The 230,686-nt window shown below is 43.7% G+C and carries 177 protein-coding genes, 3 pseudogenes and 1 riboswitch (2 of these 181 only partly in view); of the genes and pseudogenes, 41 read left to right on the top strand and 139 right to left on the bottom strand.

Annotation, left to right across the window (positions count from 1 at the left end):
• Both QVE09_RS03240 and QVE09_RS03235 read left to right on the top strand, forming a co-directional pair.
• Window positions 1–889, top strand: the 3' portion of a protein-coding gene (locus QVE09_RS03240; RefSeq protein WP_315935656.1) for an MBL fold metallo-hydrolase. Its footprint begins 134 nt before the window's first position; 889 of the gene's 1,023 nt are visible here — the last part of the coding sequence; its start codon lies beyond the left edge, outside the window; it ends in the stop codon at window positions 887–889.
• A 290-nt stretch (window positions 890–1,179) separates the two neighbouring features.
• Window positions 1,180–1,587 carry a hypothetical protein gene (locus QVE09_RS03235; protein ID WP_315935655.1) on the top strand — a complete coding sequence of 136 codons (408 nt, stop codon included), beginning with the start codon at window positions 1,180–1,182 and terminating at the stop codon, window positions 1,585–1,587.
• A 94-nt stretch (window positions 1,588–1,681) separates the two neighbouring features.
• On the opposite strand, the gene QVE09_RS03230 is transcribed toward QVE09_RS03235, so the two are convergent.
• From QVE09_RS03230 to QVE09_RS03190, 9 genes and pseudogenes are all read right to left on the bottom strand, one after another.
• On the bottom strand, window positions 1,682–1,936 hold the full coding sequence (locus tag QVE09_RS03230; RefSeq protein ID WP_315935654.1) for a hypothetical protein: 255 nt from the start codon (window positions 1,934–1,936) through the stop codon (window positions 1,682–1,684).
• 47 nt (window positions 1,937–1,983) lie between these two features.
• A pseudogene (locus QVE09_RS03225) lies at window positions 1,984–2,636 on the bottom strand (AAA family ATPase).
• Between the two features lie 125 nt (window positions 2,637–2,761).
• Window positions 2,762–2,959: a transcription initiation factor TFIIIB gene (locus QVE09_RS03220; protein ID WP_315935653.1), complete on the bottom strand. Its 198-nt coding sequence runs from the start codon at window positions 2,957–2,959 to the stop codon at window positions 2,762–2,764.
• Between the two features lie 500 nt (window positions 2,960–3,459).
• Window positions 3,460–5,508: a glycoside hydrolase family 16 protein gene (locus tag QVE09_RS03215; protein WP_315935652.1), complete on the bottom strand. Its 2,049-nt coding sequence runs from the start codon at window positions 5,506–5,508 to the stop codon at window positions 3,460–3,462.
• A 153-nt stretch (window positions 5,509–5,661) separates the two neighbouring features.
• Window positions 5,662–7,203, bottom strand: a complete 1,542-nt coding sequence (locus QVE09_RS03210; RefSeq protein ID WP_315935651.1) for a response regulator — start codon at window positions 7,201–7,203, stop codon at window positions 5,662–5,664.
• 3 nt (window positions 7,204–7,206) lie between these two features.
• Window positions 7,207–9,045: a sensor histidine kinase gene (locus tag QVE09_RS03205; RefSeq protein ID WP_315935650.1), complete on the bottom strand. Its 1,839-nt coding sequence runs from the start codon at window positions 9,043–9,045 to the stop codon at window positions 7,207–7,209.
• 71 nt (window positions 9,046–9,116) lie between these two features.
• Window positions 9,117–10,769: an extracellular solute-binding protein gene (locus tag QVE09_RS03200; protein ID WP_315936084.1), complete on the bottom strand. Its 1,653-nt coding sequence runs from the start codon at window positions 10,767–10,769 to the stop codon at window positions 9,117–9,119.
• Window positions 10,770–11,170: 401 nt separating this feature from the next.
• Complete coding sequence (locus QVE09_RS03195) at window positions 11,171–11,590, bottom strand: ester cyclase (RefSeq protein WP_315935649.1); 420 nt, start codon at window positions 11,588–11,590, stop codon at window positions 11,171–11,173.
• A gap of 211 nt (window positions 11,591–11,801) precedes the next feature.
• A complete protein-coding gene (locus QVE09_RS03190) occupies window positions 11,802–15,605 on the bottom strand; it encodes a GH32 C-terminal domain-containing protein (protein WP_315935648.1) in 3,804 nt (1,267 codons plus the stop codon).
• A 753-nt stretch (window positions 15,606–16,358) separates the two neighbouring features.
• Here QVE09_RS03190 and QVE09_RS03185 point away from each other — a divergent pair.
• Window positions 16,359–16,577: a hydrogenase subunit MbhD domain-containing protein gene (locus QVE09_RS03185; RefSeq protein WP_315935647.1), complete on the top strand. Its 219-nt coding sequence runs from the start codon at window positions 16,359–16,361 to the stop codon at window positions 16,575–16,577.
• 64 nt (window positions 16,578–16,641) lie between these two features.
• Here the strand turns inward: QVE09_RS03185 and QVE09_RS03180 are convergent, their stop codons facing one another.
• From QVE09_RS03180 to QVE09_RS03140, 9 genes are all read right to left on the bottom strand, one after another.
• Entirely contained in the window at window positions 16,642–17,127 is a 486-nt protein-coding gene (locus QVE09_RS03180) for a DUF4358 domain-containing protein (protein ID WP_315935646.1), read from the bottom strand.
• A gap of 21 nt (window positions 17,128–17,148) precedes the next feature.
• Entirely contained in the window at window positions 17,149–18,297 is a 1,149-nt protein-coding gene (locus QVE09_RS03175; protein WP_315935645.1) for a DHHW family protein, read from the bottom strand.
• A 13-nt stretch (window positions 18,298–18,310) separates the two neighbouring features.
• Entirely contained in the window at window positions 18,311–19,714 is a 1,404-nt protein-coding gene (locus QVE09_RS03170) for an MBOAT family O-acyltransferase (protein WP_315935644.1), read from the bottom strand.
• Window positions 19,715–19,747: 33 nt separating this feature from the next.
• Complete coding sequence (locus tag QVE09_RS03165; protein WP_315935643.1) at window positions 19,748–20,422, bottom strand: GDSL-type esterase/lipase family protein; 675 nt, start codon at window positions 20,420–20,422, stop codon at window positions 19,748–19,750.
• 124 nt (window positions 20,423–20,546) lie between these two features.
• Window positions 20,547–22,370 carry a sensor histidine kinase gene (locus QVE09_RS03160; RefSeq protein ID WP_315935642.1) on the bottom strand — a complete coding sequence of 608 codons (1,824 nt, stop codon included), beginning with the start codon at window positions 22,368–22,370 and terminating at the stop codon, window positions 20,547–20,549.
• Entirely contained in the window at window positions 22,367–23,041 is a 675-nt protein-coding gene (locus QVE09_RS03155; protein ID WP_315935641.1) for a response regulator transcription factor, read from the bottom strand. The genes QVE09_RS03160 and QVE09_RS03155 overlap by 4 nt, the downstream gene beginning before the upstream one ends.
• A gap of 593 nt (window positions 23,042–23,634) precedes the next feature.
• Window positions 23,635–23,916, bottom strand: a complete 282-nt coding sequence (locus tag QVE09_RS31485; RefSeq protein WP_397386993.1) for an NAD(P)H-binding protein — start codon at window positions 23,914–23,916, stop codon at window positions 23,635–23,637.
• Between the two features lie 119 nt (window positions 23,917–24,035).
• Window positions 24,036–24,965: an MFS transporter gene (locus QVE09_RS03145; protein WP_315935639.1), complete on the bottom strand. Its 930-nt coding sequence runs from the start codon at window positions 24,963–24,965 to the stop codon at window positions 24,036–24,038.
• A gap of 9 nt (window positions 24,966–24,974) precedes the next feature.
• Window positions 24,975–25,193 carry a hypothetical protein gene (locus tag QVE09_RS03140; protein ID WP_315935638.1) on the bottom strand — a complete coding sequence of 73 codons (219 nt, stop codon included), beginning with the start codon at window positions 25,191–25,193 and terminating at the stop codon, window positions 24,975–24,977.
• Between the two features lie 467 nt (window positions 25,194–25,660).
• On the opposite strand from QVE09_RS03140, the gene QVE09_RS03135 reads away from it, so the two are divergent.
• A complete protein-coding gene (locus QVE09_RS03135) occupies window positions 25,661–25,867 on the top strand; it encodes a winged helix-turn-helix transcriptional regulator (RefSeq protein ID WP_397386992.1) in 207 nt (68 codons plus the stop codon).
• Between the two features lie 959 nt (window positions 25,868–26,826).
• Here the strand turns inward: QVE09_RS03135 and QVE09_RS03130 are convergent.
• From QVE09_RS03130 to QVE09_RS03100, 7 genes are all read right to left on the bottom strand, one after another.
• Window positions 26,827–27,195, bottom strand: coding sequence for a YhjD family protein (locus QVE09_RS03130; protein ID WP_315935637.1), 369 nt, complete (start codon window positions 27,193–27,195; stop codon window positions 26,827–26,829).
• A 242-nt stretch (window positions 27,196–27,437) separates the two neighbouring features.
• Window positions 27,438–28,478 carry an NADH:flavin oxidoreductase gene (locus QVE09_RS03125; protein WP_315935636.1) on the bottom strand — a complete coding sequence of 347 codons (1,041 nt, stop codon included), beginning with the start codon at window positions 28,476–28,478 and terminating at the stop codon, window positions 27,438–27,440.
• Between the two features lie 205 nt (window positions 28,479–28,683).
• Entirely contained in the window at window positions 28,684–29,259 is a 576-nt protein-coding gene (locus tag QVE09_RS03120; RefSeq protein WP_315935635.1) for a TetR/AcrR family transcriptional regulator, read from the bottom strand.
• Between the two features lie 124 nt (window positions 29,260–29,383).
• Window positions 29,384–29,947, bottom strand: coding sequence for a GNAT family N-acetyltransferase (locus QVE09_RS03115; RefSeq protein WP_315935634.1), 564 nt, complete (start codon window positions 29,945–29,947; stop codon window positions 29,384–29,386).
• Between the two features lie 371 nt (window positions 29,948–30,318).
• Entirely contained in the window at window positions 30,319–30,564 is a 246-nt protein-coding gene (locus tag QVE09_RS03110) for a hypothetical protein (RefSeq protein WP_091021024.1), read from the bottom strand.
• Between the two features lie 340 nt (window positions 30,565–30,904).
• Window positions 30,905–31,567: a phosphotransferase gene (locus QVE09_RS03105; protein WP_315935633.1), complete on the bottom strand. Its 663-nt coding sequence runs from the start codon at window positions 31,565–31,567 to the stop codon at window positions 30,905–30,907.
• 198 nt (window positions 31,568–31,765) lie between these two features.
• Window positions 31,766–32,557, bottom strand: a complete 792-nt coding sequence (locus QVE09_RS03100) for an SDR family oxidoreductase (RefSeq protein ID WP_315935632.1) — start codon at window positions 32,555–32,557, stop codon at window positions 31,766–31,768.
• A gap of 493 nt (window positions 32,558–33,050) precedes the next feature.
• Between QVE09_RS03100 and QVE09_RS03095 the strand changes: the two genes are divergently transcribed.
• Window positions 33,051–34,607 carry a glycine betaine uptake BCCT transporter gene (locus QVE09_RS03095; protein WP_315935631.1) on the top strand — a complete coding sequence of 519 codons (1,557 nt, stop codon included), beginning with the start codon at window positions 33,051–33,053 and terminating at the stop codon, window positions 34,605–34,607.
• A gap of 169 nt (window positions 34,608–34,776) precedes the next feature.
• Here the strand turns inward: QVE09_RS03095 and QVE09_RS03090 are convergent, their stop codons facing one another.
• The 12 genes from QVE09_RS03090 to QVE09_RS03035 form a co-directional block, all read right to left on the bottom strand.
• A complete protein-coding gene (locus tag QVE09_RS03090) occupies window positions 34,777–35,712 on the bottom strand; it encodes an NADP-dependent oxidoreductase (RefSeq protein ID WP_315935630.1) in 936 nt (311 codons plus the stop codon).
• A gap of 169 nt (window positions 35,713–35,881) precedes the next feature.
• Window positions 35,882–36,769 (bottom strand): RCC1 domain-containing protein, encoded by an 888-nt coding sequence (locus QVE09_RS03085; protein ID WP_315935629.1) that lies wholly within the window; start codon window positions 36,767–36,769, stop codon window positions 35,882–35,884.
• 441 nt (window positions 36,770–37,210) lie between these two features.
• On the bottom strand, window positions 37,211–37,579 hold the full coding sequence (locus QVE09_RS03080; RefSeq protein WP_315935628.1) for a YhjD family protein: 369 nt from the start codon (window positions 37,577–37,579) through the stop codon (window positions 37,211–37,213).
• Window positions 37,563–37,928, bottom strand: a complete 366-nt coding sequence (locus tag QVE09_RS03075; protein WP_315935627.1) for a YolD-like family protein — start codon at window positions 37,926–37,928, stop codon at window positions 37,563–37,565. The genes QVE09_RS03080 and QVE09_RS03075 overlap by 17 nt, the downstream gene beginning before the upstream one ends.
• On the bottom strand, window positions 37,925–39,142 hold the full coding sequence (locus tag QVE09_RS03070) for a DNA polymerase IV (protein WP_315936083.1): 1,218 nt from the start codon (window positions 39,140–39,142) through the stop codon (window positions 37,925–37,927). The genes QVE09_RS03075 and QVE09_RS03070 overlap by 4 nt, the downstream gene beginning before the upstream one ends.
• Window positions 39,143–39,477: 335 nt before the next feature.
• Window positions 39,478–40,380, bottom strand: coding sequence for a shikimate dehydrogenase (aroE, locus tag QVE09_RS03065; protein WP_315935626.1), 903 nt, complete (start codon window positions 40,378–40,380; stop codon window positions 39,478–39,480).
• 27 nt (window positions 40,381–40,407) lie between these two features.
• Window positions 40,408–41,595, bottom strand: coding sequence for an MFS transporter (locus tag QVE09_RS03060; RefSeq protein ID WP_315935625.1), 1,188 nt, complete (start codon window positions 41,593–41,595; stop codon window positions 40,408–40,410).
• Window positions 41,596–41,640: 45 nt separating this feature from the next.
• Complete coding sequence (locus QVE09_RS03055; RefSeq protein WP_315935624.1) at window positions 41,641–42,828, bottom strand: MFS transporter; 1,188 nt, start codon at window positions 42,826–42,828, stop codon at window positions 41,641–41,643.
• A gap of 445 nt (window positions 42,829–43,273) precedes the next feature.
• Complete coding sequence (locus QVE09_RS03050; protein WP_315935623.1) at window positions 43,274–44,296, bottom strand: LacI family DNA-binding transcriptional regulator; 1,023 nt, start codon at window positions 44,294–44,296, stop codon at window positions 43,274–43,276.
• A gap of 367 nt (window positions 44,297–44,663) precedes the next feature.
• Complete coding sequence (locus QVE09_RS03045) at window positions 44,664–45,368, bottom strand: hypothetical protein (RefSeq protein WP_315935622.1); 705 nt, start codon at window positions 45,366–45,368, stop codon at window positions 44,664–44,666.
• A 125-nt stretch (window positions 45,369–45,493) separates the two neighbouring features.
• A complete protein-coding gene (locus QVE09_RS03040; RefSeq protein WP_315935621.1) occupies window positions 45,494–46,900 on the bottom strand; it encodes a sensor histidine kinase in 1,407 nt (468 codons plus the stop codon).
• 17 nt (window positions 46,901–46,917) lie between these two features.
• Complete coding sequence (locus tag QVE09_RS03035; protein WP_315935620.1) at window positions 46,918–47,625, bottom strand: response regulator transcription factor; 708 nt, start codon at window positions 47,623–47,625, stop codon at window positions 46,918–46,920.
• A gap of 158 nt (window positions 47,626–47,783) precedes the next feature.
• On the opposite strand from QVE09_RS03035, the gene QVE09_RS03030 reads away from it, so the two are divergent.
• Window positions 47,784–48,041 carry a GlsB/YeaQ/YmgE family stress response membrane protein gene (locus QVE09_RS03030; RefSeq protein ID WP_024630063.1) on the top strand — a complete coding sequence of 86 codons (258 nt, stop codon included), beginning with the start codon at window positions 47,784–47,786 and terminating at the stop codon, window positions 48,039–48,041.
• A 167-nt stretch (window positions 48,042–48,208) separates the two neighbouring features.
• Here QVE09_RS03030 and QVE09_RS03025 read toward each other — a convergent pair whose 3' ends face one another.
• The 6 genes from QVE09_RS03025 to QVE09_RS03000 form a co-directional block, all read right to left on the bottom strand.
• On the bottom strand, window positions 48,209–48,841 hold the full coding sequence (locus tag QVE09_RS03025) for a histidine phosphatase family protein (RefSeq protein ID WP_315935619.1): 633 nt from the start codon (window positions 48,839–48,841) through the stop codon (window positions 48,209–48,211).
• 355 nt (window positions 48,842–49,196) lie between these two features.
• The gene (locus tag QVE09_RS03020; RefSeq protein WP_315935618.1) at window positions 49,197–50,825 is read right to left on the bottom strand and encodes a hypothetical protein; all 1,629 of its coding nucleotides are present in this window, start codon (window positions 50,823–50,825) and stop codon (window positions 49,197–49,199) included.
• Window positions 50,809–51,555: an ABC transporter ATP-binding protein gene (locus QVE09_RS03015; RefSeq protein WP_315935617.1), complete on the bottom strand. Its 747-nt coding sequence runs from the start codon at window positions 51,553–51,555 to the stop codon at window positions 50,809–50,811. The genes QVE09_RS03020 and QVE09_RS03015 overlap by 17 nt, the downstream gene beginning before the upstream one ends.
• On the bottom strand, window positions 51,515–51,670 hold the full coding sequence (locus tag QVE09_RS03010) for a hypothetical protein (protein ID WP_315935616.1): 156 nt from the start codon (window positions 51,668–51,670) through the stop codon (window positions 51,515–51,517). Before QVE09_RS03010 ends, QVE09_RS03015 begins: the two co-directional genes overlap by 41 nt.
• 247 nt (window positions 51,671–51,917) lie before the next feature.
• Window positions 51,918–52,814, bottom strand: a complete 897-nt coding sequence (locus QVE09_RS03005) for an alpha/beta fold hydrolase (protein WP_315935615.1) — start codon at window positions 52,812–52,814, stop codon at window positions 51,918–51,920.
• Between the two features lie 174 nt (window positions 52,815–52,988).
• The gene (locus QVE09_RS03000) at window positions 52,989–53,588 is read right to left on the bottom strand and encodes a DUF2239 family protein (RefSeq protein ID WP_315935614.1); all 600 of its coding nucleotides are present in this window, start codon (window positions 53,586–53,588) and stop codon (window positions 52,989–52,991) included.
• 345 nt (window positions 53,589–53,933) lie between these two features.
• On the opposite strand from QVE09_RS03000, the gene QVE09_RS02995 reads away from it, so the two are divergent.
• The gene (locus QVE09_RS02995; RefSeq protein ID WP_315935613.1) at window positions 53,934–54,185 is read left to right on the top strand and encodes an NAD(P)-dependent oxidoreductase; all 252 of its coding nucleotides are present in this window, start codon (window positions 53,934–53,936) and stop codon (window positions 54,183–54,185) included.
• 80 nt (window positions 54,186–54,265) lie between these two features.
• Here the strand turns inward: QVE09_RS02995 and QVE09_RS02990 are convergent, their stop codons facing one another.
• Entirely contained in the window at window positions 54,266–54,715 is a 450-nt protein-coding gene (locus QVE09_RS02990; RefSeq protein WP_315935612.1) for a MerR family transcriptional regulator, read from the bottom strand.
• Between the two features lie 170 nt (window positions 54,716–54,885).
• Between QVE09_RS02990 and QVE09_RS02985 the strand changes: the two genes are divergently transcribed.
• Window positions 54,886–55,737 carry an aldo/keto reductase gene (locus QVE09_RS02985; RefSeq protein ID WP_315935611.1) on the top strand — a complete coding sequence of 284 codons (852 nt, stop codon included), beginning with the start codon at window positions 54,886–54,888 and terminating at the stop codon, window positions 55,735–55,737.
• A 129-nt stretch (window positions 55,738–55,866) separates the two neighbouring features.
• Here the strand turns inward: QVE09_RS02985 and QVE09_RS02980 are convergent, their stop codons facing one another.
• The 11 genes from QVE09_RS02980 to QVE09_RS02930 all read right to left on the bottom strand — a co-directional run bounded on the left by QVE09_RS02980 (window position 55,867) and on the right by QVE09_RS02930 (window position 69,279).
• The gene (locus QVE09_RS02980) at window positions 55,867–57,798 is read right to left on the bottom strand and encodes a fructose-1,6-bisphosphatase (protein ID WP_315935610.1); all 1,932 of its coding nucleotides are present in this window, start codon (window positions 57,796–57,798) and stop codon (window positions 55,867–55,869) included.
• 244 nt (window positions 57,799–58,042) lie between these two features.
• Window positions 58,043–58,399: a CPBP family glutamic-type intramembrane protease gene (locus QVE09_RS02975; protein ID WP_315935609.1), complete on the bottom strand. Its 357-nt coding sequence runs from the start codon at window positions 58,397–58,399 to the stop codon at window positions 58,043–58,045.
• 320 nt (window positions 58,400–58,719) lie between these two features.
• Complete coding sequence (locus tag QVE09_RS02970) at window positions 58,720–58,866, bottom strand: hypothetical protein (protein ID WP_165789879.1); 147 nt, start codon at window positions 58,864–58,866, stop codon at window positions 58,720–58,722.
• Between the two features lie 256 nt (window positions 58,867–59,122).
• The gene (locus QVE09_RS02965) at window positions 59,123–60,205 is read right to left on the bottom strand and encodes a nucleotidyltransferase domain-containing protein (RefSeq protein ID WP_315935608.1); all 1,083 of its coding nucleotides are present in this window, start codon (window positions 60,203–60,205) and stop codon (window positions 59,123–59,125) included.
• Window positions 60,206–60,361: 156 nt separating this feature from the next.
• On the bottom strand, window positions 60,362–60,628 hold the full coding sequence (locus tag QVE09_RS02960; protein ID WP_315935607.1) for a CD3324 family protein: 267 nt from the start codon (window positions 60,626–60,628) through the stop codon (window positions 60,362–60,364).
• A gap of 395 nt (window positions 60,629–61,023) precedes the next feature.
• The gene (locus QVE09_RS02955; protein ID WP_315935606.1) at window positions 61,024–62,097 is read right to left on the bottom strand and encodes a Ger(x)C family spore germination protein; all 1,074 of its coding nucleotides are present in this window, start codon (window positions 62,095–62,097) and stop codon (window positions 61,024–61,026) included.
• 2 nt (window positions 62,098–62,099) lie between these two features.
• The gene (locus QVE09_RS02950; protein ID WP_315935605.1) at window positions 62,100–63,215 is read right to left on the bottom strand and encodes a GerAB/ArcD/ProY family transporter; all 1,116 of its coding nucleotides are present in this window, start codon (window positions 63,213–63,215) and stop codon (window positions 62,100–62,102) included.
• Window positions 63,212–64,672: a spore germination protein gene (locus QVE09_RS02945; RefSeq protein ID WP_315935604.1), complete on the bottom strand. Its 1,461-nt coding sequence runs from the start codon at window positions 64,670–64,672 to the stop codon at window positions 63,212–63,214. Before QVE09_RS02945 ends, QVE09_RS02950 begins: the two co-directional genes overlap by 4 nt.
• Before the next feature lie 360 nt (window positions 64,673–65,032).
• Window positions 65,033–66,127: an L-dopachrome tautomerase-related protein gene (locus QVE09_RS02940; RefSeq protein WP_315936082.1), complete on the bottom strand. Its 1,095-nt coding sequence runs from the start codon at window positions 66,125–66,127 to the stop codon at window positions 65,033–65,035.
• A gap of 252 nt (window positions 66,128–66,379) precedes the next feature.
• Window positions 66,380–68,080: a CotH kinase family protein gene (locus QVE09_RS02935; protein ID WP_315935603.1), complete on the bottom strand. Its 1,701-nt coding sequence runs from the start codon at window positions 68,078–68,080 to the stop codon at window positions 66,380–66,382.
• Between the two features lie 386 nt (window positions 68,081–68,466).
• Window positions 68,467–69,279, bottom strand: coding sequence for a helix-turn-helix transcriptional regulator (locus QVE09_RS02930; RefSeq protein WP_315935602.1), 813 nt, complete (start codon window positions 69,277–69,279; stop codon window positions 68,467–68,469).
• Between the two features lie 173 nt (window positions 69,280–69,452).
• Between QVE09_RS02930 and QVE09_RS02925 the strand changes: the two genes are divergently transcribed.
• A complete protein-coding gene (locus QVE09_RS02925) occupies window positions 69,453–71,147 on the top strand; it encodes a glycoside hydrolase family 2 protein (RefSeq protein WP_315935601.1) in 1,695 nt (564 codons plus the stop codon).
• Window positions 71,148–71,257: 110 nt separating this feature from the next.
• Here QVE09_RS02925 and QVE09_RS02920 read toward each other — a convergent pair whose 3' ends face one another.
• From QVE09_RS02920 to QVE09_RS02875, 10 genes are all read right to left on the bottom strand, one after another.
• On the bottom strand, window positions 71,258–72,388 hold the full coding sequence (locus QVE09_RS02920) for an NADH-dependent flavin oxidoreductase (protein WP_315935600.1): 1,131 nt from the start codon (window positions 72,386–72,388) through the stop codon (window positions 71,258–71,260).
• Window positions 72,389–72,413: 25 nt separating this feature from the next.
• Entirely contained in the window at window positions 72,414–73,352 is a 939-nt protein-coding gene (locus QVE09_RS02915) for a ring-cleaving dioxygenase (protein ID WP_315935599.1), read from the bottom strand.
• A 46-nt stretch (window positions 73,353–73,398) separates the two neighbouring features.
• Entirely contained in the window at window positions 73,399–74,958 is a 1,560-nt protein-coding gene (locus QVE09_RS02910) for an MBL fold metallo-hydrolase (RefSeq protein WP_315935598.1), read from the bottom strand.
• Window positions 74,959–75,201: 243 nt separating this feature from the next.
• Complete coding sequence (locus QVE09_RS02905) at window positions 75,202–76,599, bottom strand: MFS transporter (protein WP_315935597.1); 1,398 nt, start codon at window positions 76,597–76,599, stop codon at window positions 75,202–75,204.
• Between the two features lie 51 nt (window positions 76,600–76,650).
• Window positions 76,651–77,091, bottom strand: a complete 441-nt coding sequence (locus QVE09_RS02900) for a MarR family winged helix-turn-helix transcriptional regulator (protein WP_315935596.1) — start codon at window positions 77,089–77,091, stop codon at window positions 76,651–76,653.
• A gap of 396 nt (window positions 77,092–77,487) precedes the next feature.
• A complete protein-coding gene (gene tenA / locus QVE09_RS02895; protein ID WP_315935595.1) occupies window positions 77,488–78,150 on the bottom strand; it encodes a thiaminase II in 663 nt (220 codons plus the stop codon).
• Between the two features lie 112 nt (window positions 78,151–78,262).
• Window positions 78,263–78,360, bottom strand: a riboswitch (TPP riboswitch).
• Between the two features lie 206 nt (window positions 78,361–78,566).
• On the bottom strand, window positions 78,567–81,239 hold the full coding sequence (locus QVE09_RS02890; protein ID WP_315935594.1) for an endo-1,4-beta-xylanase: 2,673 nt from the start codon (window positions 81,237–81,239) through the stop codon (window positions 78,567–78,569).
• A gap of 300 nt (window positions 81,240–81,539) precedes the next feature.
• Complete coding sequence (locus tag QVE09_RS02885; protein WP_315935593.1) at window positions 81,540–82,391, bottom strand: PRD domain-containing protein; 852 nt, start codon at window positions 82,389–82,391, stop codon at window positions 81,540–81,542.
• A 17-nt stretch (window positions 82,392–82,408) separates the two neighbouring features.
• A complete protein-coding gene (locus tag QVE09_RS02880) occupies window positions 82,409–83,851 on the bottom strand; it encodes a glycoside hydrolase family 1 protein (protein ID WP_315935592.1) in 1,443 nt (480 codons plus the stop codon).
• A 60-nt stretch (window positions 83,852–83,911) separates the two neighbouring features.
• The gene (locus QVE09_RS02875; RefSeq protein ID WP_315935591.1) at window positions 83,912–85,870 is read right to left on the bottom strand and encodes a beta-glucoside-specific PTS transporter subunit IIABC; all 1,959 of its coding nucleotides are present in this window, start codon (window positions 85,868–85,870) and stop codon (window positions 83,912–83,914) included.
• Window positions 85,871–86,271: 401 nt separating this feature from the next.
• Between QVE09_RS02875 and QVE09_RS02870 the strand changes: the two genes are divergently transcribed.
• Complete coding sequence (locus QVE09_RS02870) at window positions 86,272–87,492, top strand: cytochrome P450 (RefSeq protein WP_315935590.1); 1,221 nt, start codon at window positions 86,272–86,274, stop codon at window positions 87,490–87,492.
• 167 nt (window positions 87,493–87,659) lie between these two features.
• Complete coding sequence (locus QVE09_RS02865) at window positions 87,660–87,833, top strand: tryptophan RNA-binding attenuation protein (RefSeq protein WP_315935589.1); 174 nt, start codon at window positions 87,660–87,662, stop codon at window positions 87,831–87,833.
• A gap of 114 nt (window positions 87,834–87,947) precedes the next feature.
• On the opposite strand, the gene QVE09_RS02860 is transcribed toward QVE09_RS02865, so the two are convergent.
• From QVE09_RS02860 to QVE09_RS02835, 6 genes are all read right to left on the bottom strand, one after another.
• Window positions 87,948–89,354, bottom strand: coding sequence for an MFS transporter (locus QVE09_RS02860; protein ID WP_315935588.1), 1,407 nt, complete (start codon window positions 89,352–89,354; stop codon window positions 87,948–87,950).
• Between the two features lie 290 nt (window positions 89,355–89,644).
• Complete coding sequence (locus QVE09_RS02855) at window positions 89,645–90,400, bottom strand: SDR family NAD(P)-dependent oxidoreductase (protein WP_315936081.1); 756 nt, start codon at window positions 90,398–90,400, stop codon at window positions 89,645–89,647.
• Window positions 90,401–90,826: 426 nt separating this feature from the next.
• Window positions 90,827–91,810, bottom strand: a complete 984-nt coding sequence (locus tag QVE09_RS02850) for an alpha/beta hydrolase (protein ID WP_315935587.1) — start codon at window positions 91,808–91,810, stop codon at window positions 90,827–90,829.
• Window positions 91,811–92,016: 206 nt separating this feature from the next.
• Entirely contained in the window at window positions 92,017–93,246 is a 1,230-nt protein-coding gene (locus QVE09_RS02845; RefSeq protein ID WP_315935586.1) for a cytochrome P450 family protein, read from the bottom strand.
• 200 nt (window positions 93,247–93,446) lie between these two features.
• Window positions 93,447–96,287: an alpha-L-rhamnosidase gene (locus QVE09_RS02840; protein ID WP_315935585.1), complete on the bottom strand. Its 2,841-nt coding sequence runs from the start codon at window positions 96,285–96,287 to the stop codon at window positions 93,447–93,449.
• 52 nt (window positions 96,288–96,339) lie between these two features.
• Complete coding sequence (locus QVE09_RS02835; RefSeq protein ID WP_315935584.1) at window positions 96,340–97,986, bottom strand: type 2 periplasmic-binding domain-containing protein; 1,647 nt, start codon at window positions 97,984–97,986, stop codon at window positions 96,340–96,342.
• Between the two features lie 190 nt (window positions 97,987–98,176).
• Between QVE09_RS02835 and QVE09_RS02830 the strand changes: the two genes are divergently transcribed.
• Window positions 98,177–99,841: a histidine kinase gene (locus QVE09_RS02830; protein WP_315935583.1), complete on the top strand. Its 1,665-nt coding sequence runs from the start codon at window positions 98,177–98,179 to the stop codon at window positions 99,839–99,841.
• Window positions 99,842–100,115: 274 nt separating this feature from the next.
• Window positions 100,116–100,676 (top strand): TetR/AcrR family transcriptional regulator, encoded by a 561-nt coding sequence (locus tag QVE09_RS02825; protein WP_483874292.1) that lies wholly within the window; start codon window positions 100,116–100,118, stop codon window positions 100,674–100,676.
• A gap of 127 nt (window positions 100,677–100,803) precedes the next feature.
• Here QVE09_RS02825 and QVE09_RS02820 read toward each other — a convergent pair whose 3' ends face one another.
• From QVE09_RS02820 to QVE09_RS02805, 4 genes are all read right to left on the bottom strand, one after another.
• Window positions 100,804–103,005, bottom strand: coding sequence for an MMPL family transporter (locus QVE09_RS02820; RefSeq protein WP_315935582.1), 2,202 nt, complete (start codon window positions 103,003–103,005; stop codon window positions 100,804–100,806).
• A 188-nt stretch (window positions 103,006–103,193) separates the two neighbouring features.
• Window positions 103,194–103,841, bottom strand: coding sequence for a response regulator (locus QVE09_RS02815; RefSeq protein ID WP_315935581.1), 648 nt, complete (start codon window positions 103,839–103,841; stop codon window positions 103,194–103,196).
• 21 nt (window positions 103,842–103,862) lie between these two features.
• A complete protein-coding gene (locus QVE09_RS02810) occupies window positions 103,863–105,065 on the bottom strand; it encodes a sensor histidine kinase (protein ID WP_315935580.1) in 1,203 nt (400 codons plus the stop codon).
• A gap of 177 nt (window positions 105,066–105,242) precedes the next feature.
• Window positions 105,243–107,525, bottom strand: coding sequence for a beta-glucosidase (locus QVE09_RS02805; RefSeq protein WP_315936079.1), 2,283 nt, complete (start codon window positions 107,523–107,525; stop codon window positions 105,243–105,245).
• 353 nt (window positions 107,526–107,878) lie between these two features.
• On the opposite strand from QVE09_RS02805, the gene QVE09_RS02800 reads away from it, so the two are divergent.
• Together QVE09_RS02800 and QVE09_RS02795 are read left to right on the top strand one after the other, a co-directional pair.
• On the top strand, window positions 107,879–109,480 hold the full coding sequence (locus tag QVE09_RS02800; protein WP_315935579.1) for a response regulator transcription factor: 1,602 nt from the start codon (window positions 107,879–107,881) through the stop codon (window positions 109,478–109,480).
• Window positions 109,481–109,799: 319 nt separating this feature from the next.
• Window positions 109,800–110,192 (top strand): collagen-like protein, encoded by a 393-nt coding sequence (locus QVE09_RS02795; RefSeq protein WP_315935578.1) that lies wholly within the window; start codon window positions 109,800–109,802, stop codon window positions 110,190–110,192.
• 70 nt (window positions 110,193–110,262) lie between these two features.
• Here QVE09_RS02795 and QVE09_RS02790 read toward each other — a convergent pair whose 3' ends face one another.
• On the bottom strand, window positions 110,263–112,002 hold the full coding sequence (locus QVE09_RS02790; RefSeq protein ID WP_315935577.1) for an ABC-F family ATP-binding cassette domain-containing protein: 1,740 nt from the start codon (window positions 112,000–112,002) through the stop codon (window positions 110,263–110,265).
• A gap of 307 nt (window positions 112,003–112,309) precedes the next feature.
• Here QVE09_RS02790 and QVE09_RS02785 point away from each other — a divergent pair.
• The 4 genes and pseudogenes from QVE09_RS02785 to QVE09_RS02770 all read left to right on the top strand — a co-directional run bounded on the left by QVE09_RS02785 (window position 112,310) and on the right by QVE09_RS02770 (window position 115,646).
• Window positions 112,310–112,714: pseudogene (locus QVE09_RS02785) on the top strand (VOC family protein).
• Between the two features lie 395 nt (window positions 112,715–113,109).
• Window positions 113,110–114,864, top strand: a complete 1,755-nt coding sequence (locus tag QVE09_RS02780; protein ID WP_315935576.1) for a methyl-accepting chemotaxis protein — start codon at window positions 113,110–113,112, stop codon at window positions 114,862–114,864.
• 256 nt (window positions 114,865–115,120) lie between these two features.
• A complete protein-coding gene (locus tag QVE09_RS02775) occupies window positions 115,121–115,372 on the top strand; it encodes a (4Fe-4S)-binding protein (RefSeq protein ID WP_315935575.1) in 252 nt (83 codons plus the stop codon).
• Window positions 115,365–115,646: a GNAT family N-acetyltransferase gene (locus QVE09_RS02770; RefSeq protein ID WP_315935574.1), complete on the top strand. Its 282-nt coding sequence runs from the start codon at window positions 115,365–115,367 to the stop codon at window positions 115,644–115,646. Before QVE09_RS02775 ends, QVE09_RS02770 begins: the two co-directional genes overlap by 8 nt.
• 95 nt (window positions 115,647–115,741) lie before the next feature.
• Here QVE09_RS02770 and QVE09_RS02765 read toward each other — a convergent pair whose 3' ends face one another.
• From QVE09_RS02765 to QVE09_RS02730, 8 genes are all read right to left on the bottom strand, one after another.
• The gene (locus tag QVE09_RS02765) at window positions 115,742–117,409 is read right to left on the bottom strand and encodes a glycoside hydrolase family 13 protein (RefSeq protein ID WP_315935573.1); all 1,668 of its coding nucleotides are present in this window, start codon (window positions 117,407–117,409) and stop codon (window positions 115,742–115,744) included.
• 52 nt (window positions 117,410–117,461) lie between these two features.
• The gene (locus tag QVE09_RS02760; protein WP_315935572.1) at window positions 117,462–119,090 is read right to left on the bottom strand and encodes a glycoside hydrolase family 13 protein; all 1,629 of its coding nucleotides are present in this window, start codon (window positions 119,088–119,090) and stop codon (window positions 117,462–117,464) included.
• A 21-nt stretch (window positions 119,091–119,111) separates the two neighbouring features.
• A complete protein-coding gene (locus QVE09_RS02755) occupies window positions 119,112–120,005 on the bottom strand; it encodes a carbohydrate ABC transporter permease (RefSeq protein WP_315935571.1) in 894 nt (297 codons plus the stop codon).
• 13 nt (window positions 120,006–120,018) lie between these two features.
• Entirely contained in the window at window positions 120,019–120,933 is a 915-nt protein-coding gene (locus tag QVE09_RS02750; RefSeq protein ID WP_315935570.1) for an ABC transporter permease, read from the bottom strand.
• 61 nt (window positions 120,934–120,994) lie between these two features.
• On the bottom strand, window positions 120,995–122,731 hold the full coding sequence (locus QVE09_RS02745; RefSeq protein ID WP_315935569.1) for a type 2 periplasmic-binding domain-containing protein: 1,737 nt from the start codon (window positions 122,729–122,731) through the stop codon (window positions 120,995–120,997).
• A gap of 250 nt (window positions 122,732–122,981) precedes the next feature.
• Window positions 122,982–124,388: a response regulator transcription factor gene (locus tag QVE09_RS02740; protein WP_315935568.1), complete on the bottom strand. Its 1,407-nt coding sequence runs from the start codon at window positions 124,386–124,388 to the stop codon at window positions 122,982–122,984.
• On the bottom strand, window positions 124,385–126,097 hold the full coding sequence (locus QVE09_RS02735) for a sensor histidine kinase (protein WP_315935567.1): 1,713 nt from the start codon (window positions 126,095–126,097) through the stop codon (window positions 124,385–124,387). The genes QVE09_RS02740 and QVE09_RS02735 overlap by 4 nt, the downstream gene beginning before the upstream one ends.
• 235 nt (window positions 126,098–126,332) lie before the next feature.
• A complete protein-coding gene (locus tag QVE09_RS02730) occupies window positions 126,333–132,716 on the bottom strand; it encodes a rhamnogalacturonan lyase family protein (protein ID WP_315935566.1) in 6,384 nt (2,127 codons plus the stop codon).
• Window positions 132,717–132,924: 208 nt separating this feature from the next.
• On the opposite strand from QVE09_RS02730, the gene QVE09_RS02725 reads away from it, so the two are divergent.
• Entirely contained in the window at window positions 132,925–133,797 is an 873-nt protein-coding gene (locus QVE09_RS02725; RefSeq protein WP_315935565.1) for an AraC family transcriptional regulator, read from the top strand.
• A 130-nt stretch (window positions 133,798–133,927) separates the two neighbouring features.
• On the opposite strand, the gene QVE09_RS02720 is transcribed toward QVE09_RS02725, so the two are convergent.
• The gene (locus tag QVE09_RS02720; RefSeq protein ID WP_315935564.1) at window positions 133,928–134,665 is read right to left on the bottom strand and encodes an SDR family NAD(P)-dependent oxidoreductase; all 738 of its coding nucleotides are present in this window, start codon (window positions 134,663–134,665) and stop codon (window positions 133,928–133,930) included.
• 176 nt (window positions 134,666–134,841) lie between these two features.
• On the opposite strand from QVE09_RS02720, the gene QVE09_RS02715 reads away from it, so the two are divergent.
• Together QVE09_RS02715 and QVE09_RS02710 are read left to right on the top strand one after the other, a co-directional pair.
• Window positions 134,842–135,456 carry a TetR/AcrR family transcriptional regulator gene (locus QVE09_RS02715; RefSeq protein WP_315935563.1) on the top strand — a complete coding sequence of 205 codons (615 nt, stop codon included), beginning with the start codon at window positions 134,842–134,844 and terminating at the stop codon, window positions 135,454–135,456.
• A gap of 57 nt (window positions 135,457–135,513) precedes the next feature.
• Window positions 135,514–135,713: pseudogene (locus QVE09_RS02710) on the top strand (alpha/beta fold hydrolase); the annotation flags it as partial.
• Between the two features lie 187 nt (window positions 135,714–135,900).
• On the opposite strand, the gene QVE09_RS02705 reads toward QVE09_RS02710, so the two are convergent.
• The 5 genes from QVE09_RS02705 to QVE09_RS02685 all read right to left on the bottom strand — a co-directional run bounded on the left by QVE09_RS02705 (window position 135,901) and on the right by QVE09_RS02685 (window position 142,506).
• On the bottom strand, window positions 135,901–136,251 hold the full coding sequence (locus QVE09_RS02705) for an SH3 domain-containing protein (RefSeq protein WP_315935562.1): 351 nt from the start codon (window positions 136,249–136,251) through the stop codon (window positions 135,901–135,903).
• A 181-nt stretch (window positions 136,252–136,432) separates the two neighbouring features.
• Complete coding sequence (locus tag QVE09_RS02700) at window positions 136,433–138,088, bottom strand: glycoside hydrolase family 43 protein (protein WP_315935561.1); 1,656 nt, start codon at window positions 138,086–138,088, stop codon at window positions 136,433–136,435.
• A gap of 61 nt (window positions 138,089–138,149) precedes the next feature.
• Entirely contained in the window at window positions 138,150–140,126 is a 1,977-nt protein-coding gene (locus QVE09_RS02695) for a YjhG/YagF family D-xylonate dehydratase (RefSeq protein ID WP_315935560.1), read from the bottom strand.
• Between the two features lie 16 nt (window positions 140,127–140,142).
• A complete protein-coding gene (gene gucD / locus QVE09_RS02690; RefSeq protein WP_315935559.1) occupies window positions 140,143–141,609 on the bottom strand; it encodes an alpha-ketoglutaric semialdehyde dehydrogenase GucD in 1,467 nt (488 codons plus the stop codon).
• Between the two features lie 21 nt (window positions 141,610–141,630).
• Window positions 141,631–142,506 (bottom strand): fumarylacetoacetate hydrolase family protein, encoded by an 876-nt coding sequence (locus QVE09_RS02685; protein WP_315935558.1) that lies wholly within the window; start codon window positions 142,504–142,506, stop codon window positions 141,631–141,633.
• Between the two features lie 217 nt (window positions 142,507–142,723).
• On the opposite strand from QVE09_RS02685, the gene QVE09_RS02680 reads away from it, so the two are divergent.
• Window positions 142,724–143,638, top strand: a complete 915-nt coding sequence (locus QVE09_RS02680) for a helix-turn-helix domain-containing protein (protein WP_315935557.1) — start codon at window positions 142,724–142,726, stop codon at window positions 143,636–143,638.
• Between the two features lie 122 nt (window positions 143,639–143,760).
• On the opposite strand, the gene QVE09_RS02675 is transcribed toward QVE09_RS02680, so the two are convergent.
• Window positions 143,761–145,182: a family 43 glycosylhydrolase gene (locus QVE09_RS02675; RefSeq protein ID WP_315935556.1), complete on the bottom strand. Its 1,422-nt coding sequence runs from the start codon at window positions 145,180–145,182 to the stop codon at window positions 143,761–143,763.
• Window positions 145,183–145,316: 134 nt separating this feature from the next.
• Between QVE09_RS02675 and QVE09_RS02670 the strand changes: the two genes are divergently transcribed.
• Window positions 145,317–146,126, top strand: a complete 810-nt coding sequence (locus tag QVE09_RS02670) for a helix-turn-helix transcriptional regulator (RefSeq protein ID WP_315935555.1) — start codon at window positions 145,317–145,319, stop codon at window positions 146,124–146,126.
• Between the two features lie 200 nt (window positions 146,127–146,326).
• Here QVE09_RS02670 and QVE09_RS02665 read toward each other — a convergent pair whose 3' ends face one another.
• Window positions 146,327–147,295 carry an ROK family protein gene (locus QVE09_RS02665; protein ID WP_315935554.1) on the bottom strand — a complete coding sequence of 323 codons (969 nt, stop codon included), beginning with the start codon at window positions 147,293–147,295 and terminating at the stop codon, window positions 146,327–146,329.
• A 289-nt stretch (window positions 147,296–147,584) separates the two neighbouring features.
• On the opposite strand from QVE09_RS02665, the gene QVE09_RS02660 reads away from it, so the two are divergent.
• On the top strand, window positions 147,585–147,941 hold the full coding sequence (locus QVE09_RS02660; protein WP_315935553.1) for a hypothetical protein: 357 nt from the start codon (window positions 147,585–147,587) through the stop codon (window positions 147,939–147,941).
• Between the two features lie 130 nt (window positions 147,942–148,071).
• On the opposite strand, the gene QVE09_RS02655 is transcribed toward QVE09_RS02660, so the two are convergent.
• From QVE09_RS02655 to QVE09_RS02635, 5 genes are all read right to left on the bottom strand, one after another.
• The gene (locus QVE09_RS02655) at window positions 148,072–149,241 is read right to left on the bottom strand and encodes an MFS transporter (protein WP_315935552.1); all 1,170 of its coding nucleotides are present in this window, start codon (window positions 149,239–149,241) and stop codon (window positions 148,072–148,074) included.
• 24 nt (window positions 149,242–149,265) lie between these two features.
• A complete protein-coding gene (locus QVE09_RS02650; protein WP_315935551.1) occupies window positions 149,266–150,084 on the bottom strand; it encodes a MerR family transcriptional regulator in 819 nt (272 codons plus the stop codon).
• A 254-nt stretch (window positions 150,085–150,338) separates the two neighbouring features.
• Complete coding sequence (locus tag QVE09_RS02645; protein ID WP_315935550.1) at window positions 150,339–152,807, bottom strand: FAD-dependent oxidoreductase; 2,469 nt, start codon at window positions 152,805–152,807, stop codon at window positions 150,339–150,341.
• Entirely contained in the window at window positions 152,804–153,118 is a 315-nt protein-coding gene (locus QVE09_RS02640; RefSeq protein ID WP_036615511.1) for an ArsR/SmtB family transcription factor, read from the bottom strand. Before QVE09_RS02640 ends, QVE09_RS02645 begins: the two co-directional genes overlap by 4 nt.
• A gap of 241 nt (window positions 153,119–153,359) precedes the next feature.
• The gene (locus QVE09_RS02635; RefSeq protein ID WP_315935549.1) at window positions 153,360–155,174 is read right to left on the bottom strand and encodes a glycoside hydrolase family 43 protein; all 1,815 of its coding nucleotides are present in this window, start codon (window positions 155,172–155,174) and stop codon (window positions 153,360–153,362) included.
• A 348-nt stretch (window positions 155,175–155,522) separates the two neighbouring features.
• Here QVE09_RS02635 and QVE09_RS02630 point away from each other — a divergent pair, with 348 nt between their 5' ends.
• Window positions 155,523–156,881, top strand: coding sequence for an alkaline phosphatase (locus tag QVE09_RS02630; protein ID WP_017688316.1), 1,359 nt, complete (start codon window positions 155,523–155,525; stop codon window positions 156,879–156,881).
• An 81-nt stretch (window positions 156,882–156,962) separates the two neighbouring features.
• Here QVE09_RS02630 and QVE09_RS02625 read toward each other — a convergent pair whose 3' ends face one another.
• Window positions 156,963–157,685: a DUF421 domain-containing protein gene (locus QVE09_RS02625; RefSeq protein ID WP_315936077.1), complete on the bottom strand. Its 723-nt coding sequence runs from the start codon at window positions 157,683–157,685 to the stop codon at window positions 156,963–156,965.
• A 149-nt stretch (window positions 157,686–157,834) separates the two neighbouring features.
• Between QVE09_RS02625 and QVE09_RS02620 the strand changes: the two genes are divergently transcribed.
• The 5 genes from QVE09_RS02620 to QVE09_RS02600 all read left to right on the top strand — a co-directional run bounded on the left by QVE09_RS02620 (window position 157,835) and on the right by QVE09_RS02600 (window position 163,647).
• Window positions 157,835–158,662 (top strand): AraC family transcriptional regulator, encoded by an 828-nt coding sequence (locus QVE09_RS02620; protein ID WP_315935548.1) that lies wholly within the window; start codon window positions 157,835–157,837, stop codon window positions 158,660–158,662.
• Window positions 158,663–158,776: 114 nt separating this feature from the next.
• On the top strand, window positions 158,777–160,801 hold the full coding sequence (locus QVE09_RS02615; RefSeq protein WP_315935547.1) for a beta-galactosidase: 2,025 nt from the start codon (window positions 158,777–158,779) through the stop codon (window positions 160,799–160,801).
• A gap of 14 nt (window positions 160,802–160,815) precedes the next feature.
• Window positions 160,816–162,249, top strand: coding sequence for an alpha-L-fucosidase (locus tag QVE09_RS02610; RefSeq protein WP_315935546.1), 1,434 nt, complete (start codon window positions 160,816–160,818; stop codon window positions 162,247–162,249).
• A gap of 379 nt (window positions 162,250–162,628) precedes the next feature.
• Window positions 162,629–163,069: a hypothetical protein gene (locus QVE09_RS02605; RefSeq protein ID WP_315935545.1), complete on the top strand. Its 441-nt coding sequence runs from the start codon at window positions 162,629–162,631 to the stop codon at window positions 163,067–163,069.
• Between the two features lie 107 nt (window positions 163,070–163,176).
• Window positions 163,177–163,647: a ferritin-like domain-containing protein gene (locus tag QVE09_RS02600; protein WP_315935544.1), complete on the top strand. Its 471-nt coding sequence runs from the start codon at window positions 163,177–163,179 to the stop codon at window positions 163,645–163,647.
• Window positions 163,648–163,767: 120 nt separating this feature from the next.
• Here the strand turns inward: QVE09_RS02600 and QVE09_RS02595 are convergent, their stop codons facing one another.
• The 12 genes from QVE09_RS02595 to QVE09_RS02540 all read right to left on the bottom strand — a co-directional run bounded on the left by QVE09_RS02595 (window position 163,768) and on the right by QVE09_RS02540 (window position 186,480).
• Window positions 163,768–164,658 carry a cation diffusion facilitator family transporter gene (locus tag QVE09_RS02595; RefSeq protein ID WP_315935543.1) on the bottom strand — a complete coding sequence of 297 codons (891 nt, stop codon included), beginning with the start codon at window positions 164,656–164,658 and terminating at the stop codon, window positions 163,768–163,770.
• A gap of 328 nt (window positions 164,659–164,986) precedes the next feature.
• On the bottom strand, window positions 164,987–170,059 hold the full coding sequence (locus tag QVE09_RS02590) for a golvesin C-terminal-like domain-containing protein (protein ID WP_315935542.1): 5,073 nt from the start codon (window positions 170,057–170,059) through the stop codon (window positions 164,987–164,989).
• 269 nt (window positions 170,060–170,328) lie between these two features.
• Window positions 170,329–171,537: an SGNH/GDSL hydrolase family protein gene (locus QVE09_RS02585; RefSeq protein ID WP_315935541.1), complete on the bottom strand. Its 1,209-nt coding sequence runs from the start codon at window positions 171,535–171,537 to the stop codon at window positions 170,329–170,331.
• 17 nt (window positions 171,538–171,554) lie between these two features.
• Window positions 171,555–173,771: an FAD-dependent oxidoreductase gene (locus tag QVE09_RS02580; protein WP_315935540.1), complete on the bottom strand. Its 2,217-nt coding sequence runs from the start codon at window positions 173,769–173,771 to the stop codon at window positions 171,555–171,557.
• A 111-nt stretch (window positions 173,772–173,882) separates the two neighbouring features.
• On the bottom strand, window positions 173,883–175,490 hold the full coding sequence (locus tag QVE09_RS02575; protein ID WP_315935539.1) for a response regulator transcription factor: 1,608 nt from the start codon (window positions 175,488–175,490) through the stop codon (window positions 173,883–173,885).
• Window positions 175,491–175,507: 17 nt separating this feature from the next.
• Entirely contained in the window at window positions 175,508–177,232 is a 1,725-nt protein-coding gene (locus tag QVE09_RS02570) for a sensor histidine kinase (RefSeq protein WP_315935538.1), read from the bottom strand.
• A 92-nt stretch (window positions 177,233–177,324) separates the two neighbouring features.
• Window positions 177,325–178,911 carry an extracellular solute-binding protein gene (locus tag QVE09_RS02565; RefSeq protein ID WP_315935537.1) on the bottom strand — a complete coding sequence of 529 codons (1,587 nt, stop codon included), beginning with the start codon at window positions 178,909–178,911 and terminating at the stop codon, window positions 177,325–177,327.
• Between the two features lie 64 nt (window positions 178,912–178,975).
• Entirely contained in the window at window positions 178,976–179,845 is an 870-nt protein-coding gene (locus QVE09_RS02560) for a carbohydrate ABC transporter permease (RefSeq protein ID WP_017688329.1), read from the bottom strand.
• A gap of 13 nt (window positions 179,846–179,858) precedes the next feature.
• The gene (locus tag QVE09_RS02555; RefSeq protein WP_315935536.1) at window positions 179,859–180,806 is read right to left on the bottom strand and encodes an ABC transporter permease; all 948 of its coding nucleotides are present in this window, start codon (window positions 180,804–180,806) and stop codon (window positions 179,859–179,861) included.
• Window positions 180,807–181,006: 200 nt separating this feature from the next.
• Window positions 181,007–181,762 (bottom strand): class I SAM-dependent methyltransferase, encoded by a 756-nt coding sequence (locus QVE09_RS02550; protein WP_315935535.1) that lies wholly within the window; start codon window positions 181,760–181,762, stop codon window positions 181,007–181,009.
• 20 nt (window positions 181,763–181,782) lie between these two features.
• Window positions 181,783–184,068: a preprotein translocase subunit SecA gene (locus QVE09_RS02545; RefSeq protein ID WP_315935534.1), complete on the bottom strand. Its 2,286-nt coding sequence runs from the start codon at window positions 184,066–184,068 to the stop codon at window positions 181,783–181,785.
• Between the two features lie 114 nt (window positions 184,069–184,182).
• Entirely contained in the window at window positions 184,183–186,480 is a 2,298-nt protein-coding gene (locus QVE09_RS02540) for a copper amine oxidase N-terminal domain-containing protein (RefSeq protein ID WP_315935533.1), read from the bottom strand.
• Window positions 186,481–186,712: 232 nt separating this feature from the next.
• On the opposite strand from QVE09_RS02540, the gene QVE09_RS02535 reads away from it, so the two are divergent.
• From QVE09_RS02535 to QVE09_RS02525, 3 genes are read left to right on the top strand one after another with little or no spacing between them, the layout of a single operon-like run.
• Window positions 186,713–188,176, top strand: coding sequence for a spore germination protein (locus tag QVE09_RS02535; RefSeq protein ID WP_315935532.1), 1,464 nt, complete (start codon window positions 186,713–186,715; stop codon window positions 188,174–188,176).
• On the top strand, window positions 188,169–189,257 hold the full coding sequence (locus QVE09_RS02530) for a GerAB/ArcD/ProY family transporter (RefSeq protein ID WP_315935531.1): 1,089 nt from the start codon (window positions 188,169–188,171) through the stop codon (window positions 189,255–189,257). The genes QVE09_RS02535 and QVE09_RS02530 overlap by 8 nt, the downstream gene beginning before the upstream one ends.
• Complete coding sequence (locus tag QVE09_RS02525; RefSeq protein ID WP_315935530.1) at window positions 189,254–190,375, top strand: Ger(x)C family spore germination protein; 1,122 nt, start codon at window positions 189,254–189,256, stop codon at window positions 190,373–190,375. The genes QVE09_RS02530 and QVE09_RS02525 overlap by 4 nt, the downstream gene beginning before the upstream one ends.
• Before the next feature lie 92 nt (window positions 190,376–190,467).
• Here the strand turns inward: QVE09_RS02525 and QVE09_RS02520 are convergent, their stop codons facing one another.
• Complete coding sequence (locus QVE09_RS02520; RefSeq protein ID WP_315935529.1) at window positions 190,468–190,947, bottom strand: GyrI-like domain-containing protein; 480 nt, start codon at window positions 190,945–190,947, stop codon at window positions 190,468–190,470.
• A gap of 105 nt (window positions 190,948–191,052) precedes the next feature.
• Between QVE09_RS02520 and QVE09_RS02515 the strand changes: the two genes are divergently transcribed.
• Window positions 191,053–192,027, top strand: coding sequence for a helix-turn-helix transcriptional regulator (locus tag QVE09_RS02515; protein ID WP_315935528.1), 975 nt, complete (start codon window positions 191,053–191,055; stop codon window positions 192,025–192,027).
• A gap of 163 nt (window positions 192,028–192,190) precedes the next feature.
• Here the strand turns inward: QVE09_RS02515 and QVE09_RS02510 are convergent, their stop codons facing one another.
• The 7 genes from QVE09_RS02510 to QVE09_RS02485 form a co-directional block, all read right to left on the bottom strand.
• On the bottom strand, window positions 192,191–193,420 hold the full coding sequence (locus QVE09_RS02510) for a multidrug effflux MFS transporter (protein WP_315935527.1): 1,230 nt from the start codon (window positions 193,418–193,420) through the stop codon (window positions 192,191–192,193).
• Between the two features lie 139 nt (window positions 193,421–193,559).
• Window positions 193,560–194,783: a macrolide family glycosyltransferase gene (locus QVE09_RS02505; RefSeq protein WP_315935526.1), complete on the bottom strand. Its 1,224-nt coding sequence runs from the start codon at window positions 194,781–194,783 to the stop codon at window positions 193,560–193,562.
• Between the two features lie 70 nt (window positions 194,784–194,853).
• Window positions 194,854–196,218 (bottom strand): MFS transporter, encoded by a 1,365-nt coding sequence (locus tag QVE09_RS02500; RefSeq protein WP_315936076.1) that lies wholly within the window; start codon window positions 196,216–196,218, stop codon window positions 194,854–194,856.
• A gap of 196 nt (window positions 196,219–196,414) precedes the next feature.
• Window positions 196,415–196,702, bottom strand: a complete 288-nt coding sequence (locus QVE09_RS02495) for a HesB/YadR/YfhF family protein (protein WP_315935525.1) — start codon at window positions 196,700–196,702, stop codon at window positions 196,415–196,417.
• A 23-nt stretch (window positions 196,703–196,725) separates the two neighbouring features.
• Window positions 196,726–197,085, bottom strand: coding sequence for a HesB/IscA family protein (locus QVE09_RS02490; RefSeq protein WP_315935524.1), 360 nt, complete (start codon window positions 197,083–197,085; stop codon window positions 196,726–196,728).
• A gap of 2 nt (window positions 197,086–197,087) precedes the next feature.
• Window positions 197,088–197,423: a winged helix-turn-helix transcriptional regulator gene (locus QVE09_RS31480; protein WP_397386991.1), complete on the bottom strand. Its 336-nt coding sequence runs from the start codon at window positions 197,421–197,423 to the stop codon at window positions 197,088–197,090.
• A gap of 12 nt (window positions 197,424–197,435) precedes the next feature.
• Complete coding sequence (locus QVE09_RS02485; protein WP_315935523.1) at window positions 197,436–198,794, bottom strand: MFS transporter; 1,359 nt, start codon at window positions 198,792–198,794, stop codon at window positions 197,436–197,438.
• 165 nt (window positions 198,795–198,959) lie between these two features.
• Between QVE09_RS02485 and QVE09_RS02480 the strand changes: the two genes are divergently transcribed.
• Window positions 198,960–199,619, top strand: coding sequence for a helix-turn-helix transcriptional regulator (locus QVE09_RS02480; RefSeq protein WP_315935522.1), 660 nt, complete (start codon window positions 198,960–198,962; stop codon window positions 199,617–199,619).
• Window positions 199,620–199,709: 90 nt separating this feature from the next.
• On the opposite strand, the gene QVE09_RS02475 is transcribed toward QVE09_RS02480, so the two are convergent.
• On the bottom strand, window positions 199,710–200,462 hold the full coding sequence (locus tag QVE09_RS02475) for an SAM-dependent methyltransferase (RefSeq protein ID WP_315935521.1): 753 nt from the start codon (window positions 200,460–200,462) through the stop codon (window positions 199,710–199,712).
• 162 nt (window positions 200,463–200,624) lie between these two features.
• Between QVE09_RS02475 and QVE09_RS02470 the strand changes: the two genes are divergently transcribed.
• Window positions 200,625–201,026 carry a VOC family protein gene (locus QVE09_RS02470; protein ID WP_289389175.1) on the top strand — a complete coding sequence of 134 codons (402 nt, stop codon included), beginning with the start codon at window positions 200,625–200,627 and terminating at the stop codon, window positions 201,024–201,026.
• Between the two features lie 198 nt (window positions 201,027–201,224).
• Here the strand turns inward: QVE09_RS02470 and QVE09_RS02465 are convergent, their stop codons facing one another.
• Window positions 201,225–201,905, bottom strand: coding sequence for a TetR/AcrR family transcriptional regulator C-terminal domain-containing protein (locus QVE09_RS02465; protein WP_315935520.1), 681 nt, complete (start codon window positions 201,903–201,905; stop codon window positions 201,225–201,227).
• A 136-nt stretch (window positions 201,906–202,041) separates the two neighbouring features.
• Between QVE09_RS02465 and QVE09_RS02460 the strand changes: the two genes are divergently transcribed.
• Complete coding sequence (locus QVE09_RS02460) at window positions 202,042–203,394, top strand: MATE family efflux transporter (protein WP_315935519.1); 1,353 nt, start codon at window positions 202,042–202,044, stop codon at window positions 203,392–203,394.
• Window positions 203,395–203,505: 111 nt separating this feature from the next.
• Here QVE09_RS02460 and QVE09_RS02455 read toward each other — a convergent pair whose 3' ends face one another.
• The 9 genes from QVE09_RS02455 to QVE09_RS02415 form a co-directional block, all read right to left on the bottom strand.
• Entirely contained in the window at window positions 203,506–204,522 is a 1,017-nt protein-coding gene (locus tag QVE09_RS02455) for an alpha/beta hydrolase family protein (protein WP_315935518.1), read from the bottom strand.
• A complete protein-coding gene (locus QVE09_RS02450) occupies window positions 204,515–205,159 on the bottom strand; it encodes a GNAT family N-acetyltransferase (RefSeq protein WP_315935517.1) in 645 nt (214 codons plus the stop codon). The genes QVE09_RS02455 and QVE09_RS02450 overlap by 8 nt, the downstream gene beginning before the upstream one ends.
• A 12-nt stretch (window positions 205,160–205,171) precedes the next feature.
• The gene (locus tag QVE09_RS02445) at window positions 205,172–205,936 is read right to left on the bottom strand and encodes a MerR family transcriptional regulator (protein ID WP_315935516.1); all 765 of its coding nucleotides are present in this window, start codon (window positions 205,934–205,936) and stop codon (window positions 205,172–205,174) included.
• Window positions 205,937–206,078: 142 nt separating this feature from the next.
• Complete coding sequence (locus QVE09_RS02440) at window positions 206,079–207,059, bottom strand: alpha/beta hydrolase (protein ID WP_315935515.1); 981 nt, start codon at window positions 207,057–207,059, stop codon at window positions 206,079–206,081.
• A 157-nt stretch (window positions 207,060–207,216) separates the two neighbouring features.
• Window positions 207,217–208,515, bottom strand: coding sequence for an NCS2 family permease (locus tag QVE09_RS02435; RefSeq protein WP_221821210.1), 1,299 nt, complete (start codon window positions 208,513–208,515; stop codon window positions 207,217–207,219).
• 352 nt (window positions 208,516–208,867) lie between these two features.
• On the bottom strand, window positions 208,868–208,996 hold the full coding sequence (locus tag QVE09_RS02430) for a DUF6254 family protein (protein ID WP_219845137.1): 129 nt from the start codon (window positions 208,994–208,996) through the stop codon (window positions 208,868–208,870).
• A 135-nt stretch (window positions 208,997–209,131) separates the two neighbouring features.
• A complete protein-coding gene (locus tag QVE09_RS02425; RefSeq protein ID WP_315935514.1) occupies window positions 209,132–213,589 on the bottom strand; it encodes a carbohydrate binding domain-containing protein in 4,458 nt (1,485 codons plus the stop codon).
• A 42-nt stretch (window positions 213,590–213,631) separates the two neighbouring features.
• Entirely contained in the window at window positions 213,632–214,510 is an 879-nt protein-coding gene (locus QVE09_RS02420) for a carbohydrate ABC transporter permease (protein ID WP_315935513.1), read from the bottom strand.
• A 15-nt stretch (window positions 214,511–214,525) separates the two neighbouring features.
• Window positions 214,526–215,410, bottom strand: coding sequence for an ABC transporter permease (locus QVE09_RS02415; protein ID WP_315936075.1), 885 nt, complete (start codon window positions 215,408–215,410; stop codon window positions 214,526–214,528).
• Between the two features lie 212 nt (window positions 215,411–215,622).
• Here QVE09_RS02415 and QVE09_RS02410 point away from each other — a divergent pair, with 212 nt between their 5' ends.
• Complete coding sequence (locus QVE09_RS02410) at window positions 215,623–217,332, top strand: sensor histidine kinase (RefSeq protein WP_083669649.1); 1,710 nt, start codon at window positions 215,623–215,625, stop codon at window positions 217,330–217,332.
• 11 nt (window positions 217,333–217,343) lie between these two features.
• A complete protein-coding gene (locus QVE09_RS02405; RefSeq protein WP_315935512.1) occupies window positions 217,344–218,984 on the top strand; it encodes a response regulator in 1,641 nt (546 codons plus the stop codon).
• A gap of 162 nt (window positions 218,985–219,146) precedes the next feature.
• On the opposite strand, the gene QVE09_RS02400 is transcribed toward QVE09_RS02405, so the two are convergent.
• The 6 genes from QVE09_RS02400 to QVE09_RS02375 form a co-directional block, all read right to left on the bottom strand.
• Entirely contained in the window at window positions 219,147–220,793 is a 1,647-nt protein-coding gene (locus QVE09_RS02400) for an extracellular solute-binding protein (RefSeq protein ID WP_397387007.1), read from the bottom strand.
• Between the two features lie 227 nt (window positions 220,794–221,020).
• On the bottom strand, window positions 221,021–221,734 hold the full coding sequence (gene bglS / locus QVE09_RS02395; protein WP_315935510.1) for a beta-glucanase: 714 nt from the start codon (window positions 221,732–221,734) through the stop codon (window positions 221,021–221,023).
• A 312-nt stretch (window positions 221,735–222,046) separates the two neighbouring features.
• Window positions 222,047–222,751: an ankyrin repeat domain-containing protein gene (locus QVE09_RS02390; RefSeq protein WP_315935509.1), complete on the bottom strand. Its 705-nt coding sequence runs from the start codon at window positions 222,749–222,751 to the stop codon at window positions 222,047–222,049.
• 10 nt (window positions 222,752–222,761) lie between these two features.
• Window positions 222,762–224,270: an S-layer homology domain-containing protein gene (locus QVE09_RS02385; protein ID WP_315935508.1), complete on the bottom strand. Its 1,509-nt coding sequence runs from the start codon at window positions 224,268–224,270 to the stop codon at window positions 222,762–222,764.
• A 119-nt stretch (window positions 224,271–224,389) separates the two neighbouring features.
• Window positions 224,390–225,082: a response regulator transcription factor gene (locus tag QVE09_RS02380; protein ID WP_047843050.1), complete on the bottom strand. Its 693-nt coding sequence runs from the start codon at window positions 225,080–225,082 to the stop codon at window positions 224,390–224,392.
• Window positions 225,083–225,088: 6 nt separating this feature from the next.
• Window positions 225,089–226,558: a sensor histidine kinase gene (locus QVE09_RS02375; RefSeq protein ID WP_315935507.1), complete on the bottom strand. Its 1,470-nt coding sequence runs from the start codon at window positions 226,556–226,558 to the stop codon at window positions 225,089–225,091.
• A 118-nt stretch (window positions 226,559–226,676) separates the two neighbouring features.
• Between QVE09_RS02375 and QVE09_RS02370 the strand changes: the two genes are divergently transcribed.
• Window positions 226,677–226,937 (top strand): cupin domain-containing protein, encoded by a 261-nt coding sequence (locus QVE09_RS02370; RefSeq protein ID WP_315935506.1) that lies wholly within the window; start codon window positions 226,677–226,679, stop codon window positions 226,935–226,937.
• Window positions 226,938–227,063: 126 nt separating this feature from the next.
• Here the strand turns inward: QVE09_RS02370 and QVE09_RS02365 are convergent, their stop codons facing one another.
• From QVE09_RS02365 to pdxS, 4 genes are all read right to left on the bottom strand, one after another.
• Window positions 227,064–228,200 (bottom strand): alpha/beta hydrolase, encoded by a 1,137-nt coding sequence (locus QVE09_RS02365; protein ID WP_315935505.1) that lies wholly within the window; start codon window positions 228,198–228,200, stop codon window positions 227,064–227,066.
• Window positions 228,197–228,856: a TetR/AcrR family transcriptional regulator gene (locus QVE09_RS02360; RefSeq protein ID WP_036671287.1), complete on the bottom strand. Its 660-nt coding sequence runs from the start codon at window positions 228,854–228,856 to the stop codon at window positions 228,197–228,199. The genes QVE09_RS02365 and QVE09_RS02360 overlap by 4 nt, the downstream gene beginning before the upstream one ends.
• A gap of 217 nt (window positions 228,857–229,073) precedes the next feature.
• Window positions 229,074–230,144 carry an ABC transporter substrate-binding protein gene (locus QVE09_RS02355; protein WP_315935504.1) on the bottom strand — a complete coding sequence of 357 codons (1,071 nt, stop codon included), beginning with the start codon at window positions 230,142–230,144 and terminating at the stop codon, window positions 229,074–229,076.
• A gap of 241 nt (window positions 230,145–230,385) precedes the next feature.
• Window positions 230,386–230,686 carry the final stretch of a pyridoxal 5'-phosphate synthase lyase subunit PdxS gene (gene pdxS / locus QVE09_RS02350; RefSeq protein WP_200869424.1) on the bottom strand. 584 nt of this gene lie beyond the right edge of the window, so 301 of the gene's 885 nt are visible here — the last part of the coding sequence; the start codon falls outside the window, past its right edge — the gene reads right to left on this strand; it ends in the stop codon at window positions 230,386–230,388.

The following is a 230,686-nucleotide window of genomic DNA, read 5'->3' as shown; positions in this document are numbered from 1 at the left end:
GGTGTATGACACGTTCTTCGATTTGTTCCATGCGCGGGAAATGCGTGAGGCTTTTATGGAAGTAAGCAACGGCGACTCTCCCGCTTATGTGGTGAACTCGCACTATAACAGCGACCATGCCTGGGGAAACAAAGTGTTTGAAGATGCTTGCATTATTATGCACAAGGAAGCGTCCAGAGAGCGTCTTACCGAAAATATCGCCTGGATGGACAGTGTCATCAGAAGAGGAAAGGATTCTCCGGAATCGACTTCGGGCGAGCGATTTTTTGCAGCGGAATTTGAAGGATTCGACCTGGAAGGCGTAGAATGGTTGCTCCCGAATATTGAGATAAAGGACGATATCAACATCCGTCTTGGCGATACGGAAGTCATGATTTACAACGTTGCTCCCGCCCACTCTGACAGTGATTTGCTGCTGTGGATGCCAAAAGAAAAAGTGCTGTTCGCCGGCGATGTCGTGTTTAACGGGTGTACGGCTTACAGCGAAGAGGGAACCCTCAATTGGGTTAAAGTGCTTGACCGCATTATTGATGAAATTAAACCCGAAATCATTATTCCAGGACATGGCGCCATCTGCGGCCTGGACTTCGTGAAGGAGCAGAGAGACTACCTCCTGAACCTGATCAGCGAGTTCAACAAGTATTACAATGACGAAATTGATGCCTTGTCCCTGACCAAGCAAATTGATATTTCCCGCTTCCTTCATTGGATTCAGCCAGAACGCTTGTATGTTACAGTGGACATCCTATTAAAAAGTAAACGAGGGTTACCACCCCTTCCAATTTGGAACGAGGTGCCTGCTAAGCTGGAAGACATGAAAGTTTTTCTGACCGGAAAATATGGTAATCAAATCAAGCCATGGGACCCTATGAGTGTTTGGCAAGAATGAATAGCAATTTGGAGCTAGCCTAAAAAAACAAAAATCGGCCCTGTCGCAAACGATGCGAACAGCGGCCGTTTTTTTTGAATTGTTCCACGGAAAAATGGAGTTGGACTTATGACTTACTTTTTCGATAATTTAATAACACAAAGATCTATCAATAATTACAGTTCATTAGATTCAATCGAATTTATGTACATTTTAGCTTTTCTGCTAAGACACCCAATGGTATTTAAATAATTTAACATTAATATAATGTAAAGGCTGTTGACTAAGTTTACTTAAGGGGGCATTTAATAATGATTAATTTCCAGAATGAGCGTCAGATGATACCGCATCCAATTCTTTTGGAAGCAAAACAGAGTGCAGCAAATCAAATTCTAATTACGTATGATCAGCGGACAGATTTAGGATCAGCAACACATATTTCAAACTACTGGATTAGGAGTACTATGGAAACACCTACCGGTATTGCAACTGTGGGAATGAGTGATGCGCTGATGTCTTCAAACTCAATACGTCCAGATACGGCCCAGATCGCACCAGTCGATAACTCAAACATGAGATTTCATATCACGTTTAGGGTGAATGCAGTGTCAGGTGTATTGTATACCGTCCTGCATTGTTTTGTTAACCTTGAGGGAATGACAGGTTATACGGGGGCGAATTGGGGCCCCGCAAGTAGAAATGTACTTATTGGTATGTAGTTGTATTGAGCTATCGCTTCACGTTAGTTTAACCTTTCAACCTCGGAACAAGGTGAAACTGATTTAATTGAGATTGGAGTTTACTACTTATATGCTAAACAGAGCGAAATACAGATCTATTCAGACCATCTACAGCGGACAATATAACACCCACAATGAACGGGAAACCCAAAGATAAACTCTGTACCACTTCATCTTGATACTGTTTTGCACCGAAGATTGCATACCATAACTTTGATCCGCTCCAAGCAGTGATACTTGGGACATATAAAGCAGCAGCCAGTATAATAGCTAAAGATATCAATGACCCCGTAAACAATAATATTCCACCTATTAATACCTTCTTCATTAAAAGTCCTCCATTCAGCTTTTGGGTTCCATAGGATAGCTGTGGATTTAATCTTGAACTTCTTCGAATAACTCTCTGAGCATCCGATCCTTGTTGTTCACAAACTCTTTCATAATCATATAATGGTCGGTTTCTTCCAATACTTGTACCTCGATACCATCTGGCGTTAGATTGTAAATAATCGAATCTGGATACGCCATAAGGATCGGGGAAACCGATGAATGAAAGTGGAAAAGAACGACTCTCCGTGCGATTGCTCATGCAAGGACTTACCACTGTACGAATCTTTAATAGGGCGAATAGGGCGACCGAATGAAGGCTGGCTGTCCAACTCATCGATCGTCGTGGCTAAATTATAATAACTTTCTGCCCGGAAGAAGAAGCCATCCTTCGGGCGTCGCGGACCTCTGATCAATTGTATACATTCATATAAGCTCGAGTGAGTAGCCTGGGTTGAAAAGGAAAAGTTGTCCGTCCCACCCTCCGGGTTAAATCCCCATGCGACAGCAATGGACTCCATCAGTGTTGATTTGCCCATCCCATTTTCACCTACGATATAGGTTACCTTGGGGTGGAAATCAAGAGTGTTTAGGTTTCGAATGACTGCCAAATCAAAGGGGTAACGATTATAGGTGGGTACTTGTTGCCTCTTAAGCTGAATTTGCCGTAAATAGGGATGCTGTATATTAATATAGTTCACTCCCTTTTAAGCCTTTGAGCGTTATGGTTACCTTTGTTGGGAAACGCTGACTCATGTTAGTCTCACCCTGGGATCATGTTCTTGTCCCTCGACAAAAGAGTTCTTAATAGACAATTATTACGATTTTATTTATTATCCTCAAATTTATGTGGTTCTTTAACAAAACTTTTTAAAATAAATCCACACGTTATACAAATTACATGAGTAACATCTGATCCTAATGTTAGCATCTTTTTCATAGGATATACCCTAGCTTCGCCGTGCGACCTGCCCTCCCCAAATTTTGTTCCTCCACATTCAGGACAACATTCTTCGTTTCTCATCTCGAACCTCCTTTAATGAAATTAATCTTTTCATTGCATATAGTCCATATGTAACTTTCTATTATCAACTTTAACTTATAGCAGCTTGCTAAGCGGTAATAAGGCATGATGCAGATGTCCCGCCATATGGTATATGTATTTACGAACTTCTAACGAAGATACTTCAGTCGTATAAGAGACACCCGTTAATTCCCAAAATTCTTGCCCATCTAGTTGATAACCAATATAACACGGATCTCCAAATTGTATCTTAGTTACATTTTCTGACGGAATTACTACGTAAGAATTATCTTTTGTTACTTTCGAAAACGAACCCATTATATGCACACTCCTTGCAGCTGGTGAACTAAATTATCAAGTCTAAATTTAAACGACCGATTCCCAGGTAGAAATATTGGGAATCGGTCGTAAGCCTATTTTAGAGTATGAGATTTCAGGTTCTCCGGTTTGCCCAGAATCTATTCCATCTGATCTTCATTCGCTGTATCCGAAATCGCAAATTACTGTTCTTTATACACGCGTACATAATCCACTTGCATAGTCGCCGGGATATCGGAGGCGTTCGGGGTACGGCCGCCGTCAAAGTTTCCGCCGACTGCCAAGTTCATAATGAGGTAGAACGGCTCATCGAAAGGTGCATTCGGATTATTCGGTGCATCTGCGGAATACCACTGCTCGTTAGTGACTTTATAGAAAAACTTGCCGTCTACATACCATTTAATGTTGTCCTCTTCCCAGACTACCGAGTATACATGATAATCATTGGCAAAAGTTTGCCCCTCCGGGAAGTGATAATCGCCGCCCGAATACTGGTTCCCGGGCCATTGTCCACCAAAGTGTATGGTACCGCTTACTGATCCAGGCAGACGGCCTCTCGCTTCCATAACATCAATTTCACCTGATGCAGCCCAAGTGCCGTATACCGAGTCTTGTGGAAGCATCCACAGTGCTGGCCATATACCATCACCGGTAGGAAGCTTGGCACGAAAATCCACTCTGCCGTACTTCAAGGACAGTTTATCCTTGGTGTTAATCTTTCCAGAAGAATACTGAGCATACCGATTCGGGTCTTGCGGGAAAGATTTGCTGTCGTTCATAGCTTTGATATTCAGCTTCCCGTCCTGTACATATACATTTTGAGTGCTGTTTGTGTAGTGCTGCAGCTCTGCATTACCCCATCCCCATGTAGCTGGATCGTTATTGAGATAATATCCTGTTTCATAGTTCCATTTGCTTGTATCCAGCGTAGTTCCGTTAAATTCATCCTGCCAAATGAGGTTCATGCCCGCGATAGCCGGGTTGGTTGGTGTTCCGATTGAGATATCCTCTTGATCGGATACATCCGGACGCGGAGCATTGGGATTGCCGATAAAGGTATAGTTGACGAAGTTGTTGCCAATATTTCCGCCCGCCTGACCGTTCAGTGGATAGCCGATACGAATCTGCATATTCTCTTGGATCGGCTGGAACCAAAGGCCATAGACGTAATCGGCCCAGTATCCCCACTGGTTGGCATCGGACATATTGTTGTACCCATTACCGGAGTATGCAAATTTGCTCTGGCTGGAGTTACTCAAATCAACCCATTGTCCGTTGATGTTAATTTGGTATACAAAATTGCCCAGTTCCTTGGCGATTGGCGCCCCCCCATCAATTTTCGGAAGCGGAACCCCAATGGAACCATTCGCATCTGCTGTGAAGGTTGTTCCTTCGTATGGCGTAATGACATATGAATTTCTTGTAGGTTCATTAAACGTAATCGTATAAACAAGATTAGCCGAAGCAGTCTTTGATTCCAATTTGACATTGATCGACTCCGTTACGTTAAACCAGTACCCACCGCCGCCATCCGTGAATTGGCCAAAATTTTGATCGTAGATCCAGCCGCTGGCTGCGTTATTGTCAATATCAATCCAGGTGCTGCTGTTTACAGGTTTGACATACACCTTCAAATCATCCGCAACAGCTTCATAAGTGACCGCAGGATTATTGTTGAACGTTGGATATGTAAAGCCTGCACCGCCTGTGAAACCTGCTGTGATCTGTGGACCTTGTGTTGCATTCATCGCTGTAATGGTTGTTTTGTTGATGTTTTGAAATACAAGTTGATACTCCAGCTTAACACCATTCGCTTTGGAGTACAGTTGAATCTCGGTTGTTGCGGAGAGGGTGAACCAATAGCCATTGAAGCCGCCATCGCTCCAGTGCCCCCAGTTTTGGTTATAGATATAACCGCCTGCCTGGTCGATATCAACCCAGTTGTTGCCTACTTTTACATTAACGCCTACATCACTGTAAACGTCATTCCATGTTGCTGAGCCCCCATTGAACTTAGGCATAACAAATCCGTAGCTGGCCTTGCCAACCCCTGATTTTGAAATAACAGGCCCGTCTGCGGGTGAAAAGTACTCCATTGAGGTTACAGTAGTTCCGGCTGCCTGAACCTTTGAAGCTGGCAGTATGCCAACACTAGCCAGCATCACAACCACAAGCAACATACCGAGTACCTTTTTCATAAACCGTTTCTGCGTAAAGTGAGATGGTTTCATCATTGCCCTCCTTTAATAAAATAATAGCTTCTCCCAATCCATGTGCATTAAGGAAATCGCTTACATGGGGGGATATCTTTATTCTAGCGAATAGGTTAATTTGCTGAAAAGGTACAATTGTTTTTGTGCTATCCCATTTTTTTGGCTTTTGATTCAATCTGCCTTCTGCCGCATCATCTGTCGGTACTCTGTGGGTTGGATCTGCATCACATGTCGGAACGCGCGTGTAAAGCTTTTGTAGCTCTCATATCCAACCATAGCAGCAACCTCAACAATTTTATGATCAGTTTCGGCGAGAAGCCGCCGCGCTTTATCCAGACGCACATCTCGTAGGTATTCAGCAAAACCTTTACCAATATTCTTCTTAAACAGATTTGAAAAATAAGCATAATTAAGGGATACATGATTGGATACCATCGCGAGGTCCAGCGGTTTGTGGTAACTCTCGTGTATAAAACGAATGGCTTCATTTAGATCCTGCGAATTGCGATAGCTGCACTTATAGTCAAAATATAACTGATTCAGCCGAAGCAGCTGTTGTTGCAGTGCTTGTATATAATCACGCATCCCTTGATAATCAAAGAGATTACGCAATGATTCAAGGTCCAGCACTTCTTCCCCCATATAAGGACGGATAACTCGTTCGTATTCCTCCATCATCTGAACGGTGGCGGCGCAGAGCTGTTGGGTATAGCGAATAGGATAGCGTTGCAGCACCTTTTTGTGAAATAGTGCAGAAATACCCTGAGTAATCGTTCCACTGTTATCTGTTCCAATTGACTGGAAGAGTTCGTATAAGTCTTCATAGGGAAGTTGCCACTGCTGTTCCATATGCTCAATATGTGCTGGGGAGATACTGTACTGATCAGGAAACAGGTAACTGTGGCGATAAAGCTCAAGCACTTGGGTATAGCTGTCTGGTAGTTCTTTTAACCCCTGAATCGGGTTAGTCATGGCTGTTATGGCATCGATCTTACCTTCCTTCAGTGCTGCAGGCAAAACAATTGGATCTATGGACGCATCCACCGCAAGGATCAGGTATGGGCGATGTTGCAGGCAAATACAACCTAGTCTGCCAAACACACGATAAGCAATGGCTTCCATGCTATGGGCGCTGCTGGCTCCGGGCTGGTTAATGCAAACTTCTTCCCGCAGCAGGGTTAGGCGATAATTACGCCATAACGCATCATTTTGTTCCTCAATCTGAAGAATCCATGCGTCATCACTTAACGCACCTTGCATAAACATTCTTAATTCTTTACGATCGGTCTCTTGGGCGAGACGGGATACATGCTGCATATTATGCGTAAGTGCCTGCCGTGTCTGGATCTCTTGCCATACATGCTCCAGGGAATGTTGCAGATCCTCTCGCTTCAAAGGTTTGAGCAAGTAGCCCTTTGCCCCAAGCCCGATAGCTTTTTGGGCATATGTAAAATCACTATAACCGCTGATGATGAGGTATTCCACATCCATGTATTCCTCTTTGGTTTGAGCCATGAGTGCCAGCCCATCCATATCCGGCATCATAATATCGGTAATAACGATGTGAATGCAATGCTGCCGCAATAGGCACAGCGCCTCAATCCCGCTCGCGGCACAGTATATGTTGTTCAGATCCAGAGGAAATTGATGCAGCATGGCCTGCAGGCCATCACGAATGTGTTTTTGATCGTCCACAATCAGGATATTAATCATGCTCTACCACCCTCCAAGATTTACATTTTCCCAAGGCAAGCGTATCGTTACGCAGGTATATGCACCTTGCACACTATCAATCCAAAGACCGCAATTCTTGCCATAATGAAGCTGCAACCGCTTATTCACGTTTTCCAAACCAAGTCCGCTCCTGCTTGTAACCATCGGCGTATCCGATTCGCTCCGCAGTACTGCCTGAAGACGGTGTAACATCTCAGGCTCTAACCCCTCTCCGTCATCTCTTATGTTAATCAAAAGAAGACTGTCATTCTCCACAGAAAAGGTAATCTCTATAGTTACCCTGCCGCCTGAAGGTGCCCCGTGATGAACTACATTTTCAACGATGGGCTGCATACACATCTTGGGAATGGCGTAGTGAAGTATCTCCTGAGGAAGATCCGCCTTCATAACGATACTGCCGCCTTCCATAAAGTTGATAAATTCAATATAACTTTGGATATTGGCAAGCTCCTCACGCAAAGCAACGGTATCGCTACGCCACTGCATGCTGTAACGTAACTGGGAGCCCAACGAGACCAATGAATTGGCTATTGCAGGCTGCCTCTGTACCTCTGCCACCATACGGATTGATTCCAGGGCATTATATAAAAAGTGAGAATTAATCTGCGAATGAAGGGAGTGCAACTCTGCGTTTTTGGCAATTAACTGCTTATCCACGACCTGTGTCATTAGACGTTTGACCTCATGTAACATTTTATTGTAATTAACCGCCACCTCATCGATTTCATCCCCTCTTTCGTTCTCATCAAGGCCTGTATCAATCATTGAATCCAACTCGCCTTTCCGTACCTGACGCATTGAACCCAGGACGATGTCCAACCGCCGGAAAATACGCCGTGTCGTTTGGGATACGAGTAGCATAATTAGCAGCAATACACATAATGTAATCGTTACCACAAATGCATACCAACTGCGCGGCCCCTTCATCAATGCCTGATGGGAAGCAATCTCGACCACATAAGTGTTCAACGGAGCGATGTATCGATACAATGCATAGAAGCTCTGATCTCCCACCTTAACCTGAAGCGGGCTTTCCTGCGGCAATATATCCAGCTGGCGATGGATACTGCCAAGGATCTCCTCCATCCCCTGCCCGTACTTCTCAGAAAACTCATGCTGGGGATTGTAAACATACTGGGGAGGATCACTTGTGTTCATCAACACTGAAAAGAAGTCCCCCTTGCTCTCCTGGAGCAGGTCGCTGAAAAACATGCTGTGCGGGACACGCACTTCCATAATACTAGGGCGTTTTTGTTCCTGCCCTTGAAGGCGAACCAGACGATAGTAGGATAATGTGTGTTCACCATCTCTAAAAGAAAATAAACGGTACGCCGCACCACCTTCGTCCCGAAGCTTTACCCAATAATCCTGCGGCCAAAATTTCTTATAATGATAGATTTCAGGCCAGATTTCATACAAGTTTGGGTTATCGACGTAAAAGCTAAGCTCACTAATCATCGCATTGCTTTGAATGATATTAAGCATTTGCTCAAACTGATTTTGCTTAAACTTCACCAGACGCAGTCCATCCACAAGCATATTGGAATGAATAAAATCCACAAATGACTTTTGAGTAAGGGCTGTATTGGAAGCGTTCTCAATCATATCCATTCTTCTGCGCAATTGCTCATTCAGCCATGAAACGTGGCTGTTGCCTGTTGCCATAGCATCCTTATATAGCTGGGTTTCTTGCATGCGGATATACACAAAGGATATCAAAATAACAGGTATGGCAATCATCAGGCTAAATGCCAGAAACAGCTTTTGAGATATACGGGCATTACGATAAAGCTTCCTCAATCTCGTTAGTAGGTATTTCATTCTGATGTATTCACCACCTTTCTTATACCATATATTACTAGTTAGCTGATAGTTAACAATGTTGGGAATGGTTATCTGGCTACCTTGCCTTTCCGCAGCTCCAGTTCAGCCTGACGATATTCCATCACCTGGTTAAAGCCGTAGTTCACACGACGTATCAGAAAATTCTCAAAAATTTTGTCAAAGGCAGCTTCATCCTTCGCTGTAATCAGTTCTGGCAGCACTTCTTCCCAATTCTGAGAAATGCGTGACCAGGCTAACGCTATGTCGGAATCCCCTACAGGATCTAGTCCCTTATAGATGCCGCTGTCCAGATCGGCCTGTTGGTTGGCGAACTCCTCCATTTGCTTAATGGATGGGGTATTCTCTGGTCTCCACTTGTTAACGAAAGCAGGGTTTCGCAGCATCCAGTAGGTATCCATAATGCCATATTCCTTTTCCAGCCGCTCCCGATCCGTGTCATGCAACTGAACCATTGCCGCCGTCAACTGCGGTTTGCCGTTCTTCATCGCCCAGGTTTCACCTTCTTTGCCCAAAAATAAATCCCTTTGGCCTTCTTCGCTGGCCAGATAGGTCAAAAATCGGATCGCTCGTTCAGGGTTTTCCGTGGATCTGCTAATCATCGTAACCATCCAGCCATCCATACTGCCGGGAAACAGTTTGGCGGATTCTCCCCTGCTGCTCCGGGGTCCATCTACAGCAATATAGTATGAACTCTGATTCGTAAGGACTTCCAATTTCGAATTGAGGTCAGATATGTCTGTCCATTCCCGAATCATCATAAAATATTGGGCATGGTTGGTTTTTTCCTGCACCTGTGCACTGGAGTCGACCAGAAAATCAACATTAATGATGCCCCGCTCGTAAGCGATACGAAATGTTTTCAGCCACTCAATATAATCGGGATCTGTCATTCGGTCGTATACTTTACCGTTCTGTTCATGGGGGATCGCAAGCAGATTTTGCAAATATTCGGTCATTCCATAGGATGCATTCCCCTGTGCCCAAAATGGACTGATCAGCTTGCCTTTATAAACAGAATATTGATTCTTCAGCAATTGCAATGCATTTAGAAAACCTTTCGGTGTGGTGAGGTCCGGTTTGCCCATCGACTCATACAGATCTTTACGTACGAGAAAGGTTTGGTTCGCTCCCGTCAAGCCAGTTGAACGCATCTGTTCGGGACTGTACGCATCATTGGGAATGACATAGGTATGGCCGTCTTCCTGCCGATACCATTGTAGAGCACCATCACCCGCTACCTTATAAAAGTAAGGATCATACTTGTTGGCTAGCTCATCCAGGGCATAGATGAGATTACTCTCCCGAAGTTTGTTAACCGCACTCTCCCAGGAGCCGATGGTTATCAAATCCGGCAGACTACCGGTCGTCAACATCCGTGATAACATCTCGCTTGGTTCACCAGTTGATACTTCGAATTCGATATTGACCCCTGTTTTTTGGGTGACATATTTGGAAGTCAGGCTCTCACCCCAAGTGTGCCCGTACCATTCGGCTCCAACGAACCACTTTAGATCCACGGGAGTGGTATCCAGCTTCCATGCCGGTTCTTCCAGGTTCAGATTAAGGCTCTGTATCTGCTCCGTGAAGTCAGTCTTTGTCGAAGCACCCCTATCTTCCGATTGCTCTGACTCAGAACAAGCAGTCAAGCCTGACATCAGACACATCATCAGCAAGGCTACAATAAAAGGATTTCGAAACATGAACACCCGAGCGCCTCCTTTCTATACTGGCCATCTCCTTCCCCATCTGCACCAGCATTCATACTAGTGGTGGTACAACCGATTTTACTATCCTTGGATTAAAATGGAAATGGTTTGGTGGTCGAATATTTCAGATACCTTGTCAATCAAATCCGTGTGGTTCAATGGTTCGCAAAAACTAGGCTAAAACTAGTAGATTATATCTTCCTAATTGTAAAATCACTAAGAAGAGGGAGTGCAAAATGCAGTCCCTCTTCGACTTTAATCTATTTATCCAATTCCTATTTTTTTTAGGAACGATGCCCAGATCAATGTTCCTCATTAAATATTCTAGATAGTTCATAATTAACGAGTTTTTTGTTGCCATTCCACACTCGCCACATAAGTTTTGTGATGATATTTTATGCTTTTGGAATTGCCCCTATCTGTTGAAGCAAGCCAAGCATATCGGGTTGAGCATACTCTTCAATAATTTGGCCATTAGAGATCCGATAAAAATTCATTGCATTTACTTCAATTTTCTTTCCCGTTGGTGGAAACCCGAGAAACTCTCCGTCTTGTGTGCCCTTCATGACAAAATGAGCTGCTACTAGATCCTCTTCTGCTACCAGCTCCTTAACAGTCCATTGTATATCGGAAAAACCAGATCTCATCATATGAATTATGGAGAGATAACCACTTGGACCATTCATTGGTTCTTTTTGCGTAGGTACATAAAAAACAGCATCTGGAGCAATCAATTCTTCAGCAAGTTCTTTGCTTGCCGTATTAATGAAGTTCGTGAAACGATACATCAATTGTTTGTTTTCTGTAATCGTCATAGTTAAACCCCTTTCTATTTTCGTGAGCATATACCCTCACTTAAATTTTATCTCTACTTTAGATAATTGGTAAGTAGGCACCTTAATGTTGCATAGGAACCTTTTTGTAACTATTATTTTATCTTTAGGTTGCAGAGAAGTTATCATTCTTCTCTAAAATGCAATACAATTGCAATATCTATGAGATACGCCATCATGGAATATATTTTAATTATTTCGTTAATATCCATTTTTGTCGATCAAGTGATGGATTAAGTTCACTTAGGAAGAGTTCGGTCCCATCTTCCGATACTTCTAATGCTTTTTGATGATAAGCTGAAGTAATATGAACTGATCCGTCTTTGTTCTCGTGAAGGACCCAACGCTGGTTATTGTACCCTAAGTAATGATATAGCTGAAGTTTGTTTTGCCCTATATCCAGATCAAGCGTCTGACCGGCCGTAGTACGAATCGAATACGATCCTGCTTCGTCGCCTGTCGGAACAAATACCCACTTCTGCACGGAAGTTGCACTTGCATCCTGCAAGGTAACGTGCTCTCCGTCGACAAGGTTCACTGTATAAATGGATTTCTGTGTTGCGACATTTACAAGGCTTGACTTGGTGATGTTTGCAGGTTCACCGTTGCTCACATTGACGTTCTGATAAGATGCGGAGCCGCCAAATACATGAAGTCCAAAGTGGCCTTCTGCAAAAGTACCATCCATGATATCTATGACTTTTTGACTGTCCACGTGAACGACAATATGGGGACCATTCGCTTCTATTTTCACCTTATACGTTTGACCTGGCTGAATGAAAGTGGGTACTTTTGCAAGAACCTGCCGTTCTTCAAAACCTCCATTGATTTTATAGAACAGACGGATTGCCTTCATGTTAGGGTCTAGATTCAGATAATAACCACTGCGACCATCCTCGCTAGCCCTGAACAAAATAGAACCTGCGCCTCCTGTTTCACCAAGCATTATGTCTGCTTCATACGTAAAATTCCCAGCCTTCTCTTTGGCAATATAATTCGCATCGCTAAAATATTTACCACGAATTCCATGTTCACTAACTAACCATGAAGCAGCAGACAGATCTTTAGTCCATCCACTCAGGTTTGTCCGGAACTCGCCGCCTATGACTTTAACGAGCGCACTAGTGGAAGTTTTACCATTCGGAGTAGATACAGTGATCGTGGACTCCCCTTCTTTTTTCGCCTTAATAACTGCGTGTGAATTGTCTACCAAGTCTATGGCTATTACGTCGTTATTACTGGAATTCCACTTAAGCGGTTGAACGCCTAAACCCGGTCCATACTCGACCATCGCCTGCAGTGTATCTGACTCGCTTACCCCCAGTTCCCGAACCCTCGTATCCATCTTTATTTGAGCTTTTGAAGGAATGTCCTCATTCCAGACAGATTGAAGTTGATGCACTTTCAAGGAAACAACGTTCACATTCCCACCTTTCACGTAAAAACTCATCGCTCTACTGGCGGGATCCGGAAATATAACATCTGAAAAGACGACTTTGCCGTTGTTACCAAAGGCTTCAACAGAAGACTCATCCACAAGAATACGCATCTTGATCCGATTATTCTCCATTTGCGTAGCCGCTTCATGTTTCTTACTGAAAAGGTTAGAAAAATCCGTTTCACCGGATGCAGTTCGATCCACAAACATACGACTATCGTTTGCCTTATAACCCACGACCGTCTTCTGATTTGCACCCTCACGAATGTTAAAGCCAAACTCGGTCACTGTGCTGGTTTCAGGGATTTCAATTTCAGCTTCAATTTCGTAAGCACCTGAAATAATACCTTTTAGCAGATTCCCGGAAGAAGGGCTCACCGACTTGTTAGAAGCAGCATACAAAGGTTTACGCAGTGATTCCAATTCTTTGATTGGACTTTGCACCATCCGAATTCCATCTTTGGTCGTTACCAATGATACTTCTCTCGGAATGGTTAGTTCACCTTTCCAATTGGACGTTGGGAAAGCAAACGGATAGTCCCAATTCGTCATCCACGCCATCATCACTGTGCGATGATCAGGCATGTTAGCGAAAGACATCGAAGCGTAAAATTCTTTACCAAAATCTGTTCTTAACACCTTACCCGCCGGATTATCGTTCACGAATTTACCATCAGCTGTTAAATGACCGATAAAATACTCGGCATCTGATCCGCCTGTTTTGGGATTCGCTCCTGTACTGATCATCATAACCCACTTCTTCTGTGACGTTCCGTCTACCGGAAGCTGGAACAAATCAGGACATTCCCATACTCCACCGCGGACGTAATCCCCATATCCCCAATTATCTGTCAATTTCCAGTCAAGTAAATTCGTTGACGTATAGAAACGAATATGATCTCCTCCGGACACAACCATAACCCATCGGTTATTCTCATCATCACGGATCACTTTCGGATCGCGGAAATCCCAATTCCCAACTTCATTTCCGCTCTTACCTGGGTTCTCGATCACAATCGGGTGTTCCTTCGAATACTCCCAAGTACGACCTTGGTCTTTACTGTAAGCCAGACCTATACGCTGGTTTCCATTCGGGCTATCCGGATTAAAGGAAGTATAATATGCAATAAGGCCCTTGCCTCCTGAATCTCCGAATAAACCAGATGCATTTGTCATATCCGCAACAGCCGACCCAGACCAGACATGTCCGTTATCATTCCAGGGAAGTGCAATCGGAAGCCGTTTCCAGTTCAGCATATCTGTACTTACAGCATGCGCCCATGTTCCTCCATCCTGATGGAAGACATGATATTCTCCTTCGAAGTAGACAAGTCCATTCGGATCACTCGCTGAACCACGTATTGGCGTGTAGTGATATTGTGGACGATATATCTCATTGTAATATTGGCTCAGTTCCGTCACATAAGTATCCTGGAAGTAAGCCGTCCCCTTTTTCACGACGATTCCAGTACTTCCACTCCTGTAGGTTGAATCTTTTACGTCAATCGCGGCCGTAGTGTATCCGTCCAGAAAGACCTGAATTTGATCTCCCTTTGCCTTGATTTCCACATGATGTTTGGCTCCCATCTGACTCGGATAAGTACGTTGCGAACTTGCAATTACTACTCCTTTTGTATTCGTCAAACTTACACGGACCTGATCTCCTTCCTTCGTAAGAGTAGCTTCATATCCTTCCGCTCCATCGGTTGAAGTTCGAAATGCGAGAGCTGCAATAGAATCAGGACGAAGGGTAATATTCCCTTCATAGACCATATCAGCCGCCTCTTTATTATAGATTTGCTGTGTTTTTCTCTCCTGTTCTACCAACCCTTTTTTGCCGCCGATATCAGGCTGCCATTTTCCCTTGCTAGAAAGCACTATACCCAAATTACCTTTCAGATCGCTCACCACGATGTTCGAAAACAAGGCGGATCCATCCCATACATGGAGTCCAAGCTTTCCGCTTTGATACGAAATGTCCTGAACATCAATCAATGGTTTATATTGATTGCCCCAATATACTTTTAGCAAGGAACCCACTGCCTCCACTTTAAGATGATAGATCTGGCCCATTTCAACAGAAACTTCACGCTCCTCCTTTAATCTCCCATCTCCATTCCTTGCATCTCTTAACCGAATCAGACCTGCTTCCGGAACGATTTGCAGCATGTACGAGCTAAAGCCATCCTCATTAGAACGAAACAACAATGTTGCGTCTGCCTTCGTATCCCTGATCATGACATCAGCTTCATAGATAAAGTCATCGGACACCGTCTCTGAGAGGGCCATTACATTTTCTTTAGGCTGCGAAGTTAGCAAGATTCCTTCTGAAGTATCCTCTAATCCCCCTTTTCCTTTCACTTGCCAGCCTATCAAATTGGTATTTGATTTGGATGCGCTTTCAAAAATGTCGAGCTCCTCCTTTGCTTGTTTATTTGTTTCCTGATCAGCGGGCATAGCACTAGCCGCAATTGATTTAGATGTAAAAATACCGTTTGAAGTCAGAGCTAATCCCGTTGCCATCAGAAGACATATTGCGAATCTAGATTTATCGTTCATTCCTTACCCTCTTTTCTAATGGAATTATAAAAGGTGTCTAAAAATGCATTCCTTCTTAACAAAATAATCCACTCGTTTTCATTTGTCAAAGTTTTTTTGGGTAAATGAACATTATTATATATATTTATATCTATTTAAGTTTACATTTGCACATTTTATGGCTGATTAATTGAAAAAATCAACTTTTATTTAAGTTGATCTAATCATTCCTTTATTATTTTCAAACCAAATAATTACAAATGTAAATTAAAGATGGTTGTTGAAAAGCGCTAATTTAATTTATCCTGCCATCCCGGCGAGCCTGTATTAGCCCCCATTCACAAGTAAATCTTCATGGATGCCAGGCAAGTTGATATGGTCACTGTCAATGCCTTCACAAATCGTGCAATGCGCACCCCAGCCGTACTTCCTGCAAAAAGTCAGTATCACAATATTTACATTTTTTTCTGCTTTAACAGCCTCATCAAACATGATGCGGTCTTGTCCAGAAACTCGAATCCGACAGCTTAGACTACATCTGTATCCGTGCACTTGGCTTGAATTTGGTTGCTAACAAGAGTGTGACTTTTATCTCGGCATGGGAGCTCCCTCATGATAATATTTAGATAATTACCTAGTTCGAAATGACATAATGTTCTTGTCCTCGGTTTGGGACAAGAACTTGGTTCCTTAAAACAAAAAAGCCGCTATAATAGCGACTTTGAATGGAACAATTTTTCTATCCTTCCTCCACAAGGATTAACGATTAACAATATGTACCATGTCGTACTGGATAATCTTCAGCATTATGCACCTTTCTCATTTTATGAGATCGTTCTGCTCGTCACGCTCATCGTTGCCGCGGTTTCGATTCCTTTTGCCAAGAACAGGCTGTCGGCAGTCATTATGACCGGAGCGGTTGGTTACATCGTAACCCTGCAGTTTGTACTCTTTTGGGCGCCGGATCCCTGTCTAGTTCTGATTTTCAAGTAAAATAACTCTAATTTTTCTGAACTCACTAAGACATAGCATTTATATTCAGTTTTTTGAGATTATTTTATCTCAAAGCCTCGTCAAATGTCTGCTCAATTTGGTCGGCCTCTTCCGATACAGCGAATAGAATCAATCTCCCTGTTCTCTTTAAAACATGCTTCTGAGTAAGATAGTATTCCTCCGGTCGGTAATCTCGAAATTTATCCAATTGTGCATCGATCCTTTGCTCTATCCTTGCTAGCACAAAGTCTAAATTTTTCTCTTCCCTGACTTTGATGATCAACAATTCATCGGCTTTGACATTGGACACTGCTGTAAACAGAAGATAATCCTCCACACTTTCTGCATCTATTTGATATAATCTGTCCAACCGGTTCAAGTCCCCTTTTTTCATATCATCAAGGTTCACTGCTTGCCCAATATATTCTCCTACTTCGATAGCCGAGAGTTTTTTGGTTTCTTCACCATTACTTGTCGTACAGCCAGTAATTGTTCCAATCACAATAGAAAAAACAAGTATAACGGGCAAAATCATCGAAGGTTTATTCATGGACCATCTCTCCCTTCTTTCTCAATCCGCAATATTCAAAATAAATGGATCGTCAAAGAACGTTTGAATGTTATACAACATTAACATCTCATCATACTGACGGTCTTGAGCCAGTTCTGTCAGTGACTCATCATAATATCGAAGATCAATGACATCAATTTCAGTGAAATGATTGGTCAAGAAAGGAATGAAACTGTTAGCATATGAGTCTTTGACCACAAGCAGCTTCTTTCCGCCCTCATGCTTTGACGTAATTCGAACCAGTGCATGGTTTCCATCCATAAACACGGTGTATTTATCCTTCTTATCTAAATTATCGAGCTTGTACAACGATTTCGTGATGATGTTTTCCTCTACGTACTCCACCTTCATCTCAGTACCAGCTTTGGGCACAAATAGATCGATACGGTCAGGCTGCACATGGCGGTAACCGCTCTTTGAATAAAGTGATCCGTAGAAAACATCTGTCACCTGCCGGATCTCGAACTCTTCTTTTGCTTGCGGAACAAACCTCATTTGAATACACCAAGCCTGATAAGCGTAGTAAGCACCTTGGGTCGTCCAATGGTGATCTGTTTTATAGTAAATCGAGTCCTCTCGCTTTTCGTTTAGCGCAGCATACACATCAATAAAGTGAATACCCGGTTCCATTCGTTCAATCCATTTCCGAGCCTTATTCAATTCGGAATGTTCACCGTCAACTGGAGCAAATACAGGTAGCTTATCCTGATAGAGTGTGGCTGCGGTCGGAGCCAGCATAATGGATTTACGCAACTCTGGCATTGCCTTATGGAACGCATGAATAGCAGTAAAACGATCCTTCACATCCGCATCCACCGGTGACCGAAATGATTGAATAAGATGCCCCTCCGAGCCCAGATATACCCCATTGCTCTCCCTTTTACCTAGTACGCGATCTGTATCGGTCTTAATCCCTATCCAGTAATCCCGCATAGCGAACTGATCTATTACATATTTCTCATAATCTATCGTGAACGCCCCGGAGATGAACGACTGCAGAGAAAAAAATGGCCTTCTTTCCAGCACCCGGTTTTCCGATTCCGAAAGTGTTTTGTCAGGCGTTACCACATTCAATATAACGATGACCCCGATATACAACAACATCGATAGGCCTGTAATAGAGTAAACCCTCTTATCATATTTAGACATATCGATCCTCCACTCAAAAACGAAAATACAAGAACGGATTGTAAGATTCGTCAACCAAATAAGAGGTTGCCAAGACTAATCCGACCATATAACAAGCAGCAACAATTACACTGGTGTGCTTCCAGCGTGCCTCTGCAAGTTCGATCAACTTTCGTGCAAACGGTGTTGCACAAATAATTAATAGTATGAACAATCCACCATACGTCCTTAAGTTATAAAGCGCTTGGGTATCCATCCAATCATGTCCTCCAAACCCAAACATCGCGGCAATGAACGCTAATCCGGATGACATATGCTCATATTCGAATAAAACCCATCCTACAATTACAATCATCAACGTGTAAGGCCGACTAATCCATCTCGGCCAGCGTGCCATCTGCTCCAGCAGAAAAAGCTTCTCCATCGTTATGATAAATCCGAAATACAATCCCCATATGATAAAATTCCAGCTTGCTCCATGCCACAGACCAGTTAAAAACCAAACGACGAATAGATTTCTAAGCTGTTTGCGTAACCCATGACGGTTACCGCCAAGCGGAATATACACATATTCACGAAACCAGAATCCGAGTGTTATATGCCACCTACGCCAAAATTCAGTCACGCTAGTTGATATATAAGGGTGCCTAAAATTTATTGGCAGATCGAAACCAAACATTTTGCCAAGCCCACGCGCCATATCCGAATACCCGCTGAAGTCAAAATATATCTGTAAGGTGAATGCCAGGATGCCGAGCCATGCGGAAAGAACAGTCAATTCCTCAAGCGGTGTAGATTTCACACTCGACCATAGCATACCGATATTGTTGGCGAGCAATACCTTTTTAGCGAGTCCTCGAATGAACAACAATGTCCCTTCACCGAACTTCTCCAGTGAGATAGTACGGGAAACAAGTTGACTTGCAATATCCCCATACTTGACGATCGGCCCAGCGACGAGCTGTGGGAACATGGCGACATACGTGCCAAAAGCAATCATATTGCACTGTGGCGACACCTTACCAAGATAGACATCCGCCACATAAGACATTGTCTGAAATGTATAGAACGAGATACCAATAGGTAATGGTAGATCTGGAACTTGCATTTGCATGCCGAAACACTCATTGATAGTCTGAACGAGAAATCCAACATACTTAAAGAAGCCTAGAATGGCCACATTGCCGCAGATGGAGGCGATGAATATCGCTCGAGCTAACCACTTATGATGTCTGTACTTGACTACTAAAAGTCCATTCACATAATCGAAGATGGTGGAAAAGATCATCAGGATGATATACACCGGTTCTCCCCATGCGTAGAAGATTAGACTCATGGCAAACAGAATGGTATTTTTTAATTTCTTCGGTGACACAAAATAAATGAACAGAGCGGCGGGCAAGAAATGGAATAGAAAGATCAGACTACTAAATACCAATGCTTTTCTCCTCTCACCATTATTCTTAACGCCTTACCGCCCATCGGACTCCTCCTGCAAAAATGTTAGAAGCAAAGGATAGAACTCCGCTTGGAAGTGAATCCCGTCTGTATCGTATAACTCGAAATGTTCGTCAAATAGTGGCGACAGATCAATATAGCCAACTTGTTTCTCAGCAGCCAATGCTTCCAGCCTTTTGTTATATTCCGTAATAAACCTATACTTGGGATTAGCTTTTTCAGCTTCCGCTGTCACTGGAGTAACGGATAACAGCGTTATTTCAGTATCTGGAATTTGTGCTTTAATTTCCTCTAACAGTTTCGCATAGTACGATAATGAATAGGAAAGTGGATCGTCAGTCGGCCACAGAATATCCGTTGATCCCAAATGAATATAAATATGCTCTGGCTTCCGAGTTACAACTTCATCCACATCCCCTGTCTCGAGCGCGATTTGGGCTGTTTTTCCAGCCCCAGCAACAATTTGTTCCTCACTCAACGCTTCATGGTATAACAGCCCTTCCGTAATTGAATCCCCAAGGAATATAGATGTATTATAAATTTCCTTGTAGGAAGTTGTTTCAGATACTGGGAGATTTTCAGACACCTTGTCGGTAATCTTCGTTTGTTCATTGTTACTGCTGCCGCACGCGGTCATCATGAATACCATTATCGCGATGATTATTATTCCTAATTGTTTTTTCCTCATTTGCATCATTCCTCCATTTATTCTTTATGTCTTGCTAGAACAAGATTAATGGACGAAGATCAAGATAAGATGCAGAAGAGATGCAGATCACGTATAAATCAAAAAAAGGCGCAGAACCGAAGTTCTACACCTTCTTATTTTTCATCAATTCAAAATAAAACATAACGCCATCCTCCGTATTCATCACACCATAACGAACATCATGCAGTTCGAGAATCTGTCTAGAGATTGCAAGGCCAAGTCCAGTTCCCCCAGTCGATCGATGACGGGAATGTTCGCCGCGATAAAATCGATCCCAAATCTTCTCCATCTGCTCTGTCGGAATCTGGGTTCCTTTATTCTCGATATTAATGTTGACCACGTCTTCACCATCAACCATTGTCACTATAATTTTATGCTGCTCTGGTGTGTAGCGTATGGCATTCATCATAAAATTGACGAGCACCTGCTCGATCCGACTCCGATTGGCGATAACTTCTACTGGGATTAGTCGAGTTTGAAGATGAAGTTTTTTTTCTGCAATGTCCGGGGCAAGCTTCACGCAAACGCGTTCTAAAACTTCATCAATGCGCAGCGGCTTCATCGATAGCTTATATGTGCCTGACTCATATCTAGCCAATTCCAACATATCTCCTACTAGTATATTCATCCCCTTCACTTCGTCTTCCATTGAGTTGAAATAGTACTCCCTCTTTGTGGTATCAGGCTTATCTTTCAGAATGTAAAGACAGCTTTCCAGTACACTCAGCGGCGTTTTCAGCTCATGCGACACGCCAGCTATGAATTGTTTGCGTGTTTCCTCCATCCGTTTTTCCTTTTCGATGTCTTGCTCAAGGTGTTTGATATGGTCGTTCAGCATATCCGACAACTGGTTGATGTTTTGCGACAGGTTTCCAATTTCGTCCTTTGTCTTTATAGGAATCTTCTCTGAGAAATCAAGTTTGGCCATTTTTTGTGTCATCTTGTCTATTTGAAGCAAAGGAGCGGCGATAAGGCGGGAAAAGTACAAGGATGCAAGTATTACAAGCAACAAAGCTCCAATTAAAATGAAGATGTAATAATTCTGCATGATATTCATAGCTTCATTGACTGGCTGTAGCGAAGTCATAGCAATCAGATAAGCAGGATTCCCCGACTGATCAGTGATGCGCTCCAAGAATATCTTATACTCAATCCCATTCTCTTTATAATCCGTGACTCGTTTTTCCTCTTCTCCATCGTCTCCATACAGGAGATCAGCCTGAAAATCGTTTATCCTATCAATGAATAGACGGTTCGTATAGCGTGATGCATGGTCACCCTGTGGGAGGTGAATCTTCTTCACAGTTCCATATGCTAGCACACTGGGATAATGTTCAAAATATTCTGTTGGATCCGTAAATTTTTGAGAGACTTCATATTCTTTGGTGACTAACCTTCTATTCTCCAAGCGATTTTCCTCACGAAGACTTGAGGCACTTCGACTGATCCGCTGAGGATATATTTTACCTTCGACCATAATCCCTTCAAGTGCGAGCTGCTTCCCCTCATGCAAATAATCAGGGAATAATACATTATCTACAGCTGCCCTCTCCACATCCATCATTGTGTACAAGGGAATCGTAACGAATTCCTCGGAGAGAGCTTCGGAAGTACTCGAAGGCTCCAACTGAATCTGCATCTCATAATCGTCCGCATATTTGAAATATCCTTTTTCATCCAAAACAGCCATCCAGGCATTCGTTTCTGCGTAAATCTCCTGTTCCTTTATCCTCGCAGTATCCGTATCTACGACATCGATTAGTCCGCTTTGTTGAAAAGATTGAAGAGCCTCTTCCACCTTTTCAACCTTCTGATGCACATAAAATTGCTTGAAGAATAAGGTTTGCCCGAGAAAAATGCCTATGATAATTAGAAAACATAATCCCATTGTCATTAAGAAAAGCTTAAATACAATACTCTTGCTCATGGTCTTTCCTCGAACTTATATCCCGAACGCACTACCGTAACGATATGCTTTGCATGCTCACCCAGCTTAGCCCGTAGATTACGCATATGGCTATTGAGCGTTCGCTCTTCTCCATCGTAATCGTAGCCCCAGATTTTTGTAATGAGATTCTCGCGCGTAAGGATGATACCCTTGTTCTCCATTAAATAGGTTAAAATTTCGAATTCGGTATGCGTCAGACTCAGATTATCGGCTCTTATGGAGACAGTTCTCGATGACAAGTGAATCTCGATCTCCCCGCCAGACAATACATCTTTGGATCCATACAGCCGCCGATTGTCGAGTAGTCGCTTGCAACGGGCAAGCAATATGGGAGGACTGCACGGCTTGATGACATAATCGTCTGCCCCAAGTTCAAATCCAAGAAGCGTATCGTCCTCATCCGAACGGGCGGTCAACATTAGAATCGGGACGTTCGATACTTTGCGTATACGCCTGCATACCGACCAACCGTCCAATTCAGGTAGCATAATATCTAGAATCACTAGATCCACTTCATGCTCCTCGAAAATCTGTACCGCCTGTCGTCCATCACCAGCCTCCAGTACTTCATATCCTTCGTCAATCAAATATTCTTTGGAAATCTCCCGCAATACCTGCTGATCTTCCACTATAAGGATTCTTTTAGTCATGTCTATCACCTCTTATCATTTCATTTTCTCCAAGTTGTTTAATTAACACAAATGTTACCATGGGTAGGAAGGCACTACAATCTGCAGGCCCCCGCATGTTTTCTCCAGTTTACTAGATCATCCACTATATCTTCTAACATTATGTTTTCATCAACTGGAGATCACCTGGATGAACTACACTCCCTGCAGCTCTGGCCAAAACTTCACCTTCGCCGAGTTTAGAGTCAAAATTCGTAAACTCCGCCTCAAGAACCTCCTCTTGAAGATGATGTGTAGCCCTTGAGCGTGTCCTACTATATCCTCATTGTAAACTTACTTTAATTTTTTTGCAGAATTACACTAGTAACATGCCATCTCTTAATCTTCAACATTAGAAATGGATACTTGTTTTTTAAAGAATTCCCTATATGTCATTGGTTTTCGGCCAATTAATCGTTCAAGATCCCCGGACGTATCCGAGAATTCTCAGCGGAATAACTATTAGATATATGCCTAATGGAAAAGCAGTAAAAAGCAATTCGGATTAAATCCGAATTGCTTTTTCTTTGGCATCTCTGAAATATAGGTAACTGCTTTTGATGATATCGCATCATTCACATACTTTTCCACCTAAGGCCGACGGATGTTAGCCTTGACGGCCTCTCGGATCGGTGTGGACCCGGAATTGAGTTATCGAGAATTTGTTGTCGGATGCGAGGTTCGTGGAGCAACTCAGCGAGAGTTTCAGCGACATCAGCGTAAGCTATCTGGTCGTGGAACTCGGCTGGTCCGAGTGAAACAAAGCCCTTTCCAGGAATGTCGACAAGCAATGACGGACGAAGAATCAGCCAATCTAGATCGTTACGGCTAAGTGCGATATCTGCTTTCTTCTTCACGGTAAAGTAATTAACGGTTTCATTGCGCTCTATCGTTAACCAATTCTGTTCACATATTGATAATAAAATCCGCTTGCAATTTGCATCGCATTTTTAATCTGAATTTAGATAAATAAAGGTCAACGGCGATACACTGTTATTCTTAGGACAATTATAAGGAATGCCAAAAACATAAAGATTACGCCGCTCCAAGTCACGCTCGAGATTCCTATTTGAGAGATGAAAACCCCACCAACCGTGCTGCCAACGGTAATGCCCAGATTTGAAAAAGAGAGGTTAAGCCCGCTGGAAATGTCAGGTGCTTCTAATATAGATGATGAAATCCAATGTTGTGAAATATTTAATCCTATTGAAAAGAGGGCTCCCCACACCAGGATAAGAATGATTATCGGAATGGTTAGATCACTCATGAAATAGATCAGTACATAGACAACTCCAAGAGCTAACGGAAACAGGAGTGCGGTTTTTGCCGAATTGCTGCTCAGCCACTTTCCTGCCAGATAGTTTCCTCCGATTCCAGTTACACCAAAGAGTAACAACATAATACTAATTGAGTCATTGGACATATGGGTTACTTTTGATAAATATTCCGTAAAGAAGCTGAAAACAGAATATATTCCTGAAAGGATTAGAGTGACGGTCACGACGCTAATCCAAAGTATAGGTTTTTTTAATACACGCAACTGTTTACCATAGGAAATCTTCAGAGTCACGGGCATAGACGGTACGAAAAAGAGAATGGCCAAAAAAGATATAATATTAATTACTGTAAAGAACGCCATGGCCATATCAACAGATAATGTATTCGAAATATAGGATGATATTGGAATTCCAACAATCATACCTGCTGTTAGCCCCATAAATAGTTTAGAAACTGCTTTTGGCACTTGATCTTTACTTACTAACGTCCCTACAGTCAGTATGGCTGCCGACATATACACCGGTTGGAAAAAGGCAGGTATGACCCGAGTGATAAGGAGCACAGTAAACGAAGAAGCAAAGATTGAAATGACAGTAGATAGAATAAACAACCCAAAAACAATCAGCATTACGCTCTTTCAATTATATTTTGAAAGGACTAGTGGAAGAAAAAGTCCAGCAATAGCGACGCCAAGGGCAAACATACTAACCAGTAGACCTGCCTGAGAGAGAGAAATGTCGAATTTATTAGCCATTTGCGGCAAAATCCCGATAATACCTATCTCATTATTAATTATCCCGAATACCCCTAAAGCAAGGACGAAAATAATAGATGATTTTTTTTTGACATAATGCATAAACAACTCCTTGATAATGGTTCTTAAATTTTGTTTAGCTTTAAGTAACTTTTTATATCGTCTTGATGGTTACTCCGATTACAAATGTGAGGTTTTATTTCGATTTGCGCTTACAAAGGGTTGTTCAAAATATTAAAATGAGTCAATTCAATCGCTCCTTATATTTTCTTTATAGACGTAATTTTGTCTTATAATTATTAATTTGAAAAGTAGGCACTATTTTGTTCTATAGAAACATGCAAGTGCTGTACAGTTCTTTTTTTGGTCGAGATAATTTGCTTTTACCGATATTAAAATGTCTCTTTGGTAGTAAGTCCGAATTGTACTATTTAAAATTAATGAGCCTAAATAATAGGAACATCATTGTTCCTACTTTTAAATTCATTAATTTATTCTTTATCATCTAACCACAGGCAAAAAAACGGACGAATGAATTTCGAACCTTAATACCAGAAATAACGCAAAGAATGTTAACCAAACAATTAAGAGAACTGGAAAGAGATAAAATAATTAACCGTCACATGTACAATGAAATACCCCTCCGGGTAGAATATGAGCTTACCGAATATGGTTGGAGTTTAAAATCCAGGTTAGACAACTTCTGTTTATGGGGTGATAATCATATAGAGCATATCCATGGAAATAAAGATCTGCTTGAACAATGGGAAGGTTGAACCTAGGAAGATCGGGATGAAACTGGGGAGATTAAGCATCCCCATAAAAACTATTGATATATTTAGCGATTTCCGCTCTCGTCTTTACTAAAGATAAATTTGGAACTTGATATATTCCTTCAGTAATTTTTCCAGTTCTGAAAAAGCATCGACTCGATGTAGCTTTGGTCGATTATAGTTGGCGACATTGGGTGCTCCCCATGGAACCGAATCTTCTACCCAACTGAGTTGAAATATCTTGATTATAATCCCTTTCTCTCCCCTTACATATTGCAATCCCAGGCAACACCTGAAACGGGAGAATGAGTTGCTAAATAAGTGCTTAGTAACCTGGAAGGAGGAAGCAAACAAGAGAGATTTCAGATCATGGAAAAAGTAGCGGCATACGGTGATATCCAGAATCTCTGCCATGTGTTTGGCGTGTCCGGAAGTGCTGAAGTTACCCCGTATAGATTCGTATGATTTTGTCTGAATTATAAATGATTTATAAGTATTTGACATTGCATCCTCTAAATTCGAAGTTAAAATTTAAAAGTTGCTTTTTTTTGGAAAGGTCGTCCCCAATCCGTTTAAAATGACGACAATCTTCTTCTTCCACATAAAATAGAAAATGGAGAGAGTTTTGAGGATTACCGGGGACGTTGGACTGAGAAGCATTTTTTGACTTTCTTTTTGTTCTATATAATACACCACCATCCCAGGTGGATCTTCTTTGACTTCGTAATTTCCTCCTGTTGTATTGATTATTCAAATTCTTGAAGTGAACCCCCCTATTTCACTTTCAGGATAAGATAATCATTTTATATGGTTTAATATGCCAATCCAAAAAATGAGACAAAAAATACCGACCTTTCAACTTCAAAGGTCGGTTTACCCAATAGGGAGAAGAAAACAATGGTTATAACTGTATTATATCCACCCTATGCCGTTATATACCGTATTCCGCTCTAACTCTATGTTTATCTTTTCATATCAGTGATATCAACACTCATATGTTCAGTGAGCATTAAGGTTACATCCACTTTCACTTTGCTCCACAATAGTGTCATTTTATGAAGGTAACCTCTTACCGAATAATCTACCGTTAAGCTCAGCTCAGATCTCTTTTCATCTATGATTTTTATATGATGTTCCTTTAAATTTTGCTTTGATTTGTACATCTCTAAAGCAATTTTCTTTTGAGTACCGTCCAAGTAGTCAACATATACAGATTTCATTTTAAAGTTTGAAGCGTATATTTTGTGCTTATCTACCTCCAGAGCACCTAAAAGATAAGGGAACTCTACCACCCTCTTTACGAGTGAAAGTTCCTCAGAAGTCTGTCTCACCGTACACACCTCCTTCTTCAAACTTTACAGCGATCAATTGATCAAAATCGACCCATTCAAATCCATTATCCATTTCAATACCGATACCTCTGTCAGTCTCATTTCTATGGCTTTCATCTTTAATTCTACCGGATAACTCACTCTGGTTGCCATTACAAGAACACCTTCAAGATGATCTCCCTATCTTACGATAAGGTTTCATTCTCTTGAAGGTGTGTTATTCCTAATGATTAAATCTTCAATTAAGTAAGTACGGTCATCGCCTCTCTTGTGAATGGAACCAGATCATCAGTACGTCCTTCTTGAATTTTCTTAGCCCATTCAGGGTCGACTAGAAGAGCACGGCCTACAGCAACCAGATCAAACTCATCATTCTGAAGTCGTTGTACCAATCCCTCGATACCAACGTTACTTGCACCTTTACCTTCTGTGAACAGACTTGTAAAGTCACCATCAAGACCAATCGATCCAACAGTGATTGTCGGTTTGCCAGTCAGTTTTTTGGTCCATCCAGCAAAATTCAGATCAGCCCCTTCGAATTCCGGCTCCCAGAAACGGCGTGTGGAACAGTGGAAGATATCGACGCCAGCTTGAACCAACGGTGTGAGAAGCTGCTCCAGTAATTCCGGTGTTTCCGCCAATTTAGCCTGATAATCATCTGTCTTCCACTGAGATAAACGCAGTACAATAGGGAATTCCGATCCCACTACTTTACGGCAAGCCTCAATCACTTCAACTGCAAAACGTGTGCGAGCCATCATATCTCCACCGTAACGATCCGTACGAGAGTTGGTTTTCTCATACAGGAATTGGTCGATCAGATAGCCGTGTGCTCCATGGATTTCAACACCATCGAACCCAACGCGTTTCGCTTCTGAGGCTGCTTGAGCGAATTCCTGAACGATTGTAGCAATCTCAGCTTCCGAGTAATCATTAACATGACCTTTGGCTCCCATATGCCAGATCTGTGGAATAATTCGACCGCCAGCTTCATGTACTTCAGATACAACATGTGCCCAACCATTCATTGCAGCTTCGCCATAAAAGTGCGGCACATTGGCTTGATTGGATGCATCCGGATGATTAATTATTGTCCCTTCCGTCACAATAAGCCCCACTGCGTTCTCTGCTCTGCGGCGGTAATAGCCCGCAACATTCGAACCCGGGATACCGTCCGGAGAAAATTGACGCGTCATTGGCGCCATCACGATCCGATTGGATAACTTCAAGTGACCTAATTCTATAGGTTGGAACAATGCTTCTACGGATTGAGAATAATTCATAATAACCTCCACATATTTCGTTTTATATAAATTGACCTAGGAGATGTTAAACAGCAACCAGCCTGGTTAACAACTAGATGTTACTTCCAAATGAATCAATACACGATCTTTATCGAAAAGCCCCACCTCCTTCAAGGTTTCGTGGTGTATTAATCCGCCTTCATTTATTCTTGACTTCGTAGTCAAGAATTTCACAAAAAAAAGATCAAGACATGATCATGCCAAATGAAGTACGCAGAACCGTCTCGATCTGTTCACGGGATGAACCAGATTTCTCCATAACTCTCACACCAAGGATGGTGTTATTTAGATAAGATGCAAGCTCTAAACTCGTATACCGGTTGGAAATTAACTGTTGTTTCTGGCCACTACGTATGATCTTCTCTAATACCAGTTGAATCTCTTCTGCCATGAGCTCAGCTTCGCGTGTGACCTGCTCGTCATCTGTTCCGAATTCGAGTGATGCATTCACAATTAGACACCCTTGGCAGCCAGTTTCATCGTCTAGAAGGGAATATCGTAAGGCATCCAGTTTATCACCGGGAGACGAATCCAAGGCTTCAATCTCTTTCAATTTCGCTATAACCTGTTCACGGTAAAGTGCCAGCGCCTGCAGGAACAACGATCGCTTGTCTTTAAAAACACAGTACAAACTTTGCTTTTTGACTCCTGTAGTACGCGTAAGGTCCTCATAAGAAGTTGCTTTGAAGCCTTGATTCCAGAATACTTCCATAGACTGGTGTAATACACGATCGACATCAAATTCTCTTGGTCTGCTCATGGGATTAATGTATCAGTTATTGACCACACAGTCAATAACTGATCATTTTACATCCTATTTGAAAGAGGATGGTCACAATGGATAAACATAAACGGTAATTTCCTACAGGTCCATTGTATGCGGTCTAACTCTTCCGGTAAGCAACCTTGTGAAAAGCATTGATATAACGAAACAGTGCTTCACCATCATCAGGCACATGCGTACTTGTATCCAGTGGCAGCATCATTGCCTGATACGGCTCTGGCACCATTCTATATTGATGGACATAGGAGGTTAGGATGAACCCGTTGCGTTGCCAGAACTGAATGCGTTCCTGATGAGCCTCCGTTGTCCCGAACTCCGCCTCGATAATCATACCTTTGATCCGGTGTTCTCTTAACGCCCAGGCTCTGAGCTGTTCCAGCATCCAGGTCCCTATGCCTAACCCACGCAGCTTCTGTTCAACCGCGAGGTAATCGATGATCAGGATGCGCTCCGCAACCTTCCCCTCCAGTCCAGTAACAGCCATCGCAACCACTTCTCCACGATGCACGCCCATGTGTAAATAACCAATCTTCCGGTCCAACATACTGCGCAGAATCGCTTTTGTCTTAGCGCCGCTTTGAAAAGCCTCATGATAGATTCGCTCCATCCGCGCCCACAATGCTTCATCCCACTCTTCTATAGTAGTAAACTCTAATTCCAGCATCTCATTCGCCTCCAGCTTTAATTCAGATTTATCGTGATTCAAGACATGTAAGAGATATTCCTTCCGGTTTAATGGATAATGATCGTATCTTGTGCATGAAGGCACTTCACCATCGAAGGGCTGATAGCCATAAAATTTGGGCGGATCCGACCTCTTTTTTCTGCGATCGTACTTCCTTTGACGAATTCTGCGATTCTGAAGACTGTATCATGTCTTTAATCTTAAATGTTTTTATCGTTCGCATACCTGGCGTATATTCACAAAATTCATCTACCCTGCCCATTAACGTAATGAAAGCTGCTGGTCCAACACAGGCAGCTTCATTTTCGTCGTTTATTCAATTATAATTTCTACGTTAGCGTAATAAAGCATTAACTTTTAATATCTTCTTTAGCCTTTTGTCTATATCGAATTATGGAAAGAGGTAAATTAACTACTCCAAGAATAAAAGAAGAGCCAATAGATATCCATTGAGATATTGAAGGATAATTCGGTTTTCCGTCTCCTACAGGTCCTATTTTGGGTTGGTGGCTATCCCACAAAACATATAAGAGACCAACAGCAGGTAACAATATGCAAATTACACTTGCAACTATATGTAACACATACTTGTTCAATCCTACCCCTCCATTTATTGTATTCCTGCCCCTTAGTTTAACAAAGATTTTTCTCCTTTCAGATATTTCCTAAAATAGTTTTTAATAACTGATGGGAAATTTTCTGCTAAGGATTGTTGTTCATTGGGATTTAGAGAATGGAATGCGAAAGTCCTAATGATTGACCAAATAAAAAATGCTTCTAATAATTCGAAATAATTTTCTTGTAGTTGAATTACTTTGCTATACGATGAAATAAATACTTTCCGATTCTCAGATGAAAGGTGCATCAATGTTTCAGCCATATCAAATAAATAAACCATAGCCGCAATTCGAAAAATCTATAGGTCGAGGAGTATCCTCATAAAAAATAGTTACTCTCATGAAGGTCAGAATGAATAATTCCCCAGTTACTGGGCAACCGTTTATGATTTTGTATCACATTTGCTATTTTATGTGCTGACTCTTCCACATGAATAAACACTTCACTTGAGATAGGCTCTAAATTTACTAATTGTTTTAATTGATGAAGTGATGAATATAAATGATCAGAATTGTATATTGGTCTATTAAAGCCTTCAGGTGCATTCCACAGCATAGAATGTTTATGTATATCCGCCATTAAGATAGCCAAATTTTTAGTTTCATTACTTGTTGGCTCTCTTTTGAGCACGTTTCCATGAATCCAATGATGAATAGTCACCATGATTGTATTTTCGCTATGATCAGTTGATATTTCTGTTACCAGATCACCTTGAAGATTTCTGACAGGTACAGGTACGACGAGATTTGTATCTCTAACCAAAGCTTCAAGCCAAATAAGCTCTGATGTGATATTACCTTTTGATTGAATAGAAATCGTTGAAATATGGATTTTGACAAGAAACTTTTGATTATCATTGTTGGTCTGAACTTGAAATGTAACATTATCACTCTTTCCGAGATACACAAGTTTTTCCCAAATGATTGGGTATTGACGTAAAGCTTCTTTCGCCACCTTGGCATAATCTTCTTCAGAAAGCATAGTACCCACTCCAGTTAATGTGATTTTTTAACTTCACAATTTTACCAAGTAGACATTATTTTCTGGTGATAAAAGTTGATTATAACTAAACTTTACTGCTCAGTAATCGAATAAGGCCGCCGATCCTTTTGATCGGCGGCCTCCTTTGGTTTTATGAAACTATTGTTTCCCGTGAGTTTAATGAACTGTCTTCCTATATTAGAAACCACCTCTAGAATGAATGATTTGTCCGGTGATCCATTGGGAATCATCGCTCGCCAGAAAAGCAATCAGACGGGATATGTCTTCAGGAAGACCGATACGGCCCATCGGAAATCCCGGTAGCATGGCATTTTTCACTTCTTCTGACATCCACCCCGTATCGGTAGGCCCGGGATCAACCGCATTCACAGTAATGTGAAACGGAGCCAGTTCAGCAGATAGACATTCGGTAAAGGTGGAGACAGCGCCTTTCGTTGCGGCATAAGCGAGATTGCCAGGCATCGGCCCCTTACCTTGACCGGATGTGAGGTTAATGATCCGGCCGCCGCAAAGAAACTGACGGCTGGCCAGTTCAACCTCGAGCATACGCGCAAATTCGGCCGATAGCATGAACGTACCTTGAATGTTCATGGCGCAGTGCGCATCGATCAGTGATGCATTCAATTGACGGAAATCAGCTGCTACGCTGTAGGTAGCGTTGTTGACGAGAATGGTCGGCAGCCCGAGAGCCGACCGGCACGCATCAAGCAGTCGCGCTGGAGAAGTGGGATCGGTAAGATCGACCTCCATATGCGCTGCCTTAATGCCATAGGAGCGAAGTTCTTCGGCGAAGAGATCCGGCCAGTTCTTGTCGGCATCTCCCGGATTCTCTGTCTTATCGTAATCGTACAGATGGGTATAGAACACATTAGCGCCTTCGTGTGCCAACGTGCGGCAGACGGCGGTTCCGATACCTCCGGGGCGGCTTGTGCCTGTCACGATAGCGGTTTTTCCATATAGTTTGGTCATTTTATTTCCTCCGTTTAATAAGTGAGGGAGAAAACCATTTTTCATTGGAGATGGAATTATCCTAGGTATAACAAAAAGCGGATACATCAAGTATCCTCGCACGGGTTTGATTCAAACGGTTCCTCGCGTCCCTTGAATGATTGCAGATCGCCATAACAAACCAGGCATGTGGTTATAACCACAACACCAAGTCGAGCGATCTAGTTTAGATAACCATTACAAGGAAGTCCACATTGTCCGGCGAGTCCCCTTTCCTGCATCTCCATTTCAAATATTACGAGTCAGACTCAATTACTGTCAAGATCATGTTATCGTTTAGACCTTCAGATTGGCAATTTTAAAATAGGATCAATTCAAATTGACCAAGGAAGATTGTTTCATTACACGGGGGTTTGTTTTAATTTATCAACAACTGGCTTTCCGAAATATTAGAAACTGGATTAACACATACTAAGGAACAGTTGGCTATAGCTTACATAACGGAGGTCTCTTCATGGTATTTACAATCACAATTATCATCGTTGTACTGTTCGCAATATGGGGAGCGGTCGCTCCTGATCAGCTGGCGGATGTAGCTAACGTTGCCTACAACTTCTCTATTCAGAATTTTGGCTGGTTTTATTTGCTAGCGACACTGTTCTTCCTGATCTTCGCTTTCTATCTGGCGTTCAGCCGATTTGGCGGTATTAGGTTGGGGGATGACGATGATGAACCGGAATATTCTACGGTTTCCTGGCTGTCCATGCTGTTTAGCGCTGGAATGGGCATTGGGCTGGTGTTCTGGGGAGTTGCTGAACCGCTGTCCCACTATTTATCTGCACCGGAGGGGGCGGTACCCGAAACAACGCAAGCAGCAAGACTTTCAATGCGTTATGCCTTTTTCCACTGGGGACTGCATCCTTGGGCAATCTATACCGTCATCGGCTTAGCGCTTGCTTACTTCCAGTTCCGGAAAGGCTACAAAGGGCTGATCAGTTCCACCTTTATTCCTCTGATCGGTGAGCGTCTTGCTGCAGGGTGGCTAGGCAAGTTCATTGATATTCTGGCGGTCATTTCCACCATCTTCGGTGTTGCGACCTCGCTTGGTTTGGGTGCACTTCAGATTGGTGGGGGGCTGAATTACTTATTCGGTATTCCTAACTCGACGCTGTCCCAAGTTGTCATTATCATCATTGTAACCGTACTGTTTTTAATCTCGGCAACCTCCGGTCTGGATAAAGGTATTAAGATTTTGAGCAACACCAACCTCGTTATAGCTGTGCTATTAATGGTGTTTGTATTGGTGACTGGACCGACTTCTTTTATATTTGATACATTCACGACAACTTTGGGCAGTTACATGCAGAATATTATTAACATGAGTTTGAGACTGACGCCTTTCTCAAGAGAAACTTGGATTGGAACGTGGACGTTATTTTACTGGGCATGGTGGATCTCGTGGGCTCCTTTTGTCGGCACTTTTATCGCAAGGGTATCCAGAGGAAGAACCATAAAGGAATTTGTAATATACGTCATGGTTATTCCAAGCCTTTTCGGATTTATCTGGTTCTCAGTCTTCGGCGGAACCGGACTTCACCTGGAATTGTTCAATGCTGCTCACTTGGCGGAGGCCGTCAAAGAAGATACGACAACCGCTTTATTCCTTATGCTGGAGCATCTGCCTTTGAGCACGATCGTAGCATTCATCGCTACACTCCTGATCATGATCTTCTTTATTACATCGGCTGATTCGGCTACCTTTGTGCTGGGCATGCTGACGTCGGATGGTAAGCTGGACCCGAGTACAAGAGTGAAATTAACCTGGGGAATCTTGCAGTCCTCCATCGCAGTAGTACTGCTGATTAGCGGGGGATTGAACGGCCTCCAAACGGCCGCGATTGTGGCCGCACTGCCGTTCGCTGTTGTCCTTATCGGTATGTGTGTGTCCCTACTCAAGGCTTTGCAGGCTGAGGACAGAGAGCGCCGTCAGAAGGAAAAACGGCAGCGCCAAAAGCTGAAACGACTGCTGGAGGAAGAAGAAATCTCGCTGAATGAGATTCCCGGCAGGTAATGTATACTTGATTTGATCTCTATAGGAAACATGGTACCTGCTTCCAGGCAATCGGTACAAGTTCTTCTCCTTAGCTTAGACAAGAACTTGTACCGATAAAATAAAAAAAGCCGCTAAAATAGCGACTTCAATGGGAATATGTGTTTATCGTTCTGTTCAGTCTCCTTTTTTAAAATGTAATGACAATTTTACCAACAGCGTGGTGAGTTTCACTCAAAGCATGTGCATCATAAATCCCCTTTCTACTAAACGGGAATGTCGCCCCTACAATCGACTTAATCTTTTTCTCCTCCATCAGATCGGCCATTCTCTGCAATTGATCACCATCTGGCTGAAGCCAAATCCCTTTTGCTGATACATGGTGAGACTTAGCCGTATCATGATTAGGTTCACCAACAATAGTAATCAGTCTTCCGGTATTTGGTTTAAGCACCTTATAGCTATTCTCAGCTACTTCACCGCCCATCGTGTCAAACACTAAATCTATATCTTTTAGAATCTCTTCAAAGTTCTCCTTTTTGTAATCAATAACTTGATCAGCACCTAATGAATAGAGAAGTTCATGATTTTTTTCACTTGCTGTTGTAACAACATGAGCGCCGGCATACTTTGCTAATTGAATGGCATAAATACCTACACCACCAGCGCCAGCGTGAATAAGTACAGTTTCACCTTCTTTTAAATGGCCATGAGTAAACAATGCCTGCCATGCTGTTAAACCCGCTAAAGGTACAGCCGCAGCCTCCTCATATGAGATTGAATCAGGTAGTTTTGCCAGTAGGTGCTCATCAACTGCTGTATACTCAGCATACGTACCGAAACGAGTTGTTTCAGGACGACTGAATACGCGGTCTCCCACGTTCCACTTCGTAACGTTTGAACCAATTTCAGTTATGACTCCAGCTGCATCCCACCCTAAGATAATAGGAAATTCCCAATCAAACATTTCTTTTAAGTAACCCTCTCTTAATTTCCAATCGATTGGATTAATGGATGTAGCCTCTAGTTTTACGACCACTTGATTAGCTTCTGCACTTGGTTTATTCACTTCCTGCTCAACTAACGCTTCTTTACTTCCATATTGATTAATTACAACTGCTTTCATTTTTGTAACACTCCTTTAAGCTAATAGCCTTTTAACGTGCTATTCCCTATTGTTTAGATCTAGTCACTGAGCGTTAATGAATATTATCCTTACTTATTTTTTAACAACTAGAATAAAATTATGCAAAAAAATAAGCGGACAAAAGACATGTTGCATCTTATTACATTATTTATTGTTGGATGTTGCTCCATCCGCTTACATTACATTGTCCATAATCATTATTACCCACAGTAACTAACGTACCATCAGATTTAAGTCCAATCGTGTGGGCACATCCCGCCGAAACAGCTCTAATGTCATGCCAGCCACTTACATCACATTGGTGATGTTTATTCGAACCTACAGCAACCGTCGTACCGTCAGACTTAAGACCAATGGTATGATAACTCCCTGTTGCAACTGCTACAATATCGCACCAACCACTTACGTCGCATTCACCTTCATTATTTCTACCCGCAGCCACTACCGTGCCATCCGATCTAAGCCCAACCGTATGAAGATATCCCGCCGAAACAGCCAGTATGTCACTCCAGTCGTTTACGCTACATTGGTTATACTTGTTGTTACCAACTGCTATTACCGTTCCGTCTATTTTAAGACCGACTGTATGCCAGTCACCCGTCGTGACCGATACAATATCATGCCAGCTGCTCACGTTGCATTCACCTTCATTATTTCGCCCCACCGCAACCACGGTGCCATCTGATTTAACCCCAACAGTCCGGCACCAACCTGCCGAAACGGTTACAATATCCCGCCATTCGCTTACATTGCATTGGTCATGCTTATTCCAACCTATAGCTGTTACCGTACCATCAGATTTAAGACCAACGGTATGGGCATTCCCGGTGTTCCTAGCCATATGAACATTACCAGCAACAACTGCGACGACATGACACCATCCACTTACCTGACATTGACCGTATTTATTATCGCCCACAGCTACTACTGTTCCGTCAGATTTAAGAGCAACGGTATGACGACGACCAGCCGTTATGGTACAGTTACGGAACGGTTTAACCTGAAACACCGTTTCCTTCCGTGAATTGTCGCCCATATCTTTCCTCCCTGCATCAAAATGAAATCCTCCGTCAGCTCACCTGGAAGTCATAAAGTGTAGCGTTCATATCTTTCACAGAAAACAGTCAAAAGGACACTAACATATTAACCTTATTCGACGTTGTATTCTAATACTCCTAGCTGTCAAGATAGCGGAAGCACGTCGTACTAATCCAGATGCGTTGATACCATCTGTTTGAAAGATCCAGCCTAGTTTCATTTGTGATAATATGTATAAATTTGTATATTAGTATCTATTTACCTCGTAATTCCTTTCATTTGATATGGTTTAATATGCCAATCCAAAAAATGAGACAAAAAATACCGACCTTTCAACTTCAAAGGTCGGTTTACCCAATAGGGAGAAGAAAACAATGGTTATAACTGTATTATATCCACCCTATGCCGTTATATACCGTATTCCGCTCTAACTATATGTTTATCTTGTCATATCAGTGATATCAACACTCATATGTTCAGTAAGCATTAAGGTTACATCCACTTTCACTTTGCTCCACAATAGTGTCATTTTATGAATGTAACCTCTTACCGAATAGTCTACCGTTAAACTCAGCTTAGATCTCTTTTCATCTATGATTTTAATATGATGTTCCTTTAGCCTTTGTTTCGACTTGTACATCTCTAAAGCAATTTTCTTTTGGGTACCGTCTAGGTAATCAATATACACCGATTTCATCTTAAAGTTTGAAGCGTATATTTTATGCTTATCTACCTCCAGAGCACCTAAAAGATACGGAAGTTCTACCAGCCTCTTGACGAGTGCAAGTTCCTCAGAAGTTTGTCTCACCGTACACACCTCCTTCTTCAAACTTTACAGTGACCAATTGATCAAAATCGACCCATTCAAATCCATTATCCATTTCAATTTTGATTTTTTTTCCAAAAGCACTGACTGAAGTGACGATCCCGTGTATATACCGATTGCCTGACTCAGTAAATATTTCAAAGGTGGCTTGCAATGTATAATTGAGCGACATATCTATATTCTGAGTAATAATCTCCCACTCATCTTCATGTATCAGTGGTTTCGTTTGATAATGAATTTGAGTTCGATGCTGTATAATTCGTTCTTTATGTTGTGGAAGCATCATGCGGCTCGATTCCCATAATCCATTGGCCTCCAGTTTTTTGCTCATTTGTAATGCCCCCCAATTTTAGATGCTCGATCGATCGCTTGGCCAGCAGCCGTAATGGAGCTCGCTCGTAGGATAGCAATGTCGCCAAATCGATCCTTAATGTCGTCCATCACCTGATCAATGGCCCGTTTCTGCTCTTGATCATCAAAAAACGATAGTTGATATGTATCCGCATTGGATAATTGAGAAAGGGATACGCCTACACGGCGTACAGGTTGCCCATCCCAGTGTTGATGGAATATGCGTTTGGCTATCTTGCATATATCAACAGTTATGTTTGTGGGATCAGACAGTTTAACCTGTCTGTGAAAGCCAGATGGGTGGTCAAAATCGGCTCCAGCTACACTCACGGAAACAACACTCCCCATCAGCCCCTTTTTGCGAGCTCTTCTGCATACTTCTGTGCAGATATCGAGGATCACCACTTCAATCTCCCAAGCCTCTGTGAAATCTCTTGGCAGGGTCATTCCGTTTCCGATATCCTTTTGTGTACTGTGTGTGTTGACGGTTACCGGTGAATTGTCGAGTCCATTAGCAACTCGCCAGATGACTTCTCCATTAACCCCCCACTTACTTCTTAATTTGGAAAGAGGCGTATTCGCCAGGTCTCTAATGGTTCGGATGCCCATCTTCCATAGATGTTTTTGCATTCTTGAGCCAATCCCCCACATATCGCGGACGGGCTTATCTCCAATGTGGAGGTGTAACTCCTCTTTCTTTAAGTGGAAAATGCCACCCTCAGCTTTTTTAGCAATCATATCGCAGCACAATTTACTGATGATTTTGTTTTCACCAATGCCAGCTCTCGCGTAAACGCCTGTTTCATTATAGATTTTGTCTTGAATTTGCTTGGCTAAATCGATTGGATTATTACCAAATAGATGCATAGACCCTGTAAAATCAGCGAATAACTCGTCTATACTGTACGGTTCAACGAGATCGGTGAACTCTTCAATAATGGACATGATTTGAGTCGATACTTCGATGTATTCTTGCATGTGGGGTCTCACAATGATCAGTTCAGGGCATTTCTGAAGGGACTGCCAGAGTGGTTCCGCGGTAGACACCCCCTTAGCTTTGGCTAATGGACAAGCGGCAAGAATAATTCCAGAACGTCTTGCTGGATCACCTGCGACAGCGAGTGGTCTATTTTTGTATTGAGGCATTTTCGCCTTTTCGACTGAAGCATAAAAGCTCTGCATATCAATGAGCATAATAGTTCGCTGCTTAGTCCACACTGAAATCACCCCTGTACTTTTTTTGAGAACATATGTTTGTATATATTATAAACGGAACACATGTTCTTTATGCAAGAGGTAAATATTTATAGTAGGCATACGACCAAGTGATACCATCTCAAGCTTATGAATAAGGCTCCGAGCGTTTAAATAGACTGAGTTGCAAATTCACTGTAACCAGTGTGTCGTTGGCTCGGGAAACGAACTTATACCGGAAAAAGAAAAAAGCCGCTAAACATAGCGGCTTTAATAAGAGCAGTTTTTGGTATTCAACTGTAATAACTCTAATATCAACTTACCCTATTATCCATTCATATTTCTGTACCAAATACGCTCTCTTTCACCTCTGCAATTGGCATATCTTCTCCTGTGAATAGTTTGTAAGCAAGTGCGCCTTGCCATAACACCATACCGAGACCGTTAATCGCTTTGGCACCAGCAGCTTCGGCCTGTTTTAACAGTTTTGTTTTGCGAGGATTGTATACAACATCGGTTACTACCAAATCTTTGCGTAACACATCTTCTACATCGTCAACAATACTCAATTCATCTAATGGTTTCATGCCCAAGCTTGTAGCGTTCGCTAAGATAGCACTTTCTGCGATTTCTTTACGAAATGCTTCTTTATCTTCCAAAGGGAAAACGTTAGCCTTCACGCCGAAGTGTTTCATCTCATTGTTAATATATGCTGCATTTTCTTCTGCCTTGGAGAAGAATTTGTCATTTCTGGCGAAGATACTAATCTCTTTAATGCCTGATTGAACCAACTGAATAGCGATCGGTGTTGCAGCACCTCCAGAACCGACTAAAGTTACTTTTTTTCCGTTTAGCTCGACTGCATGTTCTTCAAGATTTTTTACGTAACCTAATCCGTCCGTATTATATCCGACCAACTTGCCATTTTTATTGACGACGGTATTACTGGCTCTTGAGAATTTAGCGGTATCATCCAGCTCGTCCAAATACTGAATAACATCGATTTTGTTTGGCATGGACACATTGAATCCTGCAACGCCCATTGCTTTCATACCTTCAACTGTTTCTTTCAACTTCTCTGGCCCAACCTCAAAAGCCAAGTATGCATAGTTCAACCCACTGATCGTATAACCGACATTGTGCATTTGTGGGGAAACGCTATGTCCGATTGGTGTTGCAAGTAATCCAACTAAAGTTGTTTTTGCGTCAATTTTGGCAAGATTTTTATCGTTATTCATTTGAAAGACTCCTTATGAGTTGAATTTTTATTGAAACACTTTTTTTCCTCGGATAAGTACAAAAACTGCAAGCAATACACTCAAACATGCAATGACCATATCAAAAACAAGTGTCATGGAAATACCGATCTGTCCCACCAAGAAGCTCGATATGAAGGGAACCAATATAAAAGCAGCACTTCCTGCTATATTCACATAAGATGTTGTCGTTCCTTTGTTTTTGACGAAGAATCTTGTCATTATAGTGATAGCCAATTGGAAGGTACCGGAAGTGGACAATCCCAAGATAAACGTCATGATAATAACAATTGTATATGATTGAATAAAGAACAAGCTCAGCATGGATAGGAAGGCTATCGTTGGATATAAGATCATCACAGTAATTGGTTTTATGAACTTGTCTAATACAGCTGCAAGCAAAAGTACCGAAACCAATGCCCCAATGCTAAAGTAACTTAACAGTTTTATCGAGACATTCTCACTTAGTCCAATATATTTTGACCCAAGCTCTGGAAGCCATGTTTGCCAAACCACAAACAATGCTGTGGAAGTAAAACCGATGAGGATGATTGCCAATCCTTCTCCCCAAAACTTCGGTTCTTCCTTGAAATGATTTTTGTAGGTTGCACTATCTGCTTCATCTTTTGAGTTGGACTTAAACGCTGGGAACGGCATAAAGATCAAGTAAATTCCACTGATCAGGAACAAGATTCCCAAAGCATAAAATGACCAGCCCCAAGAGATATCGTTGGCAACTAGATACGCGAGAATGAATGGCAGTAACGTGGCTCCGATGGACATGATCGCTTTGACCAAAACCGTAGCCGAACTGGATTTCTTAGGAAATGATTCAATCAATGCTGGGTATGTTCCTGAATCCAGTAATGAATTTGCTATTCCGGCAGTGATGGCCAATACAAAGGCTACAGGATAACTTGACATTAAAGGAATACCAACAAGGAACAGTAAATACAGAAAACTTCCTGTAATGATGATTGGTTTACGACCGATTTTGTCGGACAACCGGCCGGCAAAGAATAGGGCTATTAGCTTACCAATACCGATTGCAGAAACAAGCAAACTAATCTTTTCAACAGGTTGATTGTAGTTATCTGATAGGGCACTCATATTTGAAGCTATAATGATATTGATCATCCCAAGCATAAAGTAATTCAAGTACATGCCAAGGGACGTTTTAATATATGGATTCTTCATTTGCTTCCCCTCCGTGTATATTACAAGCAAATATTGAGTGAAACATTATTTTGATATTGATCTTATTTGCTTTGATAAATAAAGCGCTAGACATGTACTCATCACAGCAATACATAAGTCAAAATAAAACACAGCAGATATTCCTATATGTTTAACGAGTAAACTTGTGATAAAAGGAATAACCATAAAAGCTACGCTAGCAGAAGCACTTACATAAGATACGCTTACCCCTTTTTTAGCTGGAAATAAATCAATCATCACCGTCATAGCTAATTGATACATTCCTGAGGTGAACAACCCAAGAAAAAATGCAATAAACGGAGCAATGACTGGATTACGGAACGCCAGCAGTACAATTAAAACGACGGTTGCTATTCCAGGTGTAACGACCATTGCCGTAATAGGTTTAATGAACTTTTTCAATAAGAAAGCAAGCACCAAGATACAGATTAATCCACCCATGCTGTAAAAACTAAGTAACTCTACTGCCTTTTTCTCATTTAGCTGTAAGACTTGGTTACCATAAGTGGGCAGCCATGTCTGAATGACTGTTGACAACGATACAGAAAAAAAACCGATAATGACCAGAGCAGAACCTTCTTTCCAACTATACAAGTCAGTCTTCTGATCACTGGAAAGCTTCTCGTTTTTCTCCTTGTCGGAGTTTTGGGCAGTCATTTCAGGAAAGCGAATGGTCACAAAATACATACCTAAAAAAACAAACAGAATGGCAGGAATGAAAAATGCATAACCAAAAAATAGTTCTTTAGACATTAAAAATGTTATTAAAGCCGGTAGAATGATAGCTCCTACTGACATAAATGCTTTTATTAACACAATTGCAGTGCCTGCTGCTTCTTGATAACTTTCATTCAAGGCCGGGTAAGAACCGGAATCCAGAAGCGAATTACTTATTCCGGCTAAAAAAGCGAATAAGAGCGCAATCTGAAAGTGAGTTGTTAATGGTGTTCCAACAAGAAAAACAGCGTATAGCAACGCAGCTGCAATGATCAAAGGTTTTCTGCCATAACGATCGGATAACTTACCTGCAATATTTATTGTTACTAAGTGGCCAATCCCAACAACAGAGATAAGCAAGCTGATGTCTGTTGGGGCAACATGTAGTCGCTCGGATAAAAAATTCATATTGGAAGCGAGCATGATACTGACCATTCCCAATAGTAAATAACTTAGGTAAATCCCCAATCCCATTTTTAGGTGCGGATATTTCATGTGTTGTCCCCTTTGCCAAAATACAAGTTCAACAACTCGATATATAATAATTACATTTCTTTGCCCCCTAATGATACAATTCTGTACTCCTATATTAGGAAATATACCTTGATGCATAAACCGAGGTATATCGATGTACAAAATAAAATTAATTTGGATGAATTATACTTATAATTATATGGATTAAATCAAGTATATCGATATACTAATTTGTGCGCAAAACTTACTATACTCCTCATAAAAAAATGTGTCAATATTGTGATTAATTTCACAGGAGTTTTTAATTATTATATTCTGTGTTCTCGTGGAGCTATCTAAAGTATTAAAATGTGAAAAGCAAAAAACACCTTCGAACGATACTTGGAACGTTAGATCACGATCCATTTTCTCACTCGGAGGTGTTTTTCATTTTTCATCCATCATTTTTTTTTTTGGGTAATATTTTCTATTTAGATGTATCTCTTATGACCAGTTCTGGTTTAAGAATCATACGCTGAATTCCTTCATTCTCACCAATAATCTTGCTATGCAGAAGCTTGGCTGCTTGAATGCCTATCAATTTAGGAAAGGATGAGACCGTCGTCAGAGGCGGGTGGTAATTTTCTGCGTCAGGTATATTATCAAATCCGACAACATCTACGTCACGACCAACAACGATGCCCTCTTTAGTTAAGACTTTCATGACTCCAAAAGCAATCAAATCACTAAAGCAAAAAATGGCTGAAGGAGGATTTGGGGATTTTAATAATACCCTCGCAGCTTCCTCTCCTCCTTCGCTTGTAGGATCGCTAGCTATTATGATACTCTCTTCGAGTTCTAGATTATGGTCTTTGAAGGCCTTACGATATCCATCCATCCTTTTTACCCATGTCGAAGATTCTTTGACACCACCTAGAAATGCAATTCTTTGATGTCCTTTTTTGGCTAAGTGCGTCGTAGCCAGGTATGCTCCTTCTTCATAGTCGATACCTGCATAATCAGCGCTAATGCTGTACAATTCCCGGTTAGCTAGTACCAGAGGGGTTTTCAGATTATTTAATTGTTTTACGGTCTTTTCTAAACTAATGGAAGAAGGATTTAAAATCAGACCGTCAATTCTATGTTCTATCATAGTAGAGATTAAATTTTGCTGCTTTGTTGCATTGTCAGAAGTTGTACCGAGTAATACGGTGTATCCGAATTCCTCAAGTTTATTTTGTGCTCCAATCAGAAATTCTGAAATGAACTTATTTGCAATATTGGTCACAATGACTCCAACCAAATTTGAACTTTGTGAGCGCATATTTGCAGCTACCCTGTCATAGATGTAACCTAATTCCTCAATCGAATTTAAAACTCTTTCACGAGTGACTTGTGGAATTCTGGGATTATTTCTAACCACTAGCGAAGCAGTCGTTGTAGAAACACCTGCGTGCTCTGCTACATCCTTCAGGGTTATTCGTTTTTTTGAATTTGTGTTTTTTCTCATCTACTCCACCAACTTCTTTTCTAAGTATATTGTTACTATATAATCTGACTAATAACCATTTTCTATTATATCTGATCGTAACAGCCTGGGTACAGATAATACAGTTATATTACCCTCCTAGACAATCAGAAAAACCTTATCACCATGCAACCTGCCATCAGCTTAAAAGAGCCGCTAAAATAGCGACTTCAATGGAAATATGTTCTAGTCACTCGACAAACTGGAGCGATTCCTTTCATTAGAATAAATATAATCCCAATGTTCTATGCCGATTCTTTTGGACAATAGTAGAAAATACCTGCCCCTCTCCAGGGCAGGTATTTAAGGTGAATCGTACGAATGTCTTACCAACATCGACCACTAAATATTAGTCCAGAAGGCTGTAGATCTGAATGCTCTCCACCTTGGCATCTTTGATATGAAACGACATCACATCCACATAATTGGATGGCTCGTAACGGAAGTCATCCTCCTCATTAGGGGCTCCATCACCAAGCAGTTTCCCCTCAGGGTAGGCGTTTTTGAGTGTCTCCAGGCTATCTCCTGCTTTAATGTTTCGCGCTGTCGCGTACTTAGGATCTGTGATTTCGATATGAAAGATGGAGTCTTGTTTCCCCTCAGGTATACTGATGGTTTTAATCTCCAGACCAGGGTACGTGTATACTTTTTCCGTAAAACCGATCAAGTTATCCATATTTGTTCCATCGTCAGCACTGTACGTATGAGATTTCAGGTTATTCGGTTTGCCCAGCATCTGTTCCATCTGATCTTCATTCGCTGTATCCGAAATCGCAATGGTGTGCTCATTATAAACAAAAGCAAGCTCCTTCAGCACCACATTGCCTTCCTTCTCCATAGAACCTTCTTTAATAGCTTCAGTACCCTTTTCCTCAGAACTTTCGGAAGCAGGCGCATTAGCATTTGTTGCACCTTCGTCTGTGTTCTGCTCATTTGCTGTGTTCTGTCCGGTTGCTGGAGATGTAGCTTCACTGGATTGACAGCCCGTTAATGCCACCATTAGTAAAGCACCTAGTACGATAAAACCTGCAGCTTTCTTTGTTAACTTCATCATGATCCCTCCATAAATGTGTGATTTGTTCTTATGAAGTGATTATAATTAAAACATTTGTTAGTCTCATAACAGAAATGTACCAATCTTGTAACGTTACCTATTTAGGCTTGGGTTTAAATGCAGGTCTACGCACGAGGCAATACAATCGTAACAGTCGTCCCTTTTCCCAGTTGACTTTCGATGTCGATATATCCATTAAACCGCTCTACAATCTCTTTGCAAATGGAAAGTCCAAGACCTGAACCGTTCGCTGTGCTTGCATTTTTCGCCCGGTAAAAACGTTCCTGCACTCGCTCCAGCTCATCGCCCGCGATGCCGATCCCTTGATCACGTATCCGTATAACTACCTCGCTTGGCGTGTGCTCCAACTTTAATTCGATTAGCGATGAACTGCCTGAATATTTGATGGCATTGTCCACAAGGTTGGCGATTGCGTGGGACATCAGCATTGGATTTACGTTGGCGTAAACTCTTGTCGTACCCTCATCATCCGGTTCTTCCTCCGCTTGACTAACTTTGATCTCGATCCCTTTATCCTTAGCCTTGGCTCCCATATTCATTGTGACTTCCTGAATCAGTTCATTCATTTCCGTCTTCTCAACTTCCAGTTCGTTAGAACCAGCTTTGTCGAATCGGGATAACAACAACAGCTCATTAATCAAGCGCGTCAGCCGATCCGATTCCTGCAGCAGATGCGCATAGATTTTTTGCAACTCCTTGTTCTCCGTCTCCCCTTCAACCAAGTATTGAGAGAAACCACGAATAGCTGCCAAGGGTGTTTTTAACTCGTGAGATACGTTGGAGACAAATTTTTTCTGGTACTGAATGTAATCATGAAGCTGCCGCCCCATGGAATCCAGCCCATCTGCCAGCATGCCCAGCTCATCCTTCCGGTTGAGTTGAACTCTCCGAAACTCCTGTTTAGAGAAACTTTGCGCAGCGCCAAGCAACAGTTTAATAGGCTTGGTTGTGTTGCGGGCAATCCACAGACTGGATAAAGTAATCAGTATAATAAATCCGCCTGCGCCGACAAACAAGATATAACGGATTTGATCCATAATTGCATAAAAGTAGGAAATGTCCTCCACGAACTCATACACATAAGCGTTTTCGTAAAATTGATCCTGAATGGGCGTTGCAAAATAAAGCAGATGATCTTCCGTGACGGTGTAGGCATAACTGCCGCTCAGGGCTTTCTCAATATTTTTGTCAAAAATAAGCGGTTTGCCATCATTAATGATGATGCCATCCACAGCCAGGCCCAGCAATTGCTTGGAACTGTCATAGATACGTACTTCCTTGCCTGAAGCTTTCAGCTTCTCCAGAGCAAGTTTGACAATTTCCTTCGTCTGGGGCTCTCCTGACGATGACCTATGCTGTGCCAACACCTCACGGAAGGACAACTCCGACAGATCTGCCTTCTCCATCATCTGTTTCTGAATGGTATTGAAGCTGTAGTAATCGATAGCTTTATTCACCGCAAAAATGATGATGCCAAAGGACAGCACGGAGAAAAATAAATAATTCAGCAATAACCGGGTTGCATACTTCAGGCCTCGCCACCTCCAAGTTGATAGCCAAATCCATAGATCGTCCTGACATACTTCGGTTCGTCCGCGTTATCCTCGAGCTTCTTCCGTAATCGCATGATGGTCATATCCACACTGCGACTGTCTCCCATGAAGTCATATCCCCATCCGATCTGCAGCAGCTCATCCCGGGTAAAGATTTTGTCTGGTCTTTTGAGTAACGTTTCCAGAATTTTAAACTCTTTGGCCGTTAAAGACACGGGTACACCGTTTTTCAGCACTCTTCGGCTTTCCAGATCAAATGTCAGCTCTTCATGAATGATGCGTGTAGATTTCACTTCTATTCCTTCACTTGATTCTTCCTTGCTCTCGTTTCTTCTCAGAATCACCTTGATCCGAGCGAGCAATTCACGATTATCAAAGGGTTTGGTCATGTAATCTTCCGCCCCTAGTTCTAGTCCCAACACCTTGTCGATCACCTCATTTTTGGCAGAGAGCATGATCACAGGAACGGCACGTTTCACGGTGATTTCCTTGCACAGGTCATATCCGGAGCAGTCAGGCAACATCAGATCAAGTACCACTAAATCGGGTTGAAAAGAGTCAAGCAGCTGCAAGCCCGTTTTGCCGTCCTCTGCGGTCTGCACATCGTAGTTTTCTCGCCTTAGCACCAGCTCAATTAGATCTCGAATTGCGATTTCATCATCAATGACTAGGATTTTCTTCAACTGTACACCCCCTATCTAGCCTTGTTTTCACCAGCTTCAATCATCTATTAACCCATCTTAGCACACACACTTTAGATTCCTCCACCAACTGGAAGGTGAGGTATATTCCACTCAGCTCAACATAACTTGTAATAAACCCGAAGAAAGGAGAACAATCCATGGATCTGCTCTGGGTACTCATTGTTGGTGGACTTATTGGCTGGTTAAGCGGCAACTTGATTGGGCGGGACGTACCGGGCGGTGTACTTGGGAACATTATTGCGGGTTTTATCGGTTCCTGGTTAGGAACGGAATTGCTGGGACCAAGGGGGCCGGTGATTGGCGGATTTCATATTATTCCCGCCATCGTTGGCTCGATTATTGCCCTGCTCATCTTTTTCGCTCTGGCACGCGGCGGAGCCTTCCGAAGACGTTAGCCAAGAGAAGCGGGAACCGATACCGTCGTTCATTAGATATGTTTATAAAGATGCTGCCCAGGCATAAAGGTAAAGGATAACATAAAAGGACCAAAAGCATTCATCGATGGAAGATGAACACTTACGGTCCTTTTTTTATTTTTGTCTCTTGAATTACAAACTTCAATTTAATTTGACATTCCGACTAGTTGTAAAACATCTTCTAATGTCAATTTCCCAATAACCTCATACCCTTTTTGATCTCCCAGTGGTTTTAGAATAACGGTTTCCATACTCGCGAGTTCTCCTAGTCCTATCCCGGGAGGAAAAGAGTGAGCTATAATTACTCTGTTAACATGAGTTGGAGGTATTTGTTCAATTTCATCTGTAAATGCTTGCAATGTACTATTTATTTTTTCAGTGCTCGGATTTTGACTGAGATTATATATGTTTAACCAGAATTCATTTACTTCTACCTGTTGTGTACCAAAAGCAATCTGAGCCGTTTGCAGGGTTCTACATAAAGGGCTTGCTTCTACGGGTATTTGGACGGGAATGTTTAATTTACGGATAGCCTCTCCATACTTTTCAGCTTGTTCCTTTCCCAATACACTTAAATTCCGCTGCGTAGTGCAATCTGTTAGACTAAAGTTTTGTTGATCTTCCCCTACAGTTGCGTCTCCATGTCGGATATAAAGGATGTATCCGCCTTTTTGAAGATCTTTTATGAGAGAAGTTCCGGTAATCTCTGCTCCCCAGGCACTATAAGTTGTTCCAAGCAACAGAAAAAAACAGGGCACAAACAGGAATAATCGGTACATTTTCTTCCACCTTTTTTCTTCTACACTCCCCCTTATTGAGATAACTTATACAACCCGCTTCATCTATTCTACGGAATCATTCAAGAAAATCTACGCAATGTTACAATCCAGACTACTGAAAAATCGTTCAACAAAAACATCACCATATATTTTCTTCATATGCGCTGTGTTAAAAATATATTGTTCCATAGGCTCAAGCTTACGCAGACTGCGTACCAGTATTATTCGATCATCGTCAGATAGATTAGGGTCATCGTCTATCTTTGTCAGGGCATTTTTCACACGTGCAGCCCTTAATAGCTGAATTTTGTTGATATTACATCGTTAACTATCTCAACTCTTTGGAGTCTCCTTCTCATTTTAGTCTAAAATTGTTTGGAGCATATTTGGTTACGAGAAGGACAGTACTGGATAGATAGGCTAAAGTCAACACCATGATCACAGCGGTTAGTCCCCATAGTGGAGGACCTAGAAACATCGCCACAACAAAACCCAATGAAATAAGGCTGTTTACGAGTGAGAAAAGAGGACTATTGGTTTCCAACTCCGTTGTATAAGGTTGAATCACATAGTATAACAACAGATGATGTACTGAGAAAAATACAGCCAGTGCAATGGTTATAACCCAGATAGGAAGTAGTAAACGTATATCCTGTCCTCCAGTTAATACAAGTATAGATACACTTACTACAGCTGCTAAACAAGAACCTAACTTTAGATTGATGCTTAATATACTTCTAAATCGTAACAGAAAGTGCTGCTTCGCATGCTGACGGTAAAATGGATAGCGCATTAACGGCTTATCAACATGGTAGAATAGAGCCTTACAAATCTGGCTTCCTACGGTCAGATTTAGCATGAACATAATGATTAAAGGTGAGAATCTTTCAATTGAATGTGGTGAAAGATGATCTTTAAAAATGAGTACCAACAAAGGTAGGAGTATGCCTATGATCATAATAGCCCATAAACGTCTGTGGAACGGTGCACGGAGGAGAGCGGTATGCCTGGTAACAAAAATTTTGTGTAATTGCTCGTATCCCTTTTTTTCGAATGTGCGCTGCTCGTTGACATGAAGGTTAGACGAGGTAGGCCTGCTAAGATCATGTTCTTTTGACTGAGCCATTCTCTGTTGAAGATCAGCAATCCGTATTTCTGGGTTCAACAATGGATCAGCATGTTTTGTAACTGCGTGCACTGCAGATGTGAAATCTGTATGTTTTAGTAAAACATACCCACAGATAACCCCGGACAACGATATCAGTGTCATAAGCCATGGCTGATCCAATATCACAGATCCAAATAGAGGAAGGTTCAGTTTTGTGAATGGAAGGTAAGCCAAAGTCAGTGCCAGCAACAAGCTTAAACTCGTAGCCCATGTTTTCTGTACAAGAACAATGCCTCTCCATTTAAATAATGCCAGGTGTAAAAATTCACATATCACTCGCCAAAAAGTCATAATGCCCACAATTAGCAATGCATGAGTCATTGAAAAGGTAAAGAGAACCGAAACCAGAGTAATTGCAATCCCTTGATAAAAGAAAAATGTCGTATATCGATAAAATAGCGTAGCTCGCATAAATTTGGTTGGGATTATCCGCATAAGTCGGACAGATATATACTTCATTTTGGTTGATTCCAGCACTTTTGCACTCGTTACCCCAGCCATTACGCCACTTATGCAAAAGTACATGTGAAGAAAAAGGGTAAAATGCTCCGTACTATTTACATTTTCCGTCCATAAGAGCATGGGCAATGCAAGCATTCCCCCGAAATATAATAAGCTTTCCAATAACCCAGCGACAAATAATAAAATAACCGCAATTGCACCGATGGTACGTTTTGTCCGAAAAGCAGCATACGTTTGTTCACTGATTAAATGACCTACAAACGGTAACTTTTGTGTGAAATAGATCAGACGGTTGACCAGCGTAATCATCTGTAACTGCCACATGCGAGAAATTGTACTAAAGATTCCCGTCATCGGCGTTCTCCTTCGTACTTTCATTTTGGCTTTCATGCCGTAATAATTCAATGACCTGCTCTTCAAAGTTGGGCTGAGTAAGGATTTCAGGTGAAATCCGTGTTAAACTCCCATGATTTAAAATAATTAACTCATCACACAGATCCGTTGCCAATTGCAATATATGGGTCGAGAAAATTAGGATATGATCTTTTTTTAAATCACGTAGCAATTGTTTCATCTCACTCGCAACGATGACATCAAGGGAAGTTAAAGGTTCGTCCAACAGAATCACTGCAGGTTTTATGAGTAAAAATAACAACATTTGAACTTTATTTTTCATTCCATGCGAGTAATGCTTAATGAGCTTATGTCGGTCATCCTGCGCAATGTGCATCATATCAAACAGGGCATCAATATTGTTTCCTCGTCCTTCAATCACATCTACGTTAACATCAATAAAAAAACGTACAAATTCATATCCCGTCAAAAATTCTGGTAACAGTGGCAGTGAATAAACGTATCCTACATCATCCATTTCCAAGTCACGCGCTTTTGATTCGTTAACGAGTTTCATTTTGCCGCCATCCACTTGGATCTCGCCACTTAAACAATTGAATAACGTTGTTTTTCCGGCGCCATTACGCCCAAGAAGACCATAGATTTTTCCCTTTTCAAATTGAAAACTTAAGTTTTCTAATACTTTTTTTTCACCAAAACTCTTCTCTACATTTTGTAATACCAATTCCATTTATTTGTTCCTCGCTTTCAAACCATTTCGTTTTTTGTTTACCTGAAAATTCAATAAAACCAACCATGTCATTGTCTGCGTTCTTATTCATATCCAATAATTGTTTAGTATTCATCCATATCAATCCCTTCAATTTTTTTCATAAAAGGATAATAATTAATCCTTTTAATAAGGTAATCGTTTTATTTGACCAATATCACTAATCTTGGAAATAGACAATCACTCAAACCAATATTCTATTTGGATAGATGTAAGTCCTTCCCTTTGCAGATAAAAGAATATTCGATACAACAAAAAAGCCGCTAAAATAGCGACTCCTTTTCGGTAATCGAACCAAGTTCTTGTCTATCGACCAATTTACTTTACTTCCTGCGTCGAGCTGTCCGTACGATTGCATCAACAACAGTTTCAAACAACGGTGTCGGCAGATCATGTCCCATGCCCTCAAGTAACAAGAATTCTGCACCAGAGATGGCATGAGCAGTATCTTTTCCGCATACTGGGACAAACATGGGGTCGTCCGCCCCATGGATTACTAATGATGGAACATTTACTTTTGCCAGTTGAGGACGACGGTCTCCAGAAACAGCAATAGCTGCAATTTGTCGCCCTACACTCCCCGGATCATAAGCTCGCTGAACCTCTTCCCGAAGGATTGAATGATATTCTTTCTCTTCAAATGGATAACTTGTACCGGCAATACGTCTGGCAAAAGCTACACTATGAGCTAAGTATCCTTCTTCATCCTCCATTGGGTTCGGTGCTGGTTGAGTCATTAACGCCATTACATCAGGCGATGTTGGTGGCAGTTCGGGATTTCCTGTTGTTGACATGATGGAAGTAAGAGATAACACACGCTCAGGATATCGGCTGGCAACAAGCTGAGCAATCATACCGCCCATCGAGCGCCCAACGATATGTGCCTTTTTTATTCCAAGAGCATCTAACAGTCCAACCGTATCATCAGACATATCATTGAGCGTGTATGGAATATCCGGGCGCTGTCCCGACATCAGTGTTTTTGCGAGAGCTTCAAAATCCAACGTAGCATAATAGTCAAAGTGTGTGGATAGGCCGGTATCACGATTGTCAAAGCGAATGACTCGAAATCCGCGCGCAGCCAACATCTCACAAAAAGGAACGGTCCAACGGAGCATTTGGGTTCCAAGCCCAGCAATCAGAAGAATGGTTTCGTCCGATTCGTTGCCATAACTTTCATAGGCGAGATCAATACCATTTACTTTTATTAACATATTCATTGTGATGTTCTCCTAAAAAAAATAAGATATATGATTCGAAAAAGCTAAGAAAGACGCTATGCTGCTCTGACGAACCAACATGGCCATAATCCCAATGTTCAGCTTCAAGACCAATCAGATGTCCTTCTTGAACTGCTGTTGCGCACATTATTTAAGTGGTTATTAACTCTCTTCCTATATGAATGCACCCTTGGCTAAAGTCTTAATATAGTCTCTGATATCAGGTGTCCAATCATCAATTAACCCATTAAAGAGATCCTCATTCCCGGCATACAGTGCTCTCAAAGCCTCCTCATACTGAGGGAAATCACCCGCCATTGCCGTCATAAAATGATAACTTGCTTCTTGTGCGGTGCGAACTGTACTTTCGTTCTCTCCCAAACGGCGAGCTTCATCCACCAATTTTCGCAGCGTTACGGAAGCTCCTCCGGGTTGAGCTTTGAGCCAGTCCCAATGCCTGGGAAGCAACGTAACTTCACCGGACACCACTCCCAGCTTGGGACGGCCAACCCTGCGAGAGGGTTGTTCATTTTCTTTCGTATCCGGTATATGTCCAGCCGAGCTGTTTAACCGTTCAAGCACCTCAGATGTGTTCCCACGAAAATCAATATCTAGTGGTTTACCTGTCAAATCGTCAAAAATAAGCAATTGTACGAGTTTACTGTTCTCCAGGGTATCTTTTACGATTCCAACAACGTCATGTAATGTGCCTTTGGCAAAACAATCTTTCTCTAAAAAAGCAGTACAGCTTATTTGAGTAGGTGAAGTCTGCATGTTATACCTCCCTTTTCTTTCTTGGTTTATTATACCCGGGTAAAAAGAAAAAACAATATTACCCGGGTATTATTATTTTACGTCCAGATATCGACATCGCACATTGAAGTAATCTTTTCTGTAAAATCCTCGATATCCGCATTGACGTACGTACTCGCTCAGGTCATAACAAACCGATAAAATAAAAAAAAGCCGCTAAAAAAGCGACTTTCAATGGGGATATGTTCTGTCCCTCCACGTACGAACATCACAACCGATGGAATCGGCGATTGATATGGCAATTTTGAGCGGCATCACTCTTTTGTTCTCAATAAAGTCGGCAACATGCCTTTTCTTGATGATTTCATGAAAAACAAGATGGATGAAAATCAATTGGACTATATAGGAAGTGAATTAAAAGGCAAAACGATTGGGATTATTGGTTTGGGCGCTATCGGAAAAAAAGTAGCTGCGTTTTGCAGTGTTTTTGATATGAATGTGCTGGCGTATGCGAGAAATGCCATTGTACAATCGGAAGGTTTTGTGAAAATGGTGGATTTCGATGAGCTCCGGAATCTGGGTAATGTGATAATCAGTTATGATGTTATGGTGCAATGAAAATTGATCGCCCCCTACTCCCTTACCTTCCTCTCAAAGAAAAGGCGGTACATCTCTTCCATCTATCTACCCTTTATCTTTTAGACCCCACCAATAGAGGAAGCGTAAAATACGTCTCCATGCATGTGTTTAATTCTATCCCAGTTTGCGGGATTGGTTGTGTCTAGGGATCGGTTCTCCATTATTGCTTGATATAGAGCAGTTTTTTCTTCCAAATGAGCTAAGTGGCGTTTGGCTTCTTCAAACTTGGCAAGAGCTGCTTCCCTATGCTCCATCATAAGTGTGTAACGTTGTCGAATCGTTGAATCTCCTTCGAGACAGAAATCAACATATATTTTAATGGTTTCGATCGGCATCCCGGATTGTTTGAGACATTTAATCCCATGTAACCAGTTGATTGATTCTTCGTCAAACATTCGAATATTATTCTGATTGCGCTGTACACTTGGCACCAAGCCTTTATCTGTATAAAAGCGTATAGCATGCTCGGTGAGTCCTGTGATCTGCGCGGCTTCTTTGACGGTGTGCATGAGAAGACCTCCTTGAAAAAAATTTCGAAGTATGCTTGCCTTCGTGTAACACGAAGGTGATAGGTTTATTGTAATGCAACTATACCATTAAGGGAAAGCCCTGTTGAGGTGCCCGAATTTTGAATCTAAGGGCTGTTGCATATTACATTTAAACATTAGGAGGAATTACAATGCAAACCGTAACATTAAACAATGGTGTGAAAATGCCGATGATCGGCTTGGGTGTTTACCAAGTTCCAGATGCTGAAGCATGCGAGAATGCAGTATATGAAGCGTTGATGGCTGGTTATCGGTTGATTGACACTGCATCCGGTTATTTAAATGAGGAAGCGGTTGGACGTGCGATCAAGCGCAGTGGCGTGCCTCGTAAGGAGCTGTTCATCACAACCAAACTCTGGGTCCAGGATGCCAGTTACGAGAGTGCTAAGCTGGCTTTCACCAAATCCTTGAGTAAGCTACAGTTAGATTATCTCGATTTATATCTTATTCACCAGCCGTTTGGCGATTACTACGGCGCTTGGCGTGCAATGGAAGAGCTGTATCGTGAAGGTAAAATCAAGGCGATCGGTGTCAGTAACTTCCTGCCCGACCGTCTGATGGACCTTATCGTGCACAATGAAATTGTGCCAGCTGTTAACCAGGTCGAAACGCATCCGTTCTATCACCAAACTGAGAGCGCCACCTTTATGAAAGAACAAGGAGTTCAACATCAGTCGTGGGCTCCGTTCGCTGAAGGGCTTAATAACATGTTTGGCAACGAAGTGCTGACATCGATTGCCGCAAAACACAGTAAGTCTGTCGCACAGGTCGTGTTGCGTTGGCTTGTTCAGCGTGGAATCGTTGTAATTCCAAAATCAGTGAATAAAGAGCGGATCGTCGAAAACTTCAACATATTCGATTTTGAGTTGAGTACCGAAGATATTGAACAAATTTCGGCCTTGGATACACGGGAGAGTCTTTTCTTATCGTACCGCGATCCAGAAGTCGCCAAAATGATGGGTAACTGGAAAGTTGATCTGTAAACCAGAATAAACCTATAAAAAAAGAAAAGGCTCGCACAGGCAGGGGATGATGATTTCCCTGCCCAATACGAGCGTTTACGTCAAATGCACTCAAACGGTTGATCCGTGTGTGTACTTTTAGCAATCGTTTCATTTCATGTAGCGATATTCTAATAGATCCTTCAAGTTTGAGATTTTCCGCAGCAGCTTCTCCCCAACATTGGTTTCCCTCACCAGCTTCCGCTCCAGTTCTTTGTCCACCAATCTTTTTAGAGATAACACGTCCGTTCCGTTACATAACACATCTTCTTTTGAATTAAATTTCTGATGGGCGACGAGCTGCATGCCAAAGGAATTGTACAGCAAGGTATATCCGGCAATGCCCGTTGTGGACTGATAGGCTTTGGAAAAACCGCCGTCAATCACGATCATTTTTCCGTTTGCTTTAACAGGGCTCTCTCCACGACTTTCTTTGACTGGCGTGTGACCGTTAATGACATGTCCGTGATCTGGATTCAAATCAAACTCCTGCAAAATTTTTCGAGTGATCTCTTCATTTTCACGTAAATGGTAATAAGGGTTCTTTCTCTCCTTATGTGCTTCTTTATCTTGGATAAAATACCGTTCAAAAGTGGTCATTTCTCTCTTTCCAAAGAGCGAGGAACATTCCCCTGTCCAGATGTACCATACCATATCCGTCGCCAGATCCTCTGTCTCTTCCGGATGCGCAAAGGCGTAACGTAAATAATCTTCAAAAACATCAAGCAATTGACGGCCCGCATATGTCTTGTCTTCAATCTGCATTTCTTCCATATTTCCTTCTTCATCCAAAGGAATACAGCCGTGGATTAACAAATTCCCGTTGTATTTTAAATAAAGGCTACCCTTTTTCATAAGAAAATTCATATGTCTGGCCAGCTTTTCGGAATGCTGAACGGAGAACAGCAGTTTTTCCATCACCTGGCGTTCTTCCTCCAGCAATTGTTCAGGCTTCTGCGGATTTACGGTTGCGAAACAGGTGTTTTCCAGCGGGTACGTTTTTCCGCAGATGTTAATTTCATTGTTGTCGTAATCAATCTGCTCCAGCAAAAGTCTTTCCGACATATTAAAGTACGGGCGTCTCTTGATAATCGGGCTTTCAAGTTTAAACTGGATCATGGCAATGGCTTGGTGAATTTTGGTGATCTGCAGAATTTCCTGCTCCGATACGTTATGGTCAGCCTGTAGCTTGGGTCTGAAGGGCAGATTGTCTTCATAATATTTCTCCGCCAAGTTTAGCAGTGGGCGCAGATTGATCCCGTATACATCTTCAATGATGTCCAGATTGTCGTATCTGGCGCAGATCCGGATAATATTTGCAAGGCAGACCAGAGAACCCGCGTAGGCACCGATCCAGAGGACATCATGGTTCCCCCACTGAATGTCTACAGAGTTGTAGTTGATTAGCGTATCCATAATTTTATCGGGGTACGGCCCCCGGTCGTAGATATCTCCAACCACATGAAGATGGTCAACCACCAGGCGCTGGGTCGTATATGCAAGGCCGATAATGAGCTTGTCCGCCTGGCCCAAGGATATAATTTGCCGATATATTTCCTCGTAATAAGGATCTTTATTGTTGGTCGAATCCGTCTTGTATAGAAGCTCTTCTACAATATATACATACTGCTCCGGCAGAGCTTTACGCAATTTTGAGCGTGTATACTTGGAAGAGGCGTAAGAAATAAGCTTAAGCATGTGTTCAATCGTTTGTCTATACCATTGGTTCAAAGCCTGCTTATTGCTCAGTTCCCCTATAACTAGCTGTATTTTTTCTTCCGGATAATAAACCAACGCTGCAAAATCATTGATTTCTTGATCCGTCCATACCTCTCGGAATAATTCTTTGATTTTCTCTTTGACGGTACCCGAACCGTTTCGTAGTACATGCTGAAAAGCATGGAACTCCCCATGCAAATCACTGACAAAATGCTCGGTTCCCTTCGGGAGATTGGAGATCGCTTCAAGATTGATGATCTCTGTTATGATTTTTTCTTCCGTATCATATTTCTCGGCCAATAAATCTAGAAACTGCTCATCCAAAACAGATGTCCCCCTTCAAGGAAGTTATGTGGTATTGATTTTGTAGGGAATTTCCAAGGGAAATCCTTTTGAACAATAGGTAACTCTTTACCTGTATGGTTCACAATAAAAATAAAATTATTTATATGGTGATGATCAATATTGCCTTCCCCCATCATACTCCAGTTCATCATATATGAACAAATTTCATTGAATGAGTTTGAATATTACTAGTAGAGAAGGGTTTTTCCGTTCCCAGAGAGAATCATATGCGCTGCATATAGTCAGATTTTCTGGAAAAGATCCAGGCGGCAATCAGCATCACTAAAGCTACCAACATACCCAACTCACCCGTCCATAGGAAGACATTTTCTCCTTTTGTTGACTCGTCAAACGCATCTTGAATGATGGCATTCCAGGAAGCGTGAAGCAGAATTGCGGGCCAAATGCTGCCTGTGCTCAATCGCAGGTGACTAATTATGAAGTTAAAAGAACTGATGGTAATCAGGAACAGTACAATGGACAAGGCGAGTGACGGTCCCGAATAATAGTTCCCTAGCAGAATGGCCGGAATATGCCACGCTGCCCAGATCAAACCGCTTGTTAAAATGGGTTTAGGCACTCTACTGCCCCCTCTTTCTCTCACGCCGAAAACGCTAGTGAACAGCTTGGGTGAGGCATTCCGCAATTGGCTAAATGAGATTCATTGGAAGGCGTTTGGAATACGAAAAAAACGCTGTTTAAGGAGCTTGTTTCTGTACAAGTACGACTGGAGTTTCAAAATAGAAAATCTGCACATCAATATCTATACGCAATCGGTACAAGTTCTTGTCCTTAGCCTAGGACCTGAACATTTACCGATAAAACAAAAAAAGTCGCTAAAATAGCGACTTTAATTGGAATATGTTCTTGTCCCGCTACAGGTTAATTAATGTCTTGCTTTCATTTAATAACTTCAACCTTTTTATCCCCTGCTGACTTCGCTACCTCTAACGTTGTTTTACCTTCAATAGCGACGATCACGCCAGTAGCCAGCATAGAAACGATTAAAGCTGCGCTGATGGCTGTTGAAATTTTCTTCTTGACCATAACCATACCTCCGATATCTATTATGTTGTAATAATCGGCTCAAGAATATGACGAGCCGAGTGTGACTGAATATAACAATATTTCACTTTTTTGTTGGGTGATCTACCTGGTGATTGTATTATAACGTAATGACAATCATTGTAAAAGGATTTTTTCCTTGTGTTCAAATAAAATAAAGTATTAGACTTGGAAAATAAATCAGGTAGATTGTCCACATTCCCGTGTTCGCGTACTTATTACCAACTGGGATATAGGGTCATTGATTCATATAATGAGCATATAGTTGCTCAAAGGTTGTAAAACGTTCGACTTCTCTGCCGACCTTATCATACTCGTCAAGATATTCGTCCATCACTTCAAGGAACTTCTCTTTCATAACTGGTAGATCACTTGCATCAAAGTAATGCATAAGATCAAATTTCTTGGTTCCTTTTTCCTCGGCCATTTCATCAAGATACCCATGTGCTCCAAAGGCAGAAAGAAAGACGTAGGAAGCATCGTTCGTTATAACACTGTTCAAAATTTTATTGCGGTAGTTGCACCACAATTCTTCGTATGTCCCCCTCAGATTATCAAAGGTCGGAGCCGGTTTAACAATGAAGTTATCACACATCGTGTTATGTAACCGCGTAACGCTATTCAACATATTAAAAGATGCTATTCGGATATCTTCAATGGTACGAGCTTCGATGATTGACATGTATAAGGATTCGAGATCATCCGGAATATAGCGAAACGAACGTATCTCTTCCAAATATCGCTTGATCCCTCGTTTGATGCACGTGTTATTCATGCTGACCAAGGCATTGACTAGATTGTACAGGACCCCAGCAGATGCATATCGTACTGAACCGATATCTTCACCCAGCATCGTATCGCTGTATGCTTGCTTAGCCAGATCGATCCATTTATTTGCTCGATTAAGACACGCTTCTCCTATCGGGTTCGCAAGTGCATCAAGAGCTTTTTGCCTGAAGTCGTTCAATTTCTCCAAATCCTCAGGCTTTGCATAGTAGAGTATCTTGAGGTCGGTTAGGCTCGATACGTTGGGACTCTCCAAGGTGGATTGCTCTTGTATTCTTGAATCCCATGGCGTGCAATAGATGTCATATCCAACGTCGTCCAAGATGAAGCAATCGGATATTTCCCATCCCTTTTCTGTATTATTAATGATAATTAAATCAAGATCGCTCTTCTCGTGAAAGTCACCGGTGCTAAATGAACCAGTAAGCCCAATAATGGCGATATCGTCTAGAAAATCTCGTTTTACGCGTTCGATCACCATGTTAATGAGCAGTTCATTTTTGTCCAGCAGCTTCTTCTTTATGATTTCGTTCATTTGTTACACCCCTTTTCGTGATCCGGCCGTCCTTCATCACAACAACCTTAACTTGAGTCTATCGATTTAGAGGTGCTGTTACTATGTATAAAATGACTTAAGTCATCTTTGCACAAAATCCGCTAAACCGTCGAAACGACGAGTTAGCGGATTTCATTAGTTTTTTGTATAGACTATTTTCTTTATGCTTTCGCAGGACAAGAAATACCGACCCGCCAACTCCTCTATCTTGACTCCATTGCGGAATAAGGATTTAATCTCAGCGTTTCGAGCAGAGACCCTACTCTTGCTCTCTGTTTTCTCGCCCCATTTTAGGTGCGCCTCTTTGGGTTTTGGGATATAAACCAATTCGCCTTGAACGTATTCTTGAATGATACGTAGCAATTCTTCCGGAAAAATAGACTCGGCTTTTGAATATTTCATGGGCCTCACTCCTTATTTAATAAATCAATAAGGTGCAAAGCCAGTTCGTAGAATATTACGATTCGTCGTTGGCAATGTGATTATTCCCAGGCTCTATGCAAAGCATTGCCATATCCTTCACTGGCTTTGCATAGAGCCGTGCATGTAAGAATCCTACCCCGATTGTTTTCAATAGCCTCACCTCCATAGAAAATAGATAGCTACTATTTGCTTATTATATCAGAGCTTGTTGTTCAAATGTTCAACCATGTCTTTTTGGGCTGACACGATAGGTAAAGCAACTGTTAGCCCTCTGATCATGGATGAGATTTATATCCGCTACTTGCAGTTCGATTGGCGTATACGTGGCTGCTCGGAATGATTGGCTTGTTTTGAATCAAGACAGCCGTTTAACATTATAAAGGCTGTATTTTGAGGTCGAAGTCAACATTAATTTTCAAATTTCCCCAATATTTCAACCATTGCTCTTCCGTTAATTCTTTTGAAAACGGCTTAAGTGAATGTGTTCCCACCTCTAAGGGATCCACTTTCAACCGTTGCATACTTTTTAATAATTCTGACGTTTGTTCCTCAAGGTATACCTCAATCTCATGAATTAAATGTTCCAATGGTTCCTCGCTTTGAATATTCTTTTCTCCCTGGTATTCCTCAATTCTTCCTTTCAATCCCACATGTAAAGACAAGGATGAATAGTCACTCGATAGATTCATGCGAATATTGGATCGAACACGTCCTAAACTGATAGATAACTTTGGAATGGCCAAAACTTTCAAAAAATGATCGTTATCCAGAAGTTGAAAAATTTCATCGCTTACGTCTTGAGTGACCATTACTTCTTTATCATTTCGGAAGAAGGCCGTTCCTACGTAATTGAAATTGTTCTTATCCGCATGAAAAATCGGCAGGATCGGATCCTTAAGAGGGGAATATAACATCTTCATAAATTGATGAATATTGACAATGCTCATTTCACCTTGGTTATGCTCCTCGTAATGCTTTAACATCCGATAAAGGAAATAATCTTGGTTTTCTTGCTTTGTTAATTGATTCTTTATGTATTCATCAAAATCGCCTCTGACAATCAATAAATAGACACGCATTGAAATATCGGGATCAACCAATATCGTATTGATCAGCTTTTCAATGCCACCTTCTTTTGCCAGTTCCTCATTGATTAATAACATTCGCAGCTGTCCCTGCTTCAATTCTCGATAATAAATTAAATTAAATTCCTTGCCTCCCTGCTTTAAAAGATCAACTTCCTTGGAGAGAAATCGTTTTTGTTCTTTGATGAGTGGTGGTACTAAAGTGCTGATTTTAAACTTTCCCTCCGTCCCCTTGTCAATCGACCAGAAAACTACCGGAGCGATCTCTTCGATCATATTGTTCTCGACATATGGAGAAGAGCAACCGACTATCCACATAAGGCTTACAATCGCCAATAAACCATAATGCTTGTATGGTATCATGCCTACATACTCTCCTTTCGTTTAACCACAGTGAAAAGGATCGTAGGAACAAGTAAATAAATGATTGCACCGAGCCAAATTTGAATGTTCAGTAACATCTTTTGCCCCGGAACCGTTTGCCATAACCATTGATCCATTATGATGATACTTATCAAAATGACGAACCAACTCGACAATAATCCGATCCGAGTTGTGTGTGCATTTATTTTTTTCATAAAGACTCTTCCTGCTCCATAAAAACACAACAGAAGAATTGAAATGTCAAATACATAATTAAACATATGGAAAGAGATAAGGATGTAATCGATTCGTTCTAAACCGCTCGTTTGAATGTATCTTCCCATATATACTACCGGAAAATTGATCTTGTTTAAGAAGTTCGAACCGTAAAACAATACCGTAGCAATGAACAATAATGAATATTCGATGATCGTCAGCATGTTTCCAATGACAAGATATTTCGATATTTTTTGATTGGAGCTTAACCATGGAACCATAAAGACCAAATATACTGGACCGGAAAATGCCGACCAAATAAACAACAAGCCCTGCCATGAATGTCCTGACCATTCGGTGGGTATTAGAGGATACAAATCGCGGTAATTTGCAATCGGCGGAAAGAAAAAAGGTATAAACATGATTAAGATCCAAGCCCCACAAAAAAAGGCGATGACGACAAACCGCAATGTTTTCTCCATTCCATGTGAAGCCACAAATAAGCTAATCGAAAGAATAAATAGGATCAGCCACTTTTTATTCATTGATGGATAAATAAAATTATGGAGCATTTCAACATAACCCAGTGTTATGATGGAGATTTTTAACAATATGATCAAAAAACCAAATATTGCGAAAACTTGAACTGTCCGTTTCCCAAAAAGCTGTACAATTCCTTGATAGCCTCTCGTTGCATAACTGGAAGTAAACCATTTGGACAGCATCATCAAATTAAGTTGGGACAGTAGCCCCAAGGCGACAATTCCCCAAACCATATACGAATGAACTAAATAAACCGGCATGATTAAAATAAAGTAATGCATTTGCGTACGATTAACCAATAAAAGGAAATGGATGCCGCCAAGGGTGGAAGTTTGATTGAATAAGGATAAAGTCTTCATTTCTTCATCTTCTCCTGTCGCCATTTCTGTAGTGGTTTTAGATTTTTCGGACGCGTTTTCATCCAAATCAAAGGCCCGCGAATAAAGAGGTCAATCCAATCCTTCCCATAAAAAGGAGAAAGTGGCGCTAAATAAGGTTGACCTAATGACGTTAATGCATGGATATGTGCAAGAATCCCGATCAGCCCGATCACGATTCCCGGCAACCCAAGAAACGATGCAAGGATAAGAAGAAGCACTTGCAACAGAACCATGGATTTTGTCATTTGATAATTGGGAACTAAAAAGAAAGCAATAGCGGATATACCCATCAAAACAATTAATACTTTACTTGCAAAACCTGCTTCTACAGCTGCTTGTCCGATGACAATACCACCAATAACCCCTAAAGTTTGACTGGTTTTGGTCGGCATTCGCAAACTTGCTTCTTTGATGATTTCCAACGTTACGATCATGAAAATTCCTTCCACAAACGGAGTAAACGGCAATTTGCTTCTCGATTCCAATAATACGAAGAGAATCGGCAGCGGAACCATTTGGTAATGAAATGTCGTTAACGCAACATAAAAAGGAATCATCGTCAAAGAAATAATAAAACTTCCATACCTCATTAAACGTAAAAAACTGGCTACCGGCCAACGAAGGAAGTAGTCTTCTGGCGATTGGAATAGATGAAATAATGTAATGGGACAAATTAAGGCAAACGGTGAATTGGAGACCAATAAAGTCAGCTTACCCTCACCTAAGGCGTAGGCACAGGCATCCGGCCGATCCGTTTGTAGAAATTGCGGAAAGACCGTATGGTTATGATCTTCAATAAAAGCTGCAAGCTGTGCAGAGTCTAAAAACTGATCGAAATCCACACTTCCAATTTTCTCTCTTGCAAGGGAAACAAATTCCGGATTAATTATTCCGTCTATGTACATTAACACAACCTTCGTTTTACTTAGTGATCCGATAGTGAAGCTTTCCGTTTTTAATGTCGTTATAGGCAAACGCCTGCGCAACATTGTAATGTTTTTATCGATTTGTTCGCTGAAGCTATCTTTCGCTCCATATATAACCGTTTCCGTTTGAGAAGATTCTACTGCCCGACCAAGAGGATTTTCCAATTGGACAGCTAGCCATTGATCATTGACGGAAGCGTATAGAAGAATAAATCCTTGCATTATTTTTTGCCCAGCATCTTCAATCGATATAACTTCAGAAACTTTGGAATTCATTATGCATGAAGAAACCAAATTGCCAGCAGATCGATGAAGTGGCTGAAGAATCGCCTCGTTTAAACGCTCTTGATCGATTAACGTTTTTATATATACAAGATGGACTGAAGCGCTGGTACCCATTCTGTGCTCAACGATTTCGGCATCATCCATATGGTTTAATTTCTGTTTTAAATCATGGAGCCATGCGGACATTTGAGGGTTTTTCAATTGAGGGTCGTGTTTTTCAACCATGTTCTTCTCCTTTATTAAAGTAATCAAAACCATCATCTGGTTGTTATCTTGCCCTGTAACTGGAAAATCATACGACCGGTAATTTGTATTTTAAACCGCACAACGTTCGAAAATGAGTTGGAAATTTGGACATTGGCAACTACGCAGGACTCAGCAATATCGGGAACAACATGCTGCCAGATTAATGGAGTGATGGTATTAAGGTACCCTTTGCATCTGTCATCGGCTTCCCTTTAGGGTGACAAACCAAAAAAGACAGGCATCAACTGATACCTGTCCCTATCTTAAGTCCATCAGAATTTCTATATTACCCTTAGAATAATCTGCTATTGGAATCTGCTTTGTAAAGTGGGAGGTACCTCAAAAAGTAGGAGCAGGTAATTCATCAATGTTCATACGTAGTAGACTATAGGGTTTTTGTCGCAGGTCTTTTCCGTAATGAAATCTAGCCTGCCTATGTAATTGGTTCACAATTACATATAAGTATTGATCCGGACCAATAGAAAAAGTATCCGGCCATAAAATTCTAGGATCATGTGCGATGGTTTCCATGATTCCATTCGGCGATATTTTTCGAATACTATCATTTTCATAATCTCCAGCATATACGTTTCCTTTTGCATCCGTTATCATTCCATCCGAAGCCCCCTTTTCTCCCCAATACTGCACAAGATAACTTAAATTGAAATCCGGTATCGTTCTGTCTCTGAGGGCTTCTGTTGAGATTGAGTATAGATAACGACTGGATAGTGGACAAAAAAATAACATTTTTCCATCTGGGGAGATCGCTATACCATCAGAGGCCAATTGAAAGGGAGATGTCGAACCATCGGTGTTTCGATTCATCAAAATTTCACCTTCCACTTTCGGTAAAAAATAAGGATCAGGTGAAGTTGAATTTGCTCCATTTAACCGTCTATACGTATTTCCATTTTCTAAATTTACAACGATAATAGCGCCTGGACCTTTGGAAGAAGAGTCTGTTATATATGCATAACCTGCTTTACCCACTCGGAAATCAAATCGGACATCATTCAGATATGTTGTCGGCAAGACCACATCTTCTGCAAAAGTATATACTTTTTTTATTGTATTTGTATTTAAATCTACAGCGACTAATTTTGCCCCTCCTTTCATAGGCTCAGAAAAGTTTGGTGCAGCCGTATCCAATACCCATAGGGTCCCCCTTCCATCTGCAACTACACTTTGGACACTGATGAAGGACATTTTGATATTTAACAGGTTGACCAAATTCGTTTCTACATTCGGAAAAGGCTGCTCCTGACCGTCAACAATTTCTGCTACCGTAAATCTTACGTCATCCCCCCATCTCGGAAAGCAAATGAAGATACGCCCGGTTTCGGATACACTAACGCCTGTAGGCATAGCCCCATAAAATGAATAAACGTGTTCTAACTTACCGAAATACTTTTCCATAGGTAACATAGGTTTTATGATATCCTCCTCAACATATTTGAATAGATACTACCTATAATATGTTCAAGACTTTTTCTAATACCTGGCCCTTAATCTTCTTTTTCTATGTGTTTTTGATAATGTCCAAGGAACAAAAAACCAATGCGAACGACAAAATGTCGGTACGCATTGGTTGTATTACATGTAAGGCTTATCTATCCACCTCAGTGTGTTATCCTTGGCTGATGGCTGAACTAACCTTGATTATCTGTTCGCTTTGCGTAACTCTTCTTATTTCCCTTCCTGAGACTGATTACCCTCTGCAGCTCCACGACCGCCACCTCCCATTCCCATGCCTCCTGGAATTTTATTTTCACCCAGTTTGGATAGATCAACCGAAGAAGCATCAATCAGCGAATCAGAGTTCTCTTTCTGTTTCTCGGTCGTGGAAGGAATATCTCCGTCCAATTGCCCCTGTATACTTTCTGCACGCAGCGTGCCAAGTTTGGTCAATTCCGCAACAGCTTCCTCGTACTTGTCATAGGTGATAAATGCTGTAGGGTCTTGTTTCACATATTCCGCGATCATGTCGTTGAGGCTCTGCACTTTTTCTTCAAATTTTCCGTCTGCAAAGTATCCATCTACGATCTCCTGCAAATATTCGTGATACTTGGCCTTATACTCAGGCACCTCAAGTAGCTTGCCCAAAATTGGACGTTCCTCCAGGCTGACCCCTGATACCGGCGTATCAATCGCCAGATTCACGATGTCGGATGCAGAACCACCTTGAAATCCGCCAAATCCGCCAAAGGCCATGTTGTAGTCCCAAGGCAACATACTAATCTGTCCATCGTTCTCATACAGATAATAGTTATGTCCCATTCCGGACGTGTAGCTATCCATATTGACAACCACCGTGTGGGCTGCAAAATACCTCAGAACTCCATCCACATCCACATATTTCTCCAGTTCGGTACCTGTGCTCAAGTTTTTGAGCGATTCAATGACACGCTGATGATCTTCCTCTGTTGTTTTGGTCTCAGCATTGTCGAAGATCGCGGAGTAACTGGATGATGTGTCATCGGTGTACACCAATGACACACCATTGCCGCTTCCGTCCATACCACCCGGACCACGGTTACCCTTCATACCAGCTTCCGGTAGTGTATTCGCAGCATCTTCCCCTGTCCCGCTGTTCATATCCGGCGGACTTGCACCATCCGGTGGCGCCATACCTTCATTAGGAGGCTGCATATCTCCATATCCTTGTGCAAAAGGATTGCCTTCTGGCCCTCCCATACCTCCTGGCCCCATGTTGTCATCATTGTTCGGCTTGTAAAGTTCACCCTCGTCATTCTTGGCTCGAGCGAGATACCCACTGTCAATGTCCTCAACAGCCAGGTACAAGCCCCAAGTCTCTCCATTTACACTAATATCGGAGAATGCGAATAAAGGTGCATCTACGCCGATATAACTCATAATGTCATAACTCAAATATTCCTTCATATAGCTATTGTCGCTAATCATGTTGTTCACAACGAGCTTGTCCAATCCCATCCACGTTTGATCCTTGACATATTCATCAAACTTGATTTTGAAACTATATCGATCCGTTGTATCATCGCCAGCGACCTGCCGCAGGCTGGAGTTACCCTTTGGACGAATTCCGACGTTTTCAATCGTCGTTCCGTTAATTGTAATATTAGCTGAGATGTACTGTTCCTCGGTTGCAGTGTCCAGCATTTTTTTCCATGCCTCTTCATCCACATCAATTGAAATGGACATAACCTCAGTCTTGTTAATTTGATCGGCATATCCTACTGTTTGCGCAGTATTCTCCGTTTTACTCTGATTATCCGTAGTCGTTTGTTCCTTTTCAGTCGAATTGCTTTCTGAGTCCCCATTCCCTTCATTAGTCGAGCTACATGCCGTCAGCATCGCAGTACACAGCACCGCTACACCGATAAATTTAGGCCATTTGTATATACTCATTGCCATCACCTCATTATTATTATTATTGTTGTATCTTTTCGCATGTAATTATCATAAATTGCAATTCTTAAATGAATCTGAATGAGACACAAAAGGTAACAAATGAAAAGCTCGTATGAAGTAGGGGATGATGACCTCCCTGTTCAAACGAGCTTTTTATGTCCTCTTATCTGCTTTGGAATTACGTCCGGATTGAAAAGCATACAACATGACCATTACAACAATGAAAATGGAATAATATGTAATATACGTGCGACCATCATCGTCTAATAATGGGTCGCCACAATTCCGACAAGAGAGCCTGCTGTCAATAACAAGAGAACAATGAATAGCCGTGGCTAATGGCGCTACCCTTACCCTTCTTCACCCATCTTTCCTTTCGTTCCCTAGCTCCTACGATATACGGAGGGTGAAATCCCTTTCCATTTTCGAAAGGCTTTGCTGAAATGATATTCATCATGATATCCGCAAGCAATCGCGATTCGTTTAAACGTGTAATTCGTATAGATTAAATAACGTTCTGACCGACGCAGCCTCACTTCTGTTAAGAATTCCTTGGGCGACTGTCCCAGATGATTCATAAATATTTTACGAAGATAAGATTCGGAAATGGCGTGTTTGCTTGCGATGTCTCGGATGTAGAGTTGTTCCGTATATCGCGTCTCTAGTTCTTCCTTAATTCGATAAAAAATCGAACTTGTGTTTTTCGTCTCAGTCAAATGATCAGGTCGGTGTAATAAAGCAATCAGCTTCATAAGTAACGCACCACTTTCCATCTCACGAGAGTTATTTCCCAGTAACCACGATTCCGTGATTTCATTAAAGGCCTGATCAAGCCGCAGAGCTCTCGCTAATTGTTGTCTACTGAAAAAAGGAATCTCTAACCGATGAATGGGCTGAGGTAGCTGCCACTGAGAAGATTTATACGGAACTGTGCAGCAATCAAACAAGATCATGCTAATGGTCAAGGTTGACTCTTGAGAACTTTCCATCCTCATCTCTGCACCAGGCTCCATATAAAATAACATTCCCTGATGCACGTCATAAGTGTGATCTTCTGAATGGAATATCCCCTTACCTTCATGAATCCAATAAAAGGTGTGTACAGACGTATTGTTGCGGATATCCGACCAATCTATCGGTGTTTGCTTCCGTGAGCTCCATACGATTCGAACCACCAAATCTATGGGATTATACATTATGTTCAACCTCCTACATAGACTATCCTACCTTGTTTGTCGATGTAAATAAACTCAAACATGGAGCGATTTTGACATGCCTTGGATCGAATTGACCATGGATAAGCTCTTTCCAATTCGTTAACTTAAATGTATTACCGTAAATCGCATTGGACATGGGAGGATTTTAAAAGATGATTAGACTTTTCGATACGCATCATACTCGGATCAGTAGTGAACTTGAAGGTCTGTGGGAGTTTTCTCCCGTAGATCTTCTAGGCGAACGGCCTGAAGAATTTCCTTTTAAGATACCTGTTCCAGGGTGCTGGGAGACTCATCCTCATTTTGGCGCCTACAGAGGGAAAGCTATATATCGAAGAATAATTTCGGTATCAAGCCAGGCTCATATCCGATTGGAATTTAAAGGGGTAAGCCATACGGCTGATGTGTATTTTGATGGAGCGTTAGTTACATCTCACTACAATGCTTACACATCGTTCGATGCTGTAATCCCCAATGTGCTTGCTGGAGAGCATGAAATTTTAGTGTACGTGGATAACGCCTTCAGCGATGCATCTGCACTACATTTCCCGAATGATTATTACACCTACGGTGGTCTGATTCGCCCCGTTGTACTGGAGGAAATAAGCGATGTTTACATTGAGAATGTGATGTTTACTCCCCTGCTGCAAGCGAATCAGTGGAATGGGCAATGGAAAGTAAAGATCCGTAATATCAGTCAATCTGCTCAACAAGTCCAGCTTGTTGGAGAGCTTGCCGGAACAGAATCCATGCTGGGTCAAGGTGAGTTAGCACCTGGTGAGCAAGCAGAATTCATACAAACGGTATCTTATCCGAAGGTTCTGGAGTGGTCGCTGGAAAAGCCAAATCTCTATAAACTACAAGCTAAACTCATCGTTAATGAATTACAAATAGATGATCTGATTGACCGGATTGGATTCAGACACATTACTACTTCTAACGGAAAAATACGTTTGAATGGACAGAACATCAACCTGAAAGGCGTTAATAGGCACGAAGATCACCCGCTGGTAGGTTGCTCCTTCCCTCTTCCACTGATGGTTAGGGATATCGATCTCATACAAGAAATGGGATGTAATGCTGTTCGGACAAGCCATTATCCGTATGATGAACGTTTCCTGGATATATGTGATGAGCGAGGCATTGTGATCTGGGAAGAAAATCATGCTAGAGGGTTAAGCCTGGAACAGATGCGTAATCCTAATTTTTCCTGGCAAAGCGAGCAAGTCACGCGGGAAATGGTGGAACAGCACTTTAACCACCCTTCTATTATCATCTGGGCGATATTAAATGAATGTGCCAGTAACACGGAGGAAGGCAGAGTCCATTATGCCAAACAACTTGGGATTATTGGCGAGTTAGATCCTAGTCGTCCGCGTTCCTTCGCATCTCATCATCGTGATCAGGAGCTTTGCTTTGATCTTGCAGAAATTGTATCTTTTAATCTTTATCCTGGGTGGTACACGGATGAAAACCCATTTGATTTAGCCAAAGCAGCAGTCCAATGGGCTAATCAAATGGGTGGAGCAGGCAAGCCGATCATTATGAGTGAATTTGGCGCAGATGGGTTCTACGGCTTTCGAAGCGCCAATCGGGAAAAGGGATCGGAAGAACGGCAAGCCGACATTCTAAGGCATTGTTTGAATGCCTATCTGGATTCACCGGATGTTTGCGGTATGTTTATATGGCAATTTAGTGATTGCAGAGTCACCGAAGGAGAAGGCTGGTTACTGACACGGTCCTGTACTCGGAATAGTAAAGGAATTGTGGATGAGTATCGCAGGCCGAAGCTTGCTTATGAAGTTGTGCGTTCTATGTATAGAGAAGAAAATGTGGATGAACTATAATACAGCACCGCGAGTAGTTCACAGCACAAGGTGCCAAAACTCTTTGAAAAAACGACCGCTTCCCAGTATCTTACCAGGAAGCGGTCGTAATTTAAACGGATCTTTTCAGCTTACTCTTCAATCGGAATCCAGCCGGGAAACGACTCGAATCCCTCCCACATCGGCTCGGGGATTTCTAATTCTTCTATATCACGGGAAGATATCTTTTGCCGAATAGTCTCTTCTTGCCCATTTTGTATTTTTGTCACCCAATCCGGGTCAAGAATCAGTGCACGCCCAACTGCTACAAGCGGAATTCCTTTGTCTATCGCCTCAACAACCTGATCTGCATTCTTGATGGAACCGACACCGATCAAAGGCATCTTATGGCCAATTCGCTTTTGAAGACGTTCAAGAACCGGTTGGGTCTCATTCTCATTGCGAATGGATTCTCGCCAGATTTCATTCAGAGAGAGATGGATATAGTCCAAATTTTTTTCAGCCAATTGATCAACCAACTGGAACGTATCCTCTAGCGTAATCCCCGGCTCTTCTAGTTCTTCTGGAGAAATGCGATAACCAACAACAAATGGTTTACTGGAATGTTGCTTCACATTATCAATGACAGACTCGACAACTGCCAGTGGGAAGTTCATTCTTTTTTCCAAAGTTCCACCCCATTGATCGGTCCGGCGGTTTGAATGAGGGGAGAAAAATTGCTGTATTAGATAGGTATTTGCTCCATGGATTTCAACACCATCAAAACCTGCTTGAACTGCTCTCCGTGTTGCTTCTCCGAATCCTCGTATAACCGCTTCTACTTCCTCACCGCTCATTTCCCTTGGTGTTACAGCATCTTCTCTTACCGCTGGCACAGCACTTGCGCTAACCGGTGTTTCACCACCAATCATTTTTGGCGAAACCATCCGACCACCATGGAAGATTTGCAAAATTGCTTTGGAGCCTTTCTTTTGTATACTTTGAGCCAATTTTGATAACCCAGGGATCATTTTGTCCGAATCCGCGCTAAAAGCTCCAAAGAACGCTTTGCCTGTTTTTTCAACATAGGCACAGGCTGTAATAATAGCACCTACTGAACCGGAGCGTTTCGCATAATAATCCAACTCATCCTTTGTAACCATTCCATTTTCAAATGCCGAGACCGTTGTCATCGGAGCCATCAGAATACGGTTTTGAATCGTAACACCCGATGGAAACGTGAAAGGTTCAAACATTTTCTCATATTTCTTCATTATAATCATTCTCCTGTCTAACTCTGCACTTGAATTAATCCAACTCTCTTACCGTAAAGGGAAGTAATCCTTGTGTAAGTTTGGCTCTGTGAGTCTCATACTGTGGTGGTAACATTAAATGAGAGCCCATTGTTTCTGGAGTTTCATCATGGGCGAAACCTGGAGGATCTGTAGCAATCTCGAACAAGATTTCACCATGCTCTCTGAAGTAGATTGCATTAAAGTAATTACGATCCTGTACAGAGGTCACACCATATCCGTTGTTATGCACATATTGCTGCCAATCAATTTGATCCTCATCATCCTCTGCTCTCCACGCGATATGATGAACTGTGCCAACGCCCATTTCTCCACGCTGTACAGCAGATATTTTAAGATCAATTACATTTCCAATATCCGCTGTCGAACGATAACGAGCAATATCATCTTCACGTCCAACTAACTCCAGGCCCATAACCTTTTCCAGTAGTTCAGCTGTTTTCTCAGGTTGAGTAGACAAGAGTGTTGCACCGCCAAACCCTTTGATGGCCACATCCGATGTTAAGCCACCGAAAGTCCACGTATTTAACTCACCCTCTTCACGTTCAACCATTTCCAGATGTAGTCCGTGAGGATCATCAAATTCAAGAACCTGCTCACTGAAACGCACCCTCTCCTTGAATGGAACCTTAAACTCTGCTAATCTTTCTTTCCAAAATGGCATAGCGCCTACCGGTATGATGTAAGTCGTTACCCCAACTTGTCCGCCCCCAACTTGTCCTTGATATGCATTGGCCCATGGGAAAAATGTTATAATCGTTCCGGGTTTTCCGCCGTCATTACCAAAGTAAAAATGATACGTACCAGGATCATCGAAATTGATCGTTTTTTTTACCATTCTTAAACCAAGAACGCCTGCATAAAAGTCCACATTTTCCTGTGGGTGACCAACAATTGCTGTAATATGATGAATGCCTGATGTTCTTTTCGTCATGAATATTCACTCCTACATATAGTTACTTTGGAAAATTTACGATATATTACTTATCTTCACTTCGAGTTTTGAAAATTGGATATCCTGGGTGATAGTCGTTTTTGGATCGATGATCACTTTCACGTTGAAGTACACGTTGAAGGCCACCTTCAATGTATTCCAGAATTTCTTGATGTGTCTTCACTTTTTCATGAACTGTAGTAACCGTCTCAACTTCTATGTCATAATGGGCAATGTTATCCATGTAGCTATCCGGCCAAAGCTGCCAGTCGTATGCTGCCGTAGCAATATCACTGTCCATGAAAATTTTCTTTTCAGGGATATAAGCAAACAGCGCATCGGCCATGTGATTATTCGAAACAACGCGATAAAGATCCACCGTTGTTTTGCTATCACTAAGTTGGAGATGAGTATCTACAGGCACGAAGTCAAATTTTCTGTTCGTATCCGGTCCAATAACGTCTTTCACATGAGGTGTTGGACGCTCAGCCATTTCACGCAATACAGCTTCGTTGCCACGATTACTGTAAATTTGAAGACCCGCAGCAACAGCAGCACGGAATCCGCCGGTATGGTCAAAGTGGTAATGCGAAATAATGAGTTTGGTCACCTTTTTATTGGGAACCAATTGGTTTGCTTTTTCAAGTATAGCGACGGCTTCTTCTTGGCTCCAGTATAATTCGAACACAGCAAGATGGTCCTCAAATTCAATCACTGTGGTTCCGCCGACACCAGCAATATGCCATACACCTTCAGCAATTTTTTGTAGCTCCAGGTTAGGTTTTAACGGTTGAGGCACAGGTGTTTCCGCAACCTCGGAAGGCGCTTTGAGACCCTCTACCTTCTCATCAATCTTATATCCATCGACATACATTTTCAGATAAACCGTTTCTCTAAAGTCTATTTTGGTATTAAAACCCATAGGCAATTCGATGCCATCAAAAGGCATATAGCCTGTAAAGGACGTTGTAAACTTAATTTCTCCCAAATTCGTTTGAGCTGTGTACCACTGGATATACTGAGGAACCTTTGTGTCATGTGAAAGGGCCAAAATAAGACTTACATTTTCATCCACCGTAACATCAATCAAATCAAGTTCATTTTCAGTCCGCAGATTACTCACCTGAACCTTATTGTTGAGAATGGCATTTAACATCGGTACAGGGTTAGTCAGAGACCATAATTTACGAATACGGCGGCCATCCACAGTGATCGGGTCCTGAGAAAATTCTCCTACACGAATGGCTTTCCCATCTGGCAACCTATTATAAGCAATCGTTCCATCCAAGATCTGATTAAGTGGGAAATAGGCATGTCCAAACTTGGCTGCAAACGGGAACAGCATATTTCTACGTTCTTTCATTTGAAACCCATCTTGTTCAAAATCCCATACGCGTTGCAGATCATTGGCTGCAATCAATTTTTGAGGAGCCTCCGGAGATGCGGTAATATTTCCTCCGCCCCACATATATGCATATTGAGCGTAACCATAGAGCTTAAGTGTTTGTAAATTGCCGATTCGCTCCACTCCACCTAATGTTTCAGCTGCTTGATTTAAGATGTCCATTATTTCTTCATTTTCTTTCAGTGTTAGTGCATGTTCCATGATATGTTCCTCCTTAAATTTATGAACTAGTTTTATACATCAAATTGCAATGAGAACTCTTGATCCAGAATCCGGATAGCGTTTCGATACTCGGTCTGATCCAAATGATTTAATGAATGAGCATTTTTCATAATTATTGTATATCTACATATAAGGATAAATAGATTAATTCTGGGCCATTGAACGAGGAATTATTATCATATGAGCCTCTTTCCCCACTCTTTGGCCGTTCCCAACTAACAGTTAAGCCTTCATTCGCTTACCGGTTGTTTTCAATACAACCGTATACAGAATCCCGATAATAACGATTATCAAGGTTAAAACCACATAAATGTTGCTATAACTGATGCCCTCCGCAACGGATCGTAAAGGATTTAACGCGTTATCTGGAGTTCCAGTCAATGCTTTTCCGATAAATGTTCCCGAGATCGAGCTTGCGATAAAGTTTACAAGCATGAACAGTCCCATCCCGGTTCCTGTCTGTTCTTTGGAGAGCGTATTGGACAATGTATTAGCCATCGCAATCTGGAAATAAGTTTGAGCCAAATACCCAAAGATCAGTACAACCATAACGAGATATGGAGAAGCACCTGCCACAAACGAAAGAACTCCGAAACAGATTAAATATAAAACGATTGTCATATAAGCCAATGTTGCATTACCTTTCGTATCAGCGATCTTGCCACCCGTTTTTGCAAGTGCAGCTGCTATAATGGCACCTGGGAACATAAAGAGACCACTGGCGAACGGAGATAGATGATTAATATCGACAAACATCAATGGCGAAAGATACGGTAATGCGAATCCTGCTCCAGCCCCCATTGCAAAGGTTAAGAGTGTTAGGGTATATGCTTTATTTTTGAACAGGGATGGCATGATGAACGGGTTAGCTGCAGTTTTAATTCTCCAGATAAATATCACAAGGAAAATAAGAAACGCGGCACCAAATATCAGATTCGATTTGGAAATAGCCAACATAAGTGAAACAATCGTTGCTACGAGGAAAAATGCGCCAACAAAGTCGATTTTGTTTTTTGCGCCTGTTTCATCATCCAGATATTTTCTAAAAAGTGGAATAGAGAAAATCATCAGGAGTGGAATCAGAAATAAATAGTTCCACGTTAATGTGGTTGTTACGAGACCTGCAATAATAGGACCTATGGCAATCCCGAACGTTAACCCTGCGGATGTCATTCCAAGTGCACGACCACGGGTCTCCGGTGAGAAATAACGTGAAGGAATGATCATGGCACATGCGGGTAATATCGATGCCCCCGCAGCTTGCAGGATTCTGGCGATGATTAGTAATGGATAATTAAATGCAATAAACCCGATGAGCGAGCCCACGGTCATGAATAAAATACCGATCGTCAAGAGGTTTTTGAGTTTAAACTGATCTGCCAATTTACCATAAATCACTGAGCCCACTGCATAGATAATTAAGTAACTCGTAACGATCCATCCAGATTGTGACGGGGATATCGAGAATTGTTCCCCAATCGCTGGCAAGGCCACATTAAACATGGTTGTGTTCATCGTGGCAATGACCAGCACCAAAGTAAGAATGACCATGAGTTTACTGCGCTGGCTTGCTGCCAATGCTCCCTTTTGTTCATGTGTATTCTGTGCTGTAGCTTCCATGTATATCTGCCTCCGTGTTTTGTTATCTAATATGCTCAAGTGCCATACAAATCATGATTCAAGTTTATGAATGATTCGATCCAGCACAGAGGAAAATATTTCAATATCCTGATCCGGAATATCTCGAACCATCTCATCCAAAAATACTTGAACTTGTTCAGTTGCCAAATTGTCCAATACTCCTCTCCCCTCTTCGGTGAGAAATACAAGGTTTGTCCGTTTGTCGTTTGCGTCAGCGACACGTCGAATCATATTACTTTTGATTAGGGTGTTCACTAGCCTGGATACGGTAGTATAATCCCGATCCACAATGTCTGCCAGATGATTTTGTGATATGCCTTCTTGATAATTTAAACAATTCATCAGTCTCCACTGTTCAAACGTGAGAGGACAATTTAGCTCTTTGAATTTTTTATTCAAGCCATTTGCAATCAATCGAGAAGATGTAACAACTTTTCGACCCAAAGATTCATTGTAATCATATATTTTCAAATAAAATCACTCCTTAAGAAATTGTGTGTATATGCAAGTATTAAATTAACACATAGTATGTGTATATGCAAGTATATTTATGTGTGCATACAAGTATTTTTTTGAAAGCTGACTTTCTAATGTTCTTTAACTCAAGGCAAGTTACTGATCCGTTTGGGAATCAAAGAGCTGGATCTATCAATTAAACGTAAAGGAAATTCAGAGTGAGTTGCAAAAGAACAAACTTTGTGAAGTACGATTCATGTCCTCTCAACTATCTAATCAATTTGAATAGGTATTAATGAATGCGCTAACAGAAGTAAGGGAATCCAGCTGTTTTGCAGAGCGGATATAGAAAAAGAGAGCAACATCCTGTTTATGGACGCTACTCTCTAATTGAATGAACTAACAGTACACTTAAGGCTCTAACCTCCATGACATCTCCCAAAAATCAAGTTCAAAGCGACTGCACATCACGAAAATATCTTCCATCCGTTGGTACGTTTCCTCGCTACAGCCTTCTAATAGCTTATCTGTTAACGTCACAAGGGATTGATTGCTGCTGTTGTATTCAGAGGAAGCATATCCTGTGATCCACTCTCCATAAAAAGGATGATCAGCCGCACCTGGCTTTAGGGAAAGAACTTGACCAATCTCTGCATAGCTCCATGAGCAGGCCAGAATGGATACAAGTACTTCTGCTATGCCGCCCGCATGGGAAACAGAGAGCATATAGTTAGTATACGCTGCATTTTTCAGTGCAGGTTTTACCTGAAAAACATGATCCTCTGTAATTCCTAATCGCTCCATATAAGAACGATGAATTTTCATTTCACCATTCAGGATGTTATCTACGTTTTTACTAAAAAACTGCATCAATTTGGGGTCGTGCGACTTGACGATACCTAGTGCAAATACGCGGGCATAATCGAACAGATACAAGTAGTCTTGCAGCAAATAATAACGAAATTGTTCGACCGGTAAGGAACCATCTCCGATTCCTTTAACAAAGGGATGCTCAAGACATTCCTTCCACACAGGCTGTGCTGCCTGATATAGTCTCTCTGAAATAGTCAACATGTGTTCCTCCAATTCATAATGTACGTATTTAAAAACAAAAAAACGAAACATCCATAGGATGTTTCGCAGACAAATACACTAAAACAAGGGGTACGCATGAGCTACCCAAGTACAGCGTTTCATCGTTGCATCCCTACGTTGGCATGATCCAAATCAGGTAAGGTCGGTTTAACACCCTCTCAGCCGGTTAAGGCTCCCTCGCAAACGGTTGTATGTAGTTGATTACTTTCTTATCCGCATAAAAGAAAAAATAACGTTCGTTTAGTATATCAAGGGCTGTTAAATATAGTCAAGGCAGATTGTATCGCCCCTCATCACCTTTGGTGACGTATGTAAATGATGAAAACCATCACAACAATGGTTGAGTTTTATCCACTGTTATGATGGTTTCTACTCTTACAATTACTGCCGATGGTTTAATGCCCGAGTTTGTTCTTTCCGACAAAAGTGAGTATTCCGTACTGGGAAGTGTTTCTCCAGCTCTCATTGGTCGTATCATTCCACTTGGCTACGTTCTGTTTACCTCCGCCCTGGTTGTCGTTAATTTGAAGCTCGAAACCGAGGACATTTCCAGTCTTTGGCGTCAGTGAATTCAACTGGATTCTGGCTTCTACGAGGTATCCTTTATTCGTTTTCTTCACAGCACTTACAAGGCGTCCGGGTGAAGCACTGCCTGCAAAGGTTGCCACATTGTCTGCACTGATTCTGAACTGGGCATCATCATATTGAAAATACGGTGTGCGCTGGTGATTCTCGTCCAGGAAAATCTCAACCGAATCCTGATCCCATGGGTTGATACTATCTGTGATGATGTTTGGATCAGTGACATCGATTAGCAGATATAGATACTCACCTGACCACATTGCGCGAGCCACTGCCTCTGCACCTTCGGTCTCACTCAACCTTTTTACTTCAAATGGTACAGCCTTATTCCATAATGCGTCTTTCTTCCCATCAATCTGAACAATCCCTTGCACAACTTGTGCAGATTTGGGCATAGGGGCGAGTTGAATCACGCCGTATTTGCTTGTATCTTGTTCCTGAGATTGTGTTCGATCATTCCAGTACAGTGGATTATAAGGTTGTGCCCCACTTGCAGCGCCATCCGTCACACGGATATCCAATCCGGCTTCATATTCTGAAACGACTTGGATACTACCCCACGGAATGGACAATTCAACCTGATATCCGGCTTTTGTCTCGCGTACACGATATGAACGTCGCTCCGCGCCCTCAGCTTTGCCCGACCGCTTAATGATTACATGCCGGTCATCTGCTTCATATGAGGGGGTCTTGCCATTATTGAGATCAACAAAGAGTTCTACTCTGTCATTCCCATCTGCCTTCGCATCCTGAACATCCACAAGGATATACAAGTTACTTTGATCCCACAAGGTGCGGAAACTGGCTGATCCCGAAGAGTCGCCCTTCAGTTTAGTGGACACCGCTTTGTTCCAGAGCAGATCATGTGACTGTTTTTTGATATCCGGCTTACCCGAAAGAGAGACGGCTCTCTGTGTCAACACAGGTAAGCTGGATTCATCCACGAGTCCCCAGTATGCTTTTTTGGCCTTCAGGGCTGAATCAAACAGCATCGCCTGGTTGTTGTAAGACTTCTCATCTTGGAGTCCCCATAAGGTAACTGAAGAAATGTGATCTTTGTGTTTTTGGTACAAATCCAACAATTCCTTATATCGATACGCTTGTTTTACCGCAACTTCATCCGACATCTCTTCACCAAATGGAATTCCGCTATCCACATCCAGTTCCGTGATCTGAATATCCAATCCAAGTGCGGCGAACATGTTGATCGTTTTTTCAATTTCGTCGATGGGCGGGGATTCCAGATTATAGTGAGATTGCAAACCCACACCATCAACGAGCCCTTTCTCTTTCAGTCGTTTGACCAACTGATACATATGCTCTCTTTTCTCAGGGATCTCCGTGAAGTATTCATTGTAGTATAATTTGGCATCCGGATCGGCTGCACGGGCGAATTCATAGGTTTTCTCAATGTAATCCGGACCGATTAGTTCATAAAAGGGACTTTTACGCAAACCGTTGGCATCACCATTGCTATCCGCTATCGCCTCGTTTACCACATCCCAGGCATAGATCTTACCTTTGTATCGGGTCATGACGGTTTCAACGTAATCCTGAATCCGGGCAAGTAGTAATTCTCGACTGGCAGGGTTACCCTGAGGATCCTTGAGCATCCACTCTGCTGCATCAATATGCCACAACAGCGCATGTCCGCGTACACCCATACCATGCTCCTCGGCGAACTGAACATATTGATCGGCTGCCTCGAACTCATAAACACCTTCGGAAGGAGACATGTACTTTGGTTTCATCTCATAGGTTGCGGTCAAGCTGTTAAAGTGTTTTGTGAGCAGTTGTCCATATGCGCCTTCCAACTGCCAGCGATACGCTGCTGCACCAATGGGGAAATCTTCTTGATACAAGTCCTTCAGAGACAGAATCCCTTCTTCAATCTCGAGTTGCTCGGCCAGAGTAAATGATACATCATCCACATAGAACGATAACGTATCTACGCTATCTTCAGAGATGTAGGGTGTTTCGATGAATAAATTCAATTCAGCGGGATCATCGCTATACTGAAATTTTCCGGTGATTTTGTGCCATGTATTCCATTCTGCTTTGGAAATCTTCACGGTACCGATCGGGTTCCAGCTTTCGGCCGTTGTTTTTTTATATGTGGTGAGCTGTAGCGTTTGATCTGTGGTGGGTTCCTGGGTAAGTCTTACATATGCTGTAATTTCATACTCTTGGTTACGCTCAAGTAGATTCTTCATGGATAACATCGGTCCATGGTAGGAACGCTCCCGGTTGGCGACCAGCATACTAAACTGACCTTCGTGTGCTTCCTGCTGTGTCACTGACAGCCTTTCGTTACCTATACGTGGAGTCCATCCCTGAAGTGTACCGTCTTCAAAATTTGTACTCAAATGACTTTCCTCCACTTCCGTAACTGCCTGGGCTGCATGTGAGACATTCGAAAATGGAAGCATGGCGAGTAACAGCACAAGAACCAAGGCCGTTATATTCCATTGACCTAACCGTTTCATACAATTCCTCCTCTTGATTTGGTCTAAGTATTTCTGAACGGATTAACATCCAGATAAATAGATTATAGTTCTTTAGATAGCGCTTACATATAACAAATTTCCAATAATTATAATAAAAAGTTATCAATTGGTAATCTCATGTGAGTTTAGGAAGCTGGAGCTCGTTCGCATCGATTAGTAAGGCACGATACGAATAGATTTGTGCAAAAATAAAAGACCGTTTCCCGATAAAATACGAGAAAACGGTCATAATTAGATCGTATCTTTTTTCTATTCACTAACAGGCATATAAACTTTGTTTTATAATCGTCCCTCGTGACCCTGTTCCTCCTGCACAATTCGAGCAATGTGAATCATTAAATATAATAATTCCTCGTTTGATATGGAGATATTTAGCATATTTTGCACGTAGGTTTTGATCATCTCCGCACACTTATATTCAAGCGGGTGCTCTTTCACCATGTGTTGAAATATAAAATCTTTCGCCGAATTGCCCAGCCGCCCTTCTTGTAAACGCTGGATGAAGAATTGCAGATGTGTGACAAGTCTCACATAATGGATGGAATTTTTGTTCAATTGCATATCAAAGGTGTATTGTATCAGGTTAAAAATATCTTTTAACATCTTAACGGATTGCATCGTGCGCTCCATATTCTGTTCATGCGTTTGGGCATTCACGAAATGAAAAGCGATATTCCCTGCTTCTTCTTCCGGCAGTTCAATACCCAGTTCTAGATTCAGCATCTGAACGGCTTCAAGGCCCAGTTCGAATTCGACAGGATGAAACCTCTGGATCTCCCATAACATTCGATTCTGTAATGCTACACCTTTTTTCCATCGTTCGATGGCAAATGACAAGTGATCCATAAGCGTAAAGAAGATTTGGTCGTCAAGAGACAGCTTTTCTTTTGCATTGGTAATCAGTTTGTTTATGACATTCACATGTTTTTCTGGCATGTTTTCGATGGTTCGTACGTAAGCCAGGGCAGACGGATTATTTTGCAGAATGAATCGTTTCTGGATATGCTCCTCATCGAGTCGCTCGCCGACTTTGCCTTTGAATGCCAACCCTTTTCCCATGACAATCATCTCTTGTCCCTGTTCATCTTTGGTCAGAAGCAAGCTGTTATTTAATATTTTGATTACTCTCATGCATTCATCACGATCCTTTATTCTTTCGTGACCGCCTGATCCGAATTTCCGATACATCTGCCATTCTGTTTAATGACCTCTTGATACCACGAGAAGCTTTTCTTCTTCAAACGCTTCAAGTCTTTCAGATCCTGTTCACCGCGGTTTACATAGATCATTCCATAACGTTTCCCATACCCCTGATGTGTGCTTACCACGTCAATAACGGACCAAGGGCAATAACCAATCACATCTACTCCATCCGTTAGAGCCAGTCTGATCTGTTCCAGATGTTTCTCGATAAAATCTATCCGGTACGTATCGTTAATGGTGTAATCTTCCTCCAGTACATCTGGGGCTCCTATACCATTTTCTGTAATTAGAATCGGGAGACCATATCGTTCACATACCTTGCGCAATGTCAGCCTTAGGCCAACCGGGTCAATGACCCAGCCATATTTCGTTTTTTCAGTATAAGGATTCTCCGCGGCCCGGTATACTCCCTGCTCGCCAAGCATAATTTGCTGATCCCCTGCACGAGCTGTAACATCCGACGCATCGCCCATACTGGCGGCAATGGTTGCCGTCGAGTAGTAGTTGATTGCTACTAGATCGGGGCGGCCAGACTGGATATCTTCCATGTCACCCTGCTCAATAACCGGCTCGATGCCGCGTTCCTGTAAATAACTCCAGAATAATGGATTATACCGTCCCCACACCGATAAGTCGAGAAAACCCCATCCACGAATCGTCTCCCAGTTATATGCAGCGATTGCATCTGCTGGTTTGGAAGTTGCCTGGTACATGGAAGTCATGTTTAATGCAGGACCGATCTTACCTTGCGGGAGCATATCATGAAATAGTCGCATCGTTCTGCCTTGAGCTACAAACATGTGATGATTTTGCTGATACAGTTCCTTATTGGATGGCAAACGCCCGCCTTTTGGAGTACCAATAGCACCGGGATGGAGAATCATCGTATTTTGCTCATTAATGGTTAACCAATATTTCACTTTATGCCCGTAATGCTCAAACAAGATACGCCCATACTCGACAAAGGCATCGATCGTCCCCCGGTTGTTCCATCCTCCGGTTTTCTCAAGCTCGTAGGGTAAGTCGAAATGGTACATCGTCACAATGGGTTCAATACCATGGAGCAGCAATTCGTCAATTAATTGGTGATAAAAATCAAGTCCCTTCTCATTAACAACCCCTGTGCCTGAAGGCAAGATTCGAGTCCATGCAATTGAAAAACGGTATGCTTTGAGGCCCAACTCTGCAAAAAGCTTCACGTCTTCTCTGAATCGGTGATAGTGATCGCTCGCAACTGTGAAATCGGCGGTTCCAGCCGGATGATCACACATATCGATGACGGACAGGCCTTTGCCATCTTCGTTCCAAGCTCCCTCCACTTGATAGGCCGAGGTAGAGCCTCCCCACAGAAATTCATTGGGGAATGGTTTGATGTGTTGATATAACATCTCAAACACTCCTTCATTTTAAATGTTGATCAAGATATGTGACGGACCATATTACGGTTGTTACGAAAGGTGGATAATCGTCGCTCCAACCTCCACAGGACTCTGTTTCTCCAGCTTAATGTCCGGGAAACGATCCGAATTGGCGATAATGATCGGGGTTATGACTTCATACCCTTCTGCCTTGATGGCATCGATATCAAAGCGGATCAACAAGTCCCCCCGTTGTACGCGATCCCCTACTTTTATGGAAGAGTCAAAATGTCGCCCCTTCAGGTTCACGGTATCCACTCCAATATGAATGAGCACCTCTTCTCCATCATAACCATTTAATTTGACCGCATGTTTGGAGTCCATGAAAGCCGTAACTTCACCTGCGATCGGTGCATACAGTTCTCCTTTGGCAGGAATGATTGCAGCGCCCTTACCCAGTAATCCCAAAGAGAAAACATCGTCTGGTACACGGTCTAGATGGACTAATTCCCCTTGCATCGGGCTGGCGATCTTAAGTGGGCGTAATTCATTTTGGCTTGGTCCATTTGCATTTGTTGTTGCAGCAGACTTAGTGTCTGGGGTGTTGTCTTTAACAGACTGCCCGGAAAGTGTCTTGTCATCGTTGACGTTGGTGTTGCCTTCTTCTTCATCGTCTACTGGATCTTCAAAACCAATGATCCATGTCAGAGCAAAGGTAACGATAAAAGCGATCAGACAAGTCACAATGGCATGAACGATGTTCATCGGATTGCTTCCAATGAAGGCAGGTAACGCGGCAAGACCCGGAGAAACGAAGGCATAACGTACTAATCCAGTCAGACCAGCATATATCCCTGCTACACCACCACCGATCATTGCGGCAATTAAGGGTTTCTTCAGTTTCAGCGTTACACCGTACAGGGATGGTTCCGTGATGCCCAGTACGGCGGTGAAACCGGATGAAGCAGCGAGCTGTTTCAGTTTTTTGTTTTTTGTTTTTAATGCTACAGCAAGGGTTGCCCCACCTTGAGCAATATTGGACGCGAGCATTCCTGGACCGTTGATCATTTCATATCCATTTTTGGTTAGTTGGCTAGTTGCAATCGGCGTCATCGCCCATGCAGTGCCTGTTACGATAAGGAATGGTTGCAAAGTTCCCATTAACAAAGGAATCAGCCAACTGGCTCTGGCATTAATCGCTTCTGCACCCATCGCAACCAAATCATTCAGATACGTTCCGAAAGGGCCGATGGCCACTAATGCAAGTGGTGCTGTAATCAATAGTACAATCATTGGTTTCGTGAAAAATTTGATCATTGAGGGCGATACCCGATCCGCGAAACGTTCAATATAAGACATGAGCCAAACGACGATAATAATCGGTAGCACGGAGCCCGCGTAATCGGTTAGTCGAACTGGCACACCGATGAAAAACACGTCTTTTCCTTCCGCCATTAGGGCGCTCCATCCCGGATGCAATAACACGCCGGCAACTGTCATCGCCAGAATGGGGCTAGTTTCAAATTTAATGGAAGCTCCATAAGCCAGCAGAATGGGCATGAAATAAAAAGCCGCGTCCGCAATGGTGTTAAGGATATAGTAGTTTTGGCTTTCCGTCGTTACGAGGCCTGTCAGCACAAGTACGGCTAATATCGCTTTGATCATACCCGCGCCAATGATTGCCGGAATTACCGGAGTAAATGTTGTTGAGATCACGCTGATGAATCTGGAGATCCAGCTCTGTTTTTGCTTTGGTCCGTTATTTTTGCCAGAATCCGATTTGGAGTCCGTACTTCGGGTTGCCGAACCTATCTGCTGAGTAATAACTCGATAGACCTGCTGCACCTCATTGCCCACGACAACCTGGTATTGCCCGCCATTATTCACAACGGTAATGACACCTGGAAGTGCTTTAAGCTTTTCTGTCTCCGCTTTGGAGATGTCGTGCAGTTCGAATCGAAGTCGGGTTGCGCAGTGCGTAAGCCGAGCGATATTATCCTTCTTTCCAACCAATTCCGTAATCTCTTGTCCTAACTTGCGATAATCCATAACTTTGCCCCATTTCTGAATTTGGATATAAAAAAGACCAAAACGATATGCCTTCCCCTACTTACATAAGGAAAATGCAAAATCATTTTGGTCATGCCTGCTTTACCAGTAACAGCCAAACACTGCTAATATTCAATTCGCTTTTGATGTAAACGTTTACTGGATCATAATATCACACAATAAATTAGTTAGCAATCACTTTATTCGACATTTTTCTGCATTTTGATATGAAAATGGTTCTCTATCTGCGGCTATAAATAGCCCTAAATAATTGATATTTATCAAAACATTTCATTTAATTGCTAAATAAGTATGGTTATGGTAAGTTTAAATTAAATAATGATAGGTTGACTATCATTATTTTGTGATTTCCAATCTACATTAAAGGATGGCGAGGAGACATGCGGGCTGATAACAGATCGATCGTTATTCATAAGGTATCTAATTTAGAGACACCTGAAGAGCTTTGGAATCCATATGCTTACTATGAGGACATGCTGGAGAATCATCCCATCTTTTTTGACGAGAAGCAGCAGGTATGGAATCTGTATCGTTATGATGATGTCAATTCCGTTCTAACAGACTGGAAACGGTTCTCTAGTGTACGTAAACGGAGTGTATCCCCAGTTCCACCGGTAGTTACCCGAGTGGACATCAATTCTGTCGATCCCCCTGTTCAACGTGATATTAGAAAACTAGTCTCCAGTGCCTTCACCCCACGTCAGTTAAAAACCTGGGAGCCTCAAATCGCGGCTATCGTTGATGAGCTAATGCTTGAGATGAAGGCAAAAGATGATGTGGACATCGTTCGAGACCTAGGGGTTCCACTTCCTGTTACTGTCATTGCCGATCTACTTGGGGTAGAGAGGCAACACCGGGCACAGATCAAAGCCTGGTCTGACAAACTATTTTTCCCCAATGCCGCAGGTAATGAGCAGGAGCAGATAAATGAGAAGTATGCGGCTATGCAGGAATTTAACGAATTTTTGCTCCCCATTGTTCAGCAGAAGAGAAAGCATCCTGCCGAAGACATTATTTCCGATCTCACACTTGCCGAGCTGGATGGGGATCAACTGACCGATGAAGAGGTTGTTACCTTTAGCTTGGGCCTGCTTGCTGCTGGGAACGAAACTACGACCAACATGATAAACAGCCTGTTCTACAGTTTTATGTATGATCAACCAGGAATCTATCAAGATATTGCCGCAAATCCAGAGCTGATTGAGAATACCGTGGAAGAATCGTTAAGGTATCGTTTTCCAACGACACTGGATCGTGTGCTCACAGAGGATACGGACATCCTGGGCGTGCCTATGAAAAAAGGAGACGTTGTGTTAACCTGGCTGGGTGCAGCCAACAATGACCCTAGACATTTTCCCGAACCTTCCCGCTTTGATATCTACCGTCCCAACAGCAATCGTCATCTCGCCTTCGGCAAAGGACCTCACTTTTGTCTGGGCGCTCCTTTGGCCAGGCTGGAGGGCCAACTGGTGCTGAGAGGGTTCACGAGTCACTTTTCCGATATTACTGCAAAAATCAAATTTGAAGCGGCAAGCCAGCTCTACCCGGGTACACAGACTCTTCAAAACCTGCCAGCCATCTTAACACCCAAGATTTTTTGAACTAATTGTATCAACTATAAAGTCCCGTTCTCTGGTTGGAAACCTAGGATTAACTGCGTTTTACTAGCCTAATGGTTGACTAAGACGCCAAGTGTAGATTATAAATGTTTTAAAAGCGAATTTGGTATACACCACAACAAATCTAAATGACAGGATGGTGCTAAAAGGTGTCAGTCGTTATATCCACAGATGATTTAGAACTTACTTGTCCTCATTGTAATGGCGAAAAGCAAGTTAATGAGAAGGATCAAATGGTGCTTTGTCCAAAATGTGAAGGTAAGGGCGTAATTCTAACTACATTAGGACAAACGTTACTTCACTTTATAAAAAAACATACTTAAGATAAGTAGAAAGAGACTGTAACTAATATAAAGTTGCAGTCTCTTTCTGTCTTTATTCAATTTATATACGGTTAAAATGTACCCAACCCAATGTACCCGAAGGGATATATCTTATTATGCCTTTCTTCTATCCTCAAGCTCTCTAACAATGGTTGGATATTCCTTGTCCAGCTTGTTTTTGTAAAGGAATACTGCAAGAAGAATGAATACAACAATCGGGACGTATATATTCAACGCAATGATGGCCTGCTTGGCTCCTTCTCCTTGGGTTGTGGCTTGCTCAACATATCCTCCCAATGCGAGGAACCATCCAATCATAGCTGTGCCAATGGCTGTGCCTACTTTTGAACCGAAACCGATTACACTATTCGTTAGACCAACGAGTCTTTTGTTGAATTTCCATTCACCGTATTCAATCGTGTCTGTGACAAGTGCTCCACCTACTGCCATGAGCGGAATCGTACCAAGCGTTTGGAAGATGGAACAGATCAGACCCAATGTAATGCTCTCTGGAGCGACTAACCGAACAGCTGCTCCGAGGAATCCGATAACAATACCGCCAAGAGCCGTGGTACGCTTGCCGTAACGTTTAATAAACGGTCCAGATAAGGCAAATCCGATAATAACGGGAATCAAACCAATAGCGCCCATGATGCCAATCAGGCTGACATTACCCCAAATGTACTTGGCATAATAACTTCCTGCTGCTACACCCAGAGCAAACAAAATGTTGGCGAGAGCCATTACGAAGAACATGTACACCCAGTATTTATTGGCAAAAAGCAATTTCAGTCCTTCCCGAATCGGCGTTTTATCCTGAAACATGCCAAGCTCGTCGAGTTGAACATTATTGTACTTTTCTTTATTGGACAGGAATGCAATGAAGATCCCGATTGCTGCAACACCAGCAAAAATTGCTGCGAGCAACGTCCAGTCACTTCTGCTATTCCCCATGGCTGTAACGACTGGCACAAATGCAACCGCAACAACCATACCTGCCAAATACCCGCTGCTTGAACGGATGATACCCATTAAGGAACGCTCGTAACTGTTACGGGTCGTTAACGCCATCAAGCTATTATATGGAATTGAGGTTGGAGTAAACACCAGGATGTAGAACACAAGATTCGTAATAATCGCATATATAATTTTGCCTGTAGAACTTATATCCGGCACGGAAAACATTAAGAATAATGAGATGAACATTGGGATGGTCATCCATAACAACCAGGGACGGGCTTGCCCATACTTGGTTTTGGTCCGATCCACCAGTACACCCATACCGATGTCTGCAAACGCATCCAAAACTTTGGTCAGCAGCATTACTGTACCGACTACAGCGGCAGAAACGCCAACGACATCCGTATAATAATACGTGATCAAACCCAACAATCCACTTGAAATGTTTAACCCGAACTGTCCCATTGAATCACCAATTAATCTTTTTGTTGGTATCTCCCGGGGTGGCTGAGTCGGCGTATTATCTACTTTAATATGCTGCTCATTCACTGCAACTCCCATAACACTCGCCTCCGTTACTCTTCATGTTGAATTTCTCTTCCTCTTCTATACTTTCATTTTATGTCCTGGCACATATAACAGATATAGCGCATTGTTAAGATCAAATAACGCAATCCAAACTGAAGGTATTCCTGCTGTTTGAACGACAAAAAAACTGACTCAGGGATGCTGAATCAGTTCTTTTGTCCATATGTTTTATGCACGATTCTTATGAATAAAATGGAACGAAATAGATGAGGAATCTTCTTTAAAATCGCTAGAAACATGAACGAAAGGCTTGCTGCTAATTCTTAGAGTGTCAGTCCACCGTCTGCTACAATGATGGAGCCTGTCATATAACTGGAGCCGTCAGATGCCAGGAATGCTACGAGTTCAGCAAGCTCCTCCGGCTCCGCAAAACGCCCAATTCTCATATTCGGGAATTCTTCAGGCATATAGTCGCTCTCTTGCAACATTTGCGGAACAGCTGCGGTCAGCGTAGTGGCTACACCCCCAGGGCAGATGGCATTTACCCGAATGCCTTTTCTGACGTACTCAATCGCTGCTGCTTTTGTCAATCCGGCAACACCGTGTTTACTCGCTGTATAAGCGGCCAGACTGTGCTCAGCACGCAGTGCTGTTGTTGATGCTGTATTAATCACATGACCGTAGCCTTGTTGAACCATCACGTTGAGAGCGTGCTTCATCCCCAGAAAAATCCCTTTCAGGTTAACGTCGATGATTCGTGAGAAATCGTTCAGGGATGTTTCATGGAAAGGCTGGAATTTCTGGATGATACCTGCATTGTTGAACGCGACATCGATTTTGCCAAACGTTTCAACTGCTTTTTGAATATAGTTTTCTACATCCTCTTCCTTGGATACATCGGCTTGAACAAAAATCGCCTCGCCATCTTGCTCTTTCACAAGCTCAAGTGTCTCTTCCCCTGTTGTTACGTTGTAATCCACCAGAACAAGCTTGGCTCCTCTCGCTGCCATCAACACTGCACTTGCTCGGCCAATACCGCTGCCAGCACCTGTGATGGTAATCACTTTGCCTGCAAGTATATCGGATTTTGTATTTACAGCTTTGCTCGCTTTAGGCGCCTCTGCGGATTCAAAGGTTACGTTAGCCAGATCCGCTTTCAGTGCGGACAAAATGTCTTCTGGGAGATCGACCTGTGGAATGGCTGCGAGTTGATCCAGCGTAAAATGGGAAGCCATTTTGAATGATGGCTCGTTAATGAATTCAGGTAGATGTTTGGTAAGCAATGCTGTTGCTTCATCATTATTCAATAGTTCCGAAATTTTTATGTTTTCATTGTAAGTTGTCATAGTTGTTTCCTCCGAATTTTTATTTTGATAGCGATACTATTATATAGATATAAATACTATCATTTCATGTCGATTTTTGCAATTCGTCGTTTTAATAGATTTGGAACGAATCTGAAAATGGTTAAAGGGTCATCCTGCTTCTGCTGTGTTGCCTTCAGGTTATGTCACCGAAATAGTCTTTAGCGCATCGTTAAGCTGCCTCTGCTCTTCCTCAGTCAACAGGTCCCCGCCATAACTCAAAATCGTGCGAAGTGGCACTCCCATCGCATCAGGATGTGGAGTTTCCCCGAGTTCAGGGATAGCGGCAATAATCTGTTTTTTACATTGCTCGTTGTTCCATAAAAGACCTAGCTTCACATCGAGACTGTATTCGTGGACCTCTTCATCCAGAACAGGCTCAATAGAAGAGGGAAATTCGCCAAACACACTGCTGACCCAGCGTGTACATAGACCAAACCACTGGGCGACAACAGGCTCAACCATACTTTGGAGACCCGAGGAAGTTAGTGGACGGGCAAGGGATAGCCCATGGGTACCTGTCGGGAAAATATGCATTTCAAATGGAATATTCTTGCGGTTAAGCGCATCGGCAAACGCAAGGGAATTCTGTACAGGTACACGTCTGTCGTCAAACGTATGGAATAGGAACGCTGGCGGTGTAAGCTCGTCCACCTCCTGATCAACGCCTGGAACGGGCGCAGGGAAAATATCACTCATTTCCTCCAGAATACAAGGATAACCAAGAATCATCGCATTAGGCCGAGTGGAACCCATCGTCCCCAATGCTGCAGCAAGATGGCCTCCTGCGGAGAAGCCGCATACCGCTACCTTTTGAGGATCAATGCTCCAGTCTGCACTGTTGGCCCGTATGAGAGTCAACGCTTCCTCGGCATCGTTCAATGGTCTTGGAAATACAGCATGCTGATTAAGTGAATATCGCAGGATAAAGACTTGATAACCTTCAGCCAAAAATGCCATAGCGACGGGTTCAGCTTCTCGATCCGAACAAGCTCTATACCCTCCACCTGGAAGCACAAGTACCGCTGGCCGCTGTTTAATATTTGGCATCTCGGGTGAAGAATCCAGCAGGTAGGCGGTCAATATGACGTTGGTATTGCTCAGGTTAACCGATTGTATTTTCATTTAAAATCTGTCTCCTTAACTCAGTGAAATGGCAAAGCTAAAAGGATACTTCTATTGTAGATTTCAAGTGAGACGATCGACTATAACGCGATACAAAGATCGTGTAGCGTAATTCAAGCCCATTGCCAGTCGAAGACAAAGAAAAAACCGCGAAATCGCGGTTAAGTATGACTATCGTGTTTTATAACGAATGTGGTTGTAATGGATTAAAAGGAAACCGGAAAATCGTGCAGTCCGCGAATAATCATGCCTGGACGCCATTCCAGTGAATAAGGCTGTGTCTTAAATTGAATATCCGGCATTTTACGAAGCAATGCGTTAATGGCGATCTCTCCTTCAAGTCTGGCGAGCGGGGCTCCAAGGCAAAAATGAACACCTTTACCAAAGGCAATATGATGATTGACCTTCCGTGTGATATCAAACGCATCCGGGTCAGCGAACTGATTCGCATCCCGGTTGGCTGAGGAAAAGGAAACAAAGAGCATGTCGCCCTTACGGATATGCTTGCCCCCGAATTCGACATCCTCGGTAGCCCAGCGAATATTACTCACCTCAGCAGGCCCGTTATATCTCAAGATCTCTTCAATGGCCGGTCCAATCATGTCTGGCTTCTCCAGCAGCAAGCGCTTCTGCTCCGGATTTTCGAGCAAGGCCAGTATACCGTTGCCAATCAGATTTACAGTGGTTTCATGCCCTGCAATGATCAGGACAAAAACAAGGGCATACAATTCCTGTTCGGACAATACGTCCCCTTCCTCTTCTACATTGATGAGGTCGCTAATCAGGTCCTCCTGAAGAGATTGTCTCCGTTCTGCAATGAGCCTCTGCAAATATTCGACAAAAGCACGCATGACTTGATCACTTTGTTCATTCATTTCTGGGTTATTGAAGCCTTCCATAATCGTATTGGACCATTCACGGAACTGCTCCTGATCCTCATGAGGAACCCCTAACATCTCGCAGATTACAATGATTGGAAGAGGAAAGGCGTAGTCTTCGATCAAATTCATTTCTCTTTTACCTGTGGCGAGTACACCCTCAAGCAAATTTTCACTAATTTCATGGATGCGACTACGGAGGCGTTCAATCATACGTGGTGTAAAGGCCTTCTGGATCAACCTTCTCAACCGACGATGGTCCTCTGGCGTTACACTAAGCAAGTTGCGAGAGATGATCTCCTGATGTGGTGGAGCTGAGCCGTCAGCTTCTCCCATGTACGGAGAGTTGGTTACAAAGCGCTTGTTGTCCTGCAAAATGGCAGAAGCGTCATCGTAGCCAGACACTAACCAGGCAAAGTGGCCGCTCGGCAGAAGAAAACGGTGAACCGGATCTTCTGTACGCAACTGTTCATATACCGGGAACGGATTTTGGATAAAGGCTCTATCCATAAAATCAACCTTGGACTTGGGATCGTTTTTGCTCTCGTTCGTAAACATCGTAACGCCTCCTGAATGATAGAGTGAATATCAATACAATATAGATTCTATCACCTCGCCAATGCGCTTTCAAATTTTGATAAAATACTCATTTTTTGCTAATCAAAGATGCACACAAGATCAACTTGTGTGCATCGGTATGAAATGATTTGCATTTAAAGAACGTCATCCTGTTTTGTATCAACCAGCAATGGTTTATTCTAAACGAGTTGTATGGTCTCCAGCTTGAGATCGAGCTGGTCGAGTTGTTCCTCTGGCGTACTGAACGAAGGATAGGTGGATAGCTCACGCAAGCTTGCTTCCCCCATTGGACCAATTGTCCCCGGGTCCAACGAAGCCAGCACCGGTGAAAGCTCGTGCAGCATACTCCGGCTATGCTCGTTACGAAGCAGTACATTCAGAGGTGTACGGGTGCTTAACGTTTGTTTGTATGGCACGGACGGTACATAAATGAAATCATACGTGCCACTTACCACTTCAATGACCACTTCATCTTCACCCTGAACGACAGTCAGACCTGCATTCGAAAGTGTAATTCCGTTCATCATCACCTGATCAACCACGGCGCGTGGCAGCTTGATCGTTGCTGTTGCATTAAACGGCACAGAGAAGCTTAAATACAGCCTGCCTGCTTCGTCAAACTTCCATTCACTGCGATAAGTTCCTGCTGTGGTGTCGATGCGCGCTTTGGTCCACTGGATTCTGAAATCAGGCATCGGTGCCAGCAGTGCATGGCGGAAGCCAGGCCGATCCTCTACTGGATTGATCCCCGCCATATGACGATACATCCATTCAACAACGGCACCGTAGGCATAGTGATTGAGCGAGTTCATACCATTTTCACTGATTGTACCATCTGGCAAAATGGAGTTCCAACGCTCCCAGATTGTTGTTGCTCCCATATTGACCGCATACAGCCAGCTTGGGTAATCATCATTGAGCAGAAGTGTATAGGCGATATCATTGCTGCCATGCGCTGACAGCACTCGGTTTAAATAAGGCGTACCTACAAAGCCGGTTCTCAGATGATTTTGATCTTTTCGTACACGCAAGCGAATAGCTTCTGTAGTCCGTGCCTTATGTTGCTCAGGAACGAGATCCATATACAACGCTACAGCGTATGCGGTCTGTGTATCTACTGCCAGACGTCCATTCGCAGTAAAGTATTCCTTCAGAATTGCAGCTCTAACCTCTTGCGCCAACTGCCCATAGGATGCGGCAAGATCATGATGTCCAAGTACCTTGGCAGCCTTGGCTACGATATCTGAAGAATAGGCATAGTAGGCTGAGGCAATAAAGTAATTATCTGTTCCACCCATCGGAGAGTTCGGGTCATCCCCATCTAGCGCAAGCCAGTCACCAAAGTGAAAACCTACCGTCCACAAACGTGTACCTCCGGATTCGTCATCTGAATGCTTGATATAATCTACCCATGCCTTCATGCTGTCAAACTGCTGCTCCAGAATGGACTGGTCCCCGGAATGAAGGTACGTATTCCACGGAATAATGGTTGCCGCATCTCCCCAGGCGCTGGACCCTCCGCCCTGCACACGTCCAACCGGAATGACCATCGGCACCATACCGTCCCGATCCTCCTGTTCCATCCACAGATCATATCCATACTTGTTAAAAAAGGCATACGTATCCATATTATAATTTGCTGTACCGGAGAATACCTGTGCATCCCCTGTCCAGCCCATGCGCTCATCGCGCTGTGGACAATCGGTAGGTGTATCGAGGAAGTTCCCTTTTTGCCCCCAAAGTGCATTTTCAAACAGACGGTTCACGCCAGCATGACTAGTTTCCAGATATCCCGTGCGCTCCATATCCGAGTAAACCACACAGCCTGTGAAGTCATTTAGATCCAGTTCGCCTGCCCAACCTTCAACCTTAACATATCGGAACCCGTAAAATGTGAAATACGGACGCACAATAGCTTCTTCACCATTTGCGGTATAGATGTACTCCGCCTTAGCCGAGCGAAGGTTCTCCCGGTAGAAATTACCTTCCTGCAACACTTCGCCATATTGCAAATGGATGACCGTTCCGCTTGGTGCCGTAGTACGGAATTGCAACCAGCCTACCATATTTTGGCCCATATCAATAACCGTTTCGCCAGCAGGCGTGGTTAAAATTTCGATCGGCTTTAAGGTTTCCTTGATCACGACCGGAAGACTTTTTCTTGCTTGCAGGCGCTCGTAGCCCAGATCACTTTCCCGAACGGGGAAAGTCTCGTTTGCTTCCAGCGTGGCATCATAGATTTCTCCGTCATAGATGTTTCCGTCCAAGACATTCGAGCGGATGGCATGCCAGGACAGATCGGACGGAACAACGTCTTCTGTTCCATCCGTATACGTAATCACCAGCTCGGACAGCAATGCAAAATGATCACCATATAAATTGGCAGTGGTATCTCCTTCAAAACCAAACCGTCCCTTATACCAGCCATTCCCCAAACGAACATCTATCGCGTTGGCCCCTTCTTGCAGCAGGTCTGTAATATCGTAGGTTTGATACTGAAGCCATTTGTGATAGGCATTATAATGCGGTGCCAAGTATTCATCCCCAGCCTTGACTCCGTTTAGCTCCAACTCGTATACGCCCAAACCACAGATGTACGCACGTGCTTTGGCGATGGGACCTTTGACTTCGAACGTTTTTTGGAGGACAGGATGAATCGTCGGTTCCATCTCAGGTGTAATCCACTTTGCCGTCCATGGCTCATCTTGCTTCGCTGTTTCAAACCAAGCCGCTTCACTGGTCGCCTTTTCTCCAAGCTCATTCCATACTCGAACTCTCCAGAAGTAACGTGTCCGTGCAGCCAGTTCCAGATCCGGTGAATACGCGAGCGAATCCATATCCTCTGTTATTCCGCTATCAAATACAAGCTCTGCAAAGGATTCGTCCAGTGCAATTTCGACCTGTGCAGCGATCTGCTTTGTCGCTGTCGTATCCGTGACGGTATAAGAAAAGGTTGGCTTGGTTACCCCAAAACCGAGCGGATTAATAATGTGATTTGTTTTCATATGAGTAATGTTCATCGATGAAACCTCCCCCTGTCGATTACCTTTCGGAACGTTTAACCATCCTGTTTTAAGGCTGATTCTGTACCGATTGGTACCATTCATTCACTTCTTCCGTGATCTTTCTTCCACCTGAATTCAGCCATTTTTTCACGAACTCATCAAAAATGGTGAGTGGCTCCTCTCCATAAATAATGGAGTTGAAGGTGTCCAGTTCCAATTTTTGCAAATAAGTGTTTCTAGCTTGCATTGTTTTTGTTGGGGGCCCCTGAAACAGATTGACTCGATCAATTTGCCGCTGCCTGGTCTCTACAACGTTTGCCTTCATTATGGGATCCTGCTTCTCATCCTTAGGATCAATTCCCATACTGAACAAAATGGCGCGATCATGCGAGCTGAGCTCTTCTCCATTGCCCATTCTCAGAAGAGTTGCTCTGAATCGGGAAGGGTAACTTGCATATTGTCCCATGAGGGTATATTTGAACGTTATTACTTTCCCCCCGGGAATATCGCGGCTGTCACTATCCACCGAACCATCCGGGTTCAGCACATAATCATATCCATTCTGATACGCACTCAGATACAACAGATTATCCGTCACCGTAGCCTCATACAGATAGTTCTGATACTTGAAAAAAGCCTGCAAGGCTTCTTCAGAAATGTCAGCGCTGATCATTAAAGCCCCGCTGTAAGAGTTTCCTTTGAATCTCGCTGTGGTTCCATCCATTCCTGCAGGAATCGGATAAGGCACAAACTCAGCCTTCGGATCCTTTTCATTAAGTTGTTGCAGCGGATAATCTCCAAACCAGCGTGGACCAGCCACCATGCCAACTTTGCCATCAATAATATTTTTATTGACCTGATTGAAGTCTTGCAGAGCTATGTTATTGCCCACATAACCCTTTTTCTTCCAGTCTTGCAGTTTTGCCAGCGCATTTTTGATCTGAGGCTGGATACTTCCGTACTCAAGATTGCTCTGTGCATTCTTGCTCCATATACTTGGAATCGCTCCATACGCACCAAATACCCAGGATATGTCTCCTGTAGGTGAGGCCAGATACTGGTCCTTGATTGCAAAATCAATACCGTAGGTATCCTGTATGCCATTACCGTCTGGATCATCATAGGTAAAGGCTCTCATTACCGTTTCCAGTTCGTCGAGATTGCTTGGTGCCTTCAGGTTCAGATGATCTAGCCAATCCCTGCGAATCCAGAGTACGGACTGCGAGGCTTGCTCCGTAATGATCGGAATCGCCATCCGTTTCCCGTCAATTTCAAAAGGCTTCCATACCTCTGGCACTTCAGCCATAGCCGCTTTCCAGGTGGATGAAGCATATCGATCAAAGGCTTGTCCAGCGTCCAACAGTTTGCCTGAGATCATGAATCCATTGACCGTGTCCATGACACTGGAGGAGAACACATCAGGTAACGTATTGTCGGCAGAGAGCATTAATCGAAGCTTCATATCGTAGTCATCGACAGGAGAACTCCATTTGGTCCGAATATCCACGCCAAGCGTTTCTCTGGCCCAACGGATATGAACATTATCCGCAGCAGTTTCGCCATTTTTGTAGATCGTGGTTGGATCATTCATTTTGACCGTTGTTACGATCACACCTGTTTTTACAGGCATAGGCTCTTGTGCTTTACCACTGCAAGCGGCGGTAAACAGAATCATACAAGCAACAGAAAGAGACAGGTATATTTTGCTACTCATGCGAAATGCGCTCCTTCATCTAATTCATCTTCATCATATCGTGCCAGTTATACAGTCGAAATAACGCTTTTCCAACATTAGATAATTCATTCTTAACCTTCATCTATATTACATTCCAAATCACTTGTATTTCATCCAATGCCAGCCTACAATAAGGTGAATTTACATCGTTGGCAGGAGGCGTTAAGGGTTGCAAAAGAAATACAGGACCTTTATAAACATGGTGACCATCACGCTGATTATGCTTGTCGCCGTCCTGGTCATGTATACCTTCTCGGTTCAATCCAGTCTGGATACCGTTCAAAAGGATATTGAAACAAACAATCTCAATCGCGTGCAGTTTGTTGTTAACTCACTTGATCAGAGCATAAATCGGCTGAATATGTTATCCATCTCCATGGAAACGGACAATTCTATTGCCCTGCTGCGATCCATTGACGTGATGAGTTCCTTTGAACAAGTACAGTTGATTCAAAATGTTGCTGCGAGAGTCAATCTGCAAAGTCTGTCCGAGGGATGGAATAACAAAATATCAGTCTACTCGGTTCTGTTGAATCAATGGATCATTTCTTCGGAGTTAAATATGAAGACTCCCTCTATAGATTCACTGAAATCAGGTTGGAACTATGATGCAGCAACAGCTAAATATTATAAATACAAGGTCAGTCCACAGATCATTATTCGGTTGGAGTTCCCGCGCAGCAATCTGGAGGATCTAGTTGAGAACTCGCATCAGGGCGAGAATGAGACGTTATTTTATAACCCGGACGAGCAGTTGGTTACTCGCAAAGAGGCCAATCCCATTACCCCTCTTATCATGAAAGAGCTAACCGCTCATCTACAACCATCCTCCGGTACAAAAACCGTTTCGGTTAACGGAGCCCAGTACATTGTCAATTATGTGTACTCTCATCAGCTCGGCTGGTATTTAATTGATTTTATGCCACTTGATAAAGCATTGCAGCCTATACGAATGACTCAATTCTGGTTTTACTCTGCCTGTGTCATGCTGTTTATGGCGGGGGTCACGATTATTGTTGTTCTTTTCCGCAAGGTACAGATTCCCATACTTGCTCTATTAAAAGGTGTTCGTCTTTTGAAACATGGCGACTTCTCTTATCGGATTCAACGACAGAGCGGTAATGAATTTGATTACTTATATGGTCAATTCAACGACATGGCCGGACAGATTGAGGATTTGATTGAAAAGGTATACAAGGAAAAAATCGTCGCTCGCGAGGCGGTGCTGAAACAGCTTCAAGCCCAGATCAATCCTCACTTTTTATATAATTGTCTCTTTTTCATTAATAATATGACAAGATTGGGCAATGAGGAAGCAGTTACTGCCATGACCCAGAACCTGGCCGAATACTTCAGGTACACCACACGCCTTGACGAGCCGATGACCTGTTTGGAAAAAGAGTTGGGAATCGTCCGCAATTACCTTGAGATTCAGAGTTTACGCATGGACCGTCTCTCTTATCAGATTGAGCTACCGGACGAGCTAAGATCTGTCCCGATTCCCAAACTACTCATTCAGCCTTTGGTAGAGAACAGTATTATCCACGGCATAGAAGCCAAGCGGGATTCCGGTTCCATCCAAGTCTCCGTTGAGCGTACGGAACACGGAATCTGTGTTGTAGTTGATGATGACGGGAAAGGCATGACCGAGGAAGAAATCAGTGCACTTAAGGTCAGAATATCCGAGCCGCCTGTGGACACGATGGGGTGTGCGCTCTGGAATATTGCGGAGCGTCTACGTATTCATGACGCTACCGATTCGGGTATCCAGTTTGAACAGAGTCCCCTTGGAGGCATGCGTGTCCGATTAAACTGGTCGCTTGCAAAAACATAGGGTGAAGAAAACACTGTATAATAGAACAATGCCTCTGATCATCACTTCCAGTGACGGCAGAGGCATTGTTTGGGTTGAAATTGCTTTTTTGATCGCCAAACGCCAGAATGAATCCTTGCGTTGACAGAAAAGAGTCTAGTTTGATAGCATAGTTTGAGTTCATTCCAACAAGGAGGTTTTTACAATAGAACCCCGTCAACGGCTTCAACAAGAGCGCAGTGACCTTAAAACAAGAAGACGAGCAGCTATAATTGAAGCAGCTAAAATTGCTTTTTTGAATAAAGGCTTCGAACAAGCGACCATGCAGGATATTGCGGACGAGGCAATACTGGGGGTGGCAACAATCTTCCGCTATTTTCCGCGGAAAGAGCAGCTTATTGTTGCCGTAGCTTCAGATATTGTTCAGTCCGAGGTTCTGGTATTCTCCGATATTATCAGAGGTGAAGGCACCTGCTACGACAAGCTTGGCCGCCTTTTTGACTCGCTTGTTTTTTTCCAGCAGGTGGAAAGCCAGCGAAGCTCCAAATTAATAGAAGCGTTTGAGTGTTACGTCGCTATGTCCAAGTCCCCGTTGGAGGATATCGAGATGTATCATTCTAACTACCAACAGATTATTATGCTTTGTGCAGAGCTTGCTGAGCTTGGTAAAAAGGATGGATCTGTTCGTAACGACGCCAATGTGGTTGAAACGATTAACACGATGATTAATGTCTTTGGCAATTTCTCCAAAAAAACAGCGATGCTCCATGGCATTAAAGCCTTCCAAACAAAAGTGGACGAAGCCGAGCAATTTAATATCCTCAAGAACATATTTTTGGATCATCTCAAGCCCTGAACAGCGGCTCCGATCTGCCGGTGGAGGAGTCGCCGTTTTGGGTAGCTCTTCATGCGAAAATGCGAACATTAGCCATTGGACTCCTCCTGCTGACGGCGTTCTATGATATATGAGAACAAATCATGTTTTATTTGTTGTCATTATCTGGAGTATTGGATGAGTGATGTCCTTGAGCATCTTTCATCACAGACTCTCCCTCGATATCAATGTTAGGTAACAAACGATCCAACCATTTTGGCAAATACCATGCACTCCGACCCATGAGTGTCATCAGCGCTGGAACAAGGGTCATTCTTACGATAAATGCATCAACAAGGATACCAAACGCCAGCGCAAGTCCCATCGATTTGATAATTGTATCCCCTGCAAAAATAAAGCTGGCAAATACTGCGATCATAATCAATCCGGCAGCCGTGACTACAGGACCGCTATGGGTTATACCGCTTCTTACCGATTTCACAGCATCTCCGGTGTGCGTATAATCCTCACGCATCCGGCTCACGAGAAATACCTCATAGTCCATTGCCAGACCAAACAGAATACCTGTAACCAAAATTGGCAGGAAGCTTAGTACAGGTCCTGGCTCAGGGATTCCGAAGAAGCTTCCAAGATAGCCATCCTGTATGACCCAGACAATAAAGCCGAGCGTTGCACCCAGAGTGAACAAAAATCCGGCTACAGCTTTGATGGGAACGAGAATGGAACGGAATACAAGCATGAGCAGAACAAAAGCAAGACCAACAATCAACAAAGCAAACTTTGGTAAAGCCTCGGACAGCTTCTCTGAAATATCGATATTAACGGCAGTTCCACCTGTAACCATGATCTCGACATCATGATTCTTGAGTACCTGCTCTGCCTGATCACGAATCGTTTGAACAAGTTCGGTTGTTTTAATATCATTCGGGCCGGATTTGGGTAACACCGTAATAATCGCCGTAGTGCCTGAAGGACTTGGAATCTGCGGAGCTACAGAGGCTACATCCGGAAGTTTGCTGATGAATGTGGTTGCCTTTGTAATGTCTACCTGTGCCTCCTCACTGTTTGCAGCCTTGGCAACGACGATGAGCGGACCGTTAAATCCTTTGCCGAAACCTTCGGAAAGCAGATCATAACCTCGGCGTTCTGTCGTTTCTTTGGATTTCAGACCATTATCCGGTAGGCCAAGCTGCATATGTGTGAATGGAACGGTACACACCGCCAGAATCGCAATACACAGAATGGTTGTGAGCCATGGCTTGCGAGTAACCATTTTGCCCCAACGATTTTCTGCTTCGGCAGATTTTTTGCGACCAGACCACTTGCGCAGCCATTTGTTCTCACGAGCAGGATGGATGCGATCTCCTGCTGCTGCCAGCAACGCCGGGGTAAATATAATAGCGATCAATACAGCAACCAGTACACTGATTGCCGCAGCGAGTCCCATCATGGTGATGAATGGAATCTGTACAACGGACAGCCCTACGAGGGCGATAATAACGGTTAAGCCTGCAAATACAACGGAGCTGCCTGCTGTTGCATTAGCTTGTGCAATAGCGGTAGTCCGATCATAACCTGCGGCCAATTGCTGCCGATATCTGGACATAATGAACAAGGCGTAATCGATCCCTACCGCAAGTGCCAGCATAACAGCCAGCGTAATCGAGAATGAAGCCATCGATACTGTGTTGGAGCCGATGATGATAATCATGATTCCTATGCCAAGCCCAACAACCGCAGTCAAAATGGGAAGTCCTGCGGCAAGGAAAGACGTAAAGGTGAACGCCAGAATCACAAATGCAATCAGGATACCAATCACCTCGGACACGCCGCCAATTTCAATCTCTGAAAAGGCTACACTTCCTGCAAGTTCGGTTTGAACACCCTTGTCACGTAGTGTATTGACAACATCAAGGATATGCTCTTTGGACGTCTCACTTACATCTGCGGCTGACTGCGTATATGTAATATCCGCATAACCAATCTCTTTGTTTGCACTGATCGTTCCCCCATCATAGGGGTTAACAACAGCTTTTACAGAGGAATCGGACGTAACCTCTTTCAGCGCTGCGAGAATTGCTTTTTGGGTAGCATCGGATTCAAGCGTGCCCTTCTCCGATTTAAATACCATTCGAACCTGTCCACCGTCATCTGATGACGGGAATTCCTGATTTAATACATCAGCCGCCTGTTCGGACTTGGTTCCGGGAATCGTCATCTCTCCCGTAAAGGAGGTTCCCAGCCCCATGCCGATTGCTGCCAACAGCAGCAGGATGACAAGCCCTCCTGTGATTACCCCTTTTTTCTTGGCTACAGCCCATTCACCTAATCGATACAAAAATTTAGCCATGTATATGGATAGCTCCCTTCTAATCTGAAACTCAGGTTCTCTTGTTCGGACAACCTCATGACATCATCATAGTGGAAACTAAAACAAAAAAAATCGTACGTAGGGGCATGCCCTTCATGTACAATCGGGTAGAACCAAAGGGCAGCCTGTATAAGGCTGCCCTTTGAAATCTAAATACTATTCTGTTACTACAGGTGCAGAATGCCTCTCTCTACGGATACAGCAACCGCTTCGGAGCGCGAGTCTACCCCCAGCTTATTATAAATATTAGTCAGCTGAGCTTTTACTGTTCGTTCTGCAATGCCCATATCAAATGCGATCTCCTTGCTTCGCAGTCCGCGAGCAACTGCCTGAAGAATTATAAGTTCTTTTTCTGTCAGTAATGTATCTTTGTGCTTGTGTACCACCGCTGGCTTCTGGTGAAAGGCAAATACTCTTGCCGAAATTTCAGGTTGCAGCAATGTTTCACCGCGAAGGGCCGACTCCAGCGTACGGAATAAATGATCACGACTTGTATCCTTGAGCAAATACCCTTTGGCCCCCAGCCCAAGCCCATTGATCATCAGTTCATCCTCATTGTAGGTCGTCAATATAATAACCGGAATGTTGATTTGTTCTACGTTCATCTGTTTCAACGTATCCAGACCGCTCAAGCCGCCAGGCATGTTCAAGTCCATCAGGATGACATCAGGCTGAAGTTCCTGCATCAGCTCCAGCGCCGTATGTCCCTCTTCAGCCTCGCCAATCACTTCATAATTGTCATCCGTTCCCAAAATCATTTTAATGCCTTCACGTACGACCCAATGGTCATCTACAATCAGAACTTTATGACTCATGGTTTATGTCCTCCCTTCTATTCAAAATGGTATAGATAAGGTTATACATGTACCCGCATCGCTGCTTTCAACCTGAATCTGTCCTCCGATGAGTCTGGCTCGTTCGTAAATACCAATGAGCCCGTAATGCCCGGTCTTTTTTCCGATAGTTGCTGTATTGAATCCTCTGCCATTGTCCTTAATCACCATTTGGAGTGAGTCGGAGATTTCTATAATGGATATATGAACCTGATCGGCGTGGGCATGTCGTGCCACATTCATAAGTGTTTCACTCAAAATATGTAATACATGTTCCATCGTAAACCCGGTCAGAGCCGAACGAACCTGCAACTCCAGTTGGATTTGAACGCCTGTAGCAATTCGAAAGCGTTGTAATTGGTCTTGTACTGCCTCGTTGAAATCAAACACTGGAGTAGCCCTTGTTCGCAAGTCATCAATTGCTTTTCTTGCATCACCCAACGTTTGCCGAGCTTGCCCCATGGATGTCAGAACAATCTCGTGAGCACGCTGGATGTTTCCCCGGCTGAGGTATGCATCCACGGCTTCGAGCTGCATAATGAGACCTGCCTGTCCCTGAGCGAGTGTATCATGTAAATCTCTCGCCATACGTTGGCGCTCGTTAGCGAGTGTAAGCTCCTCAACTTTCTGATGGGTAAGCTCCAGATCACGCAAAAACGTTTGTGTGCGCACCCGGGCATTAACCTGCCTGTAGTACAGGAGTGCATAGGCCATTACCACAACAATCATCAGAAATAACAAGGGGATAAACAGTGCAAGATCCTTAGCATCTTTAATCCAAAGCGTAACCAGACAGAAAAGGAAATAGAGTACAAACGCAAAAAAAACAACCTTTTTGGGTTCAAATAAAATAGCTACGGTCTGTCCAATCAATACGGGAATCAAACCAATGAGTACAACGGGAAGACCATCTGGCATCAAGGCAGCGCTCCCGAAAATCAAGCCGGCCTGAAGAATCAGATATAACACTTTGGATACCTGAATCAACCTGCTTACTCGCCAGTATAACTGAATATGCGCCGCCATCAAGCATACAAAAAACAGGCTGGGCAACAGCAAAGGTTCTAACAAGGTTTGCATCGCTACCGTAACCATAGTGACCAGTATAATCCATAACGCAATGGGAAGTCGGGATGAAGCGATTCGGTCATCCTCGGCATCTTCGCTCATTTGCAAGAAGCTGGATCGTTCCGTCCTCTCATTCATAAGTTCACCTCTTCTCCAATGATTATATTACGGATGGTTGTCCTTTTGTATGTACGTTGGTGCATGCCCTTTCGTGCATGAGCTAACGTCCCATAACATCTTAAATGAAAAACGCTCATAAGTCATGACTTATGAGCGTTTTTCGATGTTGTATAGTGAAAGCTTTTGTGCAGTGTTTTACTGACGAACAGCCGCATTTAATCCAGCAAGCAACTGGGAAAGAGTTTCCTCCGTAAGAGCCCCTCCCGTAAACGGAATCAACGCACGAAGCGGCATATATTTCATGGATGCCTGAATCATCTCGGAGGATATCGCATCGGATTGGGACTCTTCCGCTCCCTGTGGAGCCAGTCCCTGTAATTGACTCATGACAGCCATCGTTTTTGGATTGGCGAGCAGCTCACCCAGCGTTGTATTACGGTCAAAAGTAGGCGCTGGCCCGGTTGTCGTGGATTCCACCGTTACAGTCTGTTGCAACAGAATGGAACGAGAGGATGAGCCAATTAGAATATCATAGGAGCCACTCTCTACATGCCAGTCCTTCAAATCAACGTTGTAATAGGCAAAACTGCGTTTGTCCAGTGTGAAGGAAACGCTGCCCTCAGCGCCCGGTTCCAGTCCGATTTTGGCAAAACCTTTCAGTTCCTTGTTCGGACGACTTACTACGGTTTGCTGATCCCGCACATACAATTGCACAACCTCTTGACCGTAACGAGTGCCCGTGTTTCGAATCGTAACAGTTACCGTAACCCAATCCGTATCCTTGAACTGTGTATCGCTCAGGCTCAGATCTGTATATTCAAACTGCGTATAGCTCAATCCGTAACCAAACGGGAACAACGGTTCAATGTCCTTACGGTCATAGTAGCGATAACCAACATATATGCCTTCACGGTATTCCACACGATCTCCGTCCCCGGGGAAGAACAGAGCCGAAGGGTTATGATGCACCGATTGCGGGAACGTTTCCGCCAGCTTACCGCTTGGGTTGGTTTCTCCGAACAACAAATCCGCCATTGCTCCTCCAGCTGCCTGACCACCCAGATACGCCTCAAGTACTCCCTTCACATCAGCAAGCCATGGCATCACAATCGGTGATCCATTGCTTAACACAACAACAAGGTTAGGCTGCTCTGCTGCAACGGCTTTGATCAGCGCCGATTGGTTAGCTGGAATGTCCATGTGAGACCGATCATATCCTTCCGATTCATAGCGGTCAGGCAGACCGATGAACAGCACAGCGACTTCCGCTGCTTTGGCCGTCTCGATGGCTTCCTTCATCAATAACGGGTCACTTTCATCTGAAGCGAGCTTGTAGCCCGAAGCATAAGTCACCGATGCATCCGCTTCAGCAAGTAAAACCATCTGTTCATAAGGGCTATCCAGTTGAGTCGGATGGATATGCGAACTGCCGCCGCCCTGATATCTAACCTTCTCAGCTAGCTCTCCGATAACGGCGATGCGGCTATTCTTGCTCAGCGGAAGAATATCGTCCTCGTTTTTCAACAACACCATCGTTTCACTTGCCGCCTCTCTGGCAATCTGATGATGCTGCTCAGAATCAAAGGTTGCTTCTGGACGTTTATTTTCTGCCGCCTTGAAAATAATAGCTAATAACCGTTCCACGGATTGATCAAGTTTTTCTTCGGATAACTCGCCGCCATTCACCGCCTCCACAATTTTGCGTGGTCCTTCTCCGTTGGAAGAAGGCATCTCCAGTCCAAGTCCCGCAGCGATGCTGGCTGCGATCTCATTCACTGCGGACCAGTCTGTCACAACAAAGCCCTCATGTCCCCATTCTTCCTTCAAAATGGTATTCAGCAAATATTCATTCTCCGATGCATACGTTCCATTCACTCTATTGTAAGAAGACATTACTGTCCATGGCTGCGCCTGCTTGACCGCTTTCTCAAAGCCGGTCAAATAGATTTCTCTTAACGTCCTTTCATCGACCACCGCATCGGTAGTCATCCGGCGATGCTCCTGATTGTTCACTGCAAAATGCTTAAGTGATGTACCCACACCTTGGCTTTGCACACCTGAGATATGAGCTGCAGCCAACTCACCCGTCAGGTAAGGGTCCTCTGAGAAATATTCGAAGTTGCGCCCGCACAACGGGGAACGCTTGATGTTCGCCCCTGGGCCGAGCAGAATGGCGACATCCTCCGCCTGCGCCTCTCTACCAATTGTTTCCCCGACAAGCTGCACGAGATCCCGGTTCCAGGAGCTGGCCAGCCCAACCGCCGAGGGAAAACAAGTGGAGGGTACACTTGCATTCAGTCCCAGATGGTCAGCATCACCTGCTTGCTTGCGCAATCCATGAGGACCATCCGTCATCATAATGGATGGAATATCCAAACGTTCTATGGCATGTGTTGTCCAAAAGCTGCTACCTGAGCAGAGTGTTGCCTTTTCGTTTAAGGTTAACTGTTTCACAATTTGTTTGATATCACGATTCATCATCCAGACACTCCTTCATCTATCGGCAGGTATCCTTGACATGTAATACGGCTATGTAAGGTCCCGCATAAAATTATAGGGCTTGAGTTTAGTTCTCTCTTTAATAGTACTGTCTGGTTTAATGACATGAAATAGCGTTTTCTTAATGTGATATAACGCAATCCGAATAAATAGAAAGGTCTCTCATGCCTCGCTAGCCACTTGCAGCGCTAATTCGCATAAGTATATCTGAACATCTGTATCGTTTTCTTAAGATTTGAGGTCAGTCAAGGCGGCACGCATTGAAATGATAGTTCGGCCATCATACAATACAATAAGTGTTGTAACAGCTTGTCTATAGAGGGGGAATTAGCATGTACGGTTTATTAATAGTGGATGACGAGAAATCGGTTGTTGATAGTCTCGCGCTGACAATTCCCTGGGAAGATTATGGTATCCAGGAAGTACATAGAGCTTACTCGGCTGCGGAGGCTCTCGATATTGCTTCCAAATACGCTGTTGATATCATGATTACCGATATTCGTATGCCCGAGATGGATGGACTGGAGCTTATTTTGGAGATTCGACGATTCTCCAGTAAAATTAGATGCATTATTTTGTCCGGTCACGATGAGTTTGAATATGCCCAAAAAGCAATTCAGTATCAGGCTGCTAATTATCTGCTGAAGCCAATTAATACCGATGAGCTCATCCAAGCTGTGACAGAGGCTATCGCCAATATTGAGCACGAATGGGAGCGCATCAGTTCATTCCAGCAAATTCAGCATGCCCTGCATGCCAATATGCCCTTGTTGCGCAATCAACTTCTCAAGGAACTTCTTCAGAACAAAGCCATGAGCCATCAGATTCTGGCCGAGCGTCTCAGCATGCTGGAGATCCCCTTTGCGTCCTCGGACCCCTTTATTATGATGGTCATTCGGATGGAGGAGGAATTCTCCGGTTATGATCTTCGGTCATTATCCTTGCTTGAGTATGCTGTAACCAATATAGCCGAAGAGGTGTTTCAGCATCCGTTCAAGTTGTGGCACTGCATTACAGAGCAGGGATATCTGGTATTTCTGATCAAAAACAGTGATTTTCATGCACTTGATTCAGTTGATTCCCACGCGGTCAGACTGCAAAACAATGTGCAAAAATTTTTAAAGGGAGCCATCTCCATTTGTCTGAGTACAGAGCAATGCTTCCCTGACCACCTCTCCGATCTGTACTTAGCCTCCGTGTCAGCCATCAATCGGAATGTGGGCAGCAACAAAAGCTATTTTATTACGCTGGACAAAAAGGATGCGGATTCCCATGAGCAGCAAAATCTCATTAATTTGTATGAGCCGCCCTTGCTCCCTAACTTGCTGGAATCAGGTAATTGGGATGAGGCCATCAGCAAAATTTCCAGAATTCTTTTCTTAAACGAAGTTGGCAAAGAACTATCCCACGATCAGTTGTTTACAGTACTACTCTACCTGTCCTCCACCTTCTCGATTTCACTAAAATCTCAGGACACGACGGTTGAGGAAATGCTGGGAGAAGAGTTCGAGTTTTTGCTTCGGAAAAAAAGCCAGTTATCCGGCCAACGCATATATAGCTGGGCAGAGAAAATGATTAATCAGCGGCGCAAGCAGGCCTCTAATCAGTTGATGAATGCGCATGAACAAATTACTTCTAACGTGAGAACATACATTCAGGAGCATTTGGCAGAAGGTATCTCCCTTCAGGTCATTGCCGACTATATCGGCCTGCACCCAGTCTACCTGTCCAAGGTGTACAAAACGGTCACCGGAGAAACGATTGGCGATTATTTGTACAGCTTGCGTATGAACAGGGCTTCTTACCTGTTAATGAACACAGACCTCAAAATTGCAGATGTCAGTAAGGCGCTTGGCTTTTTAGCTCCGCCGCATTTCATAAAAATATTTAAAAAGCATTATGGTTGCACACCGCAGGAGTTCCGTACTCGTTAACGAAAGGAATGGCAAAAAAATAATGGGCTTATCGCTCATTTTAAAAGGAAAATGCACCGGGATTGCTCCCAGTGCATTTTTGTAGTTCATATAAATCTATTATGGCTTCACCGTGATTTTGTCCAATTTTCCTTTAACATGAAAGAAACTCACTACTCCAAAGGCCCCAGGGTAAACTGTCGCAGCTTGAGCGGGTCTTTTTTTCTATCTATCTGACAAGGCTATGACCAAATTAGCGGCCTTCTATAGGCTCTCACCCATTCCCCTGCTCAATTGCCTACATACAATACATTAGACTAATGAACAGGAGTGATGTGATATGACATTTTTGCCTCCTTTTGGACCTGGTGGAGGATTTGGCGGACCTGGGGGTCCCGGAGGACCAGGAGGCCCCGGTGGACCCGGTGGAATTCCTGGTCCGCCATCGTTCCCCGGGGGTGGAGGCGGCGGACCACAAGGCGTGCAGGCACCTACAGGGCCGCCACCATCATTCATTCCACAGCAACCAGCTTCGTTATTTGCGGTAGATCCAAGAGCCATATCCGGCTGTCTGTTTCGCTACACATATATTTGGCCGGATCGTGGTCCCGGCTTCTGGATGTACCCGGTATTTGTAGGTAGAAATTCGGTAGCTGGCTTCCGCTGGAATGGCTTCTTCTGGATGTACACCGGCATTGATCTGCAGCGAATCAGCTCGTTTAGCTGTTTCTAGAAGTAATCCCCCTGTCTGCGGATTAATCCACATACAGGGGGATTTAGATTTATGGAATAATCCACCTTGTCTAAAGCAACTTAATCAGCCCTTCTAGCTCATCTACCAAACTTTTTGCAAGTTCAAAATTAGTATCTTTTAAAGCCAATTCAATTTTTATTTCAACAGACTTTTTCTTTTGTTCATTTTCTAGATAGTTTTCATCAAAATGACTCGCATAAATCATCTGTCTAAATTCTTCTATACTCATTTTACTAATCGTTTTGTCCTCAATAATTAAAACATAATCCATACCATTTACGACAGAATAGAAATCATGAGAAATCATGAGAATCGCACCTTTGTAGTCCTCAATGGCTTTCTCCAATGCGATTTGTGTATAGATGTCTAAATGGCTTGTCGGTTCATCCAGGAGCAATACGTTGGCCTGACTGGCAGAAACTTTAGCCAATTGAAGCATGTTTTTTTCTCCGCCAGATAACGATTCAATCTTTTGATCAAGGATTTCTCCTTCAAAGCCATAGTTTGGAAGATACGATCTAATTTCATCATACGTTTGAAACCCGGAATCAATGAATTCATTTAGGATGGTATTCGAATCTTTTAGCATTTCGCCTTGAACCTGAGATAAATAAGCCACGTTAACATCAGCATTGATTTCAATGGAATCCTGATTGTTTTTAAAAATTTCTCGGAGTAAAGTCGTTTTCCCGGTACCGTTAGGACCGATCAGGGCTACTTTATCTGTTGATTTGATCTCAAAGTTCACATTTTCCAAAAGCAACTCGTCAAAGGAAACGTTATAGTTATTGACGTTAACCACAACGGTATCTTCCATTTCCTTATCGATCCCAAAACGGATATTCGGCTGCTTGATATCGACAAATGGCTCTTTTATTCGATGTGCTTCCAATCTCTCTTGAAACTTGACTCTGGCTTTTAACGCTCTTCCTCTGGAGGCTTCCGAATTATACGTGGCGATCTCTCTAAGATTGTCGATGATGTGATCATATCTCTCAATTTCTTCAGCTTCAGCAACTGCGATTTCTTGCAGTTCGATCTTAGACTGAAGCAGTGAGAAGTTATAATCGATATATCGCCCGTCAAACTCTTGGAGCTCTGTGTTTTCAAGGTGTATGATTTTGTTGAAACAATGGTTCAACAGATATCGGTTGTGCGTAACAACGAGCAGCATTCCCTTGTGGGTGTTAATCAATTTTTTAAGCGCGTTCAGGTTTTCAAAGTCTAAAAATACATCAGGTTCGTCCATAATCATGAAGTCTGGACGATTCAGCATTTCCTTCATCACTTGAATAAGTTTGAATTCCCCGCCGCTTACGGCGGATATACTAAGCTCTTTGAGCTTCATGAGGTTGGCAAGGTTTAACTGTTTATTGATGTTTTTTTCGAAATTATCCCCATCCATCGCCTCGAAGGCATCCAAAGCCAATTGAAGCTTTTCCATCAGGGAATCCATATCCGATGTGGTGGCCATCTCCGCATAAATCGCTGTAATTTCATCTTGTATCTTGATGAATTCTTCTGCGATATATTCAAAAACGGTCATTTCTTTTGTTTTGTCTACTTGCAAAAACTGACTCACATACCCGATTCTGCAATCGGGGTCTATCTCTAACTTGCCCTCGAACAAATATCGTTCCGGATCCATCAGGATATCGATCAGTGTACTTTTCCCACTGCCGCTTGTTCCGATAAAAGCACAATGTTGTGCCTCTTCAAACGTAAATGAAATGTTTTTATATAGTTCCTTTTGTGGAAATGAGAAGGATAATTTTTCAACTTTTATCATAGTGTTACCTTTCTTTATAACTAAATTGGTGGCAAATATTAAATATATTGTCGAACACAGACTTTTAGAGTAACACTGTTTACCACCAAGTACAATTGATTTTTAGCCCTTACCCTCACTTTGAAACTCTAATACTGTCTATAGAATGATGGCTAGTGGACGGTGGTTACTTCATAAAACACTACTGACATACTGTTGTCAGTAGTGTATTTGTATAGTTGGAGTAAGCAATTGTAAAGGAGTAGAAGTAAATGCGAAGTGTTTTTGATCCGAAATGTATTACTTATTATAGGAAGGATGATATATCGTGAATTTTGCTTCTGTGCGCATCATTACTGATGACGTGAATCGTCTCGTCGAGTTCTATGAGAAAATTACGGGTGTTTCAGCATAACGCCCTGCACCTGTCTTTGCCAAACTCGTTATGCCATCGTGCACTCTAGCGATCGGCCACTCTCAAACGGTGCAACTGTTTGGCGCTGGTTCCGCTGTGGCGGCCAACAATCGTACTGTCATCATTGAGTTCCACGTCCACGATGTTGATGCCGAATACGAGCGCTTGAAGCCGTTTGTTGATGAGTGGGTAAAGGAACCTACCACAATGCCTTGGGGGAATCGTGCTTTGCTTTTTCGCGATCCTGACGGTAATCTGGTTAATCTCTTCACGCCGGTGACCGAGGAAGCAATCCAACGGTTCAGTGGTAGGTTATAAAGGACATCCCTCATGCCTGTTTGCATGTCATTCCCAAAGCTGGTCATTTTGTCATGGAAGATGAGCCGGGGCAATGTTCAGATTATATCGACCGTTTCTGCAATGAGCATCCATGAGTAGGTTTGTATATTGAACAGAATGTCTTAGAGAAAAATTAAGCGTTCCACTGGCATAAAGCTGATGGAGCTTTTTTGGTTAATGACAACTTTTCTTGATGCAAGACGTAACGTCTACATTTGGTTTGAGTGCACTGGCACCACAAATGATCACATTCTCCAACGTATATGTATATACAAATTTAGTGTTAGTCTTCATTTCCCTCTTCAATTTTACGATAAATAGTATGGGTTATAAGAATAACCATATTGTTTAACACTTCTAAGGGGGAACAGGATTTGAGAAAGACTTACAAAAAAAAGATGGATTTAAGGTTCAAGCTGTATTTGATTATTCTGGTTCCGTTACTGGCCATGGGTGGTCTAATCATATGGGCCACCATCGACTCCAGTGAAAATGCATCTTTAATGACCATGCAGCATAACAATCAGCAGCTGGCTGTGAATACCGCCTCTCAACTAGGTCAGGAATCGGAATTAATTAAGACATTATCTTCTACTGCTTCAGAGGAGAGCAACGAATATAAAAGTCTTAGGGACGAACTCGTTAAAGTTAGGCTTCAATCGGGAGCCTTATATGTTTATATGTATAACAAAACTTCGGACGGGTGGATCTACACTGTGGATGGAGCGGATTGGGATGATTCTGAATATAGCCCGTACGGCACTGCAATGGAATTCAACCCCCAGATTCAGGAACGCTTATTACGCGGAGAAGTCATCACAACAGGTATTGTAGACGATCCAACCTGGGGACAGCTGTTGTCCTCCTTTACACCAATCAAGGATTCGCAAGGTACGATTATTGGCTATCTGGGCATTGATATTTCTGCTGGAGCAGTGAATCAAGTCTCCGTAACATCCGTGAATAATGCTTATCGGACCATTATTCCGATTTTCGTGGTTGTACTGATTCTTTCTTTGATCATGATGCTATTCGTAGTACGAGGCATCCTCAGACAAGTACGCGATATTAAGTCAAGCCTCGAACAGGTTGCTGATGGGAATCTTACAGTCGTATCGACACATATGTCCAATGATCAACTCGGTGACATCAGTGATTTGATTAACATCATGGTTGCCCAATTGACGAACATTCTGATGGGAATACAGCAAGGATCAAATACATTACAGCTGTCATCAAAAGATATTTCGGAAACCGCTCAGACGAACCAACGTCAGAGCGAAGAACTTTCCAGAGCAATTGAGGAAATTGCCATAGGTTCAATGAAACAGGCTGAAGAGACAGAACATTCCGTCCGGCATTCAGAGAATCTCGGCAAAATAATGGATGAAGTAGGTTCATATGTGAAACAGTTTACTTATACTTCGGAGCAGCTATCTTCTGTTCAAGTACAAGTTACACGTGAACATGAGGTTCTACTTGAAAAGGGCCGAGAGAATGCCAAGCGTGTTGAGCATCAACAGGATATTTCCAGGTCTCTGACGACTCAATCCGAACTTGCCTCTTCTATTAGCGGTCAAATTCACAACATTTTAAAACAAACTCAAATTCTATCCCTGAATGCTTCAATTGAAGCAGCCCGAGCTGGAGAAGCAGGTAAAGGCTTTGCAGTCGTTGCTGGGGAAATGGGACAGCTCGCTCAACAATCCGAACGTTCGATCCAGGAGATTGATGAGATCCTGGGTTCATTTGTTCAAGAGATACATCGGATGGGCAGTCATTTTGATGCGAATATGGTAGCTGTTAAGGAACAGGAGAAACAAATCGCTGATTGTCTCCAGGCATTTGGACAGGTTAGCCGCTTATCGACCGAAGTGCATGAGTTGGCTCAGAGTTTGGACAGCCGGACGATGGATATGCACTCTATTCGTCAGGAGTTGGAACAAAACCTCAGTTATATTGCTTCCGCAACCGAGGAAACTTCAGCCATGGCCGAAGAAGTCACGGCTAGTGCTGTGGAACAGCAACGGTCGGCGAGCGAACTGTCGAACATCTCCGGGGAACTCGCCGGTCTTGCCGGCAACCTCAAATCATATTCCGATCAATTTCAGATCGAAGTCACTAAATAAGTTCCCAATCTCGCTAAGGGCGTTGTTAGATGACAACTTAGAATCGCCGGAAACATAACTTTTTTGGAGCTTTAATGTTTCGGAGGACCCAGGGTTATGATCAGCACATAAAATGACCGTGTTCTTGTCCTGTGTCACGTTGACTTAATAATGATTCCTCATTTATAATTCGGACATTAAGAGCCTGGCAGACATGGCTTACCATGGATGCTTGGGATATCGATCTCAAACTCAACAGTGAAAGATGTGAGGAATCTTGAGTAAACAAAAGTTATACTATGGTAAAGATATCGAGGTTATGTTTAATTCGGATGTATGCATCCATTCTGGTATTTGTGTAAAGGGCCTCCCTGCTGTTTTTGATTTGAGCAAGCGTCCTTGGGTTGATCCCGATGGTGACACTTCGGAGGCCATTGCCCGGCATATTGATACATGTCCAAGCGGAGCATTGACCTATAAACGTTTGGACAGTGAATCTTCAACACAGAAAGAGGATGAACATGCATAAAGTAGAACATGAACCTGCCAATAAGAGATTTCTTATTCAAGATAACGGCGACATTGCTGCGGTGGTGACATATGTAATCTCAAGTCCAGAGTTATACATTATTGATCACACATTGGTTGAAAATGCATACCGAGGACAAGGGCTTGGCGATGAACTTATCAAAGCGATGGTTGAATACGCGCGGGAAAACGGTATTAAGATTTTACCTTTATGCCCTTTTGCCAAGGGACGTTTCGAACGTATCTCCGAGTACGCGGATGTTCTCCATCAATAAAGCTATATTTGCAGCTGATTTTTATATGGTTACACAACAATAAAAGGCGTCTATATCATTCATACAATGATATAGACGCCTTTTACGTATCCTACTTATCCTTTATCGCTTAATCCTACAATTGTTTCAAACGGTCGCAACACCAGTGGCACCATGCCATTCTCATAGTTGGTAAGCCAGATCTGTGAGAAGTTGAGGCCGAGCTCTTCTTCCCCAAGCTGCACAATATCTTCAGTAAGATTGATTACTACCAGCACCTGTTGATCTGCCAGTGTACGAGTATATGCATATACACTCGGATGATCTGGCATAAGAAGCTCATAGATACCATAAGTCAACGTATCGTATTCTTTTCGCAGCTGAATCATTTGTTTGTAAAATTGAAGAATGGAACGTGGTTCCTGGAGTTGTTTCTCTACATTAATATTGATGTAATTGTCATTCACTTTCAGCCATGGCGTACCCGTGGTAAACCCGGCCTGTTTGGCCGAAGACCACTGCATCGGCGTTCTGGAGTTATCGCGACTCGAAGCCCAAATGATGTTCATGATCTCCTCATGCGACATCCCCTCTTCGCGTTTGATCTGATATAAATTCCGATCGGCTATGTCGTTATAATCCGCTATGGAAGGGTAAGCCACATTTGTCATGCCTATCTCTTGCCCCTGGTAAATGAATGGGGTGCCTTGCATGAAAAAATACATGGCTCCAAGTGCTGTGGCACTTTCATACCAATATTCCGTATCATTTCCCCAAGTTGAAACTTTGCGAGGCTGATCATGATTTTCAATAAACAAAGCATTCCAACCGACGCCTTCCAATGATTTTTGCCACTTGGTCAAGACGTTTTTCAATTTGGGAACATCCAGTTGCCTGTCTGTACTGTTTTTCCAAAGGTCCAGGTGTTCGAATTGGAAGACCATATTAAATTTCCCTCTGACTTCACAGATCCAATCCAGCAGATCTTCTTGGTCCTCAACCTTAACTCCATTTGCTTCCCCAACAGTCACGACGTCATATTTGGATAATGTGTTTTCTTTCATTTCTTGCAGATAACTCTGGATTCCCTTGACATTCATATGCTTTTCAAAAGAGGAGATGTACTTGACGCCTTCTCTTATTGGCATATCCAAGAGGCCCTCTTCTTTGTGAATATGGCTGATTGCATCCACACGGAAACCATCAATCCCTTTATCCAGCCACCAATTCATCATTTCATATATGGATTTCCGAACGTCTTTATTTGCCCAATTCAAGTCTGGTTGTTTTTTGGAGAACAGATGGAGGTAGTACTGTCCGGAGACTTCATCATATTCCCAAGCAGAACCGCCAAAGATGCTCTCCCAGTTGTTCGGTTCGTCTCCATTCTTCCCATCTCTCCAGATGTACCAATCTCGTTTCGGGTTATCCAGTGAAGCTCTGGATTCAATAAACCACGGGTGTTCGTCACTTGTATGATTGATCACTAAGTCCATAATGAGTTTCATGCCGCGAAGATGAACTTCATGCAGTAATTGATCAAAATCCGCCATCGTGCCGAAATCATCCATAATGGAACAGTAATCGCTGATATCATAACCATTATCGTCGTTAGGTGACTTATACATCGGACAGATCCATATCAGATCAATACCGAGATCTTGAATATAATTCAGTTTAGATATGATCCCCTGGATGTCACCAACCCCATCACCGTTGGAATCCATGAAACTTCTCGGATAGATTTGATAGGCTACTGCTTCTTTCCACCATACTCTTTTCATTGAATATAATCCTTCTTTCTTGAGAACTGAACATTATATAACGTATTATGCTTTAATCATGGATAAGGTACATTCTGGCTTCATATGGACGTAATTCGCTCTCCGACAGTTCACCTGTATAATTGGAAATCAATAGCTGGTTCGAACCTGTTAATTGATCCTGAAGCGGGAGTACGGTCGTATATCCTTGGAAATTGCATACCACAAGAATCGTAGAACCATTCAGCGTTCGGGTATAAGCAAATACGTCTGGATTCTCTGGAAAGATCAGCTCATAATCACCATATACAATGACTTCATGATCTTTTCTAAGTTGAATCAACTTCCGGTAATAATGGAATATGGATTCGGGATTATTCAAACGTTCCTCGGCATGGATCTGCGTATAATTTGGATTCACCTTAATCCAAGGTTCCCCTTGTGTAAAACCTGCGTTATAGGAAGCATCCCATTGCATAGGTGTTCGCGCGTTATCGCGTCCCTTGGCGTAGATCGACTCCATCACGCTGATTTCAGGATAACCTTTCCCCATTCTTTCCTTATAAAAGTTGAGCAATTCAATATCCCGATAATCCTCGATCGAATATTGAACATTCGTCATACCCAGCTCTTCACCCTGATATATGTAAGGTGTACCTTGCATGCCATGAAGAAGGGTAGCCAACATTTTAGCCGATTCAACTCTGAATTCTCCGTCATTTCCCCAACGGGATACAATTCGAGGTAAATCGTGGTTGTTCCAGAACAAACTGTTCCAGGCATCTCCTTTGAGCTCCGTCTGCCACTTGGACAGTACTTTTTTTAATGCCATCACATCCAAAGGTTTAAGAGCCCACTTTCCTTTGCCTTCTTGTTCATCCAAGCTGATATGTTCAAATTGGAAGACCATTGAAAACTCACTTCCGTCCGGGTTGCTGTACAGTTTGGCGATCTCCGGGGTGGCGCCCCATGTTTCTCCAACCGTTAGCAGGTCTTCCGCTTTTTGAAACGTCTCCTTGCTCAGTTCCCTAATATATTGATGCAGATTAGGTCCGTTTCCCGTAATCTTCAAATCCGGTTCTTTACCAATTAAATCGATCACGTCAAGTCGAAAACCACCAACACCCTTGTCGATCCACCAATTGATCATGTTGTATATCTCCTGCCGGACTTTTGGGTTTTCCCAGTTGAGATCCGGCTGTTTTACGGAAAAGAGATGTAAATAATATTGCCCGATCTCAGGCACCCATTCCCAGGCTGAACCACCAAAGGTGGACCCCAAGTCGTTCGGAGGTGTTCCTTCAACACCATCTCTCCAGACGTAGTAGTCGTGGTATGGATTGTCTTTGCCTTTTTTGGCTTCTTGAAACCAGGGGTGTTCATCCGATGTATGGTTCAGCACCAGATCCATGATGATCCGAATGTCTCTTTTCTTGGCTTCAAGAATTAACGTTTCCATATCTTCCAAAGACCCAAACATCGGATCGATATCCTGATAATCTGAAATATCATATCCGTAATCATCCTGAGGGGACTTGCAAACAGGGGACAACCAGATCGCACCAATGCCGAGTTCCTGCAAATAATCCAATCGGGATACAATGCCCTTCAAGTCGCCGATGCCATCTCCGTTATGATCTTGAAAGCTGCGTGGATATATTTGATATACAACGGTTTCTTTCCACCATTTTTTCTTTTCCATGCTTATTCAACCTTTCTAATGCTATTCTTTGACCGATCCTACAACAATGCCAGTCACAAAGTATTTTTGCAGCAAGGGATAAATCAGCAATAGCGGGATAACAGCGACTACGATTTTGGCTGCATTCAGGTTTTTGTTCGATATTTCAGTCAGGTTACTGAGTTCACTGGAATTTGTGCCGGCTTGAAGCAAATCAGCAATATTCACGTTAAGAGACTGAATATAGGTCATTAGCGGGTAATTGCTAACTTTGGTCATATAGATCAAACCGTTGAAGAAGTCATTCCATGTCCCCACAATACTGAACAAGGCAACTGTCGCCAGCGCAGGAATGGACACAGGGACATATACTTTAAACAAGACCTGGAGCGGATTGGCCCCATCGATGAATGCTGCTTCTTCAAGCGCTTTAGGTACAGCGGAGAAGAAATTCATCACGAGGATGACACTGAATATCGGGACAGCGCCTGGCAGAACAAGTGCCCAGATCGTATTCAGCATATCCAGGTTTTTGATCAGCAGGTAACTCGGAATCATGCCTCCACTGAACAACATGGCAAAAATCATGATATTCATATAAATGTTTCTGCCTTTAAAATCCCTCTTTGATTTGGATAGCGGATAAGCCATCAAAATAATCAGAATCATGTTAAGCACAAGGGTTAGCGCAACACGTAGAACGGATATACCAAAGGAACGCCAGAACTGTGCATCATCGATAATTTTGGTATACGCTGCTGTTGTGAAATTGACCGGAACGAGACCTACTGCGTTCGCGGATACCGCCTCGCTACTGCTGAATGAAATGGCAACGATATTCCATAACGGAAGAAGGCAGACCAATGCCAGCATGATGACGATGGCATAGATGGCAAACCGGCCGATTCGATCTTTTAAGTTTGCAGAATAGGACACAGGTTTGGCCTCCTTAGAATATTTTTCGGTCCGTATATTTTTTGGCCAACTGGTTGGCAGACATGAGCAAAACAATACCGATGACGGACTTGAATAAACCAACAGCTGTACCGAAGCTATACTGCCGCCCGACGAGACCGATCCGATAGACATAAGTATCCAGGATGTCGCCTGACTCATAGACAACCGGGTTATACAGATTATAGACTTGATCGAAACCGGCGCTCAAAATGTTGGTCAGGCTCATTACACCCATGAGCAGAATAATAGGCAGCATACCTGGCAATGTAATATGCCACACTTTTCTCCACCAACTTGCTCCATCTATGCCTGCCGCTTCATATAGACCGGGATCAATCGACGTAATCGCAGCCAAATAGACGATAGAACTATAACCAAACTCCTTCCATACGTCTGTACCGATAATCAGTGGCTGGAACCAGGTGTTGCTGCCAAGGAAATTAATATTTTCGAGGCCAAAGAACGCCAACATTTGATTCACAATGCCATCCAGACTGAACATGTTGACAACAACGGATGCCAGTACAACCCAGGATAGAAAGTGCGGCAGATAAACAATCGTCTGCACGGATTTTTTAACGTATTTGATACGAATTTCATTTAATAAAACGGAAAAAATGATGGCCATCATCGTTCCGAGCAGAATTTTGCCAATCGCAATCACCAACGTATTGCTGACGACCTGCGCGATATCCGGCAGCTTGAACATATACATAAAATGCTTCAGGCCTACAAATTCGGAGCCGAACATGCCCTTAGCCGGTATATAATCCTGAAACGCCGTAATGATGCCGACCATTGGAACATAGCTGAATACAAGCAAAAACAAAATGCCCGGAAGCATCATCATATGGTACATGGCACCTGGGCCGAGCCGCCCTCTCGCTTTCCAATTCCCCTGTTTCATGGATGAACCCCTTTTCTGAAGAAAGGCTGCGTATCGCAGCCCTGCTACTGTTCATGGATGTTTATTTTTTCGATGCGATCTCGTCTTCAATTTCCTGAATGACTTGATCACCACCCTGTTTCTTCCAGTTACTCACGAATGTATCGAAGTAATCGAGCGGTTCTGAACCCGTTACGATTTTGATAAACGATTCCTGCTCCAACTTCGTCAGATTGGCCCACGTCTGTTTCATGCTTGGTGTAGTGCCAGAGAAAGCAGGTGTCATCCATACAAATTTGTTTTCCTGTGTCAGTTTGTCGATCAGTCCCACTCCGTTGATCCGTGAATGATATTTTGACCAAGCAGTCACATCATCCGTATCCATGTCACTCAAATAGGTTTTGATGCTTCCGATGTTGTTTTTTGATTCGGTTGTGCGCACCTCGTCGAGGCCGATTTCTCCTTTAATCCCGCGAACAACGTCAGAGTAATCATCCAGCAGCGATGTAGCCGAGTTGACTTCGATATTAAAAGGTCTTGTAGATCCGTCTACCCCGGTCTCCTGATATTTGGCAGCTTCCGGCATGGTTGTTGCGGCATCTTTATCATTGGCCAGTTTATCGTAGAACAGGTTAAGAATCTTAACGGCCAGTTCAGGGTGTTCATATCCCTTTCTCACCACGATAAACTGATTGGATGGATTGGCATGCGCCACGTTGACCTTGCCGTTTGCATCCTCCAGCGTATAAGCCGAGAATTTCGCATTTTTATCCATCTGTTTCGCACTGATCAGTCCCCAGTCAGGGATATGCCATGGTCCAAAGGCGATACCGCTTTGGCCGTTGGCGTAGAGTGCGGTAATATCATCAAACGTGCGTGTTCCAAATTGCGGGTCAATAATACCATTCTTGAACCAATCCGCCATGGTGCCTAGCATTTTCTTCGTTTCTTCTGTCGTGGAACCATACACGATTTTGCCGTCTTCACCATTCATCCAATATTGCGGGAAGGCTCCCTCGGTTGAGGCCACACCCAGCATCGTATAAGCAGAGCCATTATAATCTGTTGTATTCATCGTGTTCACAAAGGGAATACCTACCGGGTTCCCGGATTGGCCAGGGTCTCTTTCCAGGAATTCCTGTGCCGTTTTCTCTACTTCATCGAGCGAGATGGCACCGTCTCCGTCTGTATCAAGTTGAATCCCCAACAGATCCAACCAGTCCTGACGAACCCAAACCATCGTGGGTGCGGAATCCAGAGAAGTCGCCGGAAGTCCCATCAGACGTCCATCAATCGTCGCATTTTCTAATGCACGGCCATCATAGGAATCGTATATCTGCTTGATATTATTCGTAGCATATTGATCATATATGGTTGTCAGATCCTCAATCAGATCGTTATCCACCAGCTCTTTCAATTCATCTTTGGAATCAACGCGCATCATATCAGGCAATTCCCCGGATGCAATGGCGAGCGAAACTTGACGGCTATAATCTTCACCATTGGCTTCAAATTGATCTGTAATCTGAGCGTTAAACGTGTCTTTGACCAGCCGAGTATATGCGTTGTTCTCATAGGTATCACCAGCCGGCAGTTTTGGGTTGGCTGTGGTTACCCGTCCCATGGTTACTGTAATTTCTTCTTTATAAGCACTGAACGGATCTCCCGGTGTTACCTCATATTTGCCTGCTTCCTCTGCAGTAGGAGGAGTGGAAGAGTCTCCACATGCCGCGAGGGTTGCAACCATCAAGGCAGACATGGACAGCACGGCCAGACGCTTCGTTAACAGGTTGCTTTTCATGGACCATTTTGTTCTCATCTAGTTCGATTCCCCTTTGTTGTGATGTTCAATATTTGTTTGCGCTTTCATTATAAAATGAAGTGAAGCCCTATCGAGATAGGGATTACACGTCCGTTTGGATAGAGAATTGTGTACAGTTTTCAATTGGTATTATGAAGTATGGTTAACTTGTGATCATTTACCCTACCTACTGACCAACATTCGTCTATCTACCCCTCTTCTCGATCAAAAACAAAAGCCGGCAGCTCCTAAAACAGGAAGCTGTCGGCTATTTATTTCCTCTACCTAGCTGCCGATATTCACTTGGCAGAATACCTGTCAGTTCGCGGAAAATCCGACTGAAATATTTTTCATCCGTATAACCCACTCTTTCAGCAATCCAGAAAATCGTGTTGTTTGTATTGAGCAAATACTCTTTGGACTTCTCCACCCGGATGAACCGGGAGTACTCATTAAAGGTTTTCCCCATCAGATCTTTGAAACATTGACTGAAATAACTTCGGCTGATATTGAGTTGTTGGGAGAGTCCTGAAGCTGTATAGGCCTGTTCCAAGTCCTGCTGCACGATCATCACCGCTTTTTTCACGGCATCGATGATTTCCTGCGAATACGAAGTCTGTTCATCAGCCTTTCGAATGCTTGCAGCAGTCTGTTTGATCCATTCTTCAACCTCGTACCAGGACTCGAAAGAATGTATCATGGCGATTCTTCCAAGCGTAGTTTGGGCAAAAAGGTGGTTCCATTCCATAACGATCGAGTACAGCAATCCCATCAACTGACCTTTATGTAATCGTAAGGATATAAACTGATCAATGAGTTGGTTGTAGTAACTCTCATGGTGGGTCCAAGCTGTCTGGAACCAACTTTGCTTAATCCGATCAATGTCCTCATCCAGCGGTTCGTTTGAACATGTGTTTTCCTCATTCATCGAAACAGCAATGACTTGGTTATTGGGGTTGTACGCATAGAATAAAGACGTCTCTGTATAATTTATAATCCAGTTTTTGATTTGCGACCACGTTCGGTCTTGCACATCAGACAAAACCAACAACGTACTATGGGGAACTTGATGCAGGGATTCCTTCAATTGATAAAATAGTTGATCTTCTTCGGACGGGGGTGCAGCCCACATGCAGCTATTACGCTCAACCTCCCACCGTATCTCATCTTCATGCGCAGTTAGCTCCATTGGCCACTTATGCTCTGATTTGCGATCCTGTGAAACAAGGGCATACACATTTTGATAATGGACATTGACTTCATTCTGCGAAGGCATCTTTCTTATCGTGCTTGTCAACCCGTTAATTCGGGTATGTATCCGTTGCAGAACATGTTCAAATTGCTCTTTCTCCAGCTGGACTTTGGCTATATAATCGATGGCTCCGAGTCTTAGCGCTTCCTGGATATAATCGAAATCCTGATGCAGTGTTAACACAACGATATGAAGTTCTGGATAGAGCTGCCTTGCAGCTCGCATCAGTTCAATCCCTGACATGACGGGCATTGCAAGATCCGTCAGCATCAGATCGACCGATTGGGTTTTCAGGAAATCCAGTGCTTTCGCCCCGTTGCTGGCCTCTCCTACAACCTCCATGTTGAACTCGTTCCATGGCATCGCAGAGCTAATGCCTTTGCGTACCAGCTTATCATCATCTACAATCAATACCTTAATCATGCTGAGATATCTTCTCCTTTAATAGGCAATACAAGCAGTATGCTTGTCCCTGTTCCCAATTCACTCTCAATCACCAGTTCTGCTTGATCCCCGTACTGTGCCTTCAACATGCGGTGAACGTAATTGAGTCCGATGCCCATCCCTACTTTTTGTTGTTCAGCTTCACGATTGTTCAGCAGATTATGAATGGTTTCCTCAGTCATGCCTGCACCATTATCTTGGATCATAATGTTCAACGTTGCAGTGCATGTCACTTCAATCTGAATAAAACCTTCGTCACTCAATCCATGATATAACGAATTTTCAACCAGCGGTTGCAGAATAAAGCGGGGCACAGGAATTTGAAGCACTTGTTCATCTGCAGTAATGCGGACGTCAAATTCAAAGTCATATCGAATTTGTTGCAAAATCAGATACTGTCTTAACGCATCAATCTCCTCTTCCATGGTGGAGACTTGCCCTAATTTGCCCAAATTGTAATACAGTAGCTTGTTCAATGACTGCACCAGCTTGTCGATCTCCCCTTGTCCGTTCATGACGGCCAACCAGTGCACCGTATCGAGCGTATTCATCAGAAAGTGCGGGTTGATCTGATAGAGTAGCTTTTCCACTTCTAGGTCTGCACGAATCTTCTCTTTCTGCTGCACTTCCCTGAAGAGGTCACCAATTTGATGCTGCATATTCGAAAATTCACTGAGCAGAAAATCAAATTCTGGAATTTGAGTGCGAGCTCGGCTCCCTGTCATTTGTGGATTTTTGGACATCCCGTTGATTTCCGAATGGAACAGGCCGAGTGGTTTGTAGACCATCTTCCACAGCAGCCAAGCAAGAAACACGGTAAAGCCGAGGAAAAATAAAGCGACCAGCAATATTTGAAGCAACCACTGGTTTTTCTCCTGTTGATATTGAGACTGCGAAATGACCGATACGACGCTCCATTTCTGTGAGGAATCTTCCTTGAACCAGTGATACCCACGGGATATTCCGTCCTTGGCAGGATCGACCGTTAAGCTGGAGAAATTCTCCCCGACCTTCATGGCCTCCGGTATTTCACTGTAAACAATGTTTCCTGTACCATCCAGAATGAGATGAGATAATGCACCGTTGTATTGATTGTAACCCAAGATATCCTGTGTAAGGCGAAATCCGGATTCTACGTATATGTACACGTCGTCCCTTTTGGGCAGTTGTACTTTTCGCATGGCAGACAGAACGAGTTGGTCATCAAACCGGTTCATGCTGATATGGGGACCATAATACTTAATGCCATAAGTTTGGAAGAGCACTGGCAAAGATTCAGGAGAAAAATGATCCTTAATCGGAAAGTTGCCGAACTGCGTAGTGCCTTCTTTCTGGAAATAATATAAGGTCAATCCGATATTCGGATTGGTAAACGTGACCACACTTAACTCGCTCTTTAATTCGTCCCTGGCCTCGATTAATTCGAAGATATCGGAGGACGGATTCAAAAATTCATCCAACCTTTTGCCTACAGTGCCACCGTAAGATAATTGCTGTGTAACGTGATTTAGATTGGTGATGGAATTCTCCAATGAAGATGTCACCTGCTGTAAATTGCTACGAATGCCATCATCAATCTTATTTGCGAAAATAGAGTCAATGGTATAATAAGAGATCGCAAATATACTGATAAAAGGGATAAACGCACTGAGAAAGAACAGTAAAAAGATTCTTTTTTTTAGTGTCATGGGGACCTATTCTCCTTCTGAAAATAAAACAGCAAGCCTCCTGCGTATGGAAGCTTGCTCCAAGTCCAATTTCCTTTCATCATTATAGATTGATATTCAAATAAGTCAAACGCTTTCATATTGTGCGCATATAAAAAGCGCTACTCCTCAAAATGATGAGGAATAGCACTTTTATATACGTACCTTACTTCAGTTGTAATCACTTCTTGTTAATGGAATGCTCAAACATTTCAGTCTACTCTCGTACCATCACATTTAATTTGTGTGATCTGGTTTCCCCTGAAGAATTACGAAGTACAGCTTCATACTCGTAGATTCCAGATGCTCTTCCAGAGATTGAGGTAACCGCAGACTGTGCACCAGGCGAATGAGATTGCAGCGATTGTGTGTCAATCAATGCACCATTTTCGTAAAGTTCGTATTCGGTTGCGTTTGTTCCCCACCACAGATTCATGGTGACATTATAGTTGCCGTCACCGTCCCAGTTGTCGTTCGACAGAACGGCTTGCCCCGGAGAAGCATCCGTGACGATGACTGTCAGTGGAACACTCATGGTTGAACCCAGTGCATTGATTAATTCTCCAGTATAGATATAGGTGCCATTTTTCTTTCCAGTAATATCAACTTGAACAGATTGGGCGGACGGGGATTGATCGACCAGAGAAATTTCCTTAATCAATTCACCATTCTCATACAGCTTGAACTGATTGCCATTATTCCCCCACCACAGATTCATAGTGATTGTATAGTCTCCGTCTTTGAGCCCCGTGTCGTAACCATTATTATCAGATAACACCGGAGTGCCAGGGGCACCGTTTGCTAGTGGCGTTGTCTGATGGAGCCATTCCTCCCACTTAATCAGAATACTTGCCTGCTCATCCGTAAATACGGTTCCTCTAGCTGCTTGAACGTCATTACCGTAGGATGCAAGCAATTGACGCGCTTTTGCTCCTTCACGATTGTTTGCTGCCTGTTGGGCCAGCTGTAACGTGTTTGTGAGCTGATCAGCAAGAACATCAGCATTAGGATCGATCGATTCATCAGCAAAGGTGTTGGTCAGATTAATTAGGCTGTCGAATGTAGCAATAACGCCAAAACGATATTCTACCGTCTGTTCCCAGCCAGCCAAATCAGAGACCGTTGCCGTAACCTGGTTCAGGCCGGGTTCCAGTGTATACGCCGGAGTGTCCATGAGCACACCCTCCGGTTCTGCCACACCGGATACCGTATCGGAAGCTGTATAGCCAATTTCCACGTGCTGATCAATGGTGTATTCGGTTTGACCATGAATTTCAATGGTTGGAGGTACGAGATCAATGGATATGGACAAAGATTGTTCGCTCTCTTTGTTACCGTCAACATCGACGCTCCAGTAGGTGATGGTATGTGTACCTTCTTCAGTCAGGGTCAACTGTGTGCCACTCACCGTTTCGCCACCATTGATTTGATAATAGGTCCCTTCGATTTCGGAATCTTCATCGCTTGCTGTGAAGGTTACTTGTGCCGGTGAAGTATACCAGCCGTTCTGTAATTCACCTTCCACCGTTGCCTTGGTATGCGGGGCTTCCTGCTCCGGTGACTCCCCTTCCAGCGTTACAAAATCAGATAACGGTATATTCAAATCTTTTACAAGGCGTGCCACGAGTTCAGACACCTTGATGGCACCGTTCATTTGCAAATGTGTATTGTCTTCCGTGGTGCCTACCCACATGAATATCGATTTGGTTCCTTCTGTACCAAGCTCCTGGAAATGCTCCCAACTGGCCTGGTTCAGATCGATGATGAGTGTTTCCGTTTCCTGCGCCGTTTCTTTCATCGCCTGTACGTATTCCGGGAAGCTTTTGTTCAGCACCTCTCCGGTAAAATCACGACGATTCACTGGTGTAACCAGAACCGGGATCGCCCCTCTTTGCAGAGCACCGTTAATGTATTCTTTCAGATATACCTTAAATTGCTCTGGTGTAAGATAACGCTCTGGACGTGAAGGTGTTGAATCATTATGAGACCACTGCATGAACAGATAATCGCCTTCTTGAATGTCGAGTAAAATATCGTTGAGATATCCGCCGACCAGGAAGGTTTTGCTGCTGAGTCCTCCAACTGCCCGGTTATCAATGCTAACTTCATTGGGATCAAAATATCGACCCAACGTTTCACCCCAGCCTGCTTGCGGACGATAGTTTTCCGCGTAATTGGCCACCGTGGAATCACTAGCCAAATATATAACCGGTTTATCACTTGCACTCTGATCTGGCAGACGCTCCAGCTTCAGCGCATTGATCTTCGGTGCATTTCCGGTGAAGTTGAAGTTAAAGACTCCATCAATCAGGGCAATGTCGTACGTAATTTCTTTGAATTCGCCCTTGGCAATGGTTGTGAGCGGCAGCTTGGTCATCTGCTCTACAACAACATTTGCGCTGGTTGATTCCTCCGCATCCCCGATGGTCATCGTTACCCGGTAATTGGCTGGCTCCATCTCCACCAGGAATGAGGTGCCGTTTACCCGTGTGAAATCCTCTTTGAGCGCATCCCCGGTCTCCCGGTTTTCATCTTTGGTCAGCGCAGTATCGGCAAAGCCATACCCATTGCCTTCGATGAACGCTCTTTTGGCATCTACCTTGATGTATCCTTCGGCGGCGCCGCCGGAACCAAAGTCAAATTTGTATTCGTTTATCCCTTCGCCCGGTTCACTTGTCAATGAATCCTTCGCGACAGTTAACATATTAAACACATGGTCAACTTGGGCTTGGGTAGCTTCCGTATTGAAAATGGCTTCCGCAGCTGCCAACGCCCGGTTCACCACGGCCTTCGATGTATCTGTATAATCCGACAGATCTAGTGCTTTGATCTGATCATACAGAGAGATCAATGCAGTCTGATCGCCGCCCTCCGAAGAGAGCTGAGTGCCTTCAATTCGCACGTTGTCGATCTGGGTAGTCCAGTTCAACGTGCCTCCACCACCTTTTCTCGTGCCCAGGAACCGCATGGATCTGACGTTGTCCGCATATGCGGCGGAGCTCAGTGGGATATCTTGAATCGTTTGTGTAAGTGTCGGATTCGCTAGGTTCGTTAATGTCAGATCAAGTGTTTTCTCGGCAAAATTAACGGTAGCATCCACATTGACCCACTGGTTCTTGGAAATATCTGTAGCCGTTCCCCCTTCAGGTATGGCTGTATCACCCGTGCCGTAGTCCGGATTATATGCACCGACAAAATAATGAATTTTAGTGCTTCCAGTTTTTGTAAACAGCGTGAAAAGGGCATTTTCGTTCGAATCCTGGACCGTAAGATGACCTTCTGATGGATAGGCACTCACATTACCGGATTGCCAGTCAAAGTTCACATTCACCTGATCGCCGTTTACGGCATCAAACAGACGGAACACCTTGGCTCGATTGCCCGATCCGGACCCTGTGACGGACAGTACCTTATTTCCGGACTGTTCAACTACCGTTCCCGCCATGGTTCCTGCGATACCCGTAGCATTGACCATCGCATACTGGTAGTTGGCAGCGTCGCCTTCAAAATCCTCCTCATAGAGCTGGGTTTCTGGCTCTGGTTCGGGCTCGGTAATATCTGGGTCAATGACCAGCGATGAGATACTCAGCTCCATGTCTTTGACTGCACCAGCAACGAGTCCGGCAATTTTCTGTGCACCATAGCTGCTGAAATGGGTATTATCGTTGATTCCATTCGGGTATTTTGGATATTCACCCGGATTAGCATATAGGAATACTTTTTCCGTAGCGGTATTACCAATTTTGTCGTAGTACGCAATACTTAACTTGCTCAGATCAATCAGCGGCACGTCAAGCTCTTCTGCCACTTCTTTGGCAGCCTGCACATATGCCGGGAAGCTGACGTTGAACTCTTGAGTCACCGTGTTAAAGTCTCTGCGTCCAACCGGAGTGAGCAATACGGGTGTAGCGCCGCGTTGTTTGGTACCGTTTACATATCGAGTTAAGTAGATCTTATAATCCTCTGGTGATGCATACCGGTCCGGTATCCCTGCACTAGCGTCGTTATGACCAAAGGAAATGAAGAAGAAGTCCCCCGGCTTAATTCGCTGCAGGATCGTATCCAGACGACCGTCTACCATGAATGATTTGCTGCTTCGGCCGCCGATCGCATCGTTCACGATCACTGCCCCATTGGAGAAATACCGTCCGAACTGTTGCCCCCATCCTTCTTGAGGAGCCTGCATTTCACTGTAAGATTGCATGGTTGAATCACCGGCCATATAGATCGTTGTTGCCGCACCGGCTACTTTCTCTGGATATTTCTCGATGATGACGTCTTGGATGTCTATGGCTGTACCCGTGAAGAGAAGATCGAGCTGTCCATCCACCACAGCAATATCATAGGAATACTCCAGTGGTGCTCCTGCTGTCACATTGGTTACGGCGAGCTTCTGGACGAATTCAGATTTGACTCCAACGTTCGAGTCATTTGCATCATTGCCCAATCGCAGCGACACCTTATAGTTTGCATTGGGCAGATCAACAGCAAATGTCGTGCCTGCCGCGACCGAAACCTGGTTTGCCCCTACTGTAACACCATTTGTATCCTTGAAGCCGTATCCCGGATCTTGTGCGTAGAGCGTATCCTGTATGTTTGTACTTCCCGACGCAGTCTCTGTACCGAAATTAAAGCGGTAAACCGGCTCCGGCATTTCTGCTTCGCGGGTCAGAGTCAGATCGGCTTTAGGGAATGCTGTTGCTTCCGCTCCAAGATAAAAGCCAGTGTGAGGCGGCTGATTGTAGGCTACATTTTGCCAGGCTATGCCAAGTCGATACACAGGGTCTTGCATCAGCGTAGGGATGCGATAGTCTGAAGGAATGGTCGTTGTGTAGAGACGATACTCCGAACTATCTTCGCTCCGCAGCAGAAGCTCCTCACGCCAGTCGCCCAGAATGTCCGCCTGGAGTGCCGGATTGCCTTTGGTATGGTTGTTCGTTAACGTACCGGTTGCCCGGAAGATTTCACCCAGCTTTTTGTTTTCGTAATCCCATTTATAAATGAGTGGAATTCCTTTTGCGGTGCTGTTATCCCACTGATGGTCAAACAGCTCCCGCTGAAGATCTCCATCCCACCAGATTGCAAAGTTGGCCGTTTTGGGCCCTTCGTCCACAGTGTAGATCGCCTCTCCCGCAGCCGAATAGGTATTGGTTACAGGTACACTTTGCCCATTGGTAACGGTCGTGGCCCATGATTCGTAACCTGGATAGTTCGGATCAATGTCTGCCGACATCCCGCGACCGGTGTCAAAACCTGTTTTTTGCCCCCAGAGAATTTCACCTGTTGCTGCATCACGCATCTCAAGTCCGTATGCCGCATCGGAATGCTCATGCACACTTACGACCTGGTACCCCTCTCGATTTGGATCGAGCTGACCTGCGTGCATGGCATCACCGTGTCCAAGTCCGGTACTGTACATCAAGCTGCCGTCATCGTCTATGGCCAGTGCGCCAAACATGATCTCGTCTTTGCCGTCATTGTCAACATCCAGCACACTTAGATTATGGTTGCCCTGTGCTTGATATTGTGATCCTGCTTCGTTTGTGTCGAACGTCCAGCGCTTGACGAGTTCCCCACCAATATAATCATAAGCAACAAGCACAGTGCGGGTATAATAACCCCGGCTCATCACGACACTTGGTTTCGTGCCGTCCAGATAAGCAATCGCACCAAGGAAACGGTCTACACGGTTGCCATAGCCATCACCCCAATCACTGACATTGCCTCTTGGCGGATCATAATTCACCGTGGATACGGCTGCGCCAGTCTCCCCGTCAAAGAGCGTGAGATATTCCGGCCCTGACAGTATGTATCCGCCGTCGTTGCGATAATCCTTTGTCCCATCACCAATGACTGTGCCTCGACCGTCCTTCGTGCCGTCCGCCGTCTTCACAACAACCTCGGCTTTTCCGTTGCCATCCAGGTCATACACCATTAACTGTGTATAATGCGCTCCGGCGCGGATATTGACTCCCAGGTCAATCCTCCACAGCTTTGTGCCATCCAGTTTGATGGCATCGATATAGACGTTGCCAGTATAACCTGCCTGCGAATTGTCCTTGGAATTGCTTGGACTCCACAGGAAAACAATTTCATATTCGCCATCTCCGTCCAAGTCAGCTACGGACGCGTCACCTGCATAATAAGAATAGGTTCCACCATCCTTGGTCCGGCCATCGGCTGGTTTATCCAGCGGAATAGGCAAATAATCGTTATGCCAGACTGATACAACCTCCGGTTGCATTTGCTCTTTGCCTGCAATAACGGTGGAGATCTGATATTGCGAGCTGTCGAAACCAGTGGTGTCCACATAGTTCGTCACATCGCTTATGGGTGATGCGTTCACTTTGGTTCCATTTTTATATATATTGAAAGCGATATCATCTGGATCGTTGTTTAAATACCTCCAGCTCAGAAAAACGCCGTTGTCTACAAGAACCGCAACCAACCCCCGGTTAAGATACTCTGCTTGGCGACCCGGCAGGCTGCTTGATGACTCTGCACGTATCGGCGCCGGAGGAACAGCCAGTGAAATAACCATAAGGAGTGCTAAAAAAGAGACAAACATCGATTTCTGGATGGAAACAGTTCTTCGGATCATTCGATTAACTCCTCCTTATCTAAAAATTCATTTTTAGAATCATCAGTTCGATCCTGCCCAGCTTGTTGTCATATGAACACAATTTACAGCCACCTCCTCTTTATGTTACCGCTTACATTTATCTTACAGGTCTAAAAAAAGACAGACAATCTAAAAAATGTGACGTATTATATAAAATAATTGACTTTTTAAGGAAGGAGATGAAACGATGGTACATACGGTTTCTTATGCTTTTCGTAATGACGATACATCAATCATGACACTGGACTCTATTGGATGGCAGATCGTTTCTAGCGAGGAATATCGTTGTCCAAGTGATGATAGACCGGACCCGGGGCACGTCGTTTTTCAATATACGCTTAACGGTCAGGGTTATCTAGATATTGAAAATCAAACGATTCCTTTACCAAAGGGGCATGCCCTACTTGTTAAAATCGTAGGAGAACACTGCTATTACTATAAACAAGAGAAAAACGAACCTTGGGAATTTATATGGATCAATATTCGCGGGGATGAAGCCAATCGAATTTGTGATATGATGCATGATAATGAGGGACATGTCATTCGACGAAACGCGGACTCTCCCTTGATTCAAGAGTTATGGCAAATTATCAATTTGATTCATCAAGAGAAAGTTACGGACAAGTATCGCTTGTCCATGCAAGTCTATCGGTGGTTGCTTATTCTGGTACAGACGAGTCGGGATGCGGAGAAGGATATCGGTGCCCTATCCATAACAACGATTGAGAAATGCAAAAAGTTCATCCGAGAGAATTATGCATCTCCATTGACGTTGGATCTTCTAGCCAGCCATTGCGATATCAATAAACACTACTTGTGCAGGTTATTTCAGAAATCCGAGAAAACATCACCGTTAGCCTATCTCAAAGACAGACGCATTGAAGTTGCAATCCGACTACTCCGCACAACGGAACTTCCGATTTCCCAAATTGGTCAACAATGCGGTTTTGAGAGTCCCAGCTATTTCGGCAAAGTTTTTCGGCAATATATGTCCATGTCGCCCAAAGAATATCGCTTGAATAAGTTAGAGTTTCCTTATGAGGCCATCTATTATGAATAGCTAAACTCGCTGTTTGCTAGTCGTCTTTGGCTCGGGAACTGCTCTTGTACCAATAAAAACAAAAAAGCCGCTAGAATAGCGACTTTTAATGGAACTATATTCTTTCTTGTGTACTTCGACACTGCTGCACTTATTGAGCAGTGTATCCTCCGTCTATGATCAGGCTATTTCCTGTCATGTATGAAGAATCGTCACTAGCTAGGAACAGAACGGCTTTGGCCATCTCTTCTGCTTGACCCAGACGTTTCATTGGCGTTGCCGCAGAAAGTGCTTGTTTGCTCTCTTCCGGGATAATTGGTGTATCGATGAAGCCAGGGCAAAGGGAGTTCACCCGAATATTCTGCTCAGCATACTCCAATGCCAGCGAACGAGTCAGATTCACAACGCCGCCTTTAGCTGCATTGTAGGCTGCTGAACCAGGCGAACCAACCCATCCGTACATGGACGCCGTGTTGACGATTGTGCCTCCACCAATTTTCAGCATTTCGCGAATCGATTCACGAGCGACCAAGAAAACGCCGTCCAGATCAACATTGACCGTATTGCGCCATTCGGCATAATCAAGCTCATGCGTCGGATGAACACGTCCAATTCCCGCATTGTTGAATACGATATCCACTTGACCGAACAATTCTACGGTTTTTTTGAAAATCTCGGAAACCTCTTCTTCACTCGTGATGTTTGCTTTGATAAAGAGAGCTTCCGCTTTAAGCGCTTTCAGTTCCTCCTCAAACGCCTTGCCTTTTTCTTCATTCAGATCCACCAAGACCACTTTAGCTCCTTCGGAAACGAATAAGCGAGCAGTCGCTGCACCAATACCGGATGCTCCTCCTGTGATGACTGCAACTTTATCTTGAAGTTTGCCCATGAATAAATCCCCCAGTATAATATTTTGAATAGCGCCTATATAAATAGTGCTATATGATGTTTACAAAACTAATTCTATGCTTAAAATTGTAACAATCCAATCATTAAGATGTGACCAAGTGTCTACCTCGTAGACACTTTATTAAACTATGTCTATATTTATAGGAGTTTTTTTGAATGAATAATGAATTTATTGTGACATCTCAACATCGTAATCGAACCAAAGAGCACCTAAAAACCGCTCTGATTCAGCTCATTAAGAAAAAAGGATTCCATGGTGTTTCTGTCAAAGACATCGTTGATCAGGCGGGTTACAATCGCAGCACGTTTTATTTACACTACCAGGACAAATATATTCTCGCCGAAGAATTGTTGAGTATGACACTTCAAGGATTAAGGGGTGCAGTAGGTAAACCCTATTGGCACGGTCAAAAAGTTTCAACAAACAAGCTGGATGCCGAATCTTTTCAAATCGTGGATTATATCTACGAACACCGTGACTTCTTCGAACTGATTCAATACGATGATACGTTACCCGGTCTACATACAGGCTTTCCACAAACCATACTCAAAATCTATCAGGAGCAATTTGTCTTTGAGACGATCAACAACTCCCCAGTTAATATGGACTACTTCAAGTACTATACCGCCTACGGTTTTTTCGGACTGTTGAACAATTGGATATTAAGCGGATATCGTGAATCACGTGAGGCATTCATCAAAAACGTGATTGATCTTACCAAAACGCATATTCACTCTTTTCATTATGTTGGTAACACGTTTGATTCATGATCTAAAGTAAGTTGATTTGAACATTACGATGAACGATATGTCCGCCTTAGATAACAGCTGATTGGAGAGGCCGATGGTTTTTATCGCGAAGCTGGTCCCAGGGATGGTCCAATTATGTTATTAAATGGATTTCCCTCTTCGAGTCATATGTTTCGTATGTATTATATGTATTTGATTACGGTGCACCTGTGGGGTATAGATTGGCCGTTGCTCATCCGGAAAAGATTCAAGCTATCATTAGTCAGAATGGGAATGCATAGTATGGAGGGATTTAGTGAAACATGGGGAGCCTAGGAGACCTGGCAGTTACCGACACCGGAGAGCCGTGAAGCATGTCGTGATTCCTTGAGCCCTAGGCATACAAGCGTGATATTCCATCGGCGGAAATCCATAAAAATCTTTTTGTTTATATGTGCTCATTGATTCTGTTTCAATTTCCTTATTTTAATCCGATGGAGTCAATACCTTATTTGGTAACCAGCCCTTCTCACCCTCTGCGGTATGAACAAAACTCCATTCATTTAGTTCAAATTCTTTTGTAACGATGATACCGGGTTTTACGGTTAATTCATGAGCAGAATAGTCTGATAATGCAGTTGCGATATGTTCTTCATTTGGAGTGCTTAATATTTGTTTCGGTACCCAGCCGCATTTTTTAGAATACACGGATTCACAGAAAATCCAGTTGGGGAATTCAGTATCTTCTCTCCCATATAGGATCGTATCTCCTTTAGCTAAAACGATGGGATCAGGATAGTTTGATTTATGGGGTTGAACAACTTTATATAATTTCATAATATGCCTCCAACTATTATATTCGATCTGTTACCGACAAATATAATATCATATTATTATGTAGTTATTCATCCATATTGGATCAAGCAGCGCCCCCTTCACAAGGAGGCGCTGCTTGATCCGAATAAAAATATTTTATCACTAATCCATTTCAGAAGGTTTGGCAAGCTGACACACTTTTCTAAGTGCCTGATAACTCTCCAGACGCGGCATCCGCTGAATCTATATGGTCTAATGCCTTCACTGCATGCTTTGTTTCTTTATACATAAAGTAATCAAAATCGGCATGTTTTCGGGTTCCACCAAGATCCTGCACACAAAGACCGATATAGGTTCCTGTAAACCTTATATACTCCGGAGATTCATCGGACAGATGTGTGATATCGACCCACCCGCCTGCTGTATTCCAGGATGAATCACTATTTAACGCATAGTAAAAGCGGGCGCGATCTTGATCCACCACAGCCTTTAAACGGAGCGTGCTCACCGACTCTAGCGGAATATCCTCCAGCAGTTCGTCGTATACCCCGTATTTGGACTGAATGATCCCCAAGCAGAGCCCTTTATCCTCATGATAAGTTACACGTAAGTAGAGATAGTCCTGGGTATCGTAGTACAAAATCAATCCTGCCATTTGCTGTGGATGGTCCGGCGCAAATTCCAGACACGTCTCGGCTTCACACTCCAAGGCCTGAAGTCTCCGTGCGATCATGCTTTGCCTGTGCGTTGAACTCATCGACTCCATGCCGTGCAAGCGCAAGTAACCGGGACGTTCCGTCAAGCTGACCCAAGTCGAATCGGGTGGAATGCGAAGTGTATTCCAATCCTGCCGAAGCTCAAAGTGATCGAAATGATCCATTTCAGCAACCGGCTCAAACGGATGGGATGGGATCATCGGTGCAGGCACCTGAACCTCCGGGTGTTGGTCACCGCTTGCAAGTCTCAGCCAGCCGTCCTCGCTCCACGTGCACGGCTGAAGTGCGGTCTCACGTCCAAGAATGCAATATTTGTGATGAACGGGTCGTCCGACCAGATGAGCCATGTACCATTCGCCGGTATGTGTTTGAACTAGACTACCGTGGCCTGCCTTTTGCAGAGCTAAATCCGGTCTGCCGTATGAAGTAAGAATCGGATTGGCAGGATCAACCTCATAGGGACCTTGTAATGTACGGGAACGTGCTACGGTAACCGCATGCTCATAACCGGTTCCTCCTTCAGCCGTAATGAGATAATAATAGTCGTTGTGTTTATACAGGTGGGGTGCTTCGGTCAGTCCTAATGCTGTCCCCTTAAATATGTTCATGGCCGGTCCGACCAACTTATGTTCCTGAACGGAATATTCCTGAAGAACGATGCCTGAAAACCGGTTGTTGCCCTTACGGTGATCCCATATCATATTGACCAGCCACTTACGCCCGTCTTCATCATGAAATAGGGAAGGATCAAAACCGCTGCTGTTCAGATAGACCGGTTCGGACCAAGGGCCCTCGATAGCCGCTGCTGTCACAAGGTAATTGTGGGTATCTTTAAAAGCACCTACCCGGCTTTTGACATCGGTGTATATCAGGTAAAACACACCGTTGTTGTAACTAAGACAGGGTGCCCATACGCCTCCGGAATTAATGTTGCCCTCCATGTTCAACTGCGTTACACGAGTCAGCGGAGAAGCAATTGGCCGCCAATGAACCAGATCCCGGGAATGGTGAATCCGTACACCAGGGAACCATTCAAAGGTGGAAGTGGCGATATAATAATCCTCCCCTGCTCGGCATATGGACGGATCGGGATGGAAACCGGGAAGGATGGGATTGGTGATCATTTTCTTGATCTTATTCATGGAAGAAACCTCCGGTATGAAAGTGATGATCTGTACAACACAGATACACAAAAGGTGGATATTAGTACCAGCCTAGCGCTTTTTTGCCGGCTTCCAGCGCGGTTAAGATCCGTTCTACATCGTACACATTCCCTCTCCATGTCCCACCGCTGACCGATTGCAATGCAGCCCAGAGCTTTGTATCATCCGGCAAAGCTTCATCAGGACGCATATCGGGATGAAAGGACCTTTGTGCCAGGATGAGAGCACCTTCTTCCGGCGAAAACTCCAGCTCTCCTTCTCCGACAAAGTTAATGCTGCCCTCCAGCGTGTTACGATCCACCACAATGTCAATTAGGTCTCCGTTACGCAACTTGCCGATCGGCCCGCCTGCCAGCGCTTCGGGGCCAACATGACCAATACATGCTCCGGTCGAAACACCGGAGAACCGGGCATCCGTAATCAGTGACACGTATTTACCAAAAGGTAAATGTTTAAGTGCAGATGTAAGCTGGTACGTCTCCTCCATTCCGGTTCCCGATGGGCCTCGCCCAAGAAGCACAACAACGTCGCCAGCCAGAATACCTCCGGTCTTAATCGCATGGATCGCCTCACGTTCGGTGGTAAATACCTTTGCTCTGCCGCGATGACGGTATACGCCATGCTCATCGAGTACAGCAGGATCAATAGAGGTGGATTTGATGACAGAACCTTCTGGAGCGATATTCCCGGTTGGAAATGTTACGGTCGAAGAGATTCCAAGCCGCTGAGCATGTTCTACACTCATGATGACGCTGTCCGGATCAATGCCGTCCTGCTCTTTTAACTGCTTCCGCATGAGATGACGGCGTTCCGACGATTCCCACCAGTCCAGTACCTGACCCAATGAAGTACCCGTAACCGTTGGTACAGACTCGTCCAACAGACCAAGCTGTCTGAGGTGGAGCATGACCTCCGGTACACCTCCGGCTTGAAAGACGCGTATGGTAGGATAAAAGATCGGTCCGTTTGGCAGGGCACTAACCAGCCTCGGAACATTTTTGTTGACCTGTATCCAGTCCTGTACCGTGGGTACGGTTAAACCGGCGGCATGGGCAATCGCCGGTATGTGAAGAAGCAGATTGGTTGATCCGCCAAACGCGGCATGAACGGTCATCGCATTGCGAATGGATGCATCCGTGACAATGTCTGCCATCCTCATCCCCTGAGACTCCATGTGGATGAGGGCACGTGACGATTGGCGCGCCATTTCAATCCAGATTGGCTGCCCGGAAGGTGCAAGCGCAGCATGTGGTACTGTCATACCCAGTGCCTCTGCTACGACCTGGGCTGTAGCCGCAGTACCTAGAAACTGACAACCTCCTCCCGGTGTAGCACAAGCTCGACATCCTAAATCCGACGCCATTTCCAGAGAAAGTTCCCCGTTGACGTACCGTGCACCGATGGTCTGAATTTTACCAGCATCCTCTCCATCAGTAGGCGGAAGTGTGACGCCACCGGGAACGATTACGCCAGGCAATTGCGGCATGCCGGCAAGCGCGAGCATCATCGCTGGAAGACCTTTGTCACAAGTGGCGACACCAAGCACGCCTTTACGCGTTGGCAGCGAGCGAATCAGTCTGCGAAATACCATAGCGGCATCGTTCCGGTACGGAAGCGAGTCGAACATGCCGGTTGTCCCCTGTGATCTGCCGTCACACGGATCGCTGACATATCCAGCAAACGGGATTCCTCCCCGGCTTGACAGTTCTTCTGCGGCTGCCTTCATCAGCAGGCCGACCTCCCAGTGGCCCGTATGGTAACCGAGTGCTGCCGGGCTGCCGTCTTCATTGCGTATGCCACCTTGTGTACTTAAGATCAGAAATTGTTTTCCGTTCAATTCCCCGGGCTTCCAGCCCATTCCAACATTCTGGGACATGCCAAACAAGTCGCCGCTTGGAGCATTCCGCAGCAAATCATCCGTTAAAGGCAGACGTCCGGCAGCCCCTGGAGCATGTGCTATGATATCGAAGCAGTTGGACGCGGTCTCTCCCATAATCGACGTAATCTGTTCGTACATGATAGCCTCCCACAGTTTATGACTTCACGAAGACCGTTTTGATGGCCGTGAAAAACTCGATAGCCGCTTGCCCCTGTTCTCTGGAGTGTGAACTTGACATCTTCATTCCGCCAAACGGAGCCTGCAGCTCTACACCGGCCGTTTCTGCATTAATTCTGACGAGTCCTGCATCCATATCCCGGATGAAAGACAACATGGCTCCAACGTTCTGTGTATAGATGGAAGCACTCAAGCCATAATCGCTATCATTAGCCGCTTCGATCGCTTCCTCCAGGGAATCTACCGCAATCAAGGCCAGAACCGGGCCAAAGATTTCTTCCCGGGCGATGGACATATGGGATTCGACCCCTTCAAATACGGTCGGCTGCACATAGAATCCCTCTTCTAGTCCCGGACCGTCCCCTCTTTTTCCGCCAGTGAGCAGAACAGCACCTTCATCTTGGCCTTTTTGAATATAACTCAGCACGGTATTGAGCTGTCCTTCGCTTGCACATGGACCCATCCAGCTTCCAGAAGACATGCCGTCACCCAGCCGGATTTCCTGGATTTGCGAGAGCAGCTTTTCTTTGAAGGTATCGTATACTTTTCGTTCAATAATGACCTTGCTGGTGGCCGTACATTTTTGCCCGGTCGATTTCAACCCACCGCTGATCGTGGCTTCCACAGCCAAATCCAGGTCAGCGTCAGCCGCGATAATGATCGGGTTTTTCCCACCCATTTCAAGTTGATACTTGGCCCCACGTGCCAGTACTGCGCTGCCGACCCGTTTACCCACTTCATTGGAGCCTGTGAATGTTATTCCGCCCACATCCGGATGCTCAGCAAGTGCAGATCCGATCACTGAGCCTCTGCCGCATACCAGATTAAGAACGCCTGCCGGAATGCCCGCCTCTTCAAAACACTCCATGACTTTAGCCGCAGTGACCGCAGTTTCCTGAGCAGGCTTCAACACAACCGTATTGCCGTAGATCAAGGCCGGAGCCGTTTTCCAAATCGGAATGGCTACCGGGAAATTCCAAGGAGCAATAACCCCTACAACGCCAAGGGGTACACGGGTCGTAAACATCAGTGCTTCGCTGTCCGTTGATGGAATGACATCACCGGTTTTTCGCATGCCTTCTCCGGCGTAATACCTTAAGATCGCGACACCTCGCATCGTCTCTCCTTTGGCTTCAGGAAGTGTTTTGCCCATTTCTCTGGTCATCGCCTCTGCAACTTCATCGGCCCGGCGTTCCAGCACATTGGCTGCCTGAAATAGATAGTTGCCGCGTTCCGCACCCGATAACCTCCGCCAATCTTTTGCTGCTTCCTTCGCGGCTGCAACAGCCCGGTTCAGATCCTCTACGCCGGAGGTGGGTACGTAGCCAACTACCTCCTTCCGATTCGCCGGGTTGATGCTCGGTTCGGTTTCACCGGACGTCGCCTTCACCCATTCTCCGTTAATGTAATTGCTGTATGTCTGCTCTACCTGAAATGTGGTCATCGCATTCTTCCTCCTTATACATTAGTTTGAAATGACTGGATTAATAAGTGTCCCGATATCGCTGATGGATATTTCAATGCGGTCCCCGGGTGCAAGTGTAAAATCATTGGGTGGCACGATGCTAGTGCCTGTCAATAACACCGTACCGTCAAACAGATCGTTATCTCTGGCCAGAAAAGAGACCAGCTCATCGAGTTTTCGGTTTAATTCACTTGTGCTTGCCTCGCTTTTGACAACTACTTCACCTTCGCGATATATCTCGCAGACGATGTTGAACGCATATGGATTCTGCACCGTTTCCGCTAGACGAATGGCCGGACCTATCGAGCAGGAATTGCGCCACATTTTTGCTTGCGGCAGATACAGCGGATTCTCCCCTTCAATATCGCGGCAGCTCATGTCATTGCCAACGATATATCCCACAATGCTGCCATCCGCGGCAAGCACTAACCCCAGCTCCGGCTCCGGGATCTGCCAATTTGAATCGCTGCGAAGTGTGACAGCCACATTGGGCCCGACGGTGCGGGCTGCTGTAGATTTAAAAAAGATCTCCGGTCTTTCGGCATCATAAACTTTATCGTAAAAGGTCTTTGCATCCAGCTTGCCTTCCGTTGCTTCATAATTTCGTGCTTCGCGGCTGCGCTGATAAGTCACACCCGCCGCCCATACTTCCGGAGCTTCCAATGGAGTGATTAGATGCAGGGAAGTCCAATCATCAGTTAACTTGTTTAATGGTTTAAAAGCGCTTTCAACAAGTTGAACTGGAGAAATCCCCTGCTTTCTTGCTTGATAGATCAAAGTCATAAAGTCAGCTTGTGGCAAACGATACGCTTGTTCATCATCCGTAACGGCTGCCAGCCACTTCTGTTGTCTGTCCAGAAATCGAATAATTCTCATTCAAGCTTGCCTCCATTTTTCCCCATCGGGTTGATAATACTACCATAGCACCCGCTATGGTTCATGACGATGTTCTAATCACTCCGACGATTTACCCTTTTCACGCATTTTTTTTCTGTTAAGATGAGGTTAGATCCGTTGAACTAAAGATGATTTACGAGGACACTCCGATGACAGGATGTTGGAATATAGAATAGTACAAGGGGGTTGGTTTGCTGTGACCAAGCTTTCGGATGCTGTGTATTTAGGTCGTCTACCCGATGTTCGCATGTCTTTTCAATTATTGGGGCTGCATGCAAGAAAAGTAGATTCCAGCTGGACTTATCCGTCTCACGAACATTCAATGTATGAAGTGCACTGGATGATGGACGGGCAGATGAACATGGTTGTCAACGGGCAGTCTTATCGTCAGTCGGTTGGCGACCTTCTGTTCATCCGGCCTGGTATGACCCACTCTTGCACCGGAGCCGGACCGGAGGGGTTCACTTATTTTTCCGTGCATTTCAGCATACACGATACATCCTTTTGCAGAGAACTCAACCGTTGCAAAGACATCTATTATCCGGCAAATTCGAATTTGGCTCTGGGGCTGTCCTCTTCCCTGTCTACCTTGTATGGTCTGGCCACAGAGCATCTGTCGAGTTCGCTATCTTCTTCCAAACAAATGAAAGTACATGCCGCTGTGTTTGAACTGCTCGGTTCCCTGGTCGGCCAGTTATCTCAGCAAGCTTCCGTTACATTGTCGAGAAAAGAAACCATTGCCCATCAGATTGCCGAGCACATTGAGGATTCGGTAAGATATATCCATCTTCACGGGGAAATTCAGGAGAGTGAGAGAACCTGGATTCAGGACATTGCTAAATCGCTGAGCATTAGCCCGTCACAGGTTAATCGTATTTTTCGGCAGGTATACGGCATCGCTCCGCGCAAGTTTCTATCCGAAACCCTTCTGAATGAAGCGCAGCGCTTGTTAAAGCAAACCGACCTGAACATAGACCATATTGCGATGATGCTGGGGTATAAGACTAATGCGCATTTCAGCCGCCAGTTCAAGCGGTGGACAGGCATCGCGCCAAGTGAATTTCGCAGTCATTCTCAACAGGCGGGAGAAGCCAACGATGCGAATAACTAAAAGTTTAATCATAAAAATCCCAATTGTCTGAGCCGCAGAGGCTGATCGATCAACAAAGCAGCTACTGAATGACCAGCAACTGCTTTATTTTGCCGGGATTGCTCAGATGATGTGTTTGAGTATTACGCTAAAATAAATGATGCAAGGCTGGCACTCCCTGAACCTCTGTACGTAAAATACAAAGCCTGTATACCATCCGGAATGGTCATCTCGACTGAATATAATTTCCAATGATTGGTGAAATGTACCGGAATTGTACCCAGGACAGGACCATCCCATGCGGTTTTGATCTCAAAAACCCCTTGACAATATCCCCGTACGTTGATCGAGACCTGGCGAATTCCTCGGCAATCAAAGAATTTAAAACCTGCCGTTGCGGATTCAACCATATTGGCGATATATCCGACCTCTTCATCACCGTCTCTACCATCCTGCGTGATTTTCGGAAAGCGGCTGTCCAGCCAGGCTCCTGCACCGAAACCTCCAGTGTACTTCTGATCATCTCTGGTCAAAAGATTACATGCAAGATATGTGGGGTACTCGCCTTTTCCTTCAAGCGGTCTCCCGCTCGAACCACAGGAGGTCATTTCCACCTGAGGAATGCTGCCGTCCTCTTCAAAGGATATCTTCTCCATACAGCCCTGTCGGTTGAATGCGTCCCCATTGGTATGACGGTGATAGAAGACATACCAGTCTCCGTTGATCTCCACAATGCTACCATGGTTATTGCCTCCATAATACATGGGTTTGTCAGCAGGTTTGTAGGAGTCGATATGGAGATCACAGTTGCTTACGATGACGCCCTGATATGTAAATCCTCTGTTTGGAAATAGGCTGGTGGCATAACATAGTTCATGCATAACGATGGAGGAATACACCAGGTAGTAGGTATCACCTCTCTTCCGGATTGAAGGCGCCTCAAAAAATTCATGGCCCTCATAACCGCTGCCCTCACTGTAAGGCTCGCTCGGTGCTACGAATATGGGTTCTTCCACAATCGTCAGCATATCCGGACCTAACATCGTGGCCATCGCGCCATGTCTTGATAGGTCTCCGGCCGCACAGAAGCCGGTATACAGATAAGTGTGCTGTCCTTCAGTCATCACGCCGGGATCGAACTGGGGTTCGTCCCCTTCTCTTTCACCCAGACGAGTGCCGTCGCCATATTGTACATAACCATAGAATTCATATTTGCCAGCAGGTGTATCACATACAGCCACCGAAACAACGGGTACCTTATCCAACACATAATACAGATAATACCGCCCATCCGGACCCCGCGTAACATCTGGCGCATACAGGCACATATGGCCATTCGGATTCAGCGGGTCATCTGTTTTTCGGTAGATCACCCCTTCATTTCTCCAATTCCCAAGGTCATTCACGGGTGCAGACCAGCATACATAATCGTTCAGACAGAAGGCATGTCCGTTATAACGGTCATGTGAACCATACACATACACTCTTTCATTGAATACATAAGGCTCACTATCAGGTACGTACTCCCAGGACGGAAGATATGGGTTGAACCCTTGCTTGTTCATTCCCTCTACACTCCTCATATAATCGTAATAGTACATTCGTTCTATGAAATGAAGATAACTCTCGTATAATAGAAAATAGCTAAGTAGTGTATTGAATATTCTTATCTACAACTTAAAGAGAAAGGGGAAGAACCATGACCTCTATTTTTTACGTGGAATGTGACGCCGTACATCAGAACCATTTTGTTTTTGATATCCCTGAAGGGCATGATGCCTGGCTATTGGTTATTACACAGACCCCTGCCCAGTTCTGGGTTGATGGACAACTCAAGGAATACCCGGCTCATTGTGCTGTACTTTTCAAACCATATCAAAAAATATATTATCGGGCTTGTTCAGAGCGCTATATTAATGATTGGATTCGTTTTGAAAGTGATGAACCGTTTGTAACCGATACCTCCCTTCCGTCAGGCACACCTTTCCCGCTGGATGATCCGGAGTACTGTCATAAGCTGTTCCAATTGCTTGTTGCAGAGCATTCTTTTCAGAATGATTACCGGGAATCATCCATTAATTGCCTGCTGCGAACCTTGTTCAATAAATTGCTTGAGTCTTGTGTCCAAGAGGATATTAGTCCTCAGCACTATCCTCTGTTGAAGCTTCGAACGGCAATTCACAACCATCCCAGCCATCCTTGGACGATATCAGAAATGGCGAAGATCATAAACGTCAGTCCGGGGTACCTGCAGTTGATGTACAAGAAATCGTTTGGCCTCTCGTGTATGGAGGATGTTATTCATAGCAGAATACGTTTGGCCAAAGAATATCTCAGACATCATATGTATACGGTTGCAGAGATTGCCGATCGATGCGGTTACCGTAATGTCGAGCATTTTTGCAGGCAATTCAAACAAATGACCGGTTCCTCGCCTAAACAGTTTCATAAACGACGTGAAGGTGTCCCGGCTGACATAACAGAATTGGGAGATAAATCTCACTCTTAAGAGGGATGTACGTAGATCATTGGAAAAATTTCCACTCTGCTCAATAATGGACGTATAAACATACCTTATCCATCCAACCGGTATAAACGTCATCGAGGTTGTTAGCATTTCTCTGCTGTCATTTTAAGTTAAAGTTTTAGACTGTATGATGCAATGACATATTCTCAAGCATAATTGATCAATTATCAGATTGTGATACCTTATATTGACATCATATTTCGTGCATATGCAGCTGCACCGATCATCCCTGCTTGCCCGCCTAATTTCGCTTGAACTATTTTACATACACGGGAAGAAAGCCTTAACGCATGATTCTCAACAGTATCACGCACTGTATTCAGCAAGCGATCACCGGCTGCCGACATTCCTCCACCAACAATAATCATTTCAGGATTGAACAGATTGATTACATTGGAAAGACCAAATCCAAGAGTCTTTCCGGTCTCATGCATAACTTCAATAGCAAGTGAATCTCCAAGGTCGTATGCTTCCGAGATCATACGGGCAGTGATTGTCGTCCAATCCTCTCCCACCCATTCCATAATCATACTTGACCGGCCTTCCTCAAGCTTGTCTGTAAAGGTTTTGACGATTCCTATCGCGGACACGTATCTCCCCAGACAACCGGAACTTCCACAACGACAAGGCCGCCCTTCCCGGTACATATTCATATGACCGATTTCGCCCGCACTCGATGTAGTACCGTAGAGAACTTTTCCGTCATTGACAATACCAGATCCCAGACCGGTGCCTAACGTAATCAATATCATGTTTTTAGATCCAGTGCCTGCACCAAACAGCCATTCACCATACAGATTTACCCGAACATCATTGTCGATATAAACAGGGAATTCAAAATGACTTTTCATATAATTGACTACATGAATGTTCTCCCAGTCTGGAAAGTTAGGTGAAAATATGGATAGTCCCTGCTCAGGATCTAATAATCCAGGGATGCCCATACCCATGCACAGAATAGAAGCTTGCTGGATTCCTTCATAAGACAGCATCTCTTGAATAATGTCTACCATTCGGTTCAAGACATGAAACGGCCCTTTTTCCGCCTCCGTAGGGTCACTTCTTTCATGAATTTTTTGAAACTCAAGGTTGAAAATGGCAGACTTGATATTGGTTCCACCCAAGTCAATTCCGATTATGTATTTTCGCATAATAATCTCCGCTCTCATTATTTTATAGTTTCTCCCGGATGGATGAAGGTGGTTCGAATCGAGTCGTCCAAAAAAAAGATTGAAAATTTATCCATTAAAGAAATATATATGATATATTTGACAGGTAATTTAAAACATATTAAAGAAAAGAGGATGTTCTATGAAAAAATTCTTTTTATCTTGTCTTGCCATGCTCTTATTTTTGATTTCATTTTCCCCCACGACTTCCGCTGCCAGTGGAGATCGGCTGATTTATGACATTATGTATAATGTCGCAGGTGGAGGGTTAGTGTCAAACAATAACAGGTTCTCGTTTCAATTTGACAATTATGGGGATGCGCAGATCTGGGACGTCAAGTCACGTAAAATGATATGGCACAGCAACACTAAAGACACAAGAATACATAAACTCCAGATTAATTATTTCAGCGGGAAGTTGGTCATATCAGATCCGCAAAACACACCTTATTGGACATCGGATAACCTGGCGTGGGCTAAGGCATGGTACGGAGCAGACAATGTGCCAGCCAATCTTAGAGGCAATGTGCTCATCATGCAAACTGACGGCAATCTCGTGCTGTACAACAATGAAAATCCGGCCTTGGGCTGGTATCCTGTCTGGGCTTCGAATACAGGTGGACAGTAGACAACATAACATTTGTTAATGGATTGCTGCTCTAATCTATCATGATGATGTAGTGTGATTCTAATTATAACTTTGTTATACACCAAAAAGATCTCTTGTGCAGTGAATGCCGAAGAGATCTTTTTTTATTTTACATATCTGGCGTTCCAGTCCTGCTTCTCGATTTCTTAAATAGTAAGATGGCAAGAAATAAAGCTACGCTTACAGCGGCAAAACCCAACCAATTCAAATACATGACAGATGTACGACTGATCACAAGCCCACCTAATCCAGATCCCAGTGCAAAACCAAATTGGATAAACGACGTATTTACGCTAAGGGCAATGTCGGGATTACGAGGTGCCAGTGTAACCAGATATAGTTGCTGGGCCGGAGATATGCTCCACGTTGCTAACATAAAAATCATTAAAACCAAGATTAAAATCATAAGATTGATGCCCGCTAGAGCGAACAAAAGAAGAGTTGCCCCTTGTAACAGAAGGCCTAGACAAATTGTAAACTTTGATCCTTTTGCATCTGCCAATTGTCCGCCCACTTTTGATCCGACAAAGCTGCAAATTCCCGCGAGAAACAGAACACCGCTTATCTCGGTCATGGTAAGTGTGGATGTAGCTTGCAAGAAAGGCGTAATATACGTGAACAGTGTAGAATAACCGCCGATATACAATAAAGTAATAACCAATGCAGTCAGAATGGTTGGATTTTTTAAAATGGAGAGCTGCATTCTGAGGGTGACCTTTTCTTCCTCTTTGATTGCCGAAACCTTTTTGTAGATAATAAGTAATGGAAGAACACTTAACAAACCGATTAAAACAAAAAGAACTCTCCATCCAAACATCTCGCTAAAAAATGTGCCCATCGGAACACCGAGCACTAGCGAACTGCTGAGCCCCATCAAAATGATCCCGATGGCATTGCCCCTTTTCTCTTTTTCAACCAGTCGTGTCGATACGGCCATCGCTACTACGGTAGCGATTCCTCCGCTCGCCCCTTGAATAATTCGCACCCATAGTAATGTTTCGTAAGAAAGGTCGACAAGCATAAGTCCGTTGCTGGCTATAAACACACTGAGGGTGGACACCAGTAACTTCTTGCGATCTATATTTATTGTAAATGCAATGAGAATCGGGGCGATAATGGCCGCTGCTAGAGCAAACACAGTCACCAGTAAACCCACTTCGGAAGTAGATACGCTCAAGTCTGCGGCGATCATTTCAATGACTCCAGTAATAATGTATTCAATGGTTCCGATCAGAAAAACAGCCAATGCCAAGATATATATGATCCATTTATTTTTCAATTTACTCCACTCCGTCTTCTTCAGTTATCTAATTAGTATTGGAATTTGTATTTCTATCAATTGTGCATCTTGTTCTTGAGATAAGGGTAAGTATAGTTCCCTACCAGGCTCGTTTTCCTTGATCTGATAGTTATTCTTCTCAATCCATGTAGCTAGATGAACACAGGCTTTACAGGCAAAGGTGGCATTGGAACGATAAGCTATGGTGGCCATCAAGGGCTCAGCAGGAAGAGTCCGCAGTTGAAATGGGTCGGGAGGTGATCGCAGCTCACAGGTTAAGAAATAACCTATTTCAAACTCGAACTCTTCCTCTTGTCCTGCGATTTCTTTCCACAAAACAACCTGTGGTCCGTGGATCAGTTGGCGCATTTCTTTTGTTAATGACTGATCAAACTGATGAAATAAACTCGGGATCTCCTCTTCCCTCCCGCATCCTGTCTGAAAAAGAAACTGCCGAGCACCTTCCTCTTTGATTCGGATTTCTTGCCCGGTTTCGACGTGACCCTCTTCCTCTATAAGCTGCATGCGTTCCTCAATTCGGACGAGTTTAGCTTGTTCCGTATCGATAATCTGCTGAATTTCGCTTCTTTTTAGCTTAAACATGCCTTGAATATTCTCCAATGTAATATGTTCCTGTAGCAGCTGTGTGATTTGTGGCAACGTAAACCCCAATTCTTTATAAATGATGATTCGGTTGAGCTCGAGAAGCTGATCTGCGGAATAGTAACGGTAACCCGTATCGTGATCTACCTTTCTCGGCTTAAGTATGCCAATCTGGTCATAATAACGCAGTGTTTTTAATGAGACCCTGCTTAGCCTGGAAAACGCGCTGATTTTGAACAATATATCATCTCCAATCAATTAACATAATGCGAGTATATAGTTTCCCGTACAGGGGAAAGTCAAGGGTGTATATGCTTCTCATTTGCGTAGCTAAAATCAACCACCTTCCTTATCAACTCTATGTTGGTGTTATGGGTAAGTCAAAGAACCGTTTCTGAATGAAACGTTCATTTTTTTTGAACAAAAAAATGCCACTCATCGTGGCATTCTCTCGGAACTCATTCAATTATCCTGCTCAGCATTTATAATTTCTTTTAAATAAACAGATTATGATTTGCTTGTGATGCTTGTCCAAGATAATAACCCACACCACCAATTTTGACTTGGTCGATTAATTCTTCACGTTGAATTCCCATTAAATCCATAGACATTTGGCAGGCAACGATCTCTACTCCTTGTTCGATAGCGCTCTCTATCAATTCCTCCAACGAAGGCACATGATGTTTTTTCATCAAACCACGGATCATCTTCGGGCCTGCTCCGAGCATATTCATTTTGGACATGCCAAGCTTCTGGCTCCCGCGAGGTAGCATCATATCAAACATACGGCCGATCATGGTTTTGGATAACTTCTGCGGCTGCTGCTTACGAATAATACTTAATCCCCAAAATGTGAAAAATAGGGTTACTTTCCGTCCACTGGCCGCTGCCCCATTTGCAATAATGAGTGAAGCGATCGCTTTATCCAGATCACCACTGAAGACAACCATCGTGCTGGCAGGATCGCTGATTGGGGAATCGGATACGGGTTGTGCTGTATTTTTAGCAATGACAGACTCAATCGTACCGCCTTTCATTCTTTCCAACTGCAAGATTGTGGAACCCGACATCGTGGCCCATGCTTTGACATCTTCATAGAATCCTGGATCGGAAGCCTTCACGCGAAGGGTTTCCCCGTTCGAGAGTTGATCCATTTTTTGCTTAACCTGAATTAGCGGACCAGGACAACTTAATCCGCATACGTTCAACTCATGATCAATACGTTGCGGCTGTGTTGAGTCAGTCGGAATAGACTTTTTTTCCTTAACTTCCACCGCAGGATCAGGATGATCTTGTTTTGCAGTAGTAAATGAAGCAGGCTTAAACTGGGCTTGACGGTATGTTTTATAACCACCACTCAAGTTTTTTACGCTAAAACCATGTTGACGCAAAATTTGCGAAGCTGTATAACCACGTAAGCCGACTTGACAGTATAGCCAGATTTCTTTGGATGGGTCTAATTCATCTAACCGCTCACGAAGCTCATCAACTGGAATAGAGAGTGAACCCGGAATATGACCATTTTGATGCTCGATTTCACTGCGAACATCCAGAAGTATCGACTGCTCCTGCTGACGATCAGACAATTGATTATAGGTGAACATCTGGACACGTCCAGTGATCATATTCTCTGCTGCATATCCAACCATATTCACGGGATCTTTGGCAGAAGAATAAGGTGGCGCGTAACTCAATTCAAGCTCTGTCAAATCCCGGACATGTCCTCCGAAATGAATGGCTACAGCAATATCATCAATTCGTTTATCCACTCCATCATAACCGACTGCTTGTGCGCCCAAAATTTTACCTTCCGGAGTAAACAGCAGTTTAAGAGTAATTGCGCTTGAACCCGGATAATACGATGCATGAGAAGCAGGGTGTACGATAACGGTTTGATATTCCACGCCGAGACGCTGGAGTGTTTTCTCATTACTGCCTGTCGTGGCTGCGGTCATTCCAAAGACTTTGATAATGGACGTACCTTGTGTTCCTTTATAGGTAGAAGGAAGTCCTGCGATACGGTCAGCAACAATACGCCCTTGTTTGTTGGCAGGTCCAGCAAGTGGAATCGTTGCCTTCGTACCATGAATGGTTTCCGTAACTTCGATGGCATCCCCAACAGCATAGATATGTGGCACACTGCTTTCTAAAGCATCATTTACGATAATATGTCCACGTGCACCCAGCGAAACGCCGCTATCTTTCAAAAAATAGGTGTCCGGCGTTACGCCTATCGCAAGAATAACCATGTCAGCTGTCAGCGTATGACCATCCGCAAGTTCAACCCCTATGCCCTTCTCCAAGGAATGAAATCCCTGAACACGTTTGGAAAACAGCAGGTTCACACCGTGATTCTCCATTTCCTGTGCCAATGCGGCTGCTAACTCGGTATCATAGGGTGTGAGTACTTGTGCGTTCCCCTCAATCAGCGTTACATCCAGACCAGCTTCCTTTAAATTCTCAGCCATTTCCACGCCAATAAATCCACCGCCTATGACGATCGAAGATTGGTTGTTAGAAGAATTTACCTGGTCTTTGATCCGATCAATATCTGGAATACTTCGTACGGTATAAATTAGCGGATTGTCCTTACCCGGCAGATCGGGAATAATCGGTTTTGCACCTGGTGACAATATCAACTCATCATAGCTTTCTTCATATGCACCGCGCTCTTGGGACTGTATCTTAACCACTCGCTTCTGCGAATCGATAGCTACGACCTCACTTCCTGTACGGACATCGATACGAAAGCGATCTGCCATCCCTTTTGGCGTTTGTACCAGTAGACGCTCTCGATCATCGATTGTGCCACCTATATAATAAGGTAAGCCACAATTGGCAAATGAGATGTAGGGTCCTTTCTCAAAGATAATAATCTCGGCATGTTCATCCAGACGGCGAAGACGTGCAGCTGCAGAAGCACCTCCAGCTACACCGCCAACAATAAGTACTTTTTTGCTCATGATTCACAATCATCCTTTTCAAATAAAGTTTTAATAATCTGTTCAACCCGTTGATCGGCAAGCACATAGTTCACTTCAAGACCATTTCGCTCCGTAGCAACAATACCTGCACTACGAAGCTTCTGGAGGTGTTGTGACACTGTAGATTGGGGAAGATCCAGACATTCCTGCATATAAGAGACATTACATTTTTTTTTCATCATCAGTCCCCGCACAATGCATAAACGAATGGGGTGAGACAAAGCTTTCAGCAGATTAGCTGGTTCATCGAACTGTTTAATGTTATTGCTGTCAAAAGCGGGAGTGTTCAAAAGTATTCCTCCTAAATCGTTATATCGTAATAATACGATTTATTGATTCGCTTGTCAAATCTATTCTGGATTGAATGTGTTTAATTAGTCGCATACCCGCTCAACCCTAAGGTTTTGGCTTGTTCCAGGTGGAAGATAAAAATGATAAAAATGCCTGCCAAAACCGCTAAAAGCGACATTTGACAGGCATTCATGTTGTATTAGGCCTTCATTAAATAACGATTCAATTGAATTGCTTATTTTAGAGTATAACAGGCTGAATCAGTCCGTCCTTACCAAACAGAAGCGGGTCCATACATATTTCGCGGTGATAACCCTTTCCAGAGGAGAATCTGGATAGTGGCGTGACAAAACGGTGATAGGCAATCCGATATTGATCCGTTTCGGAATCATTAAATATACAGTGATGCCCTGTGCCCAGCATGCCTTTCTCCACATTTTTGCTCAGGATTGGGTATCGATAGGTAACAGGACCGTGTAATTGCTCTGACGTACCGTAATTCACATGATAGTCTTCGCTGCCTGTATCATCACAGGACCACGTAAAGTGGTATAGTCCACCCTGCTTCAGCACGGTTACAGCCTCACGAAAATCATGTAAGCCCACCAGATTGCTCATTGTGTCCTCCACGACACTTATCATGTCTTCACCAAGTTCCACAATGGCAGCATGTCCATTGCCAAATAGCAGATATGGTCTTCCATCATCTTCGACATAGATGGAGGGATCAATGGCCTGACCCATGGTAATGCCCAAACGTTTCAACTGCTCCATTGTGATTAAGGGCTGCGGCTCGGCCAGGAATGGACCAACCGGTGTATCTGCTACAGCAACGCCGATGGCACTATCGCCATTCAGCATTTTGCCACAGAAATAAAAATAGAACTTTCCGTTACGGCTGGCAATTGCCGGTGCCCAGGCATTACCAGTTGCCCAGGCTACATCCTCTGTTCCCAGATCAAGGATCACGCCTTCGTCTTGCCAATGCTTCAGGTCTGAAGAAGAAAATACCTTGAACTGTGTCCCTGACCACCCCTCGAAGCCATCTGTTGTCGGATACATATAGTAACGATCCCCAAACTGTGCGACATCAGGATCGGCATATTGTCCGGGAAGCACCTGATGACCATCCCCGAAAGCCGCGAGTAGCCTGCTGCACTCCTCAGCTGTGATTGGCAGGACACTTCCATGCCGCTTTTGAGTCGTTCCCATATCGAAATCACCATCAGGGACGATTCGGAATTCTCCGCTTCCCAGATTTGTTGTCAGCAGAGGAAGATAACCCTTGCCTTCAGCAAATTGATCAACAATCAGGCACCACTCCTCCCGGTCATTGAATTTAAAGATTTGAGGTCCCTCCACACCTGCCACAGCCTCCAGTACCGGGGCTTGCAGCGTAACAAACGCCCCTTTGTCGAGAGAGTCTCCTTTTTCTACCCGTATGTTTTTGGTTGTTTCATCCTTGGAGTATCGATAGTAACAGCCAGCCGCAGGAAGAATCGTTGTATCAATAATATGATTATCCCGCTCAATGTATTTTTCCGATGCAGAGAACGTACGAAAGTCTTTTGTGCGAGCGCTGTATATTTTTTGCTTTCGTTCTTGCTCCTGAGGTTCCTGCGTCGCAGAAGCCCAGAATACAAGAAACTCATCTGCCAATTCATCATACACAGCTTCTGGTGCCCAGACACATCCAGCGCCCTCAACACCTAGTGTAACGTTCCATGGGGATGACCAGTTCACGAGATTGCTGGATTCCCATATAATTACGTCACGGCTCCCGGCATTAACGGCATGAGTCCATCCTTTGCCGCTTGCGATGCGGAGATCCGTAGCAATTAGATAAAATTTATTTTGCTTGACTGAACGAACCAGAAACGGGTCCCGTACCCCCTTTTCTCCAAGGTCGGAAAACAGCACAGGCGAGCCGCCATTAAGATCCTTCCAGTGAAGACCATCCTCGCTATAGGAGAAATAAACCTGCTCTCCGTCTGGTTGTTCGCCAATAAAATGTACAAAGAGATACCCATCATAATTTGGAGTTGTTTTGGTCAATGGTAAAGAGCCTCCTGAAATGAAATTGACTTTATATTAACAGTAATATAAAAATGAAAGCGTTCTACTTATGTTGTATCATACTTCAAAAACAACGGAATGAGTATATTTTTGTGATTTGGTATGGCGCAGATAATGTGATTTTTTCGGCGGAAACATATTGCCCTGATTGGGATGTTTGACTTGCTCCTTATGCAAAGAATTAACGCATCACCTTTATTTTACCTCAGGTATACAAAATTCTTGGTTTTCATTTACAAATAAATGCTAACCTTCTTAATGATGAACAAATGAATATAGATTCATGCATTCATTTTTGTTTTTGAGATATTACGAGGAGGAATCATTGTGAAATTATCCAAAAGAGTATTACCAGCGGTAGCGCTGACTCTGGCTGTATCGGCTTCTACTCTCTTGTCCGCCGGACAAGCAAGTGCCGTTCAAGCTGTAAGTGTAGAGAAAAAACAAATCAAGAACATCATCTTCCTCATTGGGGATGGCATGGGGACCTCTTATACTTCCGCCTACCGTTATATGAAAGATGATCCTTCGACGAAGGGCATGGACAAAACCGTATTTGACCCTTATCTTGTTGGGGCACAAATGACCTATCCGGATGATGATAAACAAAATGTGACGGATTCCGCTTCCGCAGCAACGGCCATGTCCGCAGGTGTAAAAACCTACAATGCGGCCATTGCGGTTGACCCTGAGCAGAAGGAAGTCAAAACCGTACTTGAGCAGGCCAAAGAAAACGGCAAGTCCACCGGACTCGTGGCTACGTCGGAGATCACTCATGCCACACCAGCTGCATTTGGTGCCCATGATATCAGTCGAAAAAATATGGATGCTATTGCGGACGATTATTATGATGAGTTGATTAACGGCAAGCATAAGGTGGATGTACTTCTGGGTGGAGGGAAATCCAATTTTGTTCGCGAGGGTCGTGACCTGACGAAGGAGTTTCAGAAGGCCGGATTCAGCTATGTGACGGATCGTTCCTCTCTCCTCGCTGATAAGAATCAACAAGTTCTTGGACTGTTTGCGGACGGAGGTCTGGACAAGTTGATTGATCGTACTGCTGCAACACCATCATTGGCTGAGATGACCAATACAGCGATTGATCGCCTCAGTTCGAACGACAAAGGATTCTTTCTAATGGTCGAAGGTAGCCAGATCGACTGGGCAGGACATGATAATGATATCGTTGGCGCGATGAGTGAAATGGAAGATTTCGCAGCAGCATTTCAGGCAGCTATTGATTTTGCCAAAAAAGACGGTGAAACACTTGTCGTAGCTACTGCCGACCACTCCACGGGCGGACTTACCCTTGGAAAAGACGGAGAATACAATTTCTTCGTAGACCCAATCAAAGCTGCACTGCGCACACCTGACTTCATGGCAGCACAAATTGCAAAAGGTGCTTCGGTTGAAGAAACACTGAAAAGTTATCTGAAACTGGAGTTGAAGCCAGAAGAGATTCAATCGGTGAAAGAAGCAGCCCAAAGTGCGGATGTAACAAAGATTGATAATGCCATTGAAGCGATTATTGATAACCGTTCATTTACGGGCTGGACAACAGGTGGACATACAGGTGAAGATGTTCCGGTCTATGCCTACGGCCCGGCAAGTCATCGCTTCGCCGGTTTGATCGATAACACAGATAATGCCAAGATCATATTTGATATTCTCAGCAAGCACCAATAATTCAACAATAATTCAGTAGTTTACGATTATTCCTCCTCTTCTTTCATCCGAAGAGGAGGGATTTTTTCATTTCTGAGGTTGTCACTCGACATCAATGGGATGTTTGATTTGATCCTCATAATAATCCATATAGATCCTGCCGTCGCTTCCTTTGACCGCATAGAATACGTCGCTTATGTTCTTATTTTGCGATTCAAGCTGTTGCAACAGTTCCTTATCAGATATGCCGTTTAGTTCGAGATTCTTGCTTAACATCTCCCCGTCCATAATTAACTCCACAGGCATGCGTTCAGGATTGGACACTACTTTCTTATGAACATCCTCAGCCGTAGCCGTTCTATACTTGGCTTTTTTCATGACCGAAACTTGTCCATTCACTTCGAGTAAGGCGTACTCCACTTCCTCCATGTTGAAAATATCTTTCTGTCTTAGAATTTGGTTTAAGGAATCCAATGTCAGTTTATTTTTGGCGAGATTATTTTCAAGAATTTTGCCGCCTTCAATTAATACGGTAGGTGAGCCTTCAGCCAGTAGGCGGATTTTTCTACTTTTCAGATTTAATTTGGATAACAGATAAGAGGTTCCGGTAAAAACAATGAGAGAAATAATCAGATGTGTGACTTCTATTTTTTCGTTAAAAGCTAGATTGGCAGCTATGGCTCCCATGATGACTGCGGTGACAAATTCATGGAAATTCATATCAGACAACGTTTGTTTCCCCAATATGCGCGCAATACCCAATAGAAGCAAGAAGGCAAAGATACTTCGGATGAAGATGATAAGATGTTCGTACAATACAAGCACCCTTTCATTCGTTAGATAATTATGGAACTCTTTTGAGTATTCACCCAATCATCCTTAAATATGTTGCCTTATGTATAACAAATGAAACAAAACAACATGATCCGTTATAATTAGAAAAATGATATAAAAATGAAAGCGGTTGATAAACCATGAAGCATTACATGAAGCAGATGCTTGTCACTAATCTGGACCGTACACTGCCGATCTATTTGGAACAAACTGGTTATAACGAATGGCAAGAAGAATTTGATAGACCTGACGGCTATCATTTTTATCACTGGCTGCAAACGACAGGCGGTGAAGGGCAATTTGAATGTTCGGGGAACACGATGACACTTGGGCCTAATCAGGGAATTCTATTGCCACCTCATGTTCCGCACCGTTATTACACATCGTCACATCCCTGGTCTACTTGGTACATCACATTTAGTGGTGATTTAGCCCCTACGATCATCTCTTCCCTGGGATTGGCCACATCCAAGGTCATTCGTTGGGAAGGCGATTCCAGGTTATCGAGAATTCATCACACTACCAGCCGATTGGCGAGGCAGCAGTCCGAATTCAGCGGAATGGACAGTTCCACGTTTGTGTATCGATTTCTAATGGATCTGAAACGTTACGGACAAGTGGACAACCAACGCTCTTATTCCCAACAATCCTCGCGACTGGCACCGTTGATTCGATTCATGGAGGAGCATTTTCAGGATGCCTCAATCGGCTTGGCTGATCTGTCGGAATATGCAGGCTTAAGCTCACAGCGGCTTAATTACTTGTTTCGTATGACGACTGGAATGAGCCCTTATCAATATCTGATCCAACTGCGAATCCAGAAAGCCAAGGAACACTTAATGAACAACAAACATATGACCATCAAAACTGTTGCTTCTCTCGTGGGATTTCTGGATGTGAGTCATTTTGTCTCCACCTTCCGAAAGTTTGAGAATATTACGCCTCAACGTTTTCGTGAACTCCATTAATCAGAATCAGTTTCATTTTATTATATGAACTTCATTTTTTATTATATATATTATCCGATCATCAGCTATTAAAATAATTGATATATTTAATATTATTATATGGCGGTGATCAGGATGTTATATGTAGGCGCTAACTACCACCCCCACGACTGGCCGCGCGAACGCTGGCAGCACGATATCGATTTGATGCGTGAAGCTTCGTTTACAATCGTTCGACTCGGCCATTTATGCTGGGACAGCTTCGAGCCATCGGAAGGAAACTACACCTTTGCATGGTTTGACGAAGTCATGACCTTGTTTCACCAAGCCGGTATACAGGTCATTCTGGATATTGCGACCCGTCCGGCTCCGACTTGGCTGCACAGAAAGTATCCCGAAATTTCTTTGAGTGCTCCGAGCGGCCTTCGTATGGAAGCGCAAACAAGATATATGGAGGATGTCGGTCATCCAACCTTTCAAGAATACGCTTATGATTTTGCCAGAAAACTCGTCATGCGCTACCGGCATCATCCGGCCCTTTACGCTTTCGGATTATGCAACGAGTTGGGCTCCGGTGCTCCATCCTATTCCAATGTGGCCCGGGACCGATTCGAGGTCTGGCTTCGTAATAAGTATGCAACGGTCGAGCAGCTTAATGAAGCTTGGACTACACAGCGCTGGTCCCGTAAACTGAACAGCTTCAGTGATGTGGTCCTCCCGATTTCGGGACAGGTCAAAGGTGCACCAGAACGCCTTCTGGATATGGCACGTTTTTACTCCGATGAGACGTTGGCTTATATGCAAGGATTGAGTGACATCGTGCGGGAATTAGCTCCAGAAGTCAGAGAGACAACGAACCACTGGTCGGAAAATCCGGGCTACGGTTTTGATTATCTGAAGCAGTACCGGGAAATGATCGACTTGCCGGGCATTGGCTTTTATCCCGGGACCAATCCCGAAGATATACAAGCGTTAACTGCTGCCTGTTTCTTCATGGACCATCGCATCGGCGAGTTGGATCAGCCCATCTGGTGTCTGGAGTTCCAGACTGGGGACTTTGGCGGCTATGCTTCTCCACCGGGGGCGATGCGAATGTACGCGTACCTATCTCTGATTCACAGAGCGCAGGCCGTCTGTGCCTGGACATGGCGTACAATGCTGGGCGGCGAAGAGCAATATGTGTTCGGTCTTGTGGATCATGATGGCATACCAGGCTGGAAATATGATGAATTTGCACGTATTGCACAGGAATTCAAACGGTTGCAGGAGCTGGATATGCCAAGAAAAACGAACCCGGACATTGCGATTGCTTACTCCTTCGAGACGCTGAAGGTTATGGCTGGCAACCCGAGCTATTACAAGACAGACTATACCGGGCAGGTTTTGCAAGCATATAGCGCTCTGGAACAATCCAATCTGGATTGTAACATCGTCAATCTGCGTAGGCTTCATCAAAACTACAAGCTGATCATCGTACCCGGACACGCGATCATAGATGAAGAATCGGGTGCAACGTTGCGCGCTTTTGTTGAACAAGGGGGTACCGTTATCATGACGGCTTATTCTGCCAAAGTCACTACGAACAATCGGGTGTTTGATACTACCCTACCAGGAGGCTTGAGTGATGTATTTGGCATCCGCTGTGGTGCATTTGTTCGAACACGCAGCCATACCCCTTGGGAGAATGCCGGAGGTTTGGAAAAAACCGAGCTTGGCCTTGAGCGTGAGAAACCGGTCATCGTCATGGATTCGGAAAACATTCAGCCGGATATCGATTATTATGAGATCCTTGAGCCGCGTACCGCGAGCATCATCGCCAGTTTCTCGAATACACGTGAGTCTTCCCCGGCGGTCACCTGCAATAAATATGGACAGGGTCAGGCGATCTATGTGGCTTTGCCTGCCAATACAACGTTTTTGAGTGCGCTTCTTCATCGTCTGTATCCAACGCTTGGCATAGCCAAAGGTCCCGCTACACCATCTGGTGTCGTGGCTCGTCATCTGGACAACACAATTACCCTCTATGTCAACACAACAGGCAAGTCGCAGACCGTGCCCCTTCAGGAAGCTGCAGTTGGTATGCTGTCAGGCCAGACCATGGTCTCTGAGTTGAAGCTTGAGCCCTATGATGCTGAAATCATTCAATTCATTTCAAATTAAAGGAGATGTTACTCATGAGCCACTCCATTCAGACTCTTGCCAATATCACCCCGTCCGACCGTCAACTGGCCTGGCAGGAGCTCGAATTTTATTCGTTTATTCATTTTGGGATAAATACATTTACAGATAAAGAATGGGGATTCGGTGACGAATCTCCTGCCCTCTTCAACCCTAGCGACTTTGATGCCATGCAATGGGTAGAGGTATGCAAATCTGCAGGAATAAAGGGTCTCATCCTAACCTGTAAACATCACGATGGTTTCTGTCTCTGGCCAAGCGCATATACGGAACATACCGTTAAGAGCAGTCCGTGGCGGGAAGGCAATGGTGATATGGTAAAGGAAGTCGCTGAGGCTTGCAGGCTGGGTGGTCTGGCATTTGGCGTATATCTATCCCCGTGGGATCGTCATGACCAACGATACGGAACCTCCGAATACAATGAATATTTCAAGCTGCAGTTGCGTGAACTGTTGACCTCTTATGGCGACATCTTCTGTGTATGGTTCGATGGTGCCTGCGGTGAAGGACCGAACGGTTTGAAACAAGTGTATGATTGGGATGGCTACTATGAAGTCATTCGCGAACTACAGCCAGGTGCCGTTATATCCGTATGTGGTCCGGATGTGCGCTGGTGTGGAAATGAAGCAGGACATACACGGGATTCCGAGTGGAGTGTTGTTCCGGAGGAACTAAGAGATTGCGAGAAGATTCAGGAGGCTTCGCAGCATGTGGATGATGGACAGTTTGCCAAGCTTGCTAACTCTCGCGACGAAAATCTGGGCAGCCGTGATGCTGTAGCCGGAAAGCCGGTTACCTGGTACCCTGCCGAAGTTAATACTTCGATTCGGCCGGGCTGGTTCTACCACGCTGCTGAGGATGATCAGGTCAGAAGTCTTGAGAAACTTCTCGATATTTATTACAAGTCCGTTGGCGGTAATGCTACGTTTCTGTTAAATCTGCCTCCTGACCAACGCGGCAGAATTCATGAGAATGATGTCAAACGGATGCAAGAGCTTGGCGATCGGCTTCGGGCTACGTTCCGTCATAACTTGGCCTTCGGAGGACACGCTACTGCAATAGAATCGCTTGATGAGGAACATGATGCCACTCGCGTGCTGGACGGGGACAAAACGACGTATTGGTGCCCCAACGAAGGAACCGAACACGCCGCCATTGAGCTTGATTTATTGGAAGAGCATACGTTTGATACGATCCTGCTTCAGGAGCATATCCGGTCTGGACAGCGCATTGAGAAACTTCACATCGAATATCTCGATGGCGAGATATGGCGTGATCTGTACGACTGTACCATCGTTGGATACAAACGGATTTGCCGCTTTCTCCCTGTTCGAGCAAGGAAGCTCCGCTTGATCATCGAAGAATCCAGATGGTGTCCGACATTATCTGCTGTTGAAGTCTATTTAAGTCCTCCAGATGTGAATAAATAATGAAAAGGTCGCTTATCCTTGTTGGATAAACGACCTTTTTAACGTTTGGACCCACACATGCCTGTTTCGAGTTTGCTAATATGCATTATATCCCATGGATTTGGTTACCTTATACAAAACCACTTGCATTGAAGGGAGAGAAATCCGATAAATGCAGTTAACGATTGGTTAAGGCAGATTGCCCACAACTATATTCTCATTGTCATGCTGCGGTGCTCTTTTTTGCAGTCAAAGCAGTCATTGGATTCTATACGTACAAGCATTATGATAAAAAATTAAATGCGCTCTCAGAGCAAATGGATCGTCTTCTGGAGAAAAAAACAGCGGAGCGGTTAATGGAGCATGAAAAATAGAAGCAACAAGCTTTGGAGGGAAATGCATGCTAGGGAATATACTCTTGGGTATGGTCGTCCCTATATTATTGGCAGTATGGATTTTACGACGGAACTTGAAGATCCTTGTTATCTATTATCCACTCGGCGTGGCTATTGCGTCTTGCATCAACAATGTGGGATTCAATTATTTCTGGAACATACTCCCGAATACACGAAACCAGTCCTTTGCCGCACTCCCCATGAATCTCGGAATTTATCCAATTGCCGGATGCCTGATGATGTATGCCATCATAGTTAAAGATGCCAAGCCATGGGTGGCGATTCTCGTTTCAGCCTTGTCTCTCACATTATTAGAATGGCTTGCCAAAATGATGGGACATGTTATTTATTTTAATGGATGGAACATTATTTGGACCTTTTTGTCATACCTGCTGCCATTTGTTCTCGCTTATGGTTACAGTAAAATAATGAGGTATACCAAGTAAAAGTTCCACTGAAGCTTTCGATTAATAACATGGGACTGAGTACATGGGTTAACGCTGATAGGCATACGTGCATATCCTAACTCATATTGGTCTTGGAGGGATTCGTAATGTATGTGACATATCCGTGTGGTTACAGGTACACTTTTACTCCGGTATGGGCAACATCATCAGCCGAAGCACTTGAATTAATCAAAACGGCTGTGCAAGGAGAACGAAACGATGAGCTGTTCTATGATTCACTGATTCAGTTGTCACCCGATGCCAATCAGGCTGCCATCATCACGAGCATCCGTAATGATGAACGAGGACATAATCAAATGTTCCGCCAAATGTACAAGGATCTGACAGGCCAGGAGATTTCGGGTGTAAGCAGTGAGCCAGTTGAGACGGTTCCCTCTTATCTTGCCGGATTGCAAAAGGCGTTTCAGGGTGAATTGGCGGCCGTGGAAAAGTATAGAAAAATATGGTTTGGTCTCCCTTATGGCATATATAAAGACACGGTGTGGGGAATCATCCTGGACGAACAGAAACATGCGGATAAATATAACAATCTGATTACCTACAATTTGCCGAGATAATCATGTATGGGATAAATAATGCGTGGATTCTTTTAAAAATGAACAATTGAGATCAGCAAAAAACCAGTGAATAAGTAAAGCTCACTGGTTTTTTTGACGAGTCTCTCTTCTATATTCTTGTTATCCAATGCATTCTTTCAATATATCCGGTTCCACATGAACGTGAACAGTGTACACGTCATGCTCCTCCATCAACTCGTTCTCCACGTCTGTACAGATATCGTGTGCTTGTTGAAGATCCAGCTCAGCATCAACTGTTATGACAACGTCTACTACAACGTTATTGCCATAGTTCCGCGCTCTCACGTCTTTAACCGTCTCTACGCTGTCAATTCCGGCAATCGTCTTTTTGTACTCCTGAATCAGTTCAACATCAAAACCATCCGTCAGATGATGTGTGGCTTCCTTGAAAATGTCCCAAGCGGTTTTGCAGATGAGGAAACCTACGATGACAGCCGTTACAGGGTCCAGCCATGGGAGGCCGAACTGGGAACCCACGATCCCAATGACCGTACCGGTGCTCACCCAGGCATCGGAGATATTATCTCGAGCTGCAGCCATGACTGCCTGACTTTTAATACGAGTAGCAAGTCTCTTGTTGTAGCGATAGACCAGATACATGATAACTGCGCAGAAAATGCCTGTGTAAGCGGCGATGATATCCGGAGATTCATGTGTACCCTGAAACACAGAACCAATGGCTTCAAACAGTACTTGTAAACCTACTGCCATCATAATGAAAGAGGCAACAAGTGACGCAACGGTCTCTGCTCTCCAGTGACCGTATGTATGATCTTTGTCGGCTGGACGTTGGGCAAGCTTCAAACCGATTAGTACGGCAATGGATGCCACAATATCGGTGGCATTGTTTAATCCGTCCGCCTTAAGTGCTTCTGATCCGGCCATATTGCCAATGACCAGTTTTAATACGGTCAAACATATGTAGGCGATAATGCTGATAATAGCTCCGCGCTCCCCCAGCTTTAGATTATCGTATTTTAGTTGATCCACAATGATATCCTCCTGCAATCTTCATTTCTAGCACGTGTATGATGGTATCATTGAAGATTTGTGTGGGTCTAGAGAAACGTTTTGAGTGTGACGAAACATAATCTGTAAGCGGCAATTTTTTTACGAGAATCCAAAAAAGTTGGATTTGGCAAACTTAAGTGGTTAATGGGTAAGAGGAAGGTGACCACCTGCCTGCCTTCCTTGTAACCACACTTTCTTATCTAGACAAAAAGAGCCAATTGGATCGTTTTGATCCACTCGGCTCTTAGCGTTATTTTACACTCATTTGTATAACATCATTTGTCGTTGTTCCACTTCCATTCATAATTCACTGCTCTTGTTCAGGAAGTGTCGGTTCATCTGGTGCCTCATTAGCAAGCAGCTCCGAATCATCGGAATGCCGTTCGAACATAACGGCGTCAACCCTCGTATAGATCATATCCGCAGGAAGTGTTGGCGGGTCTACCGTTGTAGGAGTAACCCTGGTTAACCGGACATACTCGCTGCCGTCACCCGTAAAGTCAAACGTCCCCAGATTAACCCAACCTGACGAGCCGACCGTTGCATCGATATAGGTGACCTCGGTACCCGTCTTATGCTTCACTTCCACTTTGACATTGTTATCGTTTGCCGTTGTATGGACGAGTTTGTAGATCGAGACCGTATATTTTCCCTCTGGAAACTGACCTTTCCACGTCGCGGATGATCCTTGAACTGTTGAGTAACGGGATTTAACCCCAATTTTGTATCCGGCTAAATTGCTTTGGCTCCATGACCCTTCTGTCGTGTATAACCCAGTTGTATCTGTACTGTCCACGATAACCGTTAGGTCCCTGATCGTAATGTTCAATGGCGGTGTGGTTAACGTCACTCCATCAATCGTGACAGTAGCCCATACCTCAATATGATCCGTGTCCCCATCGAGATTAAGAAGGGTCAACAACCCATTGTTATCCACTTCGGCAAGATCCGTACGATTAACGAAATACTGCACATCGGCCTGTGTAAGATCACCGACCAAACCGTTATCCAAATAACCGGTTACGCTCAGTTGTGCGGTTTGAGTCATCTGCAGTTCGTTCCGATCGGACAGGATCACAGCAGACTCCAATTGCGGTACCCTGTTTGGGTCCACCCACATGATTGCATCGGCAACGACTCTGGACTTGTTGGCCTTATTGGTTAATTCCACGTACCCGCTATCGCCTGCAGCAAAAGGATAATCCCCTAGGTGCACCCAAGTACCATGCGCTGTTGTCTCATCAACTGTCACCGTCTCGGAGCCGCCGCTATGATAAACGGTAAATGAGGCGTTTGTTGCCCAATTTTCACTCGCAGCAGTGATTTGCGGAATCTTGTAATACACACTGTAAGTGACACTTTCCGGCAGCTCAGGCCGCCATCTCATTTTGCTTGCCGCTGTGCCGGTCGTAGATTTGGCATACACATAGTTATCATAATAATAATCGTTAGCCGTCGTATCCCTTATCCAGACGCCTTCTGTCTCCGCCTCCGTATTATCCACAATGATGGTTGAACTATCCTGCCCATCGGGTTGAACTGGAGTTTCCGATACCTGATCCGGCAGATAGAGTGTCCGCTTACGGGTCTGTTTCCCCTCCGATTCCACGTAATACGTGAAAGTTTGGGATAAATCATTCACCCGTATAGACCATTCCATCGGGTATATCGTATCGGGTATAGTCGTATACGTAGCTCCGCCATCCAATGAATAATGGATTGTCGCTGGTTTCGTTGTTTTGGCCTGCACATAAGCATCATAAACCGTTTCGTCAGGCTTAACGATCAGCATGCCTTTAACCGCATCAATTGGACTGTGTTTATCAAAGTAATAACTGGCATCCGATGGTTCAGCCGTTCTGACCTGATGTAGCGGCACATCAATATCGAGTCCTTCTACAATGATCGCAGTGATTCCCTTGCCTGAAACAGTAGCTTGAATGATTCCACCACTCATTACCGTTTGCTCTGGTGTACCATTGTCACGGATGATCGTTACGGTGTAGTCTTGTGCCGGGTTGAATCCAATGATTTGTTCATTTAATTCAATTGGAGTCTGAACTTCTTCTGAAGATGCGTTGCTTAACCCGATGTAGAATTTATCACCGCTCTCACCCGTTATCCAGTTTAATTGAGGATGATTGGTCTTAATAATCCCCTTGGGCATCCATAGCCAAACGTTGGAGTTACCATAAAATTGACCTGGTTTATTCCCATAGAGGTGATATTTGAACCATAAAAAATTCGTTTCAAAAACGGAAGGAAACGTAATGCTCCCGTTTGATTTTAATGATTGTTCGCTGATCAAATAATCCATCGTTTGCCCCAGCTGCCCCGGGATATGGTGATAATAGATGGATGTAGCCCCGCTTGGGCCTTCCAGAGGAAAATCCGGTTCAAGTTGGCTAACGGCAAAGCCTTTATAATAATAACCTGGATAACTGGAATATCGTCCAATAACCGCATTATGAGCAATATCCTGCAGCAGTTCATCCCCTGTATAGAGCGACAATCTCAGCATGAACGGAGCTTCCTGAGCATTCATCCGATAATAGCCAGTTGTACTTCCTGCTTCAAACGTCAATCCGCTCGGTGAGACAAGCCAACGCTCCGCTTGAACACCTCCGGCAATATCTTCGGGAAGCTTGAGCCTAGGATATTGAAATTTACCACTTTCCGGCCAATGGAACGACTCCGCATAATTATATGTCTCCGGCTGCGGAATCGTAACGTTACCTTCAGGAACTGGGCGAGCAACAAACATGGTTGCATACCGTTTGGCTTCCTTATAAGCAGCATTCAAGTATTTGGGATCCTGAGTTTCCTCATAAAGCTCCAAGATCTCCATCCACAGCTTGCTATAATAATAAATGAACTCATTTTTACTCACATCGACGGATGCTGGCGTATCGATATGTTGCGTGATATAACTGTCGGCTGCATCCTTCGCAGCTTGCAAATACTGTGCATCTCCCGTCATCCGATACATCATCAGGGGCTGAATGACAGGACCCCGGTCTTTCTGATCCGGGTCACGCACAAGGTACTCTTCCTGAGCGAGTGCACCAATGCCTGCCGAAGTGCCCATCATTTGGTTGACAGCAGCTACACTTGAAACATCAAACGGCAGAGTAGCCATTTTCCATAACGAAGGCACACCGTATACTTTCTTCTGCGTTGGCGACCAACCGATACCATTTCGCGATACGCCATACTGGATGGACGGTAGTGCTCTCGTATCGTAAAGCTGGTCATCCCCAGTCAAATAGTAAGCTGCCAAAAGAACCGCATTTGAGCTTGTTCGGACGCTATCCTCGTTTTCGATATCAATAAAACCCTTGGCACGGCTCCACCACCCGCTGGGTGATGGGACATAATTAACAGAGTCGTCTCCTTGCGGCTCTATCTTAAGCAAATCGATCATATTAAACATCGCGTCAGTAAGCGACTGATCTGACACATTTTCCCGGTATGCCGAATAATCGTACTCATTGCGAAGAATATCCACGTAGGACTCATATAGATTGCTTTTTTGAGCGATTAGCCCCAAATGAAATTGATACGTGTTTTCTGCGGTCATTTGCGAATAAGTCCCTAATTGAGGCGCATACAGGATTGGCTGCACGCTGCCTTCGTTGTTGACCAGGCTCATGCCAAGCCGTTGTTTCGTAACGCCTCCCTTCGGTTCAAATTCAACCGGAAGCTCTGCCGAAGGTACAAATACGCCATACGTCAATGGATTTCCTGCACCATCATTTTTCTCAACCAGGCTCATCGGAGCGCTCAACTCTCTTAAACTTGTTGATTCCACCGTACCTACCATTTTGGCATGTGACCTGAATCCATTTAACACTTCATTGATGCCCGAGATTGCCTCTGTTGTGAAGGACTGATATCCAATCACATAATTGCCGTCGCGGCGAGGCGTAAAGGCAAAAGAGACATCCGGTTTATCCCCTGCCATGGACCAGTTCACTTCAAAATCGTAATCACTGCCATGCGTAGAATCGGTTAATACCGCCGTGTGGCTGTCGGGAAAATGGACCCCGTCGAATGTAATCCAGCGTTTGTTCATCGTATCATAGTAATTGGTCCGGCTTCCCGCATTCCCGTCCAATAAAACCCATTGTTCCTCAAGTCTTTCCGATTCATTATTTATTGGAACCCAGTTCCCCGTGTCCGTGTTCTTGTAGAACATGTCACGAACGATGGATTTGCCTCCATCCCATGCTGCCTCATAGAAGGTCGCCTTATAGTTAGCATTTTCGATGGTGCCTTTTTCGGTGTAACTGAGATTCGTTAATGTGCGGCTCCGGAGCGGGGGCAACGGTGGTGCTTGCTGTCTGATATTCCCCTCGAACTTGACGGCATCAGCCCGTGTAATAATTGTACCCGTAGAGGGTTGCGTTCGAGTCAGCCTGACAAATTCGCTATCTTCCCCACTAAACTCATACTCCCCCAAATCAACCCACCCGGTTGATGGACCTGACGAAGGTCTTAAATCCAGAAACTTCACATCCGTAATCCCGTTATGAACAATTTCAATCTTCACATTGCTATCTGCTTTGTCCGCCCAATCCAGCTTATAGAACGATATTCTCGCTGTCCCTGCTTCCAAGCGCGGATTCCAGGTGATCGTTCTACCTACTGCATCCGTATATTTGGAACTGGAATTATTGTATCCCTTCACTCCCGCGCTTGTGGTCCAATACGGAGCGGAGAATCCGTTATTGGCATTACCTGCATCAACAGTGACGACATGATCAATCGTGAGACTTCCATCATCAATGATGATCGTCTTATGTGGCTCTTTTTGCTCAATATTTCCTTCGAACTTGACCGCATCAGCACGTGTAAGGATCGTGTTCGTGGTGCCGGTAGACCGGGTTAATCGAACAAATTCTTCGCCAACTCCGGAAAAATAGTACTCTCCCAAATCAACCCAACCCGCTGGCGCGCCAGATGAGGGTCTTAGATCCATAAAGACTACATCGGTTGTCCCATTATGAACAATCTCAATTTTCACATTGCTATCTGCTTTATCTGCCCAATCCAGCTTATAGAACGAAATTTTCGCTGTGCCTGCTTCCAAGCGTGGATTCCATGTGATTGTTCTGCCTGCTGTACTCGTATATTTGGTGCTGGAAAGATCATACCCTTTCACCCCTGTGCTTGTGGTCCAATTAGGAGCCGAATATCCATTGTTCTCGTTATCCGCATCAGGTGTTACAACATCATTGATCTTGATACTCCCGTCATCGATAATAATGGTCTGATAAGGTAAGGTCTCCGCATAAGCGGTCCTTATTCCGATCAGGCTGAAAGGAACTACGATCGTCAACATGAAAACGATGAAAAAAAACAGCTTCCTTTTGGCCATACAATTCACAGCCTCTCCTATTAATGATAACGCTTCCATAAATGCATTGCCTTTTGCTCGAATGATTGAAAAAGCAATTAACCTTAGCCTTCTGCCTAATCCCGCTCTGTCGTTTTTATCTTAGCATGTTACATCACGGTGAAATTTCTTTCATTTTAAGAATTTCTTATACGATTTTAAGTAAAAAAAGAAACCTACATCCTAATTGATTGCTCAGTTGCAGTCAGATAGAATATAGGTCTTCCAAGTGTTCCAAGTGAACCAATCAATTATAATGGCGGCTGCACCAATAACAACTTTCCAAGCTGAATGACCGTTTGATCATACCAAGCTGGATGCTGCCGAATATGCGCCATACTTCGTTCATTGCCACTAGCTTCAAACACCGCCGCTTTGTCAGTCTTTTCGTGATCGATCTCGAAGCGAACGGTATGTTTCCCATTCGGTAGCTCCGGCAAGAAAACATATTGATTTCGATTATGATCGTTATAGGGTGTGAATCGATCGATAAGAAAGGGTTCCCCTCCATCCACCGACACCTTCAATCTGCCAGAATCCGGCCCCCCGATATCAAATAAGCCGATGTGTGTTCCCTCAAACTCCACTGTGATCGTCTCTCCGGCATCAACTGCTCGCCACAGACCGGGGAACAACCAATCGTACTCGCGCACTAAAGGAAAATCATCGGGGGTCATGTAAGACCATCCTGGTGAAAAATGAGTAAGATGATCCAGTGGCTGCATGGTTGCATACTCCCAAGGATTGGCCGGTACCAAAGTGTTTTGTGGCAAATGATGTTCCCCTTTTCCCGGGTGATCTTGAAGTTCGCTCATTTTCTCAAATGAGCGGGTGATTGTATCTGTGTAAATCTGATGTCCTTCGGGAATCGTTGGATGGATCGAATCATGCGTGAAAATAACGGCTCCGGGGATGGACACGTCTGCCCTTGAAGTAAAAATAAGCTTTCCATCCGAAACCAATTGACTGACCGCCACGCCCAGATGAATCGAAGGAATGCCGTAATAGTCGGCGACTTCCTCTTGCATAAGAGCGCCCTTCTGGTATTCGCCGGATTGAAATGAGGTCAAATCCCGCTCCTTAACCGTATATACAAACAGGATATCGGTAAACCGGCTGCGCTTGCGAATCTGTCGGACAATGCCTTCGATCCGCGCCTTGGATTCGGGCACTCCGCCATCGTTGCCAACAAATTCAACAAATATGAGATCAGGGTGATGACGCAGTACATCTGTCTCCAAACGGGCGCAGCCGAGGTCCGATCCTGTCCCATCAATGCCTGCGTTCACAGCGCGGATATCCGCATGGGGATATTGCCCTCGCAGCCAATCCGCCGTCATGACCCTATATCCTTTCGAACGTGTATTACTTCCTCCAAAATAAACGATGGTCACTGTTTCCCCATTTTCTAACTTCTGAATGACATTAGGCAGCCCTCTTCGAGGGAAAAATTCCTTCATCTCGACTTCACCCGCCCTCACTTAGCGTTTTTAGGAGCAAAAAGTTTTACAGCAAACACTTCATAATAAGGCGAACCATACGTTGCACAAAAATCAAACCGGATTTGGGTTACACCTTGTGCATGCACCTGATGTTTATTTAACGAAAGATAATTCCCGCGGACTTTAATTTCACTTTCACTTCCGTCCTCTAACGTTAAGGTCATATCATAATCCTGGATCAGTGGCTCGATTGGATCGTCGAAATGCTCCAAATTCAGCTGTGAATTGAAGACAATATGGATTTCATCCATATTCTTGGGGCCTGCAAAACCAAATTCCAACCATTCCTGTCCTTCCCTACGTTCCGAAATCCAGCCGTTTGGCAGACCATAAGGTCTGGAGAAGCCGTTGACGACATTCGCGGGATTATACATATCCTGGGATGGTATCAGATCCTTGAAGCAAATGCTCTTATTAAGCTTCTTCAGTCTGGGCGGCTCTTCCGGCTTATAATAGAAGCTCACCGCTCCTGTCATATTTTCTTCATTGCCATATACAGAAAGGTCCGCCGTACCTTCCAATACGATGTAGATTTTGTCGTCTTCTGGCTTCTTGCAGCTGAGGTCCAGTGTAATCCAGTCATCGTGCCCCGCTGAAATCACCAAGTTGTAGCCTTTCAGCTCGCTGGTGGGAATATAGTTTTCCTTCCGATCCCCGCCAAACAGCTTCACTTGCAACGTTTCGGAATGCTCGGATCTATTTTTAATTTTGATCTGCACACTTTCAGCTACGGATGTCTGGATGGGCAAGACCAAACATAACGCTTGCTCCAAGGAGATCTCTTCGGTTGGATGCAGATGTCCATAGCTTCGCTGGGACGAGGCACGAATGGTCAATCCGTCAGCAAAATAAGGATCCAACGGCTCTTGAAGCCCTACAATCGTTTGTCCGTCTCGAAGCAGCTGTGCCTGAAGCTCATCCATATGCGCTTTGACGATGTCCGCGGGGTCTGTATCATATTTTACGCATAACGCAGCAGCCGTTCCTACCGCCTGCCCCATACAGCCACAGGTTGCCATCACCCTTGTAGACCCAAAAGCCACATGGGTAGCGCTTATATTGCGTCCAGCAAACATGAGATTTGGAATATTGCGTGAAAATAAGCTGCGAAACGGGATATTATACAATCCCGGCACAAAGTTCCACGCGGTAGCCGGTCCCTCATCGTAGATGCCTTTATTCGCATGCAGATCCATATACCAGCCTCCGACGGATACAGCATCTTCGAAATGAGTCTTTGCTGTAAGATCATTCTGAGACAGCATGTGTTCCCCTATAAACCGTCTCGACTCCCGCTTTCCCGGAATTGGGCATACATAATCCAAAATGAGATTGTCTACATCATCAAACTCGCCACTATTTTTGATATAATCCCATATCCCGTACACCAATTTCCGCAGTTCCAATGCAATGTCTTCATTATTCTTGATAATATCCATATGTCCGCCGTATTCCAGCCACCACAATCCGCCAAGCCCGTTGATTTTCCTTGGAAAAGATCGATGGTTTAATCCTTTTCTGATACTATCGAAAAACTCCAATTTCGTAATATCATACGCAAAGCCAGGCCTTTTGTAAGGAACGGGATAGTCTACGTCACGGGCTTGAAACAGAATCGTATCACCCATCGTGTAATGATCCGCCACTTCAGGAGCCAGCTCCTCTTTGTATTCATGCTTCGCTTCTCTTCCCCATCGGAAGTGAGCGCCTGCTTGGTATCCAACAATTCCATCCCCGGAGCAATCGATGTAGGTTGGGCTTTCAAAACGAAATTTTCTCTCGGAAGCCAATTGAAGGCCCTCCACCCATTGGATTCTGCCGTTCTCCATACCCGTTTCATGAACGCAAGTGTTCAGGAATAGAGAAATGTTGGGCTCATCATAAACCATGTCGAGTAAGACTGTATCGGAAAGTGAAAGCATCAGCTTCTTGTTGTATAACGGATTGTAATGAAATATCTTCAGCTTCAGTTCTTCTATCAACCCGCCCTCTCGAGCATAGTAGGATGGACTGTTTCCGAGATAAGCCGACCCGTTGATATGCACTCTGACCTCGCTGCTCGCATTTCCCCCTAGAACCGGCCGATCATTAATAAGTGAAACCTGCAGACCTTGGCGTGCTGCTGCAATGGCAGCGCATATCCCTGCAATACCTCCACCTACGACGGTTACATCAGCTTTTATAGACTCCATTTTGATAACCTCCATGATTAGATGCTCCTATCATGGTAATGGTTTTGGCCCCTGTTTTTTTACAGGATTTCACGAAAAAATCATACATTTTTTGCATCCTTATTGGAATTCCTATCGTGTCATTTTGATCCGGTATTGCTTAGGTGTATCACCGGTGTATTCTTTAAAAAGTTTGCAAAAGTAACCTTCATTGACAATGCCTACTTCCTCGCACAATTCCAATAAAGAATAATCCCGGACATTTAACAACTCGAGAGCGAGGTTGATTTTTTTACGGTTGATGTAGCTGATCACGCCTTCGTTCATTGTTTTTTTGAATAAGCTGCTAAAATACGAGGGTGCTAGATTCACTTCCTCCGCAATTGCCTCCAACGTTAATCGCTGTTTCAGGTTTTTCTCTATAAAATGAATAGCACTCATGATTTCTGCACGATGCAATCGTTGGCCTGCATGCACGTATTCGAATGTGAAGTCGCCAATATAGGCGAGCTGCTCTTGAAATGCCATATATTCCATAGGGAATTCTGCTACTTCCGTGGTCAACTTGTTACCCGATTTAAACTTTAAGGTAATCTCTCTGTACAAGTCTCTAATCATGGGCGCCATGATGGATTTGTGGATTTTATGGTCCGAAACAAATTGCAACAGTTCGGCAAGTGCATTGTCCAGCTCTTCCTTGGAAATCTTTCGTTTCAGCCGTATAAGAAAATCATTCACCTTTTGCTGAAAGTCTGCCTTTTTGTCATTATGGTACTGGAACCGATGCATCGGAGTTTTCACTACTTTTTCGGTATAATAGTAGAAATCCTCACTCACATTTTTAGCTTCTGTGTAGGCTTGTTTGATCGATTCCCAGCCTCGGTGTGGACCTCCAAAAGCGACGGATACCCTTTGATTCACATATTGATGCAAATGAGTGATGATCTGCCCTCCCAAGGATAGGCAAGCATATTCCGTTTCCATATCACTGCGGTTATTTTCCCAGGATAAAAAGCCAATAAAACGATTATCAGACAGATCCGCAGCTACACCACGGCCACCACTCATCACCGTTTCTTCGATGATATTCGTAATCGCATATTTCAAGATGTTTTGATCAGCGGCAGCGTATTCGTTTCGGAAACTTTCATACGTATTCATCTCAACGACGAAGCAGCAATAGTTGGCTTGAAAGAAATGAAACTGCATGCGATTAGCAAAATCCGATGCCCGATGAGAAGGAATTTCACCTCGGATCAATTCGTTAAAAAATTGCTTGCGGACTCTGTATTTATTTTCAAGCACGGATACGTTTAACGAGTGAAACTCCGCCTCTTTTTTCTCAAACTCATTTAAAATTCCGGCTGCCTTATCCAACGCTCGATTCAAATCCGCTTCCCTCAGCGGAACCTTTACAATGTACTCTAATACATTGGCTTGAATTGCTCGCTGAGCGTATTCAAAAGATGAATAGGCGGTCAGAAGTATGTATTGGGTATGGGGGAGCTCCGCCTTGAGCTGCTCAATCATGGAGATCCCGTCCATTCGCGGCATAACGATATCGGATATGACGATGTCCGGCTTAAGTTTGATGATCTCCTCGATCCCATTCAGCCCATTATTTGCTTTTCCCACTAGAACAAATCGCTTATCCCTATGAGAGAGTTCATTAAAAAACAATTCCAATCGTTGAATGATCAGGTCTTCATCGTCAACAATGAAGCAGGTATAGTCTCTCATTATAATGCATCTCCTTTTTACAATTCTGCCGGGAATACAGCGCGTACACGGGTTATTTCCTTAGGTATGCTAATGATATCCAGCCCGAATTGATCTCCGTAGTGAAGTCTTATTCGACCCTGAATATTATTCAGCCCGATTCTTTTTCTTTTTACTTCCTCTTCACTCGGTTCTGAGATTAAAATATGCTTTATTTTATCGGCCGGAATTCCCTCACCTTGGTCAACAACTTCAATGATGACGATGCCATCCTCCCTGTAGGCATGAATCGTAATAGGGCCCTCAATTCCCCCACCGTTGTAACCATGGAAGATACTATTCTCCACAAGAGGCTGCAGCAGCATTCGGAAAACTGGAAAATCAAGTAACCCTGCTTCAATATCTTCAATCAAATTGAAGTTTCGGTTATACCGAATGTTCTGGATCTCGATATAGTCCGCTACATTACGTAATTCTTGACGTAGGGACACCTTCTCAGAAGCATCGTCTATCCCGTATTCCAATAATGAAATGAGCGACCCGATCACTACATCGACTTTCTCTATCTGTCCGAGACGTATAACATTGCTGATTGAACCAAGTGTGTTATACAGAAAATGTGGGTTTATTTGAGACTGTAACACCTGAATTTCCAGCTTCCGCTCAAGTTCATTATGAAGCTCGGCTCGGCGAATCAACTCAACAATTTGCTGTAACATCCGATCAAATGCGCGTGAAAGATCTCCAAACTCATCGTTTCGGTTAATTGTTACTGTCGTTGTGAGGATGCCTTGTTCGACCTGTTTCATTTTTGTTTTGAGTGTATAGAGTGGTTTTCTTATATATTTGGCAACCAAAAAAGAAATGAACAAACTTAACAGAAGACCTGCAGCCAGAAGCTCGATATAATAGGTTTCCAATCTGGATAAAGCTGCTTTCAAACGTGATTCATCATTAACGGAGACAATGGTCCAGTTGAATTTCTCCGTTGGTTTCTTCAAAAGGGAGACGGGAATACCATCCTTTGTATGCAGTTGAAGGTTTGTTTCTGACGTATCCAAAATTTCTTCCGCTGACGTCTCTCCAATCGAAAACGTATGATCTTGAATACTCATGGGTCCTTTATTTTCAGAAAATCCGGCAATGATCTTCCCTGACGCGGTGATTAGAGCCAGATTCATTTGTTCCTGTTTATTAATCTTGAACAAGGTTTCTTCAATGGCATTTAGATCCAGATCAACCGCAATGGCCATAGGAAACGGAGCACCGTTCAGATATCGAACCATCGTAACGGTCCAGCCGGAATACTTCGATTTGTAAGGTTCACTAACAAAGGTAGTCCTTCTATTTTTGTCAGCCGCATCATACAAAGGCTCCCTTTCCGATAAAGGTTCATCGAATATTCGTGTAGGTGCACTTCCGCCTAGAATGGATAAATCGCTTTTGATCAAATAAATATTACTAACATAACTACTGTTGAGTTCATACAGCTCTCTTAATTGCTCTTTAATCACTTCGGTATTGTTAATGTTGGCTTTCACCGAAGTTTCAACTGAGAAAAGGATCGTTTGGAAGGAAGAAAAGTTAACGGTGAAATACTGGTCTACCTTGTCTAGTATTTGATTGGTGTAAAAAATGTCATTGGTTCTTATTTCCTTTTGGACATAGCGATAAGACAATTGGCTTATCAAGATGATGCAGCCTAATACAAAGGCAAATACGATAAAAAATAATTTTAAAGGCAAGCTGATTCTTCTTCGCATCGATCATCTTCCTTTTAGTTCCGTTTTAAACTAAGAATAGCATATGCTAATAAAGAGAGGGGCTAGGAATAGCCACTCTCTCTTCGTTATTTTTACTTGATAAGGCCGGCTTCTTTAAATTGCTGGATTGCTGTTTCTTTATATTTCTGCATGTCAAACTTGGTATCCAGCGTTTGGAGGAAATTGTCCCAGTTAGAAAGAGGCTCTTTGCCCGTCATAAATTTAACTAAGTTTTCATTGATGAAACGTGTGCGGTCAGCATCCAAGGTATCGCTTGGGTCAGGGGTCAATAAATTTCCGGGCAGCGTTGGCCCCACATATTGCTGATTGTTCTTGAAAGCTTCCGCCGTCTTCGGATTCTGGAAGCTGAAGTACTCCGCATCATCACCACGCCGCGGCATTCTATAATGATCGACCCACAGGTACTTCTCTTTCATTTCCTTCGATAACTCGGAGGTTTTATTTTTGATCTTGCCATCTACTACATCCCAATGAATCCCTTTGATTCCGTATGCAAAATTCGGATAAGCTTCTTCATCCGTAAAGAGATAATTCAGCATGGACAAGATGCGAATGATTTTGTCCTCGTCCGCTTTCGCAGATATGGCCCATGAATTGCCTTGGAATGATTTTCTCTCTACAATCTGATCCCCGTAAGGACCTTTCATTGGAGGAATAACGATCCATTCCGGCACCTCTCCACTAATTTCTTTCATTTTCTGCTGATAATCCGGTTCAAGCCTGCGAGCATCTCTGATCATGAAGCCAACTTTACCCTTAAACATCTTTTGGTCCAACAGATCAGGTGAATTCATCGTCACCCAGTCCGGGTCTACGACTTTGGCTGCCATCATTTTATTAATGTAGGCAAGTGCCTCTTTCATTTTAGGATCGATAAACAGGAATACCGGTTCATTATCTTTTATCTCAACGGCCGAAGGAGGATTAACGCCAAACATCCACATCAAGCTATCAAAGCCGTAGGTTTGCAGATTGCCTTCTTTATTCATACCGCCGATGAATCCGTACGTATCGTTTTTGCCATTACCGTCCGGATCTTTCTCTGTAAAGGCTTTCATAACTTCGAACAACTCATCAGGTGTCGTTGGCACATCCATATTCAGCTTTTTCAGCCAATCGTTACGGATGAAGAAGCTACGACTGATACCGTTTACATTATCATAGCCTGGAACTCCGATCGTTTTCCCTTGATAGGACATCGCCTCCCAGGAGTCATTGCCAAACCGTTTCTGTAATTCAGGAAACTGATCCAGATAAGGTGTCAAATCCGCAAGCACACCTTGGTCGTAATATTGCGCAAGATCAGCACGGCTCTTCAAGAAGATCAAGTCTGGAATATCCCCGCCTGCAATGAGTGTATTCAGTTTGGTTGTTGCTTGACCCGCTTGAGGAATCATCATATCCAAGTCGATGTTCATCTCTTCTTCCAACATTTGGCGTTGAATATCTTCATCCCGTGGAGGTACCGGAGCAGCAGCGTTGAAAGTGCCTTGGTTAAACATTGAGATTTTCATTTTGGTTGTAAACTGGCCAGACTGTCCTTGCGAATTACCCGAAGTTGTCGATGTAACTTCTTCATTTCCCCCACATCCTGACAGTAGCGTTCCAAGTCCTAAGATTGCCGACAGGATAGCAAATGAAATCTTTTTACGCTGCATATTGACCTCTCCTTTGCTTGTATATTATCACGGTTTCCCCGTAATAAGTTAGTTGGAACACCTTTTAACCTTTAACGGATCCCAGCAGTACACCTTTGGTAAAATGCTTTTGCAAAAATGGATAAACGATCAAAATCGGGACCGTAGTTACAACAACTGTAGCCATTTGCACAGCGAACGTACTGACAGCGCCGGAATTGGCGAGCGAATCAGCGCTTTGAGTTGCGACGTTAAGCAGGATGTTGCGCAAAATCACTTGAAGTGGCATGTAGTTGGAATCATTGATATATACAATGGCATCAAAATAACTGTTCCAATGCCCGACTGCGTAAAATAGGGAAATGGTAGAAAGTACGGGTAGGGACAGGGGTAAAATGATCCGCCATAACGTCTGAAGCTCACTGGCACCGTCTACCCTCGCTGATTCCTCAATTTCACCAGGCAATTGCTCAAAAAAGCCTTTAATGATCACCAGATTAAATGCACTAATAAGATTTGGAATAATCAATACCCATGGACTGTTTAGCAACCCCAGAGAGCGAATTAGTAGATAAGTCGGAATTAACCCCCCACTGAACATCATGGTAAACACAATGAAGAGTAAAAACGGACTTCTTCCGGGCAAATATTTTTTGGATAACGGGTAGGCCGCGATGACCGTAAAAAACACATTTAACGCAGTGCCTACAATCGTTCGAAATAACGTAATTTTATACGCCTGCCAGATCCCATGCGAGATGAATACTTCTTTATAGGCCAGAAAGGTAAAGGATTCTGGAATAATGACAATCCCTCTTCTTAATACTTCCGATTCTGGCGTTACGGAGACAGCAACCACATATAGGAAGGGCAGCACGCACAGTAGGGATAACAGAATAAGAATTACATAAACGACGGTTTGCCAGACTTTTTCCCCGATTGTCAAATGGATCATTCTAAAGACCACCTCACCAGATTTGCCCATCGAATTTTTTGGCGAGCTTATTCGCTGCCAATACTAAAGCAAATCCGATGACAGCTTTAAACAATCCTACAGCAGTAGCCAAGCCAATCTTAAGACGTTCCAACCCTTCCCGGTATACCCATGTGTCGATAATATCGATCTTCTCCTGGTTAAAGGTGTTGGCAAACATGAATATTTGGTCAAAACCCGCATCTAGGATATGGCTTAATTTAAGAATCAGCATCAGAATAATGACGCCTCGAATGCCAGGTAAAGTGATATGCCAGAGCTGTCTCCATTTGGAAGCACCATCTATTCGAGCCGCTTCATATAAGCTCGGATCTATTCCTGCCAAGGCGGCAAGGTACAAAATCGCCCCCCATCCAATATCCTTCCATACTTCAGATAAGATGATCAGCATTCTGCCCCAGGCAGGTTCCGTTAGAAACGAGATGGGTTCAACACTAAAATCTTTCAAAATCATGTTAAAGAGACCATCGCCTGGGGCTAGTAATGCTACCATAATTCCATACACAATGACCCATGATAGAAAATGAGGTAAATAAGTGATTGTCTGTACAATTTTCTTAAACCATTGGCTATACACTTCATTGAGGAGTAATGCAAGTACGATGGGCGCGGAGAAACCGAACAATAGCTTATACAACGATATGATGATCGTATTTTTCATGATGTCCCAGAAATAAACGCCGTTCATAAAATCCGTAAAATTTTTGAATCCCACCCATGGGCTATCCCATAGTCCCAGAGCCAGGTTGTAGTTTTTAAAAGCAATCATGATTCCCGCCATAGGAATGTATTTGAATACCGCAAAGTAAATTAAGGCTGGTAATAAGAGAGCATACATCACTTTATACTTTTGTATCGTCCTTATCCATGACTTTCGCTTTGTGGAGATGGGAATGGCGTCCGCTGCCAACTTTGCTTGCATTTCATCACCTCGTCTTTGTTTGTATTTGTATAATAGCACCCGCCTTTCGGATAAATTTCTGAAATATCAAGAATTTCTTATAAGATTTTAAGGAAGTGTGCCTGGGTTCGTTCCAACAGCTAATCCCGGCAAGTGAGACAAGAACTTGTTCCACTAAAATAAAAAAAAGCCGCTAAGATAGCGACTTTCAAATGCCGTATTTATACTTCTCCCCAAAAAATTTCAGTTTCATAGTCGAATGCAACAGTACCATCTTGATTATTTTTATCAAATAAATTCCGCAGTTCTGACATCATAGGATCGTAATTTGCATGCCCGGGTACAGGGCTGTAAGAAGAGGATAACAACCGGCCTTTCAATCCTTCGAAATCGAACTCCTGACTCATTCTGAATCGCATTTCATGCATTGAACCTTCATTGAAAAAAGAGAGCAATATCGCCTGAGAAATATTTTTATGATTAACTTTTTCGTAGTCGGTTCCGTATGTATGAAGCAGTTGATTGTACTCTTCACGAAACGGAGTACCGTTAGTAAGACGAGAATTCCAGATGAGTATTACTCTCCCACCTGGCCTTAGAATTCTGCGAAACTCGATTTGGGCTGCAGAGCGATCGAACCAGTGAAATGCCTGAGCGCAGACAATAAAATCAACCGACTGATCAGGTAATCCAGTAGATTCTGCAGAACCTGATGTACTCTGAAATTTCGGATTACTTTCTAACATTTGCTCGGCGGCTTCACGCATTGCCTGATTTGGCTCGACCGCGATTACATAGCTTCCGCGTTCCAGAAGTAGTTTTGAGATGATCCCAGTACCTGAACCGATGTCTGCTATATTACTGTTCACACGTAAACCGACGACGTCGTACAAATGGTCAATAGCCTCTTTTGGATAACTCGGGCGGTATTTCAAATACGAATCGACCCGGCTCGAAAATCGTTCTCTATTGTTCATCGATCGTCACGCTCCCATCCCTATTTTGAAATCCTATATACTGGCCTCAGTAACAGCTTCAAAATCTTACTACCCCAAAAAGCAAATACCGTCGTTCCGGTCCATGAGCTGCGCTTATCTTGGCTGTATTGATCGTTGATCATATAGGTTCGAGTCGAAATAGGACTCTTCAGACCGAACTGTTCCCATTTCGCCGGATCATTCGAACCTCCAAGTTTTCTAAGCATATTCGCCGACTCATGATCTATTTTAGCCGGAATTTGCTCGAATGCTTGGGTGATTTGCGTATGAAACTCGTCGATCGGGTTGCGACTGGTAATGCTCTGGAGATGGATGCTTTCGCGAATGTAAGAAACGTATGCCAGATGATCAGCCCAGAACTCGTCGATATAAAAAAGCCGTACCCGCTGCTCCGATGGGCTCATCGGTCTCTCGCCTTTCAATATTCCGAGCCGTTCCTCGTATAGAATTCGCCTCTGATCCTCCACCATATCCGAATAACAGTTCAATTCCCGCTGAATATCGAAGTTTTGGCCTATAATAACGCGCTGAATATGCTCGATTTTGCTGCGGAGCGCCGAATCATCAAGAACCTCGTCCTGATTGGGAGCGCGAAACAGTCTATGAATGCCAAAGCGAAGCATCAACTCGTCTTCCAGGCTTATATAAAATACGGAAGCACCCGGGTCGCCTTGGCGGCCTGAACGCCCGCGCAGCTGGTTATCAATCCGCATACTTTCGTTCACATGTGTACCTATTACGTATAATCCACCCAGCTTGGCAACCATTTCTGCCTGAGCAGGATTGCCGCTGCCGAGACGAATGTCGACGCCGCGCCCTGCCATATTCGTAGATACGGTTACGGCCCCGATTTCTCCCGCTTTAGCGATGATTTCGGCTTCTTTTGCATCGTTTTTTGCATTCAGAACCTGGCAAGGTACACCAGCAGCGGCAAGTGCCTCCGCCAGCATATCAGACTCCTCGACGCTTGAAGTACCAATAAGAATGGGGCGTCCCCTCCTATGGACGGAAGAGATTTCTTGTACGAGTGCCTTATATTTGGCTTCTTTATGGGTGTAAATCCGATGTTTGTGGTCGATCCGTATGTTTGGCTGGTTTGGCGGTATTTGCACGACCTGTAACGCATAGATATCCTCAAATTCCATTGCTGAAGCGTGCGCCGTAGCCGTCATTCCGCAAATTCCCGAATACAGGCTAATGAAATGTTGAATCGTGATCGTGCCGAGAATTCTCCCACCGGCCTTCCACTGCAACCCTTCTTTTGCCACCAGCGCAGCTTGCAGCCCGTCCGGCAAATACCTGTTCTCGGCCACACGGCCGGTGTGTTCTTCGATTAGCTCGATTTCACCGTCCCGGACGATGTAATCGACGTCTTTTTTTAATAACGATTCCACATGCAGCGCACAATTCAATGACGTTAACCAATGACTGTTATGGCTATCGTACAGATTGCCGCATCCCAGCAGCAACTCCGCTTTTGCAGCACCCGCTTCATTCAAGTAAACGTTCCGCTGGAACTCGTCAAAATCGTAGTGCTCTCCTGGCTGCAGCTGCCGGGCTACTTCTGCGAAAAGAACGCCATCACTTTCGGAAGCACTCGAATCGCCACTAATGACTAACGGCACTCGTGCTTCATCAAGAAGTAATGAATCTGCTTCGTCGACGATGACGTAATGGAAAGGACGGTGTACGGTATCCGCTTCATTGAATGCAATTGTGTCGCGCAAATAATCAAACCCTGCTTCTTTAGCCGTAACATAGGTTATGTCCTTGGCGTAAGCTTCCCGTTTCTCTAACAGGCTCATGCCCGCTTGAACCGAGCTTACCGTTAACCCGAGGAAACGGTAGATCGGACCCATCCACTCCGCATCTCGATTTGCCAAGTAGTCGTTAAATGTGAGTACATGAACGCCTTCGCCAGTCAAAGCGTTGAGATAAGCAGGCATAACAGCAGAGAGTGTTTTTCCTTCACCGGTATGTTGCTCAATCAAAAATCTCTCGTGCAAAGCAATAGCAGTCATAATCTGGACATCATAAGGCAGTAATCCGAGTGTCCTCTTCGCAGCCTCGCAGACTAGAGCATAAGCATCAACAAGCAGATCATCCAAAGGCTTGCCTGATCTTGCTTCTTCTTGCAGCCGAAGAGATTCCGCTTGCAGGTGCTTATCATCCCAAACTTCCAAGTTTCGTTTCCTGATAAGCTCCACTCTGTCTCGATAATCCTTCAACAAACGCCGGTTATCCCGCTCTTTGAATTCACGTATCAACTTGACGACTACATTCATCGGAATTTGATTCCTCCTCAGTAGAAATAAGTTGTGAAAAGAAAAGACTCCATATGGAGTCTTTTCTGTCGATGATTAAAGTGCCACCAAACCATTCGTTATAAGACAACTACATTACTTCTCCGATGGGAGCGGTGTAAAGAGCAGATTCACCGGCAGGTTGCTTCCTGGCGCGGCAGAGAAAAGAATGGTTACGCTCTCTCCAGTTGAACCGGTGCGGTAAAGCACGCTTTGTTCACTTGAATTGGCAACCGCAACGTTACCTTCGGCAATCGATACCAACTGATTGTTCACCAGAGCTACTCCGGAGTACTTCCCTCCACGAGGGTTAAAGGAGATAAGCGTACGCGGTGCAACATTGGTCAGCGTGATTTTGTACAATACGCCGAAATTACCCGCATTGGATGCGTCTGTGTAAGCCATCGGATCTGTTCCTACCAGATTGGGATCGCTTGAATTGTCACCAAGTGGCAGACGGGCAGGTTTGATTCCCACGTGCTCATCGTACTTTATAATACGAGTCGCATTCGGGTACGTACCACGGTTGTGCACTCCGTCACGATCAAGCACAGGTAGCAATGGCAGAGCCTCGAACGGATCTTTATTTTCTTCCACCAGGATAACGTTATAGTCTAAGGAATAATCACTATAAGCGTCCGAATAGAGGGAGATGACTTGTCCTTCTTTCATCGGCGTTTTATTGAGTTCAGTCAAAATCAGTTTGCTTTCCCCAGGTTGAAGGTACTCTTTCTTTTGATCCGCTCCAGTCTGAATCGACTTGAACCATTTATCAATAGACAATTTCCCAGCTACGGTAGCATATGGTGTAGGTCCTGCAAAGCCCATATTTTGTTGTTCGAATACAGCCGGATTTGGGTTGTTATTAGTTGCAATCACATACATTTTTACTCTTTTGCCTGTATTGTTCACGTGGTGAATCATGAAACGGGTCTGCCCCGAAGATGATTCTTTATATACAATGCCTTCCGTATTCACAGTTTCTGGACTGTTACTACGGATCAATAAACTTGGCTCATCCATGTACGTATAAGGCACTTTCTCCATCGTAGTCACTTCGCCGCCGTTAAAGGTAAATTTCTGTCCTACCGGCGTGAAGAGTAAATTGAAGTCGGTAAATGAATATAAGGTCTCATTCGTTATGGTAATGACTTTGGAGTACGTGTTCGTAGCGCCGTGATTATCAGTAACCGTAAGTGTCACCGTTTTTGGACCCGGTTCAAAGAACGCAAGTGAATTATTCTCCCATACCGCTTTATCAATATTATCTTCATCATCTGTGCTTTGGTCTGTGTATGTTATTTTTTCGCCCATTTTATATTGTTCTTTATCCGTGGCGAACATGGCTACAGGAGGAAGATTAGGACTTAGTACTTCAATGGTAACCGAATAGGGATCACTCCATTGGCCGTTGGAATCCTGTACTTGATATGAAATCGTATATGTACCTGCTTGATCAAATGAATCCTGGCGACCTGTCCAGCGTTCGTCAACGATATCCATTCCATTGGGTGAACTGTTAGAAGTCACGTAGTCCACTTGATCTCCCACAAAGATTTCCTTTTGGGAAATGGTAAAGCTTGCAACAGGTTTTGTATTCAGATTCAACACAACCGTCTTGGCCGACTGATTCACTTTATAGGTGATGTTCAGAGCTTGAGTAATGGAAGTTAACGGCACCATGAATGTACTTTTTTGCTGATACGCAGGGCCTTTCATCGTTCTGGTCTCTCCATTGACCGTATAGTCCTTGCTGTTAGTTTTGAATCGGAGTTCATCCTCACCACTAATAATGATGGTTTCCTTGGTTTTGTTATCGTATTTGACGCCGTATCCCACACGGTCAACCAGCGCACGGATTGCAACATAGGATACACCGTTTTTTACAGCCATTGGCTGGCCAGCAAGATACGTTTTTCCATCCTGCTCCATTTTGTTGCTATTCATGTACAACGTCAGGTTCCCACCTGCTGCAGGAGACGTCCCATCAATGGATGGTTGCTCTATTTGAGCAGGCGTAGTTGGCGTTTCAACCTTCTCAGGGGTTTCCTCTTGAACTACAGGTTTCGTACCCGTTTCGTTTGCAGGGGTCTCTCCCCCATCCAATGCAGGTTTCTCGCTATCTGTTTTAGGTGTTGCTTCAGTGCCGGTCGAGGTTTGAGTGTCCTTGGCTTCAGTGGGCGGAGTATTGGTATATTTGTTATTGCTCTCCATCTTCACTTCACGCTCTGCAATCGGCTGCTCTTGCTGTAAAACCTCAACTGATTCTACATTGGCTGTGTTTACTGACGCGGTGTCACCTTGCGGTGCTGATTGCGCACTCACAGAACCGACTGCAAATGCTTGAAAAACGGCTAAAGCGGTAAAAATGGATAATTTCTTCTTCATATTCATGCGTTGTCTTTGGCTCCTTCTATTCTCTAGTAATTTATAACCCCTCAAAAAGTCATAATATTAGACGCTAGATTTAGGAAAAAGTTTCTAATTGAATTGTAAATTATGGATTTTTGTGCAACTATTTTTTCAATGTTTGGTTATTAGTTCTTTGAATAAGAAGCGCCTATTGAATAATAGTCTTGATTTTGCACAAGATAATCCATGTCGCATTTTATAAAGAGGTGGATCAATGACCCCAACCAATCAGGCTTTCTCTGAATTAAAAATGAATATTTCTTATGTGGAACAGTCCCTCTACTGTACTGACGATTTGAAACAACAACAGCTTCTACTTAATGGTGTACAGAGTGTGCTTCTCTATATCGATTCACTTGTAGATCAGGAGATCATTCAAACACATGTCTTAACAGCACTGAATGGCCAAGCTCATTCGGAAATCTACCCATCGTTCACCACGTTAGAAAGTCGAAAAGATACGGATCTGCAACGTGGAATAGATTCGCTTATTCGAGGGAAATGTCTTTACATAGTCGACGGGCACCCGGAGTTTTACATTCTTTCTACCGAGAAAATGTATGTCCGAAGCACAACCGAACCGGAAAATGAAGGCGTTATTCGAGGGCCGCATAATGGATTCGTAGAGCAGCTTTCGGTTAATTTGAATCTGATCCGTAGACAAATTATTAGCCCATCCTTAATGGTTAAATATTTTAACGTAGGCGAGAAGACACATACCAAAATTGCAGTTGTATATCTTCAGGACCTAGCCAATCCGGAGTTGGTGAACGAAGTTAAAGAGCGAATCACATCCATATCTTCAGATATGGTGCTCGCACCAGGCTTTATTGAAGAGTTTGTGGAGGATAACCCCTTCTCTCTGTTTCCTCAGCAGCTTAATACAGAAAGACCTGACCGGGTTATTGCCAACTTGATGGAAGGACGCGTCGCCATACTTTCCGAAGGAAGTCCGTCAGCGCTTATTGCTCCAGTAACGTTTTTTGCTTTTTATCAAAGTCCGGATGATTATCATGGTCGCTGGATTGTCAGCTCCTTTTTACGGTTAATTCGCATGATGAGTTTTGTCATTGCTTTTACATTACCTGCTGTTTATATTGCAACCATCTCTTTTCACTCCGCCATTTTACCGATCGAGCTGGCACACACAATCAAGAAATCATTGCAGAACATCCCCTTTCCTGCACTTGTAGAGGCAATGTTGCTTGAACTGATCTTTGAAGTATTAAGAGAAGCTGGGGTCCGACTTCCCAGCCGAGTGGGCCAGACCATCGGCATCGTTGGCGGTTTGGTTATTGGAGATGCTATCGTTCGTGCGGGGCTTGTATCCTATACAATGATTATTGTGGTATCACTAACTGCTATCTCGTCGTTTTTGGTGCCTTCGCATGAGATGAGTTCGGCAGTCCGTATTCTCCGCTTTCCAATGATGATTGGAGCGGCGCTTTTTGGATATATCGGCATCGCATTTGGTCTGGTGATTCTAACCATTCACCTCTGTAAGATGGAAAACTTCGGATCGCCTTATTTTGCTCCAGTGGCCCCTTTCCGATTAGCTGACATGAAGGATGTATGGATTCGATTTCCCATCTGGGCGCTTCGCGGGCGTCCTCATGATGCCCGCCCGCAGCGGCTGAATCAGCAGAAGTTCTCTAGGAGTTGGAAAAAAAGTGAATAAGGAAACAACAATCACTCAGGGACAATTATTTTTGCTCATTATGAAATTTGAAATCGGTGTAGATATATTGTCTCTCCCTTATCGGATACATCTTTTGTCAAAAGGGGGTGGGTGGATCTCTGTTTTCCTTGGAGGGTTCTTGATTCAACTTGTCATACTGTTGTGCTGGCTTTTGATGCGAAGATTCCCGAACTCGTCCATTTATGACATTGTCACGCTGATTACGGGTAAATGGATGGGCAAGTTGCTGATCATTGCCTACGTTGGATATTTCCTATTAATGGGCACTTCTGTCCTGGTGAATGCCTACGGTGTGATTAACCGCTGGATGCTGCAGGATACGCCTCGATGGGCTATATTAGCCCTCTTTTTATTCAGCAGTATCTATTTGGTTCGGCAAAAATTACGAATCATTGCCCGGGTCCTTGTACTAATCTCCTTTTTGATCTTGCCCATGATGGTATTGATCAGTTATGGACTCAAGGAGATCAATCTGTTATATCTTTTGCCTTTAACCGAAGCAGGCTGGCCCAAGATCATCAGTGGATCAACCGAAACATTAATGGCCATGTTCGGATTTGAGTTTTTTCTCGTTGTGTTTCCCATGGTTGAAGGTAGCAGCGGTGGTAAACTCAAGTCTGTTGCTTCAGCAAGTGCTGTAGTTGTATTGTTGTATGCATTTACCGTGTTCATTTGTTCAACGGCTTTCAGTCCCCAGCAGGTTGATTTAATGCCTGAACCTGTCATTTATTTGCTCCGTTCGATCCCACTTGGGACAATGGATCGGGCCGATTTCCTGTTCCTCCCTATCTGGTTAATTTCAATTTTTGGGGCAATCTGCGGTTACTACTATACGGCATCTTATGGTATAAGTTATCTCTTCAAACAAAAACACCATAAAAAAGCTGTGCCTTATGTCGTTCTTGCTTCTTGTGTAATTGCCTATCTGCCACAACAGCGGGAGAAACTGGAGTTAATTAGTACGATAGCCAACAGATCGGCTTACTTTTTCCTCATGATCCTGCCTCTGCTACTGTTGGTTCTATCTTATATAATGAAACGAAAAGAGAAGATGATATGAGTAAACGAGGAAAAATCCTTGTCCTGCTGATCCTGCTTATGGTGATGACGGGATGCTGGGATCAGGATAGTTTAAAAGATGCAAGACTGGCTAATGCTTCAGCGTTCGACATCACCTCAGAAGGTGAAATCAAAGAGACGCTTGAAATTGTCGATGATTCTGAGAGTCAACAAGGGAGCAACGGAAATGAAGTCCACTCAGGTACCGGGAGATCCGTCCGACAAAGCACGGATAGAATTCGCGCTAAAGTGACGGGTGATATCCGGTTCTTCAAATATGGAATGATCTTATATGGCAACAAACTCGCACAAAATGATATCTACCCCTACTTGGATGTCTTATATCGGGAACCTGATTACCCGACCTCACATGTGAAAATTGCGATTGTGGATGGAGAGGCCGGCGATTTGTTACACCAAAAAAGAGTGGGTAGCATATTGATTGGTGAGTTTATTACGAAAAAAATTAAGAGTTTGGAGGAATTATGCATTTTTCCTGAAATGACGCTGGAAACCCTTCTCCCACCCATGCTGGATCCGGGACAGGACTTTACGTTGCCTTATCTATTTAAGAATGGAGAGGAAATTGATGCGCGAGGAATCGCCCTGTTTCACGGGCAAAGGTTCAGTGGGAGTCTTAATATCGAACAGGCCCCCCTATACGTTATTATGAGTGGTAAATGGAATAAAACAGCGCGATTTGTCAAAAAGATTCATCCTGGTCCTTCCAATAATCCACGGAACTATATCACTTACGAAGCGAATACCAAAAAAATCAAACGTAAACTCGCGGTAAAGGTTGCACATGATAGCCAAATTGATGTGAATCTCCATATCGAACTTCCAGTAACGATTGTTGAGTATGCAATGAATCATCTTCAGGAAAAGGGAACGATTGAACGTCTGAACCGCGAGTTATCCGATGACATGACTCAGGACGCAGAACTAATTATCAAGACACTTCAGCAGAGCGGGTGTGATTCCTTCGGTATTGGCAGACATTTAATAGCCCATCACCCGGACTTGTGGAAAAGCTTAGACTGGAATCAACAGTATGCGCAAGTTCGTTTTCACCCGGAAATAAAGGTAAAAGTAATCGGTAGCGGTGTTTTAAATTAATTGCCTACTTGTGAAAGTGCACCTCCTAGAATTTCATCGGACAAACCAGGGGTTATCCAGTGTCCATTCTAATTGGTGCACTTCAAGTAGCGTTAGTTCCTTACAACAGGAATCCACATTTCACCATATACCAGACCATTTTTCTCCCCCATTTCAACCGTTGTATTCGGACCGCCAACATAGGCATAATCCTTTTCTACGGGGAGGGCTTGACCAAAGGCAATGCCAGTAAGCATATTACTGAGCGCATCAACCGTCTCTGCTTCGCCCTTCACAACCAGGTATTCTCCCTTGGGAAATTGGATTACTCTCGTTGCTTCTGGCAGAGATTCTTCTGTCATGACCCCAGCATAATGCATCATCTTGTTATTCACTGCTTCGTTTACGGCAAAAATGTAGTCATTTGTTGCCAGAGACTTTAATGCATCCAAGCTTCCATCCTCTTTCACAGTGGACCAAAAATCCGCCTTCTCCTTGCTGATGCCAGCATAGTCTGTGTAGTCGCTCTTAAGCTCTGTGCCAATACCTAAAACGATAAAGCTTTCTTTTTCTTCGAAATGATAATTACTCATGGTTTACACCGTCCTCTTTCAATTTTCAATTGATTTGTGTTTTCACTTGATGGGTTTATAATAACCTTAAATCATGTCAGAATATGATACTGTTTAGGGGGCCCAATGAAAAAAGTTGAACGCATTAATGTCATCACGCGGTATATCAATAACCGTGCCCACTTTACCATCTCTGAAATCATGCGAGAATTTAACATTTCTCGTTCGACAGCCATTCGTGATATCAGAGAAATTGAAGCCATGGGAATGCCACTTGTCGCTGAAGTTGGGCGGGACGGCGGTTATTTTGTCATGAACAACTCCCTCCTACCCACGGTCCGGTTTACCGATAATGAAATCAAAGCGTTATTCATTGCCTTTATGGCGACAAGAAATCAACAACTTCCTTATCTGAAGAGTCGTCAATCTTTGGCTGAAAAGTTATTGGGTCTTATCTCAGAAAATCAGCAAGATGACCTTGTGCATTTGAATCAAATATTGCTTTTTGAAGGAACCAATCCCCATAATCCAGACTTGCTTGATCTGTCAGACCTGCCCCACCCTACCTTGGAAAAACTCATCCAAATTCTGCTTATAGAACGTTATTTGTTAGTTACTGTCCAAGAAGAGAAGAAAACAAAGTCCTATCCCATGGTTCTTTTGCACCTTCATCATCAAAAAGGCCATTGGATCATTGAAGGTTTTGACTTGGACGAAGAAAAAAGACGAATCGTATCAGTCGACAACCTCATCCATGTAGAAGCATACCCGACGAAAAAAAGGTTAAGTCGTAAAAAGATTGTAGAGCAACTAAAACGAAATAAGCAGGAAGAAGTTATCAACCTTGTCCTGGAACTTGGTCCAAAGGCGATTGCGCAATTCAAAAAATACCATCCTTTAAAATTTTCAATTGCCTACACGAATCCGTACCAAACTACGGCCCTCCTAAAGGCATTTATGAATGTTCATAACTCAGAAGAATTAACCGAAATCACCAATTGGTTGCTTTTTCTAGGTGAAGATATCAAGGTTAAGGAGATTCCGGAAGAAGTCCTGAATGCTGTACAAGAGAGATTAAACTTATACCAAATGAAGGAGTGAGCAGCCCCTCCTCCCTAGTCTCTCCAGTTTCTAACAATGCCTTACCGGAATTCAGGCTGAGCGTTCAGTACGAAAAACCAAAAAAGCCGCTATTTGAGCGACTTGGATGGAATCATATTCAATCATGTCTCACGCCAATATTTGGCGAGCTGTTCCTTCTATGCTAAAAGTCAGCATTAGACTGGGCATGATTAGGTGCATGCTGCGAGATTTTTTTAACGAGTAGGAAATAAGTAACAATGGCAATGATACTGGTCATTAATAAAGTGAGTCCTAACGGGACCGCAGTGTCCTCACCTGCGATACCGACCAGAGGAGCAACCAGTGCACCCAGAAGAAAAGGAACGACTCCAAGCAGTGCTGCTGCACTTCCGGCCATCTTGGCTTGACTCTCCATGGCAAGTGGGAATGCCGCTGTAGACGTAATGCCGATCGAGCATACGAAGAAGAACAATGGAATAACCAACGCGAAAAGTGGACCATGAGCCAGAGTTACCACCAAAGCAGCCACACTTGCTATTATAGCAAGCCATAGTCCCGATAATAGCAGCGTCTGCTCAGGGATACGTTTGGCCAATCGACCCACGATTTGAGATCCGATGATCAAGCTGATGCCGTTTGAAGCAAACAGTATAGCAAAAACTGTGGGTGTGACTCCATATATATTTTGGTAAATAAATGGTGTTCCCGCCACATAAGCAAAGACCCCTGCGGTCATGATTCCCTGTGCCAGCATGTAACCAACAAACTTGCGGTCACGTAGAAGCATTCTGTAATTACCCAATTGTTGTTTGAAGTCAGGAACCATACGTCTTTCGACGGGGTGTGTTTCTTTTAGGCTCCACTTTGTCATGATTAATAAGAAAATCCCCAAGAATGAAAGAGAGATAAATACGCCAATCCATGTTGTGAAGGAAAGAATTCCACTTCCCGCGATCGGTGCTGCCAAAGGCCCCAAATTCCCTACAAGCAACAGCAAAGAGAAAAATTTAGTGAGTTCATGTCCACTATATAGATCTCTAGCTATCGCACGGGAAATGACAATTCCAGCTGATGCCGCAAATCCTTGCGTGAAACGAAACAAAATCAATAGTCCGATATTCGGAGCAAAGGCACATGCCAAGGAACAAATAATATAGGCAACCATACAGATCAACAATGGTCTACGTCTACCGTAAGCATCACTCAAAGGACCCATAACAAGTTGTCCTACACCGAGTCCTAATAAACAAGCAGTAAGACTAAATTGTACAAGGGATGCCGTTGTATTCATATTTTGTGCAATCTCCGGAAAAGCCGGTAAATACATATCAATCGTAAATGGACCTAATGTAGAAAATAAACCTAGTAGTACTGCGAGTCCAAAAACATTCCAATTCGTGCTCTTCGCCATGATAAATAAAATCTCCAATTCCTCATATAATTTGCAAGCCTAATCGGAGTATAAGACATAGAGTTAACTGTAGGTCAAGGCTTGAGACCATTAAAACCAAAAAAAAGCCGCTTATTAAGCGGCTTTGAATGGAAAACCATTAAATTGTGTAACTTCCCCGGCCTGATCGCATATGACTCATAATCATTTCGGCAGCTCGCTTGTAACCGCCAGACTGCCTTAAAGATTCACCAATGAGGTAAGCCTGCCGTCTATAAAGCGAATTGTGTAGTACTTCTGTTAATGCCTCTCTCAAATTAGTTGCACTGAGATTATGTTTATTTAAAGTAATACCCGCGCCCAACTCCTGTACCCGATTGGCGACAAGAGGTTGATCCGATGTTAATGGAATCATCACCATCGGAACGTTGTAATATAACGCCTCACTCGTGCTGTTCATTCCAGCATGTGTAATAAAAACATCGGTATGCTGCAACATGTCCAACTGGGCAATGTATGGCTTGACGATAAAATTAGGAGGAACTTGATCCGCCAGCGGCGTCATGTCCGTGTACTTTCCTGAAGATAAAACAACATTCACGGGTAGGTCCCCTAATGCTTCAAAGCAAAGCTGATAGAAATCCAAATTTTTATTTAAAATCGTACCCATAGCAATGTACACGGTTTGCGGGTACCGTTCACGAAGCAACTCAAACGAGAAGGTCGGAGCATCTTGACGTGTGATGATCGAAGGACCCGTGAAAATAAAACGATCATCCAGCTTTTCTGCCTGCGGCTGAAAATAACGGCTGGTGTACACGAGCTTTAACTGACCTGCATGTGCCGGAATCTCTTCCATGGCTGGAATACTCACTTGAAACTCTTCGGCTAACTCCGTTGTGATCTTCATCGTAGCCTCGTATAGCTCCTTCGTCTCCGTCTCATTCAGACCTGAATTAGACCCCAGAGGCTCCACAAAAGCAAAGGACGCAATCGAGCACACCGCAGGAATTCCCAGTTTTTCTGCAAGAATAGTCCCTCCCCATCCCATCAGGGAATCAAAGATCATGTAATCGAAATTTTGATCCTCTATCACCTGCAGCACATTGGGGATGATCCTCTGGATAATACCGCTTACCATCATATAAATGAACTGATAAGAATGCCTGTATTCCTGGGGTTTCAACACCGGATCATGAGAGAAGGCATCTTGTGGAAACGGATAGGTAATGATCTGGGCACCGGTTTGTTCAATTCGGGAACGGTACTCCTCCGTGCACACATAGATGACTTCCTCACCATTGTTTGTCAACTGAGTAACTAATCCTAACGACGGATTAACATGTCCTTCAGCTGGAGTAATGACTACTAATACACGTGCCATCTTAACTACCTCCCAATACAATTAGTCCCCCCGTTCTTCGTGATGTATTTAGCGACGCGGTAGTCATCCGTTACATAGATATGTTGTCTTTCACCTGGCTGATTGGATGATGTTCTTGATGAACGAGTTTGGTAATTCGTAGTGATGCCAAGAAACTTAACAAGACCCATAATAATTGCAGTGTTAACACGATCAACACACCTGTCGATATGCCCCACTGTAAAGTTTCAGACAAGGCAATCAATGCGCCACCAACTCCAATGCTTACGCCCATATAGAAGGAATCCACAAATTGCAGATTCGCGGACATTTCTCCCTCTTTCCTGGGCAAGGCATGTTGTAAAGCAATGGCTGCCGTTGTAGGGTTGGCCAATCCAACCCCGAACCCTGTAATCATTTGTGAGAGAAGGATGAGTATAATCCCGCCGTCCGTCAAAATAAGAGCCAGGATCACAAGTACAGTTCCAACGATCATAATCCCAATGCCCGTCATGACTCTGCCCTTTCGGGCACGACCTTGATCTCGTGCATCAAGCTTGGCTTGCAACCACGCTGCGGCGGACCAGCTCAGAGAACCTGCTGCTACAATGAGGCCAGCAAGATCAGCTGATAACCCCTTCACTTCGGTTAGTGCCAAGATCACAAAACTTTCCGTTGTAAAATAACAAGCAACATATAGCCCCCTGGAAACCAAAGTAGCAGGTAATCCTTTTTTTACCGAAAAAGTGCCCACAGGCAGCAATTTACGCATTGGTGGGATCATGACGACTAATCCCCCCAAAGTGAGCACTATGCCTTTCCAATCGGTAATCATACCAAGTCCTGTGAGTAACAGCCCTGTTCCAACGGCAAGCAGAATCGCATACATAATCTTCGAGTCGGTTGCTCGCGCTGGAACTGTCAGATCTTGCTGAAGCTGCAAATTACGGAAAGAACGGAATGTGAGACTGAGCGCTATTCCAATCAAGGGTAAAACGATCCAGAAAACATATCGCCACGAGATGTAGGAAGCAATAAGGCCTGCTGCATAAGGTCCGATTAAGGTAGGCAGGACAAAAGCCATGGAGAATGCGGCCAGGATTTGAGTACGAAGTGTATCTGGATAATGTAACGTCACACAGGTATAAATGCATGTGATCAGGGCCCCCGCTCCAAAACCTTGAAGGGCTCTTCCGGCAATAAGCATATGCATATCGAAAGAGACAGCGGAGACCACAGTTCCTAACACAAAAACACTAAAAGATATCAGCATGGATGTAAAAACGCCGCGCTTGTCAATCTGTTGCCCCATAACCAAGGTTCCAACAAGCTGAGATAACAAAAATGCGCTGAAGATCCAACCGTATAAATGAATGCCCTCTAAACTTTGTGCCATTTTCGCGGCAATCGTCGTGATAGCCAGTCCTTCGAAAGCTACGGTTGCCAGAACCAGCATAATACCAATTGTAGTCGCCCTGTACTGAGCATCAAAAATCCCAATCTGATTGTTGTTTGTCTTCCACACCTCCGTAATTAGATGGTTATTATGGTAAATTAAACCTTTTAACTCCCTGAATATACATGAAGTGTTACACTTTGTAAAGTTAAATGTTTAAAAAGTGAGATCGTGGCCTAGAATAGGGTACCCATGTTCAATAGGAGATTTTGCTTGAAAATATGCCATGTTCATTACAGTCAATTTGGAGAAGTTCATCCTGCAGGATCCAGGCATCTGTTTTTTCAACAAAGAAATGAAATCCTCCAATGGATTGAACCAATGCGGGATCGATCGGTGTAGCACTCGCATTGATACCAATGGTAAAAGCATCGGAGCCTCCTCCAACATATTTTGCGTAAATTCTTACATATTGGTCCTCTTCCAACTCCCATTCATTCTTAAATGAATCGATCGCTTGATCAGATATTACAAATGAAATCATTGCTCTGCACTCCTTCCTTCAGTTCAGTCACATTTTTTCACTTCGCCACGATAGTTGGCCATTCTGAAACTGGCCCCGCATCCACACGAAACTTTGGCATTTGGATTATTCATGGTGAATCCGCCTAACATTCCGCTCTCTTCATAGTCAATCTCAAGACCATCAATATATGGAATACTGTTCGTGTGAACCAATATCTTAAATTGCTTTTTATTTAACACAATGTCTTCTTCTGCCTGCTGCTCATCCACGATAAGGGTATAAGATAATCCACTGCATCCCCCTTCATCAACGCCTACTCTAAGAAAGGCATTTTGGATATCCGCACTTGATAAAATTTCGACGATTCTGTCCGATGCTATATCACTGACCTCAATGATCATCTTTATTCCTCCCGGTGGTATGATTTTGAAAACCTGGTATCCCAGTCCATTAGACAGGGTATGAATGCAGCAAGAGCGGCTCCTTTTGGCGTAAGTTCATAAATAATTTGTGTAGGGCATGTCAGTATTGTTCTTTTGACCAAATGATCATGTTGAAGACCCTTTAAACGTCTGGAGAGGATCATTTCGGAAATGAAAGGAATGCTATCGAATATTTCACCGAATCTCTTCGGTCCTTGAGACAGAGCACATAAAATATGGATCGTCCATTTCGTTCCGATGATGCGATAAGCTGTAAATAGTTTATTCGGGTCTTCAGTGAACAATGGTCTGTACACCCACTTTCTTATTCATCCGCGTGGTGAGATCCGAGTGCTGGCAATAATACTCGTGACGATTAACAAGAGATGGAAACCCATGGCTACAATTAAGCCGGATTGAAGTGACATTCCGCCAGCCTGACACACGACAAGAATGGAACCACCAATCCCGATCACTACACCAGGTGTAAAGGAATCTGCAAATTGCAGGTTTGCTGAGGTTTGGCCCACGCCTTCTTCCCCCGTTTGGGAAAATGCGACAACACCGCTAATCGGATGCGCCAATCCAATACCGACACCTGCAATGATCTGACCAATAACTGCAATGGTTACGGTCACAACAGGTACCCAAAATACGATGGCAATCCCTATCGCAAGTAACAATACCCCAAGAAAAATTCTCATATGACGTCCACGGCCCTGATCTGCCGCATCCCACCGTCCTTGCAGATACGCAATGATACACCAACTTAATGCAGCACTCGCTACAATTAATCCGGCCTGAGAAGGTGTGATTCCTTTCACGTCGATAAGTGCCAATACCAAGAAATTCTGAGTGCTGGTATAGGCAGCGAAGAACAACCCACGTGTTGCCAGAATTGCTGGCATACCTCTTCGCAACGTAAGTGTTCCCTTCGGTAGCAATTTACGGAGCGGAAACAACATCAATACGAAGCCAATAATGACTAAAACAAATCCCATAATGCTCGGAAGCCTACTTAGACCAACCAGGAAAATCCCTGTACCCAACGTTAAGAGTAACGCCATCCAAGTGGATGAAGATCCGCTATCCCCTCCCGTCTTCTGCACTTTTAATTTCCTGAAGGCAGGTAAACTAAGCAATGCTGAAACCACCAGCACAGGTAAGATCCCCCAGAAAACAAAGCGCCAGGACCACTGATCTGCGATAACTCCTGCTACATATGGACCGAGCATGGACGGAAGAACATAGGCAGTACCAAATGCTCCAAGAATTTTGGCACGCAACTCATCCGGGTAACTTAACGATATAGCTGTATACACACAAGTCATCATAGCTCCGGCACCCAAACCCTGTAGAGCCCGTGATCCTATCATGGTATACATGTCGCCTGCGGTTGCGGCAGCGATCAGCCCTACGATAAACAACAGAAGTGCAAAAGTGAACGGTGCTGCAGGTCCTCTTTTATCAATGATCCGACCGACGACCAGCGTTCCGATAATCTGCGCAAGCAGATATGTACTGAATATCCATCCGAACAGGCTAAGGCCGTTCAAGTCTCCAGCAATCGAAGGAGCAATGGTGGTTACGGATAGACCTTCGAATCCAACGGCCATCACTGATAAAATAATCCCTATGGTTAGTGCAAAATAACGCGGGCTGAAAATACTTTGATGATTAGACGACATGAAATGTGACCTCCAAGAAATTTGTATGTATACATCGTATCCGGATACTTAGTAAACATTTTTGTTTATAATGTATAAGCTACAGTTCGGCTTTGACTTTGTCAACATTTTTGTTTAAAATGTAGTTAGTCATGAAGATTCAGTTGTTTCACAAGGAGGTGCACCATGAGCGGAAATCAAACTAAAAAGGATGTCTCGACCAGTACCCGGAGAGCAATTATTAATCTATTAAAAGAGCGCGGGGGAATGGATGTTGTCGCACTCTCCACTCAGTTTTCGCTATCTGGAATGGCTATTCGTCAACATCTGAATGCGCTAAAAGGAGAAGGATTGGTTACCACTGTGGAAGAGGCCCGTCCCATGGGTCGACCCACCAAGCTATGGATATTAACTCCCGCGGCTAATCGTTTTTTTCCAAGTGGATATTCGGATTTATCCGTCAGTCTCATCAATTCAATGAAAGAAGCTTTTGGTACTGAAGGGCTGGACAAGCTGCTGGATGTTCGAAATAAAAATATGCAATTACAATATCTTCAGCATCTTGGCGATGCATCAGGAGTCAGAGAGAAATTGGAGAAATTGGCCGAAATTCGTACGAATGAAGGTTATATGGCCGAGGTTAAGGAGCAGGATGACGGCAGTCTTCTATTCATTGAGAAGCATTGTCCTATCTGTGAAGCGGCGGCGGTATGTACCGGTTTATGCAAGAATGAGTTACATTTATTCAAAACGGTTCTTGGTGATAATGTTCATATTGAACGGGGAGAATACATTCTAGCCGGAGGAAGAAATTGCGTGTACAGCGTTAGGCAAAATAAGCCATGACCAAAAGAGCAACCTCATTGGAGATTGCTCTTTTGGTTTGGATTTTGAACTGATTAGAACGATTCGGATGAATATGCCGGCATTGTTCGTTTAGGCTCCGTGTTTTTTTCGACAAACACTAATGATCGAAGGAGATAAAGGATTGAACGGTGTTTTATCCCAGTCCGAATATTGATTTTCGATACAAAAGCCGCTGCTCGTTAATAAATAATGAAGCATATCATTATCAATAAAGCGACATGCAATTCGAGAAATGGTTTTTTTCGATCCTCCCCAATCACGGAACGTGACCCAGTGCATGATCTGGTTACTTGTATCATACGTCTGTGTACCAGATACCTTGACTGTAATTCCATCCTTATCGATAAATTCTCCCCAAGTGCTCTCCTCTTCGTTGGATAAATCGGTCCCCAAGGGGTTTCGGGTTTCAAAAACAAACAATCCATTAGGTTCTAAGTGTTTGTTGACGGTTTCAAGTAAGGCCCGTTGATCTTCATCGCTCAAAAATGCCTGAAATGCATTTCCTGTCAAATAAATCATGGAAAAGCGCTTTTCGGAATCGAATGTACGGGCATCAGCTTCAATGAATTCAACAGGCAAACCTTGAGCTTTAACCCGCGCATATTCAAGCATTGATGTAGAAATATCAACACCTGTTATATGTATCCCCGATTTTGATAAATGAAGTGTAGTCAACCCTGTTCCACATGCAAGTTCCAAAACCTCGCCTGGATTCAATCTAGCCAATTCAAGATAAAAATTGTATTTATTCGTCTCGCCGCCAAACTCAAGATCATAATTAATCGGGTCTAGATACTCTTCAAGATTATCGTGATCTATCAATATGAATCATCCCTTCACTACAATGCAGATTTCTCTAATCTATCCTTCATTATACCAGTTATTTCTAAACATCTCATTATTGGTACGTACCTGATTATGTAATTTTGAATTTAGGTAGAGTATAGTAAGAGTGTTGAAAATATACTCTAGGAGGCTACAGCCATGTCACAAAAAATCTGGATGAACCTGCCGGTGAAAGATGTTGTGAAATCCACTACCTTTTTCAATGAGATTGGATTCCATGGGGAGAATGTTGGCAACGAAAGAGCCCAGCTTGTCATAGGCTCAACAACAATTCTGCTGTTTCCGGATGCAACGTTTGAGAAATTTACAGGTGCCAAAACGGCAGATACTTCCCATAGCGCAGAAGTGATATTTTCCATTGGTGCTGACAGCAGAGAAGAAGTTGATGCTTTTATTGAAAAAGTGGAGTTAGCTGGAGGAACCATCTTTGGCAAGCCGGGTGAAATCGACGGCTGGATGTACGGTGCAGGATTTGCCGACCTGGACGGTCACCGCTGGAATCTGCTGTATATGGATGAGAGCAAAATGCCTAAGAACTAATATGAAAACGTCGGTCCTTGTTTAAGGTCACTCGCGCTGAAGCTTCCGATAAAATCATTTTCCTGATCCTCCAACAACAAAGAATGATAAAAACAATCTGTCTAAAATAGTGGCTAGTTGTTTTTATCACTCTTTGTTATTTTACATAATCATTCATCACCCGGTAATCCTCGTTTTTTTCTCCATTTCTTCATACGTCTACTTCTCATGTTCCTTTACCACTTGCTCTATCCCTGACAAAATCAGTTTCAAGCCGAACTCAAAAGCTCCGTCGGTTCCCATCACCTCAAACATACCGCTCTTATACATCCTACTGAAGAGTCCAGCTTCATTCTCACTCATAGAGTCCAGAAGTTGGATCATCTCATCACCCTGAAGTGCTTCCTGATCCTTAAGAACAGCAGAGATATTGCGTTGATGCTGATAATCGTCCAGAACGAAATAGAATACATAGTTTACAAGTGTAAGAACGGCCTGTAATTTCTGCTCTTGCTCTAGTGGCGTTGATTCCATGCAGAGCAACATGCGGTTGGTGAACCGGATCATATCCGGCTCATGGGGTAGCGTCATCATCATGAGCTGTGTAGAGCACGGATATCGACTGAGCACATTCCGTACTGTCACCGCAAGTCCCTCCATCTGTTCCTTCCAGTTCCCTTCAGCGTGAAACTCATCCAGAATAATTTTCGATATCTGACTGGCTAAACGCTGATAGAGTGTCTGCTTGCTCTTAAAGTACCAGTATAGAGACGGAGCCTGAATCCCCAGCTTGTCTGCCAATCGTCTCATACTGAATTTTTCAATGCCCTCTTCCTCCAAAAGCTCCCATGAGGTATCCAAAATCTTATCTTCCGAAATCTGAGGCTGTTGTTTTTTCATCGGTATCCGCCCTTTTATCTAACAGTGTAAGTTTATGCTTTACAGGTCCATAAGTTCATGATAACATCTAACACTGTAAGGTTCAATCTAACGGTGTTAGATTAGATCAATATTAACGAAGAAAGTAGTGACCCACATGGATGCAGAAAACCTCCATTACTTTGAAAAAGCACCAATCGCCAAAGCCGTAGCTCACTTTGCTGTCCCCATGATGCTAGGCACGTCAATGAGTGTCATCTATTCCATTTTGAATGCCTATTTCCTTGGTACACTGGGGAATACAGCAATGTTAACCGCGCTCGCACTAACGTTGCCGTTATTCGCGGTCATTATGGCGCTTGGCAACTTAATTGGTATAGGCAGCGGTACATTCATCTCCCGTTTGCTGGGAGAGAAAAAAGTAGATGATCTGAAGCATGTATCTTCATTTGCCTTTTACAGTAGTTTAGTTCTCGGACTTATTGTGATGGCCGTTGGCCTCCCGCTGATTGAACCAATCGTTCATGGGCTGGGGGCAACGCCAGAGTCCTTCGGATTTACGAAAGAGTATGTCACGATTATGCTAATGGGTTCACCCTTCGTCATCTTATTCTTCACCCTGGAGAATATCGTGCGCTCAGAAGGTTCAGCAATGACTTCTATGACCGGTATGATTCTCAGTGTTGTTATAAATATTATCCTCGATGCGCTATTCATTTTTGTCTTCCATTGGGGCGTGATTGGCGTTGCATCTGCTACCGTCATCTCCAACTTGGTTGCAAGTGCATTTTACGCTTACCATATGAGTTATAAGAGTCAGTTCTTAACCGTCTCCCTGAAATGGTTCAAAGTGACGAAGGACATCCTGAGCAATGTGTTCAAAATCGGTGTTCCCGTCTTTGTTATGAGTGTCTTCTTGGGTGCAATGTCGCTTATTCTTAACCTTTTTCTTGTTGAATATGGAGATCAGGCCGTTGCGGGGTATGGAATCTCATCACGTTTATTGCAATTTCCTGAGTTTATTCTGATGGGTTTGTGCGAGGGAGTTGTGCCGTTGATTGCCTTCTCATTCACAGCGAACAAATTACGCATGAAACAAACCATTGGATTCACGATCAAAGCTATTTTGGGCTTAGCCGTCCTGTTTGGGGTTGTCGTCTATCTGATTTCCGATCACTTAATTGGTTTGTTTACGAATGACCCGCAATTAATTGAAATGGGTAGCTACATTCTCCATGTGACCTTTTTATCCTTGTTTATTACAGGAATGACTTCTTTGTTTATGGGGATCTTCCAAGCAACAGCCCAAGGAACCGCCGCGTTTGTGATGTCCATCATTCAAGGAATTACACTAATTCCTGTATTGTATATCGCTAATCAAATGAACGGCTTTCATGGAGTGATCTGGTCTCTCGTTATTGCGGATGCCGTCGCGTTTCTTGTAGGAGCCGTCATGTTATATGTTTTGCGGACCAAATTGCAGCCGGATCTGGAACATTTGGCACAGTAGTTAACGTATAACACGCAAAAAGGCAGGATAAGGGCGCTCCCTGACCCTGCTCTTTTCATTTCGAAATGACAATTATCTATCTGGTGATACGAAAAGATCGTAAACCGTCTGTTATAAGGAAGAAGTGGTCAACATATGTTCTATTTCATCTATATACCCATCCACTGTAATACTTCTCGGAGCAAACAAAAATCGTAATGTTTGTTTCCATTCCGAGCCTGCAATAGAGGTTGGTAACATCGAATGTTCTGTATTAGAGAAGATTTTCACATGAAGCAAGGAAGATGGCTGAATTCCTTTACGGTATGCTTGTTCTGTATCAACAATGTCCACATTCACATCATCTTCTCCAAGCAGAAGTAATACAGGGGTCTTGAAATAATGCAAGTCCGCCGTGGCGTCTGAAGCAAAATTTTTCCTTATGAAGTTCCAGCGTTCTTTGGAGATCAGATCATCCTCTTTAGCAATCTTGGTATACTCTTCATATGTGCCATGTTTTTTTAAAATCTCTTTGATCTGGTTTTCATAATCGACCTGATTTTGAATCTCCTCGGGGGAATGACCATCCTTCGCCATTTGGCTGCGTGTGTTGTATTCCCCCTGTTCCAACCAGTTTATCGCTGGTGATACCAAGATACTGAAGGCGAGATGTTCTTTGCCAGCAAGCTTAGGAATCACCCAGCCTGCTTGGCTGGCACCCCATACGCCTATTTTGGAATCATCAATGATGGATTGTTCTTTCGCCCATGCAATAGCTTGCTGTGCCTCCACAACACGATCATCCATGCTTTGATCTAGCCAGTTTCCCTCTGATCCCCCGATTCCACGTTTATCTAGCGACAAGGACGCATACCCGATCGATGCCAGTCGCTCCCACAACGGTTTGTATCCTTCACCATGAGTAGAGTCTATCGGACCGTCACCGTGAATAAACAGTACTAAACCCAGCTTGCCTGAATGGTTTCTCGGTACAGTCAGCGTACCTGTTAACTTGCCCTGGGGTGATTGAATTTCAACGGATTGTTCCACCATGTCAAATTCACTTTGAGTGACTATGTACAGTCCTGCACCAACCATCAATAAGATTGCCATAATAATTGTGATGTATCTTTTTCTCCATTTAAACATAAGAATCTCCTTTGTAAATCATGAAATGCCATTGGTTTTCGCCTATTAGCAGGCCGGTCAGAAAGCTGTTTGTACTATACTGCTTGCGAAATTGATAGCGCTCATATAACCGGATTGCTTGATGATTCTGACTTGCCACATGCAAGCTAAGAAATGACATTGATTTGGATTGCAACATATATTTCTGTGCCCATTGAAGCAACTGTGTACCAATTCCCTTGCCTTGGTGTTGTGGATGTACAACCAGATCTTCCACATAACATTCGCCTAATTTAGGAGTATGCTTCAGTAGATGTAGACTGGTGATTAACTGAAGCAGTTTCCAGTTACCAATCCTATTGCACTTACTCCACCAATGGGAGTTGGCATGAACTGTTTTTATTGCTACTCTGTTCCTTGCTTCCTTCCATTTCAAGCACATAGTGCCAACAATCTCCTCATTTTCACGGGCAATGACTCGAAGAGTACTAAGTTCCATGGGCGGATGATTGAGCAACTGTTCAAATACGTAAGCCAGATCAGTTATGGACAATGAAGTGATCTTTTGAAATTTGTGTCCAAAACCATAAGCCATGAGTTCAGCAACAGCTTGATGAAACTGGGGACAAACGGGTTCTATCTGAATGGAAGTTGTCACTGTGTGCCTCCCCTAATCAATCATTTGTAACAATAGCTCGTAATGAAGCTTTTCTGGTGTGAATAAAGATAAATAAGATTTCTCTACCATTATAAGTGGACCGTGATAGGGATAGCCCTGATCTTCTGCGTAAGCATAGAATTCGTTGATATGTTCTTTGAGTTCAGCTTCAATTTGTACATATACATGACGAGAAAGGTATTTTCCTCTAGGCAAAACTAAATCGTTCGCTCCCTCCTTTTGTGTATAAATTCCTACGGTGTCCGTCTCGTCGTACGCATAATGGATGTCGGTTTCAAATAAATTGGGAATGTTTCCCTTATGTTGGGTCAGTTGCCTTGCTTGCAAGTACCCTTGCGCTTCCATATGGAACCACAGTGATAAGTGAATCTCCTCACGAGTAACAATATAATAAGTCACTTGATCCTCAGGCGGAATATGCTCTTTCTCATGCAACAACTTGCTGATAAGTTGTTTTGTTTGCTGAAGCTGATTGATAGCTGCTTCCGTGTCTACCAACGCTTGATGAAATAATGATGTGATTTGATCGCATGTCAGATTACTCAAACATTCCTTGATCATTTGAACAGACAGTCCCATTTTGCGAAGTAACAAAATATGAGATAAACGATAAATTTCATCAACCCCATACATCCTGTATTGGTTTTCTGCTATAAAAGCAGGGTTTAACACCCCTTTTTCTTCGAAGTATCGAATTTGATGTACAGAGACTTTCATCAGCTTTGCCAGCTCGCTAATCGTAATTTCATCACTCAACCAATTCACCACCTTTGCTGTTTTTCATATTACAAGCATAAACCTTAGGTCAGACCTAAGGTCAAGTCTTTATTTTAACCTCTCCTGATAACAAAAAAACCACGGCACCCATTTTGGCACCGCAGTTCAATGATCACTTATACTATTGAATTTGTTTCATGTAAGATTTGAATTCCTCGGCGATTTCTTTGTATTTCGTATGATGCAGGTAATGCGAACCTTCCATTGGGATCATTTTGCCCTGATCCGATTGTTTCACTTGTTCTTCATGCAGCGGAATCCACTGTGGATTATGCTCGTTATTCGATTGTACGAAGAGAAGCATCGGCAGATCACGAGGATAAGTGAGTTTTTCTCCATTTTTGAAATTGGAACCCAGGTGTTTAAGCTCATCTACTAATGTAGGATTCGTCGAGACTTGATTCGAAATTAACTTCATCTGTTCTTTGGTATGTTCATCATAGGCAAGTGATGCATATGAATCACCGCTCACTTTATTGAGCACTCTCATCAGACCTGATTTTTGAAGGAATTTCATTAAGTTCAAAGGTAATTTAACATCCATGCCAGGTTGATTCGGAACACTGCTATCGATCCCGACAAAAGCAGAAACTTCATCCGGATACGTGTTCACATAAGTCGCTGCGTATAGTCCCGTGATGGAATGCCCCATCAGAATGTAACGATTAATACCGAGCTGCTGTACAGCTTCATGAATTTCACTGACGATATTCTCCGTTGTTCTCTCCGTCTCGGTTTCGTCGCTTAATCCATAACCTAAAGGTTCGATTGCCACAACTTTGTAATCAGAGGTTAATTCATCGATTAATAATTTGAAATCTAGAACTGGCGACGTTGTTCCTTGTCCAGGTAGTAGCACAATGGTTTGTTCACCGCTGCCTTGAATGGACACATTCATATTTTTTCCATCAACATTAACATATTGACCATACGATTCAATTTTCTTTTTCTCGATCCCATTACTGATTGTATGAACGACAAACGTGATGCCCATAAATAGCACCAGCGCGCCGACAATACCACCAATTATTTTCAACCATAAATTCCGTTTTTTACGGCCCTTAGTCCCAGTTGTTGTTTCTACTGTTTTTGCCACATCCATCTTCTCCTGTCTTTATATCTGTTGAGCCGCTCTTGCGACATAGGTATAGTGTAACCAGCTAAGATGTACCCTTCGTGACGGGAATATGAACGGAGTATGAACTACTAAAAAAAGAGAGCTGCTTGTTAAAGCAGTTCTCTTTATGATTAGACCATTTTTAGTGGTCCAGGAATACAAGCTGAATGAAGAACAATACTGCAAAAATGTAGAAGATTGGATGAACATCTTTACCTTTACCACGAAGCAGCTTGAGTACGGGATAAAAGATGAAACCTACGCCGATGCCTGTCGCAATACTATGCGTCAATGGAGTAAGGATGATAATCAGAAAGGCAGGAAATGCTTCTTCGAGATCATCCCATTTGATTTTGCTGATAACGTTAATCATAAAGTACCCAACAATAATCAGTGCTGGAGAAGTAATGGCTGGAATGCTTGAAATTACACTTACAATCGGTGTAAAGAATAACGTCAGCGCAAGCAGCACACTTACCGTTACCGCCGTCAGTCCCGTTCTTCCGCCTGCAGCCACCCCTGTGCTGGACTCGATGTAAGCCGATGTTGGACTTGTTCCGAGCAAAGCGCCACTAGTTGTTCCTACGGCATCTGCCAATAATGCGCCACGAGAGCGTGGAAATTTACCATCTTTAAGCAATCCTGCTTGTTCAGCAACACCGAGCATCGTGCCAGTCGTATCAAACAGCGTGATCAGCAGGAATGTAAATATGATCGTGTACAGACCATTGGAGAATACACCTGCCAGATCCAGTTGTAAAGCCGTTGACGTAAGACCTTGCGGCATGGATACAATCGATTCTGGCATTTGGAATAGTCCCATGATCCAGGCAAGTATCGCTGTTACCACCATTCCGATAAACAGGTAACCCTTCACATTATAAGCCATCAGCACAACGGTAATAATCAATCCGATAATGGTCAGATAAGCCATTGGCTCAGCCAAGTTTCCGATCGTAATCAAATTTGATTCTGAATCGGCAATAATCCCGGCATTTTGCAAACCTACCGTTGTAATAAACAATCCGATCCCTGCGGTTATGGCATGTTTTAAGCTAGCAGGAATTGCATCAAGCAACATGTAACGGAATGAAGTCAGTGATAAAATAATAAACAAAATCCCTGCTATAAATACGGCTCCCAGTGCAACCTGCCAAGATACGCCATACCCGGCAACTACACTATAGGCAAAGAATGCATTCAGGCCCATACCCGGTGCAATGACGATTGGATAATTGGACCATATCCCCATAATCAGAGTTCCCACAATACTTGCCAGTACCGTTGCTATGAAAACTCCGTTAAAGTCCATGCCCGTGCTGCTGAGTATTCCTGGGTTTACGATAACTATGTATACCATTGTGAAGAATGTTGTAACCCCTGCGATAATTTCTGTAGGGATGGTCGTGCCTCGTTCTTTAAGTTTGAACCATTTGTCCATGGTAAAGCCAGCCTCCAACTTTCAAATTATACTTCAAAGCTAAAAACAAAAAATCCTAATCTTCATATAGGATTGTATTATTATCGCTCCTATATTCGTCGTTAGGATTTAACAGCTAAGTCTAAACCAAAACTAAGGATACTCATATCTGTTTTAACCTGAAGTCCATTTCGTATTCTAATTAAAATCACATGTAATGTCAACGAATTAACGATTTGTTCACAGTTATTTACGAACTATACAGACGCTATATCTTGTGTTCATTCGTTTTTAGAAAAGAGTATGTACTTATGCTCAATGTCTGCAATACATGAAGAAAGACTGCCAGCAATGTTCACTGACAGTCTCTTGCTTAATTCGTAGTAGGTTTCTCTTCATATTCGCTGGATAATTCTTTAAGCGATTTGATTTTGCCATGGGGATGCTGTTCTTGCTTTCGTGACTTCCAGGCAGCTTCTTTTCTTTTCTTCTGGTCAGCCATAAAAGATATCCTCCTCTGGAAACTGAGATGTATACTACTTCTTTATGATGTCATTCCTGGACAACTTTATTCTGCATGCATAGGTAAAAAGAGAATTAGGCAAGCATATAAGACAAATTATTGAGAATTCAGAAGCTAATTGTTAGGACCCAGATTGATCAAGCTGACCTCGGACAATGAGACGGTTGTGTTGCCATCTTGCACACCGTCAATGTTCCCCAGATCAAATGAGATTCGAGTATTCGCATAGCTGGCTTCTGTTGCATCAAATGTAAACGTGAACTCCTGTTCTTCTGGAGTCAAATCAACTCGTGCCCCAAAGAAACCATGCCATTCGTAGTTGGCAGCTGCGTCGACCCATCCAATCCCCAAACCCAATTTTCGGGACTTCTCGGCTTTGGCTCTAAAAGTGAGCTTATACTTGAAGCCCTTTTGGATGGCAAATCCCTCATTGATCACCTGACGATCCCATGGATTCAGGCCAACATTTCCAATCTGAGCCTGAAGCTGTTGATTACTGACTTGTATGTTCAGATCTGCTGCATTACCATCCGCATGTGTAAACCAACCCTCAGTGCCTTTGGCGAAATCCCCATTGGGAATAAGATTGACATGAGCCGGTTGTCCCCCTTGGTCTGCATTGGGATTAACTTCATATAACTGCACATTACGGATAGAAACCTGATGGTCTCCAGAAGATATGGGATATCCTAGACCGAATGCAAGCACGGCTGTGGAATCCGCTGTGTCTCCCATGGTGAATGTATAAGCATACGACTTTTGATCCGCAGTTAATTCCACTTCTTCTTCAAAATACTTCACAAAATCCCCTGCATTCTGAGAAAGAACCGCTTGCATGGATTTAGGACTTGAAGCAGATGCCTCAAAGGTAAGTCGGTATGATTTATTTGCATCCAGTTCGATCTGACCTTGTTGCAGCAAGGCATCCCACCAATTTTCGCTTGTACCTGGCAAGTTAATCGTCAGGCCTTTGTCTTCGGTAAATGATGATGTGAGATGATTAGGAATCAGCTCCCAATGGTTCAGATCAGCTGTTAGCCCACTGTTCTGAATTTTGTTTTGTGAAATATCCACCCAACGTGTATTATAATTTGCTCCTTCAAAATTCACATAATAGGGTTTGCCTGCTGTTAAGTTGACCCCTGGAAAATACACCGTTTTATATGCTTGCCATCCACCCGTGTCTCCGAGACTCAGGTCTGATTGTGCAACGGTTGTCCCTTGTTCATCCTGAATGCTGAACTGAACCTTGGAATCACTTTTTCCGCTGGCCATTCGGGCAGACAGAACATAATCTCCGTCATGAGCTACATCGATTTTATATTGCAGCAGATCGCCTTGATCCATGTAGCTGACATGTTTTCCTCCTTCTACGGAATCCTCCAGTTGCAACCCCTGCATCATCCAGGCTTCGGTTGCAGGTACATGTGCGTAGCCATTCACTGAGAGAGGTTTTCCACGTTTCGTCAGACGAACATTGTCCACATATACCTTACCTTTAGAACTGCCGAATAACAGTCTTAGCTCGGATTGTGCGATTGATGCTCCATCTCCAATGATGATTTCTCCAGTGAATGTTTTCATTTCTTGGTTCAAGGAGAGGTTTTGTCCTTGATGAACCTGTACTGCATGCCCATTACTACTGACAACATCAATGTCGATGCTTCGCGGTGTGTCTGCCTTGGCATCTAAGGAGAAACCATACGTTGTATTCGCTTCCAGTTTCAAATCCGGTTGGTTTACCGAAACTTGCTGTGGGTCACCATTCGTTTGAGTAACATCAACAACCAGCTGACGCTCCATAATCGGGAATTTCGAAAAGTTATTTACACTTATATTGGCTGCCGCACTGTCCTGAATGCTGCTTGACCAGAATCCCAGACGCTCCTTGCCCTGATCGAATGTGCCATTGTAAATAAAGTTGCCATCAGGTAGCGCATTTCGTTCGACAGTTAACGGATCAGCCTCACCCACCTCGATCAATCTGACATTGGCAAACCATACGGTTGTATCATCCAGCCCCAGATTAAATTCGAATCTGGCATTGTTATCCGATCCATCCCGCATATTGAAGGTATAGTCATAGGATTGCCAATCTGTCGTGAGTGCAAAGGTGTTATCACCCGAATAATTGGTCCAGCTTTTTTCAAATTGGTTCACTTTGGACATGATTGTACGGTTAGCAGATGCTTTCGCATCAAACAGTATCTTGTACTTTTTGTTTTTCTTGATGTACATCGGCATCTGAGTGAGTTGAACCGAGTAGTTTTCAGTACCCGATGAATCAATGGTAACTTCTGCTGCTTTCCCTTTCTGCTCATCCGTTACAACTTTGACACTGCCAGCTCCATCAGCATTTGTGATGAATTTCCACTGAAGAGGAACTCCATTGTCTTCAGACCCTTCCGCAAAACGATCATTGTAGATTTGATTACCGTCGGCTTGTGGTTCCCGCTGTTGTGCAGGCTCGATGGGATTTGTTGTTACATCAGGCCATGTGTCTAGATTTTTGTAAGAATATACACGCACAAAATCAACATTCATCTTTTCAGAAGTGAAATCGCTCTCAGGTGAGCCCGGCCAGTCCCCTCCAACTGCCAGATTCAGAATCAGATAGAACGGACGATCAAATGGTGCAGGAAATGTATAATACTCGGGTTGGCCCGCAGCCTTCGTTTGCCAGTTGGTCACTTCATGGTGCAGCTTACCATCCACATAGAAACGAATCATGCCTGGCAACCATTCCACTTGGAAATCATGGTAATCGTCTGCAAAAGTTTCTCCCTTCGGAAGAGTGAGGCTTCCCTGATCATGTCCATGGGAACCGTCAGGCTTCACACTGTCATAATGCAATGTGCTATATACCTTGTTATTACTCTCTTTGCCACCAATTAGCTCCATAATATCGATTTCTCCAGAGGCAGGCCAGCCTCCATAATGTGCTTCATCTGTTGGCATCATCCATATGGCAGGCCACATGCCTTTTTCAATAGGAAGCTTTGCACGTACAACTACTTTACCGTAGGTCCAGTCGCCTTTTCCCATGGAGATCAGTTTGCCAGAGCTGTAATCTTTACCATTTTTCGGACCCTTTTTTGCTTCAATCTGCAACACGCTTCGATTCTGATCTTTCGTAATGCGAGTGTTATCCGGGCTGTAATATTGCATTTCATTGTTATAAACGAGTCCTGTATCCTGTACGGTCCATTTGGAAGCATCAATCGCAAAACCGTTAAATTCATCATTCCAGACCAGCTCCCATTGATCATGCGGAATCGTTGTTGCTGGAACCGGTTTTTCGCCCGCAGGATTGCTTGGTGTTGATGGTGTAGACGGTGATTGCCCGTCTGGAGAAGATGGTGTAGGTGTGCTTGTCACATTTGTTGAACCGCCAGGCTGCGCTGAAGCAGGTTGTTGGGCTTCACCCACCATGGATGTGCGCAATCCTTGTTTTACTTTCTCTCCGTTGATAACAACATCATCGGCGTCTACACTCAATTTTTGGATTGTACCTTTGGTATCCATTCGGGTCTGACTCGCTTCTGCTTGAATATTCATGGAATCAATCAGGCTGTTTGAAGAGATTTCCAGAATGGATTTTTGCATTACATGCATCTCCTGAATGTTACTTTCTTCCGTAATGGCAACTCTGACGGGTTCCCCACGTTTGTCAACGACTACTCGATTCAGCTTGGAGTTGCTAATGTTAATGGAATGACTGCCGCCGCCTTTAATGATGACACTTCCTGTAACGGTTACGCCCTGAAGCACAACAGAACCCTCGCCAATGCCTTCTGCCAGCAGCAGATTTCCATTGACAATCGTATTCTTTAACGTGATATCCGTTGATTTAATAATCAAGTTGCCATCCACCCGTGACTCATATATACCTGGAGCACTTTTCACATCGGCAATCATCGCCGACAACATTGCTGCCGTCTCTGCTCGTGTAATCGGGGATTTGGGATTTAATTTGCCTTGGGAGCCTTTAAGAATATTTTCGTCTACCATATAGGTAAGCGCTTTCTTTGCATAACTGGAAATATCATCTGCATCCTCAAATTTCAATCGTTCACTACCTTGACTTGTAACAGTTGAAAGTTGAAAAGCTCGATCGACCATAACCGCTGCATCTTGCCGGGTAATCGGTTGCCCCGGTGAGAGATGTTCACGGTCTGTACCTTCGATGATGCCAGAACCATTCGCTCGTACCATCACGTCATAGAACCAGTCATCTGAAGTCATATCCGCATATGAACCTGTCGCCGCATTACTGGTGAAACCAAAGGCCCGATCCAGAATCATGACGAATTCAGCTCGGCTAATGACCTGACTGGGCTTGAATGTACCGTCCGTATAACCTTTCAATAAATTCAAGTCTTGCAACCGAGTAACTGCAGATTGTGACCAATGCCCGGTCAGGTCTGTATAGGGAACAGAGAAGTGCAGGCTTTTCGCCTGCACATTTTCTACCTCCGCTTGACCCTGTACACTTTCTGCTCCAGCAGTTGCTGGATAAACGAGAGAAGCCATTAAACTCCATGCCACCATACATGCCAGTCCTTTTCTCATCCTTCTTCCTCCCTCAGCTCAGTTATCCTTGCATTGCATAGCCTATTCCTTGACTGCTCCAATAACGATCCCCTTAACGAAGAAACGTTGTAAAAACGGGTATACCATCAGGATCGGAAGCGCGCCGATAAAGATCTGTGCTGCGCGTACGGTTCGCTGCGAGATATTCTCCAACAGGGAAGGATCGACGTTGATTTTGCTGAGATCTTGCTGAACGATAATGGTCTGTAATAGAGAAGCAAGCGGATAATTTTTAATATCAGACATATAGATCATGCCGTCGAACCAGGAGTTCCACTGATACACCATCGTAAATAAGGACAAGGTCGCGATCGCTGGAAGCGACAGTGGTACGTAGACCAGAATCAACGTTTTGATATGACCTGCTCCATCCAAATAGGCTGCTTCTTCAAGTTCTTTGGGCAGACCGCGGAAGAAGTTCATCATGAGAATAACGTTCCACACGGACAGTGCTCCAGGCAGAATGAGTGCCCAGATGGTATTCATCAAGCCAAGCTTCTGGATCAGAATGTAACTTGGAATCAAACCGCCACTGAACAATATGGTGAAAACGAAGAACCATGTATACAACGAACGACCTTTAAAACTGATATCTTCTTTCGATAACGGAAATGCGGTAATGAGCATAATGACCATACCGATGATCGTCGCAATTACGGTCCGTTTAAGTGATACGATCAAGGAGTTGATGAAGTTTGAATTCCCGAATGTTTTCACATATGCGTCGGTTGTGAACCCGATGGGCCAGAAGGTAACCAGGTTTGATGATGCTGGCGCCATACTGCTGAATGAAACAGCCAATATATGAATAATTGGTAAAATGCAGAGTATCGATAATATCCCAAGAAAAGTATAGTTAGCGATGCTGAATATGCGGTATCCTTTTGTTTTATAATACAAGCCCTTTTCTCCTCTCTAGAAAACTCGATAATTAGCCAGTTTGTAAGCCATTCTGTACGATATAACAATCAAAATGGTAGCTACCACTGATTTGAATAACCCCACTGCTGTGGCAAAACTCATCTTCCCGTTCAGAATCCCGAGTCGATATACAAAGGTGTCAATGATGTCGCCTTTGTCATACACAAGCGGATTGTACAAGTTGAACACCTGATCAAAACCGGCGTTCAGGATATTGCCGATAGAGAGTGTCATCAGTACGATTGTAATCGGCATTAATGCCGGAATCGTAATGTGCAGCGTCTGTTTAAATCGGTTGGCCCCATCCACCTCGGCAGCCTCGTAGAGTGCAGGATTAATTCCTGAGAGAGAAGCCAGAAATACGATCGTACCAAAACCAAATTCTTTCCACACATCACTGAGGATCAGCGTTATTCGGAACCATGTACCGTCTCCCAGGAAGAAGATCGGTTCTCCTCCGAATGCTACGATAAGTTGGTTGACCATCCCGCCCTGTGGAGACAGAATATCGAGCAGAATCCCCCCGAGAATAACCCATGATAGGAAATGCGGTAGATACACAAGCGTTTGACTCACTCTCTTGAATGCCGTCAAGCGTACTTCATTGAGCAAAATGGCAAACAGGAATGGAGCGAACAGACCTGCGATGATTTTGAAAAATGCAATGACCAGCGTATTCCAGATCACCTGACCTACGTCCGGATATAAAAATAAATATCGAAAATTGTCCCAACCCACCCATTTGGATTCAGAAAATCCCAAGTATGGCTTAAAATCCTGAAAAGCAATTACAATGCCGCCCATCGGTATGTACTGAAACACCAGTGCCAGCAATACAGCTGGAATGAGCATCATATGCAAGGTCCAATTCCGTTGCATATTCCAGCGCTGTTTAACCCTGGTGGAGCGCCGTTTATGCGGCGTTTCTAACGTATGTTCCTTCACTCCTGCATCCCCCATGTTCTAAATTTTGTATTTTACAAGTCATCGTGAACTTGTATATTAAAATTATAGCAATGGAAATTTGTGATCTATATCCTAATATTGCAACAACGATATCAATATTTTAATAAGATTAAGGAGGTTGAACTTTGTTTACACGCTTGAATGTCTTTACCAAAATTACACTGTTGTTTGTGATGCTGCTTATTCTGGTGCTGTTTCTCTATACATACTCGAACCGAGAAAGCGTGCGTGTTATCGAACACGAGATTCAGAACAATACGATGAATCATCTCTCAACATTTGCTGACTCAGTAGAATCCAACATTTACCAATTGTCATTGTATGGGATGTCTATCGGACAAGATTCGAGTATTCAGGAATATCAACGCCCCGACTACAAGGACATTCCCTATGAACGTGTGAAAGTTGGAAGCGCCATTCTGGAAAAGATGAATCTGTACAACGCAGCAAGCAAATGGCATTCGACCATCACACTATACTTCCCAAGGATGCAAAAAGTGATATCAACGGACTATTATGCTTACATTCCGTACAGGGATGATGAATTTAAGGAACCCCTCTCGCAGTCCTGGACCTATGCTGATAATCAGTTTATCTGGTACACTACTGATCCAACGACAGCGATGGCGAGACCTGGCAAAGCCAGATTGATTACCAAAATCAGTTTCCCAGTTCATCACTTGACTGCACTCCTTAATCAAAACAAGTTAAATAATAAAGGTGACCCATTCATGTTCCATCCCGATTATGGATTAATCAGCAATAGTTCTGGAAAGGAAACCTTGAACGCCATCCTGCCTTCCCTGAAAGAAGCGAAGTTGCAGGCCAGCGGTGGATTCAGTACAACGTTGAACAAAACGGAATATTACGTCTCCTACATTCAATCCAAGAGTCTCGGCTGGTATTATGTTGACTATGTGCCTATGCAGCAAATTTTGAAACCGATTACGAGCAGCCGAAATCTGTTTTACGCTTCAATTGCTGTTCTAATCGTGATGAGCGTTGTTGTATTATATACACTCTACCGAAGTGTGCAGCTTCCACTCTTACAGTTGGTGAAAGGGACGAATCGCTTGTCCACCGGGGACTTTTCCGTTCGGCTTCATCATTCTGCACGCAATGAGTTCAGCCTGTTATTTGCACGTTTCAACATCATGGCTCAACGAATTCAGGAATTAATCGAGAATGTATATGAGGAGAAATTACGAAGTCGGGAAGCCACGCTCAAACAGTTGCAGTCGCAGATTAATCCGCATTTTCTATATAACTGCCTGTTCTATATCAAGAACATGGCCCGAATGAAAAATGAAAAGGCCGTGGTAGCCATGGCACTGAATCTGGGGGAGTATTACCGATACATAACCAGGTCCGAAAAGGATCAAGCCACGCTTCGTGAAGAGCTGACGATGGTCAAAAATTATTTGGAAATCCAGTCACTTCGTCTGGAACGAATGCATTTTACAATCGACGTGCCCCATGATATTTTAGATAAAACAGTTCCCAGACTTACCCTCCAGCCTATTATTGAGAACGCTATTATTCATGGTCTGGAGCCCAAATCGGTAGATGGTGAGATTAAAATCTATGCGGACTGCGAGGATGATGTGTACACGATTATCGTGGAGGACAGCGGGCTCGGCATGTCTGAGAAACAGCTTGATCATCTGAGAGATAATCTTCTTAAACCGCTGGATGAGAATATGGGATGTGGTACATGGAATGTCCATCAGCGTTTGTCCTTTCTGTACGGTGAAGGATCTGGACTATCTTATGATCATTCTTCAATGGGTGGTATTAAAGTTAACATCACATGGCACGACAATACAGACAAGTAGGTGAACGACCCATGCTGCAAATATTACTAGTGGACGATGAACGTTCCGTCGTGGAAACGCTGGCAGAGACCATTCCGTGGGAAAGTTGTGGAATCGGTACAGTTCATGAAGCCTTATCCGGTGCAGTAGCTCTGGAAATTATGGACAACCACGACATTGACATTGTTATCACGGATATACGTATGCCCGAAATGTCAGGCATTGCACTGATTACAGCGATTCATGAAAAGTGGCCTCATGTGCAGACAATTCTGTTATCAGGTCACGCCGACTTTGAATATGCCAAACAGGCCATTGCGCAGGAAAGCTTCGATTACTTGCTGAAACCTGTTAGCGATGAAGATCTGATCGAATCCGTGCAACGTCTTGTTCATCGAATTAAAGAGAAGTGGGAAACGGCAGCATCTCATCAAAGAGCTTTACACGCTTTTCAGGATCATCTGCCATTGCTTCAATCCACGATGCTGCACGAGTTGCTGACTGGAAAAGTCTATGATCAGAAGACACTGGCAGACAAGCTTGATCTGCTGGAACTTCCCTACTCCGTAGGAGAGGATCTCGGTATGCTGATTATCCGTATGGAGAAACATCTATCCGATATGGCACACGGCGACCTGGCCCTAATGGAATATGCGATATGTAATATCATAAGTGAAGTGATGCATAATCATTTTCATATCTGGCACACACGAGACGTTCATGATTACATTGTTGTTCTGGTTAGCAAGAAACATTCAACCACGATGAGTTACAGCAGGAGTGAGACGTCTCAGACATTGCTTGAGCAGTATGCTGCTCAAATTCAAACTAATGTTCAGTTATACTTAAAGGGTGCGATCTCAATCTCCGTCTCTAACTGGGGGAAGTTCCCCCACGAAATAGGAGAACTCTATGAGCGAGCGGTCATGTCCATGCGTAAACGGATGGGTCAGGTGCAAGGTTTGTTTGTCACTGCTTCCGATGAAACGGATGCCAATCCTCTACATACGATCAGGTCGCTTTATCAGCCACCAACGTTGATTAGCCTGCTCGAAGCTGGTCGCTTTGAGGATGTGGAACAGAAAATCGAACACATATTTGAGGAACTGCTGCATTCCAATGAACATCATGATATTGCGGAGTCAACCTTTGAGGTGTATTTTGCTATTGCGGGTGCGTTTGCGTACATCATTCATAAAAATGGCAAACAAATCTCTTCTTTGATTCCAGCAGAGTCCTATCGATACTTTCAAGCTCCCAGCTATTCTACTGCACAGCAATTGCAGGACTGGTCCATACGTACGCTTTATTACATACGAGATGATGCCGAACAAGAGCTTAAAGACAATCACAGCACCATTGTACGCAGCGTGAAAAGTTTCGTCGACCTTCATCTGGCTGGAGATGTATCGCTACCTGCCATTGCCGACCATGTGCATCTGCATCCAGTGTACTTGTCCAAGGTATACAAAGCGGAGACCGGTGAAGCACTTACTGCCTATGTGTACCGATTGAGAATGGAGAAAGCAGCCTATCATTTACGAACATCAACCGCCAAAGTGTTTGAGATTGCAGAACTTGTCGGTTACAACAATACCGCATATTTCATTCGAGTTTTCAAGAAATTTTATGATCTTACACCGCAGGAATATCGGGAAAATCTACCTGTTTAAGGGGGGCCAGAGCAGACTTAACGTTCTAGTAAGCTCCACGTTTTTCCCATTTTTCATATTGCATAGCAAAAGGCATGGCCGGAGTTGATCTCCTGCAATGCCTTTTTGGTGCTTATGGGGCCCGCGATGCATCGAAGTAATGTTCGCGCCTCTCCCCTCGTACTATTTTCCGCTTTTCACGGAATCATACCACTCGTTAACTTCTTTCGTAATCTGATCTCCGCCTGAAGATTTCCATTTCTCAACAAATGAATCGAACGCATCAACAGAGGTTTTGCCATATACAATTTGAGAGAATGTATCTTTCTCCATCTTCGTCAAAATGTCATTGTTCATCTGCATCGTCATTGAAGGTGCACCAGTAAACATCTGATTGAACACGATATCTTTTTGATCCAAAACAATCTTGGCTGCATCAAGCATAGGTACGGGTACACCTGATTTGATTTTCTTCTCAAACGGTGTAGTTGCTTCTTCACCGCTCGCGAGCTTGGCAAGTGTTGTCATGCTTAGATTGGGAATACGTGCTCCATCAAACGTTAAGGTGTACTTCTCTGGAGCATAACCACCCGTAAGACTTGCATCAGTTGATGGTTTCCCATCGACCATTACCCAATCGTACCCTTCGGCAAATCCATGTTCGAACTCATCGCCTTCTTTAGGATTTGCATAGTGATCAAAGAGATAGTTCTGATAGGTGAAAAAGGCTTCTGGATTTTTCATGTCTTTGTTAATCAGAATTACGCCATTTCCATTCGACGTACCATGTCTTCCCGCTTGACCGTTTGGACCGGAAGGAATCGGATAGGCTTTGTATTCAGCCTCAGGATTGTTCTTCTTCACATCCTCCAACGGCCAGGATGGCATCCAGTGAGGACCTACCACAATCCCTGCTTTTCCAGCAGTAAATTCTTCAGCAGCTTTCGTCTCGTCATACACGCCAGCTTCTTCCGGGATATACCCTTTGCTCATCCAGCTCTGTAATTTGGCCAAAGCCTGTTTCGCACCAGGTGTAACGGAACCGTATTCAAGTTTTCCGTCTGCCGTCAGATTCCATTGGTTTGGCATTGTACCATAAGCGCCAAATACCCATCCAGCTTCTGACATCCATGTGTTCAGCCAGTTTTTGAAGCCAATGGTCAGTCCATAGGTGTCCTGCTTCCCATTGCCATCCGGATCTTGATTCGTAAACGTTTCCATAATGACTTCAAGATCATCTATCGTTTTAGGTGCTTCCAGATTGAATTTCTTCATCCAGTCTTCACGGATCCACATGACAGGATCACCATTATAGGAATAGTCCAGAATCGGAATACCGATCTTTTTGCCATCTTGCATGTATGGATACCATACGGAAGGATCTTCGTTTACGGCTGCTTTCCATGTGTCGCTGGCATATTTGTCAAACAACTCGCCCGCATCGACAAATTTTCCAGACTCAATCAATTCACGCACCAGATTGAATTCGCCGCGATACGAAATAATGTCTGGCATGTCTGCATTAGAAGCCAGTGACAGGCGCAGTTTCGTCTCAAATGCATTATTGGTAGAAGGAGATATCCACTGGTTTTTCAACTCAATCCCGAGTTTCTCCTTAGCCCATTTGGTATGGACGTTGTTATCCTGATCCTCGCCTGGCTTAAACTTCACGTCTGGACCCCATGGTCGTAAATACGTAATGGATACTGGTGGATCATACTTCCCATTTTTGAGCTCCAACGTTGTCGCTGGTGTACTCGATTCTGTTTTCTTGTCGCTCCCGTTACTACACCCACTCAAGGCTGCAGATAGGGCCAATACACCGATCATGACCAAACTGCCTACTCTTCTCTTTTTACTTGTGTCCAACTTCGTTCCCCCAGTCTATGTAATGTTGCTTACAGGTTAATCATAATGAATGTTTGATATTTATGCCCATACTAATATTGCAACATTTATTGCATTAATTTAGGATATTGGATATTGAATACATATATTGAATAAATACAATACCAAAATATAGAAAAAAGCAGCCGCTAACGGCTGCTTCAGTCTGCTTAATTACTCGTATATTTAACCCAATCGTACTCTGCATAGAGCGGATTGGCACCGTTATAAGGACCGAGCCAGCTATCTACTCCTGTTCCATTCCAGAGGTTCATCATGATTTTTCCGGGTGTTGAAGGAATATTGCTGGTTGCCGTATGCTTCAGTACACCATCAACATACCATTTGATATGTCCCGGCTGCCAGTCAAATGCGTACGTATGGAAACCTTGGGATGCATCAAAACCTAGATTGATAATCTTCTCATGATTACCAACCCCATTGGTGTAATAATTAAACTGCACTTTGGTTGTGTCTTTTCCTAAAAATTCGATATCAATCTCATCCCATTGGGTGCCATGTGCGGGCCCTGTGTATGTGAAAAAAGACGAAACTATACCTGTGTTCTTGGCGGGTTTCATACTGACTTCATACAAGCCGTACCCATACGTATTCGTGGAACGGTACTCTCCACAATCATACTTGTTATTCGCAGAGCTGGTCAAACCAAGCTTAAGCTTACCATCACTTGTGAAATTAACATTGTTAGCCCTCCACGTACAGTTAAACATGCTCCCATTGGAATACCCATCCGCTTTTTGCCACGTACTTGCGTTAAAATAGGTTAGAGGTTCCCAGAACACATAACCCGCGAAAGCGCTTACTGAAAAAAACAAAGAGATGACACCTGTTACCGCCAAAGTATACCAAGACTTCCTCTTCATCATACACCTCCATGAATGATTCCAACATGTACAAGCGGCACAATAATAGATAGCGCTTACATGGTTGGTATTTCCATTTTATCTGGAAGTATAGTGGTAAACTATAGCAAACTTTAAAGCAGAGATATTCATTTTTAAAGATTCTCGTTCTTGTATCTAATCATGTCATGCTAAGACTATGCCAGTTTCATAAACGTAAGATTGATTGAATGAAACGCCCTCCCTTCAGCATAGAAGGAATCAGGCGCTCCATGAAAACCATTTATACATATATCTCAACAATTTTGTTTGTTTATTTACCCTAAAAGTGTTCTATTTCGCACCAGCCCGTATCAAAATGTCTTCAATTTCCTTAAAGCCTTTATTCTTCGCATGACTGAGCGGTGATACCCCATCACGATCCGATATGTTTACGTCCGCTCCATGGTCAATGAGTAATTGTATCGTCTCCTGCTGCTGAGCATTGCCATCGTTAAGAATGATCGCTTCGAGTAGCGCTGTCCATCCCAATTGATTCACATGGTCCACATCCACCGAAGTTTGAGTCAGGAGTTCTCGCACTACATCTACATATCCATGCTCCGAAGCTGGAATAAGTGCTGTCCCTCCATATCGATTCGTTATCGCTGGGTCCGCTCCCGCCTCGATTGTCAGCTTCAAAATATCCAAGTATCCTTCAGCCCCAGCATACAGAAACGGAGTATTTTTCATATCGTCCTGTATATTCACATCTGCCCCCGCTTCAATTAACACTTTAGCCGATGTTGAATCATTATTGTAGGTTGCAATCATTGTAGCGGTTCGTCCACTCTGATCTTGAGCATTGATATTGGCACCTGCTTGAATCATTTGTTCGATGCGTTCAGTATCACTGTCCTCTACTGCCTTGAACAGCTGTTCATCTGCTGAAGTCATGGCCTTTTCCTCCACGTTAGAGTCGTTTCTCATTTCAGGCACGCAGCCCTGGACGATTAACATACTGCTTATCAGGACAACGATGATCAGCGATTTACTCATACTGCCTCCTTTACTCCAGTGTCAAGGTGACCGAAGAAGCGATACTCCAATCCCCAACTGGGTTTATTGTATACGTAGTACCCGGAGTCAACTTTCCATCATTCGTTAGGTCGAATACACCCGTCGCACCTTTGCGACTTGAATATTTATAAGTGGCCGTCAAAACATCCCCGCTAGGTGAAGTTAACGTTACACTTCGACCAGAGAACAATTCATCTCCAGGATCCTGGTCAAGCGTAACTTCAATGGAGGTTTCGCTCACGGCTTGAGCACTTGCAACCACTAGTGCATCAAACGATTTCGCTGTAAATGAAGCATTTTCTAGGTTCGCCCAATCCGAAGTAACCGTATATGTGACACCTGATTTCAGCGTTTGACCCTCAGGCAAACGGAACTTCGGTTCTTGTTTACCATCTGTGGACTGCGTGAACGGAACATATCTGGCAACGATAGGCTCGCCACCTTCTGGCGTAATTACAACTTGTCTTGCCTGCATGGAAGAGATGATCTGAACCGTTTTGCCTCCTGCTTGCTCTTGATCATTCAGCACGAATGCATTAGCTCCTCGACCACCGCTGTATGCCGAAATAATGTAACCGTAATCCACTACACCGTTCACTTGCAGTGCTTCAATCTCGAATGTATCATTCGTTACTTGACTAGCCGTTGTCATGTTTATTTTCGTGGCACTGCCTTCAAAGGAACCAGCGTCTTGGCCTTTGTAAGTCAGGTTGTACACTTCACCAGCATCTTGTACGGACGTTGGAACGATGTAAGTCGCAATTGACCCTGTTTTCAAACGGGGCATATTGGTCAACGTAAGCTCACCACTAAACGCAAAGTCCGTTTGTGCCTTGGCAAAAACCTCATCCGCTGCTGTCAACGGCTTGTCAAAAGTTACAATTAACGTAATGGCATTCAAAGATCTAACGCTCTTGATTTGAGCTTGCTCCGAAGGAATAGCTTGGTGTGCGGTTTGCAACAGCACTGCTGCTTCGCCGCGCGTTGCTGTACCGTTCTCGGAGTAGAACTCGCTCATCCAATGGTGAACGGACTTTACATCACGTTGCATCGCTTTGGATACGACCTGTTCGAGTTCAGCATCCGACACTTGAGTTTGCGGATTGAATTGTCCATCATTCGTCTGCATGATGCCGAGTTCAACAAATTTTGATGCATAAGGTGCGTACCACGCGTTCGGATTCACGTCCGTCAATTCTACGATTTCTCCTGTCTTGCTCTCCAAATTAAACGTTTTGAAAACCAATGAAGCTAACTCCGCACGGGTAATTGCTCGATGTTCACCCATGGATTGATCTGCATACCCGTTCATGATCCCCAAGCTATTCAGATCCTTGATAGCAGCTTCAATCTGTTGTTGCGTAAGCTGTGTGGTTGTTGCCGCAATGTTAGTAACGTATGTAGCTGCATGTACTTGATTCGCAGTTAACGGGAACACTGCTGTACCTAATGCAGTTATGGTTAGAAATGTAGCGATTTTGCGGGTTGTAGAATTCATGGTTGAATTCCTCCTCTATAGGTTGTAGTTGCCTGTATCTATAGAATAGAGGACAAAAAGAAACTCCCAAGGATAAAGTTATTAACAAAATATAAACTGGTTCTAAATTTTCACGAAACTTATGCAGTAAACCGGTAGCCTGCGCCCCAGACGGTTTCAATATACTCCGGATTTTTGGGGTCTGTCTCCAGCTTCCCGCGCAGTTTGCGAATATGGACGGTAACTGTTGCAATGTCTCCGGTGGAATCCATGCCCCAGATGCGCTCAAACAGATCTGATTTGCTGAATACACGATTGGGATGACTCGCAAGAAATACAAGTAGCTCGAACTCCTTCGTTGTAATCGCCACCTCTTCTCCATTAACAAAAACACGGCGTGATCCTTTATCAATGTGAAGCCCGCGAATGTGGATTTCATCCTGCTCAGCTGGTTTGTTTTTGCCAAGTAGTCTCTCGTATCGGGTCAAATGAGCCTTTGCTCGTGCAACCAACTCACTTGGGCTGAACGGTTTTGTAATAAAATCATCCACTCCCAGATTAAATGTCCGGATCTTATCGATTTCTTCCTTTTTCGCGGAAACGACAAGGATGGGCACCTCTTTTACCTCGCGAATACGCCTGCAACATTCGAAGCCGTCGAGTCCCGGAAGCATCAGATCAACAATGATCAGATTATAGTCCCCCTCCAATGCCTGCTTCAGACCTTCATCTCCAGTATGGCAGAGATCCACGGAAAATCCGTTGAGCTCAAAATAATCCCGTTCCAGTTCCGCAATCGTTGTTTCATCTTCAATGATCAAAATGTTTGCCATTACTCATTAGTTCCTCTCTTCATTCAGCCGTTTCAGCTTGATATATATGCTCGTGCCATCATTGGGCTGGCTTTCAGCCCAGATGAAGCCCCCATGTCCATCAATGATTTGGCGGGCAATTGCTAGCCCGAGCCCACTTCCGCCCGTTGAGGAATTCCGGGATTGTTCTGCACGATAGAAGCGTTCAAATATATAAGGCAGTGCCTCTTCAGGTATTCCCCTGCCATTATCTTTAAATGCCATCGTAATCCATTTCTCATCAGCTTGAAGTGTAATCTCGAATCGTTTGTGTTCATTCTCCATGTATTTGAGTGCATTATCCACTACATTAACAACGGTACGTTTTAACTTCTCCGGATCCACAGCAGCCATAGCGGGACCAGACACCTGGTTATTCCAATCCAGTGCAACACCTTTATCCTCCAGATCATATCTCAGCTCTTCGATGCTATCTTCAAGGAAATCAGCGAGATCAACTGTTTTGAACAGGAAAGGCTCTTGGTTCAAGTCGAGCTTGGAATACAAAAACAGTTCATCCACCAGCTTATCCATGCTAACTGCTTTGGAGTGAATGATATTAACATAACTCTCCATTTTCTCCGGAGTATTAGCCACGCCGTCACGAATACCCTCAATGTAACCTTTGATATTGGTAATCGGCGTACGGAGATCATGCGAAATGTTGGAGATGAGCTCTTTGCGGTTCACTTCGTCCTGCTGACGTAACGCATAAGAGCGCTGTAGTTGATTCCGCATGCTCTCAAACGCTTCGCTGAGTTGACCAACCTCGTCATTGGAGTTTAGCTGAAGTTTAAAGGATAGATTGCCATCCTTAATATGTTCGGCTGAACTTCGTAGTTGATTCAAAGGTTTAATGAAGCTGCGCGTGATCCAGCGGAACAAGAGCATATTTGCAATGATGAGGACGCCAATAAGCAGAAATGACATCACAGGCAGCAACTTGCGAGTAAGCTCCGCAAAGGGGCTTCTCTCACGAATGACAAAGATACTCCCCCGTTCCCCGTCTGAATATTGAAAATCAAATTTTGCATACGCGTAAAATCGCTCACCAATATTGAAGGTGCTCCGAATCTGATAATTGTTAAGATCATAGGCAGGCAGTGCTTGCTTCAGTTCCGGCTGGTTGAAGGTCAGTGATTCGAAGATCTGGCTATTCTCTCGTCTGATGTAGAGCCCTGACTTCTCAGCTCGAAGCTTCATGTCATATTCACGCAGCAAAACCTTGTTCTGCAGGTCGTCCGGGTCATTTTTGGCCAGAAACTTCATCTCTTGAAAGATCGATTCTCCCTGTTCAGTCAGGGGGTTGATCTGATAATGTACCTTGTATATATCACGGAAACTCTGTAGATCCCCTGTGGCTGCAATCGTATATAGGCTTGCCGTAAGCAGGATGAACAGTAAACTTATAACGAGCATGCCCGTGAAGGACAGTAGCATTTTTATTCGAATGGACATGGGTTCCCCTTCTTAAGTAAGCAATTGGATTAGTTAGTGCACATGTTAACACAAGATGGATTCTATTGCCCATATGTAAAAAAGAGGTTTGGAATTCTCTCCAAAACTCATTGGTGAAATGAATGACTATCAATTTAAGATCGTTAAGATTGCTGGAGATTTTGAGTGGCATGTTCATGAGGAAACCGATAAGTTGTTTTTTGTGCTTGAAGGGGAAATGATAATTGATTTTCGTGATGGGCGAGTGAAGATTTCCAAGGGCGAGATGTATATTGTCCCCAAAGGAGTTGAGATCAAGCCCTCCGCCGAAAAGGAATGTCATATCATGTTGATGGAGCCTGGGAGTGAAGTAAACACTGGCGAGACTGAGGCAGAATAAGCTTCAGTTATTGGAACCAGGATGTCAATTTGCAATATCTGAGAGCCGATAACCCTATTATGCGGTTATCGGCTCTTCTGTACGGCTAACTTTTTGACATGCATTAATCAGCATCTCTAGGTTATGTCACTTGTTGCCGGTCTTCTTGATCAATTCCACACCATCGTATGCCAGACTTTCCACACTTGCTGCCTTCTGCAGTATGTAATGATCAAAAAAGTTCTTCGCATAGTCTGTAACAAGATTTCGCATCTCCATAGCATCCCGTTCACCTCTGAGTTCCTCATTAACACTGGTAAACACGATGTCGCAGTAATCTAAATGTGCAACACGATCAACTGAGAAATAATAGGTTTCCATGCTATTGTTAGCGCCAATAATCGCATTCATATTATAGTTAGGTTCACAAAACAGGAGCAAGAAGGGTTTCTTAAGATCGCTGTCAAGAAGGCCAAACGCACCGCTATCCAAGCCAATCCCGCAGGCGAACCGGTCGTCATCCCGGCAAACCATCGCCGTCGTAGGCCCTCCATAAGAATGTCCGACTATACCCATGCCGATGTCAAGCAGCAATCTACCCTTAAAGATGGAATTCAGCTCTCCAGAGTCCAGTTTGTAAAGATAATCGGCTACATACCTTACATCTTCTGCCTGTGATTCACTATACTCTGTTATCTTGGAAAGTATCGGCAGTGCAAGCACGTTACGGCACATCTCAATGGCAGTTTCATCGTCAGGACGCATCTCCATCTTACCAGCCAACGCCAGCATCTCCGGATCTTCACCAAACGCTGTAATGACATCCGAAAAATCCTTGGATACATTGAACAGGCGCCCATCTTTACGTTTATACATCGTGCTATTCTGATGGCCGATGCTTACCACAACATACCCCATGCTTGCCAAGTCTGTACAAAGCACTGTACCCCATTCTGGAGAACCGCCTCCACCGCAAACATAGAATAACACCGGATAGCGCTTTTCCTTCCCGGAGAGAGCAAGGTCATCGTAACACTGGGTCTTGATATCTATAGAGAAAACATCCTTCAACGCAGTGACAAGTGGCTGCTCATTAAACATCTCGTAGACTTCAGGGAACATGTACGTTGATGTAGTCTTACCTTCGCTACTGTCAGACGGATAATACACAAAAGCGGTCAGTTCTCTTTTGGAGTAATCTGATGCCGTGTACTCAAAATCCATCTGGGTTCGACCGACAGTATAGCCGCCAATTGGTTCTGGAAATACGTCATAGGTTTTCATTTTCTTTCCCCCTTGAGATCGCTAACCATTTCAGAATATTTATGATCTTCAAGCAGTCCATGACCCATAAATTCAGCAAAGTACTTGCTGATCTTATGTTGCAGCTCAGAGTCCTTAATATCGAATTCCCTAAAAAACAAGATTAAATTAAGCTGCATTGACTCAAACATAAAAGAAATCAGGTCGTCGTCAACATCAGGTCGGAGATATCCATCAACCCTCATTCGGCGTAAAATGTCCTTGATCATGGGGAATGACTCGCCCTTTAACACATTCACATATACTTTCAGCAAAATGTCCTCAGGAATATATGAAAATGTTTTAGTCAGTTTGATTTCCAACTCATTCAGTGGCTCGGTCACCATGCCATTAACGTTACCAAATAAGCCAGTAAGGAAATAGCTGTAAAGGGAATCTTCATTACTGTTACTAAAATATGCAGCTCTTTTCTGGGTCACATTGCGTATTAAGTGACAATAAAGGTCATCTTTGTCTTCAAAATACCGATAAAATGTTCCGGGGTGCATGGACAAACTGTCCAAAACCATCTTCATAGTTATATCCTCGTAAAGATTATCAACAAAAAGATGCATAGCGCTATTCGATATTTCCTCGCGCCTTGCTTCATCTAAACGAAAGAAAGTATTTTTTGGCATAGATTACTCCTTAATGTGAAGTGTGAACTGATTCACACTATACCGATAATACATTCACAAGTCAATTCGTATTAAAATAGAGTGTTCAGAAACTCATAAAATGATTTATGTTCAATACCCACCGTTATATTTAGTGTGGAATGTATTCTTAGACTTAGGAATTTGGTTCCTGATAACAAAAAAAGCCGCTAAAATAGCGACTTTTAATGGTACTCATTTACAACCCGAGATCATCAGCGAGTCCTTCAACACCTGTGAAGATGGAATCCCCGTAACCCCAGAAGTTGTTGAAATCAATAATGTAGATTTTTTTGTTTTTAACTGCGTTAATGTTTTGTACCTGCTTGTTGGCAAGCAGCTTTTCAATCGTCTGCTCAGGATCAATACCACCAGCATATCTAGAAATAATCATGGCATCCGGATTAATCTCGATTAGTTTCTCCAGACTGAGTGTACCGGTTTCATTAATCAGCATATTATGCATATTGATTAATGACATTGCACTCTCAATAAACGTATCCCCATTACCGTTGTAAATTCCAATGGTTCCATCACCATTATCCGAAAAAGATGCATAGTTGATCGTTTCAGCGCTAGCTCGGGCCGACAACGCATTCTCGCGTGTTTTAAGCGTCTCAATATATGCCGCTGCATTCGCTTGTACGTTGAATATCTCACCTAATTCAGTAATATCCTGATACAGACTATCTAACGATGCATCAGGAACACTGGTGCTTTGTACGTACGTTTTAATCCCCATATCATTCAAGCTGCTTACTGTACCAACACCCCAATCCGCATCCTCAAACAACCCACCACGCCCTACAACCAGATCAGGCGAAGCGCCTATCGTCACTTCCTTACCTACATAGCCTTCAGCCAGCACAGGAATTTGTTTAAACTCATCAGCAATATCTTCAGGTACACTACCAAACAACGCAGCTACACCTACAAGCTTGTCTGTCAAACCAAGGCGAATCATCAGCTCGGCTGCACCTTGGGTATTGGCAACTACTCGTTCAGGTGCCTTATCGAAGGTTTGTTCTTTAGCCACCCATGTTCCATTTTCAGTCGTATAGTTAGAAATGGTTAATGGATACGTTGTTTGAGCAGCACCTGAAGCTTCTGCATCCGATTTCTTCTCATCTGTTGCAACATTTTTCGCTGCTTGCTGCGAGTTATTGTTTGCCTGATCGCTACCATCACTACTATTGGAGCAGGCTGCAAGTACAACAACAAGTGCAGCAATAAAACAAAATAACATTCCTTTTTTAAAGCGTGTAGACATTTAATTCTCTCCCTTTTGAATCCTTAATTTTCTATTTATGCATTATGTAAAATAGTTATTGTCAGTATACAGCAAATGTCGAATCTCGTAAATGATAATTATAATCATTCTCAATTGATGAAAAAGGACATTCTCCTCTCCGTTTTTTTCGTTTGCTTTCGTCATCAATAACAAAAAAGCCGATCCAATTTATGATCGGCTTTGCTTGACACTATTCTTACTCCAGTTGTTCTATCTGCTCTTACCAACCACGGTTGGACATGCGCTCTTCTGGAGCCAATTTAGAAATTTCGATCCCTTTCATAGGGGCGCCCAAGTTTTTGGATACTTCGGCAATCAGTTTGTAATCCGTGTAATGTGTTGTAGCTTCAACGATTGCACGAGCGAATTTCTCAGGGCTATCGGATTTGAAAATACCTGATCCTACAAACACACCGTCTGCTCCCAGGTGCATCATTAATGCTGCGTCCGCCGGAGTAGCTACACCGCCTGCTGCAAAGTTAACGACAGGAAGTTTGCCATTTTCATGAACTTCGCGCAGC

Source organism: Paenibacillus sp. ClWae2A, assembly GCF_032452295.1.
Taxonomy (GTDB): domain Bacteria; phylum Bacillota; class Bacilli; order Paenibacillales; family Paenibacillaceae; genus Paenibacillus.
Note: the sequence above shows the minus strand (reverse complement) of the source record. Positions and strands in the feature narration are given on the sequence as shown.

Bases quoted from the DNA above. Each gene is read 5' to 3' on its own strand.
- QVE09_RS03005 (WP_315935615.1), bottom strand. From the start codon at position 52,814: ATGAATATGTTAATAAAAGTAAATGGTATTGATCTCGCCTATGAAAGT.
- QVE09_RS02605 (WP_315935545.1), top strand. From the start codon at position 162,629: ATGCTAGGGAATATACTCTTGGGTATGGTCGTCCCTATATTATTGGCA.
- QVE09_RS03165 (WP_315935643.1), bottom strand. From the start codon at position 20,422: ATGAGGAAAAAACAATTAGGAATAATAATCATCGCGATAATGGTATTC.
- QVE09_RS02840 (WP_315935585.1), bottom strand. From the start codon at position 96,287: ATGAACATTACTCATATGAAAACAAATCACATTATTAATCCGCTCGGT.
- QVE09_RS03120 (WP_315935635.1), bottom strand. From the start codon at position 29,259: ATGAGCAGACCAAGAGAATTTGATGTCGATCGTGTATTACACCAGTCT.
- QVE09_RS02705 (WP_315935562.1), bottom strand. From the start codon at position 136,251: ATGAAATTATATAAAGTTGTTCAACCCCATAAATCAAACTATCCTGAT.
- QVE09_RS02405 (WP_315935512.1), top strand. From the start codon at position 217,344: ATGCTGCAAATATTACTAGTGGACGATGAACGTTCCGTCGTGGAAACG.
- QVE09_RS02720 (WP_315935564.1), bottom strand. From the start codon at position 134,665: ATGGGCAAACTTCAAGATAAAGTTGCAGTCATCACAGGAGGAGCATCC.
- QVE09_RS02905 (WP_315935597.1), bottom strand. From the start codon at position 76,599: ATGGAAGCTACAGCACAGAATACACATGAACAAAAGGGAGCATTGGCA.
- QVE09_RS02510 (WP_315935527.1), bottom strand. From the start codon at position 193,420: ATGGCGAAGAGCACGAATTGGAATGTTTTTGGACTCGCAGTACTACTA.
- QVE09_RS02455 (WP_315935518.1), bottom strand. From the start codon at position 204,522: ATGTTTAAATGGAGAAAAAGATACATCACAATTATTATGGCAATCTTA.
- QVE09_RS02515 (WP_315935528.1), top strand. From the start codon at position 191,053: ATGAAAAAAGTTGAACGCATTAATGTCATCACGCGGTATATCAATAAC.
- bglS (WP_315935510.1), bottom strand. From the start codon at position 221,734: ATGAAGAGGAAGTCTTGGTATACTTTGGCGGTAACAGGTGTCATCTCT.
- QVE09_RS03000 (WP_315935614.1), bottom strand. From the start codon at position 53,588: ATGCAGACTTCACCTACTCAAATAAGCTGTACTGCTTTTTTAGAGAAA.
- QVE09_RS03030 (WP_024630063.1), top strand. From the start codon at position 47,784: ATGGATCTGCTCTGGGTACTCATTGTTGGTGGACTTATTGGCTGGTTA.
- QVE09_RS02770 (WP_315935574.1), top strand. From the start codon at position 115,365: ATGCATAAAGTAGAACATGAACCTGCCAATAAGAGATTTCTTATTCAA.
- QVE09_RS02550 (WP_315935535.1), bottom strand. From the start codon at position 181,762: ATGAACAATAGAGAACGATTTTCGAGCCGGGTCGATTCGTATTTGAAA.
- QVE09_RS02425 (WP_315935514.1), bottom strand. From the start codon at position 213,589: ATGAGAAAAGGACTGGCATGTATGGTGGCATGGAGTTTAATGGCTTCT.
- QVE09_RS02910 (WP_315935598.1), bottom strand. From the start codon at position 74,958: ATGGAACATGCACTAACACTGAAAGAAAATGAAGAAATAATGGACATC.
- QVE09_RS02920 (WP_315935600.1), bottom strand. From the start codon at position 72,388: ATGATTATAATGAAGAAATATGAGAAAATGTTTGAACCTTTCACGTTT.
- QVE09_RS02500 (WP_315936076.1), bottom strand. From the start codon at position 196,218: ATGCTGGTTCTGGCAACCGTAGCTTTCGAAGGACTGGCTATCACGACG.
- QVE09_RS02700 (WP_315935561.1), bottom strand. From the start codon at position 138,088: ATGAATAAGATCAAGAAAATGATCACCAATCCCATCCTTCCCGGTTTC.
- QVE09_RS02580 (WP_315935540.1), bottom strand. From the start codon at position 173,771: ATGGAGTCTATAAAAGCTGATGTAACCGTCGTAGGTGGAGGTATTGCA.
- QVE09_RS02805 (WP_315936079.1), bottom strand. From the start codon at position 107,525: ATGAATCGTGATATCAAACAAATTGTGAAACAGTTAACCTTAAACGAA.
- QVE09_RS03195 (WP_315935649.1), bottom strand. From the start codon at position 11,590: ATGACGATTACAGAAAACAAACAATTGATGTATCGTTTCACGAACTTC.
- QVE09_RS02565 (WP_315935537.1), bottom strand. From the start codon at position 178,911: ATGCAGCGTAAAAAGATTTCATTTGCTATCCTGTCGGCAATCTTAGGA.
- QVE09_RS02355 (WP_315935504.1), bottom strand. From the start codon at position 230,144: ATGTCTACACGCTTTAAAAAAGGAATGTTATTTTGTTTTATTGCTGCA.
- QVE09_RS02375 (WP_315935507.1), bottom strand. From the start codon at position 226,558: ATGTCCATTCGAATAAAAATGCTACTGTCCTTCACGGGCATGCTCGTT.
- QVE09_RS02620 (WP_315935548.1), top strand. From the start codon at position 157,835: ATGAAGCATTACATGAAGCAGATGCTTGTCACTAATCTGGACCGTACA.
- QVE09_RS02390 (WP_315935509.1), bottom strand. From the start codon at position 222,751: ATGAGTAAATCGCTGATCATCGTTGTCCTGATAAGCAGTATGTTAATC.
- QVE09_RS02430 (WP_219845137.1), bottom strand. From the start codon at position 208,996: ATGGCTGACCAGAAGAAAAGAAAAGAAGCTGCCTGGAAGTCACGAAAG.
- QVE09_RS03125 (WP_315935636.1), bottom strand. From the start codon at position 28,478: ATGAATTATTCTCAATCCGTAGAAGCATTGTTCCAACCTATAGAATTA.
- QVE09_RS02645 (WP_315935550.1), bottom strand. From the start codon at position 152,807: ATGAGCAAAAAAGTACTTATTGTTGGCGGTGTAGCTGGAGGTGCTTCT.
- QVE09_RS03060 (WP_315935625.1), bottom strand. From the start codon at position 41,595: ATGAAGAATCCATATATTAAAACGTCCCTTGGCATGTACTTGAATTAC.
- QVE09_RS02365 (WP_315935505.1), bottom strand. From the start codon at position 228,200: ATGAAAACCTATGACGTATTTCCAGAACCAATTGGCGGCTATACTGTC.
- QVE09_RS02490 (WP_315935524.1), bottom strand. From the start codon at position 197,085: ATGATCATTGAGGTCAGTGATATAGCATCGGACAGAATCGTCGAAATT.
- QVE09_RS02575 (WP_315935539.1), bottom strand. From the start codon at position 175,490: ATGAGAGACTATACCTGCTTCATTGTTGACGATGAAGACCTGATCATT.
- QVE09_RS02585 (WP_315935541.1), bottom strand. From the start codon at position 171,537: ATGAAGGAATTTTTCCCTCGAAGAGGGCTGCCTAATGTCATTCAGAAG.
- QVE09_RS02735 (WP_315935567.1), bottom strand. From the start codon at position 126,097: ATGACACTAAAAAAAAGAATCTTTTTACTGTTCTTTCTCAGTGCGTTT.
- QVE09_RS02380 (WP_047843050.1), bottom strand. From the start codon at position 225,082: ATGGCAAACATTTTGATCATTGAAGATGAAACAACGATTGCGGAACTG.
- QVE09_RS03075 (WP_315935627.1), bottom strand. From the start codon at position 37,928: ATGAGCAAAAAACTGGAGGCCAATGGATTATGGGAATCGAGCCGCATG.
- QVE09_RS02800 (WP_315935579.1), top strand. From the start codon at position 107,879: ATGTACGGTTTATTAATAGTGGATGACGAGAAATCGGTTGTTGATAGT.
- QVE09_RS03145 (WP_315935639.1), bottom strand. From the start codon at position 24,965: ATGCTGATTGTTTTTGGGTTGTTTATTCTATCTACTGTCATTTCAATC.
- QVE09_RS02600 (WP_315935544.1), top strand. From the start codon at position 163,177: ATGTATGTGACATATCCGTGTGGTTACAGGTACACTTTTACTCCGGTA.
- QVE09_RS02820 (WP_315935582.1), bottom strand. From the start codon at position 103,005: ATGGCTAAATTTTTGTATCGATTAGGTGAATGGGCTGTAGCCAAGAAA.
- QVE09_RS02610 (WP_315935546.1), top strand. From the start codon at position 160,816: ATGAGCCACTCCATTCAGACTCTTGCCAATATCACCCCGTCCGACCGT.
- QVE09_RS02740 (WP_315935568.1), bottom strand. From the start codon at position 124,388: ATGATTAAGGTATTGATTGTAGATGATGATAAGCTGGTACGCAAAGGC.
- QVE09_RS02835 (WP_315935584.1), bottom strand. From the start codon at position 97,986: ATGAGTAGCAAAATATACCTGTCTCTTTCTGTTGCTTGTATGATTCTG.
- QVE09_RS02590 (WP_315935542.1), bottom strand. From the start codon at position 170,059: ATGGCCAAAAGGAAGCTGTTTTTTTTCATCGTTTTCATGTTGACGATC.
- QVE09_RS03020 (WP_315935618.1), bottom strand. From the start codon at position 50,825: ATGACGGGAATCTTTAGTACAATTTCTCGCATGTGGCAGTTACAGATG.
- QVE09_RS02370 (WP_315935506.1), top strand. From the start codon at position 226,677: ATGAATGACTATCAATTTAAGATCGTTAAGATTGCTGGAGATTTTGAG.
- QVE09_RS02555 (WP_315935536.1), bottom strand. From the start codon at position 180,806: ATGCAAGCAAAGTTGGCAGCGGACGCCATTCCCATCTCCACAAAGCGA.
- QVE09_RS02715 (WP_315935563.1), top strand. From the start codon at position 134,842: ATGAATAATGAATTTATTGTGACATCTCAACATCGTAATCGAACCAAA.
- QVE09_RS03050 (WP_315935623.1), bottom strand. From the start codon at position 44,296: ATGAGAAAAAACACAAATTCAAAAAAACGAATAACCCTGAAGGATGTA.
- QVE09_RS02730 (WP_315935566.1), bottom strand. From the start codon at position 132,716: ATGATCCGAAGAACTGTTTCCATCCAGAAATCGATGTTTGTCTCTTTT.
- QVE09_RS03100 (WP_315935632.1), bottom strand. From the start codon at position 32,557: ATGACCAAACTATATGGAAAAACCGCTATCGTGACAGGCACAAGCCGC.
- QVE09_RS03010 (WP_315935616.1), bottom strand. From the start codon at position 51,670: ATGAATACTAAACAATTATTGGATATGAATAAGAACGCAGACAATGAC.
- QVE09_RS03015 (WP_315935617.1), bottom strand. From the start codon at position 51,555: ATGGAATTGGTATTACAAAATGTAGAGAAGAGTTTTGGTGAAAAAAAA.
- QVE09_RS03135 (WP_397386992.1), top strand. From the start codon at position 25,661: ATGTTAACCAAACAATTAAGAGAACTGGAAAGAGATAAAATAATTAAC.
- QVE09_RS02935 (WP_315935603.1), bottom strand. From the start codon at position 68,080: ATGAGTATATACAAATGGCCTAAATTTATCGGTGTAGCGGTGCTGTGT.
- QVE09_RS02890 (WP_315935594.1), bottom strand. From the start codon at position 81,239: ATGAAACGGTTAGGTCAATGGAATATAACGGCCTTGGTTCTTGTGCTG.
- QVE09_RS03175 (WP_315935645.1), bottom strand. From the start codon at position 18,297: ATGTCTAAATATGATAAGAGGGTTTACTCTATTACAGGCCTATCGATG.
- QVE09_RS02470 (WP_289389175.1), top strand. From the start codon at position 200,625: ATGTCACAAAAAATCTGGATGAACCTGCCGGTGAAAGATGTTGTGAAA.
- QVE09_RS03070 (WP_315936083.1), bottom strand. From the start codon at position 39,142: ATGCTCATTGATATGCAGAGCTTTTATGCTTCAGTCGAAAAGGCGAAA.
- QVE09_RS02385 (WP_315935508.1), bottom strand. From the start codon at position 224,270: ATGAATTCTACAACCCGCAAAATCGCTACATTTCTAACCATAACTGCA.
- QVE09_RS02540 (WP_315935533.1), bottom strand. From the start codon at position 186,480: ATGAATATGAAGAAGAAATTATCCATTTTTACCGCTTTAGCCGTTTTT.
- QVE09_RS02570 (WP_315935538.1), bottom strand. From the start codon at position 177,232: ATGCGAAGAAGAATCAGCTTGCCTTTAAAATTATTTTTTATCGTATTT.
- QVE09_RS03190 (WP_315935648.1), bottom strand. From the start codon at position 15,605: ATGAACGATAAATCTAGATTCGCAATATGTCTTCTGATGGCAACGGGA.
- QVE09_RS02440 (WP_315935515.1), bottom strand. From the start codon at position 207,059: ATGGATGTGGCAAAAACAGTAGAAACAACAACTGGGACTAAGGGCCGT.
- QVE09_RS03185 (WP_315935647.1), top strand. From the start codon at position 16,359: ATGTACCATGTCGTACTGGATAATCTTCAGCATTATGCACCTTTCTCA.
- QVE09_RS02495 (WP_315935525.1), bottom strand. From the start codon at position 196,702: ATGATTTCATTTGTAATATCTGATCAAGCGATCGATTCATTTAAGAAT.
- QVE09_RS03055 (WP_315935624.1), bottom strand. From the start codon at position 42,828: ATGAAATATCCGCACCTAAAAATGGGATTGGGGATTTACCTAAGTTAT.
- QVE09_RS02795 (WP_315935578.1), top strand. From the start codon at position 109,800: ATGACATTTTTGCCTCCTTTTGGACCTGGTGGAGGATTTGGCGGACCT.
- QVE09_RS02480 (WP_315935522.1), top strand. From the start codon at position 198,960: ATGAGCGGAAATCAAACTAAAAAGGATGTCTCGACCAGTACCCGGAGA.
- QVE09_RS02880 (WP_315935592.1), bottom strand. From the start codon at position 83,851: ATGTTATATCAACACATCAAACCATTCCCCAATGAATTTCTGTGGGGA.
- QVE09_RS02845 (WP_315935586.1), bottom strand. From the start codon at position 93,246: ATGTTTACGAACGAGAGCAAAAACGATCCCAAGTCCAAGGTTGATTTT.
- QVE09_RS02965 (WP_315935608.1), bottom strand. From the start codon at position 60,205: ATGAACGAAATCATAAAGAAGAAGCTGCTGGACAAAAATGAACTGCTC.
- QVE09_RS02875 (WP_315935591.1), bottom strand. From the start codon at position 85,870: ATGGATTATCGCAAGTTAGGACAAGAGATTACGGAATTGGTTGGAAAG.
- QVE09_RS02505 (WP_315935526.1), bottom strand. From the start codon at position 194,783: ATGGCACGTGTATTAGTAGTCATTACTCCAGCTGAAGGACATGTTAAT.
- QVE09_RS02790 (WP_315935577.1), bottom strand. From the start codon at position 112,002: ATGATAAAAGTTGAAAAATTATCCTTCTCATTTCCACAAAAGGAACTA.
- QVE09_RS02435 (WP_221821210.1), bottom strand. From the start codon at position 208,515: ATGGACAAATGGTTCAAACTTAAAGAACGAGGCACGACCATCCCTACA.
- QVE09_RS03090 (WP_315935630.1), bottom strand. From the start codon at position 35,712: ATGAAAGCAGTTGTAATTAATCAATATGGAAGTAAAGAAGCGTTAGTT.
- QVE09_RS02535 (WP_315935532.1), top strand. From the start codon at position 186,713: ATGACCCCAACCAATCAGGCTTTCTCTGAATTAAAAATGAATATTTCT.
- QVE09_RS02925 (WP_315935601.1), top strand. From the start codon at position 69,453: ATGATTAGACTTTTCGATACGCATCATACTCGGATCAGTAGTGAACTT.
- QVE09_RS02665 (WP_315935554.1), bottom strand. From the start codon at position 147,295: ATGCGAAAATACATAATCGGAATTGACTTGGGTGGAACCAATATCAAG.
- QVE09_RS02810 (WP_315935580.1), bottom strand. From the start codon at position 105,065: ATGAATGAGAGGACGGAACGATCCAGCTTCTTGCAAATGAGCGAAGAT.
- QVE09_RS02930 (WP_315935602.1), bottom strand. From the start codon at position 69,279: ATGTATAATCCCATAGATTTGGTGGTTCGAATCGTATGGAGCTCACGG.
- QVE09_RS02695 (WP_315935560.1), bottom strand. From the start codon at position 140,126: ATGTACGAACAGATTACGTCGATTATGGGAGAGACCGCGTCCAACTGC.
- QVE09_RS02400 (WP_397387007.1), bottom strand. From the start codon at position 220,793: ATGATCGGTGTATTGGCCCTATCTGCAGCCTTGAGTGGGTGTAGTAAC.
- QVE09_RS02460 (WP_315935519.1), top strand. From the start codon at position 202,042: ATGGATGCAGAAAACCTCCATTACTTTGAAAAAGCACCAATCGCCAAA.
- QVE09_RS02955 (WP_315935606.1), bottom strand. From the start codon at position 62,097: ATGATACCATACAAGCATTATGGTTTATTGGCGATTGTAAGCCTTATG.
- QVE09_RS03115 (WP_315935634.1), bottom strand. From the start codon at position 29,947: ATGCTGGAATTAGAGTTTACTACTATAGAAGAGTGGGATGAAGCATTG.
- QVE09_RS03160 (WP_315935642.1), bottom strand. From the start codon at position 22,370: ATGAGCAAGAGTATTGTATTTAAGCTTTTCTTAATGACAATGGGATTA.
- gucD (WP_315935559.1), bottom strand. From the start codon at position 141,609: ATGACCACATTTCAGGTAGAGCAGACATACAGCAATTACATTAACGGA.
- QVE09_RS02685 (WP_315935558.1), bottom strand. From the start codon at position 142,506: ATGAGAATTATTCGATTTCTGGACAGACAACAGAAGTGGCTGGCAGCC.
- QVE09_RS03140 (WP_315935638.1), bottom strand. From the start codon at position 25,193: ATGCATTATGTCAAAAAAAAATCATCTATTATTTTCGTCCTTGCTTTA.
- QVE09_RS02765 (WP_315935573.1), bottom strand. From the start codon at position 117,409: ATGAAAAGAGTATGGTGGAAAGAAGCAGTAGCCTATCAAATCTATCCG.
- QVE09_RS02915 (WP_315935599.1), bottom strand. From the start codon at position 73,352: ATGACGAAAAGAACATCAGGCATTCATCATATTACAGCAATTGTTGGT.
- QVE09_RS02985 (WP_315935611.1), top strand. From the start codon at position 54,886: ATGCAAACCGTAACATTAAACAATGGTGTGAAAATGCCGATGATCGGC.
- QVE09_RS03205 (WP_315935650.1), bottom strand. From the start codon at position 9,045: ATGAAATACCTACTAACGAGATTGAGGAAGCTTTATCGTAATGCCCGT.
- QVE09_RS02545 (WP_315935534.1), bottom strand. From the start codon at position 184,068: ATGAATGTAGTCGTCAAGTTGATACGTGAATTCAAAGAGCGGGATAAC.
- QVE09_RS02750 (WP_315935570.1), bottom strand. From the start codon at position 120,933: ATGAAACAGGGGAATTGGAAAGCGAGAGGGCGGCTCGGCCCAGGTGCC.
- QVE09_RS03025 (WP_315935619.1), bottom strand. From the start codon at position 48,841: ATGTACCGATTATTCCTGTTTGTGCCCTGTTTTTTTCTGTTGCTTGGA.
- QVE09_RS02970 (WP_165789879.1), bottom strand. From the start codon at position 58,866: ATGGTCAAGAAGAAAATTTCAACAGCCATCAGCGCAGCTTTAATCGTT.
- QVE09_RS02815 (WP_315935581.1), bottom strand. From the start codon at position 103,841: ATGAGTCATAAAGTTCTGATTGTAGATGACCATTGGGTCGTACGTGAA.
- aroE (WP_315935626.1), bottom strand. From the start codon at position 40,380: ATGAATAACGATAAAAATCTTGCCAAAATTGACGCAAAAACAACTTTA.
- QVE09_RS02850 (WP_315935587.1), bottom strand. From the start codon at position 91,810: ATGAAAATACAATCGGTTAACCTGAGCAATACCAACGTCATATTGACC.
- QVE09_RS03230 (WP_315935654.1), bottom strand. From the start codon at position 1,936: ATGAAGAAGGTATTAATAGGTGGAATATTATTGTTTACGGGGTCATTG.
- QVE09_RS02860 (WP_315935588.1), bottom strand. From the start codon at position 89,354: ATGGGAGTTGCAGTGAATGAGCAGCATATTAAAGTAGATAATACGCCG.
- QVE09_RS02885 (WP_315935593.1), bottom strand. From the start codon at position 82,391: ATGAGAGTAATCAAAATATTAAATAACAGCTTGCTTCTGACCAAAGAT.
- QVE09_RS02560 (WP_017688329.1), bottom strand. From the start codon at position 179,845: ATGATCCATTTGACAATCGGGGAAAAAGTCTGGCAAACCGTCGTTTAT.
- QVE09_RS03235 (WP_315935655.1), top strand. From the start codon at position 1,180: ATGATTAATTTCCAGAATGAGCGTCAGATGATACCGCATCCAATTCTT.
- QVE09_RS02745 (WP_315935569.1), bottom strand. From the start codon at position 122,731: ATGAGAACAAAATGGTCCATGAAAAGCAACCTGTTAACGAAGCGTCTG.
- QVE09_RS03045 (WP_315935622.1), bottom strand. From the start codon at position 45,368: ATGATGAAGTTAACAAAGAAAGCTGCAGGTTTTATCGTACTAGGTGCT.
- QVE09_RS02990 (WP_315935612.1), bottom strand. From the start codon at position 54,715: ATGCACACCGTCAAAGAAGCCGCGCAGATCACAGGACTCACCGAGCAT.
- QVE09_RS03200 (WP_315936084.1), bottom strand. From the start codon at position 10,769: ATGTTTCGAAATCCTTTTATTGTAGCCTTGCTGATGATGTGTCTGATG.
- QVE09_RS02950 (WP_315935605.1), bottom strand. From the start codon at position 63,215: ATGAAGACTTTATCCTTATTCAATCAAACTTCCACCCTTGGCGGCATC.
- QVE09_RS02760 (WP_315935572.1), bottom strand. From the start codon at position 119,090: ATGGAAAAGAAAAAATGGTGGAAAGAAACCGTTGTATATCAAATATAT.
- QVE09_RS03220 (WP_315935653.1), bottom strand. From the start codon at position 2,959: ATGAGAAACGAAGAATGTTGTCCTGAATGTGGAGGAACAAAATTTGGG.
- QVE09_RS02995 (WP_315935613.1), top strand. From the start codon at position 53,934: ATGAAAAACAAGATGGATGAAAATCAATTGGACTATATAGGAAGTGAA.
- QVE09_RS02675 (WP_315935556.1), bottom strand. From the start codon at position 145,182: ATGAACAAGCAAGGGTTCAACCCATATCTTCCGTCCTGGGAGTACGTA.
- QVE09_RS03105 (WP_315935633.1), bottom strand. From the start codon at position 31,567: ATGCTTTCTGAAGAAGATTATGCCAAGGTGGCGAAAGAAGCTTTACGT.
- QVE09_RS02670 (WP_315935555.1), top strand. From the start codon at position 145,317: ATGACCTCTATTTTTTACGTGGAATGTGACGCCGTACATCAGAACCAT.
- QVE09_RS02465 (WP_315935520.1), bottom strand. From the start codon at position 201,905: ATGAAAAAACAACAGCCTCAGATTTCGGAAGATAAGATTTTGGATACC.
- QVE09_RS02870 (WP_315935590.1), top strand. From the start codon at position 86,272: ATGCGGGCTGATAACAGATCGATCGTTATTCATAAGGTATCTAATTTA.
- tenA (WP_315935595.1), bottom strand. From the start codon at position 78,150: ATGTTGACTATTTCAGAGAGACTATATCAGGCAGCACAGCCTGTGTGG.
- QVE09_RS03215 (WP_315935652.1), bottom strand. From the start codon at position 5,508: ATGAAACCATCTCACTTTACGCAGAAACGGTTTATGAAAAAGGTACTC.
- QVE09_RS02415 (WP_315936075.1), bottom strand. From the start codon at position 215,410: ATGCAACGGAATTGGACCTTGCATATGATGCTCATTCCAGCTGTATTG.
- QVE09_RS03085 (WP_315935629.1), bottom strand. From the start codon at position 36,769: ATGGGCGACAATTCACGGAAGGAAACGGTGTTTCAGGTTAAACCGTTC.
- QVE09_RS03180 (WP_315935646.1), bottom strand. From the start codon at position 17,127: ATGAATAAACCTTCGATGATTTTGCCCGTTATACTTGTTTTTTCTATT.
- QVE09_RS02615 (WP_315935547.1), top strand. From the start codon at position 158,777: ATGTTATATGTAGGCGCTAACTACCACCCCCACGACTGGCCGCGCGAA.
- QVE09_RS03095 (WP_315935631.1), top strand. From the start codon at position 33,051: ATGGTATTTACAATCACAATTATCATCGTTGTACTGTTCGCAATATGG.
- QVE09_RS03155 (WP_315935641.1), bottom strand. From the start codon at position 23,041: ATGACTAAAAGAATCCTTATAGTGGAAGATCAGCAGGTATTGCGGGAG.
- QVE09_RS03210 (WP_315935651.1), bottom strand. From the start codon at position 7,203: ATGATTAATATCCTGATTGTGGACGATCAAAAACACATTCGTGATGGC.
- QVE09_RS02360 (WP_036671287.1), bottom strand. From the start codon at position 228,856: ATGCCAAAAAATACTTTCTTTCGTTTAGATGAAGCAAGGCGCGAGGAA.
- QVE09_RS02520 (WP_315935529.1), bottom strand. From the start codon at position 190,947: ATGAGTAATTATCATTTCGAAGAAAAAGAAAGCTTTATCGTTTTAGGT.
- QVE09_RS02485 (WP_315935523.1), bottom strand. From the start codon at position 198,794: ATGTCGTCTAATCATCAAAGTATTTTCAGCCCGCGTTATTTTGCACTA.
- QVE09_RS02945 (WP_315935604.1), bottom strand. From the start codon at position 64,672: ATGGTTGAAAAACACGACCCTCAATTGAAAAACCCTCAAATGTCCGCA.
- QVE09_RS02960 (WP_315935607.1), bottom strand. From the start codon at position 60,628: ATGAAATATTCAAAAGCCGAGTCTATTTTTCCGGAAGAATTGCTACGT.
- QVE09_RS02525 (WP_315935530.1), top strand. From the start codon at position 189,254: ATGAGTAAACGAGGAAAAATCCTTGTCCTGCTGATCCTGCTTATGGTG.
- QVE09_RS02725 (WP_315935565.1), top strand. From the start codon at position 132,925: ATGGTACATACGGTTTCTTATGCTTTTCGTAATGACGATACATCAATC.